The following is a 221,629-nucleotide window of genomic DNA, read 5'->3' on the forward strand; positions in this document are numbered from 1 at the left end:
GGTGCCCGGCGCTCAGCGCCGGGCCTCGAAGGACGCACACGGCATCCGCCCGCGTGTCTCCATCGCTTTTCCCGGCGGCGATCGCCCGCCACCGGCCCATGACGGAAGACCTGATGCTCCAGACCCTGCCGGCCGACGCCCTGAGCGCCGAACTGCCGAAGCCGATCCTCCAGCTGGTCGGCATCCGCAAGACCTTCGGCGCCTTCACCGCCGTCGAGAATATCGATCTCGATGTGCGCGAGGGCGAGTTCCTCACCATTGTCGGCCCCTCGGGCTCGGGCAAGACCACGCTGTTGCGCATGCTCGCCGGCATGGACACGCCGAGCGAGGGCAACATCACCCTGCACGGCAAGCTCATCAACGATGTGCCGCCGAACAAGCGGCCGACCTGCCTCGTCTTCCAGTCGCTGGCGCTGTTCCCGCACAAGAGCGTGGGCGAGAACATCGCTTTCCCGCTCAAGGTGAAGGGTGTGGATGCCGCCGCCCGCAAGGCGCGGGCGCTGGAGCTGATGCGCATCGTCCGCCTGCCGGAGAGCTATTTCGACAAGAACGTGATGAAGTGCTCGGGCGGCGAGCGCCAACGCGTCGCCCTCGCCCGGGCGCTGGCCTATGACCCGGAAGTGCTGTTTTTCGACGAGCCGCTCTCGGCCATCGACTACAAGCTGAAGAAGACGCTGGAGAAGGAACTGAAGGACCTGCACCGGGAAACCGGCAAGACCTTCATCTACATCACCCATTCGCTGGAAGAGGCAATGGTGATGAGTGACCGCATCGGCGTGATGCGCGCCGGCCGGCTGGTGCAGGTGGGCACGCCGGAGGAAATTTACGGCGCGCCGGTCGACCGCTTCGTCTGCGAATTCGTCGGCGAGGTGAACACGCTGAAGGTGAAGCGCGCGGCGGATGGCAGCTGGCAGGGCGTCGACGTGCCGGGCACCTTCACGCTCGCGCCCCCGCGCAGCGGCGCCGTGCTGGACGAAGCCTTCGTGGTGGTGCGGCCGGAGTTCATGCGCATTCTCGGGCCGGGCGAGAGCGCCGACAACCGGCTGGGGGGCGTGGTCTATAACGAATATTCGCTCGGTTCGCGCATCCAGTATCAGGTGCGCGTCGGGGCCAAGGTGATGCTGGTCGAGCTCTCCCGCGGGCGCGCTTTGCCCGCCAGTCTCGACCGCCAGGTGACGCTCGGCTGGGACGCCGCCGACGCCTTCACGCTGGAGGGCTGAGCATGGCCGATCTCGCCCTCGCCCCCGCGCCGGGGGCCGCCGCCGAAAGCGCCCGCCAGCTGCGCCAGGCGCGGATGCTGTCGGTCGGCGCGCGCTGCGCGCTCCCGGTGGCGATCCTGCTCGGCATCGGCTTCCTCGCGCCGCTGGTGGCGATCTTCGGCTATGCCTTCGCCACGCCGCGCAGCTTCGATGTGTTCACCAGCTTCACCCTGGCGAATTTCGCCACGCTGTTCGACCCCTCCAACACGGTGTGGCTGTCCTTCCTGTGGTCCTGCGGGCTGGCGCTGCTCACCGTGGCGATCCTTGCCGTCATCGCCTACCCCATCGCCTATGGGCTCAACATGGTGTTCGGCCGCTGGTCGGCGCTGATCAGCGTGCTGTTCGTGTTCCCGCTCTTCGTGTCGGAGAATGTGCGGCTCTATGGCTGGGTGCTGTTCTTCATCAAGAACGGCGTGCTCGACGGCACGCTGAAATGGCTCGGCCTCTCCGGCGGGCCGGAAGTGCTGTACACGCCGGGCGTCACCCTGTTCGGCATGGTCTACACCTATTTGCCCTTCATGCTGTTTCCGATGACGCTCGGCCTCGCCCTCGTGCCGCGCGACCTCGTGGACGCGGCGCGCGACCTCGGCGCCGGGCGGCTGTTCATCTGGCGCGAGATCGAATTGCCGCTGGCCATGCCCGGCATTCTCATCGGCATGCTGCTCACCTTCGTGCTCGCCATCGGCGCCACGGCGGAAGCGAAGATCCTCGGCGGCCAGTCGATCATCGTCATCTCGCACGACATCGAGATCGCCTTCACCTATTCGCAGAACTGGCCGCTCGGCTCGGCGCTGGCGGTGGTCGTCACCTTCTTCATCGGTGCGCTGACCCTGTTCGCCTTGTCTAAGCTCGATCTCGACCGCATGCTGGGGAGGCGCTGAGCCATGGGCCACAGGCGCACCAATGCCGCGATCTGGGCGTGGACGGCGTTCGTCCTCGTCGCGATCTACCTGCCCATCATTTGCGGGGCGCTGGCGAGCTTCAACAAGAGCCGATATTTCGGCTTTCCCATCAAGACCTACTCGACCGAATGGTGGCAGAAGACGCTGGATTCGATCGAGATCGGCATGATCGTGAAGACCTCGATCTCAATCGCGCTCTTGGTGACGGTATTCTCCGTCGTCATCGCCACCTTCGGCGCGCTCGCCTTCGCCCGCTACGAGTGGAAGGGGCGCAAGCTCTACCAGAAGCTGATCCTGCTGCCGATCTTCTTCCCCCAGCCGGTGCTGGGGCTGGCCATGCTGCTCGGCTTCAACGCGGTGGGCATCCAGACCAGCTGGATGACGGCGGTGTTCGCCCACATGATCTGGATCGTGCCCGTGGTAACGCTGGTCATCGCCATCCAGGTCTATGGCTTCGACCCGTCGCTGGAAGAGGCGGCCTATGATCTCGGCTGCTCGCGCACCCAGGTGTTCCGCGAGGTGACGCTGCCGCTGCTGTGGCCGGGCATCTGGTCCGGCATGCTGTTCGCCTTCCTGCTGTCCTGGAGCAATTTCCCGCTCTCGCTCTACACGACGGGTGCCGACTCGACGATTCCCGAATGGCTCTACGCCAAGATGGTGGCCGGCTACACGCCGATGGTGCCGGCGCTCGGGACCATGGCGACGCTGGGCGCGGCCTGCCTGCTGCTGGCCGGGGGGCTGATCGGCATCCTGCTGCGGCGGCGGGCGGCATGAACGGCGCCGCACCGAAGGACAGCGACGCCCCCCTCGCACGGGCGGAGCGCCGTCCGCCGCGCCTCGACAAGGCGGCACGCCAGGCACGCATCCTCGCCGAGATGCGCGCCTCGGCCTCCGCGCGCGTCGGCGACCTCGCCACCGAACTCAACGTCTCCACCGAGACCATCCGCCGCGACCTGTTCGAGCTGGGCGAGAAAGGGCTGATCAACCGCACCTATGGCGGCGCAGTGCGGCCCCTGGCCTCCGAACCCTCCGTCACCGAGCGGCACGGGCTGATGGTGGCGCAGCGCGAGGCCATCGCCGCCGCCACGGTGAGGCTGATCGCGCCGAAGGAGGTGATCGCCATCGGCGCCGGCGCCACCACCACCCATGTCGCCCGCCGCATGGCTGCCACCTGCCGCGACCTCACCGTCATCACCCATTCCTTCTCGGTGGCGACGGTGGTCTCCGCCAACCCGACCATCGAGGTCATCATGTGCCCCGGCCGCTACAATGCGCGCGAGGGCATGATGGTGGGGGTGGAAACCGGCGAGTTCCTGCAGAACTACAATGTGAACCGCGCCATTCTCGGCATTTCCGGCATCACCACTGACGGCCTCGCCGATGCCGAGCCCGATGCCGCCTATGTCTACCGCGCCATGATGAACCGGGCGGCGCAGACCATCATCGTCTCCGACCACCAGAAATTCGACGTGCCCTCGCTGGCCATCTGGGCCCGCATTCCCGACATCCAGCACCTTGTCACCGACCGCGCGCCCGAAGGCGCGGTGGCGCGGGCGCTGGGGCGGGCACGGGTCGAGATCACTATTGCCGAGACGTGAAGCCATGACCCAGCCGATCTATGACGCCGCCTTCCTCAGCCGCATCGAGAACGCCCTGCGCGCCGCCCTGCCGCGCTGGGGCCTTTCCAACGCGAGCGACGTGCGGCTGCTCACCATCTCCGAGAATGCCACCTTCCGCGCCGAGGACCCGGCGACGGGACGCGCGCTGGTGTTCCGCATCCACCGGCCGGGCTATCACAGCCGCGCGGAGATCGAATCCGAACTCGCCTGGCTCACCGCGCTGGGACGCGCGGGCGTGGTGGCGACGCTGACCCCGGTGCCGCAGGTCGAGGGCGGGCTGATCGCCGATCTCGACGAGGACGGCACGTGCCGCCATGCCGTGGCGTTCGAGCTGCTGCCGGGGCGCGAGCCGGCGGAGGGCGACGACCTCGCCCACTGGTACCGCGAACTCGGCGCCATCAATGCCCGGCTGCACCTGCACGCCCGGGCCTGGCAGCGTCCCGAAGGCTTCACCCGCAAGCGCTGGGACTATGACGCCATGCTGGGCAGGGTGAAGCTGTGGGGCGACTGGCGCGCCGCGCCGGGCTTGACGCCTGAGGGCCGCGCCGTGCTGGAGCGCACCGACGCGGTGCTCCGCGACCTGCTGGACGATTACGGCACGGGCGAAGAGCGTTTCGGCCTCGTCCATGCCGATATGCGCCTCGCCAATCTGCTGGTGGAGGGCGACACGCTCTCGGTGATCGACTTCGACGATTGCGGCTTCAGCTGGTATCTCTACGACTTCGCCTCCGCCGTGAGCTTCAGCGAGCACGAGCCCTATATACCGACGCTGCAGGCAGCGTGGATCGAGGGCTACCGCACCGTCGCGCCGCTGGCCGAGGAGGAATGCGCGCTGCTGCCGGTGTTCATCATGCTGCGCCGGCTGCTGCTCACCGCCTGGATCGCCTCGCATGCGGAAACCCCGACCGCGCAGGCGCTGGGCGACGGCTATACTCATGGCACGGTGGACCTCGCCCGCGCCTTTCTCGCCACCTATGACGCCCGTCCCCCACAGGCCGTGGCCGGGAGGGCCGCATCATGACGCGGGCGAACGCGCAGCCGGAACGGCAGATTCTCGATCTCAATGCCTTCTCCGGCGCCACCGGCGCCATGGCGCCCGATGTCGCCGCGCTGGTGGAGCGGCGCCGCCGCGCCTTCGGTTCCGGCTCGGTGCTGTTCTATGACGAGCCGCTGCGCATCCTCCGGGCGGAAGGGGCGTATATCCACGCCTCCGACGGGCGGGCCTATCTCGATTTCTACAACAACGTCCCCAGCGTCGGGCATTGCCACCCCAAGGTGGTGGAGGCGGTGCGGGCGCAGATCGGCAGCTTCAACACCCATTCGCGCTATCTCTTCGATGTGGCGCATGATTACGCGGAAAAGCTGCTCGCCACCTTCCCGGCCGCGCTGAGCAATGTGGTGCTGACCTGCACGGGCAGCGAGAGCAACGACCTCGCTTTGCGCCTCGCCCGCAAGGCGAGCGGCGCCGAGGGCATCATCGTCACCCGCGCCGCCTATCACGGCAACACCGCCACCGTCACCGAGGTCTCGCCCTCCTCCTACAAGACCGGCGCGCCGCCGCGCCATGTCCGTACCGTGCCCCCGCCCGACCCGGCGCTGTTCGGCAATGATGTGGGGCAGGGCTTCGCCGACGCGGTGAAGGCCGAAATCGCCGCGCTGAAGGCGGACGGCATCGGCTTCGCCGGGCTGCTGGTCGACACCATCTTCTCCTCCGACGGCGTCTATGCCGACCCGCCGGGCTTCCTGAAGGCGGCGGTGGAGGTGGCGCGCGCCGCCGGCGGGCTTTTCATCGCCGATGAGGTGCAGCCGGGCTTCGGGCGCACCGGCGCGGGCATGTGGGGCTTTTCCCGCCACGGTCTGGTGCCTGACATCGTCACCATGGGCAAGCCGATGGGCAATGGCTACCCCATTGCCGGCCTCGTCACCCGGCCGGAGATCCTCGACGCCTTCTGCGCCGATTTCGGCTATTTCAACACCTTCGCCGGAAGCCCGGCGGCCTGCGCGGCGGGGCTGGCGGTGCTGGAGGCGATCGAGGAGGACGACCTCATCGCCAATGCGGCGCGGGTCGGGCGGCACCTCACCGCCCGGCTGACCCGGCTGCAGGCGCGCGCGCCGATCACCGCCGTGCGCGGGGCGGGGCTTTATCTCGGCATCGAGTTCGGCACCGAAAAGGGCCCGGCACCCGACCTCGCCAAGCGGCTGATCAACGGGCTGCGCGACCACGGCATCCTCATCGGTGCCGCCGGCCGCTATGGCAATGTGCTGAAGATCCGCCCGCCGCTGTGCGTGACCACCGTACATGCGGACCTGCTGGTCGACGCGCTGGAGGAACTTCTGGCCTGAGGAAGCGGGATCAGCCGAACAGCGCCAGCAGATCCTCCAGCCGGTCGATCGCACGATCGACCTCGCCGAAGCCGCCGCCGCTCGGGGTGTAGCCGACGACATAGAGCCCGGCCGCGCGGGCGGAAAGCGCGCCGGAGCGGCTGTCCTCCACCGCCACCACGCTGGCGGGCGGCAGGCCGAGCCGGGCGCAGGCGCGGCGATAGGGCTCGGGGTCCGGCTTGCCCGCCGTCACATCATTGAGGCTGAGCGAGAAGGCGATGGCGTCGGCAATGCCGAGCGCGGCGATGTTGGCGTCCACCACCGAGCGGCTGGAATTGGAGACGCAGGCCTGCGCCACGCCGCGCTTCTCCAGCGCGCGGATGGTGGCGACGGCGCCCGGCAGGGAAATGAGGCTGGCGCGGTTCTCGGTGTAGTGGGTGTCGATCAGCGCCGCCCATTCGGCCTCCGCCACCCCGGCGGCGAGGCGCGGGGAGACGAGCTTCCACACATCGCCCATATGGATGCCGCGAAATGCCTGGTCCGGCAGGTCCGAGAGATCGCTGCCGAGCGCCCGGCAGGCGGCGAGCAGCGCGCGGTGGTGCAGCGGCTCGCTGTCGATCAGCGTGCCGTCAATGTCCCAGGCGACCGCCCTGAAGCGCGGCGCGCTCATGAGGGGCGCCCTTCGAGGCGGCGGTAGAGATCGCGGTAGCGGGCATAGCCGGCGGTATAAATCGGGGCGGAAGCGGGGTTGGGCTGCAAGGTCTCGTCCTGCGCGACGAAGCGGGAAATGCCGGCCCACTCCGCCGCGCCGATGCCGACCGCCGCCGTCCACGCCGCGCCGAGCGAGGAGCCGGGATGGCCTTTCAGCCGGTGCACCGGCTGTTGCAGCACATCGGCGACGATCTGCATCCACACGCGCGAGTTCGAGCCGCCATCGGACACCAGCACGCGGCCGGCGCTGTGGCCCATATCGCGCAGCACCTCGACATGGTGGGCGCAGGCATAGGCATAGCCTTCCAGGAGCGCCCGCCAGACATGGCCGATATCGTGCGACAGGGTGAGCCCGTCGATGACGCCGCGCGCGGCGGGATCGTGGATCGGGGTCTTCTCGCCGAGGAAATAGGGCAGCACGGTCAGCCCGTCCGCGCCGGCCGGGCGCGCCTCGGCGAGCGTGTCGAGATGCTGGTGCAGGCTGAGCCCGGCTTTCTCCGCGGCCGCCGCCTCGCCGCCGGCGAAGTTGCGCACGAACCAGTTCAGCCCCGATCCGCCGGTCGCCATGCAGCCATTGGGCATATAGAGGCCGGGAATGAGGTGATAGTCGAGATAGAGCCGGGGGTCCGGCTTCACCTGGTCGGTGGCCACCAGCACGTCGACGGCGCCGCCGAACTTCAGCAGGATGTCGCCGCGCTGGGTGACGCCGGCGCCGAGCGCCGAGGCGATCATGTCCGCCGCGCCGCCGATGACCGGCGTGCCGGCCGCAAGGCCCGTGGCCGCCGCGCCCTCGGGCGAGACATGGCCCATCACCTCATGCGAGGCGGTCTTGCGCGGAATGGCGCTGCGGGGAAGGCCGGCCCAGGCGACGAGATCGTCGTCGATGGCGTGGCGGGAGACATCGACGAAGCCCGCCTCCAGCGCCCAGTTCTGCTCCACCGCCCGTTCGCCGGTGAGGCGCCAGTTCACGTAATCGTAGGAGCCGAACACGGTGGCGATGCGCGCGAACACGTCAGGCTCATGGCGGGCGATCCAGCGCAGCTTGGCGGTGACGAGCTGCTGGTTGATGCCGTTGCCGGCCTTGGCGATGAAGGCGGCCTCGTCGCGCTCGGCCCGCAGTTCCGCCACTTCCGCCCCGCAGCGCCCGTCGCTCTGCTGGATGGAGGGGCGCAGGAGGGTGCCCGCTTCGTCCAGCAGCACCACCGCCGGCAGCATGCCGGTGACGCCGATAGCGGCAATCTCGGCGACGTCGATGCCGGCGCGCGCGATGAGTTCATGGCTGAGCGCGCAGACATTGGCCCACCATTCGGCGGGGTCTTCTTCCGCCCAGCCGGCATGCCGGGAGGTCAGCGTCACCGGCCGCGAGGCGACAGCCAGAATCTCCCCCGGCAGCCGCAGCAGCAGGCCGATGGTGGAGGTGGTGCCGATATCGAGGCCGAGGACGCAGCTCATCGTGGAAAGCCTCTTGGGGCGGTGGGCAAGTCTGGGCAGAGAAGGAACCCCTCCCGGAAGGCGGCGACGCCGCCGGTCCGGGAGGATGGCGGGCGATCAGCGGATAGAATTCACCACATCCATGAAGCGGGCCACGCGCGCCTGCTCCACCGCGTTCCAGGTGTTGCCGTCGACCTTGAAATGCGTGCCGATGACGACACCCGAGGCCACCGAGAAGATGTCGCGGATATTGTCGATGTTGACGCCGGTATTGGCGAAGATCGGCACGTCCTTCACCGTCTCGGCCACCTTCTTCAGGTGCGACTGGTCGGCCGGCTGGCCGGTGATGGGGCCGGAGACGAGGATGGCATCGGCGAGCGAGGAGAACACCGCGCTCTTGGCGCGCAGCTCGATGGGGCGCTGGTCGAGCGAATGGGCGAACTCGGCATTGATGTTGAACAGCATCTTCATGTCGTCGCGCTTGAGATCGTGGCGCAGCCGCGCCGCCTCGGCGCAGTTCGGCTCCCACAGGCCCATGTCGGAGGCGAACAGGCCGGTGAAGATCTCGCGCACGAAGCTCGCGCCGGTGACCGCGCCGATGGCGACGGTGGCGACGGGGTCCCAGAGATAATTGACGCCGAACGGCACCTTCAGGCTCGGCTTCACCGCCTGCACGATGGCCGACATGGCGGCGATGGAGGCGGGCGACCCCTTGAACACGTAGGGGCGGTCGTTCTCATTGCCGAACATGATGGCGTCGACGCCGCCGGCCTGCAGCTTCTCGACATCGGCGAGCACGCCCTCGATCAGCTTGTCGAGGCCGCCATCGGCGTCATAGAGCGGCGCACCGGGCAGGGCGCCGATATGGGCCATGGCGATGACGACCTTCTTCTTGGCGCCGAAACACTCGAAAACCATTGCAACTCTCCTTGAGGGGACGGCGCGCGCGGCGCCTCACTGTCCGGCGACGGGCGGCGCGAGCCGCACCTCGACACGCGCCGCGGCGAGGGCGGCGGCGATGCGCGGGGGCGGCTCGGCGTCGGTGACGAGCAGGTTGATGTCGGCCAGCGTGCCGACCTGAACCAGCGACATGCGCTGGAACTTGGCGCTGTCGCACAGAAGGATCTTGAATCCCGACCGGCGCAGATAGACGCGCTTCATGTCGGTGTCCTCGAAGGAATAGTCGAAGAAACCTTCCGCGGTCATGCCCGAGGTGCCGAGCACGGCGACATCGAACCACAGCTTCTCGAACTGGGCGACGGCGGTGGGGCCCCACACCGACATCTCTTCCGGGCGCACCCGGCCGCCGGCGACATAGACTTCCGGCGCGCCGCCATCGAGATGGGCGGAGACGCGCAGGCTGTTGGTGAAGACCTTGAGATGGTCCGCCTCGCGCAGATGCCCGGCCATCAGAAACGTGGTGGTGCCGACATCGATGGCGCAGGTGCGGTAGCCGGCGATGATGCCGGCGGCGCAGGCGGCGATGGCGGATTTGGCCTCGCTGCCGCGGCGCAGGCGGGCCTCAAAACGCGGCTCCTCGCTGTCCATGGCGACGCTGCTCGCCGGCGTCTCCGCCAGCACCGCCCCGCCATGCACGCGCAGCAGCCGCCCGTCGCGCTCCAGCTCCAGCAGATCGCGACGGATGGTCATGTCGGACACGCCGAGTTCGGTGGCGAGAGCCGCGACGCCGACGGAGCCGGCGGCGGCGAGATGATCCAGAATCCGGGCGTGGCGTACATGCGAGAGCGGGCGCGGACGGTCCTCGCCGGCCGGCGGCTCGGCCAGGACACTCTCTCGGTAGGACACATCGTCGGCCATCGCTTACCCCTGCCTGATCGCGGTTCCCTCGCAGAGGAGCGGATTCGCGGCCGGTCGGCCAATCCTGTTTAACCCATCAATCGCACAATATCAAACACAACAACACACTTGCTGTGCGCTTATGTTCATATAAGCTGACCCACGAACATGAGGAGCCTCGCATGAACCCGCCCGCGCTTTCCGCCCCCGCCCCGGCCTATTACGAGCTCAAGGGCCGCCTCGCCTTCGTGACCGGCGGCGCCACCGGCATCGGGCGGGCCATTGCCGTTGCGCTGGTCCGGCAGGGCATGCGGGTCGCCATCGGCGACATCAACCTCGCGGCGGCGCAGGAGACGGTGGCCGCGCTTGGCGACGGCGCCATCGCGGTCGAGGTGGATGTGCGCAAGCGCGCCTCGGTCGAAACCGCCTTCGCGCAGGTGCTGGAAGGGCTGGGTGGATGCGACCTGTTGGTCGCCAATGCCGGCGTCTCCACCATGCGCAGCGCGCTGGAGCTGACCGACGAGGAGTGGGACTTCAATTTCGACGTCAACACGCGCGGCGTCTTCCTCACCAACCAGATCGCCGCCCGCCACTTCGTGGCGCAGGGCAAGGGCTGCATCGTCAACACCGCCTCGCTCGCCGCCAAGGTCGGCGCCCCGCTGCTGGCGCATTACTCCGCCTCGAAATTCGCCGTGCTCGGCTGGACGCAGGCGCTGGCGCGCGAACTCGCGGCCAAGGGCATCCGCGTCAATGCCGTCTGCCCCGGCTTCGTGGCGACCGGCATGCAGTCGCGCGAGGTGGAGTGGGAAGCCAGCTTGCGCGGCGTGAGCCCGCAGCGCGTGATCGACGACTATATCGCCCAGACCCCGCTCGGCCGGCTGGAAGTGCCGGAAGACGTGGCCGATGTCGTGGTGTTCCTCGCCTCGGAACAGGCCCGGTTCATGACCGGACAGGGCGTCAACGTCACCGGCGGCGTCTACACGACCTGAGCGCACCCGCAGCGCGGCGTGATCGATTTTCATGCGTCCGCGTTTGAATTAGCACTTGCGGTGTTCGTTTTTGTCCGATTACACTCCGCCCGCCGACGGCGCACCGGGCGGAGTTTTCCTCCTCCCCCCGCACCCGAGGACGGGGCCCGGCCCCGATGGGCAAAGGATCGCTGATGTCGTCGATCGAACTCGATCATGTCTCCAAGCTCTACGCCAACGGCGCCTACGGCGTCCGCGACGTGGATCTTTCCATTGGAGAAGGCGAGTTCGTGATTTTTCTCGGCCCCTCGGGCTGCGGGAAATCGACGACGCTGCGCATGATCGCCGGGTTGGAGAGCATCACCTCCGGCGATCTGCGCATCGCCGGGCGCAGCGTCAACAACGTGCCCCCGCGCGACCGCAACATCGCGGTCGTGTTCCAGTCCTACGCGCTCTACCCGCATATGAGCGTGCGCGAGAATATGGGCTTCGGCCTCAAGATGCGCGGCGTCGCCCGTCCGGTCATCGACGAGAAGATCCGCGAGGCGGCGGGGCTGCTCGGCCTCACCCCCTATCTCGACCGCAAGCCCGCCGCCCTCTCCGGCGGCCAGCGCCAGCGCGTCGCGCTTGGCCGCGCCATCGTGCGCGATCCCGTCGCCTTCCTGCTCGATGAGCCGCTGTCCAATCTCGACGCCCAGCTGCGGGCGGAGATGCGGCTCGAACTCGTCAAGCTGCACCGCCGGCTGGGGCGCACCATCGTTCACGTCACCCACGACCAGGTCGAGGCGATGACCATGGGCGACCGCATCTGCATCATGCGCGACGGCCGGATGATCCAGGTCGGTCGGCCGCTCGATGTCTATGCCGACCCGGTGGACACCTTCGTCGCCCGCTTCCTCGCCACCCCGCCGATGAACCTGCTGCCCGCCCGGCTGGAGGCGCGCGGCGACACGCTCGTGGTGGTCGGCGACGGCTTTGAAGTCGAGGTGCCGGAGCGCCACCGCGCCGCCTATGCGCCCGTCGCCGGGCGCGAGGTGATCTTCGGCCTGCGCCCGGAAGACCTGCACGAGGCGCCGCAGCCCGGCTGCGCGCCCATCAAGGTGAGCGTCGTGGCGATGGAAGCGCTCGGCGTCGAGAATATTCTGGTCGGGCAGATCGGGACGGGCGTCGGCGCCGGCAAGCCGCAGGAAATCTCCGCGCGGCTGTCGCGTCATTTCACGGCGCCGGTGGGCGCGCGCGTGCCGCTCTATCTCGATCCGCGCCCGATGCACCTGTTCGACAAGGAGACGACGCGGGCCTTCCCCCGCCCCAGCCTTCGCCTCGGTCAGAACTGAGGGAGGGGGCAGAATGCGGCGCATCGGACTTCACATCGGACTTCTCTTCGCCTGCGCCGTCATTCTCGTGCCCCTGCTCTGGGTCATCCGCACCAGCCTGCTGCCCGAGCACCTGTCCTATTCGCCGGAGCTGATGCCGGCGGTGACGCTCGACAATTACGTCGCCCTGTTCACCTCCACCCGCTACGGCCAGTCCTACCTCAACAGCCTGATCGTCGCCTTCGGCTCGGTGGTGGTGGCGCTGCCCTTTGCGGCGATGACCGGCTATGCCTTCGCCCGCTTCAAGACCGGCGGCCGGGCCGGGCGCTTCGCCGTGCTGGCGACGCAGATGCTGCCCCCCGTCGCCATCGTGCTGCCGGCCTTCGCGCTGCTGCGCACGGTGGGGCTCACCAATTCGCTCACCGGCCTCATCATCGTCTATGCCGCGGTCAACCTGCCCTTCCTGATCTGGATCCTGATGGGGTTCTTCGAGGGCATTCCGGTGGATCTCGAATGGGCGGCGCAGACCGACGGCGCCACCGCCTGGGGCGCGTTCTGGCGCATCGTGCTGCCGGTCTCGCTGCCTGGCATCGCCGCCGCCGGCGTGCTCGGCTTCATCCTCACCTGGAACGAGTTCCTGTTCGCGCTGGTGCTGAGCGGTCCACAGACCGCGACCGTGCCGGTGGCGCTGGCTGCGCTCCAGACCTCCAACGGCGTGCAGATCGCCAAGGTTTCCGCCGGTGTCGTGCTCGCCGTGCTGCCGCTGGTGATCGCCTCGCGCTTCATCCAGCGCTTCATCGTCCAGGGCCTGACCTTCGGCAGCGTGAAGTGATCGTGCCTTCCGCCGCGCCCATTCGGGCGCGCGCCAACGAGGCGGGCAAAGCCCGCTCCAGAGGAACAGGAGAACGAGATGCAGTTTAGGTGTAGCCTCAAGGCGGCGCTGCTCGGCGCCACCCTGCTCGCGACGGCCGGCGCGGCGCAGGCGCAGAACGTGACCCTGCGCGCGCTGATGGAAGACGTGCCGGAGACGCAGATCATCGAGAAGCTGCTGCCGGACTTCGAGAAGGAGACCGGCATCAAGGTCGAATTCGAGAAGATCGGCTATGGCGACATGCACGACAAGCTGGTCGCCCAGCTCGTCTCGCCGGAGAGCTACTACAATCTGCTGGAAGTCGACTTCCTGTGGGCGGGCGAATTCCCCGCCGCCGGCTGGCTGGAAGACCTCAACCCCTATATCGCCAAGTCCGGCTTCGACCTGAAGCCCTTCATCCCGTCCATGCTGGACCTGCTCGGCCAGACCAAGGACGCGACGCCGATCCTGCCCATGTACAATTACTCCATGGGCCTGATCTACCGCACCGACCTGCTCAACGACGCGAAGATCAAGGCAGACTACAAGGCCAAGACCGGCAAGGACCTCGCTTTGCCGGCTTCGCTCGCCGATTATGTCGCGCTCTCCGCCTTCTTCAAGGCCAACACGCCGGTCGTCGGCGCCGCCATGCAGGGCCAGCGCGGCGACCCGAATTCCATGGAATTCTCCAACTACCTGTTCTCCGCCGGCGGCGCCTATCTCGATGCCAGCCGCAAGGTGGTGCTCAACAGCCCCGAAGGCCTGACCGCGCTGAAGCTCTATGCCGAGAACGTGCAGAAGGGCGCGCAGCAGGGCGCCCTCTCCGCCACGCTCGACGACACGATGCGGCTGATGTGCGCCGGCGAAGCCTTCAGCATGGTCACCTATTGGTGGATGCTGCCGCAGCTCGACAATGCCGAGAAGTGCCCGAAGGTGGCCGGCAAGCTGGCGCTGTCCGTCATGCCCGGCGGCCATGGCGAGAGCGGCGGCTGGGGCTGGGGCATCCCGAAGAACACTTCGGATGAATCGAAGGCCGCGGCCTGGAAGTTCATCGAATGGGTGCAGGGCAAGAAGATCTCCGTGGCCCGCGCGCTGGAAGGCCACGCGCCGGTGCGCTCCGACGTGTTCGAGGACGCGGCGGTGCTGAAGAAGTATCCCTTCTACAAGACCGGCCTCGAGGTCGTCGCCTCCGGCAAGTCGTTCCCGATCTTCGCCTATTCCGCGCAGTACGAAGACGTGCTCGGCGCCCAGCTCTCGCTCGCCGCCGGCGGGCAGGCCAAGCCCGAGGACGCGCTGAAGGCCGCGGCTGACGGCCTGACCCAGCTGCTCGCCAAGTAGCCCCATCCGCCGGGAACCCTGCGTGAGCCCCGCAGGCTCCCGGCGATACGGCGCGCCAGCCTTCCCCCTCGTCGGCTGGCGCGCCGGTCTCTCTTTTCGACGCTCCTGAAGCAACGGACGACGCGCATGCGCTTTGCGGCACTGGCGGATCGGGACTGGCGCACCGGCTGGGCCTTCGCGGCACCGGGCCTTCTCACGCTGGCCATCGTCATGGGCCTGCCGCTGGTCTATGCGGCGCTGATCTCGGTCTCCTCGCTCACTCTGCTGAAGCCGATGCTGCTGCCCCTCACGGGGTTCAAGAACTTCGCCATCGTGATGAGCGACCCGCTGTTCTGGGACGCGCTGTGGCTGACCATCAAATATTCCGTGGTCACGGTGGCCGGCGAATTCGTGCTCGGGCTCGGCGTCGCCCTGATGCTGAACCGCGCGGTGACGATGAAGCCGGTCTATTTCGCCATCCTCACCATTCCCATGGCGATGTCGCCGGTGAGCGTGGCGCTGATCTGGCGCATGCTGCTGCAACCCAATCTCGGCATCGCCAACCAGGTGATGGAAAGCCTCGGCCTGCCCCGGCTCGACTGGCTCGGCAATGCCGATTTCGCGCTGTGGACCATGGCGGCGATCGACATCTGGCAGCAGACCTCTTTCGTCATCCTGATTCTGGCCGCCGGCCTCGCCTCGCTGCCGCGCGACCCCTATGAGGCGGCGGAGGTGGACGGGGCGACGCCGCTGCAGCAGTTCTGGTACATCACCTTGCCGATGCTGCGCCCGGTGGCGGCGATCGCGGTGATCATCCAGCTGATCAACGAATTCCGCACCTATGACCTGCCCTATATCCTCACCAAGGGCGGGCCGGGCAATTCCACCGAGGTGCTGAGCTTCTTCGCCTATCGCCGGGCCTTTCTCGGCCTGCACCTCAATGAAGGCGCGGCGGCGGCCTTCGTGCTGCTGCTGATCGTGCTCGGGCTGACCGTGCTGTTCTTCGCCACGCTGGAACGCCGGCGCTGAGGCGGCGCGAGCGCGCCAGCTACTGAAGACGAAAAAGGGCGCCCACGCGGGGCGCCCTTCTCTCAGCGCGCAGGGTCGGGGGGTTAGATGCGCGCCGAAGCGGCGTAGAACGGCGTCGGCTCGGCCTCGGGCAGATAGCCCTCGTAGAACTTCTTCACATAGGGGAACACGGCGCGTCCGAGCTCGCGGCGGGCAACCTCGTCCGCGCTGCGCGGCTTGCCCAGCGTCTCGGCGATTTCCGCCAGCACCGCCTCGCGGTCGACCTTGGTGAAGCGCCCATCCTCATAGACACGCTCGCCATTGATGAACACGGCGTCCACCGCGCCCATCTTGGCGCGCTGCACCAGCGCGTCGAGCATCGGGATGTCGGGGTCCTGATAGGGGTAGGTCGCCTTGGTCCAGTTGATCAGCACCGCGTCGAAGAACCGGCCCGCATCCAGCCGGCCGATGCTGGCGCCGAACGCCGTGGTCATGGCGCCGGCTTCGGTCGCCATTTTCACCACCTGCGGGCAGGTCGGCACGTCTTCCTCGTCCATGCCCGGCTCACGGTGGACGCGCAGAGCGAGGCGCAATTCGGAGAGCATGTCGCGGTCGTCATTGATACCGGCTTCATCAAGGCCCATGCCGACATTTATGCCCTTGGCTTCCCAGCGGTTGAGCGGAGCGAGGCCGGAGCGCAGGCGGAAATTCGACGAGCAGTTGTGGCAGATGCAGGTGCCGGTTTCGGCGACGATGTCGATGTCTTCCTCGTTCAGCCACACGCCATGGCCGAGCGTCATATGCGGGCCGAGCACGCCGAGGTCATGAAGGTGGCGCAACGCCGTCTTGCCGGTGCGGCGGCGGGCATATTCCTTCTGGTAGATGGTCTCCAAGAGGTGCATGTGCATCGGCACGCCGGCCGCCTTGGCCTTGGCGTCGAGCGCCTGCAGCCCCTCATCCGTACACCAGTGCAGGTTCGCCGGGGCCAGCTGGATGCGGGTCAGTTCCTTGCCCGCATTTTCCCCCGTGAGCTGGTCGAACAGCTTGAGGAAATCGTCGAAGGGCATGGCCTGCGACTTCAGGTGCTTGGCCAGCGTCTCGCCGAGATCGGCCGGCAGCCGGGCGCAGAAGGCTTCGTCCGCCTCATAGACCAGCCGGTTCTGCTCGCGCACGGCGTAGCAATAGGAAGCGCGCATGCCGAGCGAACGGTAGGCGTTCAGCACCTTGGTGGCGGCGCCGTGGATGGCGTCATAGCCGCCCGGCATCCAGCCATGGATGTGCTGCACGGTGGTGACGCCGGAGGCGATCATCTCGAAGGCCGAGTAAAGCGTGTCGAGCGTCAGGTCGAGCCGGCGCGCCGGCATGCGGCTGGCGAACCACAGTTCCAGCGCATGGTCGGGCGAGCCGAGCTGCAGCGGCGTCATGCCGACATGGTGGTGGCTGTTGACGAAGCCGGGCAGCATGGCGTGGTCGGGATACTTGCGCACCTCGGCCGTCGGCGCCAGCTTCTGCATGTCGTCCAGCGTGCCGGCGGCGACGATGACGCCGTCGCGCGAGAGCACCGCGCCCTCCTCGATCACCTCGGGGGTGAAGCGGTCGCGGATGCCGGTAACGACCCAGCGGGCCTGGACGATCAATTCAGACATGATGCTACCTCAAACTGACGGGGCAGGCGCAGGCGCGCCGCCGTGGCGTTGGTCTCTCGCGCCTTGGCGAGACGTTCGGGATGAAGGGCGACGAGCAGCGGCCGGCGGTCGGCACGCGCGGCGCGGGCCAGCAGCGCGCCGTCGGGACCGAAGGCGAGGGTTTCGCCATCGTGGCGCACCGGCCGGCCGGTAACGGTTTCGGTGCCGTAGCGCGCCGCTGCCAGCGCGTAGACCGCATTGGCGCGGGCGCTCGCCTGGAGTTCGGCGGCAAAGAGCCCTTCCGGATCGGAGGGGGCCGGCCCGCCGACCAGCACCGCCACCAGCTCCGCCCCCGCCTGCGCGGCGGCGCGCCAGCATTCGGGGAAGCGGCGGTCGTAGCAGATGAGCGCGGCGAGCTTCACCGGGCCGACCTGAAGCGTGCGGACAAGCGGCTCACCAAGGGTGAAATGGTCCGGCTCGCCATAGGCGTCGCCGGGACCGGCGGGCGGCAGGTGGATCTTGTGCGCCAGCACCTCCACCTGCCCATTGGGACGGGCAAGAACGGCGGCGTTGAAGGGCTGCCCGCTGTCATGAGTCAGTGCCATACCGAACAGCACCGCCGCGCCGCTATCCATCGCCGCCTCCCGCACGGCCGTGACCGTCGGCCCGTCCAGGCCCTCGGCCAGCCCGGCCCAGTCGCCGGGCGCTTCCGCCGCGACATAGGGAAGGGCGAAGAGTTCGGGCAGCACGACGAGACCGGCGCCCGCGGCCGCAGCCGCGGCAATGCCGGCCTCGGCCTCGCGCCAGAGCGGCGCGGGATCGCGGCCCGCCGGGCCGATCGGCAGGGCGGCAGCGAGAAACGGGGCAGCCATGGCGCCTACACCGCCTCCTGCTCGGCGAAGGCGCGGTCCACCTCGTCCGCCAGCAATTCGGTGAACAGGTCGCGATAGGCGTGGTAGCGCGGATCGCGCGATTCGCGCGGGCGCGGCAGGTCGATGGGGACGATGGTCTTCACCTTGCCCGGGCGCGAGGTGAACACCACCACCCGGTCGGCCAGGGAGATCGCCTCGTCGATGGAATGGGTGACGAGCAGGATCGACGCGCCGCTGTCGCGCCAGATCTGCAGCAGGAAGTCCTGCATGCGGGCGCGCGTCTGCACGTCGAGCGCGGCGAAGGGCTCGTCCATCATCAGCACTTTGGGCCGCATGGCGAGCGCCCGCGCGCAGGCGGCGCGCTGGCGCATGCCGCCGGAAAGCTCGTCCGGCTTCTTGTCCAGCATGTCGCCGAGGCCGACGCGCTTCAGCGTCTCCACCGCAATCTCCCGCCGCTTCACCGGCTGCACATGCTGCACGGCGAGGCCGAAGGCGACATTGTCCGCAATGGTGAGCCAGGGGAACAGCGAGGCTTCCTGGAAGATCAGCCCGCGCTCGGCGGAAGGCTCGGTGACCGGCTCGCCATCGCAGGCGATGGTGCCGCCGGAGAACTCTTCCAGACCTGCGATCATGTAGAGCAGGGTGGACTTGCCGCAGCCGGAGGGGCCGAGCAGGACGATGAATTCGCCCGGCGCGACATCGAAGGTGAGGTTGTCGAGCGCCAGCACCGGGGCGCGGCCCTCGGGGGTCCAGCGCTTGGAGACGGACTGGATGGAAACGGCGGGGCGGCTCATCGGGCGGCTCCCTGGTTGGGGGCGATCCACCACAGCATCTTGGTCTGCACCTGCCGCAGGGCGAAATCCGAGAGGAAGCCGAGCAGGCCGATGATCGCCATAGTGAAGAAGACCAGCTTGGCGTTGAAGGTGGACCGCGCCATCGAGGTGATCTGGCCGAGCCCGGTGCCGACGCCGACCGTCTCGGCGATCAGCACCACCATCCAGGCGGCGAACAGGTTCAGCCGCAGCGTCATGAACAGGCTCGGAAGGATGGCGGGCAGTATGACCTTCCAGAAGGTCTGGCGCTGGCTGGCGCCCATGATGCGGGCGACATGGATGTAGTTCTTCGGCACGCTTTCGATCTGCGCTCCCGTCGAGAGCACGATGGCGAAGAACACGGTGATGAAGACGAGGAAGATCGCCGGCACATCGCCAATGCCGAAGACGAAGATGGCGACCGGCAGCCACGCCACCGGCGAGATCGGCGCCAGCAGGAGGATGGTCGGCAGCAGGAGGTTGCGCAGGAGCTTCACATAATGGATCGCCGCGCCCACCGCGACGCCGCAGGTGAAGCCGAGGGTGAGGCCGACCAGCACGCGCAGTGTCGTCGAGCCCATGGTGAACAGCAGCGGCCACACGCCGACCCCGCTCGCCACCGAGCCGATGCGGTTGGAACGGTCGAAGAATTTCAGCGTGCCGGGAATGTCGGAGAGGAACAGGTGCGGCGGCGGCAGCAGCAGCGGGTTCAGCATGCCGAAGAACCACAGCGCCTCCCACAGGCCGGCGAACAGGCTGAGCGAGACCAGCCCCCAGCCGATGGCGGCAAGCCGCCGGCGCAGGGCGGGCGAGAGGAGCGGCGGCTTGATCTTCGGCGCCGGGCGCCCGGCCCCGGCCTCGCCGAGGCGCGTCTGCCCGGCATCTGCGGTCATCGTCATGGCGTCCTTCCAGTGAAGCGGGGCCGGGCGGAGACCGGACCCCGGATGGCACGCCCACGGGCCGCGCGGTGCGCCCGTGGAAGGCTCAGCAGGGGGCGGGGCCGCCGCAGGACGGCGGCAGAACCCCGTCTCAGCTCGCCCCGCCTCGGCCCCCTCCCCCGTGGGCAGAGGGCCGCCGGGCTCAGGCCGATTTCAGCTTGAGGCCGTCATAGAGCGGCTTGTTGGCGGCGATCACCGCTTCCAAGAGGCTCCAGTCGAAGGCGCCCTGGTCGGGCAGCTTCTTGACGTAGCCGAGTTCCATCATCGACTGGCCGCGATCGATGATGAACTGGGTCTGGTTGCGCTGGTCGACGACGATGGGCTGCTTGGTCGAGGCGTCCTCGGCCGCTTCCATGCTGGTCTTGTAGTATTTGCCGACCGTGTCCTTGAGCGCGGCCTGCTTGTCGGCCTCGGCCTGCGACTGGGCGACCATCAGCGCCTTGATCACCGCCTTCACCGCCGCCGGGTTGCTCTCCAGGAGCGGGGTGCGCACCGCGAGCACGCAGTCGGAATAGCCCTTGCCATAGACGTCGGTGCCGTTCGACAGCACGGTCGCGCCCTTGCGGCCGAGCACGCATTGCGAGGCATAGGGTTCGATATGGCAGATGGCGTCGATGGCGCCGGCCATGAAGGCCTGGGCCAGTTCCGGCGAGGTGTCGAGATATTTGATCTGCACGTCGTTGAAGGAAAGCCCGGCCTTCTTCAGGTAATCATAGGGCAGTACTTCCAGCGTATCGGCCTGGAAGGTGCCGAAGGTCTTGCCCTTGAGGTCGGCGGCTGAGGTGATGCCCTCCTTGGCGACGATGATGCAGCCTTCGACGCCGCCACCGGCGACGATCTTCACCGGCGCGCCGGCATCGTAGAGCGTCATGAAGTTGGAATAGGGGATCATCGACATGTCGACGAGGCCCGCGCCGAACATGGTGGTGATCTCGGTATTGGACGGGGTGACCACGAATTCGAGATCGACGCCGTCGGCCTTGGTCAGTTCCCGCTCCTTGGCGAGGAAGATGCCCATATTGCAGAAGCCGGAGCCGTGCGTCGCCTTGATGGTGGTGCCGGCGGCGCGCGCCGCGTTCGGCGCCAGCAGGCTCGCCAGCCCGGCCGGCAGCGCGATGGTGGCCGCCGCGCCGGCGACCGAGGTCTTCAGGAAGCTGCGGCGCGAGAAGTTACGATAGAAGGTGCCGTCACGATCACACATGATCCCCTCCGGATCTTGAGAACCGATACGACCCCGCCTTACAGCCCGTTCGTTGTCGAACTGTAGATCACGCCGCTACGGTTGCATGCCGCAGCAACGGAACCCGCAGACGGGATCACGATGATGGGCACGCCAACCCGAAAGAGCATTTTCGCCCTGCGCTACACCACAGGTGCGGCGAAAACATCCGCACTATACGAGGCCAATACAGGCGGCCAAGCGCAAATAAGCGCCAGAAAACCTTCGTTTCTGACCAAGAAATGAGCTGAACACGCTCACTCCCCCCTGCGCCTGCCCATTCCCGCCGGAGCGGGACCCCGCTCCGGACGGCCTGCGGCACCGGGCTGTCTCTTCCTGCGAAGCGGCAGCCGAACCGCGCCTGCCGGGGAGTAAAAGCCGGGCGGAGCGTCCGCGCAATGATTTTTTGTATGCTGAATACAATTTACTCCAAGCGCCTATTCCTACATCATAATGTGACTATAATTGCAGCGTCGGAGCGGCTTATCGCGGCGCGCCTGCGTGCTAGGATCGGTGGGGGGACGGAACGGATGGACACACCACGCAAGCGAGGGCGCCCGCGCAAGCTGCGCCCGGTCGAAGCTTCGGCGACGGAACGGCTCAGCCGCGCCGGGCTGCACGCGCAGGCCGGCCGCCAGTTGCGGGAGATGATCGTCACCGGCGCGCTGGCGCCGGGCGCACCGATCGTCGAGGCGGATCTGTGCGCGCGCCTCGGCATTTCCCGCACGCCGCTGCGCGAGGCGGTGAAGATGCTGGCGGCGCAGGGGCTGGTGGAGTTGCGCCCCAACCGCAGCGCCCGCATCGCCCCGTTCGACGCCACCCACATCACCGAGCTGTTCGAGGCGCTGAGCAATGTCGAGCGTATCGCCGCCGAATATGCCGCGCAGCGCCTGAGCGCACGCGAACTCGGGCATCTCAGCGAGTTGCAGGAGACGATGGAGGCGCATTACCGCGCCGGCGACCTCGCCGCCTATTTCGCCGTCAACCAGGCCATTCACAGCGCCATTCTCGCCGGCGCCCACAACGCCACGCTGGTCGAGATGCATGGCTGGCTGTTCGCCCGCGCCGAACGGGCCCGCTATTTCGCCCTCGGCACCCATGCGCGCTGGGCCGAATCCATCGAGGAACACCGCGCCATTCTCGTCGCGCTTGAGGCGCGCCAGTCCGACACCGCCGGCCGGCTGCTCGCCGCCCATGTCATGCACACGAGCACCGGCGTGCTGGCGCGGCTTGCCGCCACCGCCGGGGCCGCCGCCTGAGGAACCTTTCCGTGCGCCTTCTCGTGCTCAACCCCAACACCACCGACACGGTGACGCAGATGCTGCTCGCCGCCGCCCGCCCCGCTGTTGCCCCGGGCACGGTGCTCACCGGCCTCACCGCGCCGCGCGGCGTGCCCTATATCGCCTCCCGCAGCGAGGCGCAGCTCGCCGGGGCGCTGACGCTGGAAATGCTGGCCGAGCACCAGGGCGAGCATGACGCCGCCATCATCGCCGCCTTCGGCGATCCCGGCCTGCTGCCGGCGCGCGAATTGTTCGATCTGCCCGTGCTCGGCATGGCGGAGGCGGCGATGCTCACCGCCTGCACGCTGGGCCAGCGCTTCAGCATCGTCACCTTCACCACCACCATGGCCAATTGGTACCAAGATACGGTGGACGCCTACCGCCTCTCCGGCCGCTGCGCCGACATCCGCGCCCGCAGCCTGCCGTTCTCCGCGATCGAGAACGTGCAGGCGGAGATGGAGCAGGCCATCGTCGCGCTCGCCTGCGAGGCGGTGGAGGAGGATGGGGCGGATGTGGTGATCCTCGGCGGAGCGCCGCTCGCCGGCATGGCGCCGCGCCTGCGGGCGCAGGTGCCCGTGCCGGTGGTCGATCCCATCGTCGCGGCGGTGAAGATGGCGGAAGGGCTGGTCACACTCGCCCCGCGCAAGCCGGTGCGCGGTCGCTTCAGCCGCCCGCCGGCCAAGCCGACCACGGGGCTTTCGCCGGCGCTCGCCGCCCGCATTGAGCACCGCGACGCGGCGCAGTAGCGAAGGCCGCTACATCTCGCCCGCCGCGAACAGGCCGAGGCGCCGCAGCAGCAGCTTCCCGCCCTCCAGCACGACCATCAGCGCGACGCCGATGGCGATGATCATCACCCCGTCGAGCAGCGCCACCGGCCGCGTGTCGAAGATCGCCTGCATGACCGGCAGATAGGTGAAGGCGAACTGGCCCGCCACCACGGCCGCGAGCGCCAGCAGCACCGCCGGCGTGCCCAGCGCGCCGCGCCAGCTGAGCGAGCGCATGTGCAGGAAGCGCACATTGAACAGATAGAAAATCTCCATCACGACAAGCGTGTTGACCACCAGCGTGCGGGCCATTTCCACCTCCTGCCCGCGCCACAGGGAGTGGAAGAACACGGCGAAGGCGATGAGGGTGAACAGCACCGACACCAGCACCACCCGCCAGAGCATGAAGCGGCTCATCAGCCCCGCCTTGGCCGGGCGCGGCGGGCGCGCCATGATGCCGGGCTCGGTCGGCTCGAAGGCGAGGGCGAGGCCGAGCGTGGCGGAGAGGATGAGGTTGATCCACAGGATCTGCGCCGGCGACATCGGCATGGTGAGGCCGAGCAAAATCGCGGCGATCACCGCCAGCACCTCGCCGCCATTGGTCGGCAGCGTCCAGGCGATCATCTTGCGGATATTGTCGTAGACGGTGCGCCCTTCCTTCACCGCCGCGACGATGGTGGCGAAATTGTCGTCGAGCAGCACCACATCCGCCGCCTGCTTCGCCGCCTCCGTGCCCTTGCCGCCCATGGCGATGCCGACATCGGCCTGGCGAAGCGAAGGCGCGTCATTCACCCCGTCACCGGTCATCGCCACCACCGCGCCGGTGGATTGCAGCGCCCGGACGATGCGCAGCTTGTTCTCCGGGCTGGTGCGGGCGAACACATCGGTGCGGGCGGCAAGGGCGACGAGGTCGTCGTCGCTCACCGCGTCCACCTCCACCCCGGTGGCGACCACCGGCGTCTCGGCGAGGCCGAGCTGGCGGGCGATGGCCCCGGCGGTCGCGGCATGGTCGCCGGTGATCATCTTCACCCCGATGCCGGCGCTGCGGCATTCGGCGATGGCGGTCACAGCCTCTGGGCGCGGCGGGTCGATGAAGCCGACGAGGCCGAGAAAGCTGAACCCCTCGCGCACATCTTCAAAAGAGAGGCGCGCCGGCGCCTCGGGGAGTCGCTTCATGGCGAAGCCGAGCACGCGCTCGCCCGCCGCCGCCGCACGGGCGATCGCCGCCTCCCAGGCGCCGCCGCCCGGAGTGCCGGCAAGGCGCAGCACCTCTTCCGGCGCGCCCTTGACGAAGAGCACGGCCTCGCCCTCCGGGCTGCGGTGAAGGCTCGCCATGAAGCGATAGGCGGCGTCGAACGGGATCTCGTCGAGCCGCGCCCAGGCGGCCCGTTCGGCAGCGGCGTCGCGCCCCGCCTTGACGGCAAGCGTGACGAGCGCTCCCTCCATCGGGTCGCCCTCCACCCGCCAGGCGCCGTTCTCAGCGTGCAGATGCGCGTCGTTGCACAACAGCCCGGCACGCAGCAGTGCCGCCGCCGCCCCGGCCGGGTCGCCCTGCCCGCCGGGCTCCATCCAGCCGAGCGCGCCGGCGGGATCGTAGCCGATGCCGGAGACGGCGATCTCGACGAGGTCGCCCTGGGCGATCACCACCCGGCAGGCGGTCATCTCGTTGCGGGTGAGCGTGCCGGTTTTGTCGGAGCAGATCACCGAGGTCGCCCCCAGCGTTTCCACCGCCGGCAGCTGGCGGATGACCGCGTGCTGCCGCGCCATGCGCCGCACGCCGATGGCAAGCGTGATGGTGATGACCGCCGGCAGACCTTCCGGCACCACGCCCACCGCCAGCGCCACCACGGCGATCAGCGCCTCGCTCCAGCCATAGTCCCGCATCGCCACGGCGAACAGGAACAGCGCCGCCGCGCTGACCAGCGCCACGGTGGTGAAGCGGCGGGCGAAGGCGTCCACCTGCCGCAGCAGCGGGGTCGCGAGCGGCTCCACCTCGGCGATGAGGCGGCCGATGCGGCCGATTTCCGTATGCGGGCCGGTGGAGACGACGATGCCGGCCCCCTGACCGGCGGCGACGGTGGTGCCGGAAAACGCCATGGAATGCCGGTCGCCCAGCGCCGCTTCCACCGGCGCGGCGGCCTCGTTCTTGAGCGCGGCGACGGATTCGCCGGTGAGGATCGCCTCGTCCACCCGCATGCCGCGGGCGCGGATGAGCCGGGTGTCCGCCGGCACCCGGTCGCCGGCCTCCAGCAGCACGAGATCACCGGGGACGAGGTCGCGGGCCTGCACGCTCTGGCGGCGGCTGGCGCGCACCACATGGGCGTGGGGCGAGATCATGTTGCGGATGGCCCGCAGCGCCTGTTCCGCCCTACCTTCCTGGATGAAGCCGACCAGCGCATTGACCAGCACCACCGCGACGATGACGCCGGCATCGACATAATGGCCGAGCGCCAGCGCCGCCGCCGCACCGGCGAGCAGGAAATAGATCAGCGCATTGTTGAACTGGGCGAGAAAGCGCAGCAGCGGCGGGCGGCCGGGCGGCTCGGGCAGCGCGTTCGGCCCATGCGCCTTGAGCCGGGCCTGCGCCTCTTCCGGCGTCAGCCCGGCGCTGGTGACACCGAGCCGGCCGGCCACCTCCTCATGGGGAAGCGCATGCCACTCGGTGGCGGGCGGGGCGGATGGGCGGGACGCGGCATCGTTCATCGGTCGGGGGCGCTCGCTGACGTTGCGTTAGCCCGAACCTAGAAGCCCGCCCTCCCCCGGCCTAGCGTGGTTTTGCTTACAAAGCGGCGTCAGCAGCGCCAATAGCGAACGGGATTCTGGCTGTGCCGCAAATCCTTCTGGACGATGCGTTTGCCGCGTTGACCGACATAGTGGTCCCAAATCTCGGCCGGCGCCGGCTCGCCGATGAAGCCGTAACGATGGGCCTCGCTGCCGTCGGCATAAGCGATATCTGGAAAGTTCTCCCTCGTCGCTGCCCGCCACTCCAACGGACGGAACACGCCGACCACGACGCCCCGCACGACAGCCAGAACATACTCGGCTCTCTCGGCGCGGCTCTTCGACAGTCGCCAGCAATAACGAACCAGATCATAGATGGCGCGCCGGTCGCTCCTGTCTTCGAGCTTGTTGATATTGATAACAACGAGACGGTGCGGGGGATCCTCCGCCAGCACCGGAAGGTTATATTTGTCGATGAGTTCGATATGGCTCATCGGGCCTCGGTCGCTGCTGGCGTGCCCGCCTTGGACGTTGGTTAGCCCCGGGAAAGCGTCGATCAGTGCCGCTTCAACCTCGAACACCGCCTCTTTCGGTATTTCATGCCGATGGATGACGTGGATTACGCTGAGGCCCGCATTGCGGATCGCCCGAATTCTCTCGAGTTTGCTCCCGAGGAGTTGGGATTCATCGTCAGCAACACCGTCGAGGTCCCGTGCGTGCTGAAAGACGCGATTGCCCTGCCCCTTGCCGACGTAAAAGGTTTCGCCGTTGCGCGGATCGATCAGCCGATAGACATAGTTCCCCAGCTTCTCGCAGACCTCTTCCGAGAACCACTCGTCCGCCATTGCCGCCCCTCAACCTGCCGTTGAGAGATGCCTATCAGCGCGGGGCGCGTTTGGCGAGGATGCGCTGGAGCGTGCGGCGGTGCATGGACAGGCGCCGGGCGGTTTCCGAGACATTGCGGCCGCACAGCTCGTAGACGCGCTGAATGTGCTCCCAGCGCACCCGATCCGCCGACATCGGGTTTTCCGGCAGCTGGGGCTTGTAATCGCCCTGGGCGTTGAGGGCGGCGCAGATATCGTCGGCATCGGCCGGCTTGGCGAGATAATCGACGGCGCCGATCTTCACCGCGTTCACGGCGGTGGCGATGTTGCCATAGCCGGTGAGGATGATGCCGCGCGCTTCCGGCCGCCGGCGCTTCAAGGCGGAAATCACGTCGAGCCCATTGCCGTCGCCGAGACGCATGTCGACCACGGCATAGGCGGGCGCGCTGCCTTCGACGCTGGCGAGGCCGTCGGCCACGGTTTCCGCCGTGGTCACCATGAAGCCGCGGGTTTCCATCGCCCGCGCGAGGCGCTGCAGAAACGGCCGGTCGTCATCGACGATGAGCAGCGTGCGGTCCTGCGGTTCCATGGCGGTATCGAGCATCTGAACGCTTTCCATTGTGCCGGCTGCGGCCCCGTCACGCGCAGGCGAGCCCGCGCGGCGCTGCGTCGCCAATTCGACTTTTGATCGAGCTTATACCCCATGGGCAGCGAGATCAAAACGTCGCAACCCCTTCTACGGGCGGGCGGGTACCCCGGTCTCGCCCTCGACTTCACGATCGCCTGATATGTCGATCAGCCCGCGCGGCCAGCGCACGCCGACGGAGGCGCCATGCGCCGGCGGCGGCCGGTTGACGAAGGTGAGGGCGGCGCCGGTGCGCTCCAGCAGCGTCTTGGCGATGAACACGCCGAGGCCGAGGCCGTTCTGGTCCTCGCCATCGCTTTCCGTGCCGCGTTTCCAGCGATTGCGGCCGCGGCTGGTGACATAGGGGGCGCCGATGCTGTCCAGCAATTCGATGGGGAAGCCCGGCCCGTCATCGGTGACGGAGATCGTCACCTCGTCCTCGCTCCAGCTGGCGACGATGTTGACGCGGCTTTCGGCGAAATCGACGGCGTTCTCGACGATGTTGCCGAGGCCGTAGAGCAGGCCGGGATTGCGGGCGATGATCGGCTCGCCCGGCGCGCCATTGGGCAGGGTGACGGCAATGGTGATGCCGAAATTGCGGTGCGGCGCCACCACGTCTTCCAGCAGGTGCGAGATCGGCATGCGGTCGAACGGCGCCTCGCCGGAATCGAGCGTGGTCAGCCGGCGCAGAATGGCGCGGCAGCGTTCCGCCTGCTCGCTCACCAGCTTGATGTCCTCGCTCATCGGGCTGTCGGGCGGCAGCGACCGTGCCAGTTCCTTCGCCACCACGGTGATGGTGGCGAGCGGCGTGCCGAGCTCATGTGCCGCCGCCGCCGCCAGCCCGTCGAGCGCGGAGAGGTGCTGCTCGCGTGCCAGCACCAGTTCGGTCGCGGCCAGCGCCTCGGAGAGTTCGCGCGTTTCCTCCGCCACCCGCCATGCATGCACGCCCATGAAGGCGATGGCGATGGCGAGCCCCAGCCAGATGCCGACAAGATAGAGCGTCGGCAGTTCCGGCACCTCGCCGAGCGCGCCGTTCGCGGCCCAGGGCAGCGGCATGTGCCAGAAGCCGACCAGCCCGGCGCAGGCCGCCGCCAGCACGCCGAGCAGGATGGTGGTGCGCGGCGACAGCGCCGTCGCCGAGATCAGCACCGGGGCGAGAAACAACAGCGCGAAGGGATTGGACAGCCCGCCAGTGAGGAACAGCAGCGCGGCCAGCTGCAAGATGTCATAGGCGAGCAGCCAGGCCGCCTCGACATCCGACAGCCGCCGCGCGCCGGGATTGCGCAGCCTCAGCGCGAGGTTGAGCCAGGCGGACAGCGCCACTACGGCGAGGCTGGCGCCGATCGGCAGCGAGAAGCCGAGCAGCCACTGGACCACGACGATGGCGACCGTCTGGCCCGAAATCGCCAGCCAGCGCAGGCGGATCAGCGTATCCAGCCGCAGGCCGAAAAACCGTTCGCCGATGGGATGATCGAGGGAAAGCGACATGAAAAGGCCCCTTCGCGCCCCCTTCGCGGAGGGACGCGACTTTCTATAACCTTTCGTGAAGCTGTCATGCGAGAGTGGAGCCGCGTTGACGCGGGCGTGAAAGAGCCTATTTATGCTGCAATGCACAAGAACGGCCGGCCGGGACCGATCACGGGGACGGTACCAAACAGGCGCGGACGACGGAGGACAGCATGGCAATCGGCGTTTTCGGCGATGTGCCTGATGCGACGGAAGCGGTGGCCTCGCCCGAGGTGACGCTGGAAGCCGCCTCGGCGCTGACGCGGCCTATGTACTGGATGTTCGAACTCGGCCACGCCGCGCTCGACCCGCTGCGCATCATGGCCGATGCCGGACGGCTGTTCTACCGCAACCCCGCCAATCCGCTCAGCCATACCGGCTTCGGCAAGACCATGTCGGCCTCGCTGGAAATGTTCGAGCGCACGACGCGGCGCTACGGCAAGCCGGAATGGGGCATTGACGAGGTCAACGTTGGCGGCGTCAGCGTTCCCGTCACCATCGAGACGGTGTGGGAGCGGCCCTTCTGCAAGCTGCTGCATTTCCGCCGCGACTTCGCGCACAAGCCGCGCCGGCCGCAGCCGCGCATGGTGATCGTCGCGCCGCTGTCCGGCCATTACGCCACCCTGCTGCGCGGCACGGTGCAGACGCTGCTGACCAATCACGATGTCTACATCACCGACTGGGTCGATGCGCGCAACGTGCCGGTGTCGGAGGGGCCGTTCAGCCTCGACGACTATATCGACTATGTCATCGACATCTTCCACCATCTCGGCGGCGGGGTGCATGCGCTCGCCGTCTGCCAGCCGGCGGTGCCGGTGCTCGCCGCCGTGGCGCGGATGGAGGAGCTGGGCGACCCTGACGTGCCCGCCTCCATGGTGCTGATGGGCGGGCCGATCGACACGCGCGAGAGCCCGACGGCGGTAAACCATTTCGCCCAGGAGCGCGGCATCGACTGGTTCCAGCGCAATGTCATCACCACCGTGCCCTGGCCCAATGCCGGGGTGATGCGGCAGGTCTATCCCGGCTTCCTGCAACTGCACGGCTTCATGGCGATGAATCTGGAGCGCCATCTGAAGGCGCATGCCGACATGTTCGGCCATCTCGTCAAGGGCGACGGCGATTCCGCCGCCAAGCACCGCGAATTCTACGACGAATATCTCTCGGTCATGGATCTGCCGGCGGAGTATTACCTACAGACGCTACAAACCGTGTTCATCGACCACGCGCTGCCGCGCGGGCGGATGACCCATCGCGGCGCCCGGGTCGACCCGTCGAAGATCCGCAATGTCGCGCTGCTCACCGTCGAGGGCGAGAATGACGACATTTCCGGCATCGGCCAGACCCGTGCGGCGCAGACGCTGTGTTCCGGCCTGCCGGACGACATGAAGGCGCATTACCTCCAGCCGACCGTCGGCCATTACGGCGTGTTCAACGGCTCGCGCTTCCGCGCCGAGATCGCCCCGCGCATTTCCGACTTCGTGCTCTCGCACAACTGGCCGAAAAAGGGCCACAACCGGCCGAAGGGCGGGGCCGAGGCGGGCGGCGAATAAACGCCCGTTTTCCGGCGGCGCGGGAGCCGGCGCGATGCTAGCGTCGGCCCATGCTGACCGACGCCACCCACGATCTGTTCGACCTCACCTTGCCGAATGCGGCCACGCTGTATGAGGCGCTGCTCGCGCGTGACGCGCGCTATGAGGGGCGCGCCTATGTCTGCGTCGCCACGACGGGCATATTTTGCCGGCTCACCTGCCCAGCCCGTAAGCCGCTGATCGAGAATTGCAGCTTTCGCCCGACCATCGGCGCCTGCATCGAAGCGGGCTTTCGCCCCTGCAAGCGCTGCCATCCGCTGCGGCCAGCCGCCGAGGCGGAGCCGATGATCGCGGCGCTGCTCGCCGCGCTGGACGCGCGCCCGGCCTACCGCTTCGGCGAGGAGGACATCACCCGCATGGGCTATGACCTCTCCACCGTCCGCCGCGCCTTCAAGCGGCATTTCGGCATGACGTTCCTCGACATGGCGCGCCACCGGCGGCTGCGCGAAGGCTTCGAGACGCTGGCGCTCGGCGGGTCGGTCATCGCCGCGCAGCAGGAGGCCGGCTTCCAGTCGGCCAGCGCCTTCCGCGCCGCCTTCGCCCGGCTGATCGGCTGCGCGCCGGGCGAGATCGCCGGCGAGGGACGACTGCTCGCCGACTGGATCGGCACGCCGCTCGGCGACATGATCGCGATTTCCAGCACCACCCATCTGCATCTGCTGGAATTCATCGAGCGGCGCGGCCTGCCGGCAGAGATCGCCCGGCTGCGCAAGGGGGTGAAGGGGGAGCTGGGGATCGGCAGCCACCCGCCGACGGAGAGCATCCGCCGCGAACTCAGCGCCTATTTCGCCGGCCGGTCGGCGGATTTTGCCACGCCTGTCGCGCTCGACGGCAGCGCCTTCACCCGCGCCGTCTGGGCGGAGCTACGACGCATACCGGCCGGGGCGACGGCGAGCTATGCCGACATCGCCCGGCGGATCGGCGCGCCGACGGCGATCCGCGCCGTGGCCCGGGCCAATGGCGCCAACCAGCTGGCGCTGATCATTCCCTGCCACCGCGTCATCGGCACCGATGGCGCCCTCACCGGCTATGGCGGCGGGCTGTGGCGCAAGCAGCGCCTGCTGGAAATCGAGAGCCGTTACCGGGCACCCGCCGCAGCGGCGGGGTGACGCGGCACCCGCGCCAGGAGGCGCGGCGTCAGACAGGGCCGTTCGCGCGCGCTCAGTGCGCGCGGGCAAACATCTCGTTGAAGGAATAGCCGGAGCCGCGCACGGTGCGGATCGGGTCGGGCTGGCGCGGGCGGTTCAGCGCCTTGCGCAGGCGGCCGACATGCACATCGACCGTGCGCTCGTCGATATAGACATCCTGCCCCCACACGCCGTCGAGCAGCTGTTCGCGCGAATAGACGCGGCCCGGCGACTGCATGAGGAATTCCAGCAGCCGGAACTCGGTGGGGCCGAGATGCAGCTCGCGGCCGGCGCGGTGGACACGCTTGGTTTCGCGGTCGAGCTCGATGTCGCCGGCGCGCAGCAGGGTGGAGATGTGCTCGGGCTTGGCCCGGCGCAGCAGCGCCCGCACCCGCGCCACCAGCTCCGGCACCGAGAACGGCTTGACCACATAATCGTCGGCGCCGGTGGCGAGCCCGCGCACGCGCTCGGTCTCCTCGCCGCGGGCGGTGAGCATGAGGATCGGCATGCGCTCGGTTTCCGGCCGGGCGCGCAGGCGCCGGCACAGCTCGATGCCGGAGAGGCCGGGCAGCATCCAGTCGAGGATCAGGAGGTCCGGCACGCTTTCGCGCAGCCTGGTCTCCGCCTCGTCGCCCCGCCCGACATTATCGACCGAATAGCCTTCGGATTCGAGATTGTAGCGGAGCAGGAGGGTGAGGGGCTCCTCATCCTCCACGATCAGTATGTTGGTGGGCATGATATCATCCCCGAGCGTTCGCGGGTCGCCGGAATCAGGCCGGGAACGCGACGCTGGTCAGGCTGCTGGTATCCTGCTTCGGCCGCTCCTCGGTAAGCAGCTGGCCGGTGACAAGATAATGGATGGTTTCCGCGATGTTCGTCGCGTGGTCGCCGATACGCTCGATGTTCTTGGCGCAGAACAGCAGATGCGTGCACAGCGAGATGTTGCGCGGGTCCTCCATCATATAGGTGAGGAGTTCGCGGAACAGCGAGGTGTAGAGCACATCGACCTCGCCATCGCGCTGCCAGACTTCCAGCGCCCGCGCCTGATCGCGCGTGGCATAGGCGTCGAGCACCACTTTCAGCTGTTCGAGCACGATGGTCGACATGTGCTCCACGCCGCGCACCAGCTTCTGCGGGTGGAATTCGCCGGTGAGGGCGAGCACGCGCTTGGCGGTGTTCTTGGCGAGGTCGCCGATGCGCTCCAGGTCGTTGGCGATGCGCATGGCGGCGACGATCTCGCGCAGATCGCCGGCGAGCGGCTGGCGACGGGCGATGATGAGCACCGCCTTTTCCTCGATCTCCCGCTGCAGCAGATCGACCGGCCCGTCGAGCACGATCACCTTCTGCGCCAGCTCGGTGTCGCGCTTGACCAGCGCCTGCACGGAATCGGCAACCAGACGCTCCGACTGTCCGCCCATTTCGACCACGCGGCGGCCGAGTTCCTTCAGGTCGGTGTCGAATGACGAGACGATATGTTCGGTCATGGGGCAGGCCTCTCTCGTCGCGGGCTCAGCCGAAGCGGCCGGTGATGTAGTCGCGGGTGCGGGCTTCGCGCGGGTTGGTGAAGATCTCGTTCGAGGCGGCGACCTCGATGAGCTCGCCGAGATAGAAGAAGGAGGTGATGTCGGCGCAGCGCGCCGCCTGCTGCATGTTGTGCGTCACGATGACGATCGTGAATTCCTGCTTCAGCTCGTCGATCAGGTCTTCGATCTTCGAGGTCGAGATCGGGTCGAGCGCCGAGGTGGGCTCGTCGAGCAGGATCACTTCCGGCCGCACGGCGATGGTGCGGGCGATGCACAGACGCTGCTGCTGGCCGCCCGACATGCCGAGCGCCGAGGTGTGCAGGCGGTCCTTGGTCTCTTCCCAGATCGCCGCCTTGCGCAGGCACCATTCGACGCGCTCGTCCATCTGCGCCTTGGACAGGCGCTCATGCAGCTTCACGCCGAAGGCGATGTTGTCATAGATCGACATCGGGAACGGCGTCGGCTTCTGGAACACCATGCCGATGCGCGAGCGCACGACGGTGGAGTCGAGGTCCTTGCTCAGCAGGTCGGCGCCGTCGAACAGGATCTTCCCTTCCGCGCGCTGGCCCGGATAGAGCTGGTACATGCGGTTGAAGATGCGCAGCAGCGTGGACTTGCCGCAGCCGGAAGGCCCGATCATCGCGGTGACGCGCTTTTCCGGGATCTCGAAATTGATGTTCTTCAGCGCGTGATTGTCGCCGTAGAAGAAGTTCAGCTTCTCGACCTTGATCTTGGGTTCGGCCGACGGCGCGGTGGCGCGGTTGACGGCGGAGGCGATGTCGATCGACGTTTCAGGTGCGAAATTCATGGTCCGTCTCACTTCATCTTCGCCAGGACGAGGCGGGAAAGGATGTTCAGGGTCAGAACCCCGACGGTGATGAGCAGGGCGCCCGCCCAGGCCAGCGCGACCCAGTCCTCGAACGGGCTGGCGGCATATTGATAGATGGCGATCGGCAGGCTGGCCATCGGCGCGTTCAGGCTGATCGACCAGCCATTATTGCCGAGCGAGGTGAACAGCAGCGGCGCCGTCTCGCCGGCGGCGCGGGCCACCGCCAGAAGGATGCCGGTGACGATACCTGCCCGGGCCGCGCGCCAGGTGACGAAGGTGACGACCTTCCACTGCGGCGCGCCAAGGGCGAAGGCCGCTTCGCGCAGGCCGATCGGCACCAGGTTCAGCATGTCCTCCGTGGTGCGCACCACGACCGGAATGATGATGATCGCCAGGGCGATGGAGCCCGCCCAGCCGGAGAATCCGCCGAACGGCACCACCAGCAGCTGGTAGACGAACAGGCCGATGAGGATCGACGGCGCCGAGAGCAGCACGTCATTGACGAAGCGCACCGCGTTGGCGATCTGGGTTCCGCGGCCGTTTTCGGCCAGGAAGGTGCCGCACATCAGGCCGATGGGGGTGCCGATGAGGAGCGCGACGCCGATCTGGATCAGCGAGCCGACGATGGCGTTGAGCAGGCCGCCCCCGGCGCCGGGCGGCGCGGTGATCTTGGTGAAGACGTGCGGGCCGAGCGCGGGCAGGCCGCGGATCACCAGGGTCCACAGGATCCAGGCGAGCAGGATGAGCGAGAGCACGGCGAAGCCGGTGCTGATCACCTTGACCGTGTAGTCGGTGGCGCGGCGGCGGGCGAGGGATGCCATGTGTGTCTCTCCCTCAGCCCTTGAGCCGGGACCGGACGAGCAGGCGCGAGAGCGCGAGCACGATGAACGAAATCACGAACAGGATGAAGCCCAGTTCCAGCAGCGACTGGAGTTTCAGCGAACCGGTGGAGGCTTCGGGGAACTCGTTGGCGATGGTGGAGGCGATGGTGGCGCCCGGAGCGAAGAGCGACGCCGACATGCGTGTGGCGTTGCCGATGACGAAGGTCACGGCCATGGTCTCGCCCAGCGCGCGGCCAAGGCCGAGCATGACGGCGCCGACCATGGCGGTGCGGCCATAGGGCACCGAGACGTTGCGGTAGACCTCATAGGTGGTGGCGCCGACGCCATAGGCGGATTCCTTAATCATCGGCGGCACCGATTCCAGCACCTCGACGAACATGGCGGTGATGAAGGGCAGGATCATGATCGCCATGATCAGGCCGGCGGTGAGCATGCCCGCGCCGAGCGGCGGGCCCTGGAACAGCGCGCCGATCACCGGCAGCGGGCCGAGCCATTCGATCAGCGGCGGCTGAACATAGGCGGCCATCAGCGGCACGATGACGAAGAAGCCCCACATGCCGTAGATGATCGACGGGATCGCGGCGAGCAGCTGGATCGCGACGCCGATCGGCCGGCGCAGCGGGCCGGGGGCGATCTCGGTGAGGAAGAAGGCGATGCCGAAGGACAGCGGCAGGGCGATGATCACCGCGATGACCGCGCTGAAGACGGTGCCGAACACCATCACGCCCGCGCCGAACACCTCGGTCACCGGGTTCCACTTGGTCGACCACAGGAAGGAGATGCCGAATTCCTGCAGGGCCGGCAGGCCGCCCTTGAACAGCATCGCGATGATGAGGCCGAGCAGCAGCAGCACCAGAATGCCGCTGGCCCAGAGAATGCCGACGAAAACCGGGTCGCTTACGCGGCCCGTCGGCTTGTGCGCCGCGATCAGGCCGGCCTCCGCCTGCCTTCCGCTGAGAGTGGCATCCATGTCGTGTGATCCTTGGAGCGCCTTGTCACCCTGAGCCGCGATCGGCCGGAGGGGCGGCGTACTACTGGGACGGAACAGGTGTCGACGCGGCAGAGTACCGCTCGCCGGAGCAGACGAGAAGAGGCGGCCACGGGCCGCCTCTTCCAGGTGCGGTTCAGGATCAGTTGGTCCAGACGGCCTTGCCGTCGGCCTTCACGTCGCTCGCCCAGGCCTTCTTGATCTCGGTGACGACGGCGTCCGGGAGCGGGATGTAGTGGAGCTTCTCGGCGATGGCGTCGCCTTCCGCACCATAGGCCCAGTCGAAGAACTTGATGACTTCCGCCGACTGCGCGGCATTGGTCGGGTTCTTCGGCAGCAGGATGAAGGTGGCGGAGGTGATCGGCCAGGCGCCTTCGCCGGCGGTGTCGATCATCGAGGCGGCGAAGTTCTTCGCGCCCTTCCAGTCGGCGGCGGCGGCGGCTTCGACGAACGCCTTGGTCTCGGGCTTCACGACCTTGCCGGCCTTGTTGACGAGGTCGGTGGTGGCGAGCTTGTTGGCGGCGGCGTAGATGAACTCGACGTAGCCGATGGCGCCCTTGGTGTTCTTCACGGTGCCGGCAACGCCTTCATTGCCCTTGGCGCCCGCGCCGACCGGCCACTGGACCGAGGTCGCCGCGCCGATGTTCGACTTCCAGTCGGCATTGGTGGCGGCGAGGTAGGAGGTGAACACGAAGGACGTGCCCGAGGAGTCCGAACGATAGACCGGCACGATGGCGATGTCGGGAAGCGTCGCACCCTTGTTCAGGGCGGCGATCTTCGGGTCGTTCCACTTGGTGATCTTGCCCTGGTAGATGTCGGCGATGGTGGCGCCGTCGAGGGTCAGGGCGTGGTCTTCGCCGAGATTGACGATGGCGACCACCGAGCCGATCACGGTCGGGAACTGCAGCAGGTTGGCGGATTCGAGCTTGTCGTCCTTCATCGGCGCGTCGGAGGCGCCGAAATCGACGGTGCGGTTGACGATCTGGTTCTGACCACCGCCGGAACCGATCGACTGATAGTTGAGGCCGGTGCCCGTCTTCTCCTTATAGGCCGCAGCCCAGGCCTGATAGACCGGAGCCGGGAAGGAGGCGCCCGCGCCGTTGATGTCAGCGGCGAAGGCGGCGCCGGAAACCAGGGCGCCGAACGACAGCGCAGCAGCGCCGAGCAGATGGGTGAATTTCAAGGGTCTTCTCCTTAGGTCGGGAGATGGGCAGCCTGGCCGAACAACGCCGGCTTACCCGATTGGCCGAAGGGCGGTGGACAGTTCACTCGGGAGTCTTACCGCCCGGGCACCAAGGTTCTATGACCCTTCGATGAACCCTTGATGACAGTTCAAATTACTGAAAATATTGAACTTATCGCTTCGGCGCCGACGCCGTAGACAAACGCACGGAGAATGTCGAGCCGACGCCCGGGGTGCTCTCGATGCCCATCTTGCCGCGATGGCGGGCGACGATGTGCTTGACGATGGCAAGGCCGAGTCCGGTGCCGCCCTGCTCGCGCGAATGGGCGGTATCGACGCGGTAGAAGCGCTCGGTCAGGCGCGGCACATGTTCGGGCGCGATGCCGGGACCGTAATCGCGCACCGTCGCCACCGCATCCGTGCCCTCGCGCGCGACGGTGATCTCGACGCGCCCGCCGGTGCCGCCATATTTCAGCGCGTTCTCCACCAGGTTCTCGAACACCCGGATCAGCTCGTCGCGGTCGCCGCGCACCTCCACCGGCTCGGCCGGCGGGGTGAACAGGATATCCACGCCGCGCTCGCGGCCGAGCGGGGCGAGCGCCTCGCGCACATGGCCGACCACGGCCGCGAGATCTACCGCCGCCTCTGGGCGCAGATGCGCGTTCAGCTCGATGCGCGAGAGCGAGAGCAGGTCGTCGATCAGCCGCGACATGCGCCGCGCCTGCTCGTTCATGATCTTGAGGAAACGCTCGCGGGCATTGGCGTCGTTGCGCGCCGGCCCCTGCAATGTCTCGATGAAGCCCGACAGCGAGGCCAGCGGCGTGCGCAGCTCATGGCTGGCGTTGGCGACGAAATCGACCCGCATCTGCTCCACCCGCCGCTGCGGCGTGAGATCGACGAAGCTGAGCAGCACCGCCTCGATGGGCGCGCCTTCGCGCAGCAGGCCGGGCCGGATCGGCACGATGTCGGCGCGCAGCCAGCGGTCGAGCGGCACGCGCTCGGCAAATTCGATGCGGCGGGCCGTGCCATCGGCCACCGAGGCCCGCAGCGCTTCCAGCACCTCCGGCACCCGCACGGCGAAGGAGACGGGGTCGCCGACGCGCACACTGGCGAGAAGGCCGACCGCGGCGGTGTTGGCGGCCAGCACGGTGCCGCGCGCATCGAGCAGCAGAGCTGCCTCGGGAAGGGCACGCACCAGCGCCGGCAGCCGCTCCTCGGCGCGTGGCGAGGGCCGAGGCTCGCCGCTGAAGCGGGCGAGCGCCGCCGCTACCGGGCGCTTGCGCGTCGGCAGCAGGGCCGCGAAGGCCACCAGCAGGCCGATGGTGAGACCCGCGCCCGCGTTCATCGCCCCGGCCCAGATTGCCCCGGCGAGGCCGAGCGCGGCCGCGGCAAGCACCCAGCGGGCGCTGACGAGGCGCTCCCGCAGCGTTTCTTCCGCCAATTGCCGCGTCTCGTTGACGGCCATGCCCGCGTTTCCTGCCCGATGTTAAGGCGCGGCGTTCGCCCTCTTTAAGGCGCGCCGCGCTTTCCTGATATGCTTTCTGAGCCGGCATCGGAAGGCGAATCGGCCGTGGCGGGCGAGGATCGCGACTCGCCGGCCCGAACCTTCCGCAGTTCGGCACGTTGCCCTTATGATCGTGTTGAAAGGCTTCCATATGACGAAGCGGCCCGCCGCCCCGACTGCGCTGAAACCCGGGAGCGAAGAGGCGGAACTCGCGGCCGCCGTGGCGGGGTTTTCGGTGGAGGCGGAGGAACTGCCGCCGCTGATCGCCGAGCATGCCTATGGCAGCGGCGACTATCCCTACACCGACCGGCCCAAGCGCAAGACCTATGAGGCCGAGTTGCATGCGCTGCAGATCGAGCTCTTGAAGCTGCAGGAATGGGTGAAGGCGCAGCGCGAACGCATCGTCATCGTCTTCGAGGGCCGCGACGCGGCGGGCAAGGGCGGCACCATCCACCGCCTGACCCAGCATCTCAACCCGCGCTTCGTGCATGTGGTGGCGCTGGACAAGCCAACCGAAGCGGAAGCCGGGCAATGGTATTTCCAGCGCTACATCGCCCATCTGCCGCGCCGGGGCGACATCGCGATCTTCGACCGCTCCTGGTACAACCGCGCCGTGGTCGAGCCCGTCATGGGCTTCTGCACGCCGCAGGAGACGGCGCATTTCCTTGAACAGGTGCCCACCTTCGAGAAGATGCTGGTGGATGACGGCATCCGTCTGTTCAAGATCTGGCTCGACATCGGGCGGGAAATGCAGCTGCTGCGCCTGCATGAGCGCCATCAGGACCCGCTCAAGCGCTGGAAGCTCTCCCCCGTCGATCTCGCCGCCCCGGCCCGTTGGGACGCGATCTCGGCGGCGCGCGACGCCATGATCGCGGCGAGCCACACCCCGGTGCCGTGGGCAGTGGTGCTGGGCAACGACAAAATGCGGGCACGGCTCGGCGTTATTCGTCAAATCCTCGCCCAAATTCCGTATGAGGGCAGGGATGATGGCGTTGTCGGGATTCCCGATCCCGCTATCGTGCTCGACGGCCGCGCCTTTCTGGCGCGTTCCGCCCCTTGAATCGTCTGCCGCAGACCGTGTGAAGGACGCCTGATGCGCCATTATGGAATTGCCAGCCTCGTGCTGGGCATCGGCCTGTCCATGGACCTCAGCGGCGCGAGTGCCGACCCGATGCCCGCCCCCGCGGCGGATTACCAGGCCCGTGCCCGCGCTCTGCAGGGTATGGAGGTCGGCGTGGCGCACCACCAGGGCAAGGTGCGGGTCGAGGTGGAGCGCGGCAGCCAGCCCAATGGCATGGTCAGCCTCATCGACCTCGCGACCAGCAGCGTGATCGTGATGGTGGACGTGCCCGGCATGGACCGCATCGCCGTCGAGACGGACATGCCGCCCGGCTTCGCCTTTTCCGACGCCAAGCGTCAGGGCACGCGGGCGGGGAAGGGTGAGGCGCTGGGCGAGGCCTGCGACCTGTGGCGCTTCGCCGTGCCGGCACTGAACCAGCCGGTGGAAAGCTGCATCACGGCCGACGGCATCGTGCTGCGCACCACCACGCAGATGAACGGCAAGCCGGTCGTGCTGTTCGAGGTGACCGAGCTATCCCGCACGCCCCAGGACCCGGCGGCGTTCGCCCTGCCGAAGGGTATGAAGCCGAGCAAGATTCCGCCCAGCATGCGCGCCCTGGTGCCCGGCCTAGGCCGCTAGAGCACCTTCTACCGATCAGGTCGCTTCAACCTGATCGGATCAGACTCTCGCCGGGACGGCCTCAGCCGGCGGCGCGGCGGCGTTCCGGCTTGGCGGCGTCGTCCGGCGTGGCGTCCGGTTCGATCACCGGAAGGGCGGCGAGCGGATCGGGCGAGATGCCCTTGGTGGCATTGAGCCGGCGCCGGCTCATCATCAGTTCGCGCGCGCCCATCAGGATCAGGGCGATGGCGAAGGGCGTGACGTAATAGAGCAGCCGCAGCAGCAGCAGCGCGCCGAGCAGCGGCTCGGTCTCGAATTGCGGCAGCGCCACCAGCATCGCGGCGTCAAACACGCCGAGCCCACCGGGCGCATGGCTGGCGAAGCCGAGCAGCGTGGCGGAGATGAACACCACGCCAAGCGCGATCGGATCGATGAAGGGCTCTTCCGGCATCAGCACATACATGGCCGCGGCGCAGAAGGAGAGATCGATGATGCCGATGATGATCTGCAGCAGGGTGAGCTTCCACCCCGGCAGGGTGACGGTCCAGTGCCCCTTGCCGACACCGATGCGGCGCGGCTTGAGCCCCACCCAGGTGACATAGGCGGCGAGGCCGGCGAGCAGGGCGAGGCCGATCAGCCGGTTGACCCAGGGCGGCAGGTGGTCCACCGCGCTCGCCGCCCAGGGCTCGACCGAGACGCCGAGGCCGAGAATGGCGATGTTGCCGAGCCAGAAGGTGAGGCCGGTGATGAAGCAGAGCTTGGCCACGTCCACCGCGCCCAGCCCGTGGGCGGAGTAGATGCGGTAGCGCACCGTGCCGCCGGTGAAGGCGGAGAAACCGATATTGTGGCCGATGGAATAGGAGGTGAACGAGGCCAGCGCCGCGACCCGATAGGGCACATGCGGCTTGCCGATGGTGCGCAGAGCGAACCAGTCGTAGAAGGTCAGGGTGAAATAGGCCCCCGCCACGAGCAGCGCCGCCACCCCGATGCGCCAGGGGTCCGTGCCCGAGATCGCCTCCAGCACCTCGGCGGGCCGGATGTTGCGCAGCATCTTGTAGAGCACGAAGACGGCGATGCCGATGATGATGAGGCTCGCGACCAGACCGAGCGTGTGCCAGCCAAGCCGCGCACGCAGCCAGCCGGCGATCGCCTTCAGTCCCTTCATCGCGTCTCCGTCCCTGCTGTTATGCCAGTATGCCGGCCAGCCCTAGCAGACCCGGCGGCCTTGTGAAACACGGTCGACCAAGCGTCGCATTAGCGCATCCCGCCGGCAGGCGCCACAGGACGCCGGACATGTGACGCGGCCGTGACGTGCGGCTGTGACGCCCCGTCCCACCCGTTTACAGCCGGACCGGATAGCCGATCTCGATGGTACGCGGGCGCGGCAGGCCGAAGCGGTCGACCGAGCGTTCGGCATTGCGGGCGAGGAAGGCGAAGATATGGGCGAGCACGTCGCGCACGCCCAGAATATCGTCGGGCGGCATCACACGCTCGTGACCGATGACATAGACCGCGTCGTCGGGATCGACGCCCTGGGCATAGAGCGCCGGGCCAAGCACGGCCGGCACGTCGATCTGCTGCATATAGCCGAAGCGCACATCGATGCGCAGATGGGCGGAGTCGAGCGGCAGCACGCGCACCCGCTCGTCCACCGGCACGCGCGGGCGCGAGGCGACCCACACCGAGACGATGACGGCGCGGGTGAACTGCACGTTGAGCAGTTCCGACAGGCGCCCCAGCGCCACCGGTGTCATCGCGCCACCGCGCGACAGGAAAATGGCGGTGCGCGGGCTCACCGCGCAGCCCGCCGGGCGGCCCTTGGCGACAAAATCGTCCAGCGGCTCGGTAAAGCGGCGCTGCTGCAGCCCCACCCCTTCCATGCCGCGCCGCCACGACACCATGACCACCAGCACCAGGGCGGCGATGGTGACCGGCAGCCAGCCGCCATCATGCAGCTTGGTGAGATTGGCGGTGGCGAAGGACAGGTCGATCACCCCCAGCCCGCCAGCGAGCGCCACCAGCGCCGGCCAGGGCCATTGCCAGCGGCGGCGGACATAGGCGACGAACAGGAAGGTGGTGGAGACCATCGCCATCGCCACGGCGATGCCATAGGCGGAGGCGAGACGGTCGGAGGAACCGAAGGAGATGACGATGGCCGCGCAGGCCGCCATCATGATCCAGTTCAGCCGGCCGACATAGATGTGCTGGTCATTGTGCTCGCTGGTGTAGCGGATGCGCATCGGCGGCAGGTAGCCGAGCTCGATGGCCTGTTTGGCGAGCGAGAACACGCCGGTGATGATGGCCTGCGAGGCAATGATCGTCGCCAGCGCGGCGAGGATCAGCAGCGGCACCTCGAAGAGGTCCGGCGCCAGATCGTAGAACGGGTTGCGCACGGATTCGCGGTGCACCAGCACATGGGCGCCCTGGCCGTAATAGTTGAGCAGCAGGGACGGCATGGCGACGAACAGCCAGGCGCGGGTGATGACCGGCCGGCCGAAATGGCCGAGATCGGCATAAAGCGCCTCGCCGCCGGTAACGGCCAGGAAGGTGGCGCCGAGAATGAGCCCGGAGAGCATAGGATTGTCGGCGAGCAGGAGGATGCCATGGCGCGGATCCAGCGCCGCCAGCACCTGCGGCGCCTCGATGATGCCGTGAATGCCGAGCGCCGCCAGCGACAGGAACCAGGTCAGCATCACCGGCCCGTAAAAGGCGCCGATGCGCTCGGTGCCGGCGCGCTGGGAGATGAAGACCAGCAGAATGACCAGCACGGTGACGGCGACGATCCAATGGTCGAGTTCGGGGGCGATCACCTCCAGCCCCTCCATCGCCGACAGCACCGAGATCGCCGGGGTGAGCACGCCATCGCCGATGAGCATGGCCGCGCCAACGAGGCCGGCGATAAGCAGGAACAGGCGCTTGCCGGTGGCGGAGCGGTGCAGGTCCAGCAAGGTGACGAGGGCCAGAATGCCGCCTTCGCCGTCATTGTCCGCCCGCAGCACCAGCATGACATATTTGAGCGTGACGGAGAGAATGATCGCCCAACTGATGAGAGAGAGCAGGCCCAGCACGTCGGCATCCGACACGGCGGGGCCGCCCACCGCATTCAGCCCCTGCTTGAAGGCATAGAGCGGGCTGGTGCCGATATCGCCGAAGACGACGCCGAGCGCTGCCAACTCAGCGGTGAAGGGGATCGCCCGGCGCCCGGCGGAGCGGCGCTCAGCCATGCAACGCCCCTTCGCGGCGGCCGTGATGCTCGCGGCCGGCACAGGCGGCAGTACCCCGCCGTCCACCGACGGTGCGTCGGGCAGAGAGCAGTGGCGCGGGAGGCGAGGCGAAGGAACGGGGCATGAAGGCCGATTCACGCAGAACAATGCCGAGGCATCGGGGGCACCGCAGCAATACCCCGCCGCGCCATCGCCGCCAAGCGCTGTGTGATCCCCCTCATGGCGGCGTCAGGGCCCCATGTTGGGCCGCGCATTGCGTGCATACACACGAATGTGACTCGGCGCGGGCGGTAGAGGTCCGAGGCGAGGGAGGAGGATTCTGGGGGCGGTTGATTCCTCCTCCCTCTACCAGCAGAACTGACATGTCCAAAGGCTTGCGGGTTCCTTCGGACCAGCGCGGCTGGCGCGTCGATCCTTAAGCGGTTCGCCGCAGCAGATCAATATCGGACCGAACCGTTCGGTCAATTGTGGATTTCAACCAATCGCCGGTGTTAGGATTGCTTGCTTGCCCGGGTCGATGCCGCGCACAGTATGGCAAACACCGCGCCTCATTGCTCCTCCGAACTGATTGTTCATGGCTGCTTTACCGGACTTCGCCCACCAGACGAGTGCCCAGCCTGCCGCCGGCCGAACGCCGGTCGGGGCCGGTGCTGGCGGGGCGCCATCCGCCCCCCCCGCGCCGAAGCGGGAGCAGATTCTGCGCGGCGCGCGCGAGGTGTTTCTCGCCTCCGGCTATGACGGGGCCAGCATGGGCGAGATTGCCCGCGTCGCCGGCGTATCCAAGGGCACGCTCTACGTCTATTTCACCTCCAAGGAAGATTTGTTCGCCGCGCTAGTGACGGAGGAATGCAGCCGCACGGCGGAAGCCTGCTTCGAGCTCGACCCCGATGCTCCCACCGAAGCCGCGCTGCGCGCCCTCGCCTCCCGCTATATCGAGGCCATGCTTGAGCCCGCCCATATCCGCACGGTGCGGATGGTGATCGGCGTTGCGGAAAAGCTGCCGGCCATCGGCCGTGCCTATCTCGAAGCCGGCCAGGAGGCCGGCGTGCTGCGGCTGTCCGGCTGGCTGCGGGCGAAGATGGCGCAGGGCGACCTCGCCATCGCCGATGTCGAGATGGCGGCGTGGCAATTCGTGCTGGGCTGTCAGGGCAAACTAATCATGCCGATGGTGTTCGGCGACCCTTCCCGCCCGGACGAGGCGGCCACCGCTCAGGTGGTGAACCACATGGTGGGGTCGTTCCTCGCCGCCTTCGCCGGCCCGCGCCTCGCGCCCTACGCTCCGGCGGGCAGCGCCGCCGCCAGCGCCGACAGTCCCTCGCGATAGGTCGGGTAACGCAGCGCCCCGCCCAGCAGGGCGTGCAGCCGCTCATTGCGCACCCGCCGGTTATCGGCCCAGAAGGACAGCGCCATCGGCGACATGCGCGCGGACGCCTCCTCGAAGCGCTCGGGCACGGGTGGTTCGACGCCGAGCAGCTGCGCGGCATGGCGCACGGGCGCGCAGGAGGGCGAGGGTTCGTCGTCCACCACATTCACCACCCCGTCGAAGCGCTGCGCCACGGCGGCGGCGATGGCGCCGGCGATGTCATCGACATGGATGCGGTTGAACACCTGGCCCTCACGCTCGATGCAGCGCGCGGTACCGTCCGCCACATCGATCAGCGCGTTGCGGCCGGGACCATAGATGCCGCCGAGCCGCAGCACCGCCACCGGGCGCCCCGCGCGGCGGCCGAGCGCCTGCCAGCCGGCCTCCGCCTCGATGCGGCGGCGCGCGCGCGGGGCGGCGGCGGCCGTGGCGGCACTCTCGTCGATCCACGCCCCGCCGGAATCGCCATAGACGCCGATGGTGGAGAGATAGACCAGCGGCCCCTGCCCCTCTGCCAGCGCTTCGCCGAGCGGACCGAGAAACGGGTCGCCCGCCTCCCCCGGCGCGGCGGAGACCAGCACCGCATCCGCCGCACGAGCGGCGGCGAGCAGGGCCGGCGCGGCGTCACCGTCGAAGCGCAGCATGTCCATCCCTGGCGAGGGCTCGCCCGTGCGGCTGGTGCCGATGCGGCGGACGAACGAGGCGCCGTGCAGGGCGACGAAGCGCCGGGCGCAATAGCCATGCCCGAGACAGAGCAGGGTTTGGGTCATGCGTGCTCTCCCGCTGAATCGATCAAGGCCAGTTGCCATTCCGCCCGCACCTCGGCGTCCGTTTCACCCGCATGGGCAGCGCTGAGGGCGGCGAAGGCGGCGGCCGGCAACAGCCGGGCGAGCGCCCACACCGCCGCGCCGCGCACCACCGGATCGGTATCGCCAAGATGACGCTCGGCCTCGGGCGCGAGGGTCCCATCGCCGGAATTGCCGATCGCCACCAGCGCGTTGCGCAGGAAGCGGGAGCGGCCGATGCGCTTGACCGGGCTCTTGGAGAAGCGCGCCCGGAAGCCCGCATCGTCAAGCCGCGCCAGTTCGGCCAGCGCCGGGGCGCGGTTCTCCTCTCGTGCCGCGAGCCGCATCTCGCGGCCGAGCGCGGCGAATTTGTTCCATGGGCAGGCGGCGAGGCAATCGTCGCAGCCATAGATGCGGTTGCCGACCAGCGGCCGCAATTCGCGCGGGATGGCGCCCTTCAGCTCGATGGTGAGATAGGAGATGCAGCGGCGCGCATCGATGCGGTAGGGCGCGGGAAAGGCGTTTGTCGGGCAGGCGTCGAGGCAGGCGCGGCAGGAGCCGCAATGGTCGACCTCCGGTGCATCGACGGGAAGCGCGAGATTGGTGGCGATGGCGCCGAGGAACAGCCACGAACCCTTGTCGCGCGAGACGAGATTGGTGTGCTTGCCCTGCCACCCGAGGCCGGCCGCCTGCGCTAGCGGCTTTTCCATCAGCGGCGCGGTGTCGACGAACACCTTGACGGCGACTGTGCCCGGCGCCCCGGCGCGGGGCACGAAGCGCGAGGCGATGCGCTTGAGCTTGCCCTTGATCAGCTCGTGGTAATCGTCGCCGCGGGCATAGACGGAAATCGCCCCGCGCGTGCGGGCGGAAAGAATGGCGCGCGGGTCCTCGTCCGGCCCGTAATTCAGCCCGAGCATCAAGAGCGAGGCGACCTCCGGCCACATATTGGCCGGGGCGGCGCGACGCTCGGCGGTCTCCGGCATCCACGCCATCTCGCCATGCGCCCCCTCCGTGATCCACTCTTGGAGGCGCGGCCCGGCATGGGGGATGGAGTCGGCAGCGGCGATGCCCATGGCGTCGAAGCCTTCCGCGCGGGCGAGCGCGAACAGGTGGTCTCTGGTCGCCTGCGGCGTCAGAAATCCAGATCCGCGTAGCACGGCGCCGGCGGCATGCCCGCCATGGTCAGCGCCAGCAGGGGCCGGAACGACGGACGCGACTTGATGCGGGCGTACCAGATCTTCGCTCCCTCATCTTCGTCCCAGGGCACGTCACCGAGATAGTCGACGCTGGAAATATGCGCGGCGGCGGCGAGATCGGCATAGGTCATGCGGTCGCCGGCAAGCCAGTTCCGCGCCTTCAGCAGCCAGCCGATATATTGCAGATGATAGCGGATATTGGAGCGCGCCGCGCGGATGGTGGCCATATCCGGCGGGCCGCCGCCGAGTTCGCGCGGTGTGTAGCGCTTGTACACCTTCTCGCGCACCAGCGGCTCGGAGACTTCGGCGAAGAATTTGTGGTTGAACCAGGAGGCGAGCCGGCGCACCTCCACCCGCTCGCCAATATGCACCGGCAGCAGCCGCCGGGCCCCGAGCGCGCTGCCGCGCGTCTCGTCGAGATATTCGGTGATGGGGTCGATGCCCGGCACCACGAAGCCGTCCTCCTCCACCAGCACCGGCGTCGCGCCGGCGGGGTCGAGCATGAGGAATTCCGGACGGCGCTCCCACACCCTCTCTTCGATCAGTTCGGGCTCGATGCCCATCTCGCTGAGGGCGAGACGCACGAGTCGCGAATGGGCGCAGAAGGGGTGGTGATAAAGCTGCATGTTCCGGGAGGGTTGTCGCGGACCGTGGGCGGGCGGCGCCTGAAATCGGTCTAGAAGGGATCGCGGCTCATCGCAAGCCATCGCGGCGTGAACAAGGCGGGTGCGGCTCTGCCGGGCGACGAACCCGGCCGGGCTTTTCGGGTTATGGTGTGCGAAGCGTTAACGGGGCAGGGAGAAGCACCATGGAAACGACGGCGGAGACCGGGCGTCCGCACGGCATCTTCATCTGGAACGAACTCAACAGCCGCGACGTTCCCGCCGCCAAGGCGTTCTATGCCGCGACCATGGGGTGGACGTTCGAGCCCATGCCGATCGAGGGCGGGCCGGACTACTGGATCATCCGCTTGGGCGACAAGCAGGTGGGCGGCATCTTCCCGCTGGAAGGGCCGGAATTCGACGGCATTCCCGAGCACTGGCTACCTTATATCGCGGTCGACGATGTCGATGCGCGCTGCGCGCGCGCCGTGGCCGCTGGCGGCCGATTGCTGCGGCCCCCATTCGACGTGGCGGGGGTCGGCCGCATCGCCATCGTTTGCGATTCGCAAGGCGCGGTTGCCGGTTGGATGACACCGAAAATGTAACCGACCGCCGGACGTCGGCGCTGGCTAACCTACCGTAACTTCAAATGATTCGGACGATCCGTTACGTCCGTGCCATATATGTGCCGTAATATGAACGGGCCGGCGCCTTGCCGCCGCCCATTTTCGTTCACGCCTGCCCCAAGGGGAAGATCGCCACGATGCAGTTTCACATCCCGGTTCCCGCCATTCGCGCCTGCGGCTTCTCCCTTCGTGAAGGGAGCCCCGAATTCGACGATGTGGGAGCCGGGCTCGACGAGGCGGAAGCGCTGGGCGTCGATCTCGTGGAACTTCCCGTCTACGCCTGGCACCTGGTGGTGAACGGGCGCATCCTCGACAACCGGCTGAAAGACCTCGTGCGGGCGCTGGAGGGCCGGCGGCTCGGCTACAGCGTGCATGGCGCGCTCGCGGTCAATCTGATGGACCTGCCCGAGCGGCTGCCGCGCCATGAAGAGGTGCTGGCCGCCCATATCGAGATCGCCGCCGCCATCGGCGCGCAGAACCTCGTCATGCATTCCGGCTTCGTGCGCGATGCCGACGACGATATCGAAGTCGCCTATTCCCGCCAGCGCGACGCCCTCGCCCGCGCCGGTGACCTCGCGGCCGCGAAGGGGGTGACGCTGTGCGTGGAGAACATTTTCCGCTTCATCCATGCGCGCGAAACCGCGACGCCGGCCAAGCTCGCCGGCGAGCTGGCGGCGATCGACCATCCGGCGGTCAAGGCGACGCTGGATGTGAGCCACGCCTATATTCGCTGCACCGATGCGCGGCTCGACCCCCTCGCCGAGATGGCGGCTTTGGCGCCGCATATCGCGCATTTCCACCTGCACGATTCCTTCGGCCGCCCCAATGAACGCCGGCCGGGCGATGTCTGGTACTACGACCCGGCCGAGGCGGTGGCCTTCGGAGAGGGCGACCTGCACCTGCCGATCGGCTGGGGCGGCATCGATTGGGACGCGGTGGTGCAGATGGTGCGCCCGCCGGCCGGCGCCGTTGCCATTCTCGAACTCAACCCCCGCCACTGGCGCGAACTGAGCGACCAAGTGCCGGTGCTGCGGGCGCTGGCCGGGCGCTTTCAGGCGGCGGTAACGCCGGCGGCGTGAGCGCCCCCGCGCCCGCGCCATCCCTTTGCCGGGCGAGGCTTTCGCCGCGCGCAGCTTTTCCGCGCACGCTGCTTCTTGCGGCGGAAACAGCCGCCCCCTATATCGGCCCCGAACGGCGCGGATAGCGTCGTACCCGATTGTTTGGGGGCCGGTCCGGGGGCGCGGCACATCTGACCGTACCTCCCCGGGTGCTTCAAGAAGGTCCGGCCGGCCTGCCGGAAGGAGAAACACATGTCTAAAGTCATCGGCATCGATCTCGGCACGACCAATAGCTGCGTCGCGGTCATGGAAGGCTCGACCCCGAAGGTGATCGAGAACGCGGAAGGTGCGCGCACCACGCCCTCCATCGTCGCCTTTACCGAGGATGGCGAACGCCTCGTCGGCCAGCCGGCCAAGCGCCAGGCGGTGACGAACCCCGAGCGCACCTTCTTCGCGGTGAAGCGCCTCATCGGCCGCCGCTACGAAGACCCGATGGTCGAGAAGGACAAGAAGCTCGTCCCCTACCAGATCGTGCGCGCCGACAATGGCGATGCGTGGCTGGAAGCGGACGGCAAGAAGTATTCGCCCTCGCAGATCTCCGCCTTCACCCTGCAGAAGATGAAGGAGACGGCCGAGGCCTATCTCGGCGCCAAGGTCGACAAGGCGGTCATCACCGTCCCGGCCTATTTCAACGACGCCCAGCGCCAGGCCACCAAGGATGCCGGCCGCATCGCCGGCCTCGAAGTGCTGCGCATCATCAACGAGCCCACCGCCGCCGCGCTCGCCTATGGCCTCGACAAGAAGTCGGCCGGCACGATCGCGGTCTATGACCTCGGCGGCGGCACGTTCGACGTGTCCGTGCTGGAGATCGGCGACGGCGTGTTCGAGGTGAAGTCCACGAACGGTGACACGTTCCTGGGCGGCGAAGACTTCGACATGCGCCTCGTCACCTATCTCGCCGACGAGTTCAAGAAGGAGCAGGGCATCGACCTGCGCAACGACAAGCTCGCCCTGCAGCGGCTGAAGGAAGCCGCCGAAAAGGCCAAGATCGAGCTGTCGAGCGCCTCGCAGACCGAGATCAACCTGCCCTTCATCACGGCGGATGCCTCGGGCCCGAAGCACCTGACCATGAAGCTCACCCGCGCCAAGTTCGAGGCGCTGGTGGACGACCTGATCCAGCGCACCATGGAGCCCTGCAAGAAGGCGCTCAAGGATGCCGGCCTCACCGCCGGGCAGATCGACGAGGTCGTGCTCGTCGGCGGCATGACCCGCATGCCCAAGGTGCAGGAGATGGTGAAGCAGTTCTTCGGCAAGGAGCCCCACAAGGGCGTCAACCCGGATGAAGTGGTCGCCATCGGCGCCGCGATCCAGGCGGGCGTGCTGCAGGGCGACGTGAAGGACGTGCTGCTGCTCGACGTGACCCCGCTCTCGCTCGGCATCGAGACGCTGGGCGGCGTGTTCACGCGCCTGATCGACCGCAACACCACCATCCCGACGAAGAAGAGCCAGGTGTTCTCCACCGCCGAGGACGGCCAGACCGCGGTGACCATCCGCGTGTTCCAGGGCGAGCGCGAAATGGCGGCGGACAACAAGCTGCTCGGCCAGTTCGATCTCGTCGGCATTCCCCCGGCGCCCCGCGGCGTGCCGCAGGTGGAAGTCGCCTTCGACATCGACGCCAACGGCCTGGTCAATGTCTCGGCCAAGGACAAGGGCACCGGCAAGGAACAGCAGATCCGCATCCAGGCCTCGGGCGGCCTCTCGGACGCCGACATCGACAAGATGGTGAAGGACGCCGAGGCGCATGCCGAGGAAGACAAGAAGCGGCGCGCGGCCGTCGAGGCGAAGAACCACGCCGAGGCGCTGATCCACTCGACCGAGAAGTCGCTGGCCGAATATGGCGACAAGGTCGGCGCGGCGGAGAAGGCGGCGATCGAGACGGCGCTGGCCGATCTCAAATCGGCGATGGAAGGCAATGACGGCGAGGCCATCGCCGCCAAGACCAACACGCTGGCGCAGGCCTCCCTCAAGCTGGGCGAAGCCATGTATGCCTCGCAGCAGGGCGATGCCGGCAGCGCCGAGGCGCCGAAGGACGATGTGGTGGACGCCGAGTTCACCGAGGTCGACGACGACAAGAAGAAGTCGGCCTGATCCCTCTCTGAGCGCCGCCCCCGGACCTCGTTCCGGGGGCGGATTTCTTTCCGTGGCCGCGCCGCCGGTGGCGCGCCGCCACGGGTGGCGTTAAGCCCTTCACGCAGGCGCACCGCCCGGGCCCCTCCCGGCAAGCTTCCTGCATGGCGGCCCGAACCGCCCGCCGCAGGACGCGCCGGCGGCGGCCAAGGATGCGACGGCACAGCGACCCATGTCCAAACGCGACTATTACGAACTCCTCGAAGTCACCCGGACCTGCAGCGACGGTGAGCTGAAAAGCTCCTACCGCAAGCTCGCCATGAAATGGCACCCGGACAAGAACCCCGGCAACAGCGACGCCGAGCTGCGCTTCAAGGAGATCAGCGAGGCCTATGACGTTCTGAAGGACCCGCAGAAGCGCGCCGCCTATGACCGCTTCGGCCATCAGGCGTTCGAGAACGGAATGGGCGGCGGGGGCGGCCCCGGCTTCGGCTCCGACTTCGCCTCGACCTTCTCCGATATTTTCGACGATCTGTTCGGCATGTCCGGTGGCCGGCGCGGCGGCGGGGGTGGCGGCGGACGCGGCGGGCGCGAGCGCGGCGCGGACCTGCGCTACAATATGGAAATCACGCTGGAGGAGGCGTTTGCCGGCAAGGATGCGACCATCCGCCTGCCGACCTCCATCACCTGCGAGAGCTGCTCGGGCAGCGGCGCCAAGCCTGGCACCCAGCCCACCACCTGCCGCACCTGCTCCGGCTCCGGCCGTATCCGCCAGGCGCAGGGCTTCTTCACCCTTGAGCGCACCTGCCCGACCTGCCAGGGCCGTGGCCAGGTGATCGAGGACCCATGCCCGGCCTGCGCCGGCGCCGGCCGCACCACCAAGGAGCGCACGCTGGAAGTGGCGATCCCCGCTGGCGTGGAAGACGGCACCCGCATCCGCCTCGGCAATGAGGGCGAGGCCGGTGTGCGCGGCGGCCCGCCGGGCGACCTCTACATCTTCCTCTCGCTCGCGCCGCACGATTTCTTCCAGCGCGACGGGGCGGATCTGTTCTGCCGCGCGCCGATCTCCATGGTCACCGCCGCGCTGGGGGGCACCTGCGAGGTGCCGACCATCGATGGCGAAACCACCAAGGTGAAAATCCCTGAGGGCACCCAGTCCGGCAAGCGCTTCCGCCTGTCCGGCAAGGGCATGCCGGTACTTCGTAGCCGTACGCGCGGCGACATGTATGTGCAGGTCGTCGTCGAAACGCCACAGAACCTGACGCGACGTCAGCGTGAACTTCTGGCCGAATTCGATACCGAATGTTCAAAGGACACCCATCCCGAATCCAGCGGCTTCTTTGCCAAGGTGAAGGATTTCTTTGCCGGCGACGCCGATTAAGCCGCAAAACGTAATCGGCGCGTCATCGCGGGGCCTTAACAGGAGGGCTTGCGGCCTTTAGTGTCGGCCTCGGTCCTCTGTCGCCCCGCTCGCACCTGCGTGCCGCGCCTTCCCGCCACGGCTTACCGGAATCGAAGTCGCATGCTCCATCGTTCTGCCTGCCCCTCGCCGAAAGAGCGCCCCGACGAAGTTCGCTTCCTCCAGTCCTGGCTGCAGAATCCGCTCCGCACCGGGGCGGTGTCGCCCTCGGGCCGGGCGCTGGCCCGCACCATGGCGAACTATGTCGACCCCGCGCAGGATGGCCCGGTGATCGAACTCGGGCCCGGCACCGGCCCGGTGACGGCCGCGCTCATCGCCCGCGGCGTGGCGCCGGAGCGGCTGGTGCTGATCGAGTACAATCCGGAATTCTGCAAGCTGCTGCGGCTGCGCTTCCCCGCTGCCACCGTCATTCAGGGCGACGCCTACAACATGGCCCGCACGCTCGACGGCCAGCTGGGCCGTCCGGCGGCGGCGGTGGTTTCCAGCCTGCCGCTGTTCACCCGCCCGGCGCCGGAGCGCCACGGGCTGCTGGACCAGGCTTTCGGCCTTTGCGCGCCCCGGGCGCCCTTCATCCAGTTCACCTATGCCGTCGTCTCCCCGGTGCCGCTGGCGCCGGAGCGGTTCGACGCCCATGTCAGCCAGCGCATCTGGGCCAACCTGCCGCCGGCGCGCGTCTGGGTGTATCGTTCCACCAAGCGCGAGGCCGCCGCGCCGGAGCTTGCCGCCATCAGCGCGTGAGGCCGGAAGCGCCGCCACCACGGGAGGTTCTTCATGCGCCCGCCGCGTATCCTCACTTTCGCCGGCTCCATCCGCACCGGCTCCTTCTCCGCCAGCCTCGCCGCGCTGGCAGCCAAGGAACTGGCGCAGATGGAATGCGAGCCGGTGCTGCTCTCGCTCGCCGACTACCCGATGCCGATCTATGACGGCGATCTCGAAGCCGCAGAGGGCGTGCCGCCGGCGGCCAAGCAGCTGCGCGACCAGCTTGCCCGAGCCGATGGCGTGTTCATCGCCACGCCGGAATACAATGCAGGCCTGCCGCCGCTGCTGAAGAACGCGCTCGACTGGGCCAGCCGTGTGCGCGGCGGCGAGGGTGACGCGTTCAAGGGCCCGGTCTATGCCATCGGCTCCTCCTCCCCCGGCGGGCTCGGCGGCTACCGCGCCTCCATGATGCTGCGCCAGACGCTGGCGCTCGGCCTCGGCTGCCTCGTGCTCGCCGAGCAGGTGATGGTGGCCGGCGCCTCCCACGCCTTCGACGCGCGCGGCGACTTCACCGACGAGAAGGCGCGCGAAAGGTTGCGCGCGGTGATGACAGCGCTTATCGAGCAGGCGGCGCTGCGGGCGGGTCTGCGCGCCTGAACGAGACGGCGTCTTCCCCCGGAAGGCGCGAGCGCGGAGACCGTCTGCATGCACGCCCCTGTTCCCGATCCGCGCGACCGGCTCATCGTCGCGCTCGACCTGCCCTCGGTCGGGGCGGCGGAAAGTGTGATTTCCCGGCTCGGCGACAGCGTGAATTTCTACAAGATCGGCTATGAGCTCGGCTTCGCCGGCGGGCTCGGCCTCGCGCGCGAATTGATCGCCGACGGGCGCAAAGTGTTCATCGACTTCAAGCTGCACGATATCGGCAACACGGTGGCGCGCGGGGTCGCCAGCCTCGCCGCGCTCGGCGCCAGCTTCGCCACCGTGCATGCCTACCCCCAGACCATGCGCGCGGCGATGGAAGGCAAGGGCGCCAGCCCGCTGCGCATCCTCGCCGTCACCGTGCTCACCTCCTATGACGAGGCTGACCTCAATGAGGCCGGCTATGGCGCCGGCGTCGCCGAGACGGTCGCCCGCCGGGTGGCGCAGGCGCGCGAGATCGGAATTGACGGTATCGTCTGCGCGCCGACCGACGCCGCTTCCGTGCGCGCGGCGCTGGGGGCCAAGGGCGCCATCGTCACCCCCGGCGTGCGCCCGGACGGCAGCGATGTCGGCGATCAGAAGCGCATCGCCACGCCCTTTGCCGCCATCCGCGCCGGGGCCGATCATCTCGTGGTCGGGCGCCCCATCGTCGCCTCGCCCGATCCCGCCGCCGCCGCCCGCGCGGTGCAGGCCGAGATCGCCCGCGCGCTTTCCTGAACCGACGCAGAAGGACCGACCCCATGGCCAAGGGCTACTGGATCAGCCGCCTCGATGTGCACGATACGGAGGGCTACAAGCCCTATCTGCAGGGCGCGGAGCCGGCGATCGCCGCCTTTGGCGGGCGCTTCCTGGTGCGCGGCGGCACGCCCGAAGCGCTGGAAGGCACCGCCCTGTCGCGCAATGTCGTGGTGGAGTTCAAGGATTACGACACCGCGCTCGCCTGCTTCCATTCGCCGGAATACCAGGCCGCTTATACCCACCGCGTCGCCTCCTCGGACGGCGATCACCTTATCATCGAGGGCTATACAGGCGACCAGCCGGCGTCCGCGACGATCGACGGCCCGGCGGACGGACCCGGCACCGGCTATTGGGTGATGCGGATCGACGTGCACGACATGGAGACCTACAAATCCTATGTCGCCGCCGACGCGGTCGCCATCGCCAAATATGAGGGCTGGTTCGTCGTGCGCGGCGGCCGGCATGAAGGGGTGCACGGCACGGCGCGCTCGCGCAATGTGCTGGTCGCGTTCAAGGATCTTGCCACCGCGCTCGCCTGCTATCACTCGCCGGAATATCAGGCCGCCCTCGCCTTCCGCAGCAAGGCGGCAGTGGCGGAAGTGATCGCCATCGCCGGGGTTTGAGAACGGCGCCTCAAGACCTCACGCGGCTTTGTCGCGCCCCGCGCCGCGCACCGGTGGACAAGGCGGGTGAGTCCTGCTATGTGCCCTCACCCTGATTGGCTGCCCGTCGTCCCGGAGCTCCGGAACACCCGCGTCAATCGCCAGAATTCAACGATGCGCGACACGCGAAGCACGAAAGAGGAAGACACGTGCAGGTTCTCGTTCGGGACAACAACGTCGACCAGGCCCTGAAGGCGCTGAAGAAGAAGATGCAGCGCGAGGGCATTTTCCGCGAGATGAAGCTGCGCGGGCACTACGAGAAGCCGTCCGAAAAGCGCGCCCGCGAGGAGGCCGAGGCCGTCCGCCGCGCGCGCAAGCTGGCCCGCAAGCGCGCCCAGCGCGAAGGCCTGCTGCCCTCCAAGCCCAAGATCGTTCCCGGCGGCCCGCGCTGAGACGACGCGGCGTCCCCTCGCGGGACGCCCGTTTTGAGCGCATCCCGAGCGCGGTGACTTCTGTCGCCGCGCTTTTTGCGTTGGAGATTCCGCGTTTTGAGTAACCCTGTGCCGACCACCCTCTCGGACCTGCGCGCGGTGCCGGCCTTCGCGTCCGTCGTCGCTGATCGCGTCTGGCGCGCCTGGTGGAAGGACAAGGGCGTGGCGCTCACCGACCTGCGTGCCCGGCTGGACGAGAGCTTCGGCCCGGACCCGGTGCCCTCCACCTTCGTCGCCCATGAGGGCGACCGCTTTCTCGGCTGCGCCGCGCTGATCGCCTGCGATGTCGAGGAGCGGCCTTTGCTGACGCCCTGGGTGGCGGCGCTGTGGGTGGAACCGGAGGTCCGCCGGCAGGGCATAGCGGTGGCGCTGATGGCGCGGGCAACGGAAGCAGCCTTCGCCGCCGGCCATCCGCGCGCCTATCTCGCGGCGGAGACGGCGCTGGCGCCCTATTATGCGGCGCGGGGCTGGGCGCCGGTGGAATCCGATGTCGACGGGCTGGAGATTTTCGCCCGGTCGCGCAGCTGAAGGCGCCGCCGCCTACTGGCGGTTAAAGGGGATCGTGTACTCCCCGGCGCGGATGCGCTCGGCCAGACGCTCGGCAAAGCCGGCGGCGGCTTCCTCGCCATAGGTGGCGACCATGGAACGAATGGCGGTGAACAGCGCCGCCTGCGCCAGACAATCCTCGTCCAGCCCGTCATAGACGGCTTCGTTCCACGCCTCATCGAGATAGGCGAGCGCGGCATGGCGCTCATCCTCATGGGCCTGGTCGGCCTTGTCGTCGATGTCGAGCGTTTCAGGATGCTGAGACAAACCAAATCCTCCGCGTGCCGGTCTTCCGCCCCGCGGGGCACGCAACGCCCGAACCTTAGCATGCCGTGCCGGCACGTCCGCCCAAGAATTGAAGGACGGTTAATTTGCCGCGGCATAAAAGCGACAGCTGTGACATAATCGTACGGCTGGGGCGGTGTTCCGCTCAATTGCTGCCGTAGCGCGTCGCCACGTCGCGGGCGAGCTTGGCGCCGGTCTCGAGATAGCGCTGGCTGGCAAGCTCCGCCGAGGGCGTGCAGCTGCGATAGACCTGGCGATAGCTTTCATAGCCATTGTTGAAGGCGGCGGTGAGCTGGCCCCGCCGGTCGCCGGACGGCGCCTCCACATCGAGCAGGCCCTGCATCTCGTCGCGCCAGCGCGCGGTTTCCGCCGCGCCGCAGAGCGGGCGCAGATAATGCAGCGCGCCGAGGATTTCCGCGAGATGCATCAGGTCCGCCTCATAGGGCGGCGCGCCGCCCTGCGTCGCCTGCGCCGCCGCCGGCAGCGGGGCGAAGGTGAAGCACGCCAGCAGGGCGAGCAGGAGGGAACCGGGCGCGGTGCGTCGCATGAGGCTGGGATGCGCCGCCGCCGCGCGGGCGTCAAGAGCCCCGGCGCCGCTATTGCGCCTCCGGCACACCATCCGCCTGCGCCAGCAGAAAAGCCGCCTCGACGATGCCGGCCAGCCCTGCGGTGGTTTCCGTGGGAAGGGCGGCGGGCAGGAACCAGCCGACTTCCGCCGCCTCCGGCCCGGTCGAGGGCTCGCCCGCCACCCAGCGCGCGGCGTGGCTGACGACGACGAAATGGGCGGTCAGCGTGCCTGCCGCATCACGCGGGAGGATATCGAGCGCGCCGGCGACGCCGAGCACCTCGCAGGCGACGCCCACCTCTTCCATCACCTCGCGCGCGGCGGCTTCCGCCAGCGTCTCGCCGGGCTCCACCCGCCCGCCGGGCAGCGTCCACAGCCCCTTTGCCGGCGCGTTGCCACGCCGCGCCAGCAGCACACGCCCGTCACGAAAGACGGCGGCGCTCGCGGCAAGCACGGGACGGATCGGAACAGTCATAAGCGGGCCTCCGGCCAGGGGAATCGCGGCTCATCCTAGAGCACGTTCCGATCTGATTGCATCGCGATCAGATCGGTAAAACGTTCTCTATCAATATTTTAGAGACTGATTCACCGATCAGGTTGGTTCAACCTGATCGGATCAGGCTCTAGCCGGTTTTGCCCGCCTTCCCGAGGGCGCGCGCCCGAAAGGAGCCGCAATCGCGGCCGAAGTTGCGAGGCAGTGGACGGAGGGGAGACATGATGAGCGGGACGGGCCAGCGCGGCGCGCATGCAGGACATTTCGGCGCGGGTGCCCTGCTTCTCGCCGGGGCGATGCTTCTGGCTAGCCTGCCGGCAGCGGCGCAGACCGCCGCACCCGGCGCCAAGCCTACCGCGGCGGACCCGAAGACCGACCCGCTCTGCGCCTCCTATGGCGCCGGCTTCACCCGGCTGGCCGGCTCTTCCACCTGCGTGAAGATCACCGGCAGCGTGCAGGCCGATTTCTATGACACCAAGGTCAACAGCAGCGGCCGGGTCGACGCGCTGACGCCGGGGCTCAAGAGCAAATAGGCGGCGCAGCAGACGCGCACGCCGCCACCACTCAGCGCCCGCGTGCGGCGAAATAGCGGGCAATCACCTCCGCGAAGACACGGGTGAGCGCCGCCACCTCCTCGACCGGCGTCGCCTCGTCCACCGCGTGCATCGAGGTGCCGACCAACCCGAATTCGATCACCGGGCAGAAATCCTTGATGAAGCGCGCATCCGAAGTGCCGCCTGTCGTTGAGAGTTCCGGCCGCCGCCCCGTGGTCCGCGCGATCGCCTCCACGACGAGATCGACGAATTCGCCCGGCGCGGTGAGGAAGCTGTCGGAAGAGCGCGGCTCGAAGGCGAGGGCGTAGCGCACCTCGTTGCCCGCCGCCGCCCGCACCTGCCGCTCGATCTCGGCGGCCAGGGTTTCCGGCGTCCACAAATCGTTGAAGCGGATGTTGAAGCGAGCGCGCGCCTCGGCGGGAATGACGTTGAAGGCGGGATTGCCGACATCAACCGAGACGATTTCCAGGTTCGAGGCCTGAAAATGCGCGTTGCCGCCATCGAGCGGCTCGGTGGTCAGCGCGGTGAGCAGCTTCACCATGCCGGGGATCGGGTTCTCGGCGAGATGGGGGTAGCCGACATGGCCCTGCTTGCCCAGCACGGTCAGCGTGGCGGAAAGCGAGCCGCGCCGGCCGATCTTCACCATGTCGCCGAGTTCCACCCGCGAGGTCGGCTCGCCGAGCACACAATGGTCGATGCGCTCGTCGCGGTCGGCGAGCCAGCGCAGCAGCTTCTCCGTACCGTTGATCGCGGGGCCTTCCTCGTCGCCGGTGAGGAGGAAGGAGATCGAGCCCGGCAGCTCCGCGTGGTCGGGGTCATGGCCATAGGCGCCGGCGAAATCGAGCCCGGCGGCGATGAAGGCGGCCACGCCTCCCTTCATGTCGACGGCGCCGCGCCCATAGATGACGCCCTCATGGATCGCGCCCTCGAAGGGGGGAAAGCGCCACTGCGCCGCATCGCCGGGCGGGACCACGTCGGTGTGGCCTGCAAAGCAGAGGTTGGGGCCGCGCGTGCCGAAGCGGGCGTAGAGATTTTCCACATCCGGCGTGTCCGGGCTGGTCAGCGTCACCCGGTGGGTGGCAAAGCCGGCATTGGAGAGCAGCGCGTCGAGATAGGCCAGCGCCCCGCCTTCCGCCGGGGTCACCGACGGGCAGCGGATCAGCGTGCGCAGGATGTCGATCGGGTCGGCAGGCGGCTGGGAGGGTGCGGTGGCGGTCATGCAGGTTCCTCTCATCGTCATCCCGGACGGCCACAGGCCGATCCGGGATCGCGTACCGACGGCATGCCCCGGCTACCGCGCGCGATCCCGGCTTTTCGCTACGCTTCGGCCGGGATGACGGTCAAGCGGGAGCGTGAGGAACCGGCGCTCAGTCGCGCAGCAGGTCGTTGATCGAGGTCTTGGAGCGGGTCTGCTCGTCCACGCGCTTGACGATGACCGCGCAATAAAGCGACGGGCCGGGCTGTCCATTGGGGAGCGGCTTGCCGGGCAGCGCGCCGGGCACCACCACGGAATAGGCCGGCACCTCGCCGACGAAGATCTCGCCGGTGGCGCGGTCGACGATCTTGGTGGTGGCGGAGATGAACACGCCCATGGACAGCACCGAGCCGCGGCGGACGATGACGCCTTCCACCACTTCCGAACGGGCGCCGATGAAGCAGTCATCCTCGATGATGACCGGGCCGGCCTGCAGCGGCTCCAGCACGCCGCCAATGCCGACGCCGCCGGAGAGATGCACATTCTTGCCGATCTGCGCGCAGGAACCGACGGTCGCCCAGGTGTCGACCATGGAGCCGGAATCGACGCGGGCGCCGAGATTCACGAAGGACGGCATCAGCACGACATTCGGGGCAATGAAGGCGGAGCGGCGGACGATGGCGCCCGGCACGGCGCGGAAACCCGCGGCGCGGAACTCGCCCTCGCCCCAGCCCTCGAACTTGGAGGGCACCTTGTCCCACCAATGCGCGCCGCCGGGGGCGCCGGGAATGGCGGTCATGTCGTTGAGGCGGAAGGAGAGCAGCACCGCCTTCTTGAGCCACTGATTGACGGTCCAGTTGCCGTCGGCGCCCGGTTCGGCCACGCGCGCCTTGCCGGCATCGAGCAGCGCCAGCGCCTCGTTCACCGCGTGGCGGATCTCGCCGCCGGTCTCGAAATTGACCTCCGCCCGGTTGTCGAAGGCGGTTTCGATGATGCTCTGAAGCTGGCTCGACATGTCATTCTCCGCTGTTCGCGGGTCTTGTCCGGTCGCGCGGCGCTTCTGTCAACGGCCGAGTCGTCTCAGGCGCTCCGCAGGCCGTTCAGGAACGCGGTCAGGTCGTCGGTCACCACGTCGATATGGTCGCCGTCGCGGCCCTCATGTTCCCATGCCTCACGGTCGGCGGGGTTCACCGCGAGGCCCGGCGGCACCACCAGCACGGTGCGCATGCCGAGCTGCGCCGGCACTTCCAGGTTCCGCGCGAGGTCCTCGAACATGGCGGCGCGGCTTGGGTCCACATCGAAGCGAGAGAGGAAGCCGCGATAGGCGACCTCGTGCGGCTTGGGGTGAAATTCCGAGGAAACGATGTCGTGCACATCGGCGAAATGCTCGGAAATGCCGAGCTTGGCCAGGATCTGCTCGGCATGGCCGCGCGAGCCATTGGTGTAGACCAGCTTGCGCCCCGGCAGCGCGCCGAGCGCCTCCCCGAGCGCCGGGGCGGCCTCCAGGCTGGTGAGGTCGATGGCGTGGACATGGGCGAGGAAGGCGTCCGGGTCCATCGCGTGCTCGATCATCAGGCCGCGCAGCGAGGTACCGTATTTCCGGTAATAGCCCTTCTGCAGCGCGAAGGCCTCGTCCAGCGTCAGGCCGAGGAAGTTCGCGATATAGGCGCGCATCTTCATGTCGATCTGCCGCCACAGGTCGAGCCCGGGCGGATAGAGCGTGTTGTCGAGATCGAACACCCAAGTGTCGACATGGGAGAAGTCGACAGGGGCGGCAGTGAGCGCGGAGGGGGAAGACAGGGAAGCGGACATGCGGCTGTTCTAGCCGAAACGGCCCCGGCCGTCATGCCCGTGCCGGCAGCGTGGGATAATGGAGACCCCGCTGGGGAGAAGCGGGGCGGCAGGCGCCGCCCCGATCATGTCACGCCTGGCTGGCGGCCTTGGTCTTCAGCGCGGCCTGGGCGGCGGCGAGACGGGCGATCGGCACGCGGAAGGGCGAGCAGGACACATAGTCGAGACCCACTTCCTCGCAGAAGGCGACCGAGGCGGGGTCGCCGCCATGCTCGCCGCAAATGCCGAGCTTGAGCTTCGGGCGTACCGCGCGGCCGCGCTCGGTGGCGATCTTCACCAGTTCGCCCACGCCCTCGGTGTCGATGGACACAAAGGGGTCCACCTCGAAAATGCCCTTGGCGATATAGGTGCCGAGGAACGTGCCGGCATCGTCGCGCGAGATGCCATAGGTGGTCTGGGTCAGGTCATTGGTGCCGTAGGAGAAGAACTCCGCCGTCTCCGCGATCTCGCCGGCCTTCAGCGCCGCGCGCGGCAGCTCTATCATGGTGCCGACCTGATATTCCAGCGTCACACCGGTTTCCGCCTCCACGCGCTTGGCCACCGTGTCGATGTCGTGCTTGACGAGGTCGAACTCGCGCTTGCCGGTGATGAGCGGCACCATGATTTCCGGCACCACCGGCTTGCCCGTGGTCTTCTGCGCCGCCACCGCCGCCTCGAAGATGGCGCGCGCCTGCATTTCGGCGATTTCCGGGAAGGCGATGGCGAGGCGGCAGCCACGGAAGCCGAGCATCGGGTTGAACTCGTCGAACTCGCGCTTGCGGGCGGCGAGCTTGGCCGCGCTCACCCCGAGCCCCTGCGCCACCTCGGCGATATCAGCCTCGGTGTGGGGCAGGAATTCGTGCAGCGGCGGGTCGAGCAGACGGATGGTGACCGGCAGCCCGTCCATGATCTCGAACAGTTCCTGGAAGTCCGAGCGTTGGGCGGCGAGCAGCTTGGCCAGCGCGGCGCGGCGGCCCTTCTCGTCGTCGGCGAGGATCATCTCGCGCACGGAGCGAATGCGGTCGCCCTCGAAGAACATGTGCTCGGTGCGCGAGAGGCCGATGCCCTCGGCGCCGAAATTCTTCGCGGTGCGGGCGTCCAGCGGGGTCTCGGCATTGGCGCGCACCTTCAGGCGGCGCACGCCGTCGGCCCAGCCCATCAGCGTGGCGAACTCGCCGGAGAGTTCCGGCTGCAGCGTCGGCACCGCGCCGGCGATCACCTGGCCGGTGCCGCCGTCAATGGTGAGGATGTCGCCCTTCTTCAGCGTCACCCCGCCCGAGGTGAGGGTCCCGGCGGCATAATCGACACGGATGGTGCCGGCGCCGCAGACGCAGGGCTTGCCCATGCCGCGCGCCACCACGGCGGCGTGCGAGGTCATGCCGCCGCGCGTGGTGAGAATGCCCTGGGCCGCGTGCATGCCGTGAATGTCTTCCGGCGAGGTTTCGATGCGCACCAGAATGACCTTGCGGCCTTGGGTCTTCAAAAGCTCCGCCTCGTCGGCCGAGAACACGATCTCGCCCGAAGCGGCGCCGGGCGAGGCCGGCAGGCCCGAACCGATCACCTTCTTGTCGGCCTTGGGGTCGAGCATCGGGTGCAGCAGCTGGTCGAGCGCGGCCGGATCGACCCGGCCGATCGCCTCCTCGCGGGTGATGACGCCGTCATGGGCGAGTTCCACTGCGATGCGCAGCGAGGCCTTGGCGGTGCGCTTGCCGGAGCGGGTCTGCAGCATCCACAGCTTGCCGCGCTCGACGGTGAATTCGAGGTCCTGCATGTCGCGGTAATGGCCTTCGAGCACGCCGGCGATGCGGACAAACTCGGTATAGACCTCCGGCAGCGCCTTCTCCATGGAGGGCCTGTCGGAACCGGCGCCGATGCGCGCGGCCTCGGTGATGTTCTGCGGCGTGCGGATGCCGGCCACCACATCTTCGCCCTGGGCGTTGATGAGGAACTCGCCGTAGAGCGCGTTCTCGCCGGTGGAGGGGTTGCGGGTGAAGGCGACGCCGGTGGCCGAGGTCTCGCCCATATTGCCGAACACCATGGCCTGCACGTTCACCGCCGTACCCCAGCTCTCGGGGATCTGGTGCAGGCGGCGATAGACGATGGCGCGCTGGTTCATCCACGAGCCGAACACGGCGCCGATGGCGCCCCAGAGCTGGTCGTGCGGGTCCTGCGGGAAGGGCTTGCCCAGCTCATGCGCCACCAGCGCCTTGTAGCGGGAGACGATTTCCTTCCAGTCGTCGGCCGACAGATCGGTATCGAGGCTGTAGCCATGGTCGCCCTTGAAGCCGTCCAGCACCTCCTCGAAATGATGGTGCGGGAAGTCCAGCACCACGTTCGAGTACATCTGGATGAAGCGGCGGTAGCTGTCATAGGCGAAGCGCGCATCGCCGGAGGAGGCGGCCAACGCCTCGACGGTCACGTCGTTCAGCCCGAGATTGAGCACCGTGTCCATCATGCCGGGCATGGAGGCACGCGCGCCCGAGCGCACGGAGACGAGCAGCGGGTTGGCGGGATCGCCGAAGGTGCGGCCGGCAAGCTGCCCGACATGGGCCAGCGCGGCGTCGACATCCCCCTTCAGGCTGTCGGGATAGACGTTGCCGTTGGCGTAGTAATAGGTGCACACCTCGGTCGAGATGGTGAAGCCGGGAGGCACCGGCAGGCCGAGATTCGACATTTCCGCGAGGTTCGCGCCCTTGCCGCCGAGCAGATTGCGCATCTCCGCCGCACCCTCTGCCGTCCCGTCGCCGAAGGTGTAGACCCATTTCGTCATTTCGGATGCCCTGTTGGGTGGGGCCGCAAAGGCGCCCGACGCCGTGATGGAAATTCAGCCCTGGCTGAAATATACGCAACGCCAACGGGTTGAGACCGGCCCCGCAAAAGGTCCCGCGCCTTTTCCCACAAATGGTCTAGCGTCTTGAGGTCTTCCCTTCAATCCATCATTCGCAGTTGCGTCATGAACTTTGTGCCATGCGCCAAAGGTCTCGCGCGCCGGCGATTGCCGCCTGCCCGCAGTTCAGGCACGCTCCGCCCGCCGGCAACCCCAAGCCCCGAGGGCGACTTCCATGAATACGACTTTAACGCGACTGGCCCCGCACGTTCTCAGCCTGCTGCGCATCGCCGCGGCGCTGCTGCTGCTCCAGCACGGCACCACCAAGGTGCTCGGCTTTCCCGCGACGCAGATGAGCGGCATCAGCCTCACCGCCCTGCCCGGCATTGCCGGCATCATCGAGCTGGTCGGCGGCGCGCTGCTGCTGATCGGGCTATTCTCGCGCCCGGTCGCCTTCATCCTCTCGGGCATGACGGCGGTGGCCTATTTCCTCGTCCACGCGCCGCAGAGCTTCTTCCCGATCCTCAATGGCGGCGAACTGGCGGCGCTGTACAGCTTCGTGTTCTTCTACCTCACCTTCGCCGGCCCCGGCCCGTGGAGCGTCGACGCGCTGCGCGGCGGCGAGCGGGGCTGAACGCCCGTCTGCCCTGCCCGGCGTTCCGGGCAGGGCCTCATGCGTTCACAGGCTGAGGTTCACAGGCTTGAGGCTCACAGGCCGAGGCGCTGGCCGATATTGTCGACCCCACCGGGGCCGAGCAGGCCAACAATGCCGATGAAGATCAGATAGATCGCGACGATGAAGTTGAGCAGGCGCGGCATTACGAGGATGAGGATGCCGGCGATGAGCGCGACGATCGGCTGAATGGCGACGATATTGATGTCCATGGGACACTCCGCTGGGTGGTAGCGACATAAGCCGCGCCCGGCAGGATGGTTCCGCCCTTGGGTCTGCGCAAGCGGGGGAGCGGCTCCCTCCACGCCAGCGCTCCGCTCCTGCACCGTCGTCCTGAGGTGCGCGCGCAGCGCGCCTCGAAGGATGATGGCGCGGTGCGAGCGGTGGTGAGCTGGTTGCTTCGCGCCTGCGTGCTTCGAGGCCGCCCGTGCCGGGCGGCACCTCAGCATGACGGGCTGGGCCTCCAGGTCCTGGATCCCCGGGTCAAGCCCGGGGATGAGGGCGTAACTTTGCCAGCGGGCCGCCTCGAAGCGAGAGGCCGCCCCGCCTACCCCTCGATACGCTCGAAATCGGCGATGCTGCGGGTGGCGGCGCGGATATCGGCGAGCAGGCGCAGGCGGTTGACCCGCAGCGCGGGGTCGTCCGCATTCACCGTCACCTTCTCGAAGAAGGCGTCGACCGGCGCGCGCAGCTGCGCGATCAGCGCCATGGCGGCCTCGAAATCCTCACGCGCCAGCGCCTGTTCGATCTGCGGGCCGAGCGCGGCGATCGCCTGGCTAAGCGCGCGCTCCTCCGGCTCGTGCAGCAGAACCACATCGACGCCGCCCTCGTAAGCGACGCCGTCCTTCTTCTCCTCGATGCGCAGGATGTTCGCCGCGCGCTTGGTGCCGGCGAGCAGGTTCTTGCCGTCCTCGGTCGCGAGGAAGCGCCCCAGCGCCTCGACCCGCTTCACCACGAGGAGGAGGTCGTCCTGGCCCGGGAGCGCAAAAACGGCATCGACGAGGTCGTGGCGGGCACCGGCCTCGCGAAGATGGACCTTCAGGCGGTCAGCGAAGAAGGCAAGCGCATCTTTTGCAAGCAACCACGAAGCCTGATTCTCAACGTGCCACCAACGATCCATAAGTGTGTTGATGTAACGATCAAGTTTATCTTTCTCAACAACGGGAAGCTGATCACGAGATTTGACCGTAAATATGAATTCCAGAAATGACATTCCATTAGAAGCCTGCTCATCGAGAGCATCTAGTTCACGCAGATGCTCTCTGGCCAGCTCGTGCTGTGTCAAAAATTCGCTTTCAAGCTCTGCAGATCTGGCATCAGCAGCTTTCTGAAGCTGAATATTGCGAGTTTCCCATAGAGCGTCTTGGAGCCCTATTCGCAGCCCGTTCTCCAGGATAATCCGCACCACGCCCAGCGCCGCCCGGCGCAGCGCATAGGGGTCCTTGCTCCCGGTCGGCTTTTCGTCAATGGCCCAGAAGCCGGTGAGCGTGTCGAGCTTGTCGGCCAGCGCCACGGCGACGGACACCGGCGCGGTCGGCACGCGGTCGGTCGGGCCCTGCGGCTTGTAATGCTCTTCCGCGGCGGCGGCGATTTCTTCCGGCAGGCCTTCAAGACGGGCGTAATAACGGCCCATCAAGCCCTGCACCTCGGGGAATTCGCCCACCACTTCGGTGCGCAGGTCGCTCTTGGCGTAGAGCGCGGCCTGCTCCGCCAGCTCCGGGTCGGCGCCGACCAGCGGCGCCAGCGTCTTCGCCAGCGCGGCGATGCGGCGGATGCGCTCCAGCTGCGAGCCGAGCTTCTCGTGGAAGGTGACGTTGCCGAACTTCGCCAGCCGGTCTTCCAGCGAGACTGAAGCGTTGGTCTTCTTGTCGGTCTCCCAGAAGAACTTGGCGTCCGACAGCCGGGCGCGGATGACGCGCTCATTGCCGGCGATGATCGCCGCGCCGCCGTCGCTGGCGGCAAGGTTCGACACCAGCACGAACTTGTTGGCGAGGCGCCCGGTGGCGGGGTCCTTCAGCACGAAGCATTTCTGGTTGGCGCGGATGGTGGCGCGCACCACCTCGTCCGGCACGTCGAGAAAGGCCGGGTCGAACGACCCCATCAGCACGACGGGCCATTCCACCAGGCCGGAAATCTCGTCCAGCAGGCCGGCATCCTCCACCAGTTCCAGCCCCTGCGCTAGGGCGAGGTCCTTGGCGTCGTTGAGGATGATGTCCTTGCGCCGCTCGCGGTCAACCACCACGAAGGCGGCCTCCAACTTGGCCATCCAGTCTTCCAGCCGGCGCACGCGGATCGTGCCCTCGGAGAGGAAGCGGTGGCCGCGCGTGGTGTCGCCCGAGCGGAGGCCGTCGATCTCGAAGGCGACGATCTCCGGCTCCTCGGTCTCGGGGCCGAAGGTGCACAGGATGGATTGCAGCGGCCGCACCCAGCGCAGCGCGTTCGGGCTGGTCGAGCCCTTGCCCCAGCGCATGGACTTCGGCCAGGGGAAGGCGCGGATGACGGCGGGCACGATCTCGGCCACCACGTCCGGCGTCGGCCGGCCGTGTTTGTGAAGGCGGGCGACGTAGAACTCGCCCTTCTTCGGGTCGCTCTCGATGCTGGCCTGCTCGATGGAGGTAAGCCCGGCGGCTTTCAGGAAGCCGTCGATCGCGCCCTGCGGGGCGCCGACGCGCGGGCCCTTGCGCTCCTCATGCGTGTCGGGCTGCTGCGCGGGCAGGCCGTGCACGGCGAGCGCCAGCCGGCGCGGGGTGACGAAGGCCTTGGCGCCCTCATAGACGAGACCTCGCTCGACCAGCGCATCGGTGACGAGCTTGCGCAGGCTCTCCGCCGCGCCGGCCTGCATGCGGGCGGGGATTTCTTCGCAGAACAGTTCGAGCAGGAGATCGGGCATGGCGCTGCGTCACGTCGGCTGGCGGGCGGCGCCGTGCGGCGCGCGCCGTTGCGGGAAGGTCGGCCGACGCCCTAGCACGTCGCGCCCGGCGAGGGGAGGCGTCTCGTTCAGGAAAGCGCCCGGCCGCGGGTTTCCTTCATCGTCAGCGCGGCGATGAGCGACACCGCCGCCACCGCGATGAGATAGACGGCCGGGCCCATGTCGAACTGCTCGCGGTTCACCAGATACACTGCCACCATCGGCGCGGTGCCGCCGGCAAGGCCGAGGGCGAGATTGTAGCTGAGCGACAGCGCGCTGCACCGCGTCGCCGGACGGAACATTTCCACCAGCACGCAGGGCATCGGACCGGCATAGGCGGCGACCAGCACGGCAAAGCCGAGCTGGCCGGCGAGCGCCGCGCCCGCATCGCCGGAGTCGAGCAGGCGGAACAGCGGCCAGGACAACAGGATGAGGCCGATCAGCCCGCCGCACACCACCGGCTTGCGGCCGATCCGGTCGGACAAAGCGGCGAAAACCGGCGCCAGCCCGAGCACGGCGACCATGCTGATGGTGTTGATCTGCAGCGAGACGCGCTCCGTGAGGCCGTCCACCTGCTGCATATAGGTCGTGAGGTAGACGAACAGCATGTAGAAGCCGACGCCCAGAGTGAGGTTGAGCACCGCGGCGCGGATCATCTCCCGCCCGTCCGAGCGCAGGGCCTCGATCAGCGGCAACCGGCCGGGCGGGTGCGCACGCGCCGGCGGCTCGTGCCCAGGCGCGGACGAGCCGCGCAGATAGAGCGTGAAGCCGCCGAGCAGGATGCCGAGCAGGAACGGGATGCGCCAGCCCCAGGCGACGAGGTCGTCCGTGCTCATCAATGTCGCGGTGGCCGCGCCGACCATGGAGCCGAGCAGCGTGCCGCCGGAGGCGCCGCAGCCGGCGAAGGAGGCGATGAGCCCGCGCCGGCGCTGGGCCGCGTTCTCGGCGAGGAAGATCGCGGAAGTGGTGTATTCACCGCCGATGGAAAGCCCCTGCAGCAGCCGCAGCAGCAGGAGCAGCAGCGGCGCCGCCGCGCCGATGGCGGCATAGGTCGGCAACAGGCCGATGGCGACGGTGGAGACCGTCATCATCGCGGCGGAAATGAACAGCGCGTGGCGGCGGCCATAGCGGTCGCCAATATGGCCGAACAGCACGCCGCCGACCGGGCGCATGACGAAGGAAGCGGCGAACACGCCGAAGGCGGCGATCAGCCCGACAAAGGCGTCGCTGTCAGGAAAGAAGTTCTTGGCGAAGATGGCGGCGAGAAAGCCATAGGCGGCGAAATCGTACCATTCCAGCGCATTGCCCAGCGCGCCGGCCAGCAGCGCGCGCCGCCCGGCCGGGACCTCGGCCGGAAGGCTGCCACCGGGCAACGCGACGTCGAGGCTGGACATGGTCGCGCTCCGCACAGGAGGGGAGAGAAGGAAAGATCAGACCGCCGGCGTGCCGCCCGCCGCTGTCGCCAGCCACGCGGCGCCGCAGGCCTTGGCCAGCTCGCGCACGCGAAGAATGTAGCTCTGGCGCTCGGTGACGGAAATCACCCCGCGCGCGTCCAGCAGGTTGAACACATGGCTGGCCTTGATGCACTGGTCATAGGCCGGCTGCGCCATCAAATGACGGGTCTTGCTGCCGTCTTCCCAGCCCGCTTCGAGATATTTGGCCGCGGCGCTCTCGGCCATGCGGAACTGCTCGAACAGCATGTCGGTGTCGGCATGCTCGAAATTGTGCCGGGAATATTCCTCTTCCGCCTGCAGGAACACGTCGCCATAGGTGACTTTCTCGTCGCCCTCCCGGCCGTTGAAATTGAGGTCGTAGACGTTCTCGACCCCCTGCACATACATGGCGAGGCGTTCCAGCCCATAGGTCAGCTCGCCCGCGACGGGGGCGCATTCAAAGCCGGCGACCTGCTGGAAATAGGTGAACTGGCTCACCTCCATGCCGTCGCACCAGCACTCCCAGCCGAGCCCCCAGGCGCCGAGCGTCGGGCTTTCCCAATCGTCCTCGACGAAGCGCACATCATGCAGCTTAAGATCGATGCCGATGGCCGAGAGCGAGGCGAGATAGAGGTCCTGCAGATCGGCGGGCGAGGGCTTCAGGATCACCTGATACTGGTAGTAATGCTGCAGCCGGTTGGGGTTCTTGCCGTAGCGCCCGTCCTTGGGCCGGCGCGAGGGCTGCACATAGGCCGCCTTCCACGGCAGCGGGCCCAGCGCGCGCAGCGTGGTGGCGGGGTGGAAGGTGCCGGCGCCGACTTCCATGTCGTAAGGCTGCAGCACGACGCAGCCCTTGTCCGCCCAGAAGGCATGGAGCGCGAGGATGAGCCCCTGGAACGACTTGTCGGGGCGCATATGCGGCGGCAGAGCGGGATCGATCATGGGTAAGCCGGCGGTTGGCTGGAAAGGCGGCGCAACCTAGGCCGGGGAAGGGCGGGGATCAAGGTGCGCTGCAATGCTGCGCGCCGTCATCCTGAGGTGCCCGGCCAGCGGCAGGGTCTCGAAGGATGTTCATCCCGGAGAACCCGGACGATCCTCCTTCGAGGCTCGCTACGCTCGCACCTCAGGATGACGGCGTTCCCCTGGGTGAACGGGGCCGCCCCGTTTCCGCCTGGCTGAAAACCCATTATCACTCCCTCATGCCCGACAGCCTCGCCGAATCGCCCGTCTCCAACGCCGCCGACTGGACCGTCTCGGAACTCTCCGGCGCGCTCAAGCGCACGGTGGAGGATTCCTTCGGCCATGTGCGGGTGCGCGGGGAAATCTCCGGCTATCGCGGGCCGCATTCCTCCGGCCATGCCTATTTCAGCCTGAAGGACCAGAACGCCCGGCTCGACGCCGTTGTGTGGAAGGGCAATTTCGGCCGGCTTCGCCTGAAGCCCGAGGAAGGGCTGGAAGTGGTCGCCATCGGCCGCATCACCACCTTTCCCGGCAAGTCCTCCTACCAGATCGTCATTGAGCAACTGGAATTCGCCGGCGCCGGCGCCATCATGGCGATGCTGGAGGAGCGCAAGAACCGCCTCGCCGCCGAGGGCCTGTTCGCGCCCGAGCGCAAGCGTCGCCCGCCCTTCCTTCCCCGCGTCATCGGCGTCGTCACCTCGCCCACCGGCGCGGTGATCCGCGACATTCTCCACCGGCTGAACGACCGCTTTCCGCGTCATGTACTGGTGTGGCCGGTGCGGGTGCAGGGCGACACGTCAGGCGCCGAGGTCAGCACCGCCATTCGCGGCTTCAACGCGCTGGCTCCGGGAGGTCCGATCCCGCGCCCGGACGTGCTCATTGTCGCGCGCGGCGGCGGCTCGCTGGAAGATTTGCTCGGCTTCTCCGAGGAAAGCGTGGTGCGGGCGGCGGCGGAGAGCGCCATTCCGCTGATTTCCGCCGTCGGCCATGAGACCGACGTGACGCTGATCGACTTCGCCGCTGATCTGCGCGCGCCCACACCCACCGCCGCCGCCGAGATGGCGGTGCCGGTGCGCGCCGATCTCCTCGCCGAAGTCGCCGGTCTGCATGCGCGGCTGCGCGCCTGTTTCGCCCGCGGGTTGGAGCGGCGTCGTACCGATCTGCGCGCCCTCGCCCGCCTGCTGCCGAGCGCCGATGCCGTGCTCGCCGTGCCGCGCCAGCGCCTCGACCTCGCCGGCCAGCGCCTGCCGCGCGCGCTCAAGGCCAATGCCGGCGCGCACCGGCTCGGCCTCACCCGCGTCGAAGGCCGGCTCACGCCGCAGCTGCTCGCCGGCGCCCTCGCCCGCCGGCGCGAGCGGGCCGGCGACCTCGCGGCCCGGTTGCCGCGCGGCCTGACGGCGAACACGGCCCGCCACCGGCTGCGCCTCACCCGCGACGAATCGCGCCTGCGCCTCATCGCCCAGGCGCTGCGCGACCGCCGCGAGCGGGCGCGCGACCGGCTCGACGCACTGCATGTGCGGCTGCAACGCTGCCGGCGCCAGCAGGCGGCGGAGCGCGCGGGGCGGCTCGACGCCGTCGCCAAGCTGCTCACCGCCCTCTCCTATAAGGGCGTGCTCGCGCGCGGTTATGCCCTTGTGCGCGACGCCTCCGGCGCGCCGGTCCACGCGGCCGCCGGCATCGGCGCGGGTGACGCGCTGGAAATCGAGTTCCGCGACGGCCGCGTGGCGGTGAGCGCCATCGGCGCCGAGCCGGAGGCGCCGCCCTCCCCCGCCCGACCGTCGCGCAAACCGGCGAAGACGCGGTCCGCGCCCTTGCCGGAGCCGCCGCGCCAACCCACCTTGTTCGACAGCTGAAGCCCCTCGCGCCGAAGAGGTGATCGCAGCGGGCTTGCCCGATGCCGTGCCGGGTCTTTATTGTCGCGCCAAACCAACCGACAGGAGGAGCGGGCCCATGAACCGCTTCGAACGATTCCCCACCTCGGGTGAAGCCGAAGTGCGTTATCTCGACGGCGACTTCCGCGTCGTGCGTCCCGGCACCTTCGTGCGCTGCGCCGTCACCGGCGAAGCCATTCCGCTCGACGAGCTGCGCTATTGGAGCGTGGATCTGCAGGAAGCCTATGCCACGCCGGAAGCGGTGCTGGCACGGCTGCATCCGGACCGGGTCAAGCTGGCCTGAGCCGGCTCACGGTTCGCGCGGGCCAGCCTCCAGCCCACCCAGCATGCGCTCCAGCGCCCGCGCGCTCTGTGGCTCCAGTGCCATGCGTACCGGCAGCACGTCCGACGCTTCAATCAAGGGCTGGCCGACCTCGCTGCCGGCGAGGCGCATCGCGTCCTTCTCCGTGGTGACGAGCAGAAGGTCGAGCTTCTCCGCCTCGGCACGCAGCTCTTCCACCTCGGCCGCCGTGTAGACATGGTGGTCCGGGAAGGCCCGCGTCACCACAGGCAGCACGCCGAGCGTGCGCAGCGTCTCGAAGAATTTGGCGGGCCGGCCGATGCCGGCATAGGCGAGCACCCGCTTGCCGAACAGCCGTGCCACCGCCTGCGCCTCCGGTGCCAGCCGGCCGCGCAGCACCACAGCACCGGCCGCATAGCCGTCGCGGGCGGCGCGCTCGCCGGGCGCGCCCTCGCCGATGACCAGCAGCGCCTGCGCCTGTTCCAGCTGCGGGGCGAGCGGGGCGCGCAGGGGGCCGGCCGGCAGGCACAGCCCGTTGCCGATGCCCACCCCGGCATCGATGACGAGGATGGAGAGCGACTTCGCCAGCGCCGGGCTCTGGAAGCCGTCATCCATGATGAGCACGTCCGCCCCGGCCTGCGCCGCCGCCTGCGCGCCGGCGAGCCGGTCGCGGGCGACGAAGGTGGGAGCGGCGCGGGCCAGCAGCAGCGGCTCGTCGCCCACATCCTCGGCGCTGTGCAGCAGCGGATCGACCCGCACCGGGCCTTTCAGCCGGCCGCCATAGCCGCGCGTGAGCACCGCCGGCTTGTGGCCATGCAGAGCGAGGCGGCGGGCGATCTCGATCACGGTGGGCGTCTTGCCGGCGCCGCCGACCGTGGGGTTGCCGACACAGATGACCGGCAGGCCGACCCCGGTTCCCGGCCGGCGCAGGCGCGCCAGCGTCACCCCGCCCACCAGCGCGCCGAGCGGCGCCAGCAGCTTGGCCAGCCAGCTCTGTTCCCGTCGCCACCAGAAGTGCGGTGCCTGCATGGCCTCAGTGCCTCTCCAGCTGGATCTGCACCAGATAGGGATCGATGGCGGCGAGCGTACGCTCCAGCGCGCCGCCGAAACTCTCCACGGTCGCCTGCCCGGCCGCGATCATCGTCGCACGGAACGCGGGATCGGCCAGCAGCCGATAGGCCGCCGCCGCCAGCGTGCGGCCATCGGTGACGGCGAGCGCGCCGCCCGCCTCGTCGAGCCGGTCGTAGAGCGCGTTGAAATTGGTCACATGCGGGCCGTGCAGGATCGCGGTGTCGAGCTTGATCGGCTCGATCGGGTTCTGCCCGCCCCGGCGCACCAGCGAGCCGCCGAGCAGCGCCACCGGGCCGAGCCGGTAGAACAGGCCGAGCTCGCCGATCGTGTCGGCGACATAGATCGCGGTGCCCCTGTCGGGCTGGTAGCCGTCGCTGCGCAGCACCGCCGGGCAACCGGCCGCGGTCGCCAGCTGCACCACCGCCGTGCCGCGCTCGGGATGGCGGGGGGCGAGAATGGTGAGCAGGTTCGGCAGTTCCTTGGCCAGGCGCTGATGCGCCTCGATGACGATCTCCTCCTCGCCGGGATGGGTAGAGGCGGCGACGAAGACGATACGCCCGGCGGTCGCCAGCCGCAGCGTGTCGAAGGCGGCGATGTCGACAGGGGGCGGCGGCGCGTCGAATTTGAGATTGCCGGTCACGGTGACGCGCGGCGCGCCGAGCTGCTTCAGCCGCGTGCCATCGTCCAGCCCCTGTGCCAGACACAGATCCACCCGCGACAGCAGCGCCGCGACGCTGCCCGGCACCCGGCCCCAGCTGGCGAAGGACGAGGGCGACATGCGCGCATTGACCAGCACCAGCGGCGTCCCGCGGGCGTTCACTTCCAGAATGAGGTTCGGCCACAGCTCGGATTCGACCAGCAGCACCAGGTCCGGCCGCCAGTGCTTGAGGAAGCGGCGCAGGAACAGCGGCGAATCCAGCGGCACGAACTGGTGCGGCACGTCGGGCGGTAGCCGCGCCTGCGCGAGGCGCGCCGAGGTGACGGTGCCCGAGGTGAAAAGCACGCGGAAGCCGCGCGCGCGCAGCCGTTCGATCAGCGGCAGCACGGCGATCATCTCGCCGACGCTGGCGCCATGCACCCACACCAGCGGCCCGCGCGGGCGGGCGGCGCTGGCGCGGCCATAGCGCTCGGTCAGCCGCGCGCCATCCTCCTTGCCCCGCTTCAGCCGGCGCGCCAGCAGCAGGCGGACGAAAGGCGTCGCCAGCCAGGTCGCCGCCCGGTAGCAGCGGACGAGAAAGGGGGAGCGGGGGCTGGCCATGGCGCGCTAGCCGTTGCGCGCCGGCGCGGGGGCGGGCTCCAACGGGGCGGGCTCGGCGGATTTTGCCGCCGCGGCGGCCTTGCGGGCGAGCGCCCGCGCTTCGGCAGGGCGGCCGACCAGTTCCTCGGCGCGGGCGGTGGCGAACTCAAGCTGGCGCTGCAGCTCCCGCCGCGCCGCTTCCAGCTCCTCCGGCCCGGCATCGGTCGGCACGCGCACGCCGTCGCCGGCGACCACGGCGGCACGGCCGAAGGGCAGATGGATCGCCGACTTGTCCCAGCTGCGGGCGATGATGCGCCGCGAGGTGGCGATGGCGACGGGATAGATGGGCCGGCCCGAATGTTTGGCGATGGTGACGACGCCGAGTCCGGCGACGCGCGAAATCTTCGGCACATCCGCCGTCATCGCGACATTGGTGCCCTCACTGAGATGACGGATCATCTCCAGCGTGGCGTTGAAGCCGCCCTTGGTGCGGAAATCGCGCCCCTGTGCCCCCGAGCCGCGCACCGCGCCGATGCCCAGCGCCTCGGCGGCGATGGCGTTCACATCCGCATCCGCGCTGCGCGAGATCATCACCTTGGCGCGGTGATAGGGCCGCACCAGAAAGGGGGTGAGAAAATGCTGGCCATGCCAGAAGGTGAGAATCATCGGCAGCTGGGCGTCGGCCAGCTCATAGAGATTGGCCGGCTCCATCACCACGCGCTGGGTGCGCCAGACGAAGCGCAGATAGGACGCCATGCTCCGCCCGAGAACGGTGCGGACCGTCGGTGAGGTGCGCAGTCGACGCCACATGCGAAGGTGCCGGCGATCAGCTGGTCTTCGCGCTGGCGTCCGGGTCCAGCAGGCGATGAAGGTGGACGATGAAATAGCGAGTCTGGGCCTGGTCGACGGTCTGCTGCGCTTTGGCCTTCCACGCCGCATGGGCGGTGGCGTAGTTCGGGAACACGCCGACGATGTCGAGCGCGTCGAGATCCTTGAAGGTGACGCCGTCGATCTTTTCGAGCTCGCCGCCGAAGACGAGGTGCAGAAGCTGGGGACTGGTGGTCTCGGGCATCCGGTCGCGTCCTGTGCTCGGGAACGATCAGCGCGCCACAGCCATCAGCGCCGGATGGAGCTGGCTGCCGGCCGAAACCAGCGCCCCATGCCGCGGCACCGGCGCGTTATAGGCGAGCGGACGGCCGTCGAGCGTGGTCAGCCGTCCGCCTGCTTCGTGCACCAAAAGGTCCGCGGCGGCAAGGTCCCAATCATTTCCATTGGGTGAGGCGAGCGCGGCATCGAGCTCGCCGGTGGCGACGCGGGCGAGGCGCAGCGCCAGCGAGCGGATGCGGTCGACCCGGCGCCAGCTACCCGCCCGGTCGAGATGGGCGAGCCAGGGCGCCGGCCCGTCGATCACCGCGCCGGCAAGCGCTCGAGTGGTGGAGACCTGGATCGGCTGGCCGTTGCGCGTCGCCCCGCCGCCGCGCACCGCGATGAACAGTTCCTCGGTGACGGGGGCGAACAGGGCGCCGGCGATCGGCCTGCCATCCTCCACCAGCGCCGCCTCCACGCACCAGTCGGCGCGCCCGGCCATATAGGCGCGGGTGCCGTCAATGGGATCGACGATCCATACCCGGCGCCGCGACAGGCGGGAGGGTTCGTCCACCGTTTCCTCCGACAGCCAGCCATAGGCCGGGCCGACGAGGCTCAGGCGCTCGCGCAGCATCACGTCGACGGCGAGGTCGGCTTCGGTGACGGGGGAATCATTGTGCTTGGACCAGCTCTTCACCCCGACGCGGAACATCTCCACCGCCACCGCCCCGGCCGCCACCACCGCCTCCGCCAGATGCCGCGCCGCGACGGCGGGATCGGCGAGAGGATCGGTGACGGCATCAAGATCGGGCAGGTCGGGGGAAAGGGGCGGCATGGATTCCATTTTCGGGACGTACGCGGGAGCGGTGAGGATTGCAAACGCGATATCGGCATTGCGAGCCAATCCGACAAGCATTCGTCAAGCATAGGTGCCATTCGCGGCCGGGAAGAAACTCTCAACCATGTCCCTTAAGCGGCCCGGTACAGGGCCGCGACTACGGTGTCCCCACGACCGAGGCCACTGAGCCAGAAAATCGGCGGGGAGATGCGTGATGCGTCAACGGATGATGGAAGCAGAGTTGAGGCGGCCGGCGGCGCCGGCCCCCTATGTGGCGCTGGCGCGGCCCGCCACGTCGGAGGGCTGGCCGCTGCGGTTCGAGGCGGCCGATGACGGGGCCGATGACGGGGTGCGGCAGATCGAGCTCGGCCTCGACCGGGTGGTGATCTACCGCCGCGTCGCCGGGGTGGCGATGAAGGCGGCGCGCCCGCTCGACGCCTATCGCGGGCTGGCGGTGGCGCTGCTCGACCCGGAGGGCGACGATGACGGCGTCGCCATCGTGCTGGTGCATGAGGACCCGGCGCTGTCGGTGACGCTCTACAGCGCGCCGCATATCGACGATGTGGTGGCGGAATGGCGCGGCTGGAGCGCGGCGCTCGGCCGGCCGATGCTGGTGACGCTGGCCGATGGCAGCCACCAGCCCGCCTATACGATGATCGGCCGGCTGGTGATTGGCGAGATGCGCGCGCGCCGCGCCCGCCGGGGCGCGCTCAAGCACCGCCGGCCCAGCGTCTATCGCCGGCGCGGCGCCGGTCGGACGGGGGAACTCACGGTCCATCGCGGCGAGCGTGAACTGAGCGCGCGGGACTGACGCCAAAGCCCGCAGCTCCTCTCAGTCGCCGCCTTCCTTGCCGATAGGCCGCACCAGATGGCCGTGAAAGGCGAAGGCGGTCGCGGTGAGGCCAGCGAGCAGCAGGCAGGCGGCGACCAGCGACGGCACCAGCCCGCTCGCCGCCAGCAGCAGGGCGCCGATGCCGGCGCCCGTGACGAAAGACGCCCAGGACCCGGCATAGGCCAGCGCCTCCACCGGTCCGCCGCGTCGCTTCATCCAGCGCGCCAGCGCCTGGCCGAGGCCGAACAGCGCCCCGGTGACGAAGCTTTTGCCGATATCCGCCCCTGCGATGATCTGGTGCACGCTGTTCTGCATGCCCATGGCGAGCGCTACCGGCAGCAGCGCCAGCCGCCCGGCATCGAGGCCGGCGAGGCCCGCCGCCAGCGCGAACAGCACGACCTCGCTGCCCAGCACCGCGACCAGTTTCCACTCGCCCACCGCGTCGGTGATCAGCGTGCCGACAAAGGCGCCGGCGACGAAGCCGGCGATGACGGAGGCGGTGAACAGCGCCATCGCCCCATGACCTTCGGCCAGCTGGATGCCGAGACGGGTGCTGTTGCCGCTCATGAAGGACAGAAACAGCCCGCCGAGATGGGCGTAGCCCACCGCATCGACGAAGCCGGCGACCAGTGTGGCGAAAGTGGCGAAGAGAAGCGGGCGATAACCCTCTGGCATGGGCGTCTCAGAACTTTCGCGACGGCGCGGGCAGGCATGAAAAAGGGCGCGGGAGACGCGCCCTTTCCACACAGCATAGGCAGAAGCGATGCGGCCCGCGTTTCAGGCCGCACGGCTTCAGGGACAGACATGCACCCAGCCGCCACCCCAGGCGCGGCGCCAGTAGCAGTTCGGGCGCACCGGCGCGCCCCAGCCACGGGCATAGGGAGGCACGTACCAATTATAGTTCGGCCGCCAGAAGCAGCGGAACGGACCGCAGACCCAGGCCACATTCTCGGTGAGCGCGGCGGACGGGGCCAGCGTGTCGGCGGCGACGGCCGACGGGGTGGCGAGGCCGGGCATGGCGACGCCGGCTTCGGCGGTGCCGCTGGCGAGGCCCGCGGCGGTGAAGGCGGCGGCGGCAAGGGCAACGGCAAAGGCCGCCCGGCGCAGCCGCGCGACGGCGGAGGCGAAGGAGGGATAACGCATGAAGCACTCCCGAGGGGATGAGGTGATGATAGCGCGCAAGGATAGCACGCCACTATCTCCGCACCAGCCGTAACCCCATGCGCCCATGGAAATTTTCTCTGCGCGACGCGCCTGCGGGCGACAGCGGGCGCGGCTTCGCCTAAGCTCGGCGCCCGCATCCCGCGCCGCGTGCGGCGGCGCCATTCGGAGGCCTCCCATGCGCTCGAAGATCATCGGCACCACGCTACCCGTGCTCGAACTCCAGCTCGACGCCGGCGACCGCATCGTCGGCGTGCCGGACCAGCTGTCCTGGATGTCGGGCGACATCGTGCTCACCACCTCCACCGCCGGCGGCGGGGCGAGCGGCCTGCTCGGGCTGGTGAGCCGCGCGGTGTCCGGCGGCGGCCTGTTCATGACCGAGTTCCACGCCGAGCGCGGGCCGGGTAATGTCGCCTTCGCCGCCAAGCTGCCCGGCAATTTCGTGGAGATCGAGATCAGCCCCGGGCGCGCCTATCTCGCCCACCGCCACGGCTTCGTCTGCGGCACGCCGGGCATCGAGGTGACGACCGCTTTCCAGCAGACGCTGGGCGGGGCGGTGTTTGGCGGCGAGGGCTTCGTGCTGCAGCGGCTGGCGGGACAGGCCAGCGCCTATGTCGAACTGAGCGGCGAACTGGTGACCTATGAGCTTCAGCCTGGCCAGCAGCTGCTCGTCCATCCCGGCCATGTCGGGCTGTTCGAGGAAAGCGTCTCTTTCGAGCTGACGACGATGCGCGGCGTGCGCAACGCGCTGTTCGGCGGCGACGGGCTGTTCCTGGTGCGGCTGTCCGGCCCGGGCAAGGTGTGGCTGCAGAGCCTGACCGCGCCGGGCCTCGCCCATGCGGTCAGCCCCTATCTGCCGGAACGCCGGGGCTGATCGCTCACCTCCCGGCTCGCAGAAAAGGTCAGGACGGCGGCACGGAGCCCCCGGTGCCGCTGAGCAAAGCGAGGCCCACCAGGCCGCCGCCCAGCACCAGCAGCGCCGGGTTCACCTTCTTCACGCAATAGACCCCGGCGAAGACGGCGAAGGCGATGATGACGGTGAGCGTGCCGTCGATCGCCGTGCGGGCGATGGAAATCGTGCCCGAGGCCATCAGCCCCACCACCAGCGGCGCCAGCCCCATTTGCAGCGAGCGGCGCCAGGGCGAGCCCTCGAAATGGTCCCACACCCGCGAGGCCGCCCAGGACAGCGCGCCCGCCGGCAGGAAGAAGCCGACAAAGGCCATCAGCGCGCCCATGAAGCCGGTGACGTGGTAGCCGATGACGATGACCATCAGCATGTTGGGCCCCGGCACCACCTGGCCGAGGCCGTAAATGTCGCGGAACTGGTCGTCGCTCAGCCAGTGATAGGTGCCGACGACGAGTTCCTTGGTTTCCGGCAGCACGGCGGCGCCGCCGCCCACCGCGAGAACCGAGAGCAGGGAGAAGACGCCGAGGACGGAGAGATTCTCGTTCATGGCGCCTTCCTCTCGCGCGCATCCGCCTCGTTCGCCCCCTCGGCGCCCTTGCGCGGGCGGAACAGGAACACGGCCACAGGGCCGACGGTGAGCAGCACCCAGATCAGCGAGATGTGCAGCACGCTGACCATGAGCACGGTCGCGGCGATGATGGCGACGTTCAGCATCTGCCCGAGCTGCTTGTGGCCGATCTGCAGCGTCACCGCCGAGAGCATGCCCACCGCCGCCGCCCCGACCCCAATCAGAGTGGCGTTGACATAGGGGTTATGGGCGTTGGCGGCATAGGCGACGCCGAGTGCCAGCACCATGCTGCCGCCGGGCAGCGTCATGCCGGTGAAGGCGACGAGGGCGCCCGGCAGGCCGCGCAGCCGGTCGCCGACGATGATGCTCATATTGGTGGCGTTGAGGCCCGGCAGCGCCTGCGAGATTCCCAGCGCGGAGAGGAAATGGTCCTCGTCCAGCCAGCGTTTCTTGATCACCAGGCTGGCGCGCAGATAGGCGACCACGCCGCCACCGAAGCTGATGGCGCCGATGAACAGGAAGGTGACGAAGATCTCCCACAGCGGCACGTCGCGGGGCACCGCATAGGGGGCTGGCGGCTCGCCTTCGGCGGCGCCCGGCACAGGCGGGGTGGAGGAGGTCATGCGGGGCGGTTCCCGAGAGCGCCGGCGGCGTGGTCAGCCCTCGTGGCTGGCAACGAGCTGCTTGCCGAAATTATACACCAGCGCGGTCTTGGTGGCGCCGAGCTTGACCCATTCCGGCGCTTCGGTCTGGGCCGCGCGGAAGAATGCCTCCGAGCGCGTCAGCGCCTTGGCATGGAGCGCGTCGTAGCGGTCGAACTTCGCCTGGAAGGCGAACTCGCCGATGATCGAGCTCTCCGTCGCGCGGTCGCGCCACACCGCGATGGTGGCCTTGGCCTCCAGCCCATGGCCGAAATCGAACGAGCCGACATTCACCTGCACCTCCTCGACCGGGAGGTTGTTGACCAGCGAGATGGTCGCCGCCTTGTCGGCCGGGCAATGTTCCGCCAGCTCCGGAAACACTGAGGTGATGCGCTCCAGCCCGGCGTCGAGCACAATGCCGGGGCTCAGCAGCACGCAATTGTGCGAATAGAGCGAGCGCATGCCACCGAGGCTGTCCTTCAGCGGCAGCAGCTCTTCCTTGAACTTGATGTCGGCCTTGCCGCTGAGATGCGGCACCACATCCACCGCCGCCGCGGCGGCGAGTTCAGGATGGCGGAACTTCAGCGTCAGCTCGTGCTCCGGCTCGGGCCAGCCATCGGTGTAGAAGGTGCGTTTGCGCAGGATGAAGGCGTTTCGGTAAAGATCGTAATCCGGCGTGTCGTAGAACAGCACCTCGCGCACCTGGCGCTTGAAGCCGTCCTTGTTCGTCGTCACCCCAACCTTGAACTCGGGGGCGATCTGTCCCAGCTTGTGCCAGTAGACCTCGAACTGATGCGGATCGAAAAAGCGCTCAGGGCGCAGCAGGATTTTGTATTCGCGGTAGTGAATATCGTCCATGGAAGGTCCCGCTGGCCCAAGCCTCTCGCAGGGCTGAAAGATTTACGCCTGTCCCGGCGCCGCGACAAGACCGTTCGCAGGGCAATGTCACATGCGCGTCATCGCTTGCGCAGCTTGAAGACAGCGCCCCAAATGTGGTCCAACGAAGCCGATCCGTCGCTCCGTGCCTGCGGACAGGACCACGGGGGTCCTTTCCCGCGAGAAGAGAGATAGCGCCATGCCCTCCAAGCTCGACCAACTGCGTGCCATGACCGTTGTCGTTTCCGACACCGGCGACATCGAGACGGTGCGCCGCCTGAAGCCGCAGGACTGCACCACCAACCCGACCCTGCTGCTGAAGGCGGCGGAAATGTCGGCCTATTCCTCCCTCGTCGACGAGGCGCTCGACTGGGGCACCAAGCAGGGCGGCACCTCGGACGCCGTGGTCTCCGCGACCTGCGACCGGCTGGCGCTGAACTTCGGCGCCGAACTGTCGAAGATCGTCCCCGGCCGCGTCTCTACCGAGGTGGATGCCGACCTCTCCTTCGACACCGAAGCGACGCTGGCCAAGGCCCGCTCGTTCATCAAGGCCTATGAGGCGCGCGGCGTCGGCCGTGAGCGCATCCTCATCAAGATCGCCTCCACCTGGGAAGGCATCCGCGCGGCGGAAGTGCTACAGAAGGAAGGCATCGACTGCAATCTCACACTGCTGTTCTCGCTGGCCCAGGCGGCCGCGGCGGCGGATGCCGGCGCCTTCCTCATCTCGCCCTTCGTCGGCCGCATCCTCGACTGGCACGTGAAGGCGGGCGAAGGCCCGTTCACCTCCGAGACCGACCCCGGTGTCGTCTCGGTGCGCCAGATCTACGCCTATTACAAGAAGCACGGCATTCCGACCGTGGTGATGGGCGCCTCCTTCCGCAACACCGGCGAGATCGAAGCGCTGGCGGGCTGCGACCGGCTGACCATCGGCCCCTCGCTGCTCGACCAGCTCGCCGCCGACGAAGGCACGCTGGAGCGCAAGCTCGACCCCGCCAATACCGAGGGCGCGCCGGAGCGGCTGCATCTCGACGAGCGCGGCTTCCGCTTCAGGCTCAACGAGGACCAGATGGCGACGGAAAAGCTCTCCGAGGGCATCCGCCAGTTCGTGCGCGATCTCAATTCGCTGCGCGCGCTGGTCGCCAAGCGGATCGACGGCGCCAAGGCCGCCTGATCGCGTAATGCCGGGGAGAGGGGCGCGCCCCTCTCCCCTTCTTCCCACGGGAGGAGGCCCCCTCCTCCCGTCCCCGCGCCGGTCTCCCTTCATGTTCGTGCCCGATCTCGGTTTCGCCCTCGCCGCCGGCCTCGCGGCCTTCTTCGTCGGCATGAGCAAGGGCGGGGTGCCGATGATCGGCTCGCTCGCCGTGCCCACCTTGGCGCTGTTCATGTCACCGGTGACCGCCGCCGGCCTGCTGCTGCCGGTCTATGTCATCAGCGACATGTTCGGCGTCTGGGCCTACCGGCGGGAATTCTCCGGCCGCAACCTCGCCATCCTCATTCCCGCCGCCACGCTCGGCATCGGCATTGGCTGGGCCACCGCCTCCCTCGTCACCGATGCCGAGGTGATGCTGATCGTCGGGCTGATCGGCCTCGCCTTCTGCCTCATCCGCTGGCTCGGCGCGGCGGGGGCGGCGGCGCGGCCGGCGGATGTGCCGCGCGGGCTGTTGTGGGGCGCGGTCTCGGGCTTCACCAGCTTCGTCAGCCATGGCGGCGGCCCGCCGTACCAGATGTACGTGGTGCCGCAGCGCCTGCCGAAGATGGTCTATGCCGGCACCACGACGCTGACCTTCGCCGCCATCAATGCGCTCAAGCTCATCCCCTATGCGGCGCTCGGCCAGCTCAACCCGGCCAATCTCACCGTTACCGCGCTCCTGATGCCGGTGGCGGTGGCGGCGACCTTCGCCGGCGTCTGGCTGACACGGCGCCTGCCGGAAAAGCTGTTCTACCGGCTGGTGATGGCCGCGCTGTTCCTGATCTCGCTGAAGCTCGTCTGGGACGGCGCGTCCGGCATGCTCGCGGGCTAGATCATTTCACCGTTTCACGGACACAGTGAAATGATCTAATTCTTTGTTTTATCGCGTTTTCTTCACGCGAACCGGTCTCCACTTCGCTCGAAAACGCTCTACTCCCCCTCGTCCAACGGGCGGGCAAGCGCCGCCGCGCTCCAGAAGCCGAGCGCCAGCAGCACGGCAAGGGCGATCACCCCCATCAGCACCGCGTCATAGGAACCGGTGGCGGTCCACAGCATCGCCATGCCCGCCGGCGCCAGCGCGCGGGAGAAGGTGGCCGGCACGGAGAGCACGCCGTTCACCGCGCCATAGGCACGGCGGGTCAGCAATTCCGGCACCACCAGCCCGCGCACGATGGTGAGGATGCCGTTGACCGAGCCATAGGCGAGGGCGAACAGCGCGACATAGACGAAATCCGGCGGGATCAGTTCCAGCGCCAGAAAGGCGAGCGGGAACACCGCGACGATGACCGAGCCCACCACCCGCACCGGCGCGCGCGGCGCCAGCAGGGTGACGAGAATGCGCCCGCCGACCTGCGCTGGGCCGATGAAGGCGATGGCGCTCACCACGGTGGCGGTATCGAAGCCGCGCTCCACCAGCAGCGGGTACATGTGGAAGGTGAAGCCGGAGAACATGGCGGCATAGGCGGTGAAGGCCACCGCCAGCGCCCAGAACACCTTCTGGCGCAGCACCTCGCCGATCACCGAGCGCGGGGCACCCGCGGGATGCGGACGCGCCGGCGGCCGCTCGCGCCCGGCTCCTGCGGAGAGAAAATTCGCCGTCGCGCACAGGCCGATATTGATCGCCGCCAGCACCAACAGCGTGCCACGCCAGCCAAGGCCATCGAGCAGCAGTTGGACCAGCGGGATGAAGACGGTGGAGGCGAAGCCGCCCCACAGCGTCAGCGCGGTGATGCCCGGGCGCGCCTGCAGCGGTCCCGCCCGCCGTGCCACCACGGCGAAGGCCGGCTCATACAGCGTCGCCGCCTGCATGACGCCGATGCCGGCCACCGCGACATAGAACAGAACGAGGCTTGACACCTGCGACCACAGCGCCAGCAGCAGCCCGGCCGCCAGCGACGCGCCAGCCATCACCGCCCGCCCATGGCCACGGTCGATGGCGGCGCCGGCGGGATAGGCGGCGAGGCCGGAAAAAGCGAGGCCGAGCGTCGCCGCGCCGTAAAGCTCGGCCTTGGACCAGCCGAGATCGGCCCCCATCGCCTGCGCGATCTGCGGGAAACTGTAATAGAGGCTGCCCCAGGAACAGAGCTGGGCCATGCCGAGCCCGATGATGAAGGGCGTGCGGCCATCGGGCGGGGCGGAGGGGGAAGCGGCGGTCACGACAGGCGCACTCTCAACTCACTCACCCACGCTCTCGCCCGCGCGCCCGTCAGGCACCGCCGGCGCGAGCCGCTGCCGCACCAGATGCACCCAGTAGCTGGCGCCTACCGGGAGCAGCGCGTCGTTGAAATCATAGGCGGCGTTGTGCAGGTTCGGGCCGGGACCGCTGGCGAGGCAGAGATAGGCGCCCGGCACCGCTTCCAGCATGTAGGCGAAATCCTCCGCCGCCATGATCGGCTCGAAAGCGGGGTCGACCTGCTCGCCCACCGTCGCCCGCGCCGCCGCCAGCGCGTCACCGAACGGCGCGTCGTGATTCACCAGCGGGGGATAGCGGCGCTCATAGCGGATGTCCGCTCGCGCGCCCTGCGCGGCGCACACGCCTTCCACAATGGCGCGCAGCCGCGCCTCCACGAGATCGCGCACCGCCGGGGCGAAGCTGCGCACCGTGCCGCGCAGCACCACGTCGTCGGGAATGACGTTCCAGGTATCGCCGCCATGGATCTGCGTGACGCTGACGACCGCCGCCTCCTGCGGGTTCACCGCGCGGGCGACGATGGCTTGCAGCTGGGTGACGATATGGGCGGCGGTGAGCACGGGGTCGATGCCGCGCTGAGGCATGGCGGCATGAGCGCCGCGCCCGATCACCCGGACCTCGAAGATGTCGAAGGCCGCGAACATGGCGCCGGGCCGGCCGAGAAACGTGCCGAAGGGCGCGTTCGGCCAGTTGTGCAGGCCGTAAACCGCCTGCATCGGAAAGCGGTCGAACAGCCCTTCGTCGACCATTACCTTTCCGCCGCCCTCATTCTCCTCCGCCGGCTGGAAGATGAAATGCACCGTGCCGGCGAAATCCGGGTTCTGGCTGAGATGCCGCGCGGCGGCGAGCAGCATGGTCATGTGCCCGTCATGGCCGCAGGCGTGCATCTTGCCCGGCGTGTCGGAACGCCAGGGCAGGTTGGTCGCCTCATGAATGTCGAGCGCGTCCATATCCGCGCGCAGGCCGATGGCGGGGCCGTCGCCGAGGCGGCCTTTGAGCGTCGCCACCAGCCCGGTGCCGGCAAGGCCCCGCTGCACCGGCAGGCCGAAGCTTTCCAGCTTATCCGCCACGAAGGCCGACGTGCGGTGTTCCGCGAAGGCGGTTTCCGGCATCGCGTGCAAGGCGCGCCGCCAGTGGCTCAGTTCGTCCGCCTGAGCGGCCAGGTCGGGCAGGATGCCGAAGCCGTCGCCTGTCGCCTGCTGCACCATCACCATCCCCTGCCGACGCGGCGCCGGCCCTCGGCGCGGCGGCCAGTTAGGCCCGCCCGGCCCGCCGCCGCAAGCGCGTGGACGGAAGGGGGCCTCCCCTTCCTGTGCATGGGTGCGGTGCCACCCATGGCCGCCCGCGCTTGCGTGGATGTGAACGGCCCCGCGCCTGATGACAGGCTATGCCGGAAGCGGACGCAAAAATTTCCGCACATGGCGGGATGAAAGCCGGGAGCGGCCCCGTATACGGGACATGAAGCGCGACGAGACCTCCTTCGACGTGCCGGCCCAGCTCGGCGTCATGCGGCGCTATGCGCGTTCGCTGACGCGCGACGATGTCGAGGCCGAGGACCTTGTGCATGACGCACTGGTGCGCGCCTATGAGCGGCGCGGCAGCTTCGATGCCGAGCGCGCCGCCCCCGGCAAGACGGAGCGCGGGCCGGCACCGCGCGGGGCCGCGCTGCGCGGCTGGCTGCTCTCGGTGCTGCACAATGTGTTCATCGACCGCCGCCGCTCGCGTGTCGCCGAGGCGCGCCGCGAGGCCGACAGCCTCGACCTCGCGGAGACCAGCGCCGCGCCGGCACAGGAGCACCGGCTGCGCCTCGCCCAGGTGCGCGACGCCTTCATGGCCCTGCCGGAGGAACAGCGCGCGGCGCTGCACCTCGTCGCCATCGAGGGGCTCGGCTATGCCGAAGCCGCCGCCACGCTCGGCATTCCGCAGGGCACGCTGATGTCCCGCCTGTCGCGTGCCCGCGCGACGCTGCGGGCGATGGAAGAGGGCGGCGCGGGGGAAGGCCCGTCGCGCCTGCGCATCGTAGGAGGTACGGATGAGCCAACCCGTTGATCCCGTCTCCGGCGACGATCTGCAGGCCTATGTCGACGACCAGCTCAGCGTGGCGCGGCGCATCGATGTCGAGGCCTATCTCAGTGCCAATCCCGCCGCCGCCTCGCGGGTGATGGGCGACCTGCGCATCCGCGACGAGCTGCGCCTCGCGCTGGCCGAGACGCCGCGCGCCGCCTCCACCGCGACGGCGCGGCTGGCGACGGCGGAAGCGGCGCGGCGGCTGCAGGGCGCGCTCGCCCGCGCCCGCTGGACCCGGCGGCTGCGCATCGCCGCCACGGTGGCGCTGCTGGTGGGTGCCGGCTGGATGGCGAATGCCCAGTTCGGCCATCTCGGCGTCAGCCGTGTGGTCGCTTCCGGCCTGCCGCCGGCCTATCTCGAAGACGCGCTGCGCGCCCACCGCACCGCGATGGTGCGCGCCGACATGCCCTCGCAGCCGGGCGCCAGCCATTACGACCCGCTGGAAATCCGCGCCGCCACCGCCATCGTCATGCCGGCTTTGCCGGACGGGTGGAAGGTGGCGGATGTGCAGGTGTTTCCCTCCACCTTCGGCCCCAGCGTGGAAATGACCGTGGAGGCGGGAGAGATCGGCACCGCCTCGCTGTTCGCTGTGCGGCCGGGCGGCTTCGACGTGGTGCCGGCGACCACCGTGCCGCGCGACGGCCTGACCGCCGCCTATTGGCAGGTGGGCGAGGTCGCCTATGCGCTGGTCGCGCAGGCGGGCCCCTCCGCCGACACTCGTGATCTCGACCGGGCGGCCGCGCGCCTTGCCCGGACGCTGTACTGAACCCAGATGATCCGCATCAGGAGACTGACATGAACACGCCGAATTCCGGCTTCCAGTGGTCCCGCACCGCGAGCGTCGACCAGGCCGTCTATGACGAGGGCCTGCGCCGCCACATGCTGCGGGTCTACAACTACATGGCGCTCGGCCTCGTGCTCACCGGCGCCGTGGCCTTCATCGTCGGCACCACGCCGGCGCTCTATGTGCCAATCTTCTCCACCCCGCTGAAATGGGTGGTGATGCTGGCCCCGCTCGCCTTCGTGCTGTTCTTCTCGTTCCGCATGCAGTCCATGTCGGGCAGCGCGGCGCAGACCATGTTCTGGGCGTTCTGCGCGGTGATGGGCCTGTCCATGGCCTCGATCTTCCTGGTGTTCACCGGCACCTCGATCGCGCGCACCTTCTTCATCGCCGCGACGATGTTCGGCGCCACCAGCCTCTATGGCTACACCACCAAGCGCGATCTCTCGCAGTTCGGCTCGTTCCTGATCATGGGCCTGATCGGCGTGGTGATCGCGAGCCTCGTCAACATCTTCCTCGGCTCGACGATGCTGCAGTTCATCGTCTCCGTGGTCGGCATCCTCGTCTTCGTCGGCCTGACCGCCTGGGACACCCAGTCGATCAAGGAACAATACGCCGACCATTTCGACGCCGAGTCGCAGCAGAAGCTCGCCGTGTTCGGCGCCTTCTCGCTCTACCTCAACTTCGTCAACATCTTCCAGCTTCTGCTGAATTTCACCGGCGAGCGGGAGTGAGGCGGCATTTCGCCAAGGGAACGCACCCATGAACGACCAGGATCGCCAGGCCATTGACGGCCTCTTCGCCAAGCTGGCCGAGGCCGAGCGCCAGTCCGGCCCGCGCGACCCGCAGGCCGAGGGCTTCATCGCCCAGCGCATCGCCCAGCAGCCGGCCGCGCCCTATCTGATGGCGCAGACCATCGTGATGCAGGACTACGCCCTGCAGCAGGCGCAGGCGCGGATCGAGGAATTGGAGCGGCAGGCGCAGGAGACGGCGGCACAGCCCGCCAGCGGCGGCGGCCTCTTCGGCGGGCTGTTCGGCTCCAGCCAGCCCCCGGCGCGGCGCAGCGGCGTGCCCTCCATGCCGCGCAGCGCGGCCGGCTATGAGGGCGGCAGCGGCATTCCGGCCAGCGCTTCCCCGGCCTGGCAGTCCGGCGCGGCGGCGGGCCAGCCCATGGGCGCGCCTGGCGCCCCCGGCGGCCCGGGCGCGCAGCCGGGCGGTTTCGGCCGGCCGGGCTTCGGCGGCGGTGGCGGCGGCTTCCTTGCCGGCGCGGCGCAGACGGCGATGGGCGTCGCCGGCGGCGTGCTGCTCGGCAGCGCCATAGCCGGCATGTTCGGCGGCAGCGAGGCCAAGGCGGCCGAGGCACCGGCGGAAGCGCCAGCCGAGGAGCCGGCGGCGGCCGACGAGCCGGTGGACACCGGCGCCGAGGATGCCGGGGCCGTGGATGATGGCGGCTTCTTCGGCGGCGGCGACTGGTTCGGCGGCGGCGGCGACGAATTCTGAGCGCGCCGGGCGGCGTGCTTAACCCGCCGCCCGCCTTCGCCTCTGACAGCTTCCCCCGCCTTCGGGCGGGGTTCCAGCGGCCTCCTGCCCTCCGGGGCAGGGGACACTTCCCAACTCCCTGCAGGCCGGCCCCTCACCGGCCTGTTCTTTTTTGTCGGCTAAACGCCCAGCCCGTTCTCGCCGGCATAGTCCTTCAGCGAACGCTCCGGCCGGGCGCCGATATGGCTGATGATTTCGGCCGCGCAGAGCGCGCCGAGCGCGAGGCACTCGCCCGCCGCCATGCCCTTGGCGAAGCCGTGCAGATAGCCGGCGGCGAACAGGTCGCCCGCGCCTGTGGTGTCCACCACCTTCGCCACCGGAAACGCCGGCACCGACACCATCTCCCCGCCGATGAGCGCCAGCGCGCCCTTTTCGCTGCGGGTGACGACGGCGTGGCGCGCCTCCTGCCGCAGCTGGGCGAGGGCAGCGTCGAAATCGGTCTCGTAGAGCGACATCAGCTCCGCCTCATTGGCGAAGACGAGATCGACCGTGCCGGCGCGCAGGAGATTCAGGAATTCCGCCCGGTAGCGCCCGACACAGAAGGCGTCGGACAAGGTGAGCGACACGGTGCGCCCGGCCTCATGCGCGATGGCGGCGGCCTTGAGGAAGGCCTCCTTCGCCGGCGGCGGGTCCCAGAGATAGCCTTCGAGATAGGTCACCTTCGCCCCCGCCACCATGGCCGCATCGACATCGGCGGGGGAAAGGTCCTGCGCCGCGCCGAGATAGGTGTTCATGGTGCGCTCGCCATCGGGCGTCACCAGAATGAGGCAGCGGGCCGTGGTGGGACCGGTGGTCGCGGCGGGCGTGGCATAGGCGACGCCGGCGGCGCGGATGTCATGGGCGAAGATGCCGCCCAATTCATCGTCGCGCACCTTGCCGATGAAGCCGGCCTTGCCGCCGAGCGCGGCGATGCCGACCATGGAATTGGCGGCCGAGCCGCCTGATATCTCCACCCCTGGCCCCATGGCGCCATAGACCGCTTCGGCGCGCTCTTGGTCGATCAGCGTCATGCCGCCCTTGCGCATGCCGTGACGGTCGAGGAAGCCGTCCTCGGTGCGGGAAATCACGTCGACGATGGCGTTGCCGAAGCCGATCACATCGAGCTGGGGGACGGTCATGGACGGCGTTTCTCCGCAAGGGTCTGCCGGGGATGAAGGTGGGTCACGCGGTAGCAGACGGGCGGCCGTCCCGCAACGCTTGCCGCCGGGCGAGGGCGCGCGACAGCCCGGCCCGCTTCCCCTCCGGGCGCGGGCCGACTATGGCTAGCCCATGGCCCTGCTCCGCCACGCCTCCACCGTCGCTTTGCTCACCCTGACCTCGCGCGTGCTCGGCTTCGCCCGCGACGCCGGGGTAGCGGCGCTGTTCGGCACCGGGCTGGTGGCGGAAGCCTCTGTCGCCGGCCTCGCCGTGCCGCAGATCGCCCGCCGGCTGCTCGGCGAGGGGGCGCTGAACGCCGCGCTGCTGCCGGCCCTGGCGCGGACGGAGGACGCACCGGCGCGCCGGGCGCTGGCCGGGGCGGTGGTGGTTGTGTTCGCCCTCGCCGGACTGCTGGTCGCGGGGCTTCTGTTCCTGTTCATGCCGGCTGTGGTGAGCGTGCTGGCGCCGGGCTTTGCCGCCGACGGGCCGCGCGCGGCGGGCGCGGTGCTGGCCGGGCGGCTCACCGTGATCTGCCTGCCGCTCGCCTTGCTCGCCGGGGTGTTCGCCGCCTTCGCCAACGCAGCCGGCCGCTTCGCCAGGCCGGCCATGGCGCCGGCTGCGGCCAATGTCGCGGTGATCGCCTTGCTCGTGCTGCTGTGGCTCTCCGGCGCGCACACGATCAGCGCGTCCGCCGCGCTCATCTGGCTGGCGGCCGGCGTGGTGGCGGGGGCGCTGACGCAGGTCGTGCTGAACGCCGCCGCCCTGCCGCCCGGCTTTGTCCGCCTCACCCTAGCGCCGGCAAACCTCAAGGCGGCGCTGCCGCTGCTCGCCGGTTCGGCGACACCGCTGCTGGCCGCCGCCCTGCCGCAGCTGCGCTTTCTCATCGCCTCGGCGGCGGCCTCCGGCCTTAGCGGCGGCGTCGCCGCGCTGTTCTACGCCACACGGCTGGTCGAATTGCCGCTCGGGCTGGTCGGCGCCAGCGCCGGGGCGGTGCTGCTGCCGGCGCTGGCGCATGGGCGCGGCCCGGCGGAGGAACCCGGCTTCGGCCCGACCGCGCTCGGGGCCGGCGGCCTCATCGCCGCGCTGGCGCTCTCGCTGCCGGCCGCGCTCGGGCTTGCCGTGCTGGCCCACCCCATCGTGGTGGTGCTGTTCCAGCGCGGCGCCTTCGATCCGCAGGCGAGCGAACTCACCGCCACGGCCCTCACCTTGCTGGCGCTGACCCTGCCGGCGCAGGCGCTGGAGAAGGTGCTGATCGCCATTGCCTTCGCGTGCGGCCTGCCACGGCTCGTCACCCTCGCCAGCCTGGCCGCACTCCCGCTGGGTGCGCTGGCGGGCTTTCTCAGCGTGGGGGCGCTCGGCATGGCGGGGCCGGCGCTGGGGGTGCTGGTCTCCAGCCTCGTCGCCCTCGCCGGGCTTGGTATCGGCCTCGGCCGCCGGCGGCTGGTGGTGCTGGGGAAACCCGTCCGCCGGCAGCTGCTGCGGCTCAGCCTGGCCGCGCTCGGCATGGCGGGGGCGGTGCTGCTGGCGCGCATCGCCTGCGAGGGCCTGCTGGCCCAGGGCGGGCTCGCCGCCGCCGGGGCGCTGACCGGGCTGGTGGCGCTCGGCGGCGCGGTCTATGCCTCGCTGGCGCTGGCGCTCGGCGGTATCGAACTGACCGCGCTGCGGGCGGGCCTGCGCCGCTGATCGCGCAAGAGGCGCGCGGGCGTTGAAGATGCTTGCCCCTGCGGGTCATGCGTGCCATAGCGCCCCCGCGCCGGGGGCATTCCCGCGGCACGGCAGGGCGCAGACCACAGGACGCTCCGACATGGAATTCAAGCCGCTCGTGTTTTCCGGCGTCCAGCCGACCGGAAACCTGCATCTCGGCAATTATCTCGGCGCCATCCAGCGCTTCGTCGCGCTGCAGGACAGCCATGATTGCCTTTATTGCGTGGTCGACATGCACGCGATCACGGTGTGGCAGGATCCGGCCGACCTGAAGCGGCAGATCCGCGAGGTCACCGCCGCTTTCATCGCCGCCGGCATCGACCCGACCAAGCACATCGTGTTCAACCAGAGCCAGGTCTCCGGCCATGCCGAGCTGGCCTGGGTGTTCAACTGCGTGGCGCGCCTCGGCTGGCTCAACCGCATGACCCAGTTCAAGGAAAAGGCCGGCAAGGACCGCGAGAACGCCTCGGTGGGCCTTTACGCCTATCCGAACCTGATGGCCGCCGACATTCTGCTCTACCGCGCCACCCATGTGCCTGTTGGCGAGGACCAGAAGCAGCATCTGGAGCTGACCCGCGACATCGCGCAGAAGTTCAATAATGATTTCGGCCCCTCCATCGCCGCCAACGGGCTGGGCGAGGCGTTCTTCCCGCTACCCGAGCCCCTCATCGGCGGGCCGGCGGCGCGGGTGATGAGCCTGCGCGACGGCGCCAAGAAGATGTCGAAATCGGACCCGTCCGACCTCTCGCGCATCAACCTCACCGACGATGCCGACCTCATCGCCTCGAAGATCCGCAAGGCCAAGACCGATCCTGAGCCGCTGCCCTCCGAGGCGGAAGGGCTGAAGGGCCGGCCGGAGGCGGAGAATCTGGTCGGCATCTATGCCGCCCTCGCCAATGTCGCGAAGGAAGAGGTGCTCGCCCAGTTCGGCGGCGGGCAGTTCTCCACCTTCAAGGCGGCGCTGGTCGACCTCGCCGTGGCCAAGCTCGGGCCGATCGGGGCGGAGATGCAGCGTTTGGTGGCCGAGCCGGACCATATCGACGCCATCCTGCGCGACGGCGCCGCCCGCGCCCGCGCGCTGGCGGATGCCACCATGGCGAGCGTGCGCGACATCGTCGGCTTCGTGCGCTAGCCTTCGCCGGTTGCATTCGCCCGGAGGGAGCCCATGCCGCGCCGGCGCCAAAGCCATGAGCCCGGCCACCGCCGGAAGTTCCTCGTGCTGGCGGACGACACGCCGGAATGCGACCGCGCGCTCTATTACGCGGCGCGGCGCGCGGCGCGCACCGGCGGCGCCGTGGTGCTGCTCGCCGTGCTGCAGCTGGAAGAGGCGCCGAGCCAGTGGCTCGGCGTCGCCGACCTGATGCGGGCGGAAGCGACCGACAAGGCCGAGGCGCGGCTCGATCTGCTCTCCGCCCGGGCCCACGGCATTGCCGGCGTCGACAGCGAGCGGGTGGTGCGCGAAGGTGTGGTGGCCGAGCAGATCCTCGCCGTCATCGAGGAGGATGAGGACATCGCCATCCTCGTGCTCGCTGCCGGCACCGGCAAGGAAGGGCCGGGACCGCTCATCGCCTCGCTGGCCAAGGGCCTGTGGGCGAGCCTGCCGGTGCCCGTTACCCTGGTGCCGGGCGCGCTCTCCGACAGCGAGATCGACGCGCTGGCCTAGGCGAGCGGCGTAAGCACGCGCGGCGCTGCGACGCCCTTCCCCTCGCGCCGGTGAGAGCTTATCTAAAGTGCACATTCCCCCGTCGCCGCGGCCTTGAACCCCGGTTGGCAAGGAGACCGACATGTTCATCCAGACCGAAGCCACCCCCAATCCCGCCACGCTGAAGTTCCTGCCCGGCCGTTCCGTGCTCGGCGACGGCACGTTCGAGGCGCGCGACGCCGAGGAGGCCGCCCGCTCGCCGCTGGCGGTGCGCCTGTTCGAGGTGCCCGGCGTCACCGGCGTATTCTTCGGCTCGGATTTCGTCACCGTCACCAAGGCGCAGGGCGAGTGGGCGCATCTCAAGCCGGCCATTCTCGGCGCCATCATGGAGCATTTCGTCTCCGGCCAGCCGATCCTGCCCGAGGACCATGCGCACACCGCCGACGACGCCTTCTTCGAGGCCAAGGATGCCGGGCTGGTCGACACCATCCGCGAGCTGATCGACACCCGCGTGCGCCCGGCGGTGGCCAATGATGGCGGCGACATCACCTTCCGCGGCTACAAGGACGGCGTGGTGTTCCTCGCCATGAAGGGCTCCTGCGCCGGCTGCCCCTCCTCCACCGCGACGCTGAAGAACGGCATCGAGAACCTGCTCCGCCACTTCGTTCCCGACGTGGTGGAAGTGCGCCCGGTCTGACACCGGCGCGGGCGCGCCCTTTCCATAGGGGCGCGCGCAGGTGCATGGTGGGACGATGACCGCGTTCCACCCTGCTGATTCTGGCCCATGCTGATCCTCGCCATCGACACCGCGCTCGACGCCTGTTCGGCGGCCCTGCACGACATGGACACCGACGCGACGCGGGCGATGGAACATGTCGTCATGGCGCGCGGCCATGCCGAATCGCTGATCCCGATGGTGGAGCGGGTGATGAGCGCCTCCGGGGCGGCCTTCACCGATATCGATCTTTTCGCCGTCACCGTCGGACCGGGGAGCTTCACCGGCCTGCGGGTGGGCCTATCGGCGGCGCGCGGCTTCGGCCTCGCCACCGGCAAGCCGGTGCTCGGCCTGCCGACGCTGACCGTGCTCGCCGCTCCGCTACTGGCGCGCGACGATGCGGTTCCGGTGGCCGCCGCCATCGATGCCCGCCACGGCAATGTCTATCTGCAGATGATCGGCCCCGCCGGCCGGGTGCTGGTGAGCCCGCGCGCCATGGCGGCGAAGGATGCGGCGCGCTCGGTGGCCAACGGGCCGGTGCGGCTGGTCGGTTCCGGCGCCGGCCTGTTGGTCGATGCCTGGCCGATGGGCGCGCAGCCGCCGCTGGAGGTGCGCGCCACCGCGACGCCGGACCCGGTGTGGCTGGCGCGGATCGCCAGCGTCGCCGATCCCGCCCGTTCCGAGCCCAAGCCGCTTTATCTGCGCGACGCCGACGCCAAGCCGCAGACCGGCGGGCGGATCGCCCGGCGATGAGCCGGCTGCCGACTTGGCTCGACTGGATGACCCGCGCCCGCCCCGGCGAGGCGACGCTGCGCGCCATGCGGGCCGGCGATGCCGAGGCGCTGGCCCGGCTGCACGCCCAATCCTTCCGCATCGGCTGGGACGCGGCCGAGTTCGAGCGACTGATCGCCAACCGGCTGACGCGCGGATTGGTGGCCACCGATGGCCCCGGCGGCACGCCGGTCGGGTTCATCCTGCTGAGCGGGGTGGCGCCGGAGATGGAGATTCTCTCCGTGGCGGTGGACAGCCGCCGGCGCGGCGCCGGGCTCGGCCGCCGGCTGGTGGAAGCCGCCTTCGGCACGCTGGCGGCGGAGGGCTACCGCACCGTGTTTCTCGAAGTCGAGGACGGTAACGCGGCCGCGTTGAAGCTCTATGCCCGCACTGGCTTTCGCGAGATCGGCCGCCGCCCGGGCTATTATCGCAATGGTGCCGGCGCGCCGGTGGCCGCGCTCACCATGCGGCGGGACATCGCCTGAGGAAACCATTGCCCTCGCCCGCATCGCTGCGCCATAAGGCGGAGCGGGCGGGAATGCACCGATGGTTGCGGGCTGAAGGAAACAGGCCGAGGAATGAACGACAAGCCGACCGCGATCGAGGAAGCCTGCGTCACGCTGGGGTTGCGGATGACCGACCAGCGCCGGGTGATCGCTCGCATCATCGCGGAAGCGCAGGACCATCCCGATGTCGAGGAACTGCACCGCCGCGCCGTCGCCGTGGACGACCGCATCTCCATCTCCACCGTCTACCGCACGGTGAAGCTGTTCGAGGATGCCGGCATCATCGCCCGTCATGATTTCCGCGACGGCCGCTCGCGCTATGAGCCGGTGCCGGACGAGCATCACGACCATCTCATCGATCTGCGCAACGGCACGGTGGTGGAGTTCCGCTCCGAGGAGATCGAGCAGCTGCAGGAAGAGATCGCCCGCAAGCTTGGCTACCGCCTCGTCGGCCACCGCCTGGAGCTTTACGGCGTGCCGCTCGACCCCAAGAAGGACTGAAGCCGTGCGGGCGTGGCTGGTGATCGTGCCGGTCGTGCTCGTCACGCTGCTCGGCATTCCCCTGCAATGGCTCTCGGTGGCGCTGCGGCTGCCGACGCGGCGAACGATTCCCGTGCTCTATCACCGCCTCGTGCTGGCCCTCATCGGCGTGCGGGTGCGGGTGGTCGGCGCGCCGGCGCCCGCGCGGCCGCTGCTCATCGTTGCCAACCATGTGTCCTGGCTCGACATTCTGGTGCTGGGCTCGCGCCTGCCGCTGTGCTTCGTCGCCAAGAGCGAGGTGGCGCGCTGGCCGGGCATCGGCCTGCTGGCGAAGCTCCAGCGGACCATCTTCGTCGACCGCACCTCCCGCACGGCGACGGGGCGGGTGGCGGGCGAGATGGCGGCGCGGATGAATGACGGCGACCCGGTGGTGCTGTTCGCCGAGGGCACGTCGAGCGACGGCAACCGGGTGCTGCCCTTCCGCTCGGCGCTGATCGGTGCCGCCCGCCAGGGAATGGGCGAGGTGGAAGGCGCGATGGCCGCCATCCAGCCCCTCGCCATCGCCTATGTCGGCCTCTCCGGCCTGCCGGTCGGCCGCGCCGGTCGCCCGCACCTCGCCTGGTATGGCGACATGGACCTCGCGCCGCATCTGATGGAGGTGCTGCGGCGCGGCGGCGTCGAGGTGGAGCTGCGCTTCGGCGCGCCGCTGGCCGCGAGCGGCCGCAAGGCGGCGGCGCAGGAGGCCGAGCGCGCGGTGCGCCAGCTGCTGGCGCAGGCGCTGAACGGGCGCCAGACTTGAGGAAAACGGCGGAAATTCACGCCGCCTGCCCCTACGGCCGTCCCTGCCGCGCATTTCCTTTTCGCGCAAATCCCGCTACACAGGGGCATAGGCGTCAATCGCGGAGACGTGGACGATCTCGACCTGCAGTCGACCGAGGTGGGAACGAGCGGCGAGCAACGAGGGCGCCTTGCGGGAACGCGCCCACCGCGCCCTCGGCTTTCCAACGCAAGACGCCGCGCGGCTCCCTGTGGGCCACCGGCACGGGTCGATCGACACGCAATGAGTGATACGCGCAAGCTCTACGTCCGCTCCTTCGGCTGCCAGATGAACGTCTATGACGCCCAGCGCATGACGGACACGCTGGCGAAAGAGGGCTATGTCGAAACCGACAGCCCGGACGACGCCGATCTGGTCATCCTCAACACCTGCCATATCCGCGAGAAGGCCGCCGAGAAGGTCTATTCCGAGCTCGGCCGGTTGAAGAAGGCGCAGGAAGAAGCCGGCCGCCGGCAGATGGTGGCGGTTGCCGGCTGCGTCGCGCAGGCGGAAGGCGGCGAAATCCTCAAGCGCGCGCGTGGCGTCGACCTCGTCGTCGGCCCGCAGAGCTACCACAAGCTGCCCGAACTTCTGGCCGACGCCGCGCGGCGCGGCCATAACCGGCACGCCGGCATCGTCGAGACCGAATTCCCGGTCGAGGACAAGTTCGACTTCTTGCCCCCGCCGACCCCGGCGGCGATCGCCAAGCGCGGCCCCACCGCCTTTGTCACGGTGCAGGAAGGCTGCGACAAGTTCTGCACCTTCTGCGTCGTGCCCTATACACGCGGGGCGGAAGTCTCGCGCCCGCTGCCCAAAATTCTCGACGAGGTGATCCGCCTCGCCGAGGCCGGGGTGCGCGAGGTGACGCTGATCGGCCAGAACGTCAACGCCTATCACGGCGTCGACGCCGCCGGCCGCACCGCGAACCTGCCCGAGCTGGTGCGCCGCATCGCCGAGGTGCCGGGCATCGCCCGCGTGCGCTACACCACCAGCCACCCGCGCGACATGGATGACGAACTGATCGCCGCCCATCGCGAGCTGCCGGCGCTGATGCCCTATCTGCACCTGCCGGTGCAGTCCGGCTCCAACCGGGTGCTGGCGGCGATGAACCGCAAGCACGACCGCGAACTGTTCTTCGACATCGTCGCCCGCGTGCGCGCGGCCCGGCCGGATATCGCCTTCTCCTCGGATTTCATCGTCGGCTTCCCCGGCGAGAGCGAGGCCGATTTCGCGGACACGATGGACCTTGTGGAGCGCGTGGGCTTCGCCTCCGCCTTCTCGTTCAAATATTCTTCGCGCCCCGGCACGCCGGCGGCGGCCATGGGCGAGCAGGTGCCGGAAGCGGCGAAGTCCGAGCGCATCCATGCGCTGCAGGCGCTGCTCGACCGGCAGAAAGCGGCGTTCGACGCCGCCTGCCGCGGCCGGCGCTTCGACATCCTGCTGGAAAAGCCCGGCCGCTTCCCCGGCCAGTTGATCGGCCGCTCGCCCTATTTGCAATCCGTCGTCGTCGAGGCCCCGCTTGAGGCCATCGGCACGCTGGCGCAGGTGGAAGTGCGCGAGGTCAGCACCAAGAGTCTTTCGGGCGACATCTGCGGCGGCGAGTTTTTTGGTGAACGACCGGCGCGCGAATCGCGTTTCATCGGGCAGGGCGAAAAACTGGAGGCGTGAGCGTGCGTCGACCTGGTAGCGGATCTGGTAGCGAGACGGAACGGACCCTCACCTCCCCGCGCGCGGCGCCGCGCGCCGTGCCGGCGGCCCCGCGCTGGATCGACACGCCGGACGACGATTCCGCCGGGCAGATCGTGCTGGCTTTCGACGACAACCGCGTCGCCAGCCAGCTGTTCGGCCATTACGGGCAGAACCTCGCTCTGATCGAGCGGCGGCTGGAAATCGTCGCCGAGCAGCGCGGCAACCATGTCACGCTGGAAGGCCCGCGCGAAGCCTGCGAACAGGCGCGCCATGTGCTGGAAACGCTCTATGCCCGACTGAAGAAGGGCGGCGAGCTTCAGCCCGGCGATGTCGAGGGCGTGCTGCGCGAGGCCGCCGCGCAGGGGCAATTGTTCGAGTTCGACCCCGCGACCAAGAAGCAAAGCTTCGACGAGATCCAGCTGCGCCGCCGGCCGGTGCGTGCCCGCACCGCCGCGCAGGACGCCTATATCCGCGCGCTCAAGCGGCAGACGCTGGTGTTCGGCGTCGGCCCCGCCGGCACCGGCAAGACCTGGCTCGCGGTCGCCTATGCCGTGCACCTCTTGGAGCGGCGCGTGGTCGACCGGCTGATCCTCTCCCGCCCGGCGGTGGAGGCGGGCGAGCGGCTCGGCTTCCTGCCCGGCGACATGAAGGAAAAGGTCGATCCCTATCTGCGCCCGATCTACGACGCGCTGCATGATCTGATGGACCGCGCCTTTGTCGAGCGGGCGATGATGTCCGGCGAGATCGAGATCGCCCCGCTGGCCTTCATGCGCGGGCGCACGCTGGCCAATGCTTGCGTCATTCTCGACGAGGCGCAGAACACCACCTCCATGCAGATGAAGATGTTCCTCACCCGCCTGGGCGAGAACTCGCACATGATCATCACCGGCGATCCCAGCCAGATCGACTTGCCGCCGGGCCAGACCTCGGGCCTTGCCGAGGCGGTGGGGCTGCTGAAGGACGTGGAAGGCGTCGACGTGTGCCACTTCAACGCCGCTGACGTGGTGCGCCACGAACTGGTCGGGCGCATCGTCGCTGCCTATGACCGCAAGGATTCGGCGGCGCGCGCGGCCGCCCCGGCGGGGGTCGCGCGGCCATGAGCGGGGAAGGCGACAGTCCCGCGCCGCAGGTCGAGGTCGACGTGCTGGTCGAGGCCGGGCCCTGGGCCTCGATCGCGGACGCCGAGGCGCTCGTCGTGCGGGCGGTCAACGCCGCCTGTGCCGGCGCGCTGACCGAATACGAGATCGACATCGACGGCGCCGAGATCGCGGTGAAGCTGACCGACGACGCGGCGCTGCAGGCGCTCAACCGCGACTGGCGCGGCAAGGACTACGCCACCAATGTGCTGTCCTTTCCCACCCCCGAGGTGGCGCGGGAGGGCGGCGATCCCCATCTGGGCGACATCGCCATCGCCTATGAAACGCTGGCGCGCGAGGCGGAAGCGGAGGGCAAACCCATCGCCGACCATCTCGCGCATCTCGCCGTCCATGGTACGCTGCATCTGCTCGGCTATGATCACGAGGTCGCGGAAGAGGCGGAGGAGATGGAGGCGATGGAGCGGCACGTGCTCGCCGGCCTCGCCATCGCCGACCCCTATGCCGAGACCGAACCCGTTCACCCCTGACCGAATCAACTGACCAAAAGGCCAATGTCCGATCCTCTTCCCAGTCCGTCCTCCGCCTCCCGGGGCAGCGAGGGCCCAAGTAGCGGCGCCAGCAATGGCGCCACCAGCGGCACCGCGACAAGCGTCGGGCAGCGAAGCAGGGCCGGCGGAGGCTCCAGCGAGCCTCGCGCCGGCATTTTCGGCCGGCTTCGCCATCTCATTGGCGGGCGGCGCTCCACCGGCTCGCTGCGCTCGGATCTCGCCGCCACCCTCGCGGCGCCCAGCACCGAGCCGGGGGCGGACCTTACCGCCACCGAGCGGACCATGCTCAAGAGCATCCTGGACCTGCGGGAGCTGCGCATCGGCGACCTCATGGTGCCGCGCGCGGACATCGTCGCCGTGCAGAAGGACATTTCGCTCGGCGAGTTGCTCGCCGTCTTCGCCGAGGCCGGTCATTCCCGCCTCGTTGTCTATGACGACACGCTCGACGACCCCGTCGGCATGGTCCATATCCGCGATCTCGTGACCTATCTCACCCAGCGCGCCATGACGCCCCGCGCGACGGCCTCGCGCGCCGAGGCGCTACGCAACGGCCCGCGCCCCAGCGTGGCGGAGGCTCCCGCCTCCGCCGGCGGCAAGGCGGCGCGGCCGGCGTTCAACCTGAAGGCCATCGACCTCTCCAACTCGCTGAGCGGCGCCAAGCTGATCCGCCGCCTTCTGTTCGTGCCGCCCTCCATGCCGTCCATCGAACTGCTGGCCAGCATGCAGGCGAGCCGCATCCATCTTGCCCTCGTCATCGACGAATATGGCGGGACGGACGGCATCGTCTCGATGGAGGATCTGGTCGAGGAGATCGTCGGCGACATCGAAGACGAGCACGACGAGGACGAGACGCCCACCATCGCCCGCCAGGCCGATGGCAGCTTCATCGCCGATGCCCGCGCCAGCCTTGAGGACGTGGCCGAGATGATCGACCCGGCCTTCGCGCTGGGCGAAGAAGCCGAAGAAGTCGACACACTCGGCGGCCTGCTCGTCACCCTCGCCGGTCGTGTGCCGGTGCGCGGCGAGATCGTCTCGGGGCCGGGGGATTTCGAGATCGAGGTGCTGGACGCCGATCCGCGCCGGGTGAAGCGGCTGCGCATCGCGGCGAGCCGCGGCGAGGCGGGGGCGGACACTCCCCCGGCCGTGGCGGACGGTGCGGCCTCCCGGGCCCGAGCCCTGCCGCCACCGGCACAACAGGCCGGGGACGCCTCCCGCAACGAGCGGCCGCGCGACACCGATGCTGCCTGACGCGACGGCCGGGGCCGGTGGCGCCCGGCCCTTTTCCAGCCGATGATGACCCCGGACCGTCTGCGGGCGGCCCCTGCCCGCTTGCGCGCCCTGGCTGCGCTGGTAGCCGGCGGCCTCTCCGCGCTGGCCATGCCGCCCTTCAGCCTATGGCCGGTGCTGGCGTTGACGCTGCCGGTGCTGGTGTTCCTGATCGACGCCACCGCCGGCCTGCCCCTGCGCCGCGCGCTGACGGCGACCTTTCTCGCGGGCTGGCTGTTCGGCCTCGGCTATTTCGTTGCCGGCCTGTGGTGGATCGGCGAGGCCTTCCTGGTGCAGGCCGACGCCTTCCTGTGGCTGATGCCGTTCGCGGTGCTCGGCCTGCCGGCCTATCTCGCGCTCTATACCGGGTTCGGCTGCGTGCTGGCGCGGATCTTATGGACGGGCGGGCCAGGGCGGATTTTGGCCTTCGCCGCCGCCCTCACCCTGGCGGAGACCGCGCGCGGCACATGGCTGACCGGTTTTCCCTGGAACGATTTCGGCTATGCGCTGGCGACCGATCTGCGCTTTGCGCAGGCGGCCTCCGTCGTCGGGCTCACCGGGCTGTGCCTCGCGACGCTCGCCTGCCTCGCCAGCCCGGCGGCGCTTTTCTCCTCGGCGGGCTCACCGCGCACCCGCCCGCTGCCGCTCGCCCTCGCCGTGCTGCTGCTCGTCGCGCTCTGGGCCGGCGGACAATGGCGCCTCGCCACCACAGAGGTCGCCACCGTGCCGGATGTGCGGCTGCGGCTGATGCAGCCGGACCTGCCGCAGGACCAGAAATTCCGCTACGACGCCCGCCGCACGGTGATGGACCTCTATCTCGCCACCAGCGAGAGCCAGGGCGGACTGAAGGGCGTCACCCATCTGTTCTGGCCCGAATCGGCCTTCCCCTTCTTTCTTGAGCGCGAGCCGGAGGCGCTGGCGCGGATCGTCGCCATGCTGCCGCCCGGCACGGTGCTCGTCACCGGCGCCGCGCGCTATCAGGCCGTGCCGGGCCGCGACCGGCCGGATGTGTTCAACAGTGTGCGGGTGATCGATTCGAACGGGACGATCCGCGGCAATGCCGACAAGGTGCACCTCGTTCCTTTTGGCGAATATCTGCCGTTTCAGGAAACGCTGGAAGCGGTGGGGCTGGAAGCGCTGACCCGGGTGCGCGGTGGCTTCGCCGCCGCCCCCGCGCGGAGCTTGCTCGCCATTCCCGGCCTGCCCGAAGCGGTGCCGCTGATCTGCTACGAGGCGATTTTTCCCACCGAGGTGATGCCCACCCCCACCGAGGACGCCGCGGCGGCAGAACCGCGCCCGGGCTTTCTGCTCAATTTGTCCAACGATGCCTGGTTCGGCCTGACCCCCGGCCCCTACCAGCATTTCGAGCAGTCGCGGCTGCGGGCGATCGAGCAGGGATTACCGCTGGTGCGGGTCACCAATAACGGTATCTCCGCCGTGGTGGACCCTTTGGGCCGAATCAGCGCGATTCTACCCCTGGGTGTGCGGGGCGTGCTCGACGACAGCCTCCCGCAAGCTTTGGCAGCTACAGCTTATGCCACACACGGCAGGGTGATATCGTGGTTGCTGCTTCTGGGCTGCTTCTGCGGGGCGCTCATGCTGCGCCTGCGAGCGATACACGCTTAGATTGATCGACGGCGGAACGCACTGCGCTTAGACTGCTCGCGGGCTCGGGTACTGCTTCTCTCCCTCTCAGCGGGGGGGAGGTATTTTTTTGTTTGCAGTCGGGGAAGCCGATGACGAAGAAATCACCCAATCCCGTCGACAAGCATGTCGGCAGCCGGGTCCGCATGCGACGCATGATGGTCGGGATGAGCCAGGAAAAACTCGGCGAGAGCCTCGGCATCACCTTCCAGCAGATCCAGAAATACGAAAAAGGCACCAACCGTATCGGCGCCAGCCGCCTGCAGAATATCTCGCAGGTGCTGTCCGTGCCGGTGGCGTTTTTCTTCGAGGGCGCGCCCTCGATGAACGCTGAGGCCGGCGGCTTCGCCGAGGACGCCTCGCCCGCCTATGTCTCGGATTTCCTGGCCTCCTCGGAAGGTCTGGCTTTGACCCGCGCTTTCCTCAAGATCGCGGATTCCAAGGTCCGGCGCCGCATTGTCGACCTCGTTGAGGCGCTGGCCGAACCCACGCCGGCGACCTGAACGGCGCAGGCGCGTCGTTCTGTTTTCCGAACGAATCCGACGTTAAAACCTTGACCGTCCCGACCGCGCTTGCAAAAGATGCGCGGCCGGGCGCGGGTTTAGGCGCCGGTCGACAATCGAGGAGCCGACTCGTGTCCCGCCAAGCCTATCTCTTCACCAGCGAATCCGTTTCCGAAGGCCACCCGGACAAGGTGTGCGACCGAATCTCCGACGAGATCGTCGACGCCTTCTTCAAGCACGGCCCGGAGTTCGGCTGGGACCCGAGCCATCTGCGCGTCGCCGCCGAAACGCTCGCCACCACCAACCGCGTGGTGATTGCTGGCGAGACGCGCGGCCCGGCGCAGCTGACCAAGGATTTCCTCAGCCACATCGCGCGCCTCGCGATCAAGGATATCGGCTACGAGCAGGAAGGCTTCCACTGGGAGAAGGCGGCGATCGACGTGCATCTGCACGCGCAGTCCGTCGATATCGCCCAGGGCGTCGATTCCGCCGGCAACAAGGACGAGGGTGCCGGCGATCAGGGCATCATGTTCGGCTATGCCTGCCGCGAGACGCCCGAACTGATGCCGGCGCCGATCTACTACGCGCACAAGATCCTCAAGCTGCTCGCCGAGGCCCGCCATTCCGGCGAGAGCACCGTGCTCGGCCCCGACGCCAAGAGCCAGGTGACGGTGCGCTATGAGGGCGGCAAGCCGGTCGAGGTGACGCAGATCGTTCTCTCGACCCAGCATCTCGACGCCGACCTGTCCTCGCACGACGTGCAGAGCATCGTCGAGCCCTATATCCGCCAGGCGCTGCCCGATGGCTGGATCACCCCGGCGACCGTGTGGCACGTCAACCCGACCGGCAAGTTCGTCATTGGCGGACCGGACGGCGATTGCGGCCTCACCGGCCGCAAGATCATCGTCGACACCTATGGCGGTGCGGCCCCGCATGGCGGCGGCGCCTTCTCCGGCAAGGACCCGACCAAGGTCGACCGCTCGGCCGCCTATGCCGCGCGCTACCTCGCCAAGAACGTGGTCGCCGCCGATCTCGCGGACCGCTGCACCATCCAGCTGGCCTATGCGATCGGGGTGTCCGACCCGCTGGCGGTCTATGTCGACCTCTACGGCACCGGCCGAGTCGAGGAAGCCAAGCTGGAGACCGCCCTGCGCGAGGTGATGAATCTGCGCCCGCGCGGCATTCGCGAGCATCTCGGCCTCAACAAGCCGATCTATGCCCGCACCTCCGCCTATGGCCATTTCGGCCGCGCCCCGGACGCCGATGGCGGCTTCTCCTGGGAGCGTACCGATCTCGTCGAGGCGCTGAAGTCCGCCGTCGGCTAAAGTTTGCGCCCGCGCGATTGCGCGCGGGACCCAGTGTGCTTATGCGGGGCGGTCCATAAAGGGTCCGCCCCGCCTTCGTTTCGAGTGTCCGCATGACCGCCGACGATGATTCCCGCCGCCCCGGCGAGCCCCCGCGCGAGCACGCCTTCTATGGCCGGCGCAAGGGCAAGAAGCTGCGCACGGCGCAGGCCGCCCATCTCGCCGCCGACCTGCCGCGCCTGTCCATCGCGCTTGATGAGGTCGGCGCCGGGCCGCTTGCCGCCCTGTTCCCGCATCCCGTGCGCGCCGTGCGGCTGGAAATCGGCTTTGGCGGCGGCGAACATCTCGTCTCCGAGGCGGCCCGCCACCCCGAGATCGGCTATATCGGCGCCGAGGCCTTTCTCAACGGCATCGCCAAGGCGACGGCACGGGTGGCAGAGTTGGGCCTTACCAATGTGCGGCTCTATGGCGACGACGTGATCCCGCTGCTCGACCGCCTGCCCTCGGGCGCGCTGGAGCGGATCGACCTGCTCTATCCAGACCCCTGGCCCAAGCGCCGACACTGGAAGCGGCGCTTCGTGCAGGCGGACAATATCGACCGTTTCGCCCGGTTGCTCGCCCCCGGCGGGCATTTCCGCTTCGCCACCGATATCGAGCATTATGCGGCGTGGACGCTGCGCCAGTTCCTCGCCGATCCGCGCTTCGACTGGACGGCGGAGCGCGCCGACGACTGGCGCCTTCCCTGGGACGGCTGGCCCAGCACGCGCTACGAGGCGAAGGCGCTGCGCGAGGGACGGCGGCCGGGATACTACGAGTTCCGGCGCCGCTAATTACCGCCTAGTGTGGGAACCCGCAGGCCGGCGCGCGCGTTGACCGGCACGCCCCCCGTCACGTTCCTTACCCGGAGACTTTCGATGGCTCAGCCCAACCCGCAGGACGATTTCGCCAAGCTGTCCGCCGACCTCGCCACCCTGCGGGGCGATGTGGCAAAGCTCACCGAGACGCTGACCGCCCTCGCCCGCTCGGAAGGCAGCGCGGCGGCGGACGCCATCACCGGCCGCATCCGCTCCGGTGCCGCGCGCGCCGAAGCCGCCGCCTCCGGCCTCGCCGAGGAAGGCTATGCGGCGCTGCAGGAGGCACGGACGCGCGCGCAGGCGCTTTCCGGCGATCTCGGCGCCACCATCGAACGCAACCCTTATGGCTCCGTGCTCGCGGCGCTGGGCGTCGGCTTCCTGTTCGGCCTGCTGTCGCGGGGCAAGTGATGCTCCGCCTCCTGCTGGCGATCTTCGGGGCGGAAATCCGCCTCACCATGCGCAGGGCCGTCCGCACGGCCCTGCTCTGCGCGATTGGCGGGCTGCTGGTCGCGATGTCAGCGGTCTTTTTCCTCATCGCCTCCTTCATCGCGCTGGCGGACCGCTATGACGCGCTCACCGCCGCGCTGATCATCGGCGGCGGCCTGCTGGCGCTCGGCGTGATCTTCCTGCTGGTGGCGCTGATGCGGCGGCAACGCCGCCCGGTCGGCTTCGGTGGGTACGGTGCCTATGGTGCCTATGCCGCACCGCCGGCGGCGCCCATCGTTCCTCCGGCGGCGCCGCTCGCGGGCGGCCCGGCTGTCCCTCCCGCCGGTGTGAAGACCGTGCTGGGAATTGCGGCGGGCGCGGCGCTTATCGGCCTTATTCTTGGCCGACGCGTCTGAAAATGTGGCGCCGGGCTCGCAAGGGCCCGGTCCGCATTAGGCTCCCGTTATTGCAGGGGCAGCTAAAAAGGACCAATCTGCCATGAAGGCCGGAGGCTGGCGTCCCGTTGAGGGGGACCCGGCTGTGCCGTTTGCCGCAGGAGGTTCTAACTTGACGTTTCGACGTTTGTCGCTGCGGCCGGGAGCGGCCATTCTCGCCACGCTCACGGCACTGGGCGTCGCCCTGCCCGCCTGGGCCGACGCCCCTCCGGCAGACTTCATTGCCCGTTCCTCGCCGGCCGGCAATTACCTCGCCGCGCGCCTTGCCATCAATGAGCGCGACACCGCGGCGGCGGCGGCCTATTACCGCGAACTCGCCCGCCTGTTTCCGCGCCAGCGCGACCTGCAGGAACGCGCGTTCCTCACCTTGCTGGCGGAAGGCTCGATCGACGAGGCGGTGGACCTCGCCCAGCGCCTGGTGCGCATCGATCCGGAACACACGCTTGCCCGGCTGGTTCTCGGCGTGAAGGCCATCAAGGCCAAGCAATATGTCACCGCCCGCAGCAATCTGCGCCGCTCCGGCCAGGGCGCCATCGCTGAGCTGAACGCCACGCTGCTCAGCGCCTGGAGCCAGTTCGGCTCCGGCGACGCACGCGCCGGCGTCAAGGCCATCGACGCGCTGCAGGGGCCGGAATGGTATGACGGCTTCAAGGATTTCCACGCCGGGCTGATGCTCGACGCCGCCGGCGTGAAGAAGGAAGCCGGCCAGCGCCTCGAAGCCGCCCTCAAGCGCGACCCGCGCACGCTGCGCGTCGTCGATGCCTATGCGCGCTGGGCCTCGCGCAATACCGGCAAGGCGGAAGCGATCGCCACCTATGAGGCGTTCGACAAGCTGGTGCCCGGCGACCCGCTGGTGGCGCGCTCGCTGGCGGAGCTGAAGGCGGGCAAGACGCTGCCGCCGCTGGTCACCACTCCCACCGCCGGCGCGGCCGAGGTGCTGTATGGCCTCGGCGCCGCGCTCGGCCGTCAGGGCGGCGAGGATCTCGCCCTCGTCTATCTCCAGCTCGGCCGCTGGCTCGACCCGTCGCAGCCCTTGATGGCGATCACCCTCGCCGACCTGTTCGAGACGATGAAGCGGCATGAGGACGCCATCGCCCTGTTCGCGTCGGTGCCGGATTCCTCGCCGTTCAAGATGAACGCCGAGGTTCAGCGCGCGCTGAACCTCGACGCCGTCGGCAAGCATGACGAGGCGCTCGCCGTGCTGAAGAAGGTGGTGGCGGCGGATGTGAAGGATCAGCGCTCGATCATGGCGCTGGGCGACGTGCTGCGCGCCAATGAGAAGTTCGCCGAAGCCGCCGCCGTCTACACCACCGCCATTGACCAGCTCGGCACGCCGCAGGCCAAGGACTGGGTGCTCTATTATTTCCGCGGCACCTGCTATGAGCGGACGAAGCAGTGGGACAAGTCCGAGGCGGACCTCAAGAAGGCGCTGCAGCTCAGCCCCGACCAGCCGCATGTGCTGAACTATCTCGGCTATAGCTGGATCGACCAGGGCATCAATCTCGACGCTGGCACCGACATGATCCGCAAGGCGGTGCAACTGCGCCCGGATGACGGCTTCTTCATCGACAGCCTCGGCTGGGCCTATTACCGCACCGGCCATTATGACGACGCGGTGCGCGAGCTGGAGCGCGCGGTCGAGCTGAAGCCGAACGAGGCGGTGATCAACGACCATCTCGGCGACGCCTATTGGAAGGTCGACCGCAAGCTGGAAGCCCGCTTCAAGTGGAACCACGCCCGCGATCTGAAGCCGGATGCGGACGAGCTGGTCGATATCGAGCGCAAGATCGCGGTGGGTCTCGACGAGGCCGAGCGCATCAAGGCCGGCAAGGACGCGACGCAGAAGACCGAGGCCGCCCCCGTCGCCGAGCCGCAAAAGGCCGCGGTGGACAAGACGCAGGACGCCGCCAAGCCGGGCAATGGCGGCTGACGCCGCCTTCCGCACGGCCGGAACAAAAAGAGGGGCGGGTCCTGTGGGACCCGCCCCTCTTCATTGACGACGACCGGCGCCGGTCAGGCGGTGGCGTGGCGGCCGAGGAAGAACAGCGGGCGCGAGCGCAGGGCGAAGGCGCCGTCCCCGATCAGCCAGAGCGCGAAGGAAGCGACGATCAGGAAGCCGGGATATTCCCAGCCGCCGCCCGCGGCGGAGAACAGCCAGCCATTGGGGATGTGCACGCTCATCGCCCCGGCCATGACCGGGATGAGCAGCAGCGCGACATGGCGGGCATAGATCCCGGTGATGATCAGCACGCCGCCGATGAGTTCGGCGAGGAACACCGGCCAGGCCAGCGCTTCCGGCAGGCCGAGGCTGCCGAGGAAGCCGGCAAAGCCGGGAATGGTGAAGACGACATATTTCAGCAGCGCGTGGGTCACCCACATCAGGCCGAGGGCGACGCGGAGGACGAAGGCGCCATAGGGCGCGGAACGGGAATCGATCATGGCGGGTCTCGCGGGAGCGTTGGTGAGAGAGCAGCAGGCAGCGCCTGTCATATCTCGGAGGTAACCCAACGCTCAGCGCAAGACGATAGCCGCCAATACCGGAGCGATCTTGCAGATCCGCAATGTCGTGGCGATTGACAGCCGGCCGGATACGCGCGCGGACATCGTAGCCCGCTTCAGGCCCCGCGTGAGGCAAGCGCCGCGCGCAGGGACGTCAACGCCCTCGCCGGCACACGTCCGGCGGCGTCACTTCTCGGAGACGATCTCGGCGGTCATTTGCGCGGCGGCGCTGTCCTCGGCCAGCTTGGCCGGCGCCGGCGCCGGCGCCTGCTTGGGCGCCACGGTGCGCTCGGCAAGGCGGGTACGGCCGCTGCCGCCGCGCTTGAACTCGCACCACAGCCGGTCGGCCCCGGCGAGATTGCCACGGAAGCTGACCTTGTCGGTCTTTTCCAGCTCGAAGCAGGGCTGGAAGGCGACGCCCTTGAGCTTGGCGCACACCGATTCCCCGCGCACCATGATGGTGCCGGCGGGCAGGGTGACATAGCGCGTATTGCCCTTGCCACGAATCTGGATGGTGCCGGCGACGGAACCGTCGGGGAGGATGCGTCCCGCCCCTACCGTGCCCTCATAGCAGGTGTAGGAGAAGGTCTGCCCGATGACGAAGCGCTGCGCCTCCTGCGCCGTCAGCGTCTCGGCCGAGGCGGACATCGGCAGCGCGGCGGTGGCAGCGAGAAGGGCGGCGGCCGGCAGGGCAGAACACAGACGCATGAGGGTTTCCATCGCTCCGGGAGTTTTCACGATGCGCTGCGATGGACCCATCTTGTCAAGGCCGTACGGCGAATCAGCACCTCTCGCCGGGGCACGCAACGGGCCTTGTGTGGCTCCCTCGCAACGCTGTCGGTACCACGATCCCTAGGGTGAACGATCGCGGTTAACAGCTGGCAAATGCGCGCCATCCCTCAACTCGTCGCCGGCACGGCGCCGCGCGCCACCGGCTTCTCGACGATCGGCAGGTTGATGGCGGCCGACGCGAAGCTCAGCGCCACCGACAGCCACCACACGAACTCATAGGAACCGAGCTTTTCATAGAGCAACCCACCGAGCCACACGCCGAGAAAGCCGCCGACCTGGTGGCTGAAAAAGGCGAAACCGTAGAGCATGGCGAGATAGCGCGTGCCGAACATCAGCATCACCAGCCCGGAGGTCGGCGGCACGGTGGAGAGCCAGAGCAGGCCGAGCACGATGCCGAAGCCGATCGCCGTCCCCGGGCTCGCCGGCAGCAGCACGAAGGCGATGATGGCCAGGCCCCGGGCGAAATAGATCGCGGCCAGCAGATAACGGCGCGGCATGCGGCTCGACAGCCATCCCGAGCCGAGCGAGCCGACCATATTGGCGAGGCCGATCACCGCCAGCGTCCAGCCGCCCACCGTGATGGAGAGGCCGCGATCGATGAGATAGGCCGGCAGATGGGTGGTGACGAAAGCGAGCTGGAAGCCGCAAGTGAAGAAGCCGAGCACGAGCAGAACATAGCTGGGATGGCGGAACGCCTCGCCCAGCGCGGCGCCGATCGACTGCGGGCGCTCTCCGGCCTTGGGCGCGGCCGGCGCCCTGGACAGCGCCAGCGCCAGCGGCATGATCAGCAGCATGGCGAGGCCGAACACCAGCAGGGTCTGGTGCCAACCAATGGTGGTGTTGAGCCCCGCCGCCAGCGGCGGAAACAGGAACTGGCCGAAGGAACCGGCCGCCGTGCCGGCACCGAAGGACAGCGGGCGCCACTTTTCCGGCAGCATCTTGCCGAAAGCGGCGAGCACGATGTTGAACGAACAGCCGGAAAGGCCGAAGCCGACCAGCACGCCGGCGGAGAGATGCAGCATGCCTGGCGTCGCCGAATAGGCCATCAGCACGAGCCCGGCGGCATAGAGCACCGCGCCGAGGCACAGCACCCGCGTCACGCCGAAACGGTCGGCGACCGCGCCAGCGAAAGGCGTGCCGACGCCCCAGAGCAGGTTCTGAATGGCGATAGCGAGGCCGAACGTGTCGCGCCCCCAGCCATATTCGCCCGTCATCGGCAGCAGGAAGATGCCCGAGGAGGCGCGCGGCCCGAAGCTGAGCATGGCGATGAGACAGCCACACAGCACGATGAGCAGCGGCGCGCGGGCCGCAAGACCGGGGCGGGGGGCGGATGTGGCGGACATCGGGGCCTCGATTCGGCGCAGCGCGGCACGGCCGCCTTTGTGGCGAAAACTAGCGCCGGGAGGGTGGCGCTGGAAAACAAATAGTTTTCAGGACACACATCAGCAAAGCCGATCTGAGGCGCGGGGCACCCGGCGGACGGTGCCTGACTACAGCAATATGAGGCCGTTGCGCCACACCTGCCCGCAATTCAAGCGGGTGACGGTCCCGTGATCGCGCGGTTCACGAACTTTGCCACGCTTCGCCTGTAGGTGAGGATCATTGCCCCATTCGCCGTTCCCCCACCCCCTTCTCTCTGCGTGCGCCCCCATGCTTCTCGACCGTCGCCTGTTCCTGATCGCCTCGCCCCTCGCCCTCGCCGGCTGCGCCACCACGCGGGAACCGGTGGCGAGCCGCGTCCTGCCGCCCGCCATGGACCCGCAATATCTGCGCATGTATGCGGCGATCAATGACGAGCCGTTCCCGGTGCCGGCGGTGGATCTGACGCAGATCGATCCGCGCTTCCTGCGCCAGGAAGTGGCCTATCCCACGCGCTATCAGCCGGGCACGATCGTGGTCGATCCCAATGAGCGCTTCGCCTATCTCGTCATGGCCAATGGACGGGCGCTGCGCTACGGCGTCGGCGTCGGGCGCGAGGAAGGCTTCAATTTCCGCGGCGAGGGCGTGGTCGCCCGCAAGGCGGAATGGCCGCGCTGGACGCCCACCCAGGCGATGATCGCCCGCGAGCCGGAGCGCTACGGCCCCTATGCCGGCGGCCTGCCCGGCGGCCCGACCAACCCGCTGGGGCCGCGCGCGCTCTATCTCTACAAGGACGGGCGCGACACCTATTACCGCCTGCACGGCACCACCGAGCCCTGGACCATCGGCACGCAGGTCTCCTCGGGCTGCATCCGCTTCATCAATCAGGACATTATCGACCTCTACCGCCGCGTGCCCACGGGCACCCGCGTGGTCGTGCTGCCCGCCGCCGGCACGCCGGTCGGCTGAGCCGACCGCCCACACGATACGAGCATGCCCGGGCGCGGCCCGGGCATCGCGTCTGCGCGCAGGGCCGGCGAGCGGCCCTGGTCGCCTTCACCCCAGCCGGATCTCGAACGGCTCGTTCTCCATCGCCTCGCGGCCGCGGCCGATGGCGGCGATGGCGGCGCGCATGCGGCCCTGCCGGCCGAGCACGCCGTCGGCGATCTCCACCAGCAGCGCGTTCGGCGTGGCGATGGGCGAGGCGGCGCGCAGCGCCTGCGCGATCTCGCCCTCGTCGCGCTCCGGCGCCAGCGCGCAGGCGGCGATATAGGCCGAGGCCGTCGAGCGGCTCACCCCAAGATAACAGTGCACCACCAGCGGAGCCTCGCGCGGCCAGCGGCGGGCGAAGCCGAGAATCGCCTCGACATGGTCGAGCGAGGGGTGGATCAGCCCTTCCTGCGGGCTCAGAATATCGTTGAAGCCGACGAAGAGATGGTTCTCCGGCCGCACCGTGGCCGGCAGCGTCACCGGCGTCGCCACATTGATCACCGAGAGCACATGCTCGGCGCGGGTGCGGGCGACGGTCTCCTCCAGCCGCGAGAGCGGGCAGACATGGATCATGGGGCCTCCGCGACCAGTTCCTCGAAGCAGGCGAGGAAGCGGGCCTTGGCCTCGCCCGCGCTCCACGGGGTGAGGTAATCCCGTTCCAACGTGCTGTCGAGCGGGCAGGGCGTGCCGAACAGCCGCCGCGCCTCCGGAATGGCGAAGCCGGCGAGCCGCGTCGCTTCCAGAAAGGCGCTGGCGCGGTCGGCCGCCTTCACCCGCGCCGCCAGCGTCGCCGGCCACTGCGCCGGCAGGCCGAAGCGCAGGCTCACCGCCGCCAGCAGCCGCGCCTCCACCGCCTTATAGTCGCCGCCGATCACCGCCTTGAACGGGCTGATCATGTCGCCGACCACATATTCCGGCGCGTCGTGCAGCAGCATGGCGAGCCGCCAGCGGCGATCAATGTCCGCGCCCCGCGCCGCCGCCTGACGGCGGGCGATGAGTTCCACCAGCACCGAATGCTGCGCCACCGAGAAGATATGCTCGCCGGCCGTCTGGCCGTTCCAGCGGGCGACGCGGGCAAGGCCATGGGCGATGTCCTCGATCTCGATATCGAGCGGCGAGGGGTTGATGAGGTCGAGCCGCCGGCCCGAGAGCATGCGCTGCCAGGCGCGCACGGGTTTCGCCGCCGCCCCCTTCTTCGCAGGCGTCACCGCGTCGGCAAGGCTCATCGCGCCGCCCTCACGCCCGCGCAGCATCGGCCGCCAGCCCGTGCCGGTGGCAGGTGACGGCGTGGTCGTCCACCATGCCCACCGCCTGCATGAAGGCATAGACGATGGTCGGCCCGACGAAATTGAAGCCGCGCTTCTTCAGTTCCTTCGACATGGCGATGGCCACCGGCGAGGTCACCAGCGCCGGATCGCCCGGCGCGCGGCGATTGTCGAGCACCGGACCGTTGATGTCCCAGAGCAGCTTGGAGAAACCAGGCCCGCGCTCCTGAATGTCGAGCCAGACCTGTGCCGAGCGGATGGTCGATTCGATCTTGGAACGGTTGCGCACGATGCCCGCATCCTGCATCAGCGCCTCCACCTTCTCCGGCGTGTAGCGGGCGATGATCTCCGGCTGGAAGCCGTCAAACGCCGCGCGAAACCCGTCGCGCTTGCGCAAAATGGTGATCCAGGCGAGCCCGGCCTGGAAGCCATCGAGGATCAGCTTCTCGAACAGCGCCCGGTCGTCATATTCCGGCACGCCCCATTCCGTGTCGTGATAGGCGACATAGAGCGGATCGGTGCCGCACCAGGCGCAGCGGGTGACACCGTCTTCATGCGTATGGACCTTCACGCCCCCTCCTCCGTGCCGGGAATGGCGAAGCGCGCCCAGGCCGGGCGTTCGGGCACCAGCGCCGCGCCGTCGGCTTCCACGATCTGTCCGGCGGCGCGCGCCTCCTCCAGCCGGTCGAGCCGGATCAGCGCCAGCGCGCGCCCGTCAATGCCCGAGCCGAGACGGCCCAGGCTCTTGCCGCCGGCGGTGATCGGCGTGCCCTCGCGAGGGGGCGGGCCGCACAGCGCCATGGGTATGATCCGGGTGCGGGCGGTGCCGCGATGCTGCATGCGGCTGACGATTTCCTGCCCGACATAGCAGCCCTTGTCGAAATCGATCCCGCCGAGTTGGTCCATGTCGGCCTCGTGCGGGAAGGCGTCGCCATAGAGGAAATCCTGCCCGCCCTCTGGCACGCCGAGGGCGATGCGGTGCGCCTGCCATTCCGCCTCCGGCACCATGGAAATCTGTACCGCTTCGGCGGCGGGCAACAGGAAGCGCCGGCCGAGCGCGGGCAGGCGCGGGTCGTCATAGGCAAGCGTGTCGATGAGCGGGCTCGCCCCGCCCCAGGCCACCGCGACGTTGAGGTCGTCGAGCAGGCCGATCTCCACCTTGGCCCGCAGCCGGTAGAGCTGCAGTCGCTTGAGCAGATCGGGCGCGACCGCGCGGGGGATATCGAGGCGGAAACCGCCTTCCGTCGCCAGCACGATCATGTCGGCGACGATCTTGCCCTGCGGGGCGAGTAGCGCGGCATAGCGCGCCGCGCCGGGCGCGGGGGTGCGGGAGGTGAGCAGATTGTCGAGGAAATGCGCGGCGTCGGCCCCGGCGATACGGGCGACGGCGCGTTCCTTCAGGATCGCGATCGGCATGGAGGCGCGCTCCGAACTCAGGATGGCCCGGCAGGCGGGCAGGTTGCCAGAGAGGTACGACGCGCGGCGCCAACGGGCAAGCCTGAAGAAACGAAACAAGAACAAATGACCGCCGCCGTGCGGCCGCGACAGTCAATCGGACGCGAGCCGGTTGCCCGGTTCACGGGGCGCCCCATCTTGAGGCGTGCGGGCCGGTCGCGGCCCCATCATTTCACAGGGAGATTTGCATGTCCGGCACCGTTCTCTTCACCGGCACCGCCACCGCCATCGGCGGCCGCAACGGCCATTCCCAGACCAGCGACGGCTCGGTGTCGGTCGATCTCGGCATGCCGAAGAACGGCGTGCTCGATTCCGGCAAGACCACGCCCGAGCATCTGTTCGCCACCGGCTATGCCGCCTGCTTCGGCTCCGCCGTCGAGGCGGTGGGCCATCAGAAGAAGCTCGACGTGAGCGGGGCCGCCGTCACCGTCGCGGTATCGCTGGTGAAGGGCGATGACGGCTACAGCCTCGCCGCCAAGCTCTCGCTGAAGGCCCCGGCGCTGTCGCCCGAGCAGACCCAGGAGGTGCTCGAGGCCGCCCACCAGATGTGCCCCTATTCCAAGGCCACGCGCGGCAACATCCCGGTCGAACTCAGCGTCGGCTGAGGCAACGGTCATTGAAAGACGAAATCCCCGGGCTCGCCCGGGGATTTCCATGTCTCGACGGATGATGTGAAAAGGCGGCGCGCCGCGCGCGGCCTCATGCCGTGCGGCGCAGCTCCCCCGTGCCACCCTGAGCCACGAGTTCGCCGAGGCTCGGCAGTTCCACTGGCGCGCCGGTGGGGCTGACAAGGCCGCGCGCGCCGGCGAGCGCACTGGGCACCAGCTCCAGCCCGAGGAAGCGGCTGCGGTCGAAGGCGCCGGGCAGCCACAGGCCCTCGGTCAGCGCCGGGGCGAAGCCGAAGCGCGCATAATAGGGCGCGTCACCCACCAAGAGGATGGCGCCATGGCCGAGCCGGGTCGCTTCGCAGATGGCGGTGTTCATCAGCGCCCCACCGAGGCCGCGGTCGCGGAACCACGGATGCACCGCCAGCGGGCCGAGCAGCAGCGCCGGACGGCCGGGGCCAGCCGTGACGTGCCACAGGCGCAGCGTCGCCACCACGCGCCCGTCCGGGCCATGCGAAGCGAAGGCGAGGCCTTCCGCCGGCTTGCGGCCTTCGCGCAGGCGCTCGCTGGTCTTGGCGAGGCGAGCGGCGCGGCCGAAGGCGAGGTCGAGCAGCGCCTCGCGCTGGGCGACGTCGGCGGCGGTTTCCAGCGAGATGGCCGGGGTGGTGCGGGCGAGCGAAGTGGTGGACATGACGGCCTCCAACACCCGGGATGGACCGGGCAAAAGAGGTGACAGGGAAAAGCGGTGATCTCATGCGTGCTTCGAGGCGGGCCGGAGGCCCGCACCTCAGCATGACGAGGAGGCAGAGCCCGCGTCATCCTGAGGAGCCCGCGCAACGCGCGGGCCTCGAAGGACGCAGGCGGTATCCGACCCGATGTCGGAACCCGCTCAGATCACATAGGATCGCAGCGGGTCGAAGCCGTTGAACGCCACCGCCGAATAGGTGGTGGTGTAGGCGCCGGTCGCCTCGATCAGCACCTTGTCGCCGATGGCGAGCGACACCGGCAGCAGGACCGGGGTCTTCTCGTACAGCACGTCGGCCGAATCGCAGGTCGGGCCGGCCAGCACGCAGGGCTCCACCGCATCACCGTCGCGCGGGGTCACGATCGGGTAGCGGATCGCCTCGTCCATCGTCTCGGCGAGACCGCCGAACTTGCCGATGTCGAGATAGACCCAGCGCACCGAATCGGTGTCCGACTTCTTCGAGATCAGCACCACTTCGGCCTCGATCAGGCCGGCGGCGCCGACCATGCCGCGGCCCGGCTCGATGATGGTCTGCGGGATGGCGTTGCCGAAATGCCGGGACAGGGCGCGGAAGATCGCCTCGCCATAGGCCTCAGCAGCCGGCACGTCCTGCAGGTACTTCGCCGGGAAACCACCGCCGAGATTGACCAGGCTGAGCGAGAAGCCGCGCAGGGCGCACTCGCGGAAGATCGCGCTCGCCGAGGCCAGGGCGGAATCCCAGGCTTCGACATTCTTCTGCTGCGAACCGACATGGAAGGAGACGCCATGCGCCTCCAGCCCGTGCCGGTGGGCATGCTCCAGAACGTCGACGGCCATGTCCGGCTCGCAGCCGAACTTGCGCGACAGCGGCCATTCGGCGCCGGCGCCGTCGCACAGGATGCGGCAGAACACCTTGGAGCCGGCGGCGACGCGGGCGATCTTCTCGACTTCCTCGGTGGAGTCGACCGCGAACAGCCGCACGCCCAGCTCGAAGGCGCGCGCCACATCGCGCTCCTTCTTGATGGTGTTGCCGAAGGAGATGCGGTCGGGCGAAGCACCGGCGGCGAGCGCCATCATGATCTCGGCGACCGAGGCGCAGTCGAAGCAGGAGCCCATCTCGGCCAGGGCCGAGAGGATAGCCGCGTCGGGGTTCGCCTTCACCGCGTAGAAGACGCGGGTGTCCGGCAGCGCCCGGGCGAAGGCGGCATAATTGGCGCGCACGACGTCGAGATCGACGACGACGCAAGGACCGTCCTCACGTCGGTTGCGCAGAAATTCGCGAATACGGTCGGTCATGGCGCTCTCCCACAGACCCGAAGCCTCGATCCAGATGAAGCGGACATGTGGATGCGACCACCCTCAAGCGGCGCCAATGGGCCGCGTTGATGGCAGGAATGCGCATCCGTCCGCCGGCCGCGCGGCGCAAGCCGTTCGACCGTTCGGAATGGAGCCGTGGCATCAAAGCGCCGCTGCGCGCATGTGGAGAGCGCCAGCGTCGTCCAATGCCTTCGCTTGGTACGGGAGACCCGACCGCACGCCCGGCAAGAAGTAGTGCCTCTTCAGTTTCCCGACCTTTGGAGGGCCGACAGAGACCAAAAAAGCCCGTACGTCGTTGCTTCAAGTCACGTTCCCCGCTGAGAGCGAGGTGCGCCGGTTTCGCCTCCGGCTACCGATCTGACTGGCGATTTTCCGGCCTCTTGTCCGGACTTCCGCCGATCGGCACGCGACCACAGGCACGTGCGAATGTTGGGCAGGGCGGGATTTAGGGTTCTACGCTGTCATATGCAAGCGGCTTTTGCGATTTTTATCGCATGCGCCCGATATATCGGCATGCACACGCCGCAAGCGGTATCGAAAGGGGGCGTGAGGCTTGCCCCAGGCTTGCATGCCGCTTGCGTTAGCCTTCGACGAAGGGTTCGACCGACTTGGCCTTCACTACGAAACGGTAGATGCCGTAGACGGCGAGCAGGGCGAAGGCGCCCTCGAAGATGAGTTCCCACATCAGGCTCGCCTGGAACAGGGCGGCGAGGGCCCAGCCGGCGGCAAGGCCGGCACCGATCAGCTCGGCGCCCAGCAGGATGGCGGCGCTCACCACCGTGCTGACATTGTCCCAGCGAATGCGTCGGCCCGTGCTCATCGCGTCCCAATCCGTCTACTTCGGCGGGGCGCAACCTGCTATGCCCGGCGGCGCGGGTCAAGCCGCCGCGCGGCGGCAGGGGCGCAGGTGGAGTGCCGAATGGCTCACGATCAGGTTCACGAGAGCGCGCGTGCCGGCGCCGGCATGGTCGCCACCCCACATCCGCAGGCGACCGAGGCCGGCCGCGCCGTGCTGGAAGAGGGCGGCAATGCGGTGGAAGCGGCGCTCGCCGCCGCCGCCGCGCTGGCGGTCGCCTGCCCGCATCTGGGCGGGCTCGGCGGTGACGGCCTGTGGCTGATTCGCGATCCCGCCGGCCGCGTCACCGTGATCGACGCCGCCGGCCCGGCGGGCGCGGGCGCCGACGCCGCCTTCTACCGCGCGCGCGATCTTGACGAAATCCCGCAGCGCGGCGCGCTTGCCGCCCTCACCGTGCCTGGAACGGTCGGCGGCTGGATGCGGGCGCAGGAAGCCGCGCGCGCCCATGGCGGGCGGATGCCGATGCGGCGGCTGCTGGAATCGGCGCAGGAACAGGCCCGCGCCGGGCGCCCGGTCTCGCCCGGGCAGCACCGCGCCGCCACCCGGGCACGGGTGGAACTCGACGCCGTGCCCGGCTTCCGCGCCGCCTTTCTCGCGGCGGATGGCACGGTGCCGGAAGCCGGCGCGCATCAGCCCTGCGCGCGGCTGGCCGATACGCTGGAACATCTCGCCCTCGCCGGGCTCGACGATGTCTACCGGGGCGATGTCGCGCGCGAGATGGCAGCGGATCTGCAACGGGCCGGCAGCCCGCTCACCCGCGCCGACTTCACCGCCTATGCTGCCCGCACCCGGCCGGCACTCAGCGTGAAGCTGCCCGGCCTGACGCTGTGGGCCCCGCCCCCGCCCATGCAGGGGCTGGTGACGCTTCTCACGCTCGCGCTGTTTAGCCGGCTTGGCATTAAGGAGGCCGAAGGCTACGCGCCCGTCCATGGCCTGATCGCGGCCGGCAGGCGGGCGCAGGAGATCGCCGCGCCGGCGCTCACCGATTCCATCGTGCTCAGCGCCGACCCGGCCGACCTCCTCGCCCCGGAGGCGCTGGCGCGCGCGGCGGCGGGGATCGACCTCCGGCGCGCCACACCCGCCCCGCGCCGACCGGCCACAGAGATTGGCGGCGCGTGGATCGGCGCGGCGGACCGAAGCGGGCTGGTGGTGTCCTGCCTCTCCTCGCTGCACGCGCCCTTCGGCTCCGGGCTGGTGCTGCCGGCGACCGGCGTGCTGATGAACAATAGCGGCGCCGCCTTCACGCTCGATCCGCGCGCTCCCGCCCCGCTGCAGCCCGGGCGCCGCCCGCCGGTGACGCTGAGCGCCGGCCTGGCGTCGCTTGCGGATGGGCGCGTCATCGGTGTCGGCAGCGGCGGCGACAGCCCGGCACTGACCGAGGCCCTCGTTCTCAGCCGCTACCTCGCCGACGCCCCGCTCGCGGCCGCGCTCGCCGCGCCGCGCTGGCGGCGTTCCGACCGGCTACTGCTGGAGGCGGGATTTGACGAGCAGGTGGCCGACCGGCTCGCCGCCGCCGGTCACGATGTCGAGATCATCGACGTGCCATTTTCCGATGCCATGGGGTGCGCCGGCGCGGTCGTGTTTCATCCCGGCACGGCCGGGCTGGAAGCCGCGCATGATCCGCGCGGCGAAGGCGGCGCGGCGGGAGTGTGAACCGACCTGTCTGCCCCTACGCGACTTCATCGAACGGTCACAACAACATGCGAGACGCGCCGCCATGGACGTGATTCTCACCAATGCCCGCCTTGTTCTCGAAGACCGCGTCGTCGACGGCACGCTGGTCCACGGGGAAGGGCGCATCCGCGCGATCGACGAAGGCCGCTCGCATCTTTCCGCCGCCATCGACTGCGAGGGCGCCTTCCTCGCGCCCGGGCTGATCGACCTGCACACGGACGCGCTGGAAGGCCATTTCGTGCCGCGCCCGAAGGTGATCTGGCCGGATTCCCGCGCCGCCGCGCTGGCGCATGACGCGCAGATGGCCGCCTCGGGCGTCACCACCGTCTATGACGCGATTTGCGCCGGCGGCTTCGACCAGGCCAAGGCCGACCGCCGGGCGCTGTATGAGGTGATGCTGGACGCGGTCGATTCCGGCGTCGAGCGCAACCTGTTCCGCGTCGACCACCGCATCCATCTGCGCTGCGAGCTGACCGACCGCACCCTGCCCGATCTCGTCGATGTCGCGCTCGGCCGGCCGACCCTGGCGCTCGCCTCGCTGATGGATCACACGCCCGGCACCCGCCAATGGCGCAATGTCGAGCATCTCAAGGTCTATCTCACCGGCATCGGCAAGAGCGGCGGTGACATCGACGCCGAGGTCGCCGACCGGATCGAGCGCGCGCGCGGCGCGGTGGCGGAAAACTACCAGCGCATGGTGGCGCTGTTCGCCTCCTCGGGCCTGGTGCTGTCGAGCCATGACGACACCACGCCCGCCCATGTCGACGAGGCGCTGGCGGCCGGCTGCACCATCTCCGAATTTCCCACCACGCTGGAGGCGGCGCGTGCCGCCCGCGCGGGCGGGCTCGCCACCATTGGCGGCTCGCCGAATGTGGTGCGCGGCGGCTCGCATTCCGGCGGCGTGTCGATGCGCGAGCTTGCCCGCGAAGGGCTGCTCGACGCGCTCGCCTCCGACTATGTGCCGGCCAGCCTGCTGCAGGGGGCGCTGGCGCTGACCCGCACCGCCGACCTGTCCCTGCCCGACGCTCTCGCCCTCGTCACCGCCGCCCCGGCCCGGTTGGCCCGGCTGGAGGATCGCGGGCGGCTGCACGAGGGGCTGCGCGCCGATCTCGTGCGCTTCCGCCTGGCGGAGGATACGCCCCGCATCGACGAGGTGTTCGTCGCCGGCCGGCGCGTGTTCTGAAAAAGGGTCGCCCATGACCGCGCAACCGAACCCCGCCGCCCCGCCGGCCGAGGCCGCCGCCGCCCGTCCGGCGACGCCGCGCTACGCGCTTTACTTCGCCCCTCCGGCGCAGAGCCCGCTCTGGCGCTTCGGCTCCGCCGTGCTGGGCTATGACGCGGAAGCCGGCACGCCGCCCGCGCCGCTGGCGCTGCGCCGCTTCGATGCCGCGCGCTGGAGCGAGATCACCGCCGAGCCGCGCCGCTATGGCTTCCACGCCACGCTGAAAGCCCCGTTCCGCCTCGCCCCAGGCCGGCGGGAAGCGGAACTCACCGCCGCCTGCGCCCGCTTTGCCGGCAACCGCGCCGGCTTTGCCTGCCCGGGCGTGACGCTGGCCAGCATCGGCCGCTTCCTCGCTCTGCGCCTCGCCGCGCCCAGCGCCGCGCTGGACCGGCTCGCCGCCGGCGCCGTGGCCGCGCTCGACGAATTCCGCGCGCCGATGACCGAGGCCGAGCGCGAGAAGCGCCTGCGTGCCCCGCTCACCCCGCGCCAGCGCGAATATCTCGACCGCTGGGGCTATCCCTATGTGCTGGACGATTTCCGCTTCCACATGACGCTGACCGGCCCGCTGGAAGACGAGGAGCGGGCATTGGCGGAAGCGGAGCTGGCCGAGCATTTCGCCGCCAGCGGTGGCGACGGCCCGCTCATCGTGCGCGAAATCGCGCTTTACCGGCAGGAGACCGGCCCGTTCCGGCTGATCGCCCGCTTTCCCTTCGGCAGCTGAAGGCAGGTCCGCCCCATGGCACAGAAGCTCGGCCCGGCACCGACTGTCGATCCCAGCGCCGAGGTGACCCGCTCGACGCTGGGACGCTACACCGAGGTTGGCCCGCGCACCCAGCTGCTGGAAGTGGAGCTCGGCGACTATTCCTATGTCGTCAATGATTCCGACATTGCCTATACGCGCATCGGCCGCTTCACCTCCATCGCGGCGATGACCCGGATCAATCCGGGCAACCATCCGATGCAGCGGGCGAGCCAGTCGCATTTCACCTACCGCGCCTCCGCCTATTTCGACGATGCGCAGGACGAGCCGGATTTCTTCGCCTGGCGCCGCGACCAGCCGGTAACCATCGGCCATGATGTCTGGATCGGCCATGGTGCCATCGTGCTGCCCGGCCGCCGCATCGGCAACGGCGCGGTGGTGGCGGCCGGCGCAGTGGTGACCAAGGATGTCGCGCCCTACACCATCGTCGCCGGCGTGCCGGCCAAGCCGGTGCGCGAGCGCTTCCCCGCCGCCATCGCCGCCCGCCTGCAGGCGCTGGCCTGGTGGGACTGGGACCATGCGCGCCTTCGCGCCGCGCTGGAGGATTTCCGCACGCTCGCCATCGAGGCGTTTCTGGAAAAGCACGGCGGGTAGGCACCGCCCCGCCTGCCCCGCCTCACCCTTGCGCCGGCTGCGCCGCGCCGCTACGCCTTGGCGGCAACGCAGGAGAATGCCATGGCCGCCAGCGCACTTGATGTCGACGAGGTGCTCGCCCGCCGCCGGCTGCGGCGCAAGCTCGCCTTCTGGCGCGTGTTCGCGCTGCTGGTGGTTCTCCTCGGCGGGCTCGGCGCCTTTGCCTGGTGGAGCGACGGCGCCCTGCTGCCACGGTCTTCCCCCCATGTCGCCCGCGTCACCATTGGCGGCGTCATCCGCAATGAGCGCGAGCGGACCGAGATGCTGGATGCCATCGGCAAGTCCGGGGCCAAGGCGGTGATCCTGTCCATCGATAGTCCCGGCGGCACGGTGGTCGGCTCGGCCGCGCTCTATGACGCGCTGCGCCGGCTGGCGGAGAAGAAGCCGATCGTCGCGGTCGTCGGCGGCATGGCCGCTTCCGGCGCCTATATCGCCGCGCTCGGCGCCGACCACATCGTCGCGCCGCGCAACGCGCTGGTCGGCTCGATCGGGGTGATCTTCCAGTTCCCCAACTTCGCCGAGCTGATGAAAAATGTCGGCATCTCCTATGAGGAGATCAAGTCGAGCCCGCTCAAGGCCGCGCCCAACATGTTCGATCCGCCGACCGAGGAGGCCCGCGCTGCCGTGCGCTCGCTGGTGGCGGACAGCTATGACTGGTTCAAGGGGCTGGTGGCGGAGCGCCGGCTGCTCGACGCCGACAAGCTCGCCCTCGCTGCCGATGGGCGGGTGTTCACCGGCCATCAGGCGCTGCCCATGCGCCTCATCGACGAGATCGGCGACGAGCGCACCGGCCGCGACTGGCTGGCGCGCGAGAAGGGGATCGACAAGGATCTTCCCATACGCGACTGGCACACCGACCGCGCCGGCGACGAATTCGGCTGGCTGCACGCGCTGTCGGTGCGTGTGATGTCGTTGATCGGGCTTGAAGATATCGCCCGTCTCGTGGCAGATGCGGCGGGCGGGGCTGCGGAACAGGCCCGCCTTGACGGTCTTCTGGCCCTCTGGCACCCTCGCGGTGGCTAGACGGGGCCAAGAGCTTCCAAAATATAAATTTTTTGGAGTACCGACGAGCCGAACGGAAAAGGGGCCGGGGCGTCGATGATCAAGTCCGAATTGGTGCAGCGGATCGCCGAGGCGAATCCGCATCTTTATCAACGCGATGTCGAGAACATCGTGAATGCCATACTCGACGAGATCGTCGCGGCACTCGGCCGCGGCGACCGTGTCGAGCTGCGCGGTTTCGGCGCCTTCTCCGTGAAGGCGCGCCCGGCCCGCACCGGGCGCAACCCGCGCACGGGCGAGCATGTGGATGTCGACGGCAAGGCCGTGCCCTATTTCAAGACGGGCAAGGAAATGCGCGAACGCCTGAACGATGGCGTCGACCTCGAATAAGGCTGACCCGAAGGGAGAAGTCGTGCTGCGTCGTCTACTGCTGATCCTCATTGTCCTGCCGGTCTCGGTGGGGCTCGTCATGCTTGCCGTGGCCAACCGCCATCCGGTGTCGCTGGTGATCGACCCGCTCACCGGGGCCGGCGGCTGGTCGGTGGAAGCGCCGCTGTTCCTCGTCATCTTCGCCGCGATGATCGTCGGCGTGGTGCTGGGCGGCGTCGCGGCGTGGTTCAGCCAGGGCCGCTACCGCAAGGCCGCCCGCCGCTCCGCCCGCGAGGCGCGCTCGGCCCATGCCGAAGTGGAAGAGCTGCGCGCCGCCCATCGCGACCCGGTGACGCGGCCGGTGCTCGCCCATCGTCGCGACGCGGCCTGACGGAACCTTGCCATGAGCGATGTGCGCTTCGTGTCGTCCGGCGAGATCGCCGGGCTGCTGACCTTTCCTGCGCTGATCGACGCGCTTGAGGCCGCCTTCCGCCGCCGCATCACCGTGCCGGTGCGCCATCACCACACCATGCCGCGCCCGGATGGCGACGCCACCGCCCTGCTGATGCCGGCTTGGACCAGCGAGGGCACCGAGGACGACGTGTACGGCACCAAGCTGGTGACCGTTTTTCCCGGCAATAGCGCCCGGGGGCTTGAGAGCATCACCGGGCTCTATCTGCTCAATTCCGGCGCCACCGGCCAGCCGCTGGCGGTGATGGACGCGCGCAGCCTCACCGTGTGGCGCACCGCCGCCGCCTCCGCGCTCGCCGCCCGTTATCTCGCCCGCGAAGACGCGACACGCCTGGCGGTGATCGGGGCTGGAGCGCTCGCGCCCTATCTCGCCCGCGCCCATGCCAGTGTGCGCCCGATCCGCACCATCACCATCTGGAACCGCACGCTCGCCAAGGCGGAAGCGCTGGCGGAGAGCCTACGTGCCGAGGGCTTCAATGCCACGGCCGAGGCGGATCGCGGCGCGGCGATTGCGGGGGCCGATATCGTCACCTCCGCCACGCTGTCGCCGCAGCCGCTGGTGGAAGGGCGCTATCTCGGCCCCGGCCAGCATGTCGACCTCGTCGGCGGCTTCACCCCGATCATGCGCGAGGCCGATGACGAGGCCGTCCGCCGGGCGCGCGTTTATGTCGATACCCGCGCCGGGGCCGGCAAGGAGGCGGGCGACATCGTCATCCCGCTGGCGAGCGGCGTGCTGGCGCCGGAGGACATCCAGGGCGATCTGTTCGAGCTGACCGCCGGCACCGCCAAGGGGCGCGGCAGCGCCGACGAGATCACCCTGTTCAAATCGGTCGGCACCGCCATCGAGGACCTCGCCGCCGCCGAGCTGGTGTGGAAGGCGCTGAAGGGCTGAGGAGCCGGCGCCGCATCGGCCGCCGGCGTACCTCGAGGCCCGGCCGGGGCCGGGCACACCGCAGCAAGCCCGCGCCGCTCAGTGCCCCGGCTTGCCCTGCGCCTTCACCCGCGCCGCGTCGAGCCGCTCGATGATCGCCTTCGCCACCAGCGTCACCAGCGCCACCAGGGTCAGCAGCGTCGCCACCGCGAAGGCGGCGACCGCGTTATTGTCCTGATAGAGCAGCTCGATCTGCAGCGGCAGCGTGTTGGTCTGGCCGCGAATATTGCCCGAGACCACCGACACCGCGCCGAATTCGCCCATCACCCGCGCATTGCACAAAGCCGCGCCATAGAGCAGGGCGAAGCGGACATTCGGCAGGGTGACGAGGCGCAGGATGCGCCAGCCCCCCGCGCCCAGCGTCACCGCCGCCTCTTCCTCCTCCGACCCTTGAGCGATCATCAGCGGGATCAGCTCGCGGGCGACGAAGGGGGCGGTGACGAACAGGCTGGCGAGGATGATCGCCGGCACGGCGAACATGATCTTGATGTCGTGCTCGCCGAGCCACGGCCCCAGCAGCCCCTGCGCGCCATAGACGAAGAGATAGGCGACGCCGGCGATGATCGGCGAGATGGAGAAGGGCAGTTCCACCAGCGCCACCAGCAGATTGCGGCCGGGAAAGCGGAACTTGGCGATGCACCAGGCCGCGGCGATGCCGAACCCGACATTGACCGGCACCACGATCAGCGCGGTGAACAGGGTGAGGCCGATGGCGTATTGCGTGTCCGGCGCGGCGAAGGAGGCGGCATAGGCGGCCATGCCGTGCTTGAACGCCTCGACGAAGATCGCCAGCAGTGGCGCCACCAGCACCAGCGCGGTGACGAGCAGCACGCCGCCCACCAGCACGCGCCGCGTCGCCGGCCCGTCGCCGACACGGATGCGGCCCGGCGCGGGCGTGGGCGCAGCGGGGGGAAGGGAGGGACCGGGAGACGGTGCGACTTCCATGCTCAATCCCCCGTGCCGACGCGGCGCTGCTGCCAGAGCTGGAGCATGTTGACCAGGAACAGCAGGACGAACGCGAAACCCAGCAGCGTCGCGGCGATGGCGGCAGCGGCCGGGTAGTCATATTCCTCGATGCGGATGAAGGTCAGCAGCGAGACCACCTCGGTCTTCAGCGGCAGATTGCCGGCGATGAAGATGATGGCGCCGAACTCGCCCAGCGAGCGGGCGAAGCCGAGCGAGGCGCCGGTAAGGAAGGCCGGCAGGATGGCGGGAAAGATGATGCGGGCGAAGATGCGCAGATCCGAGGCGCCGAGCGTTGCCGCGGCTTCCTCGACATCGGCGGCGAGATCCTCCAGCACCGGCTGCACCGTGCGCACCACGAAGGGGATGGAGGTGAAGGCCATGGCGATGGCGATGCCGAGCGGGGTGTAGGCGACATCGATGCCGAGCGCCGCCAGCGGCCCGCCGAACCAGCCATTCTTCACGAACAGCGCGGAGAGGGCGAGGCCGGCCACGGCGGTGGGCAGGGCGAAGGGCACGTCGACCAGCGCGTCGAGATAGCGCTTGCCGGGAAACTCGTAGCGCACCAGCACCCAGGCGAGAGCGAGGCCGTAGACGCAGTTGAATAGGGTCGCCAGCGCCGCGGTGGAAAGGGTGATGCGGAAGGCGGCCAGGGTGCGCGCCCCGCTCATAATGGCGAGATAACGGTCCCAGCCGACATCCAGCGCCTGCCAGACCAGCGCGCCGAGCGGCAGCAGCACGATCAGGCTGAGATAGAGCACGGTGATGCCGAGCGAGAGCGAGAAGCCCGGTATGACGCGGTTCAACGGTCGGCTCCTTGCGACGGTGGCACCGAACGGGATCGGGCAGCGGTGAAAAGGCAATGGCCGGGACGAGCCCGGCCATGCCGCAGTTCAACGGAGAAGTCCAGCACGAAACCGCTATTCACATGAATATGGCGTGCTAAACGCGCCCGGCTCAGGGAGCGACGAACAGCTCGTCGAGCTTGCCGCCGGAAGCGAAGTGGGTCTTCTGCGCATTGGCCCAGCCGCCGAACACATCCTCGGCCTTGAGCAGGCGGACGGGGACGAACTTGGCCTTGAACTCCTCGGCGACCTTAGGATCGACGACACGGTTGTTGAACTCGGCGGCGACCTTCTGGCCCTCGGGCGAATAGAGATAGGTGAGATAGTCCGTGGCGATCTGGCGCGAGCCGCGCTTGTCGACCACCTTGTCCACCACCGCGACCGGGAATTCGGCGAGCAGGCTCACCTCCGGCACCACGACCTGGAACTTCTTGTCCTTATAGGCGTCCTTCACGCCGATCACCTCGGCCTCGAAGGTGATGAGCACGTCCCCCTGCTCGCGCTCGACGAAGGAGGTGGTGGCGCCGCGCCCGCCGGTGTCGAACACCACGACGTTGGAGAGCAGCTTCTTGGCGAAGGCGTCGGCCTTGGCCACGTCGCCGTTGAACTTCTCCAGCGCGAAGGCATAGGCGGCGAGATAGGTGTAGCGCGCATTGCCCGAGGTCTTCGGGTTGGGGAACACCAGCTTCACGTCGTCGCGGACGAGGTCGTCCCAGTTCTTCACGTTCTTCGGGTTGCCCTCGCGCACGAGGAAGGCCGGGAAGGAGTACCAGGGCGAGGAGCCGTTAGGCAGGCGGCTCTGCCAGTCCTTGGCGACGAAGCCCTTGTCGACGAGGAAGGTGATGTCGGTGATCTGGTTGAAGGTCACCACGTCGGCCTCAAGGCCCTCGACGATGGAGCGCGCCTGCTTCGACGTGCCGGCGTGGCTCTGGTTGACCTTGATCTCCTTGCCGGTCTTCGCCTTGTAGGCCGGCTCGAACTGCTTGTTCTCGGCGTCGAACAATTCGCGCGCGACATCGTAGGAGGCGTTGAGGATCTGGTTCGGCTCCTGCGCGCGGGCCTGCGGCACGGCGAGGGCGAACGGCGCCAGCGTGGCGGCGAGAGTCGCGGTCAGGATCAGGCGGCGCGGGAAGCGCATGGGCAGTCTCCACGAACGGGCGCGACGGGGGCGTCGCCGCCACATATACATATAATTGACGTGAATAAAATTATTTCACACTGAAGTTTGTGTAGCACGCAGGCTGCCGCAGCGAAAGAGGGGAATAGCGCGTCGTCGCGCGCGGCGCGGCGACGCGGGACTCAGCGGCGCACAAGAACCCGGCGCGAGAGCGCGACGTGCCGGCTGATATAGGCCTCGCAGCCCAGCGCGCCGGAGGTCATCCGGCGCTGGGCAGCGACCGCGCGGGCATCCCGCCGGGCGGGATCGGCGGCGAGCTCGCGCACCGCCGCCCGCAGCGCGGCGGCATCGCCCACCGGCGCATAGGTCGCCTCCGCCTCGTCGAAATAGGCGTCGAGGCCGCCGGTGCGGGTGGCGACCAGCGCCAGCCCGCACAGCGCCCCCTCCTGCAGCACGGTGATGCCGCTGGCGTGCAGGTTCTCCTTCAGCGGCACCACCAGGATCGAACTCGCCGCGTAGAGCCGCAGCAACTCGTCATTATGGGCCGGCGCGACGACCCGGACATTGGGGTGCGGCCGGGTCAGGCGCGGGTCGATGCTGCGTGAGACGATGGTGAGTTCAATGTCGTCCTGGCTTCCCAGCGCCGCCAGCAGCGTCGCCCAGTCGCGGTGGCGGTCATTGCCGACACTGAGCACCTTGACCGGCCGCGCTGGCGCGCGCAGCGGGGGCAACCCCGTCTCATTGGGAATGCCGAACAGGACCAGCTCGGCGTCCGGGCGGCCGAACATCGCCTGCGCGCGGCGCTGGTTCTCCGGGGAATGGAAGGTCAGCACGTCGACCTGCCGGAGCAGCCACCGGTAGAGCGGGCGGTGGAACGGCGACAGCCGCCGCCACTCATCCATCAGCCACACCGACTGGCCGAGGAGCTTGGGCCGGGACGCACGCCGCGCCAGCGAGAGCAGCATCGCCACCGCCAGAAACTGGGCCTCGGTGTGCGTCCACACGATATCGGCCCGGAAGATCTCCGCGCGGTTGCGGAGGGCGTGGACGAGGTCGAAGCCCAGCGCCAGCCGCAGCGCGCCGCGCAGGCCCTTCCCCAGCAGCCCCTCACGACCCGCGGACGAGAAGCGGACCTCGCAGCCCTGGCGCTCGGCGCGCCGGTAGCCATAGGGCGAGGGATCGTTGATGCCGATGAGCGTACCGCTCCGCTGGCTCCGCTCCCATTCGGCCGCGTCCTGGCCGTGCGAAAGCTGCACGAAGACCTTGATCGGGTGCGGATCGGTCATGGCGGTCGTCATCGCGAAGGCTTCGGGTGAAGGCCGGCAGCGCGAGGGAGAACAGCCGGCCAAGGCGCGGCACGCTACGGCGCCGTTTCCAAGAGGGGAACGGCCCGCACGGAGAAAACCGAATTATGATGAGGATTTTTCTCAAAATCCGTTCCCGGGTGCCGGCCGTCCGCCCCCCTTGCGTGTCGCCGGGCTTCTGCGCCGGAGTCTGCCGCGTCCTCGGCGACGCCCTCGCGTCAAGGGGCCGTTCATGCTAGGTGGCTCTGTTCCGAGGAGGCGGCCTTGTCGCTTGAGATCAAAATCTGCGGGCTGAGCACCGCTGAGACGCTGGAGGCGTCCCTCAGTGCCGGCGCGGACATGGTGGGCATGGTGTTCTTCGCCCCCTCGCCGCGCCATGTCGACCTCGCCACCGCCGCCAGCCTCGGCGCACAGGCGCGCGGGCGGGCTCAGATCGTTGCGCTCACCGTCGATGCCGACGACGCCACGCTGGCCGCCATTATCGACGCGCTGCGCCCGGACATGCTGCAGCTGCACGGCCGCGAGAGCGTGGAGCGCGTCTCCGCCATCCGGGCCCGCTTCGGCCTCCCGGTCATGAAGGCGCTCGGCATTGCCTCAGCTGAGGACCTTGCCGCGCTGGCCGCCTATGAAGAGGTGGCCGACCGGCTGCTGCTCGACGCCAAGCCGCCCAAGGGCGCCACCCTGCCCGGCGGCAACGGCGTCGCCTTCGACTGGAACCTCATCGCCGGCCTTGACCCCGCCCGGCCCTTCATGCTGTCAGGCGGGCTCGATCCGGAAAACGTCGCGGACGCGGTGCGGCTCATCCATCCGCCAGGCCTCGACGTATCCTCCGGTGTCGAACGTGGACCCGGCATCAAGGACCCGTCCCGCATCGAGGCTTTCCTGCGCGCCGCGCGGGCGGCCGAGGCGCAAGGGTCTTCCGCCCCGACCGGCGACACCGCCCCCGGCTCCGCGCCGACGCCGCCTTCACCTGCCAGAGAGACGAGCCCGTCGTGAACGCTCCCAATTCCTTCCGCACCGGCCCCGACGACAACGGGCATTTCGGCCTCTTCGGCGGCCGTTTCGTTGCCGAAACGCTCATGCCGCTCATCCTCGATCTGGAGACGGCCTATAACGAAGCCAAGGCCGATCCCGCCTACAAGGCGGAGATGGAGGCCGGGCTGAAGCACTATGTCGGCCGCCCCAGCCCGCTCTATTACGCCGAGCGGCTGACCGAGCATCTGCGCGCCGGCGCGCCGGCGGGGATGGGCGCCAAGATCTATTTCAAGCGCGAAGAGCTGAATCACACCGGCTCGCACAAGGTGAACAACGTCCTCGGCCAGATCCTGCTCGCCCGCCGCATGGGCAAGAAGCGGATCATCGCCGAGACCGGCGCCGGCCAGCACGGCGTCGCCACCGCGACGCTCTGCGCGCGCTACGGCCTCGAATGCGTCGTCTATATGGGCGCCGTCGATGTCGCCCGGCAGGCGCCCAATGTGTTCCGCATGAAGATGCTCGGCGCCAGCGTCGTTCCCGTCCAGTCCGGCTCGAAGACGCTGAAGGACGCGATGAACGAGGCGCTGCGCGACTGGGTGACCAACGTGTCCGACACGTTCTACTGCATCGGCACGGTGGCGGGCCCGCACCCCTACCCCGCCATGGTGCGCGACTTCCAGAGCATCATCGGCACCGAGACCCGCGAACAGATGCTTGAGATGGAAGGCCGGCTGCCGGACAGCCTGATCGCCTGCATCGGCGGCGGCTCCAATGCCATGGGCCTGTTCCACCCCTTCCTCGACGACCCGAGCGTGAAGATCTTCGGTGTCGAGGCCGCAGGCCACGGCATCCCCTCCGGCCAGCACGCCGCCTCGCTCACCGGCGGGCGCCCGGGCGTACTGCACGGCAACCGCACCTATCTGCTGATGGACGGCGACGGCCAGATCGCCGAGGCGCATTCCATCTCCGCCGGCCTCGACTATCCCGGCATCGGGCCGGAACATTCGTGGCTGCACGACACCGGCCGCGCCGCCTATATCTCCGCCACCGATAACGAGGCGCTGGAAGCGTTCCAGCTGGTGGCGAAGCTCGAAGGCATCATCCCGGCGCTGGAGCCGGCGCATGCGCTGGCCAAGGTCGCGCAGCTCGCCCCCACCTTCCCGGAAGATCACCTGATGGTGGTCAACCTCTCCGGCCGTGGCGACAAGGACATCCCGCAGGTGGCGGACATTCTGGGAACGAGCCTATGAGCACCCGCATCGAAACCCGTTTCCGCGCCTGCGCCGCTGAAGGGCGGGCCGCGCTCGTCACCTTCATCACCGCCGGCGATCCCGACCACGACACCTCGCTCGCCCTGCTCAAGGCGCTGCCGGCGGCGGGCGCCGACATCATCGAGCTCGGCGTGCCCTTCACCGACCCGATGGCCGACGGCCCGGCGATCCAGGCCGCGGGCCTGCGCGCGCTGGCGGCCGGGCAGACTTTGGCCAAGACGCTCGCCATGGTGAAGACCTTCCGCGAGAGCGACGCCACCACGCCGCTGGTGCTGATGGGCTATTACAACCCGGTCTATGTCTATGGCGTCGAGCGCTTCCTTGCCGACGCCAAGGCGGCGGGCGTCGACGGCCTCGTGGTGGTCGACCTACCGCCGGAGGAAGACGGCGAACTCTGCCTGCCGGCGCTGGCGGCGGGGCTCGACTTCATCCGCCTCGCCACCCCGACCACCGACGACAAGCGCCTGCCGGCCGTGCTCGCGAACACGGCGGGCTTCGTCTATTACGTCTCGATCACCGGCATCACCGGCGCGGCGCAGGCCGATCCGGACGCGGTCGGCCGGGCGGTGGCGCGGATCAAGCGCCACACCACGCTGCCCGTGGCGGTCGGCTTCGGCGTGAAGACGCCGGAAAGCGCCGCCGCCATCGCCGCCAATGCCGATGGCGTCGTGGTCGGCTCGGCGCTGATCGACGCGCTGCGCGCCACGCTCGATGCCGAGAACCGCGCCACGCCCGCCACCCTTACCGCCGTCACCGACCTTGTCGGCCGGCTCGCCGAGGCCGTGCGCGGGGTGCGCCGCCAGGCCGCCGAGTAGCGTTTGGGGACGGCGCACACCCGCGCGGCCGCGGCCGAATCGCGCGTGCGCCTTTTCATCGCCCTTCTGCGGCATTAGATGAGGGGCGGCCGACAGCGGGGAGACCCCCGTCGCGGCCGCTGCGTCACCGTCCGGAGCCCGACCGTTGAACTGGATCTCGAACGTCGTCCCCAAGCTGAGCTCCTTCCTGAACCGTCGGGAAGTGCCGGAAAATCTCTGGGTGAAGTGCCCGGAGACCGGGCAGATGGTGTTCCACAAGGATCTGGAGGCGAACCTCCACGTCGTTCCCGGCTCCGGCTACCACATGCGCATGGACCCGGCCTCGCGGCTGCGCTCGGTGTTCGACGGCGGCAAATGGTACGATATCGGCCTGCCGGCGGTCGCCACCGACCCGCTGAAGTTCCGCGACGAGAAGCGCTATGTCGACCGGCTGAAGGACGCCCGCGCCAAGACCGGCGCGCAGGACGCGGTGAAGGTTGGCTATGGCAAGCTGGAAGGCCTGCCCGTCACCGTGGCGGTGCAGGATTTCGGCTTCATGGGCGGTTCGCTCGGCATGGCGGCGGGCGAGGCCATCGTCACCGGGCTTGAGACCGCCGCCTCGCGCGGCACGCCCTTCATCATGTTCGCCTCCTCCGGCGGCGCGCGCATGCAGGAAGGCATCCTCTCGCTGATGCAGATGCCGCGCACCACCTGCGCCATCCAGGAACTGCGCGAGGCGAAGCTGCCCTATATCGTGGTGCTGACCAACCCGACCACAGGCGGCGTCACCGCTTCCTACGCCATGCTGGGCGACATACAGATCGCTGAGCCCGGCGCGCTGATCGGCTTCGCCGGCCCGCGCGTCATCGAGCAGACCATCCGCGAGAAGCTGCCCGAGGGCTTCCAGCGCGCCGAATATCTGCGCGACCACGGCATGATCGACCTCGTCGTCCACCGCCACCAGATGCGCCCGACGCTGGCGCGGCTCTGCCGCCTGCTGATGCGCGCCCCGGCCGTGGCGGGCGAGGCGAAGGCCGCTGTGAAGCCCGCAGAGGACAAGGCGCCCGAGGCGCCGGCCCTGCCGCCTCCCGCCGCCGCCAACCCCGCGCCTGCGAGCGCCTGAGGCCCCCATGAGCGCGCTCCCCGCCGCCGGCCCCGCGCCCACAGAGGGGCCGCGGGCGCCGGTCGACGACATTTTCGACCGGCTGCTGGCGCTGCACCCGAAGCTGATCGACCTCTCGCTCGACCGCATGTGGCGGCTGCTGGAGCGGCTCGACCACCCCGAGCGGCGCCTGCCGCCGGTGATCCATGTCGCCGGCACCAATGGCAAGGGCTCCACCGTCGCCTTCATGCGGGCGATCCTGGAAGCCGCCGGCCAGAGCGTCCATGTCTACACCTCGCCGCATCTGGTGCGCTTCAACGAGCGCATCCGCCTCGCCGGCACGCTGGTGGACGATGCCCGCCTCGCCGGCGCGCTGGCGCGGGCGGAAGAGGCCAATGGCGGCGAGCCGATCACCTTCTTCGAGATCACCACGGCGGCGGCGCTGCTGCTGTTCTCGGAAACCCCCGCCGACATATTGCTGCTGGAAGTCGGCCTCGGCGGCCGGCTCGACGCCACCAATGTGATCGAGCGGCCGCTGGTGAGCGTCATCACCCCGGTCTCCATCGACCATGTCGATTTCCTCGGCGAGACTGTGGCGGAAATCGCCGGCGAGAAGGCCGGCATCCTCAAGCGCGGCGTGCCCGCCGTGCTCGGCCACCAGCCGCGCGAGGCACTGCGGACGATCGAGCGGCAGGCGGCGCGGCTCGGCGTGCCGCTCTCGGTGATGGGCGAGCACTATCAGGCGCATGAGGAAGGCGGCCGGCTGGTCGTCGCCGACGAGGCGGGCCTGCTCGACCTGCCGCGCCCGCGCCTGGTCGGCCCGCACCAGATCGTCAATGCCGGCCTCGCAGTGGAGGCGCTGCGGGTCGCCAATCTCGGCCTGCCGCCCGCCGCCTTCGAGGAAGGCATGCGCAGCGCGCAATGGCCGGCGCGGCTGCAGCGGCTCGGCCCCGGCCCGCTCACCGCGCGGGCGCCGGAAGGCGTCGACATCTGGCTCGATGGCGGCCACAACGCCGCCGGCGGTCAGGCGCTCGCCGCCGCGCTGGCCGATCTCGAAGACCGGGTGTCGCGGCCGCTGGTGCTGATCGTCGGCATGCTGGGCAACAAGGATGCGGACGCCTTCCTCGCCCCCTTCGCCGGCCTCGCCCGCGAACTGATCGCGGTGCCGGTGCCGGGCGAGCATAAGGGCGCGGCACCGGAGGCGCTGGCGGACGCCGCACGGGGGCACGGGCTCGACGCCTCCACCGCCCCGAGCGTCGCCGCCGCGCTGGAAGGGCTGGCGGCATTTCCCGTCGGGGCCGCGCCGCGCGTGCTGATCGCCGGCTCGCTCTATCTCGCCGGCGCCGTGCTCGGCGAGAACGGCTCACTGCCGGACTGAAGCGCAGGCCGGGGCGAACTTTGGCGCACAAACGACAATCCCGGACACGGCCTCGCGGCCGTTCCGGGATGATGTCGGTCGAAGGGTGGGCGCCGCGCCTCAGCGCGGGGCCAGCACCATGATCATCTGGCGGCCTTCCAGCGAGGGCTCGGCCTCGACCTTGGCGATGGTCGCCAGCTCTTCCTTCACCTTGTTGAGCAGCTTGTAGCCGAGCTCCTGGTGCGCCATCTCGCGGCCGCGGAAGCGCAGGGTGATCTTCACCTTGTCGCCTTCCTCGAAGAAGCGGTGGATGGCCTTCATCTTCACCTCATAGTCATGGGTGTCGATGCCGGGCCGCAGCTTGATTTCCTTGATCTCGACGACGTGCTGCTTCTTGCGCGCCTCGTTGGCCTTCTTCTGGTTCTGGTACTTGAACCGGCCATAGTCGAGAATCTTGCAGACGGGCGGGGCCGAGTTCGGCGCGATCTCGACGAGATCGAGGCCGGCGTCCTGCGCCATCGCAATCGCATCGCGCGTCAGCACGACGCCGCGATTCTGCCCGTCCTGGTCGATGAGCTGAACTTCGCGGATGCGGATATCTTCGTTGACGCGCGGACCGTCCTTTTCCGGCGCGACGGGTCTCATGGGGCGGCGAATGGCGTCTTCTCCTCTGCCATTTCAGAATGTGGCGTTTCCACCGCGCTTCGAAGGGTCGCCGGCCGGCTGATTTCCGCGCGTAAAACGGTCGCAGAAGATCGTGACAAACCCGTCAGAAGTCAACGGCGGTAAAGCACGGATCGCGTGTAATAACGCCTGCCGGGCCGGCTTTCGTCGTCACCCTGCCAGCCGGCCCTGTTCCCACGCGAGGTGTGCCTGTAAGCCAAGATGGCGCGTGCGCCTCGAATCGCAAGGCTTTTGCCGGCCGAGAGGTTGTGACGCACCGTCCGCGCCCCGACCGGAGGAGACCATGATGAGCGAGGCCACCCCCACCCGTCCCGATGCGGGCGCCGCCCCTTCCTTCCTCACCGTTGGCGAGGATGCCCGCGCCATCGCGGTGCGCGTCACCCCCGGCCGCGCGACGCCCGAGCATCCCGGCATTGTCTGGTGCGGCGGCTTCCTCTCCGACATGCGTGGCACCAAGGCGGAAGCGCTGGCGGACTGGGGCGCGGCGCACGACCGGCGCGTGGTGCGCTTCGACTATTCCGGCCATGGCGAATCCGGCGGCGCCTTCGAGGAGGGCACCATCTCGCGCTGGGCCGAGGATGCCTTCGCCGTGTTCGACCGCATGACCGAAGGCCCGCAGATCGTCGTCGGCTCCTCCATGGGCGGCTGGATCGCGCTGCTGCTCGCCCGGGCGCTCGCGGCGCGGGGCGCGAGCGCCCGCCTCGCCGCGCTGGTGCTCATCGCCCCGGCACCGGACTTCACCGAAGAACTGATGTGGAAGGCGATGCCGGAGGATGTCCGCGCCGCGCTGCTGCATGACGGGCGCTGGGTGCGCCCCTCGCAATACGGCCCCGGCCAGGTCATCACCCGGGCGCTGATCGAGGACGGACGGCAGAACTTGGTGCTCGGCGCGCCCTTCGCGGTCGGCTGCCCGGTGCGCATTCTCCAGGGCGTCGCCGATCCTGATGTGCCGTGGCAGCACGCGCTGCGGCTCGTCACCTGCCTCGCCGAGGACGATGTGGTGCTGAGCCTGATCAAGGATGGCGACCACCGCCTCTCGCGCCCCGAGGACATCGAGCGGATTCTGGCGGCGGTGCAGGAGGTGGGGTGAGGGCCGCCTGCGCGCCGCTTAGGCGGGCGCGCGCAGGAAGACGATCTCGCTGCTGTCGTAGCGGCGGCGTTCCAGTTCCTCGAAGCCTTCCGGGGCGCTGAAGGCGGCCTCGACCGATTCCTCCACCACGACGAGCGCCTCCGGCGCCAGCCATTTGCCGGAAAGGGCGCTCGCCAGCGCCTTTTCCGCCAGCCCGCGCCCATAGGGCGGATCGCAGAAGACGAGATCGAAGGCGTCATTGGCGAAGGCCTCGCCCAGCTTCGTCGCGTCGCGGCGGAAGATGCGGGTGATGCCGCCGACGCCGAGCGTCTCGACATTGGCGCGGATCAGCCCGCGCGGCTCCGGCGCCTCGTCGACGAACACCGCCAGCTTCGCCCCGCGCGAGAGCGCTTCCAGCCCCAGCGCGCCGGTGCCGGCGAACAGGTCGAGCACGCGGGCGCCGTCGGCGGCATCGCCATAGGCATGGGCGAGCACGTTGAACAGCGCCTCGCGCAGCCGGTCGGAGGTCGGCCGCGTGGCGTTGGAAGAGGGGCCGCGCAGCGCGCGACCCTTGAAGCGCCCGCCGACGATGCGCATCGACGCGCCCCGTCAGCCGCGCGGCGACCGCGGCGGACGCCCGCCCGGCTTGCCACCAGACGGCTTTCCGCCCGAAGGCTTGCCACCCGCGGGACGATTGCCGGACGGCTTGCCGCCGGTGGGGCGGCCATCCGAGGGCTTGCCGCCGAAGGATCGGCCGCCGGCAGGCTTGTCACCGAAGGATCGGCCGCCGGGCTTGCCGAAAGGCTTGCCCGAAGAAGGTTTGCCGCCACCCGAACGCCCTTCCGGCCGGTCGGCGAAGTTCTTGGCACCATAGCTCTTGCCGCCCGCCGGCCGATCGCCGAAGGAGCGGGCCGGACGATCGCCGCGCGGCGCGCGGTCACCACGGTCCTCGCGCGGCGGGCGGTCGTCGCGCGCGGGCCGGTCGTCGCGGCTGCGGAACGGGCGCGCACCTTCCGGGCGCGGCGTGCGCTCGCGGAAGGGACGGTCCCCCTCGGGCCGCTCGCGGCGGGCGGGGCGCTCCTGCCCTTCCGGACGCGGCCGGAAGGAGCGCGCCGGGCGCTCACCCTCGGGGCGCGGGGCGCGCTCGCGGAAGGGACGGTCGCCCTCCGGACGCTCGCGACGGGGCGGGCGCTCATCACCCTCAGTGCGCGGGCGGAAGCTGCGCGTCTGCTCGGACTTCACCCGGCCGCTATAGGGCCGGTCGCTGCCGGCGCCGCGGAAGGGGCGCTCGCCCCGCTCCGAACCCTCGCTGCGCTGCGGGCGCTCGCCGCGCTCGCGGAACGGGCGCGCGGGACGCTCGCCACGCGGGGCGCGGTCGCCGCCCTCGTCGCGGCTGCGGAAGGGGCGCTCGGAACGTTCGCCCACCTCGCCCTCGCGCTCGACACGCGGGCGGGAGGGACGCGGCCCGCCGACCTTGCGGTCGCGGCTCTTGGCGCCGGCGCGGGCGGGCCGCTCGCCGGAACGCTCGCGGAAGGGACGCTCCTCGCGCTCGGCGCCACCCTCCGTCTCACCGGCCCGCTCGGGGCGCTTGCGGAAGGTGCGCTCGCCGCCGCGCTCGCTGGCAGCGGCGCCGGGCCGCGTGCCCGTCCGCACGTTGGCGCGCTCCTCGTCGCGGCGGGCGCGGGCCGGGGCGGGCTCGGGCACGGGTTCGGTGGAGCGCACGCGCTGCACCAGCACCTTCCGCCCCTTGCGGTCGGCAACGACGCCGGCCGTCACGCTCTTGCCCTCGCCCGGTTCGGTGTCGATGGGCAGGCGGCGGTGGCGGTCCTCCGCGCCTTCCGGCTTGGCGTAGCGCGCCTTGCCGGGCTTCGCCGAGCGCTTGGGCGCCTCGTCCTCGGCATGGTTGAACAGCGGCCCCTCGAAATCCGCGCCCGCCTGCTTGGCCAGCGCCTCGCCGAGTTGGTCGGCGAGAATGCGGGTGCGCACCTCCTCGGCCTCGCCCTGCGCCAGCTCGCCGAGCTGGAACGGGCCATAGGACAGGCGGATCAGCCGGTTCACGTCGAGCCCAAGCGAGCCCAGCACATTGCGGACTTCGCGGTTCTTGCCTTCGCGCAGCGCCAGGGTCAGCCACACATTGGCGCCCTGCACGCGGTCGAGCACCGCTTCGATCGGGCCATACTGCACCCCGTCGACGGTGACGCCGGCGATCAGCGCGTCGAGCTTGTCCTGGGTGATGTCGCCCTTGGCGCGCACGCGGTAGCGGCGCAGCCAGCCGGTTTCCGGCAGCTCCAGCACCCGCGAGAGCCCGCCATCATTGGTGAGCAGGATCAGCCCCTCGGTGTTGAGGTCGAGCCGGCCGACGGAGACGAGGCGCGGCAGGCCGGGAGGCAGGATCTCGAACAGGGTCGGGCGCCCTTCCGGGTCGTAATTGGTCGTCACCACGCCCTTGGGCTTGTGGTAGAGGAACAGCCGCGTGCGCTCGCGGTCAGGCAGCTTCGCGCCGTCGACGGTGATCTCGTCCTCGGCGGTGACGGTGCGGGCGGGGCTTTCCAGCACCTCGCCATTCACCGCGACGCGCCCGGCGAGGATCCATTCCTCGATCTCGCGGCGCGAGCCGAGCCCGGCGCGGGCCACCACCTTGGCGACGCGCTCGGCCTCGCGCGGGCCGGCCTCCTCCGGCGCCGCCGGACGGGCGGGGCGGGGGACGCGGTTGTGTTCCTTGCGGGGCGGCGTGTTTTTGGGCATGGGGATGATCCGGTCTCCGGGCGGCGGGTGCTAGCATGTCCTGCGGGGGGATGCGAGCTTTTGGCGAGATTTCGGGCGAACAGGGCCTTGACGAGCGACGATTGCGACGCCAGCGGCCGGGCACGCCGCGACTTCATGCAGCTGGCCCTCGATGAGGCGGCGCGTGCCGCCGACCGGGGCGAGGTGCCCGTGGGCGCGGTACTGGTGCGCGCCGGCGAAGTGCTCGCCGCCGACGGCAACCGCACCCGCGAACAATCCGACCCCACCGCCCATGCGGAAATACTTGTGCTGCGCGCCGGGGCCGCGCGCCTCGGCAATGACCGGCTCGGCGACTGCGATCTTTACGTCACGCTGGAGCCCTGCACCATGTGCGCGGCGGCGATTTCCTTCGCCCGGCTGCGGCGGGTCTATTATGGCGCCGCCGATCCCAAGGGCGGGGCGGTGGAAAGCGGCGTGCGCTTCTTCGCCCAACCCACCTGCCACCACCGGCCGGAGGTCTATGGCGGCTTTCGCGAGCGCGAATCGGCGCAGCTGCTGCGGGAGTTTTTCGCCGGGCGGCGTTGAAGGCTCACGCCTCGGCCGTCACCCCAGCACCGCCTCCAGCCGGCGCTTCACCTCATCCTTGACCGGCTCGGCGGCTTTGAGGATCGCGGCGGCGCGGAAGAAGTCCAGCACGCGGAAATCATGCACGTTGGGGCGGATGAGAATGTCCGGCGCGCCCGCCTTCAGCTTTTCCCCGACAATGGACGAGGCCATGATCTGCAGCGTGGCGAACATCGCCTCGAACGGCGCGGGAACGCCGCGCGTCTCGGTGCCATGGCCGCCGGTGATGTCGACCGCGATCACCACATCGGCGCGGGTGCGCAGAAGGTCGAAGGGCAGCGGGTTCACCGCGCCGCCATCCACCAGCGTGTGGCCATCATGCTGCACCGGGCGGATGAGGCCGGGAATGGCCAGCGAGGCCGCCAGCGCCGGGCGGATCGGCCCGGTGGTGAAGGTGCGCTCGCAGCGCTCCCAGTAATCGGTGGCCACCACCCGCAGCGGAATGGACAGTTCCTCGAAGGTGTCGGGCACCAGCTTGGGCAGGAAGCCGCCGATGAAGCGCTCGGCGTCGATCAGCACCGGATTGCCCAGCCCGGCGCCGAACAGGTCGGCGATGCGCCCCACCCGCGCGGCGAGCAGCCGCTTCATCACCTCGCCGCGATTCTTCAGCGTATGGGTGACGAGATGGCGGATGTCGCGCGCCGGCATGCCGGCGGCATAGACGCTGGCGAACAGCGCCCCGATGGAGGCCCCCGCCATGGCGGTGGGCCGCAGGCCGAGATCGTCCAGCGCTTCCAGGACCAGAATATGCGAGAGGCCGCGCGCCCCGCCCGAACCCAGCGCCACGCCCAGCGTCGGCCCGCCGGGACCGGCCACGCCCGGCACGGGCGGCGAAACAGGGGCACCGGCGACGGGGTTGCCCGGCGAGGACAGCACCGCGCCGCCCGCCTCTTCCTTCCCCGCCTTGCGCGCGGTAGGCGGCGCTTCCGCCTCCGGGACGGGTTCGGCCGGCACCCGCCGACGCCGGCTGTGAGGGAAATCGTCCATCGTTCTGCCCATCTGCCGCATGCCGGGGAGGCGGTTCCTCCGCAAGGCGCGCCGGTTCTGCCACGCAGGCGCGGCAATTATTTGAACATGGGCACGCCGATGCGGGGCCGCCAGAGCGCGGGGCGGGCAAAATGCCCGGCGCGGACCGCGCTCAGCCGGCCAGCGCCCGCCAGGCGATGTCGTGGCGGCAGAAGCCTTCCGGCCAATCGATACGGGCGACGGCGTCATAGGCCCGCTCGCGCGCCTCGGCGACATTGGCGCCAACGGCGGTGACGTTCAGCACCCGCCCGCCATTGGCGACAATATCCTTGCCCGAACGGCGCGTGCCGGCATGAAACACCTTGACGCCAGGAATGGTCTCGGCCGCCTCCAGCCCGCCAATGCGCGAGCCCTTGCCATAGGCGCCGGGATAGCCCTTCGTCGCCATGACCACGGAAATCGCCGCGTCGGGCTTCAGCGGCACCGGCTGGTCTTCCAGCCGCCCGGTCGCCACGGCGGCGAGCAGCGGCAGCAGGTCGCCCTCCATCCGCATCATCAGCACCTGGCATTCCGGGTCGCCGAAGCGGACATTGTATTCGATCAGCTTCGGGCCCTCATGGGTGATCATCAGCCCGGCGAACAGCACCCCGCGATAGGGGCTCGCCGCATCGGCCAGCGCGCGGGCGGTGGGCTTGACGATCTCGTGCAGCGTGCGCCGCTCCATCTCGGCGGTGAAGACCGGCGCGGGCGAATAGGCGCCCATCCCGCCGGTGTTCGGCCCTTCATCGCCATCGAAGGCGCGCTTGTGGTCCTGCGCCGAGCCGAAGGGCAGCACGGTCTCGCCGTCGACCAGGCAGAAGAACGAGACTTCCTCGCCCTCCAGAAACTCCTCGATCAGGATTTCCGTGCCGGTGCCGCCCATGGCGAACACCTCGTCAATGCCGGCGAGCGCCTCGTCCAGCGTCATCGCCACGATGACGCCCTTGCCGGCCATCAGCCCGTCGGCCTTGAGCACGATCGGCGCGCCATGGTGCTGGACGAAGGCGCGGGCGCCTTCCACATCGGTGAAGCGTCCGAAGGCGGCGGTGGGAATGGCGTGCGCCTTGCACAATTCCTTGGTGAACAGCTTGGAGCCTTCCAGCTGCGCCGCCACGCGGCGCGGGCCGAACACGGCGATGCCCTCATGGATCAGCCGGTCGGCGATGCCGTCCACCAGCGGCGCCTCCGGGCCGACGACGACGAGGTCGATCTTCTCGGCAAGGCACAGGGTGACGATGGCGTCGTGGTCATCCAGCGGCACGCCTTCAAAGCCGGTGGCGAATTCGGCGATGCCGGGATTTCCGGGCAGCGCGAAGAAGGCCCCCATGAGCGGGCTCTGCGCCAGCTTCCAGGCAAGGGCATGCTCGCGGCCCCCCGAGCCGAGCAGAAGAACGTTCATGCGGCAAACCTCCAGCGCCCCGACATGGCGTTTCGCCTAAACGTTCGGGCGGCGAGGGGCAAGGGGGAGGGCGAAAGGGAGGGAGGGCTCGACACCATCGACCATCCTTCGAGGCGCGGGCGTTGCCCGCGCACCTCAGGATGACGTTCCACCAGGGCGGTTTGCCACGCCCGTCATGCTGAGGTGCGAGCAAAGCGAGCCTCGAAGCACGCAGCCGGCACCCGCCCGGCTCGCGCAGGCGCCTCACTCATAGGCCAGCGCCACCACCGGATCGAGCCCGGCGGCCTTGCGCGCGGGGAGATAGCCGAAGACGAGGCCGGTGAGGAAAGCGCAGCCGAAGGCGAGCAGCGGCGGCATCAGCGACAGCACGATGGTGGCGCCCAACCATTCCACCCCCAGCGCGGCGGCGAGGCCGAGACCGACGCCCACCGCCCCGCCGACCGAACACACCACCAGCGCCTCGGTGTTGAACTGCAGCATGATGTTGCTCATGCGCGCCCCGGTCGCCATGCGGATGCCGATCTCGCGGGTGCGCTCGGTCACGCTCACCAGCATGATGTTCATCACACCGATGCCGGCCACCAGCAGCGAGATGGCGGCGACGCAGCCGAGCACGAGGGTGAGCGTGTTCTGCGTCTCCATCGCCGTTTCCAGGAACTGCGCGGTGTTGCGCACCTGGAAGTCCTCGGCCTGGTGGCGCTCGGTCAGGATACGGGTGATCGCCGCCTCGACGCGGGGAATGTCGTCGGCATTGCCCACCTTCACCGTGACCGAGTTGAGGAACTGCCGGCCGAACACCCGCACGAAGCCGGTGGAGAGCGGCACCAGCGCCACGTCGTCCTGGTCCTGGCCGAAGGCATTGGCGCCGCGCGGGGCGAGCACGCCGATCACCTCATAGGGCACGTTCTTCACCAATATGTAGCGCCCGACCGGATCGTCGGCGCCGAACAGGTTCTGCGCCACCGTCTCGCCCAGCACCACGACGGGCGCATAGGCGCGCACATCCGCCGGGGTGAACATCACCCCGCGGCTGAGCGTCCAGTCGCGGGCGGCAAGATAGTCGGGCGAGGTGCCGGTCACGGTGGTGAAATAGTCGAGCGAGCCGTAGCGCAGCGTGTAGCGGCCGGAACGATCGGGGGCGATGGCGTCGATACCGGGGATGCTACGCAGCGCCTCGGCATCGTCCGGCAGCAGCGTGGCGTTGTCGCCGGCGGTGCGGATGCCCGGCGCGCCGGGGCGGACGATGAGCAGATTGGTGCCGATCTGCGAGATGCGCTCCAGCACGCTCTGCTTGCCGCCATCGCCCACCGCCAGCATGGTGATGACCGAGGCGACGCCGATGACGATGCCGAGCAGGGTCAGCGCAGTGCGGAACAGGTTCGCCGTCATCGAGGCAATCGCCATGCGCACCGCTTCCGCCAGATCCGGCACGAAGCGCGCCAGCCCGCCCCGCCGCGCCGGGCCGGTGCCGGGCAGCGGCAGGCGGGAAGGCTCGTCCTCCCGCCGCTCGTCGGAGACGATGCGCCCGTCCTGGAACCGCACCACCCGCCTTGCATGGGCGGCGACATCGGGATCATGGGTGATGAGAATGACGGTGTGGCCCTCGGCATTGAGTTCGCCGAGCAGCGCCAGCACCTCCTCGCCGGAGCGCGAATCGAGCGCGCCGGTCGGCTCGTCGGCCAGAATCACCGGCGCGGCGTTCATCAGCGCGCGGGCGATGGACACGCGCTGCTGCTGGCCGCCGGAGAGCTGGCTCGGGCGGTGCTCGCTGCGCGCGCCGAGGCCGAGCCGCGCGAGCAGCGCATGCGCCCGCTCCTCCCGCGCCTCGCGCCCCATCCCGGCATAGATGGCGGGAATGGCGACATTCTCCGCCGCCGTCAGGCTGGGCAGCAGATTGTAGCGCTGGAACACGAAGCCGAAGGTGGAACAGCGCAGCTCCGCCAGCTCGTCCGGCCCGAGATCCTCGACATCGACGCCATTGACCCGGTAGAGGCCGGAGGAGGGCCTATCGAGGCAGCCGACAATGTTCATCAGCGTCGATTTGCCGGAGCCCGACTGGCCCATGATGGCGACGAACTCACCGGGCTGGATCGCCAGCGACACCTTGTCGAGCGCCCGTACCACGCTCTCGCCATTGGGGTAGATGCGGCTCACCTCGACCAGCTCGATGATCGGCGTCTCCGGCGGCGCCGGACGCGCGGGAACGGCGCCGGGCGCGCTGCGGGTGGCGCTGGTGCTCATCGGCTCAGCCCAGCCGCGGCGGCATGGGGGGCCGGCCGCCGCCGGGCCGCGCCGCCGCCGGCGGCGCGTTGGTGCCTGTTATCACCGTCTCGCCGGGCTGGAGCCCTTCGGTGATCTCGGTCTGGCTGCGGTTGGACAGGCCGGTCTTCACCGTGCGCTCCTGCGGCCCCTGCGGGGTCAGCACGCGCACGCTCTGGCTGCCGTCGCGGGCGGTGCGGATCGCCGGGGTCGGCACCAGCGGCACTCCCTTGGCCTCGCCGAGGCGGAAGAACACCTGCGCCGTCATGTCGGTCATCAGCATGAGATCGTCGTTCGGCACGTCGATCAGCACATTGTACAGCACCACGTCGTTGACGATCGTCGGCGTCGGCTCGATCTGCCGCACCGTGCCGCGCCAGCGCCGGTCCGGCAGGCCGAGCGTGGAGAACGAGGCTGGCGTGCCGACGCTGATGCGCGGGATGTCGCCCTCGGCCACCTGCGCCGTCACCGTCATGGTCTGCAGATCGGCGATGCGCAGCACGATGGGCGCGGACTGGTTGGCGTTCAGCGTGGCACCCTCGCGGGCGGTGATGGAAACGACGGTGCCGTCCATCGGCGCGTAGATCTTGGTGTAGCCGAGATTGGCGAGGTCGCCGTCGAGCGTCGCCTGCATCTGCGCGATCTGCGCCTTCAGCGCGTCGATCTTGGCTTCGCTGATGCGCGCGGTCGCCTCGGCGGCATCGGCCGCGTCCTTGCTGCCGGACTGGTTCTTCAGCAATTGCTGGGCGCGCTCGTTGCGCAGCCGGTCGAGGGTGAGCTGCGCCTGCGCCTGCGCCAACTGGGCGCGCAGATTGTCGAGGCTGGCGCGGTCGCCGGCGACGCGGGTCTGGTAGACCGTGGGGTCGATCTCGGCGAGCAGGTCGCCTTTGCGGACGATATCGCCGACATCGGGATGGATGGTGCGCAGCTGACCGGAAACCTGCGTGCCGACATCGACATAGGTCTTGGGCTGCATCTTGGCGATGGCGTTGACGCTGGTTTCGATGTCGCCCAGCGCGACCACCGCCGTCTGGAAGGCGGGCGCCGCCTCCGGGGTTTCGACGCGGGTATAGGCGGCATAGCCGGCGCCGGCCAGCAGCAGGGCGGCGAGCAGCCACGGCCAGCGGCGACGGCGCCGGCGGCGCGTCGTCCTCTCTCCCGTCCAGCCTGTTTCCGCCTTCTGCAGCATCGCGCCTTGCCCTCCTCGGCACTTCAAGGGGTAAGGCTCAAGTCCCGGCGATCAAAGTGAATTCGCGGTAATGATGGGGTGGCGGGCCGCCCGGCCGGGTCAGGAATCGTTCGGCCGGTACTCGCCCGTGGCGGGGTCGCGGCGCAGCGTCGCACGCGGGTCGAGCGTGCCGGCCTTCTCCGCCCGGCGCTGGGCGTCGAGCTCGGCATTCACCCGGCGCGATTCACGCGCCAGCACCTTCGCGAGGGCGGCGGTGCCGAGCGCACCGAGGGCGAGAATAAACAAAGGCGGCATGGATATTTTCCGAGCGTCTGCCGGGCGTCAGAGCCCGAAACGGGCCCATAATGCCCGCTCCTCTGCGGCGGAAATGAGGGCCTGCGCCGCGCCGGCACCGATCTCCGCTGCCGGCCCCTCGCCCAGCGCGGCCGCGACGCCCACGCCCACACCCACGCCGGGGGAGCGGCGGCCAAGCAAGCTGGCCTTCACCTCGATCAGCGGCGTGCGGACATTCTCGCCATAGCGGGCGCGCAGGAAGCCCCGGAGATCGCCGAGCGCGTCGACAAGGCCCAGTTCCTGCGCCTGCGGCGCCGCCCAGAACTCGCCGGAGAACAGCGTGTCGTCGTCGCCCGAAAGCACGTCGCCGCGCCGCGCCTTCACCAGCGCCACGAAGGCGGCGTGGATTTCCTGCTGCAGGGCCTTCAGCCGCTCGACATCTTCCGGCTTTTCCGGCTGGAACGGATCGAGCATCACCTTGCGGGTGCCGGCGGTGTAGACGCGGCGCTCGATGCCGAGCTTTTCCAGCGCGGCGGGAAAGCCGAAGCCGGCGCTGACCACGCCGATGGAGCCGACAATGGAGAAATCGTCGGCGACGATCTCGTCCGCCGCGCAGGCGAGCATATAGCCGCCCGACGCGGCGACATCCTCGACGAAGGCGATCACCGGCAGCTGCTTCTCCGCCGCCAGCGCGCGGATGCGCTTGTAGACGAGGTGCGACTGGGTCGGCGCCCCGCCGGGCGAATTGATGACCAGCGCCACCGCCTTCGCCCCCTTCACCGCGAAGGCGCGTTCCAGCGCCCGCGCCGTGTTGGCGAAGGTGATGCCGGGCCGGAACGGGCTCGCCATACCGATCGCCCCGTTGAGCCGCACCACCGGCACGACAGGCGTGCCGCCGCGCAGCTTGGCGGGCAGGAAGGGGTCGAGGCGGCGGCGAAGGTCGGAGAGGAATGAAGTGGCCATACGCTACAGATAGGGTGCGTTCGGGATTTGCTCAATGACCGCGCGCAGGCTTGTGACGCAGCGTCAGCCGGAGCCGATGGCATGCCCCTCGCGCAGCACCTGTTCCGCCGCCGCGCTCGGCCGGCCGGCCTCGTCCGCCAGCACGAAGCCGGGCAGGAAAGCGGGGGGCGTGCGCCGGCCCTTCACCGCCTCGATCAAGAGCCGGTGCGCCGGCGCGCCGGGCCCGGGATGCACCGGGCGGATGGTCACGGCACCGAAACGGCCCTTCAGCCCCGCCAGCAGCGCCTCGATCGCCTGCGGCCGGTGGATCAGCGCCAGCCGCCCGCCGGGGGCGAGCAGCCGCTCTGCCGCGCGCAGCCAGATCGTGACATCGGCATCGGCGACGGCATGGGCGAGCGCGCGGCCCGCATGCGGCGAGAGGCGGTGGCGGGCGGGATCGTTGAAGGGCGGGTTCATCAGCACGAGATCGGCGGCACGGGCTGGTGGCTCCGGCGGCCCGGAGGGACGGCCGAGCGTGGCGACATCGGCCTCAACCACCCGCACCCTCTCCGACAGGTCGGGCGACTGCCGAGCGGCGTTGCGGGCGGCGAGCGCGGCGAGTTCCGGCACGATCTCGACCAGCGTCACCTGCGCCGCCGGCACCCGCACGGCATAGGCAAGGCCGGCCGCGCCGACGCCGGCGCCGAGATCGACCACGCGCGCCGCGTCCGGCGCACTCGCCGCCAGCAGCATGGCGTCATGGCCGGCGCGGTGGCCGCGCGGCGGTTGCAGCAGCTGCAGCCGCCCGCCGAGAAAGGCGTCGTCGGTCAGGGCCGAATCGGTCAGGGCGGAGTCGGCCGGCGCCTCCTCTGTTCCGGCGCTCATGGCGTGACGAGCGCGGCGCCGAAGCCGGCGCCTTCCAGCAGCGCCCGCGCCGCGCCTTCGCGCTCGTCCTCCACCAGCAGCCGGCGCGGCAGCAGGCCGATCGAGCCTTCCATCACGCTCATATGCTGGTCGAGCACGAGATGTCCGATCCCCGCGCTGTCGAGCAGGGCGACGATGGCGGAGAGGAGGACGACGTCATTGGTCCGCAGGATTTCACGCATCGCGCATATGAGGCAGCAAGCCGGCCGGCTGGCAAGCGACCCGTGCGGGCGGCATCACTGGCGCATCTCGGCGCGCACGGCGGGGTCGAAACCCTCATCGAGGCCGAGGCGGACGAGTTCGCGGTACTGGATGGTCAATTTGCGCTTCAGCGCGGGGAAGCCGAGCTCCAGCACGAATTCCGGGTGCATCATCGGGAAGGAGGCGAAGAGCCGCTTGCGGCGGATCGGGCGCGCCAGCGCGTCGCGGATGCGCAGCGGCGACCAGCCCTTGGCGCTCAGCGGCTTGAGCTTGGCCGCGTCCTTCGGGTTCAGCTGGCACTGATAGGCGAAGATCCGGGCGAGCTTGTCAGGGTCGTCCAGCGCCATCAGCCGGTCGATCACCGTGCGCCAGTGGACGAGCGCGCCCAGCGTATAGCCCCGGCGGGCGAAATGGCGCGACAGGCCGCGCTCCAGCCGCCGCACCACCAGATGCTTGTTGTCGATCAGCGGCATGTCGCGCCAGAAGGCGAGAAAATCCGCGCTCGCCAGCAGGCGCGGCGAGAAGCGCAGGAAATAGGACTGCACATAGTCCCGGCTCACGCCGAAGCGCGGCACGCCGTTGAGCAGGAAGCCGAACACGTCTTCCGGTGCCTGCCGGCAGCGCGCCAACGCATCGCAATCCGTGCGCAGCGGAAACCACAGGCTGTCATTCATCACCACCAGCAGGCGCGGGCGGACGCCGCGCTCGAACAGGGTGAGAATGCCTTCGCGGAAGCCGCCGAAATCATAGCCGATATTGGGCCGTTCGATCACCAGATGCGTATCAAGCGCCAGCCGCGCGCGGTCCTCGTCGCGCAGCGGCGCGTTGGACACGACGACGCAGGCGAGCCCGTTGCGGGCGAAATGCGCCAGCGTGGCAAGGGTGGAGGCGGGAATGCCGTCGCGCGGAAAGATCACCAGAATGGCGACCTCGTCGGCGATCGGCTGCCGTCCCGGCGTCACCGTCACGCGTTCGTGGCGGCTTGCGTCATATTCGCGCCGCCGCACCGCGCCGAGAAACAGATACGGGGTGCTGCGCAGCTTGGCGCGCCAGCGGCCAAGCTCCTTGCGGACTTTTGAAACCAAGGCCAAGCCCGGGACCCCAAGCAAAACGACGGATGGCGATTACTGGCAAATCGGCGTTATCTCCGCAACAGCGGGTTTCGATGCCGCAACGGCACGGCGCACCGCGGCGCAACCCCGGCCGCGCGTGGCGGAAAAGGTTGCTCCACGAAAACTTTCACCTTCCGGCCGGGTAAGCTATGAGAACCCGTCGGGTTGCGTGTGCACCGGCGCTCGCCGTCGCCATTGCTGAGGGAGCCCCCTTTGTCCGTCGCCTACTCCTTCGCTACCGCCGCGACCCCGACCGAAGCCTCGTTGGAGGGCATCGTCGGCCTCGTGCGCGCCGATATGGACCGCGTGAACGCGCTCATCCTGTCGCGCACCGGCTCCGAGGTGACGATGATACCGGAGGTGGCGCAGCACCTGATCTCCTCCGGCGGCAAGCGCCTGCGGCCCATGCTCACCCTCGCGACCGGGGCGCTCTCCGGCTATGAGGGCGACGGCACGGTGAAGCTCGCCGCCTCGGTCGAGTTCATGCACACGGCGACGCTGCTGCACGACGACGTAGTGGACGACAGCGAGATGCGCCGGGGTAAGCTCGCCGCCCGCATGCTGTGGGGCAATGAGGCGAGCGTGCTGGTGGGCGACTTCCTGCTCGGCCAGGCCTTCCGCATGATGATCGAGGTCGGCAATATGCGGGCGCTCGACATTCTCTCCACCGCCGCCGTCGTCATCGCCGAGGGCGAGGTCGCCCAGCTCGCCGCCGCCAAGAACATCGGCACGGATGAGGAAGCCTATCTCGCGGTGATTCGCGGCAAGACGGCCGAACTCTTCGCCGCCGCCTGCGAGGTCGGCCCGGTGCTGGCCGGCCGCACGCCGGAAGAGCAGGCGGCCTGCCGCGCCTATGGCATGAATCTCGGCATCGCCTTCCAGCTGGTCGACGACGCGCTCGACTATGGCGGCTCACAGGCCGATCTCGGCAAGAATGTCGGCGACGATTTCCGTGAGGGCAAGATCACGCTGCCCATCGTGCTGGCGGTGCGCCAGGGCGACGAGGCGGAGCGCGACTTCTGGCGCCGCTGCCTGGAACGGGGCGAGATCGGCGAGGGCGACCTCGAACAGGCCATGGCGCTGCTTGTGCGCCACAGCGCCATCGCCCAGACCGTGGAGCGCGCCCGCGCCTATGGCGCCGCCGCCAAGCAGGCGCTCGACGTCTTCCCCGCCAGCCCGGCCCGCGAGGCGCTGTTCGACGTGGTGGATTTCTGCGTCGCCCGCGTGCGCTGAGACCTTCAGCCGCGCGGCGCGTAGAGGATGAGCGCCGCGCCGGCCAGGCAGACCGCCCCACCCATCAGGTCCCAGCGGTCGGGGCGGAAGCCTTCCACCGCCCAGAGCCAGACCAGCGACGCCGCGACATAGACCCCGCCATAGGCGGCGAAGGCGCGCCCGGCGGCGGCAGCGTCCACCTGGGTGAGCGCCGCGCCGAAGGCGAGGAGGCTCAGCCCGCCCGGCACCAGCCACAGCGCGCTCGCCCCGTTGCGAATCACCGCCCAGAAGGCGAAGCAGCCGGCGATTTCCAGCAAGGCCGCCAGGGCGAAGAACAGGGCGGTGTGCATCGGTGCTCCTTGGCCGCCGCTCAACCCAGCACGGTGGATTTCACCCACCAACCCGGATGCGCCCCCGTCACCTGCCGCGCGGCGGCGGCGGCGGCGCGGCAATCGTCATAGAGCGCGAACATGGTCGCGCCGGAGCCGGACATGCGCACCAGCCGCGCCCGCGCCGTGGCGCCCAGCGCCCGTTCGACCTCCCCCAGCACCGGTGCCAGCGCGCGGGCCGGCGGCTCAAGGTCGTTCGGCTCCGTGGCGAGCCAGTCCAGCAGCGCCGCCCGTGACGGCGCGAGCGGAACGGCCGCGCCACCCGCGTCCCGCGATGTGCCGGGCGCCAGCGCCAGGGCGCGGAACACCTCGGCGGTGGCGACCGCGACGCGCGGATTGACCAGCACGGCGCCGAAACGGGGTAGAGCGAGCGCAGAGATGGCCTCGCCGCGCCCGGCCATCAGGCAGGAGCGGCCATACAGGCAGGCGGGCACGTCCGAACCGGTGGCGAGCGCGGCCTCGAACAGTCTTTCATCGTCCACGGCGAGCCCATTGGCCCGCGCCAGCAGCCGCAGCGCCGCCGCCGCATCGGCCGAGCCGCCGCCCAGTCCCGCCGCCACCGGCAGCCTTTTGGCGAGGGTGAAGCGGCCGAGCACCAGCCCCGGCACGCGCGCCGCCAGCGCCCGCGCCGCCTTCAGCACCAGATTATCCGCCTCCCCCGCCAGCACCGGGGCGCCGGGCCCTTCCAACCCGAGGCTCAGTTCGGCGCCCGGCCGCAGCGACAGCCGGTCGCCGGCGCCGGCAAAGGCGACCACGCTCGACAAATCGTGATAGCCATCCGCGCGCCGGCCCAGCACGCGCAAGGTGAGGTTGACCTTGGCGGGCGCGCGTTCGTGCAGCAGGGCGGAGGGCGGCGGATCGGCTCGCATGGCCCGCTTATGCGACGCGCGCCGGCCGCCGGCAAGCCAGCGCCGTTCCGACAAGGAAGGCCGGCGCACCGCCGCCGCCGGAGGCCGCCCGAAGGGTTCGACTTGCGCGAGACCGCCTTTTGGCTGTATAAGCAGCGCATTCAACGATCTCACAAACGATCATCTGGTCGGTTGAGAGTGGGTTCCGCCGCCGGAGCCCGCTCTTTTTGCATTGCGGATCGTCAGGCGATCCGACGAGGACGATGAGCGACACCGAAGCCCACGCCATAGACGCGACCACCCCGCCCGAGGGCCGGCTCGACGAGCCGCGTCTCGTCATCGAGGCCGGCCCCGCCGCCCGTGTCGCCGCCATTGTCGGCCCGGTGCTGGAAGGGCTCGGCTTCCGCCTGGTGCGCGCCAAGATTTCCGGCGGCAGCCCGCCGACCCTGCAGATCATGGCCGAGCGCCCGGACGGCTCCTTCGGCATTGACGAGTGCGAGGCGGCGAGCCGCGCCATCTCGCCGGTGCTCGATGTCGAGGACCCGATCAGCGGCGCCTACAACCTCGAAATGTCCTCGCCCGGCATCGACCGGCCGCTGGTGCGGCTCTCCGATTTCCAGCGCTGGGCCGGCCATGACGTGAAGATCGAGATGGCCGTGCCGCATGAGGGGCGCAAGCGCTTCCGCGGCATCCTCGCCGGCGCCGAAGGCACGAACGCGCTGGTGCGCCTGCCGGACGCTCCGGCCGATGCGCCCGGCACCGTCGCTCTGCCCATCGCCGACATCGGCGACGCCCGGCTGGTCATGACCGACGCGCTGATCCGCGACGCGCTGCGCCGCGACAAGGCGCTGCGCGAGGGCGCGGGCATCGAGGAAGACGACATCGACACCGCCGATCTCGGCGACGTGCCGCTCGACGGGGATGACGACGCGAACGGCGACGACGACATGTTCGTCGGCGGCGAGGGCGTCGCCCCGCGCGTCATTCCGCCGAAGAAGATGCCCGTGAAATCCAAGCCGATGCTGAAGCCCAAGGGCGCGGCGAAGCCCGGCAAGAAATCCAACGCCAAACGCAAATCCTATGCGAAGGAGACGCACTGATGGCCGTCGTCAGCGCCAACCGGCTTGAACTCCTGCAGATCGCCGACGCGGTCGCGCGGGAAAAGACGATCGACCGGGGCATCGTGATCGCCGCGATGGAAGATGCGATCGCCAAGGCCGCGCGCTCGCGCTACGGCGCCGAGACCGACATCCACGCCGAGATCAACCCGCGCACCGGCGAGCTGCGCCTCGCCCGCCACCTTCTCGTGGTCGAGCAGGTCGACAACCCGGCGGTGGAGATCGACCTCATCGGTGCGCGCCGGCTGAACCCGGCGGCGCAGATCGGCGATTCCATTGCCGACACCCTGCCGCCCTTCGATTTCGGCCGCATCGCCGCGCAGTCGGCCAAGCAGGTCATCGTGCAGAAGGTGCGCGAGGCCGAGCGCGACCGTCAGTATGACGAGTTCAAGGACCGCATCGGCGAGATCGTCAACGGCGCGGTCAAGCGCGTCGAATACGGCAATGTGGTCGTCGATCTCGGCCGTGGCGAAGCCTCGCTGCGCCGCGACGAGCTGCTGCCGCGCGAAGTGTTCAAGACCGGCGACCGCATCCGCGCCTATGTCTATGACGTGCGCCGCGAGCAGCGCGGGCCGCAAATCTTCCTCTCGCGCACCCACCCGCAGTTCATGGCCAAGCTGTTCGCGCAGGAAGTGCCGGAGATCTATGACGGCATCGTCGAGATCAAGTCGGTGGCCCGTGATCCCGGCTCGCGCGCCAAGATCGCCGTCACCTCGCGCGATTCCTCGGTCGATCCGGTCGGCGCCTGCGTCGGCATGCGCGGCTCGCGCGTGCAGGCCGTGGTGAACGAGCTGCAGGGCGAGAAGATCGACATCATTCCGTGGTCGCCGGATGTCGCGACCTTCATCGTCAACGCCCTCGCCCCGGCCGAAGTGGTCAAGGTGGTGCTCGACGAGGACCGCGAGCGTATTGAAGTCGTGGTCCCGGATGCCCAACTAAGCCTCGCCATCGGCCGCCGCGGCCAGAATGTGCGCCTTGCCTCCCAGCTCACCGGCTGGGACATCGACATCATGACCGAGGCGGAAGAGAGCGAGCGGCGGCAGAAGGACTTCGCCGAGCGCACCACCATGTTCGCCGAGGCGCTCGACCTTGACGAGATGATGGGCCAGCTGCTGGCCTCGGAAGGCTTCGCCTCGGTCGAGGAAATCGCCTATGTGCCGCTGAACGAACTGGCGAGCATCGAGGGCTTCGACGAGGACACGGCGCAGGAACTGCAGAACCGCGCCCTCGCCCATCTGGCGCAGGTGGAAGCCGCCTTCGACGCCCGCCGCCGCGAACTCGGGGTCGAGGACGCGCTGCGCGACGTGCCGGGCGTCACCTCGCCCATGCTGGTGGCGTTCGGCGAGAACGACATCAAGACGGTCGAGGATCTCGCCGGCTGCGCCACCGACGACCTCACCGGCTGGACCGAGCGCAAGGACGGCGAAACCGTCCGCGTCGCCGGCGCGCTGGAAGGTTTCGAACTGTCGCGCGAGGACGCCGAGCAGCTGATCATGCAGGCCCGCGTCAAGGCCGGCTGGATCACCGCCGAGGAACTCGCCGGCCCGGCCGAGGATGAGATCGACGCCGAGGCGGACGAGGCCGGCGAGGCCGAGGCCTGAGCGGCCGGGCCGAGGGCGGCGCGACCGAAGGGAAGACGACGGTGACGGACGACACGGCCCCGCAGGAGACCGCCCCGCATGGGGCGGCACCGGCGGACACCGGCCCCGAAGCGGGCTTCACGGACGCCGATCAGGCGGATGTGGGGCTCACCGATGCCGGCCTGCCGGATGCGGGCCGCGCCCCGACACGGCTGTGCATCGCCAGCCGGACGGTGCGGCCAGTGGAAGACTTGCTGCGCTTCGTCGTGGCGCCGGACGGCACGGTGGTGCCTGACATTCACGCCCGGCTGCCCGGGCGTGGCGCCTGGCTCACCGCACGGCGCGCCGTGCTGGCCGAGGCGCTGAAGCGGAAGGCGTTTTCCCGCGCCTTCAAGGGCAAGGGACGTGCCGGCCCGGAACTGTCCGATCTCGTCGGCCAGCTCCTGGAAAAGGATGCGCTCGCCTCCCTCGGCATCGCCAAGAAGGCGGGGCAGGTGGTGACGGGCAACGCCAAGGTGATCGAGGCGCTGCAGAGCGGGAAGGTCGCGGTGCTGATGCATGCGAGCGAAGCCGCCCCGGACGGGGTGGGAAAGCTCGACGCGCTGGCACGGCGGATCGGCGAGGCTGACGGACGGGAAATTGCCCGCATCGGCAGCCTGCCGGGAGCACAATTGGACTTGGCGCTTGGGCGGGCAAATGTGGTACATGCTGCGCTGCTCGCGCATCCGACGAGCGCGGGGTTCCTCGCGCGAATGAAACGGCTCGAAGGCTGGCGCGCGGAATAAGCAGGCTGGCCGACGATAGTGGGGCCTTCCCGCATGAGGCGGGAAGGTACAGGAACGGATACCGAATGACCGATACGAAGAACCCGGGCGAGAAGACGATGGGCGTCGGACAGGGTGGCAAGACCACCCTCACGCTCAAGCGACCTGTCGAGCAGGGCGTCGTCCGCCAGAGCTTCAGCCATGGGCGGTCCAAGTCCGTCGTGGTGGAGAAGGTGAAGCGCCGTGTGCTCGGCCCGGGCGACAAGCCCGAGGCGCCGACCCCGGCCGCACCCGCTTCGCCGCCGGCATCCGCTCCGCCCGCCGCGCAGGCGGCCCGTCCGGCCCCGGCCGCGCCGGCCGCGCCCGCACGTCCGGCTCCCAGCGCCCCGGCGGCTGCCGCCGCGCCGGCTCGTCCGGCGGTGAGCGCACCGGCACCGGCAACGGCGGCTCCCGCAGCACCGGCCCGTCCGGCAGCGAGCGCACCGGCACGCCCGGCGGCGAGCGCGCCTGCACGTCCGGCCGCGAGCGCCCCCGCCCGCCCGGCGGCCAGCGCCCCCGCGTCGAGCACGGCAGGTTCGTCTTCCGGCCGGCCGCCGCTGCGCACCCAGCCCTCCCCGGGCGCGAATCTGTCGAGCCCCCGTCCGGCGCCGCAGGGCAGCCGCCCGGGCGGCGTCGTGCTGCGCACGCTGACGGAAGAGGAGGCCCGCGCCCGCGCCGCCGCCCTGCAGGATGCCCGCATCCGCGAGGTCGAGGATCGCAAGCGCGCCGAGATCGAAGCCGCCCGCCGCGCCGAGCGCGAGGCGCGCGAGAAGATCGAGCGCGAGGCCGCCGAGGCCCGCAAGCGCGAGGAAGACGCGCGCCGCGCCTTCGAAGAGGAGGCCAAGCGCAAATCCGAGCAGGAGGCGCGCAAGCGCTTCGGCGAGGACCAGCCGGCCGCCGCCTCGGCGAGCCCGGCATCCCGCGCCGCCACGCCCGCCAGCCCGTCGCAGACCCCGGCCGCCGCTCCCGGCGCGCCGCGTGTCGCCACGCCGCGCGGCCCGATGGATGCGGAAGACGACGATCGCCGTCCGGCCCGTCGCGGCCCCGGTGGCGCCCCCGCGCGTCCCGCCGTTCCGGCCAAGCCGACCCGCACCGCCGGCCCGGAAAAGAGCCGCGGCCGCCTGACCGTCGTCAACGCCCAGTCGGCCGATGACGAGCGCCAGCGCTCCGTCGCCTCGTTCCGCCGCCGCACGCAGCGCATGAGCGGCCATCGTCATGTCGAGGCGAAGGAAAAGATCGCCCGCGAAGTGACCATTCCGGAGACCATCTCCATTCAGGAGCTGGCCAACCGCATGGCCGAGCGCGCGGTCGACGTGATCCGCCTGCTGATGAAGCAGGGCCAGATGGTGAAGATCACCGACGTGATCGACGCCGACACCGCCCAGCTCATCGCCGAGGAACTCGGCCACAGCGTGCGCCGCGTCGCCGAGTCGGACGTGGAAGAAGGCCTGTTCGACACGGCGGACACCGAGGAGAACCTCGAGACCCGTCCGCCGGTCGTCACCATCATGGGCCATGTCGACCACGGCAAGACCTCGCTGCTCGACGCCATCCGCAAGGCCAATGTCGTCTCCGGCGAGGCCGGCGGCATCACCCAGCACATCGGCGCCTATCAAGTGACCTCGCCGCTCGGCGGCAAGATCACCTTCATCGACACGCCCGGCCACGCCGCCTTCACGGCGATGCGTGCGCGCGGCGCCAAGGTGACGGACATCGTGGTGCTGGTGGTGGCGGCCGATGACGGCGTCATGCCGCAGACGGTCGAGGCCATCAATCACGCGCGCGCCGCCAAGGTGCCGCTGATCGTGGCGATCAACAAGATCGACAAGCCGGACGCCAAGCCCGAGCGCGTGCGCAGCGAGCTGCTGCAGTACGAGGTTCAGGTGGAAAGCCTCGGCGGCGACACGCTGGAAGTCGAGGTCTCCGCCAAGGCGCAGACCAATCTCGACAAGCTGCTGGAGCTCATCAGCCTGCAGGCGGAAGTGCTCGACCTCAAGGCGAACCCCAACCGCGACGCGGAAGGCACCGTCATCGAGGCCAAGCTCGACCGCGGCCGTGGTCCTGTCGCCACCGTGCTGGTGCAGCGCGGCACGCTGCATGTCGGCGACATCGTCGTCGCCGGCGCCGAGATGGGCCGCGTGCGCGCGCTCATCGACGACAAGGGCAACAATGTCAGCGATGCCGGGCCGTCCTTCCCGGTGGAAGTGCTCGGCTTCAACGGCACGCCGGAGGCGGGCGACCGCCTCGCCGTGGTCGAGAACGAAGCCCGCGCCCGCGAGATTACCGACTATCGCCAGCGCCAGAAGCGCGAGAAGGCGGCGGCCCGTTCCGCCACCGTCCGCGGCTCGCTGGAGCAGATGATGAGCCAGGCCAAGACCACCGGCCGGAAGGAATTCCCGCTCATCATCAAGGGCGACGTGTCCGGCTCGGTCGAGGCGATCATCTCCTCGCTGGAGAAGCTCGGCACCGACGAGGTGCAGGCCCGCATCATCCACTCCGGCGCGGGCGGCGTGAACGAGAGCGACGTGACGCTGGCCGAGACGGCCGGCGCGGCGATCATCGCGTTCAACGTGCGCGCCAACAAGGAAGCGCGTGACGCGGCCGAGCGTGCCGGCATCGAGATCCGCTACTACAACATCATCTACGACCTCGTGGATGACGTGAAGGCGGCGATGGGTGGCCTGCTCGCCCCGGTCAACCGCGAGACCATGCTCGGCAACGCGCTCATCAAGGAGATCTTCGCGGTCTCCAAGGTGGGCAAGGTCGCCGGCTGCCTGGTCACCGACGGCATCGTCGAGCGCGGCCAGCATGTCCGCCTCATCCGCGACAACGTGGTCATCCACGAAGGCAAGCTGGCGACGCTCAACCGCTTCAAGGATGCGGTCAACACGGTGCATTCCGGCCAGGAATGCGGCATGTCCTTCGAGAACTACCAGGACATGCGCGCCGGCGACGTCATCGAGTGCTACCGCGTCGAGGTGGTGCAGCGCACCCTCTGAGCCGGGCACCTTCCGAGCGTGCGGCCGACGCCGCCGCTCACGCCCATTCAGGCCGCTCCCGCACGCGGGCGCGGCCTTTCCACGGGAGCGCGCGGTCCAAGCCCGTTCGCTCCGGTCGCGGTCGGCCCCTTGCTGCCTTAGGCGGGCGGGGCCCTGAAGGTTTGATGACATGAAGAATAAAGCGAGTTCGGGCGCCGGCCCGAGCCAGCGCCAGCTGCGCGTGGGCGAGCTGGTGCGCCACGCCCTTTCCGACATTCTCGCCCGCGGCGACCTGCCCGATCCGGCGCTGGCCAAGGTGCTGATCACGGTGCCGGAAGTGCGGATGAGCCCGGACCTCAAGATCGCCACCTGCTATGTCATGCCGCTCGGCGGCAAGGACCCCAAGGCGGCGATCGAGGCGCTGGCGACCAATGCCAAGCCGCTGCGCGGTGAGATCGCCCGCCGCGTCGAGCTGAAATTCGTCCCCGAGCTGCGCTTCCGCATCGACACCTCCTTCGAGGAGGGCGCACGCATCGACGCGCTGCTGCGCCTGCCGCAGGTGCAGCGCGACCTCGACGGCCCCGACACCGACACTCCTGACAGCCGAGAGGACGAGGCATGAGCGCCCCGCTCGATTCCGCCCACCCGACCGAGGACGCCGAGCGGCCGCCAGCCGCGCCGGTGGAGACCGGCCGCGACGCCCCGCGCAAGCGCCGGCCCAAGCGCGATGTCGATGGCTGGGTGCTGCTCGACAAGCCGGTCGGCATGACCTCGACCCAGGCGGTCGGCGCGGTGAAATGGCTGTTCCAGGCCAAGAAGGCCGGCCATGCCGGCACGCTCGACCCGCTCGCCTCCGGCTGCCTGCCGATCGCGCTGGGCGAAGCGACCAAGACCGTTCCTTTCGTCATGGACGGGCGCAAGGTCTATCGCTTCACCGTGCGCTGGGGCATCGAGACCGACACCGACGACAGCGAGGGCCAGCCGGTCGAGACCTCCGAGGCGCGCCCGACGCGCGAGGCCATTCTCGATCTGCTCCCCGCCTTCCGTGGCGAGATCGAACAGGTGCCGCCGGCCTATTCGGCGCTGAAGATCAATGGCGAGCGCGCCTATGATCTCGCCCGCGACGGCATCGAGGTTCAGCTCGCCGCCCGCACTGTGGTCATCCATTCGCTGGAACTGGTCGAGCAGCCCGACGCCGACCACGCCGTGTTCGAGGCGGAATGCGGCAAGGGCACCTATGTGCGCTCGCTGGCCCGCGATTTCGGCCGGGCGCTCGGCGCGCGCGGCCATATCTCGGCGCTGCGCCGCACCCGCGTCGGCACCTTCGCCGAAGAGGATCTGGTGCCGCTGGCGAAGCTGCGCGAGGTCTCCGAATCCATGGACGACGCCCCGCCGCTGTTCGCGCTGCGCCCGGTGGATATCGGGCTGGAGAGCCTGCCGGCGCTGCGCGTCTCCTCTTCGGATGCCGCTCGCCTCGCCCATGGCCAGCCGATCATCCTGCGCGGGCGCGATGCGCCGGTGCTGGAAGGCCCGGTCGCCATCACCGCCGGCGGCCGCCTCATCGCCCTTGGTGAGGCCGAGGCCGGCGAGATCCACCCCAAGCGTATCTTCCATTCCGCGAAATAGGCGGTCCGCCTCACGGAAAAAGCAGGCGCGGGCGGTTCATTCCGCCGGCCGCGCCGCCGCCCAGGACAGCAGCGCGTCGAGCGCCGGGCACAGCGCCTGCCCCCATTCGGTGAGCGCATATTCCACCTTGGGCGGCACCTGCGGATAGACGATGCGCCGGACGATGCCGTCGCCCTCCATCTGCCGCAGCTGCTGCGCCAGCATCTTCTGCGAGATCGCCGGGATAGCGCGTTCCAGATCGGAAAAGCGCAGCACCCGTCCGCCGAACAGGTGGAACAGGATCACCAGCTTCCAGCGCCCTTCCAGCAGCTTCAGCGCCTGTTCGACGCCGGACGCCGCCGACTCGCGCGTATAGGCGTCAGCCTTACTTTGGGGTAATGGGCTTACTTTTTCGTGCGTACTTGTCATTTGGTTAGCTTAAGCTCATCTCGAAAGCCCCGCAACCGCGCGGCGCCCGCTCGCCGCCGCCATCGGAGCCCGCCCGGATGAGTGTCGACCTTCCCCCTGCCATCGCCGCCTATTTCCGCGCCGACCGCCACGATCCCGCCGCCGTCGCCCGTTGCTTCACGCCGGAGGGCGTGGTGAAGGACGAAGGCCGGCTTCACCGTGGGCCGGAGGCCATCGCGGCCTGGAAAAAGCAGGCGTCCGCCGCCTATGACTACACCAGCGAGCCGATCGGCGTGGAGCCGGATGGCGCGCGCTTCATCGTGACGGCGCATGTCGTCGGCACTTTCCCCGGCAGCCCGGTGGATCTGCGCTATGCCTTCACGCTGGAAGGCGCGCATATCGCCCTTCTGGAGATCGCGCCCTGAGGGGCGCGGGGCGCCGGCCGCACAGCTTCCACTAGCACCTGCGCCGATTTCGTGTATGGTGCCGGCGCGTCGCGGACCCCCTGTCCGCGCGACCGTAGTTCTTTGACCGCGCTGGACGACATCCCGGCCCGGCCAATCTGCGGACCCCGGCGCGCCCTTCCGGCCTTCCCGGCCCGGCGCCGCCTTTCACCTGAAGTCACGAAAGGACTTGCCCGATGTCGATCACTCCCGAGCGCAAGCAGGAGCTCATCAAGGAATACGCCACCAAGCCGGGCGATACCGGTTCGGCGGAAGTGCAGGTGGCGATCCTCACCGAGCGGATCACCAACCTCACCGGCCACTTCAAGGGCCACGCGAAGGACAACCACTCCCGTCGCGGCCTGCTCAAGATGGTGTCGGCGCGCCGTGGTCTTCTCGACTACCTCAAGAAGACCGAGGAAGCCCGCTACAAGTCGCTGATCCAGCGCCTGGGCATCCGCCGCTGAGGCACGACGCGAGGCTCGCGCCCCACAGGCGCGGGCCTCGTGCGCATTGAAGACGGCGCGGGCGGAGGACCCGCCGCGCTGAAGACGCATGATGCGGCGGGCATGGGGCTCGCCGCGACCGATAGTGAAGCGGCGCGCCATGGCAGGATCGCCGGAGACTCACGGGTCCGTGGCCTCGCCACCGTGAAGCCCCCCGAGTCTCTCGCCGTCTTGCCCATGGCCCCGCTTCGGAAAGCCAGAGACAGACATGTTCGATATTCACCGCGAGGAACTCGACTGGGGCGGGCGCACGCTGACCCTCGAGACCGGCCGTATGGCGCGCCAGGCTGATGGCGCCGTGCTCGCGACCTATGGCGACACCACCGTGCTCGCCACCGCCGTTTCCGCCAAGGCGCCGAAGCCCGGCCAGGACTTCTTCCCGCTCACCGTCAACTACCAGGAAAAGACCTACGCGGCCGGCCGCATTCCCGGTGGCTATTTCAAGCGCGAAGGCCGCCCGAGCGAGAAGGAGACCCTCGTCTCCCGCCTGATCGACCGTCCGATCCGCCCCCTCTTCGCCGAAGGCTACAAGAACGACACCCAGGTCGTCGTCACCGTGCTCTCGCACGACCTTGAGAACGACCCCGACATCGTGGCGATGGTCGCCGCCTCGGCCGCCCTCACCCTCTCCGGCGTGCCGTTCATGGGCCCGATCGGCGGCGCCCGCGTCGGTTTCGTCGACAATGAATATGTGCTGAACCCGACGCTCGACGAGCTGAAGGAATCGGCGCTCGACCTCGTGGTCGCCGGCACCGCCGACGCCGTGCTGATGGTCGAATCCGAAGCCAAGGAGCTCTCCGAAGAGGTGATGCTCGGCGCGGTCATGTTCGGCCACCGCCACTTCCAGCCGGTCATCGACGCCATCATCCGCCTCGCGGAGAAGGCCGCCAAGGAGCCGCGCGACTTCGCCGCTCCCGACCATTCGGCGCTGGAAGCCGAGCTGCGCGCCCTGATCGACGCCGATCTGCGCGCCGCCTACAAGATCGTCCGCAAGCAGGACCGCTACGAGGCGGTCGGCAATGCCAAGGCGAAGGCCAAGGCGCATTACGCCGCCCTCGCCGCCGAAGGCAAGGACGTGCCGGACTCCCAGACCCTCTCCGAGGTGCTGAAGGAGCTCGAGGCCAAGATCGTGCGCTGGAACATCCTCGACGAGGGTATCCGCATCGACGGCCGCGACACCAAGACCGTCCGCCAGATCGTCGCCGAGGCGAGCGTTCTGCCGCGCGCCCACGGTTCCGCCCTGTTCACCCGCGGCGAGACGCAGGCCCTCGTGGTCGCGACCCTCGGCACCGGCGAGGACGAGCAGTTCATCGACAGCCTGGAAGGCACCTATAAGGAGCGCTTCCTGCTGCACTACAACTTCCCCCCCTTCTCGGTGGGTGAGACCGGCCGCATGGGTTCGCCCGGCCGCCGCGAAATCGGCCATGGCAAGCTCGCCTGGCGCGCCATCCGCCCGCTGCTGCCGCCGGCGCATGAGTTCCCCTACACGCTGCGCGCCGTCTCGGAGATCCTGGAGTCGAACGGCTCCTCCTCCATGGCGACCGTCTGCGGCACCTCGCTCGCTCTGATGGACGCCGGCGTGCCGATGCGCCGCCCGGTGGCCGGCATCGCCATGGGCCTCATCCTTGAGGGCGAGAAGTTCGCCGTGCTCTCCGACATCCTCGGCGACGAGGATCATCTCGGCGACATGGACTTCAAGGTGGCCGGCACCGACAAGGGCGTCACCGCCCTGCAGATGGACATCAAGATCGCCGGCATCACCGAGGAGATCATGAAGGTCGCCCTCGCTCAGGCGAAGGATGGCCGTCACCACATTCTCGGCGAGATGAGCAAGGCGCTGACCGGCGCCCGCTCCGAGCTCGGCGAGCACGCTCCGCGCATCGAGGTGATCCAGATCCCGGTCGACAAGATCCGCGAAGTGATCGGCTCGGGCGGCAAGGTGATCCGCGAGATCGTCGAGAAGACCGGCGCCAAGATCAACATCGAGGACGACGGCACGGTGAAGGTCGCCTCCGCCTCGGGCGAGTCGATCAAGGCGGCGCTGAACTGGATCAAGTCCATCGCCTCCGAGCCGGAGATCGGCCACATCTATGAGGGCACGGTGGTCAAGGTCGTCGATTTCGGCGCCTTCGTGAACTTCTTCGGCGCCAAGGACGGCCTCGTGCACGTCTCGCAGCTCGCCAAGGAGCGCGTGGCCAAGCCCTCCGATGTCGTCAAGGAAGGCGACAAGGTGAAGGTGAAGCTGCTCGGCTTCGACGAGCGCGGCAAGACCCGCCTGTCGATGAAGGTCGTCGACCAGGCAACCGGCGAAGACCTGGAAGCCAAGGCCAAGGCCGAGGATGGCGAGGCCGCCACGGCGGAGTGATCCGCCGCCTTCGGGCGTTTGAGGATTTTGAGCGGGGCGCCTTCGGGCGCCCCGTTTCGTTTGGGCGCCTCAAGACGGTCGCCACGTTCCACGCCGTTGCCTTGTCACCGCATCCTTCGAGGCGCGCTGCGCGCGCACCTCAGGATGACGTGGCTCCCGGCTTCGCGGTTTTCCTGTACCCGTTCACGGCATACACCGTCCTGCTGAGGTGCCGGCCGCAGGCCGGCCTCGAAGCATCTCGCCGCAGGACCTTCCGCTCCCTGCCCCCGCTGTCCCTGCGTTTCACACAGGCCTGCCCCGCCTGTCAGGCAATCGACACCTCCCACGCCATAGGATTAGAACCTTTCTAATCTTAGCCCCGGGGGCCTGCCATGAAACGCTTCTCCGACCTCAGCGAAGCCGAGATTCTCGCCCTCGCCATCTCCAATGAGGAGGAGGATGCCCGTATCTACCTCCAGTTCGCCGGCCGGCTGAAGGCGGACTATCCCGCCACGGCGGCGATGTTCGAGCGCATGGCGCAGGAGGAGCACGGCCACCGCCACGCGCTGCACCAGCTCTATGTCGCGCGCTTCGGCGAGGCGCTGCCCTACATCACCCGGCAGGATGTGAAGGGCTTCCTCAAGCGCAACCCGCTCTGGCTGATGGACACGCTGCGCATCGACGCGGTGCGCCGGCAGGCCGAAGTGATGGAATACGAGGCGCAGCAATTCTACATCAAGGCCGCCGCCCGCGCCCGCGACGCCGCCACGCGCCAGCTTCTCGCCGACCTCGCCGAGGCGGAAAGCGCGCATGAGACGCTGGCGCAGGAACTCGGCGGGCAGATCGAGACCAGCGGCGCCCGCGTGCATGAGGACGAGGCCGCCCACCGGGTCTTCGTGCTGCAGATCGTCCAGCCAGGCCTCGCCGGGCTGATCGACGGCTCGATCTCCACCCTGGCGCCGATCTTCGCCGCCGCCTTCGCCACCCAGGATTCCTGGGCCGCCTTCCTCGTCGGGCTCGCCGCCTCCATCGGCGCCGGCATCTCCATGGGCCTCACCGAGGGCCTCTCGGATGACGGCGCCATCACCGGGCGCGGCAGCCCGTGGCCGCGCGGCATCGCCTGCGGGGTGATGACCATGCTGGGCGGGCTCGGCCACACCCTGCCCTATCTCATCCCCGATTTCTGGACCGCCACGGCGGTCGCCGGTGTCGTTGTCGCGGTCGAACTCGCCGCCATCGCCTATGTGCGCACCCACTATATGGAAACGCCCTTCGGCTCGGCGCTGGTGCAGGTGGTGCTCGGCGGCCTGCTGGTGCTGGCCGCCGGCATCCTCATCGGCAGTTCCTGAGCCGGTGGTCGCGTGGCCGCTCAGCCCGCGCGCACCATGTCGACGAAACTGTGCACCTCGCGGCGCAGCGTCACCGCCTGCAGCGACAGGTCGCGCGCCGAGGTCAGCACCCGGTGCGCGGCGGCGGCGGATGCCTGCGCCGTTCGCTGGACGGCGGAGATGTTGGTGGTCACCTCCTGCGTCCCGCTCGCCGCCTGCTGGATCGAACGGGCGACTTCCGAGGTGGTGGCGTGCTGCTCGGTCATGGCGGCGGAAATCGCCGCCGCAGCGTTGCGCAGCTCGGTAATGGTGGCGCTGAAGCCGGCAATGGCCCCCTGCACGCCTCCCGTCGATTCCTGAATGCCGGAAATGCGCTCGGAAATGCCGGCAGTGGCCTGCGCGGTCTGGCTGGCCAGCGCCTTCACCTCCTGCGCCACCACGGCGAAGCCGCGCCCGGCCTCGCCGGCGCGGGCGGATTCGATGGTGGCGTTCAGTGCCAAGAGGTTGGTCTGGCCTGCAATGGAGTCGATCAGGCCGGTAATGGTGCCGATCTGCTCGGCCGAGGCCTTCAGCTCGCTCACCTGGCCGCTGGTGGCGGCGACTTCGCCCACCGCCCGCTCGGTCATCACGGTGGAATGCTGCAGCCGGTCGCCGATCTCCTGCGCGGCGGCGGAAAGCTCCTCCATCGCCGACGCCACGGTCTGCACATTGGAGGTGGCGAGCTGCGCGGCGGCAGCCACCGCCCCGGCCTGGTTGGTCGCCTCCTCCGCCGTGGCGTTGAGCGCTTCGGACGCCGCCTGCAGGTCGCTGGCGGCGGTCGCGACCGTGTCGACCACCGCGCCCACCGCCGCCTCGAACTGATCGGCGAGCTGGCGCATCTCGGCATGGCGGTTTTCGGCGGCGCGCTTGGCGAGGAGGCGCGCCTCCTCCCGCGCCGCCTCCGCCTCGCGCAGCCCGTCGCGGAACACGGTGAGCGCGCGCGCCTGCTCGCCGATCTCGTCGGTGCGCCCGGCATGGGGGATGACCGCTTCCAGATCGCCGGCGGACACCCGCTCCATGGCCGCGCTGACCTCGCGCACCGGCCGGGCGATGCCGAGGAAGGAATAGGCGCCGGCCAGCACCGCCGCCAGAATGGCGATGGCAGAGAAGACGAGAATGCGGGTCATGCCGTCGGTGAGCGCCTGGTCGGCCAGCGCCCGCGCCTCGTCGGCCTGGAGGGAGGTTTCCTTGGTGACCCCGGCCAGCACGCTGGCCGCCTCACGCATCAGCGGCGTGCTGCTCTCGTTCACCAGCGCGCTGCGGCTGGCGAGTTCGGCGATAGTGTCGTCGATCAACCGCTTGTAGGCGTCGAAATCCTTCAACGCGATCTCCACCGTCTGCGCCACCTGCGCATTGTCGGCCATCTGCGTGCGCAGATCGGTGAGAATGGTGACGACGCGGTTCTGCGTCGAGGTGAGGCGCTTCAGCTGCTTGGCGTCGCCTTCCAGCATATAGGTGGAGGCGGCGAGGTTGATGCTGTCGATCAGCTGTTCCAACGGCTGCAGGTTGCTTGCCATGTCGGTATTGCCGAGTTCGAGCATCTGGCCGGCGAGGGTGGAGAAATGCGTGCGCGCCCGCATCGCCAGTGCCGGACGGGCCTCGACCAACTGCTGCTGCACCACCTCGGAGGCATGCACCTTGACCGTCACTTTGCCGATCTCGCCGATGAGACGCTTCAGCGTGAGGAACTCTCGGCGATCATCTTCGTGGGTTTCCAGCTCCAGCAGCCGGCCGAGCCCGCCCTGCGCCGCCCCGATGTCCTTCTTCACCGAGCTGAGCAGCGCTTCATTATTGGGGTTGGCGAAGGACAGCCGCATCTCGGTGGCGTTGAGCTGAATGCGGGTCAGCAGCTTACCGATCTCTTCGCTTATGCCCAGGATTTCCGCCTGCCGTTCGGCGGCGTCATTCGCCTCCTCGATGCTCGCCATGGCGAAATGCCGGCTCACCAGCACGCCGCAGGAGAGAAGAACGAGCAGCACGGACGCAATGCCGAGCTTCATCGCGATGCCGAGACGCATCGTACCCACGTGATACCTCCACATGTCCTTTTACCTCGCGGCACAGAAGGACATGTGGCTTGCGCCAGTCTTGCCCGCGCTTGTGGACGCCGGCTCAGCGGCGCGGGCCGGCGGGCTTACTCATAGGCGGCCAGCGCCTGCGCCAGCGCCGCGCGGTCGGCGCCGGCGGCCAAAGCCAGCGTGAGCATCAGCCGCGCCTTCACCCCGGTGAGCAGCCCGGCGGAGAGCACGCCGCGCGCCAGCAGGTCGATCTCCGAGCCGGGATAGCCATAGGTGCGGGCGAAGACCGGCCCGGCCAGCGTCCGGCTGGCCAGCACCACCGGCAGGCGCGCCGCCACCTCGCCGACCAGCGGCGCCAGCGCGCCCGGCACATGGCCCGCCCCCGCCCCTTCGATGACGAGGCCGGCATAGCCGAGATCGGGCACGGCGCGCAGCAGCCTGCCATCGTCGCCCATGGCGATCTTCAGGAGCGCCACCGGCGGCAGAGGCGCCGCGCCGGGGTCGAAGGCCAGCGCCGGGCGCGTCACGCGGGTGAAGAGCCGCACCCTCCCCTCCGCCACCAGCCCGAGCGGACCGGCCATGTCGGACACGAAGGCGGAGGTGAGCGCCGTATGCGCCTTGCGCACGAAGCGGGCGGCGTGGATCTCGTCGTTCAGCACCACCAGCGTGCCGAGACCGCGCGCCGCGTCGCTGGCGGCGACGAGAGCGGCGGCGAGAAGATTAGCCGGCCCGTCGGCGCCCGGCTGCTGCGGGCCGCGCATGGCGCCAACCACCACCACCGGCCGCTCGCCCGGCACCAGCAGGTCGAGCGCGAAGGCGGTTTCCTCGATGGTGTCGGTGCCCTGGATGACCACCGCGCCATCGATGCCGGCGGCGAAGCCGGCGCGGATCTCGCCCGCCACGGCGGCGATGTTCTCCAGCGTCAGCGAGGCGCTGCCGACCTTCATCGGCGAGCGTGCCTCGATGTCCGCCACCTCGGCGAGACCGGGCACCGCGGCCACCAGCTCGGCCGCGCCCAGTGTCGGGGCGATGCCGCCATCGGGCGCGGTGGTCATGGTGATGGTGCCGCCGAGGGAGAGCACGAGAAGACGGGGACGCGGAAGGAAAGAGGACATGGAAGACCTGACGACGCAGCGGGGACGCTCTACCCTAGCCGCCCGCCGCCACGCCGTCAGCCCGTCACGCCGCCGCGCGCAGCCCCGCCAGCTCAGCCGGCATCGGCCCGCCCGTGGCCCAGTCCAGCAGTTCCACTGTGTGGACGACCGGCACGCGTGTGCCGCCGCCGATCTGCGTCATGCAGCCGATATTGCCGGCGGCGATCACCTGCGGATCGGTGCGTTCGATATTGGCGACCTTGCGCGCGCGCAGCCGCCCGGCGATCTCCGGCTGGAGGATGTTGTAGGTGCCGGCCGAACCGCAGCACAAATGCCCCTCGGCCGGTTCCAGCACGGTGAAACCGGCGCTGGCCAGCAGCGTCTTCGGCGCGGTGCGCACGCGCTGGCCATGCTGCAGCGAACAAGCGGAGTGATAGGCGACGCGGATGCCCGGCGCGATGACCGGCGCAGGAAGCGCCTGCGCGGCGAGGAACTCGCTCACATCCTTGGCCAGCGCCGACACCTTCGCCGCCCGCTCGGCATAGGCCGGGTCGGTGCGCAGCATGTGGCCGTAATCCTTGATCGTCGTGCCGCAGCCCGAGGTGGTCACGAGAATCGCGTCCAGCCCCTCGCCCTCGATCTCGCGCCACCAGGCATCGACATTGGCGCGAGCATTGGCGAGCGCCAGTTCCTCCTTGCCCATATGGTGGGTGAGCGAGCCGCAGCAGCCACCGCCGACGGGGCGGACGATCTCCACGCCCAGGCGGGTGAGCAGGCGGATCGCCGCCGCGTCGATCTCCGGCCGCAGCACCGGCTGGGCGCAGCCATCGAGCAGGGCGACGCGGGCGCGGCGGGGGCCTTGCGCGGGAAAGCGGCGCACGCCCTCATCCGCCGAGCGCGTGGCCGGCCGCGCCGGGGCAAGGCGCAGCATGGCGGCCACCGGCGCGAGGCCGGGGATGGAGGCGAACAGGCCGGCGAAGGGCTTCGCCACCATCGCCCCGCCAATGGCGAGGCGGAACAGGGTGCGGCTCGGCAGCACCCGCGCCAGCAGCGCCCGCGTCAGCCGGTCCATCAGCGGGCGGTCATAGGTCGCCTCCACATGGTCGCGCGCATGGTCGATCAGGTGCATGTAATGCACGCCCGAGGGGCAGGTGGTCATGCAGGACAGGCAGGACAGGCAGCGGTCGATATGCTTGGCGACCTCCTGCGTCGCCGGCCGGTCATTCTCCAGCATGTCCTTGATCAGGTAGATGCGCCCGCGCGGGGAATCCAGCTCATCCCCCAGCAGCACATAGGTCGGGCAGGTGGCGGTGCAGAAGCCGCAATGGACGCACGCGCGCAGCACCTGTTCCGACCGTGCGGTCTGCGGATCGGCCAGCTGGGCGACGGAGAAGTTCGTCTGCATCACTCACACTCCCGCATACATACGCCCGGGGCTCAGCACGCGCCCGGGGTCGAAGCCGTTCTTCATCCGGGCGATCAGCGCGCCGGTGATCGGGTCGAGCGGCTGGAACACCTCTTCGCCCGCCCGCGCCGCCGCGCTGGCGCGGATCAGCGTCGCATGGCCGCCGCCGGCCGCCGCCACCGCCGCGCGCACCGCCGCCGTCTGCGGTTCCGCGCCGGGCATCTCTACCCAGACGAGGCCACCGGCCCAGTCGTAAAGGCAGCGCGCGCCGAGCCCCGCCAGCGCCGCGCCGATCGACGGCCCCGCCATCGGTGCCACCGAGACGCGCCAGAGGGCATGCGTCTCCCTCTCCCCCACGGGGAGAGGGCGGGGTGAGGGGGAAGGCGCGCGCCCAGTCCCCTCACCCGGCGCGGCAGCCGCGCCGACCTCTCCCCGTGGGGGAGAGGTGACAAAAGCCGCAAACGGCGTCACGTCGCGCACCGCCTGCCAGAAGGCGAGCGAGGCCTCCGCGTCGAGGAAGGACAGCGTGCCGCGCCCGCGCAGAATCTCTTCCAGCTTGCCCCGGCGGTGGCGGATCGAGGGCGCCACCCCTTCCAGCCGCAGCGCCGTCACCGACGCGCCCGCGCCGGCAACGGCCGGAATCGCAGCCGCCACCGCTTCCGGCACATAAGCGGCGCCGGACACGTCGTAATAGGAGCCGACCGCCGCGCTCATCGCGCCTGCGGCGGCGGCCGGGTCGAGGCCCAGCAGCAGCAGCGTCTCCACCGTCTCCGGGCGCGGCAGCACCTTGATGGTGAGTTCGGTGAAGGCGGCAAGCGTGCCGTAGGACCCCGCCAGCCCGCGCGGCAGATCATAGCCGGTGACGTTCTTCACCACCCGCCCGCCGGCCTTGAACGCTTCCGCCCGGCCGGAGACGGCGCGAATGCCGAGCGCGTGGTCGCGCGCCGCCCCGGCGCTCGGCCGGCGCGGGCCGGCGAGGTTGCAGGCCATCAGCCCGCCCAGCGTGCCGCCGCCCGGCGCCACGCCGAGCAGCGGGCCGAAATCCATCGGCTCGAAGGCCAGCATCTGCTTGGACGCGGCGACCAGCGCCTCGATCTCCGCCACCGTCGTGCCCGCCTTGGCGCTCAGCACCAGCTCTTCCGGCTCATAGAGGGTGACGCCGAAAAGGCCGCCCAGCTCCAGCGTGGCGTCGGTCTGGATGTGGCGGCCGAGCCCGGCCTTGGAACCGGAGCCGGCGACGTCGAGCGTGCGTCCGTTCGACACCGCCCAGCGCACCGCCTCCACCACCTCCGCCTCGTCGCGCGGACACAGCCTCTCGCTCATTTCAAGCCACTCCCGAAAGCGCGGCGAGCCGCGCGGCATGCGTGTTGTGTTCGGCCACCACGGAGGGCAGGTCGATCGTCACCACCTCGCCCTGCGCCACCACCGGCCGTCCCTGCACATAGGTGAAGGCGGCGCGCCCCGGCGTGCAGAACAGGGCGGCGGCGACGGGATCGGCGAGGCCGCCGGCGAAGGCGACATCGTCGAGCCGCAGGGCGAAGAAATCCGCGCAATAGCCCGGCGCCAGCGCGCCGATATCGCTGCGCCCCAGAACCGAGGCGCCGCCGAGCGTGGCGAGCTCCAGCGCCTCGCGCGCGCTCATCCACTCATGGTCGCGCGAGGGGTCCGACGTGGAGAGCGTGGTGTCCGGCCCCTCGGGCGGGCGCAAGGACATCTGCAGCCGCGCCAGCAGCATGGCCTGCCGTGCCTCGGTGAGCAGATTGTTGCCGTCATTGGAGGCCGAGCCGTCGACGCCGAGCCCGACTTTGACCCCGGCCGCGCGATAGGCCCGCACCGGGGCGATGCCGGAGGCGAGGCGCATATTCGAGGACGGGCAATGGCACACGCCGACCCCGGCACCGGCAAAGCAGCCGATCTCATGCGCGTTCACATGCACCGCATGGGCGAACCACACATCGCGGCCGAGCCAGCCCAGCTCCTCCATATAGGCGACGGGCCGCTTGCCGAAGCGCGCCAGCGTGTAGCGCTCCTCATCGACGGTCTCGGCCAGATGGGTGTGCAGCCGCACGCCCTTGTCCCGCGCCAGCGCCGCGCTCGCCCGCATCAGCTCCGGCGTCACCGAAAAGGGCGAGCAGGGGGCGAGGGCGATCTGCAGCAGCGCGCCGGGCGCGGCGTCGTGATAGCGGGCGATCACCCGCTCGCAATCGGCGAGGATCGCGTCCTCGTCCTCCACGCAGTCATCCGGCGGCAGGCCGCCCTTGGACTGGCCGAGCGACATGGAGCCGCGCGAGACCATGAAGCGCAGCCCGATCTCCCGCGCGGCGGCGATCTGGTCGTCCACCGCGCAGCCATTGCGGAAGACATAGGCGTGGTCGAAGCAGGTGGTGCAGCCCGACAGCGCCAGTTCCGCCAGCCCCACCAGCGTCGCCGTGCGCGAGGCCTCCGGCGTGCGCGCCGCCCACAGCCGGTAATGCGCGCCAAGCCAGCGGAACAGATTGACGTTCTGCGCCGCCGGCAGAGCGCGGGTCAGCGTCTGGTCGAGATGGTGGTGGCAATTCACCAGACCGGGCAGCACCACATGGCCGGAGAGGTCGAGTACCTCATCGGCGCTGGCCGGCAGGCTCGCGCTCGGCCCCACCTCGACGATCATCCCGTCGCGCGCGAACAGCCCGCCGCCCGATATCTCGCGGCGGGCGCCGTCCATGGTGACGAGCACCGTGGCGTTGCGGACGAGGAGGGTTGCCATCAGAAGCGCGGCAGGTCGGGGAAGGGCAGCTTGCCGCCCGAGACATGCATGCGGCCCAGCTCGGCGCAGCGGTGCAGCACCGGGAACACCTTGCCGGGGTTGAGCAGCGCGTCGGGATCGAAGGCGCATTTCAGCCGCTGCTGATGGGCGAGGTCGGTCTCGTCGAACATGGACGGCATGAGGTCGCGCTTTTCCACCCCCACACCGTGCTCGCCGGTGAGCACGCCGCCCACCTCGACGCAGAGCAGCAGAATGTCGGCGCCGAAGGCCTCCGCCTTCTCAAGCTGGCCGGGCTGGTTGGCGTCGTAGCAGATCAGCGGGTGCAGATTGCCGTCGCCGGCATGGAAGACATTGCCGCAGCGCAGCCCGTATTTCTCCGACATCTCCTCCATGCGCTTCAGCACCAGCGGCAGCGCCTTGCGCGGAATGGTGCCGTCCATGCAGAGATAATCCGGCGAAATCCGTCCCACGGCGGGGAAGGCCGCCTTGCGCCCGGCCCAGAAGGCGACGCGCTCCTCCTCGCTGGTGGAGGCGCGCAGGGTGAGGCAGCCGAGCGTGCCGGCAATCTCGGCCACGCGCTCGATGAGGTGGTTCACCTCCGCCTCCGGCCCGTCGAGCTCGACGATCAGCAGCGCCTCGACATCGAGCGGGTAGCCGGCGCCGAGAAAGGCCTCGGCGGCGTGGACCATCATCTTGTCCATCATCTCCATGCCGCCGGGGATGATGCCGGCGGCGATGATGGCGGCGACGCAGGCGCCCGCCGCTTCCGACGAGGGGAAGCCGACCAGCACGGCGCGTGCCGTCTCCGGCTTTTTGAGGATGCGCACCGTGACTTCCGTCACCACGCCGAGCAGGCCTTCCGAGCCGACGATGAGGCCGAGCAGGTCCAGCCCGCCGGAATCGAGATGCTTGCCGCCGAGGCGGATGACCTCGCCCGTGATCAGCACCATCTCGACGCCGAGCACATTGTTCGTCGTCAGCCCGTATTTCAGGCAGTGCACCCCGCCGGAATTCTCGCCGACATTGCCGCCAATGGTGCACGCGATCTGCGAGGAGGGGTCGGGCGCGTAATAGAAGCCCTCATGCGCCACCGCCGTGGTGATGCCGAGATTGGTCACGCCCGGCTGGGCGACCACGGTGCGGTTGTCGAAGTCGATGTCGAGGATGCGGTTGAACTTGCCCATGCCGAGCAGGATGCCGTCTTCCAGCGGCAGCGCCCCGCCGGACAGCGAGGTGCCCGCCCCGCGCGGCACCACGGGGATGCCGTTGGCATGGGCATAGGCCAGCACCTGCGACACCTGTTCGGTGGTGGAGGGCAGCACCACCACGAGCGGGAGCTGGCGATAGGCCGTCACCCCGTCGCTCTCGAAGGGGCGCATCTCCGCCTCGGCATCGATCACCCCCTCGCCGGGGACGATGGCGCGCAGATCGGCGACGATGCGGGCGCGGCGGGCCAGCACATCCGCCTTCGGCGCCGGCATGACGAGACCGGACATGGCACTCCTCCCTGGGAACGTCTGTGAGGCCCCGGCGGCCGACGGCGCGGCGCAGGACTCTTCCGCTTTCGAGCCATTCTAGGGAAAAGCGCGCCGGCTTCCTATGGTAAAAAAACTAGACCAAGGATGAATATGTCGTGTCCGACCGGCGGCTTCGGTAGCCGCGCACGCCCCCTTGCGCGCGATCAAGGCGGTGCGCACCTCCACCGGGTAGGCCAGTGCCCAAAGGCCGCGCCCCATGCCGGCCGCCGCACACAGGGAGACGCGCATGAACGAGCTCACCGCCCGCACGGAGGACGCCGACACTGGAGCGCTCAGCCGCATCCGCCTGCATCTCGCCCGCTCGAAGGAGTTTCCCGAGGGCAGCGCCCGCCATGGCTATGAATTCGTCGCCCCGCTGGACGGGGCGGGCCGCATCGACGCGGAGGCGTGGAAGGGCCAGCGTGCCGCCTGCACCGTCACCCGCTTCTGGGCCAACGAGGCGCCGGAGCATGGGCGGCTGGTGCACCGCGCCGGCGGCGCGGGCGGATCGAGCTGGGTGTTCGACTATGAGGCGGATGCCAGCGACGACGACGAGACCGGCTATCGCTTCGGCGACCATGCCTTCGTGCCGGGCGAATATGTCTCGCTGCGCGACGAGGAGGGCGAGCTGCACACCTTCATCGTGTTCTCGGTTCTGCCGGCCTGAGAGCGCCGCATGAACGAAAACGGCGCGGCACCCTCGGGGGCCCGCGCCGTCGTCAGCCCTTCGAAGGCCGTCAGTTCGATGTGCCGGTCCCGGCCGGCGCGGTCGGCACGGCGCTGGGCGCGGAGGCGGTCTCGGCGCCCGCGAGCGGGGCGGCGGCGCCGCTCTGGGTGGCGGGAGCGGCGGCCGGCGTCGTGCCCGGCGCCACGGCAGGGGTCGCCGCCGGGGTGGCGGCGGGGCCGGCGGCCGGCGTAGCGGCCGGCGTCGCCGGAGCGGCGGCGGCATCGGCCGGGGCGTCCACCGGCTTCGGCTTCGGCGTGGCGGCCACGGCGCGCGGGCGGGCCGGGCGCTGGATCATGCCCATGACCTTGTTGTGCAGCTCCGGCGCCTTCTCGATGTTGAAGTGGCTCAGCGCGCCGGCGCCGGTCAGGTCGATATTCTCCACCTGGCGCCCGGCCACCGGCTTGCCCGAGCCGCCGGCCTGGTAATAATTCACCACCTTGCCGATCTTGGGCGAGGCGGTCATCGGCGTCACCGGATCGAACGTCACCACCAGCGGCACCGGCACGCCAGCGTCGCTCACCCGGTTGCCCATGGTGACGGCGGCATCGGCGCCAAGCGAATGGCCGATGATGATGACCGGCGTCGGCCGGCGCTTGCCCACCGTGGCCTGCTCGATGGCGAAGCGGGTCAGCGTGTCGAGATCGACATAGGAATGCACGCTGGCATCGATGCCGTTCGCGCGCATCTTGGCGGCGAGGTCGTCCATGCCGAGCGAGAAGATGTTGGCGAGCCCGCGCAGCAGATAGACCCGGGGCTGGTTCGGATTGGGCTTGGACTGCGCCTGCGCCGGGGCCGGAACGGCCAGGGCGATGGCAAGCACGGCGACGATGGCGAGCCAGCCGGCCCAGACCCGCGAGAACTTCATGTCACACATCCCGAAAACACCGTCTGTCTTCATGCTCTGGGGCCCTGACCCTTGCAAATGGATTCTAGAACCGCCCTGCTTTGCCGGAAGCCTGATGCGCAAGCGCAACAGTACCTCCCGTTAAGGCAAGGGGCGCGACGCGACGCGGCGCGGCGCCGCGGCGCGTCCGCCATCGCCCCCTTGCCAGCGCGCCGCGAGCATGCAACCCACTGGAACGCGCGGAGTTCCCCGGCGCGACGGTACGACGCTGGGGAGGTGAAGGAGCGAGCTTCGGTGACGACGAACGCGACGGCCCGGGCGGCCGGCAAGACCTTTTACGACCATCCGCTGCGCGCGCCCGTGATGGCGGAACTGCACGCCCGTCCCTTCGTGGCGGTGTCGACGCCCGCGCGCATCCTGCATGTCGCCTTTCTCGTCGACCGCGCCCAGGCGGTGGCGGACCGCGCCGCCTTCGCCAGCCTGTGCATGGCGCGCGGCCAGCCGGCGCCGGACCGCGAGGCCAAGCAGCACCGCGTCGCCTTCGGCCGCTTCGTCGTGCGCTGGGAGCGCCACGCCGAATTCACCACCTATACCTGGGAGCTGCCGGCCGAGGATGTGGTCGAGGGCGGTCTGCCCTTCCAGCCTTCCGCCGCCAGCCTCACCGATGTGCTCACCCAGCTGCCGCAGCCGGGGCCGCTGCTGGTGGCTGTGGACCTGCACCTCGTCACCGACACGGCGGACGCGCTGCCGCTCGACCGGCTGTTCGACCGCACCAGCCTCGCCCGCTCCGATGTCGAGGACGGCTTCGCCGAAATCGCCACCGACTTTCAGCCCGACCCGTCCGGCTTCGTGCGCATTCTGGTGCGCGATCGCGGCATGACCGACGACGCCGCCGGCGCGCTGGTGCAGCGTGTGCTGGAAATCGAGACCTACCGCACGCTGGCGCTGCTCGGCCTGCCGGAGGCGCAACGCCTCGCCCCCACCGTGGCGCATAGCGAGCAGGAGCTTTCCAGCCTCACCGAGCAGATGCGCCAGAGCGAGGGCCTCGCCGCCAATCACAAGCTGCTCGACGCGCTGACCGGCCTCGCCGCCCAATTGGAAGCGGACGCCGCCGCCTCGCTGTTCCGCTTCGGCGCCACCCGCGCCTATGAGGAAATCGTCAATTCGCGCTTGCGCACCATCGGCGAGCGGCCGATTTCCGGCTATCCCACCTGGCAGCAATTCCTGCTGCGCCGGCTGCAGCCGGCCATGCGCACCTGCCAGGCCATCGAGCAGCGCCAGGCCAATCTGTCGGTCAAGCTCACCAGCGCCGCCAACCTGCTGCGCACCCGCGTCGACGTCGAGCTGGAACAGCAGAACCGCAACCTGCTGCAGAGCATGAACAAGCGCGCGCGCATGCAGCTGCGCCTGCAGCAGACGGTCGAAGGGCTCTCCGTCGCCGCCATCTCCTATTACGTCATCAGCCTGCTGCATTACGCGCTGGAAGGCCTGCACGCCCGCGCCGAGGAAGCCGGACTGCACTACGATGTCGGCACCGCCACCGCCATCGCCGTGCCCATCGTGGTGCTGGTGATCTGGTCGGTGGTCCGCCGCATCCGACGCGGCCACGCCGAATAGGGCAAGGGGACGCCGCCCCGCCCTCGGCTCAACCGACATGTCTTACGAAAAAGCCCCGGTCTCCCGGGGCTTTTTGCCGTCGGCCGACGCCTTCTCTATTGCGCGAAGCCGCCGGTGGAGGGCGCGGGGGCGCCGATCCACTGGGTCTGGCTGTTGTCCGGGGCGGGCGCGGGGGCGCTGGCCGCCGGGGCCGGCGTGATCGTGCGGGTGGGCGCCGCGGCCGCTGGCGCGGTTGCTGCGGGTGCGGTGGCGGCCGGAGCCGGGGTGGCAGGCGCGCTCTGCACCGTGGTGCTCGGCGCGGCCGGGGCGGTGCGCGGTGCGGCGCTGGCCGCCGGCACCACGGCCGGGGAGGTCTGGCGCGGCGTCGCGGTGGGGGCGGGCGTCGCCACCGGGGCCGGGCGGGCCGCGGCCGGGGTCTGGCGCGGCGCCTGCTGCGCCTGCGGCTGGGTGCGCGGCGCTGCAGGACGGGCGCGGGTCGGCTTCTCTTCCTTGCCCTGCGGGTCGAAGCCGACATAGACGACATAGCTCTCGGACGCGCCGGGCGACGGACGGGGGAAGTTCACGTCGTCGGCGACGAGGCCGAAATCGACCTGCATCACGCCCGGGCCGACTTCCACCGGCACCGAATAGAACTTGGTCCACACCGATTTCGGCGCCGGGCCTTCTTCCACCACGGCGAGGCGGAGCGGCACGGTGAGCTTGCCCGGCCCGCCCTTGGGGCCGAGCAGGACGCGGCCCTGAATGCCGATGCGCATGTTCATGTCGGGGGCGGAGAAGCGGCATTCGCGGGAGAACTGGCCGAGCGTCGCCTGGTAGCGCACGCCGCCATCGGAAGGCTCCGTCACCTGCCAGGCCGCCGCGCCGGTCCGCACCTGGATCGGCGGGCAGGTGAATTCGGACGGATCGGGCGCGCCGGGGGTCACCGCGGCCGTGCCCGCGCCGCTGGTGCCGCCACCGGCGGCGGTGGGCGCGACGGTGGTGGTCTGCATGCTGGAACCGAGGAAGCCCTGGTCGCCAGCGTCGCCGGCGCCCATCGGGCCTTCATTGCCGTTGCCGCCGCCAATGCCGGCGCCGGCACAGCCGGCCAGCAGCAAGGCGAGCGCGGGAACGGCGAGCCATGCCGGCGCGCGCCCCCTCAGCATCCCGCTGCGTCCCGTCTGGCCGAACGGCCGGTTTCGCACGTCCCCGATACCCATACGCATACTCCCCGCCGTCCCGGGCTGGATGAGCCGTGGCACCTTCCCCCGAAGCGCCGGCCGGCCGGTGATCCTGGATCCGCTTTACTGGACGCTCTTATAGCAGGCCACCGCGCACAGGAAACCTGTCCTGTGGCGGTGGCGTCAAGCCTTCGCGTCCGCCTGTCGCCCGTGGGGCGCGGCGGGTTCAGCCGCCATTGCCGGCGGCGGGCGTGGCGGTGAGGCCCGTCGGCTCGCCCACCAGGCTGAAAAGCAGCGCGGGATGGGCGTTCAGCCGCGCGGCCACGCGCTTCACATCGTCCAGCGTCACCTTCGCCACCAGCTCGTTGCGGATGTCGATATAGTCGATGCCGAGATTGTCGATCTGGATCTGCAGCAGCTGCGAGGCGACCTTGGCGGAGCTGTCGAAGCGCAGCGCGAAGGAGCCGATGAGGTAGCTCTTGGCGTCCGCCAATTCCTCCTCGCTCGGCCCGACGGTGAGCAGGCGCTCATATTCCGCCCGGATCAGCGCCGCGCTCTCCGCCGCCCGGTCGTTCTTGGTGGCGGTGCCACCGAGGATCAGCGCCGCATGGTCGAGCGGGGCGAGATGGCTGTAGACGGAATAGGCGAGGCCGCGCTTTTCCCGCACTTCCTTGAACAGGCGGGAGGAAAAGGCCGAGCCGCCGAAAATGTGGTTGAGCACGAAGGCGGGGATGAAATCCGGGTCGTCGCGCTTGAGGCCGATGCCGCCGAAGACGATGGAGGTCTGCGGCACGGCGAGCGTCTTCACCACATCGGTGCCGAGGCCCTGCGGCTCCACATCCGGCACCGGGGTCAGCTGGGCCTTGGCCGGCAGGGCGCCGAACATGGCGTCGAGCGCCGGGCCGAGCTTCTCCGCCGTGATGTCGCCGACCACCGCGATCTTGAGATTGTCGCGGGCGAGGTTGCGGGCGACGAAGCTCTTGAGGTCGTCGCGGCTGATGGTGGGCACGCTCGCCAGCGTGCCGGCAACCGGGCGGCCGTAGGGATGGTTCGGGAACGCCGCCGCCGACCAGCCCAGACTCGCCAGCGAGGAGGGATCGTTCAGCCGCCGGCGCAGCTGCGCCAGCTGGCCCTGGCGGATGCGCTCCACCGCTTCGTCGTCGAAGCGCGGGGACTTCACCGCCAGCGCCATCAGCGCGAAGGCGTCGTCGACATTCTCCGACAGGGTGCGCAGCGAGCCGCCGAGGCTGTCGCGCGAGGCGTCGAAGCGCAGCTCGATCGCCTTTTCCGCCAGCCGGTCCTGGAAGGCGCGGGAATCGAGATCGCCCGCGCCTTCGTCGAGCAGCGAGGAGGTGAGGCTGGCGACGCCGGGCTTTTCCGCCGGGTCCTGCGCCGCGCCGCCGAGAAAGGCGATCTCCATCGCCACCAGCGGCAGGGTGGTGTCGTGCACCAGCCACGCCTCGATGCCGCCCGGGCTGATCACCCGCTGGATGCGTGTCGTTTCGGACTGGGCGGGGGAGGCGGGGACGAGGGCGATGGTCATGAGCGTGGCCGCGGCGAGCGAGAAAAAGGAACGGAGAAGGCGGGAGCGCCGGCCTGCGGCGCGGCCGGTCACGAACGGTCCTCCCCGGGGCTCGCCCGTTCGGCGCCCGGTTCGGGCAAAGCGGCGGCGGGGGCGGGCTTGGCCTGCAGCAGCTGGCTGGTGACGGCACGGGCGGGCACGAGCCAGCGCCGGGCAGCGTCGCGCACCTGCTCGGCGGTGACGGACTTCACCAGTTCCGGCCAGATCTTCACATCCTGCGCGGTGGAGCCGGTGGCGAGCGCGGCGCCATAGATGCGCGCCAGCGTCGCCTGATTGTCCTGGGCATAGATCGCCTCGGCCACCAGCCGGGTCTTGGCCCGCTCCAGCTCGGCCGCATCCGGCCCGTCCTTGGCCAGCGCCGCGATGGTCTCGTCGAGCGCGGTTTCCACCGCCTCCATCGTCACTTCGGGGCGCGGCGTCACCGAGAGGCCGAAGCGCGTGTCGTCGAGCGCGGTCGACTGGTACCAGGCGCCGGCACTGGCAGCGACGCCCTTGTCGACCACAAGCGAGCGGTAGAGCCGCCCGGTGGAACCGCCGCCCAGCACCTGGGCGAGCACGTCGAGCGTGACGCTCTCATCGCGGTCGCCGCGATAGGAAGGCACGAGATAGCTGCGCGAGAGGCTCGGCTGGCCGACACGGCCATCCGCCAGCACGAGGCGGCGCTCGGCGCGCGGCGGCGGCTCCTGCGGGCGCAGGCGTTCGGCCGTCTCGGCGCGCGGGGCAACCTTGCCATAGGTCTCCTCGGCCAGCTTCTTCACCTCCTCCGGCTCGACATCGCCGGCCACCACCAGGATCGCGTTGTTGGGGGTGTAGAAGCGGCGGTAGAAATCCAGCGCGTCCTGCCGGTTGAGCTGCTTGATCTCGTCTTCCCAGCCGATGATCGGGTGGCCATAGGGGTGGTTGACGAACATCGCCGCCTGCGCGGCCTCGGAAAGCTGCGAGGCGGGGTCGTTATCGGTGCGCATGCGGCGCTCTTCCAGCACCACGTCGCGCTCGGGCAGCACCACCTCGTCGGTCAGCACCAGCCCGGTCATGCGGTCGGCCTCGAAGCCCATCACAGTGGCGAGGTTTTGCTTGGCGACGCGCTGGAAATAAGCGGTGTAGTCCTGCGAGGTGAAGGCATTCTCCTGCCCGCCGAGCTTGGCCACCACCTGCGAGAACTCGCCGGCCGGGTGCTTGTCCGTGCCCTTGAACATCAGATGTTCGAGGAAATGGGCGATGCCGGACTTGCCCGGCTGCTCGTCGGCCGAGCCAACCCGGTACCACACCATATGGGTGACGACCGGGGCGCGATGGTCGGGCACCACCACCACCTGCATGCCGTTGCCGAGGGTGAACTCTGCCACCTCGGCGGCGTCCGCGCGCGCGGGAGCGGTGGCGAGGCCGGCGGCGGCGCCGGCGAGCAGCATCAGAGCGGGCATGAGTCTTCCAGTCACAGCTTCATCCGTTTCGGCGGGCCGCCCGGAGGAGACGGGCGCGCCACCCGGTCTCGGGCGGCGCAGGGCGGAGACGCAGGCAATGTAGCGATGAAGCGGGCGCGGCGCGATGCGCCGCCGGCGGGCTTCACCGCGAAGTGAGGAACCGGGCCGCGCGCGGCACGCCGCGAACGCGATCCCGGCGCGGGCAGGGCGACACGCCGGCCGGCGCGGGAAGGAGACGGCGCGCCGGCAGGCGGGCGCGCCCGGTCAGTTGCCGTTCTTCTGGGTGCGGTCGAACCAGCTCGGCATCTTCCACGCCTTGTCTTCCGGACGGTCGGCGACAACGCCGTATTTGGCGCCGGGCGCGGGGGTCTGGTAGCCGGGCGGCGGCTCGGTGAGCGAGGCACGCTCCGGCTCGCCCTCGAAGCGGACCGTGTCGTCCTTCTTGTTGCCCCAGCCGAGGAAGCCCATCTCGTTCACCGAGAGACGGTTGTCCTCGTTGGTGCGGCTATTGGCGAAGCCGCTGCCGGTGGCCTTGCCAGAGCGATAGCCCTTGTTGAGTTCGGCCGGGGTGAGCGAGCGCGCCTCGCCGACGCGGCTTGAGGTCGCCCGCGTGTCCACCCAGTTCGCCTTCGCTTCCGCCTCGCGGACGACCTGGTCATGGTCCTTCGGCCAGGCGGGATTCTGCGAGATCGCTGAGGCGTCGCGCGGCGGGGGCAGAATGTCGCCGGTCGGCGGCACCACCAGCGGCGGGCGCTCGCGATACTCGATATCGGGCGGGGGCGGCGGCACCAGGCCGAGGCCGGTGAGAAGCCGGCCGGTAAGGTTCATCTCCGGCGGCTCGTCGTCGGCGAAAGCCGGCGCGGTGCCGAACGCCCCGGCGGCGGCGCAGGTCAGGGCGCCGGCGAACAGCGCGGCGCGGGCGGCATGAACTCGTGTCGTCATCCGGTCGTCTCCTGCCGGTCCGTGGGGGGCGAGAACGCCTCGCCCACGCGACCGCTCAAGCGTGCGGAAGGTCCGATCTCACTTCAGGGCGGCGATTTTGCGGCGCTCCCGAAAAAGGAAGCATACAAAAGCAGCCCGACCCCGGCAACAATGGCCACGTCGGAGAGGTTGAACACGTACCAGTAGAAGCCGAACGCGTGCAGCGAGACGAAGTCGAACACGGCGCCATAGGCGGCGCGGTCGATGGCATTGCCGAGCGCCCCGCCGATCAGCAGCCCCAGCGCGGCGGCCTCCAGCCGGTTGTCGGTGCGCGCCAGCCAGAACCAGAACAGCACCGCCGCCACCAGCTTCACCCCGCCGAGCACCCACCAGCCCTCGGCGCCGAGCGAGAACAGGCCGTAGCTGATGCCGGTGTTCCACGCCCAGACGATGTCGAGGAAGGGCGCCACCTTCACGATGCCGTCAGGGCCGAAATCCACCCCGTGCAGCACGGCGAGCTTGGAGCCTTGGTCGATCGCCAGCGCGGCGAGCGCGAACAGCGCGCCGGTGAGCGTGTGGGGGCCGGCGAGGCGGAGCGACACGCGCGCGCTCACTCCGCCGCCCGGCGGGCATGGGCCAGTTCGCGCAGCGCCTGGGCGTCGCGCGGGGTCACGTCGGGATAGTCCGGCTCCGTGCCCACCAGCGGCGAGATCTTCCAGGAGCGGGCGCATTTGTGCCCCACCGCCCGGTTCGGCACCACCGCCACGCCCGGCACGTCGGGCAGGCGGAAGGCGTCGGCCGGGCCCTCGTCCGGCATCAGATGCGCGTCGGAGGTGATGCACACTTCCGCGAGATCGACCGCGCTCACCGCCGCGAAAAGGTTCGGGTCGCTCACATGCACCACCGGCGCCGCCTCCAGCGAGGAGCCGATGCGCTTGGCCGCGCGCTCCACTTCCAGCGCGCCGAGCACGACGCGCCGCACCAGGCGGATCTTGCGCCACTCATCGGCCAGCACCGGATCGCGCCATTTCGCCGGCGTGTCGGGGAAGGTCTGAAGATGCACCGAGCCGGTCTCGGAGGGGAAGCGCGCCAGCCAGGTCTCCTCCGCCGTGAAGGGCAGGATCGGCGCCAGCCAGACGACGAGCCGGTTGAACACCTCGTCGAGCACGGTGAGGCAGGCCCGCCGCGTCACCGAGGACAGCGGGTCGCAATAGAGCGCGTCCTTGCGCACGTCGAAATAGAAGGCCGAGAGTTCGCTGGTCATGAAGGCGGTCAGCGCCGCGTTCACCCGCTTGAAGTCGAAGGCGGCATAGGCCTCGCGCACCACGCCGTCGAGCTCGGCGAGGCGGTGCAGCACCATCTTTTCCAGCGCCGGCATGTCGGCGAAGGCGACGCGCTCGGCCTCGCGGTAATGGTGCAGCGAGCCCAGCAGCCAACGCAGCGTGTTGCGCAGCTTGCGATAGGTCTCGACCGTGGTCTTCAGGATTTCCGGCCCGATGCGCAGATCGTCGGAATAGTCGGAGGCGCACACCCACAGGCGCAGAATGTCGGCGCCGGAGTTCTTGATCACCTCCTGCGGGGCGACGACATTGCCGACCGATTTCGACATCTTGCGGCCCTGCTCGTCGAGCACGAAGCCATGGGTCAGCACCACGTCATAAGGCGGGCGCCCGCGCGTGCCGCAGCTCTCCAGCAGCGAGGAATGGAACCAGCCGCGGTGCTGGTCAGAGCCTTCGAGATACATCACCCGGTCCGGCCCGCCATTGAAGGCGCGGTCGGCTTTGAGGTCGTCGCGCACTTCCAGCGTGAAGGCGTGGGTGGAGCCTGAATCGAACCACACGTCGAGAATGTCGTCGACCTTGCTCCATTCATTGGAGCTGTAATCGGTGCCGAGGAAGCGCTGGGCGGCGCCTTCCTTGTACCAGGCGTCCGCCCCCTCGGTGGCGAAGGCCTCGGCGATGCGGGCATTCACCTTCTCGTCGCGCAGGATCTCGACCGTGCCGTCGCCCTTGTCGCGCACGAAGACGGCGATCGGCACGCCCCAGGCGCGCTGGCGCGAGACCACCCAGTCCGGCCGGTTCTCGATCATGCCGGTGATGCGGTTCTGGCCGGAGGCCGGCACCCACTGCACCCCGGCGATACCGCCGAGCGCGCGGGCGCGCAGCGTGTCGCCGCCCGTGGTGGAACCGTCCGCCGCCGCGATGTCCTTGTCCATCGCGATGAACCATTGCGGCGTGTTGCGGAAGATGATCGGCGCCTTGGAACGCCAGCTGTGCGGGTACTGGTGCTTCAGCCTTCCGCGCGCCAGCAGCTTGCCGGCGGCCGACAGCGCCTTGATCACCGCATCATTGGCGTCGCCGTCCTTGCCCTTGTCGTCCATGACGCGGGCGCCGGCGAAGAGGGGCACATGGTCGTAATAGCGCCCGTCGGGGCCGACCGTGTGCGGCACCTCGCCGAGATGCGAGGACATGTAGAGATTGAAGTCGTCGGCGCCGTGGCCAGGGGCGATGTGGACGAAGCCGGTGCCGGTGTCGTCGGTGACGAAGTCGCCGGGCACCACGGGCACGCGGAAATCGAAATAGCCCTGCGCGCCCTCGACACCGTTCAGCGGATGGGCGCAGACCAGATGCGTCGGGTCCACTTCCTTGTGGCGCTCGTAAGCCGTGACGCGGGCGGCCTTGAACACCTCTTCCGCCAGCTTGTCGGCCAGGATGAAATGCTCGCCGACCTTGGCCCAATTGTCGTGCGGCGCCTCGGTCACCTCATAGACGGCATAGGTGACATTGGGCGAGAAGGCGATGGCGCGGTTGCCGGGGATGGTCCAGGGCGTGGTGGTCCAGATCACCACGCTGGCGCCCTCATAGGAGGGGAACAGGTGGATGTCGGCGGCGTCCTCCGGCGGCTCCAGCCCCTTGGGCAGGCCGCCGGCTGTGGCGGCGCTCTTGCGATAGCCGGTGACCGGGAATTTGACGAAGATCGTGGTCGACTGGTGGTCGTGGTACTCCACCTCCGCCTCGGCCAGCGCGGTGCGCTCCACCACCGACCACATGACCGGCTTGGAGCCGCGATAGAGCAGCCCATTGCCGGCGAATTTCATGATCTCGCGGGCGATCTGCGCTTCCGCGTCATAGCTCATCGTCACATAGGGGTGCGACCAGTCGCCCTCGACGCCCAGCCGCTTGAACTCGGCGCGCTGCACGTCGATCCAGCCCTCGGCGAAGGCGCGGCATTCCTGGCGGAACTCGACGACCGGCACCTCGTCCTTGTTCTTGCCCTTGGCGCGGTACTGTTCCTCGATCTTCCATTCGATCGGCAGGCCGTGGCAGTCCCAGCCCGGCACATAGTTGGAATCATGGCCGAGCGCCCCTTGGGAGCGCACCACCACGTCCTTCAGGATCTTGTTGAGCGCGTGGCCGATATGGATGTTGCCATTGGCATAGGGCGGGCCGTCATGCAGCACGAAGCGCGGGCGGCCTTCGCCGGCCTTGCGCTGCTGGCCATAGAGGTCGATCCGCTCCCAGCGCGCCAGCAGCTCCGGCTCGCGCTGCGGCAGGCCGGCGCGCATGGGGAATTCGGTCTGCGGCAGGAACAGGGTCGCGGAATAGTCGTGCGCCGTGCCCTCGCCGGCCGGCTCAACCGACGCTTCGTTCCCGTTGCGACCATCGCTGTTGCGGCTCGTCATGACGCGCTCCTTAAGCCTTCGCGCCCGGTTTAAGCGCAGCGCCGGGCGCGTGCAAGGGAGGGCGGGGGATGCGGCCGCTCAGCCGGGCGTCACCACGATCTTGCCGAAGGCGCCGCGCTCCAGATGATCGAGCGCCGCCGGCAGCTCCGCCAGGCTGTAGCGCCCATCGATGACCGGCCTCAGCCCCGTCGCGTCGATCGCGCGCACAAGATCCTCCAGCGCCCGCCGATGGCCGACGCCGATACCGTTGACGGCGAGTTGCTTGAGCATCAGCGGGCCGAGCGGGAGCGCCGCCTCGAAGCCCTCGATGACGCCGATCTGGGCGATGCGCCCGCCGATCGCCGCCACCTCCACCGCCCGGCCGAGCGCGGCGCCCCCAGCCAGCGCCAGAACATGGTCGGCACCGCGTCCGCCGGTCGCCGCCCGCACCGCGTCCACCCAGTCGCCTTGCGTGCGGTCAATGAAGATGTCGGCGCCGAGCGCCCGGGCGCGCTCCCGCTTTCCGGCGCTGCCGGAAACCACGATGACGCGCGCCCCCATGGCCTTGGCGATCTGCACCCCGAACAGCGCGACGCCGCCGGTGCCTTCCACCAGCACGATGTCGCCGGCCCGGAGCCCGCCGCGCTCGACCAGCCCGAACCAGGCGGTAAGCCCGGCGCAGGGCAGGGTGCTGGCTTCCTCAAGCGGCAGCCCCTCCGGCGCCGCCGCCAGCCAGGCCTCGGGGAGCGCGACATAGTCGGCGAGCACGCCGGCATAGGCTCCGCCGAGCGCCTGATAGGGCAGACGGGCGGAATCGCCGGCGGGCAGGCCGTCGATCCACCCGGGAAAGAAGGTGGCGATCACTCGCGCGCCCGTCGCGAAGCGGGTGGCATTCGCGCCCGTGGCGACGACGGTGCCGGCGAGATCGGATGCGGGCGTGAAGGGAAAGGCGAGCGGCGCGCCCATGCCGTCGGCGATGATCAGCAGGTCGCGGTAGTTCAGCGCCACCGCCGCCGCCTTCACCAGCACCTCGCCCGGGCCGGGCCGTGGCACCGCCACCTGCCGCAGTTCCAGCGCCGCGCGTCCGAAACCGTCCATCTCCCAGCGCCGCATCGTGGCGGGAATCGTGTCTGCGTTCATCGTCCTTGCTCCGTGAGCGGGAATGTCTCGGAGCGTTCTAAGGTTGAAGCTACGTCTCCGGTTGCGCTAGTTTCTCCCACTATTGGCGACACTGAGGCGCCAATAGGGGAAGCAAGCGGAAAGCGGCATGAGCGAGGTTCTGGCAGGCGTCGACGCCTTCGTCGCCGCGGTGGACACCGGCAGTTTCTCGGCGGCGGGCGCCCGCCTCGGCCTGACCCGTTCGGCGGTGGCGAAGACGGTGGCGCGGCTGGAAGGCCGGCTCTCGGTGCGGCTGTTCCACCGCACCACCCGCGCCCTGAGCCTCACCGACGACGGGCAACGCTATTACGAGCATTGCGTGCGGGCGCTGGGCGAATTGCGTGCCGGCCGGGCGACGCTGGAGAGCGGACGGCGCGAGGCCACGGGACGCCTGCGGGTGAGCGCGCCGCTGCTGTTCGGCCGGCGCTGCGTCGCCCCCGTGCTGGCGCGGCTGGCCGCCCGCCATCCCCGGCTCGAACTCGATCTCGCCCTGTCGGACCGGTTGGTCGATCTGGTCGAGGACGGGTTCGATCTCGCCATCCGCAATGGCGAGATCGGGTCAGGCCACGGCTTGATGACCCGCACCGTCGGGCTGCAGCGGATGACCGTCTGCGCCGCCCCCGCCTATCTGGCAGTGGCGGGCGTACCCCGGCACCTCGACGATCTTCACCGCCACCACGCGGTGACCTATGCCCGCGACGGCCGGGTGAGGGCCTGGGAATTTCCGGTGAGCAAAAGCGCGCCGGTGGCGGTGACGCCAGCGAGCCGGCTGCGCTTCGATGATCTGGAAGCCATCGCCGATGCCGCCGAGGCGGGGCACGGCCTCGCCTGGCTGCCCTGCTGGCTCATCCGCGCGCGGGTTCACAGCGGCGCCGCTGGTGCCCTTGCTGGCGGACGTACCGCGCCAGGTCTTCGCCACCCATGCGCTGTGGCCGGCGGCGCCGCATATGCCCATGAAGCTGCGCCTCGCCCTCGACGCGCTCGCCGCCGAGCTGCCCGGCAGCGCCGAGCTTTGACCTTACCCGAGCGCCGCGCGGGCGCGGGCGCTGTCGATATCCATCTGCGCGATCAGCGCGTCGATGCCGTCGAATTTCAGCTCCGGCCGCAGCCAGGCGTGGAAGGCGACGGTGAGCACGCGGCCATAGAGGTCGCCGGCGAAGTCGAAGATGAAGGTTTCCAGCCGCGGCGCGCCGTCGTCGAAGGTCGGGCGGCGGCCGAAGCTCGCCACGCCCTTGTGCCGCGTCCCGTCGATCTCCACCGTCACCGCATAGATGCCGTGCGCCAGCGTCACCGCCGGGTCGAGCCGCATATTGGCGGTGGGGTAGCCGAGTTCGCGCCCGCGCTTGTCGCCATGCACCACCTCGGCCTCGATGGCGAAGGGCGCGCCCAGCATATGGGCGGCCTGCTCGACGCGGCCCTGCGCCAGCGCGGCGCGGATGACGCTGGACGAGATCTGTGCGCCCTCATCCAGCAGCGGCGGCACGATCTCCACGCCGAAGCCATGGCGCTTGCCGGCCTCGCGCAGGAACAGCGGCGAGCCTCCCCGGCCCTTGCCGAAATGGAAATCATAGCCCGCCACCACCATGGCGACGCCGAGCCGGGCGACGAGGATGGCGGCGACGAAATCCTCGGCGTCGCGCCCGGCCATGGCGGCGTCGAAGGCGAGCACGACCGCGCCGTCGAGCCCGGTCTCGCTCAGGCGCTTCAGCTTCATCGGCTCCGGCGTCAGGCGGAAGATCGGCTCGTCCGGGCGGAAATAGGCGCGCGGATGCGGCTCGAAGGTCAGCGCCAGCGCCGGCCGCCCGAGCGAGCGCGCCTGGTCGATGGCGGTGCCGATCACTGCGCGGTGGCCGCGATGCACGCCGTCGAAATTGCCGATGGCGATCACCGGCCGGGCGAGGGCCGGGGGCAGCGCGTCACCCTCGCGCAGCACGAGGAAAGGGTGCGGGGAAGCGGCGGCGTGGGTCATGTCAGCGCAACGCAACGGGAGGGGCGCCCCTGGAGGCGTCGGGAAGGCGGCTGCTTAAGTGGCCCCGTCCCGCGCCGCCGTCAATCCGGGCACTTACCAGGCGAGGCGCGTGGTGACCGCCGCCGGGCGCCCCGGCCCGTCGGCGAGCAGGCGGGCCAGCGCCTTCACATCCACCTCCGCGCCCTGTTCGAGGCCGAGTTCGCCGGCATGGATGCCGGCCGCCACGAACAGGCAGTCAATGCCATGGCCCAGCGCCCCGGCGAGATCGGTGCGCAGCGCGTCGCCAATGGCGATGGCGCGCGCCTTCTCCACCGGCGCGCCGCGCAGTCGCGCCGCCGTGGCGAAGGCGGTGTCGTAGATCGGCCGGTGCGGCTTGCCGCAGAACACCACCTCGCCGCCGCGTTCCGCATAGGCCTCGGCGATGGCGCCGGCGCACCAGATCAGGTCGCCGCCGCGCTCGACCACGATATCCGGGTTGGCGCAGATGAAGGGCAGGCCCCGCGCCTTCGCCGCCGCCAGCGTGTCGGCATAGTCGTCCGGCGTCTCCACCGTGTCGTCGAACAGGCCGGTGCAGACGATCAGCTCCGCCTCCTCGAAGGGGACGAGGGTGAGGTCCAGCCCCTTATAGATGCCGAGATCGCGCTCCGGGCCGAGATGCCACATCTTTACCCCCGGCCGTCCGGCCAGCAGCGCGCTGGTGACCATCCCTGAGGTGACGATGGCGTCATAGGCGTCGCGCGGAATGCCGAAGCCGTCGAGAATGCGGGCAACGCCCTCCGGCTCGCGCGGGGCATTGGAGACGAGGATCACCGTCGTCCCGCCCGCCCGCGCCCGCTGCAACGCATCCGCCGCCGCCGGGGAACCGGCGACGCCATTGTGCAGCACGCCCCACACGTCGCACAGGACGAGGTCGTAGCGGGGCGCCAGCGTGGCGAAGGAGGGGACGAGGGGCGGGGCGTTGTCGTGTTCCATGGCGGGGCGCATGCCATTTCCGCGCGCCGCGCACAAGGCCCGCGCCGGCAGGGCAGGGCTGCGGGAACCTTCCCGTCTCCCGCTCACGGGCGGAAGGACGGGCCGTTGGTGATGACCATGCCGTGGCCGGCCACCTCATTGGCGCGGGGATAGACCCCGCTCAGCACCTCGTCGAAATGCCGTTTCACCGCCGCGTGGCAGCCGCAGCCCAGGCCGCGCAGCCGCTCCGCATCGGTGATGCGGATGCGCCCGCGGCGCGGCTCGACGGCGCCGGCTGCCTTCATCTCCCCCAGCACCCGGCTGATATAGGGCCGCCCCACCGCCAGCATGGCGGCGAGCTGTTCCTGGGTCAGGCGCAGCGTGTCGTCGCCGGTGCGGTCATAGGCGGCGAGCAGCCATTTCGCGGTGCGCTGGTCGATAGAATGGGTGGCGTTGCAGGCCACCGACTGGAAGACCTGCGCCAGCAGGCAGTCGGCATAGCGGGCGAACAGGTTGCGCAGCGGCGGGGAAATCTCCTTCGCCCGCTCCAGCTCGGCACCGTCGAGCCGCAGCAGCGGCCCCTCCATCTGCACCACCGCGCGGGCGAAAGCCGGCAGCCTTCCCTGGCTGACAATGCCGCCCACCGCGCCCTCGCGGCCGACGCTGGTGATCTCCACCTGCCGTCCGTCTTCCAGCAGCACCATGAAGGAGACGAGCGTCTGCCCGCAGGGAAAATAGACATGGCGCACATCGTCGCCGGGCTCGTAGAGCACGCCGCCGGCCGGGCGGTCGATGCGCTTGAGATGCGCGCGCAGCAGCGCGAAATCGGCCGGGCGCAAAGCGCCGAGCAGGTTGTTGCCACCCGACGACGCTACCGCCCCGCCCGTCCCGCCACTCTCGTCATTCTCGTCATTCTCGTTGAGGCGCATGGTTTGGACCCTCGTTTCCCTATCAACGCACCTCGTGGGGAAATGTTCACAAACGGACAGAAGCGGGGTGACGAGTTAGGTACAAACGGGCACACTCGCGCACCAGCGACAGGGAGCGCGACAGGGAGTCCTTTTCGATGCATGCGACTTCCACGGCGCCCAGGCGGGCGCCTTTCCGCGATTCCTCGGCGGTTTCTCGCCCATGAGCGACGGGTCGACCCGTCAACGGGATCTGGACAGCAAGGTCATGACCGAGGGTTCGGCGGCGCGCGAGGGCGTGGACCGTTCGTTCTTCTGGTCGCTGGTGCGTGCCGCCCAGCCCCTGCGCCGCCACCCCTGGCTGCCGGATGCGGTGGGGGTGGCGATGTTCGGCTTCGCCCTGGCGCTGCGCTTCGCGGTGGACCGCGTGCTGCCGCCGGGCTTTCCCTTCCTCACCTTCTTCCCGGCGGTGATTCTCACCACCTTCTTCTGCGGGCTGCGGCCGGGCATCACCTGCGCGGTGCTCTCCACCTTCGCCGCCTGGTTCTGCTTCATCGGCCCGGCCAACGGCATGCAGATCGACGGCCAGACGCTGCTGGCGCTCGGCTTTTTCGTCGTCATCGCCGCCATCGACATCACGCTGATCCACTTCACCTTCAACGCCGCCGACCGGCTGCGGCGCGAGAAGGAGACCACCGCGCGGCTCTATGAGACGCAGCGCACCATGTTTCAGGAACTGCAGCACCGCGTCGCCAACAACATGCAGTTCGTCGCCGCGCTGCTGTCGCTGCAGAAGCGCAAGGTGGGGCAGGATGCGCGCCAGGCGATCACCGCGCTGGACGAGGCGCGCTCGCGGCTCGACACTATCGCCCGCATCCACCGCCAGCTCTACGCGCCCGAGCGGCTGGACCTGCCCACCGACCAGTATCTGAGCCAGCTCTGCTGCGATCTCGTCACCGCCTCCGGCACGCCCGGCATCGGCTGCACGGTGGACGCGCCGAACCTGCCGCTCAATGTGGCGCAGCTCACCACCCTCTCCATGCTGGTGGCGGAGATCGTCACCAATTCGCTCAAGCACGCCTTTGTCGGCGCCGAGTCCGGCACGATCAGCATCACCGTGCTGGCCAATGGCGGCAAAGGCTATGAGATGACCATCGCCGATGACGGGCGCGGCCTGCCGCCCGACGCCGATCTCTCGCGCAGCGACGGGCTCGGCTGGCGCATCATCCAGAGCCTCGCCTCGCAGCTCGGCGGCAAGGTGGAGCTCGCCACACGGGTGGAGCCCAGCCGCGGCACGGCGGTGCGGGTGCAGTTCACGCTGGTGTAAGCCGCCGACGGGGACGGGAGGCGTTCACCTCCGCCGCGCTTTGGCGTAAGAGCGAGCCGGCGCAGCACTGCGGCGGCAAGCTCTCATTACCGGCGGGGACAGCATGACTGAGACCTTCGATCTTCTCCTCAAGGGCGGCACGGTGGTCAATCAGGACGGCATCGCCGCCCGCGATGTCGGCATACGTGGCGGGCGCATCGCCGGCATCGGGTCGTTTGACGCCTCCCAGGCGGGCGAAACGGTGGACTGCACCGGCCTGCATCTGCTGCCCGGCGTCATCGACACCCAGGTGCATTTCCGCGAGCCCGGCCTCGAACACAAGGAAGACCTCGAATCCGGCTCGCGCGCCGCCGTCATGGGCGGCGTCACCGGCGTGTTCGAAATGCCCAACACCAACCCGCTCACCACCTCGGCCGGGGCGCTGGAAGACAAGCTCGCCCGCGCCCATCACCGCATGCATTGCGACTTCGCCTTCTTCGTCGGCGGCACGCATGACAATGTGAAGGACCTGCCGGAGCTGGAAATGCTGCCGGGCGTGCCGGGCGTGAAGGTGTTCATCGGCTCCTCCACCGGCTCGCTGCTGGTGGCCGACGATCCCGGCGTGCGCGCCATTCTCAAGGTCATCCGCCGCCGCGCCGCCTTCCATTGCGAGGACGAGCCGCGCCTCGAAGAGCGCAAGGGCCTGCGCGTGCCGGGCGATGCTTCCTCGCACCCGGTGTGGCGCGACGAGATCGCCGCGCTGACCGCCACCACGCGGCTGGTCAACCTCGCCCGCTCCGAGGGCAAGCGCGTGCATGTGCTGCACATCACCTCACAGGAAGAGATCGAATATCTGCGCGGCCAGAAGGATGTCGCCACCGTCGAGGTGACGCCGCATCACCTCACCATGGACGCGTCCTGGTACGCCTCGCATGGCACAATGGTGCAGATGAACCCGCCGGTGCGCGAAGCCCGCCACAAGGCGGCGCTGTGGCGCGGCCTGTCGGAGGGCGTGGTCGACGTGCTCGGCTCCGACCATGCCCCGCACACGCGGGAAGAGAAGGAAAAGCCCTACCCGTCGAGCCCCTCCGGCATGACCGGGGTGCAGACCTTCGTGCCGACCATGCTCGATCATGTGAATGCCGGCCGCCTGACGCTGGAGCGCTTCGTCGATCTCTCCAGCGCCGGCCCGGCCCGCATCTTCAACATCGCCACCAAGGGCCGCATCGCGGTGGGCTATGACGCCGACTTCACGGTTGTCGATCTCAAGCGCCGCGAAACCATCCGCAATGAATGGATCGCCTCCAAGGCCGGCTGGACGCCCTATGACGGGGTGGAGGTGACGGGCTGGCCGGTCGGCACGCTCCTTCGCGGCAAGCGGGTGATGTGGGAAGGCGAACTGGTCACCCCGGCACAGGGCGAGGCCATCCGCTTCCTGGAAACGCTGCCAAAGGCGTAAGGGTCCTCCGTCATCCCGGACGGCCGACATTTCCGCCTCTGCGCGGCTGATCATCCTTCGAGGCTCGCTGCGCTCGCACCTCAGGATGACGGCGTGATCAGCGGAGAGGAAAAACCTCGTCATGCTGAGGCGACGGCGCACCGCGCCGGCCTCGAAGCCCGCCGTGCCGTTCGCTCCCCACCCACACAGGCGCCCCCATGCCCCGCCGCACCCTCCAGCCGCCGCAACTCTTCGACAGCCGCCCCTGGGGCTTCTCGCAGGTCAGCATCTCCCCGCCCGGCACGCTGGTGCATATCGCCGGGCAGGTGGCGTGGGACGCGGAGGGAAAGGTCAGCGCGGTGGGGCGCGAGGCGCAGCTGCGGCAGGTGCTGCGCCAGGTGATCCTGGCGGTGGAAGCCGCCGGCGGCAGCGCCGACGACATCCAGATGCTGCGGCTCTACATGCCCGGCTTCCACTCCGGCCCGGAGGCGGACCTCGTCGGCCGGGTGCTGGCGGAGACTTTCGGCACGGAAAACCCGCCGAGCTCCACCTGGATCGGCGTCGACGCCCTCGCCCAGCCGGAATACCTCGTCGAGGTCGACGCGGTGGCGGTGATCCCCACCCCTTGAGGCACCGCCTTGAGGCGCCCGCCCGCGCGGGGGGCGCCCCGCCGGCGCTCAGCGGGTGATGAGCGTGCCGGCGCCGTGGTCGGTTAGCAGTTCCAGCAGCACCGCATGCGGCACCTTGCCGTCGAGGATCACCACCCCCTCGACGCCCTGCTCCAGCGCGTAGATGCAGGTTTCGACCTTGGGGATCATGCCGCCGGAAATGGTGCCGTCGGCGATCAGCGCCCGCGCCTGGGCGATGGTCAGTTCCTTGATCAGCTGCTTGTCGGCGTCGAGCACGCCCGGCACGTCGGTCAGCAGCAGCAGCCGCTTGGCGCCGAGCGCGCCGGCAATGGCGCCGGCGAAGGTGTCGGCATTGACGTTGAACGTGCCGCCATCCTTGCCGGTGGCGACGGGCGCCAGCACCGGGATCAGCTCGCGGCCGAGAATCTGGTCGAGCACGGTGGTGTCCACCGTCTCGGGCTCGCCGACGAAGCCGAGATCGACCACCTGTTCGAGATTCGAATCCGGGTCGCGCACCGAGCGCGTCACCTTGGAGGCGACGACCATGTTGCCGTCCTTGCCGGACAGGCCCAGCGCCTTGCCGCCGGCCTCGTTGATGAAGCCGACGAGGGATTTGTTGATCGAGCCGGCCAGCACCATCTCGACGATCTCGACGGTGGCCTTGTCGGTAATGCGCAGCCCGGCGGCGAATTCCGACTTGATGCCGAGCTTGGCCAGCATGGCGCCGATCTGCGGCCCGCCGCCATGCACCACCACAGGGTTCACGCCGGACTGTTCGAGCAGCACGATGTCCTGCGCGAAATCCCGCGCCACCTGCTCGTCGCCCATGGCGTGGCCGCCATATTTCACCACGATGATGGCGTCGTCATAGCGCTGCATGTGCGGCAGCGCCTGCACCAGCACGCGGGCCTTGGTGTGGTCGTCGATCGGTTCGGCGGCGGGCGCGGAGGTTTCGGCGGTCATGACGGGTCCGTTCGCACGGGGGAGCTTCGGGTGAGGCGGGCGCAGGCCCGGCGGGGGCGCGGCAGCAGGGAACGCCCTTCTAGCCGATTTCAATGACGCTTCTCAATCGTCGCAGCAGGGCATGGCAGCTGATGCCATCGGCTTGTGGCGGGGCGGTGGCGGCCGGGCCTCGCGCGAAGGACGGGCGTGCGTGCAAGCAACGGGTTGCGCGCCCGGCCCTGTGCGGCGGGCGGCGCGCATGCCATATGCCCCGCCATGGACAGGACCGCCCCCCGCAAGCCGCTGAAGGCCCGCTTCGTCGAAGGCTCGACGATGCGCCATGTCGCCACCATGACCGCCGCCGGCTCGGTCGGGCTGATGGCGGTGTTCGTGGTCGATCTGCTCAACCTGTTCTACATCTCGCTGCTCGGCGAGGAGGAGCTGGCGGCGGCGATCGGCTATGCCGGCACGGTGATGTTCTTCACCACCTCGGTCGGCATTGGCGTGATGATCGCCGGCTCGGCGCTGGTGTCGCGGGCGATCGGCAGCGGGCGGATCGAGGACGGGCGGCGGCTCTCCACCTCTTCGCTGGTCTATATGGCGTTCGCCACCGGGGCGATGACGCTGGCCCTGCTTCCCTTTCTAGGGCCGCTGCTGGCGCTGCTCGGCGCCACCGGCCGCACGCTGGAACTGGCGCGCGACTTCCTGCTCATCGTGCTGCCCTCCACCCCGCTGCTCGGCCTCGGCATGGCGGCGTCGGGCACGCTGCGCGGCATTGGCGATGCGCGGCGCTCCATGTGGGTCACGCTGGCGGGCGGGCTCACCACCGCCGTGCTCGATCCGCTGCTCATCCTCGCCCTCGGTCTCGGCGTCGAAGGCGCGGCCATCGCCAATGTGCTGGCCCGCGTCGTCATGGTCGCCTATGGGCTGAACGCGGTGATACGGGTGCACAAGCTCGCCGCGCGCCCGCGCCTGCCGGATTTCATCGCCGATGTCGGCCCGCTCTCGGCCATCGCGGTGCCGGCCATCCTCACCAATGTCGCCACCCCGGTGGGCAATGCCTACATCACCTTCGCCCTCGCCCCGCATGGCGATGCGGCGGTGGCGGCCTGGGCGGTAATCGGCCGGCTGATCCCGGTCGCCTTCGGCCCGCTCTTCGCCCTCACCGGCGCCATCGGCCCGGTGATCGGCCAGAATGTCGGCGCCCTGCGCTATGACCGGGTGCGGCAGACGGTGCGCGACAGCCTCAAGCTGATCGTCGCCTATGTGCTCGGCGTCTGGCTGATCCTGGCGCTGGCGCGCCAGCCGCTCGCCGGGCTGTTCGGCCTGTCGGCCGAAGGGGTGGCGCTGGTGGAATTCTTCTGCCTCTACGCCGCCGGGGCCTATGTGTTCTTCGGCGCGCTGTTCGTCGCCAATGCCGCCTTCAACAATCTCGGCGCGCCGCTGCTCTCCACCCTGTTCAACTGGGGGCGGGCGACGCTCGGCACCATTCCCTTCGTCTGGCTCGGCAGCCGCTGGTATGGCGTGGAGGGCGTCATCGCCGGCCAGGCGCTGGGCTCGGTCTTCTTCGGCGTGGCGGCGCTGATCTGCGCCTTCGCCGTGGTCCGCCGGCTGCATGCCGGCACGCCGCCGCCCACGCCGACGACGGCGCTGGCCGGGCCGGAACTGCCGCCCTTCTCGCGCGGCGAGGACGCCCCGGCGATCGAGACCGCCGCCGGGGTCTTCCCTCGCGCCGAGGAGAACGGATAGAGTACAGGCATGAGCGACACCGCCTTTGCCGACCTCGTCCTGCCCCCGGATGGACGCCAGTCCGAGACCGCCCGCGCCATCCAGCGCGGGGCGCTGCGCTATCTCGCCGCGCGCGGCCTGGTGGGCGTGCCGGAATTCAGCCTCGCCTCCGGCCGGCGGGCGGATATCGCCGCGCTGGACCTGCGCGGCGAGGTGTGGGTGGTGGAGATCAAATCCTCGGTCACCGATTTCCGCACCGACCGCAAATGGACGGAGTACCGCGCCCATTGCGACCGGCTGTTCTTCGCCGTCGGCCCGGATTTCCCGCTGGAGATCCTGCCCGAGGACACCGGCATACTGGTGGCGGACGCCTTCGGCGCCGGGCTGGTGCGCGAGGCGCCGCTGCATGCGCTGGCCGGGGCGACTCGCAAGGCGCTGACCCTGCGCTTCGCCCGCGCCGCCGCCGGACGGCTGATGGGGCTGATGGACCCGGAAGCGCTGCGCGGCGTGGTGCTTTAGAGTCATCGTGCGGCGGCGCAGACCCTTCCATCAGCTCTGCGTGCTTCGAGGCCGGCCTCTGGCCGGCACCTCAGCATGACGGGCCTCGTTGTCGGGTGCGCCGTCATCCTGAGGTGCGAGCGAAGCGAGCCTCGAAGGATGCCCATCAGGCGAAACAGTGAGGGGATAACCGCACCCGGCGCTTGAAAGGCGCCCCTCCCCTCTGCCAGCGTCCCCGCCATGGATCAGCCCGAGAACAGCCCCGCGCCCAAAGCGGCCGACACCGAGCGCGTCACGCCCAAAGCGCTCGCGGACGCTGAGCGCGTCACGCCGATGATGGCGCAATACATCGAGATCAAGGCCGCCAATCCCGGCAGCCTGCTGTTCTACCGCATGGGCGATTTCTACGAGCTGTTCCTCGACGACGCCGAAATCGCCGCCCGCACGCTCGGCATCGTGCTGACCAAGCGCGGCAAGCACCAGGGCGAGGACATCCCGATGTGCGGGGTGCCGGTGGACCGGGCGGAGGAATATCTCCACAAGCTCATCGCCGCCGGCCACCGCGTCGCCGTGCGCGAACAGATGGAACCGCCCGCCGAGGCGAAGAAGCGCGGGCCGAAAAGCGTCGTGAAGCGCGACGTGATCCGCCTCGTCACCCCCGGCACGCTCACCGAGGACGCGCTGCTCGACGCCCGGCGCGAGAATGTGCTGGCGAGCCTCGCCCGGGTGAAGGGCAGCGGCGAGGAGGGCGACGGCTATGTCTATGCGCTCGCCTTCGCCGATATCTCCACCGGCTCCTTCCGCGTCGCCGAAACCGACAGCACAAGGCTTTCCGCCGACCTCGCCCGCATCGAGCCGGCCGAACTGCTCGTCGCCGATGCGGTCTATGAGGATGCCGAGCTGCGCCCGCTCTGGCGCACCCTGCCCGCCGTGACGCCGCTGCCGAAGGAAAGCTTCGACGGCGCCACCGCCGGGCGGCGCATCGCCGGCTTCTTCCAGGTGGCGACGCTGGATTCCTTCGGCAGCTTCTCGCGCGCCGAACTCGCCGCCGCCGCCGCCATCGTCGCCTATATCGAGCGCACCCAGCTGGGCGCCCGGCCGCCGCTCGGCCGGCCGCAGCGCGAGGCCTCCAGCGAGGCGATGATCATCGACCCGGCGACGCGGGCGAACCTCGAAATCCTGCGCACCACCACCGGCGAGCGCACGGGAAGCCTGTGCGCGGCCGCGGACCGCACCGTCACCTCCGCCGGGGCGCGCCTGCTCGCCCGCCGCCTCGCCGAGCCGCTGACCGACCCGAAGCGCATCGCTGAGCGGCTCGACGCGGTGGAATGCCTCGTCGAGGAGACGAGCCTGCGCGCGCAATTGCGGGACCGGCTCGCCGGCGTGCCGGACCTCGCCCGCGCGCTGTCGCGCGTCGCGCTCGGCCGCGCCGGGCCGCGCGACCTCGCCGCCATCGGGCGCGGGCTGAACGAGGGCACCGCCATCGCCGGGCTGATCGCCGACGCCCCGGCCCCGGCCGAATTGCAGGCCGCCGCCCGGGCGCTGGGCGGGGTCGATCCCGCTTTGGCGGCCCGGCTCACCGCCGCGCTCGATGACGAATTGCCGCTCAACCGCCGCGACGGCGGCTTCATCCGCCCCGGCTGTCACGCCGAGCTCGACGCCACCCGCGCCCTGCGCGACGAGAGTCGGCGCGTGGTGGCGGCGCTGGAGCGGCGCTATGTCGAGGAAACCGGGGTCCGCGCGCTCAAGATTCGGCACAATGCGGTGCTCGGCTATTTCGTCGAGGTCAGCCAGCAGAACGCCGACCGGCTGCGCGAGCCGCCCTTCGACGCCGTGTTCATGCACCGCCAGACCATGGCGGGGGCGATGCGCTTCACCTCCACCGAGCTCGCCGAGCTGGAAGCCAAGATCGCCAGCGCCGGCGACCGCGCGCTGGCGCTGGAACAGCTGCTGTTCGACGAGCTGGTCGCGGCGGTGACGGCGGAGACCGAGGCGATCCGCGCCTGCGCCGAGGCGCTGGCGGTGATCGACGTCACCGCCGGCCTCGCAAAGCTCGCCGTGGACGAGAACCATGTGCGCCCGGAGGTGCATGAGGGGCTGGATTTCCGCATCGAGGCCGGGCGCCACCCGGTCGTGGAGCAGGCGCTGCGCCGCGATGGCGGGCCGTTCGTCGCCAATGAGTGCGAGCTTTCCCCGCCCGAGGGCGCCCGCGCCGGGCGCATCTGGCTGGTCACCGGCCCGAACATGGCGGGTAAGTCGACCTTCCTGCGCCAGAACGCGCTCATCGCCATCCTCGCCCAGGCCGGCGCCTTCGTGCCGGCGCGGCTGGCGCGCATCGGCGTGGTCGACCGGCTGTTCTCCCGCGTCGGCGCGGCGGACGATCTCGCGCGCGGGCGCTCCACCTTCATGGTCGAGATGGTGGAAACCGCCGCCATCCTCAACCAGGCCACCGAACGCTCGCTGGTGATCCTCGACGAGATCGGGCGCGGCACCGCCACCTTCGACGGCCTGTCCATCGCCTGGGCGAGCCTTGAGCACCTGCACGAGGCCAACCGCTGCCGCGGCCTGTTCGCCACCCATTTCCACGAGCTCACCGCCCTGTCCCAGCGCCTGGGCCGCCTCGTCAACGCGACGGTGAAGGTGAAGGAGTGGGAGGGCGAGGTGATCTTCCTGCACGAGGTGGTGCCGGGCGCGGCGGATCGCTCCTACGGCATCCAGGTCGCCAAGCTCGCCGGTCTGCCGCATGCGGTGGTGGAGCGCGCCCGCGCCGTGCTGACCGAGCTGGAATCCGCCGACCGCGCCGCCCCGACCCAGCGCATTCTCGACGATCTCCCGCTCTTCGCCGCGCTCAACCGCGCCCCGCCCCCCGCCCCGGCGGTGAAGGCCGACCCGGTGGCGGCGGCGGTGAAGGACGCGCTGGCCGGCATCGACCCCGACGAGATGACCCCGCGCGAGGCGCTGGAAGCGCTCTACCGGCTGAAAGCAGCGGCCAAGGGCGTGTGAGGGCGCCGCCCCTCACGCATCGGCGGCGAGGATGTGGTTGCGCACCAGCGGATAGACCTGGCCCTTCCAGCGGCGGCCGGAGAACACGCCGTAATGGCCGACGCCGGCCTGCATGTGGTGGCGCCGCAGATGCGGGCGCAGCGAGGCGCAGATGTCCTGCGCCGCCACGGTCTGGCCGACCGCGCAGATATCGTCGCGCTCGCCCTCCACGGTGAGCAGCGCGGTGCGGCGGATGGCGCGGAAGTCGATCCGCTCGCCGCGATAGGTCAGCACGCCGCGCGGCAATTCGTGCTGCTGGAACACCTTGGCGATGGTCTCCAGATAGAACTCGGCGGCGAGATCGAGCACGGCGAAATATTCGTCATAGAAGGTCTTGGTGGTCGCCGCCTTGTCGTGCTCGCCCATGGCGAGGTTCTCATACAGCCCGACATGCGCCTTCACATGGCGTTCCATGTTCATCGCCATGAAGGCGCCGACCTGGATGAAGCCGGGATAGACCCGCCGCCCTGCCCCCTTGAAGCCCGGCGGCACGGTGGCGATGAGGTTCTGCGCGAACCAGTCGATCGGCTTGGAGGTGGCGAGTTCGTTCACCTTGGTCGGGTTGATGCGGGTATCCACCGGCCCGGCCATCAGCGTCATGGAGAGCGGCTGGGCGGGGTTGTTTTCCTGCGCCATGACAGCCCCGGCGGCGAGCACCTGCACGCAGGGCTGGCACACGGCGAGCACATGCCCGCCCGGCCCGATCTCTTCCAGAAAGCGGATCACATGGGCGACGTAATCGTCGAAGCCGAAGCCGCCGTCCGCGAGCGGCACGTCGCGCGCATTGTGCCAGTCGGTGATGTAGACATCGTTTTCCGGCAGCAGCGTCTTCACCGTGTCGAGCAGCAGCGTGGCGAAATGGCCCGACAGCGGCGCGACGACGAGCAGGCGCGGCTGCTTCTGGTCGACATCCTTGGCGAAATGCAGCAGCGAGCCGAAGGGCAGCGCCAGCGCCACCTCCTCGCGCACCTCGACCTCGCGATTGCCCACCGTCACCGTGCCGATGGCGAAGGGCGGGCGCTCATGGCTCAGCCCGGCGCGCTCGATCATCTCGAAGCCGGCGGAGAGGTTGCGCAGCAGCGGCGTGTCGTGGGGGCCGCCCATCGCCTCGCCCATCGTGCCGAGCATCTGCCGCGACAGCCTGGCCGCGAGGCGGAGCGGATCGAACAGGTCGGACTGGGCCTGATAGGCGGCATAGAGCATGGGCGGGGCAATCTTCCGGCGGCAGGGGCAGCAACGGCTCGATCGGCGACAGGCCGTCGGCCGCCGCTCGGCGCAGGCGCAGGCGACCCGCTGCGCTGAAGGAGCGGGAGCCCTGCCGGCGCCATCCTAGAGCGGATGCAATGACGCTGCCAAGGAGGTTGCCAAGTAGGCTATCAAGTAGGCTATCAAGCAGGCGAAAGCCGCCCGCCCTCTTGCGGCGCGTCGCGTTCCGCACCCGGCGCGCTGTCACAGGCCGGTCAGGAATGGCACGAAGTGTGATTGCCTCTTGCGGGCTGCACACTGAACGCCCGCCGAAACAGGACGCCTGCCATGCCCTCCGCGCCCGCGACGCCAAAGACCGCCACCGCCGCTCCGGCCCGCAAGAAGGCGTCGGCCAAGGCGCCGGCAAAGGCAGCAGCGAAGGCCACGTCCGCGCCGGAGCCGGCCGCCCCGGCGGCGGTGCTCACCCTCAGCAGCAAGAACTATTCGTCCTGGTCGCTGCGCGGCTATCTGCTGTGCCGGCTGGCGGGGCTCGCCTTCACCGAGGCCCGCGTCTCCGCCGACGATCCCGCCATCCGCGCCGAGCTGCTGCTGCAATCCTCCTCCTTCCTGGTGCCACGGCTCGACCATGAGGGGTTGCGCATCTGGGACACGCTGGCCATCGCCGAATATCTGCACGAATGGAAGCCAGAGGCCGGATTACTGCCTAGCGATCGCGCAGCGCGGGCGCATTGCCGCTCGATCAGCGGCGAGATGCATTCCGGCTTCGCCAATCTGCGCTCGGCGCTGCCGATGAACATCAAGGCGCATCATCCCGGCTTCAAGGTGTGGGCGGGGGCGCAGGGCGACATACTCCGCATCGTCGCCATCTGGACCGAGTGCCTGAGCACCTATGGCGGGCCGTATCTGTTCGGCGCCGCCCCGACCATGGCGGACGCGATGTACGCCCCCGTCTGCTCGCGCTTCACCACCTATGACGTGCCGCTCGACCCGGCGAGCCGGGCCTATTGCGCCACCATGCTGGCGCTGCCCGCCGTGCAGGACTGGATCGACGCCGCCCGCGCCGAGCCGGAGGAGATGGAAGAGCTGGACGTGGAGTTCTGAGGGGGGCAGGGCGGCCGGCTCATGCGCGGGGTGCCGTCATGCTGAGGTGCCGGCCGGAAGGCCGGCCTCGAAGCACGCAGGTCGGGCCCCGACGGAGGCGCACCGGAGCGTGGGCCCGCTTCCCGGCCTCATCCTTCGAGGCTCGCTGCGCTCGCACCTCAGGATGACGGTGGACTGGGGGACGGGCACCGGCCCGGCTCACCCCTCAATGCGCCTCGTCCCAGTTCAACGCCGCGCGGGCGTCGACCTTCAGCGGCACTTTCAGCGCCACCGCCGGGAAGGGGGCGATCTCCATCACCTCGCGCACCACGGGGATGGTGGCCTCGACCTCCGCGTCCGGCACCTCGAAGATCAGTTCGTCATGCACCTGCAGCAGCATGCGGGCGGAAAGGCGGGCCTTCTCCAGCGCCCCGTCCATCCGCACCATGGCGCGGCGGATGATGTCGGCGGCCGAGCCTTGTAGCCGCGCATTGATCGCCGCGCGCTCGTTGAAGGCGCGGATCGAGGGGTTCTTGGCATTGATGTCGGGGTAGTGGCAGCGCCGGCCGAACAGCGTCTCGACATAGCCATGCTCGCGGGCGAAGGCGCGGGTCTCGTCCATATAGGCGCGGATGCCGGGGAAGCGCTCGAAATAGCGCTTGATATAGGCCCCCGCCTCCTCGCGCGGGATGGAGAGCTGGTTGGCCAACCCAAACGCCGAAATGCCGTAGATGATGCCGAAATTGATCGCCTTGGCCCGCCGGCGCACCTCGCCCGGCATGCCCTCGATCGGCACGCCGAACATTTCCGACGCCGTCATGGCGTGAATGTCGAGCCCGTCCTGGAACGCCTGGCGCAGCGAGGGCGTGTCGGCGATCTCGGCGAGCAGCCGCAGCTCGATCTGCGAATAATCCGCCGAGATCAGCTTATGGCCCGGCGCGGCGATGAAAGCCTTGCGGATCTTGCGTCCCTCTTCCGAGCGCACCGGGATGTTCTGCAGATTCGGCTCGGAGGAGGAGAGCCGGCCCGTCGTGGTGGCGGCCAGCGCGAAGGAGGAATGCACCCGGCCCGTCTCGGGGTGGACATAGGAGGGCAGGGCGTCGGCATAGGTCGATTTCAGCTTCTGCAGCTGGCGCCAGTCGAGAATGCGGCGCGGCAGCTCGTGTCCCTGCTCCGCCAGCTCCTCCAGCACGTCGGCCCCGGTGGACCACGCCCCCGTCGGCGTCTTGCGCCCGCCGGGGATCTGCATCTTGCCGAACAAGATATCGCCGAGCTGCTTGGGCGAGCCGGGGTTGAAGCTCTCCCCCGCCATCTCGGAAATATCCGCCTCCAGCCGGCCCATGCCCTGCGCGAACTCGCCGGACAGGCGCGAGAGCATCTGCCGGTCGATCATGATGCCGCGCGCCTCCATGCGGGCGAGCACGGCGACGAGCGGGCGCTCCAGCGTCTCGTAAACCGTGGCCTTGCCCTCGCTGGCGAGGCGGGGCTTGAGCACCCGCCAGAGCCGCAGCGTCACATCGGCGTCCTCGGCGGCGTATTCGCTTGCCTTGTCGAGCGGGGCGCGGTCGAAGGTGATCTGCCCCTTGCCCTTGCCGCACACCTCCTCGAACTTGATCGGCGTATGGCCGAGCCAGCGCATGGACAAGGGGTCCATGCCGTGCGGCGAGGCGCCGGCGTCGAGCACATAGGAAATCAGCATCGTGTCGTCGTAAGGCGCGACCTCGATGCCGAGGCGCCGCAGCACCAGCCAGTCATATTTCAGGTTCTGCCCGACCTTGAGGACGGAAGGGTCCTGCATCAGCAGCGTCAGCGCGGCGAGCGCGTCGCGCAGCGGAATCTGGTCCGGCAGCAGCCCCTCGCTGAACAGGCCCTCATCGCCGCCCTTATGGGTGAGCGGGACATAGCAGGCCTCGCTCGGCCCGGTGGCGAGCGAGAAGCCGACCAGCTCCGCCTGCATCGGGTCGAGGCCGGTGGTTTCGGTATCGACGGCGACGACGCCCACCTCGCGGGCGCGGGCGATCCACTCCTCCAGCCGGGCGAGCGTGCGCACCGTCTCATAGCGGGAGCGGTCGACCGGGGTGGCGGTGGCCTCCGCCTGCCGGGCGGCGGCGAGCGCCTGCGGGGTGAAGCCCTCCGCCGCGCTCGGCGCGTCCTCCACCGGCACCGCGGTCTCGCGCGTGTCCGGGTCGAGCCCGGCGGCGAGCAGCGCGCTCTCCCCGCCTCCCGCCTTGAGCCCGGGATCGGGCTCGATGGCGGCGACATCGACCTCATAGGCCTCGGCCACGCGGCGGGTCAGCGTGGTGAACTCCATCGCCTTGAGGAAGGCGACAAGGCGGGTGGCCGACGGTTCCACCACCGCAATGTCGTCGAGCGGCACGTCGAGCGGCACGTCGCGCTTCAGCGTCACCAGCTGGCGCGAGAGGCGGGCCTGGTCGGCGAATTCGATCAGGTTCTCGCGCCGCTTGGTCTGCTTGATCTCGGGCGCGCGGGCGAGCAGCGTGTCGAGGTCGCCATATTCGGCGAGCAGCTGCGCCGCGGTCTTGATGCCGATGCCGGGCACGCCGGGCACGTTGTCGACGGAATCGCCGGCCAGCGACTGCACATCCACCACCTTCTCGGGGGCGACGCCGAACTTCTCGAACACTTCCTCGACGCCGATCGCCTTGTCCTTCATCGGGTCGTACATGCGCACCAGCCCGTCGACGAGCTGCATCAGGTCCTTGTCGGAGGAAATGACCGTGACCTGCGCACCGCGCGCCTTCGCCTGCTCGGCATAGGTGGCGATGAGGTCGTCGGCCTCGAAGCCGCTCTGCTCCACGCAGGCGAGATCGAAGGCGCGGGTGGCCTCGCGGATCAAAGGGAATTGCGGGCGCAGATCCTCCGGCAGGTCCGGCCGCTGCGCCTTGTAGAGCGGGTAAATGTCCTTGCGGAAGGTCTGTTCGGACTTGTCGAACACCACGGCGATATGGGTCGGCTTCCGCGCGAATCCGCCGCCATTCTGTCCCGCGCGCACCAGCTTCCACAGCATGTTGCAGAAGCCCGCCACCGCGCCGACGGGCAGCTTGTCGGAGGAACGGGTGAGCGGGGGCAAGGCATGGTAGGCGCGGAAGATATAGGCCGAGCCGTCGATCAGGACGACATGGTCGCTGGCGTCGACAGTCTCGTGGTGGGCATCGTTGGCGGGCATTGCGGGCTCCGTTTCGCGCCGCACGATGCCCCCGGCGCCGCGCCGGGGCAAGGGGGCGGGGAGCGGGGGGCTGCCCCCTCTCCCTCATCCCCGGGCTTGACCCGGGCATCCAGAGGTGTGCGGCGCGGGCAAAGTCTGGGTGGCCGGGTCAAGCCCGGCCATGAGGGGGGGGCGGGGGCCTGCGGTCTGACGAGGTGACGCTCCCGCCGCCCGTCACCTCAGCGCGCCAGCCAGGCGGCGAGGCCGTCCAGCGTCTGGATCCCGTAGCCCACCGCGCCGAAGCCGATCACCGCCTGACGCCGCGCGCGGCTCGGGTGCAGCTGGCGCAGGGTGAGCACGGTCTTGCCGTCGTCCTGCGCGTCGAAGGTCACCGTCATGCGGAAGCGGTCGGGATCGTCAGGGTCGGGCGTGCCATAGTCGGCGACGATGCGTTCGTTCGGCACGATTTCAAGGAAACGCATGAGGTTAGGGAAGCGCTGCTCCTGCCCCTCGAACAGGCCGACCATGTCGAAGTGCCAGATCCCGCCTTCGCGGATATCGGCCGCAATGGTCTCGATGCGCAGGCCGGCCGGGCCGTACCACGCGGCGAGCGCGGCGGGGTCCATCCAGGCGGCGAAGACCTTTTCGCGCGGGTGATCCAGCAGCCGGGTCAGGACGATTTCGCGGTCCAGCGCCCAGCTTTCCAGCGGGCTCGCCTGCAACGGTTCGGCCATGTCCATCACCGTTGTTCCTTGCTCGCCAGATAGGCCTCCAGCCGATCCAGCCGCGCGGCGGCACGCCGGCGTTCCGCCTCCATCCAGTCCGCCGCCTCGTTGAAGCGGGCCGGCACCAGCCGGCACCAGCGGCTGCGTCCGCGCTTCTCGCTGGCGATCAGCCCACAATCCTCCAGCACCTTGAGATGCTGGGCGAAGGAGGGCAGTGCCATCGCGAACGGGGCCGCCAGCGTGCTGACCGAGGCCTCGCCCTCGGCGAGGCGCGAGACCACCGCGCGCCGCGTGGGGTCGCTCAGGGCGTGGAAGGCGAGATCGAGCGGCGTGGAATAGTGAGGCATACGCCTTAGTAATGTGGCCCGAAGGCCGCGTCAATGATAAAAAGGCACATGCCTTAGTATTCGCGGCGGGACGGCACGTCGCCGGCGCGTCGGCCCGAAGAGGTGACGCGCCGCGCGCGGGGCGCTACAGAGCGCGCAGGAAAAGCCCATGCCCCGCTACAAGCTCACCATCGAATATGACGGCACCCCCTTCGTCGGCTGGCAGGTCCAGGCGGCGGGTCTGAGCGTGCAGGGCGTGCTCGCGGAGGCGGTACGGCGCTTCTCCGGGGAGACGGTGGCGGTCCACGGCGCCGGGCGTACCGATGCCGGCGTCCATGCCACTGGGCAGGTGGCGCATGTCGAGCTCGCCCGCGCCTGGCGCCCGGACACGGTGCGCGACGCGATGAACGCGCATCTGCGCCCGCACCCCGTCGCCGTGCTGGCGGCGGAAGAAGCGGCGGAGGATTTTCACGCCCGGTTCTCGGCGACCGGGCGGCGCTATCTCTACCGCATCATCGCCCGCCGGCCGGATCTGGTGCTGGAACGCGACCGGGCCTGGCGGGTGCTGCGCCCGCTCGATGCCGAGGCGATGGCGCTGGGCGCCGCCCGGCTGATCGGCCGGCACGACTTCACCACCTTCCGCGCCATTGGCTGCCAGGCGGCCTCGCCGGTGAAGACGCTCGACCGGCTGGAGGTGGAAACCGTGCCGCTCACCGGGCCGGGCATGGAAATCCGCGTGCACGCGCAGGCGCGTTCCTTCCTGCACCATCAGGTGCGCTCCATGGTCGGCACGCTGGTGAAGCTGGGCGAGGGCGCGTGGACCCCGGACGACGTGACCGCCGCGCTGGAAGCGAAGGACCGCACGCGCTGCGGCCCGATGGCGCCCTCGGCCGGGCTTTATCTCGCCGAAGTCACCTATTGAGCCGCCAAGGCCGGAACCGGCACCGCCGCTGACGTTCCGCACCGGCCCGCCCGAACCCGGCGCGACGCCGGCCCGAACCCGGCCGCCCCGGTGCGGCCATGGAGTTGTCACCTGCGTGTCACCATTGACGCGGCAGGCTGCGGCGTCCCATGGTGCGGCCCGTCTCTTCCCTTCGGAACCAAAGGAGTGTCCCCGAGAATGTCAGTCTGGCCGGTCTACGGAAAAATCGACGGTCCCATCGTGATGATCGGCTTCGGCTCGATCGGTCGCGGCACCCTGCCCCTCCTGGAGCGGCATTTCGATTTCGACAAGGAACGGCTGACCGTCATCGACCCGGTGGACGACAACCGCGTCCTGCTCGACGAGCGCGGCATCCGCTTCCTGCAGCTCGCCATCACCAAGGAAAACTACATCGAGGTGCTGAAGCCCCTGCTGACCACCGGCGGGCGCGGCTTCCTCATCAACCTCTCGGTCGATACCGGCTCGGTCGACATCATGACGCTCGCGCGCGACTGCGGCGCGCTCTACATCGACACCGTGGTCGAGCCCTGGCTCGGCTTCTATTTCGACAAGGACGCCACCCCGGCCAGCCGCTCCAACTACGCGCTGCGCGAATCCATGCTCAAGGCCAAGCGCGCCAACCCCGGCGGGCCGACGGCGGTTTCCTGCTGCGGCGCCAATCCCGGCATGGTGTCGTGGTTCGTCAAGCAGGCGCTCATTGATGTCGCCACCGACACCGGGCTCGATTTCACCGAGCCCACCAGCCGCGAAGGCTGGGCGGAGCTGATGGCCCGTGTCGGCGTCAAGGGCATCCACATCGCCGAGCGCGACACCCAGCGTGCCCGCGATCCCCGCCCCTTCGGCACCTTCGTCAACACCTGGTCGGTGGAAGGCTTCGTCTCCGAGGGCCTTCAGCCGGCCGAGCTCGGCTGGGGCACGCACGAAACCTGGATGCCGGCCAACGCCCACACGCATAATTTCGGTTCCGGCGCGGCGATCTATCTGATGCAGCCGGGCGCCGCCACCAAGGTGCGCACCTGGTGCCCGAGCCTCGGCGCCCAGCACGGCTTCCTGGTGACGCATAACGAGTCGATCTCGATCGCCGACTATTTCACCCTGCGCAACGGCGCGCAGGTCGCCTACCGCCCGACCTGCCATTACGCCTATCACCCCTGCAACGACGCGGTGCTGTCCTGGCACGAGATGTTTGGCAATGAAGGCCATTTCTCGGGCGAGTGGACCATCCTGACCGAAGGCGAGATCGTCGACGGGCGCGACGAGCTCGGCGTGCTGCTCTATGGCCACGCCAAGAATGCCTATTGGTACGGCTCGCAGCTCACCATCGAGGAGGCGCGCAACCTCGCCCCCTACCAGACCGCCACCGGGCTGCAGGTCACCTCCGCCGTGCTCGCCGGCATGGTGTGGGCGCTGGAAAACCCGGAAGCCGGCATCGTCGAGACCGACGAGATGGATTACCGCCGCTGCCTGGAAATCCAGAAGCCCTATCTCGGCACGGTGAAGGGCTATTACACCGACTGGACCCCGCTGGACGGCCGCCCCGGCCTGTTCCCGGAGGATATCGACCCCACCGACCCCTGGCTGTTCCGCAACATTCTGGTGCGGTGAGGCGCAGCCCGGCGGGCCCCCGGGTCTTGCGTTCAGCCCGCACGGCGGGCTGAACGTTGCCTTGCCTCCCGCGCCAGCCCGGTGAACGAGACCGTTGACCGGGCGGTCGCCAGGGGCCGTTGGGCCTAAGACAGCGGTCGCGGCATAGCGCTCACCCACCCGATCAGCAGCTCGACGCCGAACTGCAGCAGCAGCGCGGCGATGAAAGCGACCAGCAGCGTGCCGAGCGCCCCGGCGAGCAGCGTCTCGCGCGGGCGCGGTCGCCCGCCCGGCACGGCGGGACGAAAGAAGGCGGCATAGAATCCCCAGGCAATGAGCGCGAGCATCAGGAACTGGAGCAGGCGCGCCTGATCGTAAAGCGCCGTCTGGCCCGGCCAGAGCTGCGAGGCGAGGGTATAGACTGGCGGATTCCAGCCCATCAGCGTGGCGAGAACAGCCTCGGCGATGAACAGCGCCAGCGTGCCGACGAACACCGCGATGAGCATGTAGAGCCAGCGATAGGCGATGAGCACGCCCGGCGCGGTCGAGGCACGCGGGCGAAAGGAGACAAGCCAGCTGGCCGCCAGACAGAGCCCGGTCGAGAGGGTGACGGCGACGAAGAAATTCACATTATCCACCCGCCCCACATCGTAGAGCGCCGCGGCGACCATGGCGAGAATGAGCACCAGCGGCAGGCAGCGCGACAGCGTCGTGCCGGGATGGCGGGGCAGCACGATGAGGCGCGGCACGGCGCGGGAACGGCGAAGCACCTCGTAAAGCGCCGGGCTCCAGCCGCCGGCTTCCTCGTCCGCCATGGGTCAGCGCCAGTCGATGCGGTAGCGGTCGCGCCGCAGGCGCGGCTGCGGCGCGTCGAGATCGACCACCTCGACCGACCAGCGCGTGCCCGGCGCGGCGTCGAGCGCCCGCGCCGGGGCAAAGCTGACGCAGAGCCGGTCGCCGGCCAGCGGATAGGTGTGAATCTGCGTCTCCACCGCGCCGAAGGCGGCAAAGGCCTCACGCTCGCGGCGGAAGCGCTCGCCATAGCTGGGCGGTTCGACGGCAGTCGCCGCCGGGGCGGGAGCGGGCGACGGGTTGGCCTGCGCCGACGGCAGGAACGTGTCGATCACCTTGCGCGCCACCCTCGGCACCGCCCGCTCCGCATCGCCATCGGTCACGTTCAGGAAGGCGGTGCGGCGGCCCTTGCTGTTCTTCTGCGTGCTGACGCAGCCCTCGTCGAGCGAAGCATAGTCGACATGGAAATTGGTGATGACGGACGACACGTCCTGATCGGCCAGATGATGGGCGATGTAGACATCGACGCCGACCTTCTGCCCGGCGCCGAAATCGAGCCCGGTCCAGCTCAGCAGCCACAGCGCCCGCACCCCGCAGCTCGGCGCCGCATCTGGCCGGCGCAGGCCCACCGTGGTGGCCTCGCTCTCCGCCGGCCCGCGCAGCCGGGCGAAGCGCACGATGGCGGCGCCCTCGCGGCCGGGGGCCGCGTCGGTCAGGCGCCCGACATAGGCGAAGCGGCGCACCGTCTCGGCCGGCAGCGCACCGCGCACCGGCTTCCAATCGCCCTCCACGGTCTGGACATGGAGCCCCTTGCGGCCGGCAAGCGTGGTGGCAACCTCGGCGCTGCACGCGCCGGCGAAGGCGGGCACCGGCGCCAGCATCGCCAGCGACAGGGCACAAATGGCGGCGCCCCGCGTCACGCACGCGACGCGTGGGACGGCCTGAAACAACCGGTGCAGCATGATATCCCCCCGGACATTCCGCTGGGGAGCCATGATGACGCGACGCCGCCGAAATACAACTTAAAAGTTATACAACCTTACTTGCACGTCTTACTCCTCCGGCCGGCCGATGCTGAGGCAGCGCCGGCGCGCCGCCTCCAGCCCTTCGGCCACCACGTCCGAGAGCCCCGCCGTGCGCAGCGCCTCCAGCCCCGCCGCGGTGGTGCCGGCATAATCCACCATCTCCTGCACGAAGTCCGCCGCCGGCCGCGCGCTCCCCGCCAGCATCGCCCCGGCGGCGTGGAACAATTGCCCCACCGCCCGGCGCGCCACGTCAGGCGCCACGCCCTGCGCCTGCGCATAGGCCTCGACGCTCGCGGCGAAGGCGGCGACGAAGCCCGGCACCGGGCCGGTGATCGCCGTGAACACGTCGATCTGGCCCTCGTGCGGCACCTCGTCGGTCGCCCCGCAGGCGGAAAACAGCGCCCGCACCGTGTCCCGGTCGGGCTCCGTCACGCACGCCCCGGCGCACCAGGGCGAATAGGCCATGCCGAGCGCGGCGGCCGGGTTCGACATCGCCCGCACCACCCGCGCCCCGCCGCCGATCGCCGCGAGTTCGTCGAGCCTCACCCCGGCCATGACCGAGACCACCAGCCGCCCCGCGCCGGCAAGGCGCAATGCGCGCCCGGCGGCGGGGGGCAGCGCGAGCAGGATCACCTCGCAGCGCGCCGCCAGCCTCGTCACATCCGTCGTCCAGTTCACCCCCGGCACGCCCGCCAGCTCACCCGCCGGCCCGGAGCGGTTGGCGACCCACAAATTCCCCGGCACCACCGCCCCCGCCCGCAGCAGCCCCGCGCCGATCGCCCCGCCGAGCTGGCCGCCACCGACAAGCCCCACACTCTGCCCGAGAACCGCCATGCCGCCTCCTGATCCTCCCGCCGCCGGAAAGCGTACACCAAAGCGCGGCGCGCGCTCGCCCACCGCCCCCGCGACATTCGTCCGGTTGGAATGCGGCGCCCCTCACCCTATAAGCACGGCACATTCTGCCGGCAGCGACCCGTCGAGGAAGTAGCGATGAACAAGCCTGTTGCGGCCAAGGACACCTCCGTGGCCCTCACCCCCGCCCCCGGCGGCGGGCTGCCGGCCGGCCACCCGCCGGTGGCCTTCGGCAAGATCGGCGTGCTCATCGTCAATCTCGGCACGCCCGACGGCACCGACTACTGGTCGATGCGCCGCTACCTCAAGGAGTTCCTCTCCGACCGGCGGGTGATCGAGGTCAACCGCGTGCTGTGGTGGTTCATCCTCAACGTCATCATCCTGTCCATCCGCCCGCAGGCCAAGGGCAAGGACTACGCGACGATCTGGAACAATGAGCGCAATGAAGGCCCGCTGCGCACCATCACCCGCGCGCAGTCGGAAAAGCTCGCCGCCGCGCTCGGCGTGCGCAGCGATCGGCTCGTCTTCGACTGGGCGATGCGCTACGGCAACCCCTCCATCGCCTCGCGCATCGAGGCGCTGCAGGCGCAGGGATGCGAGCGGCTGCTCCTCGTGCCGCTCTATCCGCAATACGCCGCCGCCACCTCGGCCACGGTGTGCGACGCCGCCTTCGACGCGCTGAAGAAGATGCGCTGGCAGCCGGTGCTGCGCGTCGCCCCGCACTGGCCGGACGAGCCGGCCTATATCGAGGCGCTGGCCAACTCCATCACCTCGGAACTCGCCACGCTCGACTGGGAGCCGGAGCTGGTCATCGCCTCCTTCCACGGCATTCCGAAGGAGTATTTCGACAAGGGCGACCCCTATCACTGCTATTGCTACAAGACCACGCGGCTGGTGCGCGAGAAGCTCGGATGGCCCGAGGGCAAGCTGCGCCTCACCTTCCAGTCGCGCTTCGGCAGCGCCGAATGGCTGCAGCCCTACACCGACAAGACCATCGAGGCGCTGGCGAAATCCGGCGTGAAGCGGCTCGCCGTGCTCACCCCCGGCTTCGTCGCCGACTGCCTGGAAACGCTGGAGGAAATCGCCGGCGAGAACGCCGAGATCTTCCACCATAATGGCGGCGAGAAGTTCCACTTCATCCCCTGCCTGAACGACTCCCCCGGCGGCATCAAGGTGCTGGAAGCAGTGGTCGCGCGCGAGCTGAAGGGCTGGGTGGAGATTTAGGGAGGGCGCGTTCCCATCAAGAGCGCCCTCATCCCCGGGCTCGACCCGGGGATCCAGCCACGCCGCGCCGCGGTTCCGTGGCTTCCGTCTCTGGGTGGCCGGGTCAAGCCCGGTCCTGAGGGATGTACGGGGGGCTTTACCGCCTTTACCCCCTCGTCATCCCGAGGGGCGCCCTGTCACCGCGCGAAACCCAATGTGTGTTGCCGCGCCCCGCCCCATCGCCCAAGCAGGGCGCCCCGTCCCTGGCCACGGAGCGCCGCCCATGTCCTCATCCGCACGCCGCGAACCCGCCCTGCCCGCGGCCGACGATCCCCGCAGCGAGATGCAGCGCATGCTGGCGGGAGAACTCTACCGCGCCAGCGATCCCGAAATTCAGGCCGCCGAACGCGCCGCCTTCGCCTGGCTGGCGCGCTTCAACGCCTCGCTCTCCCTTTCGCGGGCGGAGCGGCGGGCGCTGCTGGCGGAAGGGCTCGGCACGGTCGGCGAGCGCACCGGCATCCGCCCGCCCTTCCACTGCGATTACGGCGTCAACATCCATCTCGGCACGGGGGTGTTTCTCAATTTCGACTGCGTGATCCTCGACGTGGTGGAGGTGCGCATCGGCGACGGCACCGAGATCGGGCCCGGCACCCATATCTACACCGCCGAGCACCCGCGCGACCCGGAAGTGCGCCGCCTCGGCCTTGAATATGGCCGCCCGGTCAGCATCGGCCGCAATGTCTGGATCGGCGGCAAGGCGATCATCCTGCCGGGCATCACCATCGGCGACAATGCGGTGATCGGCGCCGGAGCGGTGGTCACGCGCGACGTACCGGCGGGGGCGACGGCCGTGGGCAACCCGGCGCGGGTGCGGTGAGGCGCACTACTCCTCGCGGGCCGTGCCGGCGAAGCGGTCGGTAAAGGCGAGCACCGCATAGGCGACGAGGAACAGCACGCTCGCCGCCATCAGCCAGCGCACCTGCGTCTCGCTCACATCCGTTTCCAGCCGCATCAGCGCCTTGAGCAGGGTGATGGCGCAGATCGCCATCAGCGAGGCGAACAGCTTGAGCTTCAGCCCGGAGAAGCTGATCCGCATCATCCAGGCCGGCGAGTCCGGCGCGTGACGGCGGTCGATCTGTTCGACGAAATTCTCGTAGCCGGACTGGATGACGATCACCATCAGCCCGCCGACCAGCACGAGGTCGATCAGGGTCAGCAGCTCCATGATCACCGCCGTCTCGGTGAGGCCGGGCAGCTGGACCGCGAAGCTCCACAGCCGCAGCGCGAAGGCGACGATGAGCAGCAGCAGGGCGAAGGCCAGCCCGAGAAACAGCGGCACCATCGCCCAGCGGCTGAGCAGCACGGTACGGACGATGAGCCGGCCGCCCCAGCCCGATGTCGCGGGCGCGAATGGGGCAGACGGGGCGGAAGGGGGAAACGGTGCGGAGGGGGCTTGGCGCTCTGGGTCTGACATCATGCTCGCGCCTCCGCGCTGGCGTCCGGGTCGATGACGGCGCCGGGAGAGGACAGAGTCTAGCGGAGGAAAGTGACGCCATCAAACGCCGCGGCGGAGGTGGCACCGAGTTCGGGCCGGGCACCCACATCTACACCGCCGAGCACCCGCGCGACCCGGAGGTGCGCCGCCTCGGCCTGGACGGTGGCCGCCCGGTCAGCATCGGCTGCAAGGTCCGGATCGGCGGCAAGGCCATCCTCCTGCCGGGCATCACCATTTTTTTGGCGACAATGCCGGGATCGGCGCCGTCGCCGTGGTCACAAGGACGTGCCGGCGGGGGTGACGGCCGTGGGCAAGCCGGCGGGTGCGGTGAGGGAGAACAAGATACCTCTTGCCAAAACTATGGATTGCAGTTCTAGTTCGACCATCCATAGGTTGCGACGACGATGGACCCTTTTCAGTTTCTGCGCGATTGGAGCAAGGACCATCCCCACGAAGCCGCGCTGATCCTCGCCGGGGTCGCGCTGGCGGCAGCGGCGGCGGCCGTCGGCAAGTTCGTCAATCTGCAGACGGATGTTCCCACCATCCTGTTCGTGCTCGGCGGCGGCCTTGCCGTGCTGCTTCTCGTGGCGATGATCAGGGATCCGGTCATCGCCCTGTTCCTGCGCTGGTTCGCCCTGCTGCTCGCCGTGTCGTGGGTCGGCCTGTTCACGTTCAGCACGCTGAAGCCGGGCTGGCGCGAGATGGATTGTCTGGTTCATTTCTGGCGGGCCTGCGTGGTTGTGGCGGACGACGCCGCCCCGCCCGCCGCCCTGCCGGGCGCAACGTGGCTCAGCGGACTTCCCGCCGCGCCCCCGGCACCGGCAGCGGCGGCTGCCATTCCCGTCTTCACCCAGTTTGCGGGCTATAATCGCGACGACATCCGCGCGGTAATGGCGGAACTCGCCAAGGCCGGTTGGAACATGCAGGGGCTCAGCGGGGGCGGCGAGCGCACCACCGCCGCGGCGGGCCAGTGGGAGATCCGCTATTCCGGCGATCTGAAACCGCTGGCGACCGCGCTGGCGACCAGCCTGCAGCGGAGCCTCGCCAATGCCAATTTGCCGGCCAAGCCGCTGAACGTGGTCTCGAACCCGCGTGTGGCGCCGGGACGGCTGGAGATCTGGATTTCGCTTTAGCCTACCCGCGGCGGCGTCTCTGCCCTTCGCCGCCGCTCACAACTCTGGATAGTCACTGCGAGAGGTAACGACTTCAAGGGGGGCCCCATGGCCGGTACGTCGCTGCTTGAACGCCTCGTCTCGATCTATCACGACGACCCGCTCCGTTATCCCGGGCTGCGGGCCGTCACGCTGGCGCAATGGATGCTGGAGAGCGGCCGGGGCACCTCCGGCCTCGCCACCGCCCATTACAATCTCGCGGGCATGAAATGGCGTTCGGAAATGGCGCCCTACGCCACCAAGGTGCTTTATCCCGCGCATGACGGGCCGGACTATTACTGCAAATTCGCGACCCTCGAGAATTTCATCGCGGGCTACTGGGCTTTTCTCAACCGCTCGCCCTATTCCGGCTGGGAGGAGCATACCGGCAATCCCGAGGACTTCATCGGCTTCATTGGCAAGACCTATTCGGGATCGGAAAGCTATGCGGCCAAGGTGCTCGCCCTGCTGCCGGAGGCCGAAGCATTGCTGCGCGCCGCCGCCGCCGCGCCAGCCGATGACGCGCCAGCGCCAGCGGCTGCGGACGGCGCCCTCGACCTCGGCACGCTCGTCATCGACCCCGGCCATGGCGGCACCCAGCCTCTGCCGGGAAGTTCGCCCAACAATGCGATCAGCGTCAGCGGCGTCAAGGAGAAGAAGCTCACCCTCGACTTCGCCTTGTTGCTGAAAAGCGCGCTCGAACGCCAGGCCCACGGCGCCGGTGAGACGCTGCGCGTGGTGCTGACCCGTAGCAGCGATGTCAATGTGGCGGGACGTGACCGCGCCCAGCGCGCCTTCACCACCGGCGCCCGCGCATTTCTCTCGCTGCATTTCAACGGCAATGCCAGCCCGACGCCCTCGGGCGTCGAAACCTACCTGCGCGCCCAGGAGAACGGCAACATCAACTATGCCGAGGACCTCGCCTTCGCCCAGGCGGTGCAGGCCGGCCTGCTGAGCGGGCTGCGTTCGGTCGCGCCCGGCACCAAGGACCGGGGCGTCAAGCCGGACACCCAGACCCAGCATCCCGGCGGGCTCGCCGTGCTGAGCGATATCAATCTCGGCAACACCACCAGCGGGCGCCGCTGCGTCGCCGCGCTGGCCGAGATCGAGTTCATCACCAATCCGGCCGTGGATGCACGGCTGGTCTCCGGACCGGATGCGCTGGAGAACCGGGCTGCGGTGATGGAATCGCTGGCAACCGCCCTGCGCCGCTATCTGCATCCGTAGCCGCAGGTCCCCGCCCCCAAAACAAAACGGCCGGCGTGTCGCCACGCCGGCCGTCTTTAACGTTGTCGGTCCGCGCTCAGGCGGGCCGGGTCAGGCCGATCAATCCGCCTTCTCCAGCGAGGCCACTGACGCGGCCCTCCGGGAGAGGCCGATCAATCGGCCTTCTTGGCCTGCTTCTTCAGCGCGGCGCCGAGGATGTCGCCGAGCGAGGCACCGGAATCCTGCGAGCCGAACTGGGCCACGGCTTCCTTTTCCTCGGCGATTTCCAGCGCCTTGATCGACACCTGCACCTTGCGCGCCTTGCGGGTGTTCGGGCGCATCTTGGCCAACCTCGCCGGCGAAGGGCTCAGACCGGAATGCATCATGATCCATGCCACCCATCTGAGCGTCCGCAGTAGGGCGGCAAGTCTGTTAAAGGGGGATATTCCCCGTCCTATCGGGCGCACCAAGGCCGGCTCAACTGCAAGCTCCACACCCTCTGCAATGGCGAAGGCCGCCCGATCCGAGCCTAGAGCTGCGCCTCGACGGCGGCCTTGTCGATGACCGACCGGACCTCGGCGATGTGGCCGTCGCGGAATTCGTAGAAGACGTTCTCCGCGAAGCGGACCCTGCGACCATTGACCGGCAGGCCGAACAGCAGGCCGGTCGGCGTGCAATCGAAGAGGAGATGGCTGGCCACGTGCGGCGGGTCGACGACCAGCAGGCCAATCTCGAAACGCAGGTCCGGAATGGCGCGGAAATCCCTTTCCAGCATGGCGCGATAGCCCGAGAGTCCGACCGGCTCGCCATTGTAGCGGACCTCGTCGCCGACGAACTGCCCCAGTTGTCGCCAATCCTGCCGGTTCAGGCAGGCGATGTAGGCTCGGTAGAGATCGGCGAGATCGGTTCTCGTCATGTGCAGGACCCAACTGTCGGCTGCTACATAGGGCGGCCAAGGTCGGCGGCGACAGCACGGCCCCCAAAACAAAACGGCCGGCGTGTCGCCACGCCGGCCGCTTCTGTCGTTTTCAATCGGCCGTCAGGCCAACCGGATCAGGCGGATCAATCCGCCTTCTCCAGAGAGGCCGCTGACGCGGCCTTCCGGGAGCGGCCGATCAGTCGGCCTTCTCGGCCTGCTTCTTCAGCGCGGCGCCGAGGATGTCGCCGAGCGAGGCACCGGAATCCTGCGAGCCGAACTGGGCCACGGCTTCCTTCTCTTCGGCGATTTCCAGCGCCTTGATCGAGACCTGCACCTTGCGCGCCTTGCGGTCGAACAGGGTGACGCGGGCGTCGAACTTCTCGCCGACGGCGAAGCGGTCCGGGCGCTGGTCGCCGCGGTCGCGGGCCAGTTCCGAGCGCTTGACGAAGGTGGTCATGTCGGAGCCGATGATCTTCACATCGACGCCGCCATCCTTCACGTCGATCACCTCGCAGGTGACGATGGCGCCCTTGCGCAGTTCGCCGGCGTCCTGGAAGGGGTCACCGCCGAGCTGCTTCACGCCGAGCGAGATGCGCTCCTTCTCGACATCCACGTCGAGAACGACCGCCTTGATCATGTCGCCCTTCTTGAACTCCTCGATCACCTGCTCGCCCGGACGGTTCCAGTCGAGATCGGAGAGGTGGACCATGCCGTCCACATCGCCGTCGAGGCCGAGGAACAGGCCGAACTCGGTCTTGTTCTTGACCTCGCCCTCGACCACCGCGCCGGCCGGATACTTCTCGGCGAAGGCGTCCCAGGGGTTCTGCAGGGTCTGCTTGAGGCCGAGCGAGATGCGGCGCTTGACCGGATCCACTTCGAGGATCGCCACTTCCACTTCCTGCGAGGTGGCGACGATCTTGCCGGGGTGGACGTTCTTCTTGGTCCAGCTCATTTCGGAGACGTGGATCAGGCCTTCGATGCCCGGCTCCAGTTCCACGAACGCGCCGTAGTCGGTGATGTTGGTGACGCGACCCTTGAAGCGGGCCTCCACCGGGTACTTGGCCTCGATGCCCTCCCACGGATCGCCGAGCAGCTGCTTCATGCCGAGCGAGATGCGGTGGGTCTCGTGGTTGATCTTGATGATCTTCACCTTGACCGTCTGGCCGATGTTCAGCACCTCGGTCGGGTGGTTCACGCGGCGCCAGGCGATGTCGGTGACGTGCAGCAGGCCGTCAATGCCGCCGAGGTCGACGAACGCACCGTAATCGGTGATGTTCTTGACCACGCCGTCGATGACCTGACCTTCTTCGAGGTTCTGCACCAGCTCGTGGCGCTGCTCGGCGCGGGTCTCTTCGAGAACCGTGCGGCGCGAGACCACGATGTTGCCGCGGCGACGATCCATCTTGAGGATCTGGAACGGCTGCGGGTTGTGCATCAGCGGGCCGACATCGCGGATCGGGCGGATATCGACCTGGGAGCGCGGCAGGAAGGCCACGGCGCCGTCGAGGTCGACGGTGAAGCCGCCCTTGACCTGGTTGAAGATGACGCCCGTCACCTTCTCCTGCGCGTTGAACGCCTTTTCGAGGCGGACCCAGCTTTCTTCGCGGCGGGCCTTGTCGCGGGAGAGGACGGCTTCGCCCAGCGCGTTCTCGACGCGCTCGAGATAGACCTCGACCTCGTCACCGACCTTGATTTCCTGGTCGCGGCCGGGGCCGGCAAATTCCTTCAGTGCCACGCGGCCTTCGGTCTTCAGGCCGATATCGATGATCGCGAGATCCTTCTCGATCGCGACGACGATGCCCTTGACGACGGAACCTTCGGCGAGCTCGGACTGGCCGAAGCTCTCTTCGAGCATGGCGGCGAAATCGTCACGCGCGGCGGCAAGCGTTTGAGTAGCGGACATAGATGCTCCTTGCCAGGATCTGCGCCGGACGGGGTTGAACGAGCCTTTTTTCCCACGGACGCCGGGTCTGGCAGGCCCGGCGCTGTCCGCTCAGATGAGCGAACCCGGCGCGCTGGCCGCGGGAGAGAAGGCTTGGAGCCGAGAGGGCGATTGACCGATCCGATGGATTCAACCGGATCGGATCGCCCTCCAGGCAAACGCCTGATCGGCGCCGCCCCGGGCGCGGCCCCGTTGAGAGGGTCGTCACGCCAGGCACGCCGCCGCGGTAAGCTCGATGGGTCCGGGGCAAGCCGCGAGGCGGGAATCGGAGGGCTGGCCTCCAAGCACGAAGAGCGCGCATCCCGCGCCTTCGGCCCTCCCGAGGAACCGCCACGATAAATGGTGGCCCGGACACGCGCGTGCAATAGCGCAAGGGGAGGGGAAGGGCAAGCGGTGGGGCCCGGAGGCGTGACGCAGAACCTGAACCTAATTCGGAATTCAAAATATCAATTGACAGCGGAATTAAGCAAAAATGACTTGCTTCAAAAAAAAGTTGGAATTGTGAAAACGTCGCCTAACATAAGAGTCGGAGTTGGTGACAAGTCCCTGCAAGGCGGCGCTTTTGCGCTGTGTGTCGTCATTCCATAAGTTGAGAGGCGAGGAATCCCTCGCCTCTCACGGGCATCAGATGCCTGGCAGGCTCAACTGCTTGGGCGGCTTATTTCGGATTTTGATCCGAAAGGCCTTCAAGCCGTAGTGCCGCGCGTAGATCCGCTTTCCGTTACGAAGTCGGATCGACGAGCAAAAGACGTACTGGTCGCTTTCAGCGTCCATTAGACACCTCTCTTTCTTGAGGTTGAGCACCGCACCTAGCGTCCCGAGTTTCCAGCAGGGGAACGCTAGGTGCGGCCTTCACAAGGGCTCGGCTCATCCGAAAATCCCCTTTGAAGCGGCGGATCCGGAACTCGTCTCAGCCGAGAGCTTTGGCTCGCCAGACGGTTTCGACGGCATAAACTCAGTAAGGCGATAAACAGTCCCATCGTAGCTGACGACGCCGTCCGCCTTTAGGCGACTTAGCAAACTGGAAACGGTGTTGCGCTCCAGCGGTTCGCCACGCTGCTCCGATATTTCAACAGCCTTTGCGGCGTTTAGTCCGCCGGGACCGACCTCCTTCAACATATCCAGCAACATGCCCTTAACGTTAGAACGGCGGCGCCGACCACTGAACTCAACGACCGCAGGCTCCCCATTATGACGGCGGATAAGAGATTCAATAGTCGCCATCTCGATTTGCAGCTTCTGCATTTGCTGTCTTTTTTCAGCGAGGGCCTCTTCTAGGAGCTTCATATTCTTGCCTCTGCGCATGCAAAATCTCCAAGAGTTGGTGACCCCGGCGGGATTCGAACCCGCATGCCCTGCAAGGCGCCCGCTTCGAAGGCGGTTGTGTCTGCCATTCCACCACGGGGTCGTTTATGACAGGCGCAGTCTGTCTGATTTTACGCAAACGTCAACGCAACACACACGCAAAATGCGGAAAATGACTAACCGCTTGAAATACAAGCATTATTTTTGATCTTG

Annotated in this window: 209 protein-coding genes, 1 tRNA gene and 3 pseudogenes; 104 read left to right on the top strand and 109 right to left on the bottom strand. The window is 69.3% G+C overall.

Features of this window, described 5'->3' with window-relative positions:
• The first annotated feature begins 113 nt into the window (after window positions 1-113).
• Genes ACO07Z_RS11065 through ACO07Z_RS11090 form a run of 6 tightly spaced genes read left to right on the top strand, consistent with a single transcriptional unit; the run spans window position 114 to window position 6,123 of the window.
• Window positions 114-1,220: an ABC transporter ATP-binding protein gene (locus ACO07Z_RS11065; protein WP_244379696.1), complete on the top strand. Its 1,107-nt coding sequence runs from the start codon at window positions 114-116 to the stop codon at window positions 1,218-1,220.
• A 2-nt stretch (window positions 1,221-1,222) separates the two neighbouring features.
• On the top strand, window positions 1,223-2,140 hold the full coding sequence (locus tag ACO07Z_RS11070) for an ABC transporter permease (protein ID WP_421698774.1): 918 nt from the start codon (window positions 1,223-1,225) through the stop codon (window positions 2,138-2,140).
• 3 nt (window positions 2,141-2,143) lie between these two features.
• Window positions 2,144-2,935 carry an ABC transporter permease gene (locus tag ACO07Z_RS11075; protein ID WP_421698775.1) on the top strand — a complete coding sequence of 264 codons (792 nt, stop codon included), beginning with the start codon at window positions 2,144-2,146 and terminating at the stop codon, window positions 2,933-2,935.
• On the top strand, window positions 2,932-3,759 hold the full coding sequence (locus ACO07Z_RS11080) for a DeoR/GlpR family DNA-binding transcription regulator (protein ID WP_421698776.1): 828 nt from the start codon (window positions 2,932-2,934) through the stop codon (window positions 3,757-3,759). The genes ACO07Z_RS11075 and ACO07Z_RS11080 overlap by 4 nt, the downstream gene beginning before the upstream one ends.
• 4 nt (window positions 3,760-3,763) lie before the next feature.
• Window positions 3,764-4,801, top strand: coding sequence for a phosphotransferase enzyme family protein (locus ACO07Z_RS11085; RefSeq protein WP_421698777.1), 1,038 nt, complete (start codon window positions 3,764-3,766; stop codon window positions 4,799-4,801).
• Entirely contained in the window at window positions 4,798-6,123 is a 1,326-nt protein-coding gene (locus tag ACO07Z_RS11090) for an aspartate aminotransferase family protein (protein ID WP_421698778.1), read from the top strand. Before ACO07Z_RS11085 ends, ACO07Z_RS11090 begins: the two co-directional genes overlap by 4 nt.
• Before the next feature lie 10 nt (window positions 6,124-6,133).
• Here ACO07Z_RS11090 and ACO07Z_RS11095 read toward each other — a convergent pair whose 3' ends face one another.
• The 4 genes from ACO07Z_RS11095 to ACO07Z_RS11110 form a co-directional block, all read right to left on the bottom strand.
• The gene (locus ACO07Z_RS11095) at window positions 6,134-6,772 is read right to left on the bottom strand and encodes an HAD family hydrolase (protein ID WP_421698779.1); all 639 of its coding nucleotides are present in this window, start codon (window positions 6,770-6,772) and stop codon (window positions 6,134-6,136) included.
• Window positions 6,769-8,265 (bottom strand): FGGY-family carbohydrate kinase, encoded by a 1,497-nt coding sequence (locus ACO07Z_RS11100; protein WP_421698780.1) that lies wholly within the window; start codon window positions 8,263-8,265, stop codon window positions 6,769-6,771. The genes ACO07Z_RS11095 and ACO07Z_RS11100 overlap by 4 nt, the downstream gene beginning before the upstream one ends.
• Window positions 8,266-8,361: 96 nt before the next feature.
• The gene (locus tag ACO07Z_RS11105; protein WP_421698781.1) at window positions 8,362-9,162 is read right to left on the bottom strand and encodes a BtpA/SgcQ family protein; all 801 of its coding nucleotides are present in this window, start codon (window positions 9,160-9,162) and stop codon (window positions 8,362-8,364) included.
• A 36-nt stretch (window positions 9,163-9,198) separates the two neighbouring features.
• Window positions 9,199-10,062: a DeoR/GlpR family DNA-binding transcription regulator gene (locus tag ACO07Z_RS11110; RefSeq protein WP_421698782.1), complete on the bottom strand. Its 864-nt coding sequence runs from the start codon at window positions 10,060-10,062 to the stop codon at window positions 9,199-9,201.
• Window positions 10,063-10,223: 161 nt separating this feature from the next.
• On the opposite strand from ACO07Z_RS11110, the gene ACO07Z_RS11115 reads away from it, so the two are divergent.
• The 5 genes from ACO07Z_RS11115 (at window position 10,224) to ACO07Z_RS11135 (ending at window position 15,518) form a co-directional block, all read left to right on the top strand.
• Window positions 10,224-11,030, top strand: a complete 807-nt coding sequence (locus ACO07Z_RS11115; RefSeq protein WP_421698783.1) for an SDR family NAD(P)-dependent oxidoreductase — start codon at window positions 10,224-10,226, stop codon at window positions 11,028-11,030.
• A 173-nt stretch (window positions 11,031-11,203) separates the two neighbouring features.
• Entirely contained in the window at window positions 11,204-12,343 is a 1,140-nt protein-coding gene (locus tag ACO07Z_RS11120; protein WP_421698784.1) for an ABC transporter ATP-binding protein, read from the top strand.
• A 13-nt stretch (window positions 12,344-12,356) separates the two neighbouring features.
• Entirely contained in the window at window positions 12,357-13,154 is a 798-nt protein-coding gene (locus ACO07Z_RS11125) for a carbohydrate ABC transporter permease (protein ID WP_421698785.1), read from the top strand.
• 78 nt (window positions 13,155-13,232) lie between these two features.
• Window positions 13,233-14,510 carry an extracellular solute-binding protein gene (locus ACO07Z_RS11130; RefSeq protein WP_421698786.1) on the top strand — a complete coding sequence of 426 codons (1,278 nt, stop codon included), beginning with the start codon at window positions 13,233-13,235 and terminating at the stop codon, window positions 14,508-14,510.
• Between the two features lie 126 nt (window positions 14,511-14,636).
• Window positions 14,637-15,518: a carbohydrate ABC transporter permease gene (locus ACO07Z_RS11135; protein WP_421698787.1), complete on the top strand. Its 882-nt coding sequence runs from the start codon at window positions 14,637-14,639 to the stop codon at window positions 15,516-15,518.
• A gap of 83 nt (window positions 15,519-15,601) precedes the next feature.
• On the opposite strand, the gene ACO07Z_RS11140 is transcribed toward ACO07Z_RS11135, so the two are convergent.
• The 5 genes from ACO07Z_RS11140 to ACO07Z_RS11160 form a co-directional block, all read right to left on the bottom strand.
• A complete protein-coding gene (locus ACO07Z_RS11140) occupies window positions 15,602-17,143 on the bottom strand; it encodes an amidohydrolase family protein (protein ID WP_421698788.1) in 1,542 nt (513 codons plus the stop codon).
• Window positions 17,131-17,994 (bottom strand): carbon-nitrogen hydrolase family protein, encoded by an 864-nt coding sequence (locus ACO07Z_RS11145; RefSeq protein WP_421698789.1) that lies wholly within the window; start codon window positions 17,992-17,994, stop codon window positions 17,131-17,133. Before ACO07Z_RS11145 ends, ACO07Z_RS11140 begins: the two co-directional genes overlap by 13 nt.
• A gap of 5 nt (window positions 17,995-17,999) precedes the next feature.
• Window positions 18,000-18,788 carry an ABC transporter ATP-binding protein gene (locus ACO07Z_RS11150; RefSeq protein ID WP_421698790.1) on the bottom strand — a complete coding sequence of 263 codons (789 nt, stop codon included), beginning with the start codon at window positions 18,786-18,788 and terminating at the stop codon, window positions 18,000-18,002.
• Window positions 18,785-19,705 carry an ABC transporter permease gene (locus ACO07Z_RS11155; RefSeq protein WP_244379753.1) on the bottom strand — a complete coding sequence of 307 codons (921 nt, stop codon included), beginning with the start codon at window positions 19,703-19,705 and terminating at the stop codon, window positions 18,785-18,787. The genes ACO07Z_RS11150 and ACO07Z_RS11155 overlap by 4 nt, the downstream gene beginning before the upstream one ends.
• A 181-nt stretch (window positions 19,706-19,886) precedes the next feature.
• Window positions 19,887-20,945, bottom strand: coding sequence for an ABC transporter substrate-binding protein (locus ACO07Z_RS11160; RefSeq protein ID WP_244379761.1), 1,059 nt, complete (start codon window positions 20,943-20,945; stop codon window positions 19,887-19,889).
• Between the two features lie 548 nt (window positions 20,946-21,493).
• Between ACO07Z_RS11160 and ACO07Z_RS11165 the strand changes: the two genes are divergently transcribed.
• Together ACO07Z_RS11165 and ACO07Z_RS11170 are read left to right on the top strand one after the other, a co-directional pair.
• Window positions 21,494-22,222 carry a GntR family transcriptional regulator gene (locus ACO07Z_RS11165; RefSeq protein WP_421698791.1) on the top strand — a complete coding sequence of 243 codons (729 nt, stop codon included), beginning with the start codon at window positions 21,494-21,496 and terminating at the stop codon, window positions 22,220-22,222.
• Between the two features lie 11 nt (window positions 22,223-22,233).
• The gene (locus ACO07Z_RS11170; RefSeq protein ID WP_421698792.1) at window positions 22,234-22,989 is read left to right on the top strand and encodes an aspartate/glutamate racemase family protein; all 756 of its coding nucleotides are present in this window, start codon (window positions 22,234-22,236) and stop codon (window positions 22,987-22,989) included.
• 9 nt (window positions 22,990-22,998) lie between these two features.
• Here ACO07Z_RS11170 and ACO07Z_RS11175 read toward each other — a convergent pair whose 3' ends face one another.
• The 4 genes from ACO07Z_RS11175 to ACO07Z_RS11190 form a co-directional block, all read right to left on the bottom strand.
• Window positions 22,999-25,710: an HAD-IC family P-type ATPase gene (locus tag ACO07Z_RS11175; protein ID WP_421698793.1), complete on the bottom strand. Its 2,712-nt coding sequence runs from the start codon at window positions 25,708-25,710 to the stop codon at window positions 22,999-23,001.
• Window positions 25,711-25,799: 89 nt separating this feature from the next.
• On the bottom strand, window positions 25,800-26,573 hold the full coding sequence (locus tag ACO07Z_RS11180) for an LEM-3-like GIY-YIG domain-containing protein (protein WP_421698794.1): 774 nt from the start codon (window positions 26,571-26,573) through the stop codon (window positions 25,800-25,802).
• Window positions 26,574-26,607: 34 nt separating this feature from the next.
• Window positions 26,608-27,171, bottom strand: coding sequence for an ActR/PrrA/RegA family redox response regulator transcription factor (locus ACO07Z_RS11185; protein ID WP_421698795.1), 564 nt, complete (start codon window positions 27,169-27,171; stop codon window positions 26,608-26,610).
• Between the two features lie 117 nt (window positions 27,172-27,288).
• A complete protein-coding gene (locus ACO07Z_RS11190) occupies window positions 27,289-28,665 on the bottom strand; it encodes an ActS/PrrB/RegB family redox-sensitive histidine kinase (RefSeq protein WP_421698796.1) in 1,377 nt (458 codons plus the stop codon).
• A gap of 191 nt (window positions 28,666-28,856) precedes the next feature.
• On the opposite strand from ACO07Z_RS11190, the gene ACO07Z_RS11195 reads away from it, so the two are divergent.
• Both ACO07Z_RS11195 and ACO07Z_RS11200 read left to right on the top strand, forming a co-directional pair.
• The gene (locus ACO07Z_RS11195) at window positions 28,857-30,233 is read left to right on the top strand and encodes a polyhydroxyalkanoate depolymerase (RefSeq protein WP_421698797.1); all 1,377 of its coding nucleotides are present in this window, start codon (window positions 28,857-28,859) and stop codon (window positions 30,231-30,233) included.
• Window positions 30,234-30,283: 50 nt separating this feature from the next.
• On the top strand, window positions 30,284-31,381 hold the full coding sequence (locus ACO07Z_RS11200) for a bifunctional transcriptional activator/DNA repair enzyme AdaA (RefSeq protein ID WP_421698798.1): 1,098 nt from the start codon (window positions 30,284-30,286) through the stop codon (window positions 31,379-31,381).
• Between the two features lie 52 nt (window positions 31,382-31,433).
• Here the strand turns inward: ACO07Z_RS11200 and phoB are convergent, their stop codons facing one another.
• The 7 genes from phoB to ACO07Z_RS11235 form a co-directional block, all read right to left on the bottom strand.
• Entirely contained in the window at window positions 31,434-32,135 is a 702-nt protein-coding gene (gene phoB / locus ACO07Z_RS11205) for a phosphate regulon transcriptional regulator PhoB (protein ID WP_018388729.1), read from the bottom strand.
• 34 nt (window positions 32,136-32,169) lie between these two features.
• Window positions 32,170-32,883: a phosphate signaling complex protein PhoU gene (phoU, locus tag ACO07Z_RS11210; protein WP_421698799.1), complete on the bottom strand. Its 714-nt coding sequence runs from the start codon at window positions 32,881-32,883 to the stop codon at window positions 32,170-32,172.
• Between the two features lie 25 nt (window positions 32,884-32,908).
• Entirely contained in the window at window positions 32,909-33,730 is an 822-nt protein-coding gene (gene pstB / locus ACO07Z_RS11215; protein WP_421698800.1) for a phosphate ABC transporter ATP-binding protein PstB, read from the bottom strand.
• A gap of 8 nt (window positions 33,731-33,738) precedes the next feature.
• Window positions 33,739-34,572: a phosphate ABC transporter permease PstA gene (pstA, locus tag ACO07Z_RS11220; protein ID WP_421698801.1), complete on the bottom strand. Its 834-nt coding sequence runs from the start codon at window positions 34,570-34,572 to the stop codon at window positions 33,739-33,741.
• Window positions 34,573-34,585: 13 nt separating this feature from the next.
• Complete coding sequence (gene pstC / locus ACO07Z_RS11225) at window positions 34,586-35,563, bottom strand: phosphate ABC transporter permease subunit PstC (RefSeq protein ID WP_421698802.1); 978 nt, start codon at window positions 35,561-35,563, stop codon at window positions 34,586-34,588.
• 160 nt (window positions 35,564-35,723) lie between these two features.
• Window positions 35,724-36,764, bottom strand: coding sequence for a phosphate ABC transporter substrate-binding protein PstS (gene pstS, locus ACO07Z_RS11230; protein ID WP_421698803.1), 1,041 nt, complete (start codon window positions 36,762-36,764; stop codon window positions 35,724-35,726).
• 172 nt (window positions 36,765-36,936) lie between these two features.
• The gene (locus ACO07Z_RS11235; protein WP_421698804.1) at window positions 36,937-38,229 is read right to left on the bottom strand and encodes an ATP-binding protein; all 1,293 of its coding nucleotides are present in this window, start codon (window positions 38,227-38,229) and stop codon (window positions 36,937-36,939) included.
• Window positions 38,230-38,419: 190 nt separating this feature from the next.
• Here ACO07Z_RS11235 and ppk2 point away from each other — a divergent pair, with 190 nt between their 5' ends.
• Both ppk2 and ACO07Z_RS11245 read left to right on the top strand, forming a co-directional pair.
• Window positions 38,420-39,328: a polyphosphate kinase 2 gene (gene ppk2 / locus ACO07Z_RS11240; RefSeq protein WP_421698805.1), complete on the top strand. Its 909-nt coding sequence runs from the start codon at window positions 38,420-38,422 to the stop codon at window positions 39,326-39,328.
• Between the two features lie 33 nt (window positions 39,329-39,361).
• A complete protein-coding gene (locus tag ACO07Z_RS11245; protein ID WP_421698806.1) occupies window positions 39,362-39,967 on the top strand; it encodes a hypothetical protein in 606 nt (201 codons plus the stop codon).
• 61 nt (window positions 39,968-40,028) lie between these two features.
• On the opposite strand, the gene ACO07Z_RS11250 is transcribed toward ACO07Z_RS11245, so the two are convergent.
• Window positions 40,029-41,111, bottom strand: a complete 1,083-nt coding sequence (locus ACO07Z_RS11250; RefSeq protein ID WP_421698807.1) for a UPF0104 family protein — start codon at window positions 41,109-41,111, stop codon at window positions 40,029-40,031.
• Between the two features lie 175 nt (window positions 41,112-41,286).
• Entirely contained in the window at window positions 41,287-43,170 is a 1,884-nt protein-coding gene (locus ACO07Z_RS11255) for a potassium transporter Kup (RefSeq protein WP_421698808.1), read from the bottom strand.
• Window positions 43,171-43,744: 574 nt separating this feature from the next.
• On the opposite strand from ACO07Z_RS11255, the gene ACO07Z_RS11260 reads away from it, so the two are divergent.
• Window positions 43,745-44,494, top strand: coding sequence for a TetR/AcrR family transcriptional regulator (locus tag ACO07Z_RS11260; RefSeq protein WP_421698809.1), 750 nt, complete (start codon window positions 43,745-43,747; stop codon window positions 44,492-44,494).
• Here the strand turns inward: ACO07Z_RS11260 and ACO07Z_RS11265 are convergent.
• Genes ACO07Z_RS11265 through ACO07Z_RS11275 form a run of 3 tightly spaced genes read right to left on the bottom strand, consistent with a single transcriptional unit; the run spans window position 44,443 to window position 47,140 of the window.
• The gene (locus ACO07Z_RS11265) at window positions 44,443-45,303 is read right to left on the bottom strand and encodes an NAD-dependent epimerase/dehydratase family protein (protein ID WP_421698810.1); all 861 of its coding nucleotides are present in this window, start codon (window positions 45,301-45,303) and stop codon (window positions 44,443-44,445) included. The two genes, ACO07Z_RS11260 and ACO07Z_RS11265, sit on opposite strands and share 52 nt — an antisense overlap.
• Complete coding sequence (gene queG / locus ACO07Z_RS11270; protein ID WP_421698811.1) at window positions 45,300-46,475, bottom strand: tRNA epoxyqueuosine(34) reductase QueG; 1,176 nt, start codon at window positions 46,473-46,475, stop codon at window positions 45,300-45,302. Before queG ends, ACO07Z_RS11265 begins: the two co-directional genes overlap by 4 nt.
• Window positions 46,451-47,140 (bottom strand): glutathione S-transferase family protein, encoded by a 690-nt coding sequence (locus tag ACO07Z_RS11275; RefSeq protein WP_421698812.1) that lies wholly within the window; start codon window positions 47,138-47,140, stop codon window positions 46,451-46,453. The genes queG and ACO07Z_RS11275 overlap by 25 nt, the downstream gene beginning before the upstream one ends.
• A gap of 182 nt (window positions 47,141-47,322) precedes the next feature.
• On the opposite strand from ACO07Z_RS11275, the gene ACO07Z_RS11280 reads away from it, so the two are divergent.
• The 11 genes and pseudogenes from ACO07Z_RS11280 to ACO07Z_RS11330 all read left to right on the top strand — a co-directional run bounded on the left by ACO07Z_RS11280 (window position 47,323) and on the right by ACO07Z_RS11330 (window position 56,104).
• Window positions 47,323-47,721 (top strand): VOC family protein, encoded by a 399-nt coding sequence (locus ACO07Z_RS11280; RefSeq protein ID WP_421698813.1) that lies wholly within the window; start codon window positions 47,323-47,325, stop codon window positions 47,719-47,721.
• Between the two features lie 158 nt (window positions 47,722-47,879).
• Window positions 47,880-48,821: a sugar phosphate isomerase/epimerase family protein gene (locus tag ACO07Z_RS11285; RefSeq protein ID WP_421698814.1), complete on the top strand. Its 942-nt coding sequence runs from the start codon at window positions 47,880-47,882 to the stop codon at window positions 48,819-48,821.
• A gap of 231 nt (window positions 48,822-49,052) precedes the next feature.
• On the top strand, window positions 49,053-50,948 hold the full coding sequence (dnaK, locus tag ACO07Z_RS11290; RefSeq protein WP_244379808.1) for a molecular chaperone DnaK: 1,896 nt from the start codon (window positions 49,053-49,055) through the stop codon (window positions 50,946-50,948).
• Window positions 50,949-51,159: 211 nt separating this feature from the next.
• Window positions 51,160-52,308 (top strand): molecular chaperone DnaJ, encoded by a 1,149-nt coding sequence (gene dnaJ, locus ACO07Z_RS11295; protein ID WP_421698815.1) that lies wholly within the window; start codon window positions 51,160-51,162, stop codon window positions 52,306-52,308.
• A gap of 141 nt (window positions 52,309-52,449) precedes the next feature.
• Complete coding sequence (locus ACO07Z_RS11300; RefSeq protein ID WP_421698816.1) at window positions 52,450-53,085, top strand: class I SAM-dependent methyltransferase; 636 nt, start codon at window positions 52,450-52,452, stop codon at window positions 53,083-53,085.
• Window positions 53,086-53,118: 33 nt separating this feature from the next.
• Window positions 53,119-53,703: an NADPH-dependent FMN reductase gene (locus ACO07Z_RS11305; RefSeq protein WP_421698817.1), complete on the top strand. Its 585-nt coding sequence runs from the start codon at window positions 53,119-53,121 to the stop codon at window positions 53,701-53,703.
• A 48-nt stretch (window positions 53,704-53,751) separates the two neighbouring features.
• The gene (gene pyrF / locus ACO07Z_RS11310) at window positions 53,752-54,462 is read left to right on the top strand and encodes an orotidine-5'-phosphate decarboxylase (protein WP_421698818.1); all 711 of its coding nucleotides are present in this window, start codon (window positions 53,752-53,754) and stop codon (window positions 54,460-54,462) included.
• Between the two features lie 23 nt (window positions 54,463-54,485).
• Window positions 54,486-54,785 (top strand): annotated as a pseudogene (locus ACO07Z_RS11315) (DUF1330 domain-containing protein); the annotation flags it as partial.
• Between the two features lie 51 nt (window positions 54,786-54,836).
• A pseudogene (locus tag ACO07Z_RS11320) lies at window positions 54,837-55,106 on the top strand (DUF1330 domain-containing protein); the annotation flags it as partial.
• Window positions 55,107-55,294: 188 nt separating this feature from the next.
• On the top strand, window positions 55,295-55,537 hold the full coding sequence (gene rpsU, locus ACO07Z_RS11325) for a 30S ribosomal protein S21 (RefSeq protein WP_421698819.1): 243 nt from the start codon (window positions 55,295-55,297) through the stop codon (window positions 55,535-55,537).
• A 96-nt stretch (window positions 55,538-55,633) separates the two neighbouring features.
• Complete coding sequence (locus ACO07Z_RS11330) at window positions 55,634-56,104, top strand: GNAT family N-acetyltransferase (RefSeq protein WP_421698820.1); 471 nt, start codon at window positions 55,634-55,636, stop codon at window positions 56,102-56,104.
• A 12-nt stretch (window positions 56,105-56,116) separates the two neighbouring features.
• Here ACO07Z_RS11330 and ACO07Z_RS11335 read toward each other — a convergent pair whose 3' ends face one another.
• The 3 genes from ACO07Z_RS11335 to ACO07Z_RS11345 form a co-directional block, all read right to left on the bottom strand.
• Window positions 56,117-56,389, bottom strand: a complete 273-nt coding sequence (locus ACO07Z_RS11335) for a hypothetical protein (RefSeq protein WP_421698821.1) — start codon at window positions 56,387-56,389, stop codon at window positions 56,117-56,119.
• Window positions 56,390-56,552: 163 nt separating this feature from the next.
• A complete protein-coding gene (locus tag ACO07Z_RS11340; RefSeq protein ID WP_421698822.1) occupies window positions 56,553-56,954 on the bottom strand; it encodes a TIGR02301 family protein in 402 nt (133 codons plus the stop codon).
• 49 nt (window positions 56,955-57,003) lie between these two features.
• Window positions 57,004-57,447, bottom strand: a complete 444-nt coding sequence (locus tag ACO07Z_RS11345) for an NUDIX hydrolase (protein WP_421698823.1) — start codon at window positions 57,445-57,447, stop codon at window positions 57,004-57,006.
• A gap of 239 nt (window positions 57,448-57,686) precedes the next feature.
• Here ACO07Z_RS11345 and ACO07Z_RS11350 point away from each other — a divergent pair, with 239 nt between their 5' ends.
• A complete protein-coding gene (locus ACO07Z_RS11350) occupies window positions 57,687-57,998 on the top strand; it encodes a hypothetical protein (protein WP_421698824.1) in 312 nt (103 codons plus the stop codon).
• Between the two features lie 31 nt (window positions 57,999-58,029).
• Here the strand turns inward: ACO07Z_RS11350 and dapE are convergent, their stop codons facing one another.
• The 4 genes from dapE to ppdK all read right to left on the bottom strand — a co-directional run bounded on the left by dapE (window position 58,030) and on the right by ppdK (window position 63,814).
• Window positions 58,030-59,238: a succinyl-diaminopimelate desuccinylase gene (gene dapE / locus ACO07Z_RS11355; RefSeq protein ID WP_421698825.1), complete on the bottom strand. Its 1,209-nt coding sequence runs from the start codon at window positions 59,236-59,238 to the stop codon at window positions 58,030-58,032.
• 148 nt (window positions 59,239-59,386) lie between these two features.
• Window positions 59,387-60,229: a 2,3,4,5-tetrahydropyridine-2,6-dicarboxylate N-succinyltransferase gene (gene dapD / locus ACO07Z_RS11360; RefSeq protein WP_244379819.1), complete on the bottom strand. Its 843-nt coding sequence runs from the start codon at window positions 60,227-60,229 to the stop codon at window positions 59,387-59,389.
• Between the two features lie 65 nt (window positions 60,230-60,294).
• The gene (locus ACO07Z_RS11365; RefSeq protein ID WP_421698826.1) at window positions 60,295-61,026 is read right to left on the bottom strand and encodes a pyrimidine 5'-nucleotidase; all 732 of its coding nucleotides are present in this window, start codon (window positions 61,024-61,026) and stop codon (window positions 60,295-60,297) included.
• Between the two features lie 109 nt (window positions 61,027-61,135).
• Complete coding sequence (ppdK, locus tag ACO07Z_RS11370; protein ID WP_421698827.1) at window positions 61,136-63,814, bottom strand: pyruvate, phosphate dikinase; 2,679 nt, start codon at window positions 63,812-63,814, stop codon at window positions 61,136-61,138.
• Window positions 63,815-64,106: 292 nt separating this feature from the next.
• On the opposite strand from ppdK, the gene ACO07Z_RS11375 reads away from it, so the two are divergent.
• Window positions 64,107-64,505: a DoxX family protein gene (locus ACO07Z_RS11375; protein WP_421698828.1), complete on the top strand. Its 399-nt coding sequence runs from the start codon at window positions 64,107-64,109 to the stop codon at window positions 64,503-64,505.
• Window positions 64,506-64,579: 74 nt separating this feature from the next.
• On the opposite strand, the gene ACO07Z_RS11380 is transcribed toward ACO07Z_RS11375, so the two are convergent.
• From ACO07Z_RS11380 to ACO07Z_RS11395, 4 genes are all read right to left on the bottom strand, one after another.
• Entirely contained in the window at window positions 64,580-64,756 is a 177-nt protein-coding gene (locus ACO07Z_RS11380) for a DUF3096 domain-containing protein (protein ID WP_244379825.1), read from the bottom strand.
• A gap of 335 nt (window positions 64,757-65,091) precedes the next feature.
• Complete coding sequence (gene glyS, locus ACO07Z_RS11385) at window positions 65,092-67,434, bottom strand: glycine--tRNA ligase subunit beta (protein ID WP_421698829.1); 2,343 nt, start codon at window positions 67,432-67,434, stop codon at window positions 65,092-65,094.
• 107 nt (window positions 67,435-67,541) lie between these two features.
• Window positions 67,542-68,846, bottom strand: coding sequence for an MFS transporter (locus ACO07Z_RS11390; RefSeq protein ID WP_421698830.1), 1,305 nt, complete (start codon window positions 68,844-68,846; stop codon window positions 67,542-67,544).
• A 36-nt stretch (window positions 68,847-68,882) separates the two neighbouring features.
• Complete coding sequence (locus tag ACO07Z_RS11395) at window positions 68,883-69,827, bottom strand: glycine--tRNA ligase subunit alpha (RefSeq protein ID WP_421698831.1); 945 nt, start codon at window positions 69,825-69,827, stop codon at window positions 68,883-68,885.
• A gap of 257 nt (window positions 69,828-70,084) precedes the next feature.
• Here ACO07Z_RS11395 and xseA point away from each other — a divergent pair, with 257 nt between their 5' ends.
• Window positions 70,085-71,698, top strand: a complete 1,614-nt coding sequence (xseA, locus tag ACO07Z_RS11400; protein WP_421698832.1) for an exodeoxyribonuclease VII large subunit — start codon at window positions 70,085-70,087, stop codon at window positions 71,696-71,698.
• Window positions 71,699-71,795: 97 nt separating this feature from the next.
• Window positions 71,796-72,020 carry a DUF2093 domain-containing protein gene (locus ACO07Z_RS11405; protein ID WP_421698833.1) on the top strand — a complete coding sequence of 75 codons (225 nt, stop codon included), beginning with the start codon at window positions 71,796-71,798 and terminating at the stop codon, window positions 72,018-72,020.
• Window positions 72,021-72,026: 6 nt separating this feature from the next.
• Here ACO07Z_RS11405 and lpxK read toward each other — a convergent pair whose 3' ends face one another.
• From lpxK to ACO07Z_RS11430, 5 genes are read right to left on the bottom strand one after another with little or no spacing between them, the layout of a single operon-like run.
• Entirely contained in the window at window positions 72,027-73,046 is a 1,020-nt protein-coding gene (lpxK, locus tag ACO07Z_RS11410) for a tetraacyldisaccharide 4'-kinase (protein ID WP_421698834.1), read from the bottom strand.
• Between the two features lie 4 nt (window positions 73,047-73,050).
• Window positions 73,051-74,346: a 3-deoxy-D-manno-octulosonic acid transferase gene (locus tag ACO07Z_RS11415; protein ID WP_421698835.1), complete on the bottom strand. Its 1,296-nt coding sequence runs from the start codon at window positions 74,344-74,346 to the stop codon at window positions 73,051-73,053.
• 6 nt (window positions 74,347-74,352) lie between these two features.
• Window positions 74,353-75,135: a lysophospholipid acyltransferase family protein gene (locus tag ACO07Z_RS11420; RefSeq protein ID WP_421698836.1), complete on the bottom strand. Its 783-nt coding sequence runs from the start codon at window positions 75,133-75,135 to the stop codon at window positions 74,353-74,355.
• A 16-nt stretch (window positions 75,136-75,151) separates the two neighbouring features.
• The gene (locus ACO07Z_RS11425) at window positions 75,152-75,397 is read right to left on the bottom strand and encodes a DUF4170 domain-containing protein (RefSeq protein WP_244379846.1); all 246 of its coding nucleotides are present in this window, start codon (window positions 75,395-75,397) and stop codon (window positions 75,152-75,154) included.
• Window positions 75,398-75,424: 27 nt separating this feature from the next.
• Window positions 75,425-76,246 (bottom strand): 3'(2'),5'-bisphosphate nucleotidase CysQ, encoded by an 822-nt coding sequence (locus ACO07Z_RS11430; RefSeq protein WP_421698837.1) that lies wholly within the window; start codon window positions 76,244-76,246, stop codon window positions 75,425-75,427.
• Between the two features lie 217 nt (window positions 76,247-76,463).
• Between ACO07Z_RS11430 and ACO07Z_RS11435 the strand changes: the two genes are divergently transcribed.
• Window positions 76,464-77,060: a DUF6101 family protein gene (locus ACO07Z_RS11435; RefSeq protein ID WP_421698838.1), complete on the top strand. Its 597-nt coding sequence runs from the start codon at window positions 76,464-76,466 to the stop codon at window positions 77,058-77,060.
• A gap of 21 nt (window positions 77,061-77,081) precedes the next feature.
• Here the strand turns inward: ACO07Z_RS11435 and ACO07Z_RS11440 are convergent, their stop codons facing one another.
• Together ACO07Z_RS11440 and ACO07Z_RS11445 are read right to left on the bottom strand one after the other, a co-directional pair.
• Window positions 77,082-77,756, bottom strand: a complete 675-nt coding sequence (locus tag ACO07Z_RS11440) for a YoaK family protein (protein ID WP_421698839.1) — start codon at window positions 77,754-77,756, stop codon at window positions 77,082-77,084.
• A 117-nt stretch (window positions 77,757-77,873) separates the two neighbouring features.
• Window positions 77,874-78,224, bottom strand: coding sequence for a hypothetical protein (locus tag ACO07Z_RS11445; RefSeq protein WP_421698840.1), 351 nt, complete (start codon window positions 78,222-78,224; stop codon window positions 77,874-77,876).
• Window positions 78,225-78,420: 196 nt separating this feature from the next.
• Between ACO07Z_RS11445 and ACO07Z_RS11450 the strand changes: the two genes are divergently transcribed.
• A complete protein-coding gene (locus tag ACO07Z_RS11450) occupies window positions 78,421-79,116 on the top strand; it encodes a TIGR00266 family protein (RefSeq protein ID WP_244379853.1) in 696 nt (231 codons plus the stop codon).
• A gap of 28 nt (window positions 79,117-79,144) precedes the next feature.
• Here the strand turns inward: ACO07Z_RS11450 and ACO07Z_RS11455 are convergent, their stop codons facing one another.
• The 3 genes from ACO07Z_RS11455 to ACO07Z_RS11465 are packed head-to-tail and all read right to left on the bottom strand — an operon-like array spanning window position 79,145 to window position 81,216.
• Entirely contained in the window at window positions 79,145-79,696 is a 552-nt protein-coding gene (locus ACO07Z_RS11455; protein WP_421698841.1) for a chromate transporter, read from the bottom strand.
• The gene (locus ACO07Z_RS11460) at window positions 79,693-80,340 is read right to left on the bottom strand and encodes a chromate transporter (protein WP_421698842.1); all 648 of its coding nucleotides are present in this window, start codon (window positions 80,338-80,340) and stop codon (window positions 79,693-79,695) included. The genes ACO07Z_RS11455 and ACO07Z_RS11460 overlap by 4 nt, the downstream gene beginning before the upstream one ends.
• Window positions 80,341-80,373: 33 nt before the next feature.
• Window positions 80,374-81,216, bottom strand: coding sequence for a hypothetical protein (locus ACO07Z_RS11465; RefSeq protein ID WP_421698843.1), 843 nt, complete (start codon window positions 81,214-81,216; stop codon window positions 80,374-80,376).
• 217 nt (window positions 81,217-81,433) lie between these two features.
• Here ACO07Z_RS11465 and tal point away from each other — a divergent pair, with 217 nt between their 5' ends.
• Both tal and ACO07Z_RS11475 read left to right on the top strand, forming a co-directional pair.
• Window positions 81,434-82,405 (top strand): transaldolase, encoded by a 972-nt coding sequence (tal, locus tag ACO07Z_RS11470; protein ID WP_421698844.1) that lies wholly within the window; start codon window positions 81,434-81,436, stop codon window positions 82,403-82,405.
• A gap of 91 nt (window positions 82,406-82,496) precedes the next feature.
• On the top strand, window positions 82,497-83,255 hold the full coding sequence (locus ACO07Z_RS11475; RefSeq protein ID WP_421698845.1) for a sulfite exporter TauE/SafE family protein: 759 nt from the start codon (window positions 82,497-82,499) through the stop codon (window positions 83,253-83,255).
• A 98-nt stretch (window positions 83,256-83,353) separates the two neighbouring features.
• Here ACO07Z_RS11475 and ACO07Z_RS11480 read toward each other — a convergent pair whose 3' ends face one another.
• Together ACO07Z_RS11480 and ACO07Z_RS11485 are read right to left on the bottom strand one after the other, a co-directional pair.
• Window positions 83,354-84,580 carry an MFS transporter gene (locus tag ACO07Z_RS11480; RefSeq protein ID WP_421698846.1) on the bottom strand — a complete coding sequence of 409 codons (1,227 nt, stop codon included), beginning with the start codon at window positions 84,578-84,580 and terminating at the stop codon, window positions 83,354-83,356.
• An 18-nt stretch (window positions 84,581-84,598) separates the two neighbouring features.
• Window positions 84,599-85,822, bottom strand: a complete 1,224-nt coding sequence (locus ACO07Z_RS11485) for a M20 aminoacylase family protein (protein ID WP_421698847.1) — start codon at window positions 85,820-85,822, stop codon at window positions 84,599-84,601.
• 250 nt (window positions 85,823-86,072) lie between these two features.
• Here ACO07Z_RS11485 and ACO07Z_RS11490 point away from each other — a divergent pair, with 250 nt between their 5' ends.
• The 4 genes from ACO07Z_RS11490 to ACO07Z_RS11505 are packed head-to-tail and all read left to right on the top strand — an operon-like array spanning window position 86,073 to window position 88,962.
• A complete protein-coding gene (locus ACO07Z_RS11490; protein WP_421698848.1) occupies window positions 86,073-86,663 on the top strand; it encodes a sigma-70 family RNA polymerase sigma factor in 591 nt (196 codons plus the stop codon).
• The gene (locus tag ACO07Z_RS11495; RefSeq protein ID WP_421698849.1) at window positions 86,647-87,447 is read left to right on the top strand and encodes an anti-sigma factor family protein; all 801 of its coding nucleotides are present in this window, start codon (window positions 86,647-86,649) and stop codon (window positions 87,445-87,447) included. Before ACO07Z_RS11490 ends, ACO07Z_RS11495 begins: the two co-directional genes overlap by 17 nt.
• Window positions 87,448-87,476: 29 nt before the next feature.
• Window positions 87,477-88,196: a Bax inhibitor-1/YccA family protein gene (locus ACO07Z_RS11500; protein WP_421698850.1), complete on the top strand. Its 720-nt coding sequence runs from the start codon at window positions 87,477-87,479 to the stop codon at window positions 88,194-88,196.
• A 28-nt stretch (window positions 88,197-88,224) separates the two neighbouring features.
• Entirely contained in the window at window positions 88,225-88,962 is a 738-nt protein-coding gene (locus ACO07Z_RS11505; protein WP_421698851.1) for a DUF2076 domain-containing protein, read from the top strand.
• Between the two features lie 158 nt (window positions 88,963-89,120).
• Here ACO07Z_RS11505 and ACO07Z_RS11510 read toward each other — a convergent pair whose 3' ends face one another.
• The gene (locus ACO07Z_RS11510; RefSeq protein ID WP_421698852.1) at window positions 89,121-90,119 is read right to left on the bottom strand and encodes an adenosine kinase; all 999 of its coding nucleotides are present in this window, start codon (window positions 90,117-90,119) and stop codon (window positions 89,121-89,123) included.
• A gap of 151 nt (window positions 90,120-90,270) precedes the next feature.
• Here ACO07Z_RS11510 and murJ point away from each other — a divergent pair, with 151 nt between their 5' ends.
• The 19 genes from murJ to ACO07Z_RS11605 all read left to right on the top strand — a co-directional run bounded on the left by murJ (window position 90,271) and on the right by ACO07Z_RS11605 (window position 108,489).
• Window positions 90,271-91,821 carry a murein biosynthesis integral membrane protein MurJ gene (gene murJ / locus ACO07Z_RS11515; RefSeq protein WP_421698853.1) on the top strand — a complete coding sequence of 517 codons (1,551 nt, stop codon included), beginning with the start codon at window positions 90,271-90,273 and terminating at the stop codon, window positions 91,819-91,821.
• A gap of 121 nt (window positions 91,822-91,942) precedes the next feature.
• Window positions 91,943-92,974, top strand: a complete 1,032-nt coding sequence (trpS, locus tag ACO07Z_RS11520; protein ID WP_307018778.1) for a tryptophan--tRNA ligase — start codon at window positions 91,943-91,945, stop codon at window positions 92,972-92,974.
• A 33-nt stretch (window positions 92,975-93,007) separates the two neighbouring features.
• A complete protein-coding gene (locus ACO07Z_RS11525) occupies window positions 93,008-93,505 on the top strand; it encodes a universal stress protein (protein ID WP_421698854.1) in 498 nt (165 codons plus the stop codon).
• Window positions 93,506-93,626: 121 nt separating this feature from the next.
• Window positions 93,627-94,181, top strand: a complete 555-nt coding sequence (locus ACO07Z_RS11530; protein WP_244379869.1) for a NifU family protein — start codon at window positions 93,627-93,629, stop codon at window positions 94,179-94,181.
• An 87-nt stretch (window positions 94,182-94,268) separates the two neighbouring features.
• The gene (gene tsaB, locus ACO07Z_RS11535; RefSeq protein WP_421698855.1) at window positions 94,269-94,952 is read left to right on the top strand and encodes a tRNA (adenosine(37)-N6)-threonylcarbamoyltransferase complex dimerization subunit type 1 TsaB; all 684 of its coding nucleotides are present in this window, start codon (window positions 94,269-94,271) and stop codon (window positions 94,950-94,952) included.
• Window positions 94,949-95,455 (top strand): GNAT family N-acetyltransferase, encoded by a 507-nt coding sequence (locus ACO07Z_RS11540; RefSeq protein ID WP_421698856.1) that lies wholly within the window; start codon window positions 94,949-94,951, stop codon window positions 95,453-95,455. The genes tsaB and ACO07Z_RS11540 overlap by 4 nt, the downstream gene beginning before the upstream one ends.
• 93 nt (window positions 95,456-95,548) lie before the next feature.
• Complete coding sequence (locus ACO07Z_RS11545) at window positions 95,549-95,977, top strand: Fur family transcriptional regulator (RefSeq protein ID WP_244379872.1); 429 nt, start codon at window positions 95,549-95,551, stop codon at window positions 95,975-95,977.
• A 4-nt stretch (window positions 95,978-95,981) separates the two neighbouring features.
• Window positions 95,982-96,755 carry a lysophospholipid acyltransferase family protein gene (locus ACO07Z_RS11550; RefSeq protein ID WP_421698857.1) on the top strand — a complete coding sequence of 258 codons (774 nt, stop codon included), beginning with the start codon at window positions 95,982-95,984 and terminating at the stop codon, window positions 96,753-96,755.
• Between the two features lie 261 nt (window positions 96,756-97,016).
• Window positions 97,017-98,441, top strand: a complete 1,425-nt coding sequence (gene miaB / locus ACO07Z_RS11555; RefSeq protein WP_421698858.1) for a tRNA (N6-isopentenyl adenosine(37)-C2)-methylthiotransferase MiaB — start codon at window positions 97,017-97,019, stop codon at window positions 98,439-98,441.
• Between the two features lie 77 nt (window positions 98,442-98,518).
• Window positions 98,519-99,562, top strand: coding sequence for a PhoH family protein (locus ACO07Z_RS11560; protein ID WP_421700798.1), 1,044 nt, complete (start codon window positions 98,519-98,521; stop codon window positions 99,560-99,562).
• Window positions 99,559-100,086 (top strand): rRNA maturation RNase YbeY, encoded by a 528-nt coding sequence (gene ybeY / locus ACO07Z_RS11565; RefSeq protein ID WP_421698859.1) that lies wholly within the window; start codon window positions 99,559-99,561, stop codon window positions 100,084-100,086. Before ACO07Z_RS11560 ends, ybeY begins: the two co-directional genes overlap by 4 nt.
• Window positions 100,087-100,110: 24 nt before the next feature.
• Window positions 100,111-101,355, top strand: a complete 1,245-nt coding sequence (locus ACO07Z_RS11570; RefSeq protein ID WP_421698860.1) for a hemolysin family protein — start codon at window positions 100,111-100,113, stop codon at window positions 101,353-101,355.
• An 81-nt stretch (window positions 101,356-101,436) separates the two neighbouring features.
• Window positions 101,437-102,999, top strand: a complete 1,563-nt coding sequence (gene lnt, locus ACO07Z_RS11575; RefSeq protein ID WP_421698861.1) for an apolipoprotein N-acyltransferase — start codon at window positions 101,437-101,439, stop codon at window positions 102,997-102,999.
• A 110-nt stretch (window positions 103,000-103,109) separates the two neighbouring features.
• A complete protein-coding gene (locus ACO07Z_RS11580; protein WP_421698862.1) occupies window positions 103,110-103,520 on the top strand; it encodes a helix-turn-helix domain-containing protein in 411 nt (136 codons plus the stop codon).
• A 131-nt stretch (window positions 103,521-103,651) separates the two neighbouring features.
• Entirely contained in the window at window positions 103,652-104,845 is a 1,194-nt protein-coding gene (gene metK / locus ACO07Z_RS11585) for a methionine adenosyltransferase (RefSeq protein ID WP_421698863.1), read from the top strand.
• A gap of 92 nt (window positions 104,846-104,937) precedes the next feature.
• Window positions 104,938-105,654, top strand: coding sequence for a tRNA (guanosine(46)-N7)-methyltransferase TrmB (trmB, locus tag ACO07Z_RS11590; RefSeq protein WP_421698864.1), 717 nt, complete (start codon window positions 104,938-104,940; stop codon window positions 105,652-105,654).
• 84 nt (window positions 105,655-105,738) lie between these two features.
• Window positions 105,739-106,086: a hypothetical protein gene (locus ACO07Z_RS11595; RefSeq protein ID WP_307018766.1), complete on the top strand. Its 348-nt coding sequence runs from the start codon at window positions 105,739-105,741 to the stop codon at window positions 106,084-106,086.
• Window positions 106,086-106,520, top strand: a complete 435-nt coding sequence (locus ACO07Z_RS11600; RefSeq protein WP_421698865.1) for a phage holin family protein — start codon at window positions 106,086-106,088, stop codon at window positions 106,518-106,520. The genes ACO07Z_RS11595 and ACO07Z_RS11600 overlap by 1 nt, the downstream gene beginning before the upstream one ends.
• Before the next feature lie 151 nt (window positions 106,521-106,671).
• Window positions 106,672-108,489 (top strand): tetratricopeptide repeat protein, encoded by a 1,818-nt coding sequence (locus tag ACO07Z_RS11605; RefSeq protein ID WP_421698866.1) that lies wholly within the window; start codon window positions 106,672-106,674, stop codon window positions 108,487-108,489.
• A gap of 83 nt (window positions 108,490-108,572) precedes the next feature.
• Here ACO07Z_RS11605 and ACO07Z_RS11610 read toward each other — a convergent pair whose 3' ends face one another.
• From ACO07Z_RS11610 to ACO07Z_RS11620, 3 genes are all read right to left on the bottom strand, one after another.
• Window positions 108,573-108,998 carry a DoxX family protein gene (locus ACO07Z_RS11610; RefSeq protein WP_421698867.1) on the bottom strand — a complete coding sequence of 142 codons (426 nt, stop codon included), beginning with the start codon at window positions 108,996-108,998 and terminating at the stop codon, window positions 108,573-108,575.
• A gap of 246 nt (window positions 108,999-109,244) precedes the next feature.
• Window positions 109,245-109,766: a hypothetical protein gene (locus ACO07Z_RS11615; protein ID WP_421698868.1), complete on the bottom strand. Its 522-nt coding sequence runs from the start codon at window positions 109,764-109,766 to the stop codon at window positions 109,245-109,247.
• A 191-nt stretch (window positions 109,767-109,957) separates the two neighbouring features.
• Window positions 109,958-111,193: an MFS transporter gene (locus tag ACO07Z_RS11620; protein ID WP_421698869.1), complete on the bottom strand. Its 1,236-nt coding sequence runs from the start codon at window positions 111,191-111,193 to the stop codon at window positions 109,958-109,960.
• Window positions 111,194-111,500: 307 nt separating this feature from the next.
• Here ACO07Z_RS11620 and ACO07Z_RS11625 point away from each other — a divergent pair, with 307 nt between their 5' ends.
• Window positions 111,501-112,178 carry a L,D-transpeptidase gene (locus ACO07Z_RS11625; RefSeq protein WP_421698870.1) on the top strand — a complete coding sequence of 226 codons (678 nt, stop codon included), beginning with the start codon at window positions 111,501-111,503 and terminating at the stop codon, window positions 112,176-112,178.
• An 87-nt stretch (window positions 112,179-112,265) separates the two neighbouring features.
• Here ACO07Z_RS11625 and ACO07Z_RS11630 read toward each other — a convergent pair whose 3' ends face one another.
• From ACO07Z_RS11630 to ACO07Z_RS11645, 4 genes are read right to left on the bottom strand one after another with little or no spacing between them, the layout of a single operon-like run.
• Complete coding sequence (locus ACO07Z_RS11630; protein ID WP_421698871.1) at window positions 112,266-112,772, bottom strand: tyrosine phosphatase family protein; 507 nt, start codon at window positions 112,770-112,772, stop codon at window positions 112,266-112,268.
• Window positions 112,769-113,425 (bottom strand): YfbR-like 5'-deoxynucleotidase, encoded by a 657-nt coding sequence (locus tag ACO07Z_RS11635; RefSeq protein WP_421698872.1) that lies wholly within the window; start codon window positions 113,423-113,425, stop codon window positions 112,769-112,771. Before ACO07Z_RS11635 ends, ACO07Z_RS11630 begins: the two co-directional genes overlap by 4 nt.
• A gap of 10 nt (window positions 113,426-113,435) precedes the next feature.
• Window positions 113,436-114,035, bottom strand: a complete 600-nt coding sequence (locus ACO07Z_RS11640) for a DNA-3-methyladenine glycosylase I (RefSeq protein ID WP_421698873.1) — start codon at window positions 114,033-114,035, stop codon at window positions 113,436-113,438.
• A complete protein-coding gene (locus tag ACO07Z_RS11645) occupies window positions 114,032-114,880 on the bottom strand; it encodes a YgfZ/GcvT domain-containing protein (protein WP_421698874.1) in 849 nt (282 codons plus the stop codon). The genes ACO07Z_RS11640 and ACO07Z_RS11645 overlap by 4 nt, the downstream gene beginning before the upstream one ends.
• A 227-nt stretch (window positions 114,881-115,107) precedes the next feature.
• Between ACO07Z_RS11645 and ACO07Z_RS11650 the strand changes: the two genes are divergently transcribed.
• Window positions 115,108-115,524: an Ohr family peroxiredoxin gene (locus ACO07Z_RS11650; RefSeq protein ID WP_244379890.1), complete on the top strand. Its 417-nt coding sequence runs from the start codon at window positions 115,108-115,110 to the stop codon at window positions 115,522-115,524.
• Between the two features lie 94 nt (window positions 115,525-115,618).
• Here the strand turns inward: ACO07Z_RS11650 and ACO07Z_RS11655 are convergent, their stop codons facing one another.
• The 3 genes from ACO07Z_RS11655 to ACO07Z_RS11665 all read right to left on the bottom strand — a co-directional run bounded on the left by ACO07Z_RS11655 (window position 115,619) and on the right by ACO07Z_RS11665 (window position 118,385).
• Window positions 115,619-116,215, bottom strand: coding sequence for a GNAT family N-acetyltransferase (locus ACO07Z_RS11655; protein ID WP_421698875.1), 597 nt, complete (start codon window positions 116,213-116,215; stop codon window positions 115,619-115,621).
• A 198-nt stretch (window positions 116,216-116,413) separates the two neighbouring features.
• Window positions 116,414-117,544 (bottom strand): type III PLP-dependent enzyme, encoded by a 1,131-nt coding sequence (locus ACO07Z_RS11660; RefSeq protein ID WP_421698876.1) that lies wholly within the window; start codon window positions 117,542-117,544, stop codon window positions 116,414-116,416.
• Window positions 117,545-118,145: 601 nt separating this feature from the next.
• Window positions 118,146-118,385, bottom strand: a complete 240-nt coding sequence (locus ACO07Z_RS11665) for a hypothetical protein (protein WP_244379893.1) — start codon at window positions 118,383-118,385, stop codon at window positions 118,146-118,148.
• Between the two features lie 99 nt (window positions 118,386-118,484).
• On the opposite strand from ACO07Z_RS11665, the gene ACO07Z_RS11670 reads away from it, so the two are divergent.
• The 8 genes from ACO07Z_RS11670 (at window position 118,485) to ACO07Z_RS11705 (ending at window position 125,444) form a co-directional block, all read left to right on the top strand.
• Entirely contained in the window at window positions 118,485-120,074 is a 1,590-nt protein-coding gene (locus ACO07Z_RS11670; RefSeq protein ID WP_421698877.1) for a gamma-glutamyltransferase, read from the top strand.
• Window positions 120,075-120,138: 64 nt separating this feature from the next.
• The gene (locus ACO07Z_RS11675) at window positions 120,139-121,278 is read left to right on the top strand and encodes an alpha-D-ribose 1-methylphosphonate 5-triphosphate diphosphatase (protein ID WP_421698878.1); all 1,140 of its coding nucleotides are present in this window, start codon (window positions 120,139-120,141) and stop codon (window positions 121,276-121,278) included.
• A 13-nt stretch (window positions 121,279-121,291) separates the two neighbouring features.
• Complete coding sequence (locus ACO07Z_RS11680) at window positions 121,292-122,038, top strand: DUF1045 domain-containing protein (protein WP_421698879.1); 747 nt, start codon at window positions 121,292-121,294, stop codon at window positions 122,036-122,038.
• A gap of 15 nt (window positions 122,039-122,053) precedes the next feature.
• A complete protein-coding gene (locus ACO07Z_RS11685) occupies window positions 122,054-122,671 on the top strand; it encodes a DapH/DapD/GlmU-related protein (RefSeq protein WP_421698880.1) in 618 nt (205 codons plus the stop codon).
• A gap of 81 nt (window positions 122,672-122,752) precedes the next feature.
• On the top strand, window positions 122,753-123,733 hold the full coding sequence (gene sppA / locus ACO07Z_RS11690; protein ID WP_421698881.1) for a signal peptide peptidase SppA: 981 nt from the start codon (window positions 122,753-122,755) through the stop codon (window positions 123,731-123,733).
• A gap of 75 nt (window positions 123,734-123,808) precedes the next feature.
• Window positions 123,809-124,102 (top strand): integration host factor subunit beta, encoded by a 294-nt coding sequence (locus ACO07Z_RS11695; protein WP_244379899.1) that lies wholly within the window; start codon window positions 123,809-123,811, stop codon window positions 124,100-124,102.
• Window positions 124,103-124,124: 22 nt separating this feature from the next.
• The gene (locus ACO07Z_RS11700; protein ID WP_244379900.1) at window positions 124,125-124,472 is read left to right on the top strand and encodes a LapA family protein; all 348 of its coding nucleotides are present in this window, start codon (window positions 124,125-124,127) and stop codon (window positions 124,470-124,472) included.
• A gap of 12 nt (window positions 124,473-124,484) precedes the next feature.
• A complete protein-coding gene (locus ACO07Z_RS11705; protein WP_421698882.1) occupies window positions 124,485-125,444 on the top strand; it encodes an ornithine cyclodeaminase family protein in 960 nt (319 codons plus the stop codon).
• Between the two features lie 78 nt (window positions 125,445-125,522).
• Here ACO07Z_RS11705 and cysW read toward each other — a convergent pair whose 3' ends face one another.
• From cysW to ACO07Z_RS11725, 4 genes are all read right to left on the bottom strand, one after another.
• Window positions 125,523-126,428: a sulfate ABC transporter permease subunit CysW gene (gene cysW, locus ACO07Z_RS11710; protein WP_421698883.1), complete on the bottom strand. Its 906-nt coding sequence runs from the start codon at window positions 126,426-126,428 to the stop codon at window positions 125,523-125,525.
• Between the two features lie 2 nt (window positions 126,429-126,430).
• Entirely contained in the window at window positions 126,431-127,252 is an 822-nt protein-coding gene (gene cysT, locus ACO07Z_RS11715; RefSeq protein ID WP_421698884.1) for a sulfate ABC transporter permease subunit CysT, read from the bottom strand.
• Window positions 127,253-127,403: 151 nt separating this feature from the next.
• Window positions 127,404-128,429 (bottom strand): thiosulfate ABC transporter substrate-binding protein CysP, encoded by a 1,026-nt coding sequence (gene cysP, locus ACO07Z_RS11720; RefSeq protein ID WP_421698885.1) that lies wholly within the window; start codon window positions 128,427-128,429, stop codon window positions 127,404-127,406.
• A gap of 161 nt (window positions 128,430-128,590) precedes the next feature.
• The gene (locus tag ACO07Z_RS11725; protein WP_421698886.1) at window positions 128,591-129,706 is read right to left on the bottom strand and encodes a glycosyltransferase; all 1,116 of its coding nucleotides are present in this window, start codon (window positions 129,704-129,706) and stop codon (window positions 128,591-128,593) included.
• Between the two features lie 270 nt (window positions 129,707-129,976).
• On the opposite strand from ACO07Z_RS11725, the gene ACO07Z_RS11730 reads away from it, so the two are divergent.
• The 5 genes from ACO07Z_RS11730 to ACO07Z_RS11750 all read left to right on the top strand — a co-directional run bounded on the left by ACO07Z_RS11730 (window position 129,977) and on the right by ACO07Z_RS11750 (window position 135,232).
• Window positions 129,977-130,708, top strand: a complete 732-nt coding sequence (locus ACO07Z_RS11730) for a phosphoribosylanthranilate isomerase (RefSeq protein ID WP_421698887.1) — start codon at window positions 129,977-129,979, stop codon at window positions 130,706-130,708.
• Window positions 130,705-131,937, top strand: a complete 1,233-nt coding sequence (gene trpB, locus ACO07Z_RS11735; protein WP_421698888.1) for a tryptophan synthase subunit beta — start codon at window positions 130,705-130,707, stop codon at window positions 131,935-131,937. The genes ACO07Z_RS11730 and trpB overlap by 4 nt, the downstream gene beginning before the upstream one ends.
• Window positions 131,934-132,773 (top strand): tryptophan synthase subunit alpha, encoded by an 840-nt coding sequence (gene trpA / locus ACO07Z_RS11740; RefSeq protein ID WP_421698889.1) that lies wholly within the window; start codon window positions 131,934-131,936, stop codon window positions 132,771-132,773. Before trpB ends, trpA begins: the two co-directional genes overlap by 4 nt.
• Window positions 132,774-132,918: 145 nt before the next feature.
• Window positions 132,919-133,875: an acetyl-CoA carboxylase, carboxyltransferase subunit beta gene (gene accD, locus ACO07Z_RS11745; protein WP_421698890.1), complete on the top strand. Its 957-nt coding sequence runs from the start codon at window positions 132,919-132,921 to the stop codon at window positions 133,873-133,875.
• A gap of 7 nt (window positions 133,876-133,882) precedes the next feature.
• Entirely contained in the window at window positions 133,883-135,232 is a 1,350-nt protein-coding gene (locus ACO07Z_RS11750) for a bifunctional folylpolyglutamate synthase/dihydrofolate synthase (RefSeq protein ID WP_421698891.1), read from the top strand.
• A 99-nt stretch (window positions 135,233-135,331) separates the two neighbouring features.
• Here the strand turns inward: ACO07Z_RS11750 and infC are convergent, their stop codons facing one another.
• Entirely contained in the window at window positions 135,332-135,856 is a 525-nt protein-coding gene (gene infC / locus ACO07Z_RS11755; RefSeq protein ID WP_307018739.1) for a translation initiation factor IF-3, read from the bottom strand.
• Between the two features lie 325 nt (window positions 135,857-136,181).
• On the opposite strand from infC, the gene ACO07Z_RS11760 reads away from it, so the two are divergent.
• Window positions 136,182-136,985, top strand: coding sequence for an alpha/beta hydrolase (locus ACO07Z_RS11760; RefSeq protein ID WP_421698892.1), 804 nt, complete (start codon window positions 136,182-136,184; stop codon window positions 136,983-136,985).
• Between the two features lie 18 nt (window positions 136,986-137,003).
• On the opposite strand, the gene rsmD is transcribed toward ACO07Z_RS11760, so the two are convergent.
• Window positions 137,004-137,561, bottom strand: coding sequence for a 16S rRNA (guanine(966)-N(2))-methyltransferase RsmD (gene rsmD, locus ACO07Z_RS11765; RefSeq protein ID WP_421698893.1), 558 nt, complete (start codon window positions 137,559-137,561; stop codon window positions 137,004-137,006).
• Window positions 137,562-137,573: 12 nt separating this feature from the next.
• On the bottom strand, window positions 137,574-139,709 hold the full coding sequence (locus ACO07Z_RS11770; RefSeq protein WP_421698894.1) for a pseudouridine synthase: 2,136 nt from the start codon (window positions 139,707-139,709) through the stop codon (window positions 137,574-137,576).
• Window positions 139,710-139,844: 135 nt separating this feature from the next.
• Here ACO07Z_RS11770 and ACO07Z_RS11775 point away from each other — a divergent pair, with 135 nt between their 5' ends.
• Window positions 139,845-140,273: a nucleoside deaminase gene (locus ACO07Z_RS11775; RefSeq protein WP_421700799.1), complete on the top strand. Its 429-nt coding sequence runs from the start codon at window positions 139,845-139,847 to the stop codon at window positions 140,271-140,273.
• A gap of 18 nt (window positions 140,274-140,291) precedes the next feature.
• Here ACO07Z_RS11775 and ACO07Z_RS11780 read toward each other — a convergent pair whose 3' ends face one another.
• From ACO07Z_RS11780 to ACO07Z_RS11820, 9 genes are all read right to left on the bottom strand, one after another.
• Window positions 140,292-141,299 (bottom strand): patatin-like phospholipase family protein, encoded by a 1,008-nt coding sequence (locus tag ACO07Z_RS11780; protein ID WP_421698895.1) that lies wholly within the window; start codon window positions 141,297-141,299, stop codon window positions 140,292-140,294.
• 151 nt (window positions 141,300-141,450) lie between these two features.
• The gene (gene purD, locus ACO07Z_RS11785) at window positions 141,451-142,716 is read right to left on the bottom strand and encodes a phosphoribosylamine--glycine ligase (RefSeq protein ID WP_421698896.1); all 1,266 of its coding nucleotides are present in this window, start codon (window positions 142,714-142,716) and stop codon (window positions 141,451-141,453) included.
• A gap of 243 nt (window positions 142,717-142,959) precedes the next feature.
• A complete protein-coding gene (locus ACO07Z_RS11790; RefSeq protein ID WP_421698897.1) occupies window positions 142,960-144,957 on the bottom strand; it encodes a MacB family efflux pump subunit in 1,998 nt (665 codons plus the stop codon).
• A gap of 4 nt (window positions 144,958-144,961) precedes the next feature.
• The gene (locus tag ACO07Z_RS11795; protein ID WP_421698898.1) at window positions 144,962-146,164 is read right to left on the bottom strand and encodes an efflux RND transporter periplasmic adaptor subunit; all 1,203 of its coding nucleotides are present in this window, start codon (window positions 146,162-146,164) and stop codon (window positions 144,962-144,964) included.
• A gap of 99 nt (window positions 146,165-146,263) precedes the next feature.
• The gene (locus ACO07Z_RS11800) at window positions 146,264-146,458 is read right to left on the bottom strand and encodes a hypothetical protein (protein ID WP_244379948.1); all 195 of its coding nucleotides are present in this window, start codon (window positions 146,456-146,458) and stop codon (window positions 146,264-146,266) included.
• Between the two features lie 27 nt (window positions 146,459-146,485).
• Complete coding sequence (locus ACO07Z_RS11805) at window positions 146,486-147,400, bottom strand: S49 family peptidase (RefSeq protein WP_421698899.1); 915 nt, start codon at window positions 147,398-147,400, stop codon at window positions 146,486-146,488.
• Between the two features lie 63 nt (window positions 147,401-147,463).
• Window positions 147,464-148,264, bottom strand: a complete 801-nt coding sequence (locus ACO07Z_RS11810; RefSeq protein ID WP_421698900.1) for a tRNA1(Val) (adenine(37)-N6)-methyltransferase — start codon at window positions 148,262-148,264, stop codon at window positions 147,464-147,466.
• Window positions 148,261-148,485: a DUF2007 domain-containing protein gene (locus tag ACO07Z_RS11815; RefSeq protein WP_421698901.1), complete on the bottom strand. Its 225-nt coding sequence runs from the start codon at window positions 148,483-148,485 to the stop codon at window positions 148,261-148,263. The genes ACO07Z_RS11810 and ACO07Z_RS11815 overlap by 4 nt, the downstream gene beginning before the upstream one ends.
• A gap of 54 nt (window positions 148,486-148,539) precedes the next feature.
• Window positions 148,540-149,589 carry a rhamnan synthesis F family protein gene (locus ACO07Z_RS11820; protein ID WP_421698902.1) on the bottom strand — a complete coding sequence of 350 codons (1,050 nt, stop codon included), beginning with the start codon at window positions 149,587-149,589 and terminating at the stop codon, window positions 148,540-148,542.
• 240 nt (window positions 149,590-149,829) lie between these two features.
• On the opposite strand from ACO07Z_RS11820, the gene ACO07Z_RS11825 reads away from it, so the two are divergent.
• Window positions 149,830-150,849, top strand: coding sequence for a polyprenyl synthetase family protein (locus tag ACO07Z_RS11825; RefSeq protein WP_421698903.1), 1,020 nt, complete (start codon window positions 149,830-149,832; stop codon window positions 150,847-150,849).
• 5 nt (window positions 150,850-150,854) lie between these two features.
• Here the strand turns inward: ACO07Z_RS11825 and ACO07Z_RS11830 are convergent, their stop codons facing one another.
• Both ACO07Z_RS11830 and ACO07Z_RS11835 read right to left on the bottom strand, forming a co-directional pair.
• A complete protein-coding gene (locus ACO07Z_RS11830; protein ID WP_421698904.1) occupies window positions 150,855-151,178 on the bottom strand; it encodes a YnfA family protein in 324 nt (107 codons plus the stop codon).
• Between the two features lie 20 nt (window positions 151,179-151,198).
• Window positions 151,199-152,086 (bottom strand): 4-(cytidine 5'-diphospho)-2-C-methyl-D-erythritol kinase, encoded by an 888-nt coding sequence (locus ACO07Z_RS11835; RefSeq protein ID WP_421698905.1) that lies wholly within the window; start codon window positions 152,084-152,086, stop codon window positions 151,199-151,201.
• A 242-nt stretch (window positions 152,087-152,328) separates the two neighbouring features.
• On the opposite strand from ACO07Z_RS11835, the gene rimP reads away from it, so the two are divergent.
• The 6 genes from rimP (at window position 152,329) to truB (ending at window position 160,170) form a co-directional block, all read left to right on the top strand.
• Window positions 152,329-153,165, top strand: a complete 837-nt coding sequence (rimP, locus tag ACO07Z_RS11840) for a ribosome maturation factor RimP (protein WP_421698906.1) — start codon at window positions 152,329-152,331, stop codon at window positions 153,163-153,165.
• Window positions 153,165-154,784 (top strand): transcription termination factor NusA, encoded by a 1,620-nt coding sequence (gene nusA / locus ACO07Z_RS11845; protein WP_244379969.1) that lies wholly within the window; start codon window positions 153,165-153,167, stop codon window positions 154,782-154,784. The genes rimP and nusA overlap by 1 nt, the downstream gene beginning before the upstream one ends.
• A 41-nt stretch (window positions 154,785-154,825) precedes the next feature.
• A complete protein-coding gene (locus ACO07Z_RS11850; RefSeq protein ID WP_421698907.1) occupies window positions 154,826-155,548 on the top strand; it encodes an RNA-binding protein in 723 nt (240 codons plus the stop codon).
• Between the two features lie 65 nt (window positions 155,549-155,613).
• Window positions 155,614-158,565 carry a translation initiation factor IF-2 gene (gene infB, locus ACO07Z_RS11855; protein ID WP_421698908.1) on the top strand — a complete coding sequence of 984 codons (2,952 nt, stop codon included), beginning with the start codon at window positions 155,614-155,616 and terminating at the stop codon, window positions 158,563-158,565.
• A 169-nt stretch (window positions 158,566-158,734) separates the two neighbouring features.
• Window positions 158,735-159,166 (top strand): 30S ribosome-binding factor RbfA, encoded by a 432-nt coding sequence (rbfA, locus tag ACO07Z_RS11860; RefSeq protein ID WP_244379980.1) that lies wholly within the window; start codon window positions 158,735-158,737, stop codon window positions 159,164-159,166.
• Window positions 159,163-160,170: a tRNA pseudouridine(55) synthase TruB gene (truB, locus tag ACO07Z_RS11865; protein WP_421698909.1), complete on the top strand. Its 1,008-nt coding sequence runs from the start codon at window positions 159,163-159,165 to the stop codon at window positions 160,168-160,170. Before rbfA ends, truB begins: the two co-directional genes overlap by 4 nt.
• A gap of 36 nt (window positions 160,171-160,206) precedes the next feature.
• Here truB and ACO07Z_RS11870 read toward each other — a convergent pair whose 3' ends face one another.
• Entirely contained in the window at window positions 160,207-160,578 is a 372-nt protein-coding gene (locus ACO07Z_RS11870; protein WP_421698910.1) for a winged helix-turn-helix transcriptional regulator, read from the bottom strand.
• Window positions 160,579-160,655: 77 nt separating this feature from the next.
• On the opposite strand from ACO07Z_RS11870, the gene ACO07Z_RS11875 reads away from it, so the two are divergent.
• From ACO07Z_RS11875 to mbfA, 4 genes are all read left to right on the top strand, one after another.
• Window positions 160,656-160,982: a nuclear transport factor 2 family protein gene (locus ACO07Z_RS11875; protein ID WP_421698911.1), complete on the top strand. Its 327-nt coding sequence runs from the start codon at window positions 160,656-160,658 to the stop codon at window positions 160,980-160,982.
• A 215-nt stretch (window positions 160,983-161,197) separates the two neighbouring features.
• The gene (rpsO, locus tag ACO07Z_RS11880) at window positions 161,198-161,467 is read left to right on the top strand and encodes a 30S ribosomal protein S15 (RefSeq protein WP_371348376.1); all 270 of its coding nucleotides are present in this window, start codon (window positions 161,198-161,200) and stop codon (window positions 161,465-161,467) included.
• A 247-nt stretch (window positions 161,468-161,714) separates the two neighbouring features.
• Complete coding sequence (pnp, locus tag ACO07Z_RS11885) at window positions 161,715-163,871, top strand: polyribonucleotide nucleotidyltransferase (protein ID WP_421698912.1); 2,157 nt, start codon at window positions 161,715-161,717, stop codon at window positions 163,869-163,871.
• A gap of 371 nt (window positions 163,872-164,242) precedes the next feature.
• Window positions 164,243-165,199, top strand: a complete 957-nt coding sequence (mbfA, locus tag ACO07Z_RS11890) for an iron exporter MbfA (RefSeq protein WP_421698913.1) — start codon at window positions 164,243-164,245, stop codon at window positions 165,197-165,199.
• 20 nt (window positions 165,200-165,219) lie between these two features.
• Here the strand turns inward: mbfA and ACO07Z_RS11895 are convergent, their stop codons facing one another.
• The 6 genes from ACO07Z_RS11895 to ACO07Z_RS11920 all read right to left on the bottom strand — a co-directional run bounded on the left by ACO07Z_RS11895 (window position 165,220) and on the right by ACO07Z_RS11920 (window position 173,976).
• On the bottom strand, window positions 165,220-167,235 hold the full coding sequence (locus ACO07Z_RS11895; protein WP_421700800.1) for a methyl-accepting chemotaxis protein: 2,016 nt from the start codon (window positions 167,233-167,235) through the stop codon (window positions 165,220-165,222).
• 116 nt (window positions 167,236-167,351) lie between these two features.
• A complete protein-coding gene (locus tag ACO07Z_RS11900; RefSeq protein ID WP_421698914.1) occupies window positions 167,352-168,350 on the bottom strand; it encodes an asparaginase in 999 nt (332 codons plus the stop codon).
• Between the two features lie 64 nt (window positions 168,351-168,414).
• Complete coding sequence (glcF, locus tag ACO07Z_RS11905; protein WP_421698915.1) at window positions 168,415-169,734, bottom strand: glycolate oxidase subunit GlcF; 1,320 nt, start codon at window positions 169,732-169,734, stop codon at window positions 168,415-168,417.
• A 3-nt stretch (window positions 169,735-169,737) separates the two neighbouring features.
• Entirely contained in the window at window positions 169,738-171,096 is a 1,359-nt protein-coding gene (locus ACO07Z_RS11910) for an FAD-binding protein (protein WP_421698916.1), read from the bottom strand.
• Window positions 171,059-172,480: an 8-oxoguanine deaminase gene (locus ACO07Z_RS11915; protein WP_421698917.1), complete on the bottom strand. Its 1,422-nt coding sequence runs from the start codon at window positions 172,478-172,480 to the stop codon at window positions 171,059-171,061. Before ACO07Z_RS11915 ends, ACO07Z_RS11910 begins: the two co-directional genes overlap by 38 nt.
• Window positions 172,480-173,976: an FAD-linked oxidase C-terminal domain-containing protein gene (locus ACO07Z_RS11920; protein WP_421698918.1), complete on the bottom strand. Its 1,497-nt coding sequence runs from the start codon at window positions 173,974-173,976 to the stop codon at window positions 172,480-172,482. Before ACO07Z_RS11920 ends, ACO07Z_RS11915 begins: the two co-directional genes overlap by 1 nt.
• Window positions 173,977-174,244: 268 nt before the next feature.
• On the opposite strand from ACO07Z_RS11920, the gene ACO07Z_RS11925 reads away from it, so the two are divergent.
• Window positions 174,245-174,664 carry a hypothetical protein gene (locus tag ACO07Z_RS11925; RefSeq protein ID WP_421698919.1) on the top strand — a complete coding sequence of 140 codons (420 nt, stop codon included), beginning with the start codon at window positions 174,245-174,247 and terminating at the stop codon, window positions 174,662-174,664.
• A 70-nt stretch (window positions 174,665-174,734) separates the two neighbouring features.
• On the opposite strand, the gene ACO07Z_RS11930 is transcribed toward ACO07Z_RS11925, so the two are convergent.
• The gene (locus tag ACO07Z_RS11930; protein WP_421698920.1) at window positions 174,735-175,589 is read right to left on the bottom strand and encodes a hypothetical protein; all 855 of its coding nucleotides are present in this window, start codon (window positions 175,587-175,589) and stop codon (window positions 174,735-174,737) included.
• 273 nt (window positions 175,590-175,862) lie between these two features.
• Here ACO07Z_RS11930 and ACO07Z_RS11935 point away from each other — a divergent pair, with 273 nt between their 5' ends.
• Window positions 175,863-177,185, top strand: a complete 1,323-nt coding sequence (locus tag ACO07Z_RS11935) for a DUF3422 family protein (protein WP_421698921.1) — start codon at window positions 175,863-175,865, stop codon at window positions 177,183-177,185.
• 95 nt (window positions 177,186-177,280) lie between these two features.
• On the opposite strand, the gene ACO07Z_RS11940 is transcribed toward ACO07Z_RS11935, so the two are convergent.
• The 7 genes from ACO07Z_RS11940 to ACO07Z_RS11970 form a co-directional block, all read right to left on the bottom strand.
• Window positions 177,281-178,381 (bottom strand): hypothetical protein, encoded by a 1,101-nt coding sequence (locus tag ACO07Z_RS11940; protein ID WP_421698922.1) that lies wholly within the window; start codon window positions 178,379-178,381, stop codon window positions 177,281-177,283.
• Between the two features lie 187 nt (window positions 178,382-178,568).
• Window positions 178,569-179,957, bottom strand: a complete 1,389-nt coding sequence (locus ACO07Z_RS11945; protein ID WP_421698923.1) for a M16 family metallopeptidase — start codon at window positions 179,955-179,957, stop codon at window positions 178,569-178,571.
• Entirely contained in the window at window positions 179,954-181,345 is a 1,392-nt protein-coding gene (locus ACO07Z_RS11950) for a M16 family metallopeptidase (RefSeq protein WP_421698924.1), read from the bottom strand. Before ACO07Z_RS11950 ends, ACO07Z_RS11945 begins: the two co-directional genes overlap by 4 nt.
• A gap of 264 nt (window positions 181,346-181,609) precedes the next feature.
• The gene (locus tag ACO07Z_RS11955) at window positions 181,610-182,287 is read right to left on the bottom strand and encodes a hypothetical protein (RefSeq protein WP_421698925.1); all 678 of its coding nucleotides are present in this window, start codon (window positions 182,285-182,287) and stop codon (window positions 181,610-181,612) included.
• A gap of 83 nt (window positions 182,288-182,370) precedes the next feature.
• On the bottom strand, window positions 182,371-182,868 hold the full coding sequence (gene lspA / locus ACO07Z_RS11960) for a signal peptidase II (protein ID WP_421698926.1): 498 nt from the start codon (window positions 182,866-182,868) through the stop codon (window positions 182,371-182,373).
• Window positions 182,869-182,876: 8 nt separating this feature from the next.
• Window positions 182,877-185,948: an isoleucine--tRNA ligase gene (ileS, locus tag ACO07Z_RS11965; RefSeq protein WP_421698927.1), complete on the bottom strand. Its 3,072-nt coding sequence runs from the start codon at window positions 185,946-185,948 to the stop codon at window positions 182,877-182,879.
• A gap of 78 nt (window positions 185,949-186,026) precedes the next feature.
• The gene (locus ACO07Z_RS11970) at window positions 186,027-187,067 is read right to left on the bottom strand and encodes a zinc-dependent alcohol dehydrogenase family protein (protein ID WP_421698928.1); all 1,041 of its coding nucleotides are present in this window, start codon (window positions 187,065-187,067) and stop codon (window positions 186,027-186,029) included.
• 127 nt (window positions 187,068-187,194) lie between these two features.
• Between ACO07Z_RS11970 and ACO07Z_RS11975 the strand changes: the two are divergent.
• A pseudogene (locus tag ACO07Z_RS11975) lies at window positions 187,195-188,101 on the top strand (LysR substrate-binding domain-containing protein).
• Between the two features lie 2 nt (window positions 188,102-188,103).
• On the opposite strand, the gene ACO07Z_RS11980 reads toward ACO07Z_RS11975, so the two are convergent.
• The 3 genes from ACO07Z_RS11980 to ACO07Z_RS11990 all read right to left on the bottom strand — a co-directional run bounded on the left by ACO07Z_RS11980 (window position 188,104) and on the right by ACO07Z_RS11990 (window position 190,934).
• Window positions 188,104-189,054, bottom strand: a complete 951-nt coding sequence (locus ACO07Z_RS11980) for a bifunctional riboflavin kinase/FAD synthetase (RefSeq protein WP_421698929.1) — start codon at window positions 189,052-189,054, stop codon at window positions 188,104-188,106.
• Window positions 189,055-189,147: 93 nt separating this feature from the next.
• Window positions 189,148-190,026: a TIGR01459 family HAD-type hydrolase gene (locus tag ACO07Z_RS11985; RefSeq protein WP_421698930.1), complete on the bottom strand. Its 879-nt coding sequence runs from the start codon at window positions 190,024-190,026 to the stop codon at window positions 189,148-189,150.
• Between the two features lie 83 nt (window positions 190,027-190,109).
• A complete protein-coding gene (locus ACO07Z_RS11990) occupies window positions 190,110-190,934 on the bottom strand; it encodes a Crp/Fnr family transcriptional regulator (RefSeq protein WP_421698931.1) in 825 nt (274 codons plus the stop codon).
• A 247-nt stretch (window positions 190,935-191,181) separates the two neighbouring features.
• On the opposite strand from ACO07Z_RS11990, the gene ACO07Z_RS11995 reads away from it, so the two are divergent.
• From ACO07Z_RS11995 to ACO07Z_RS12005, 3 genes are all read left to right on the top strand, one after another.
• Window positions 191,182-192,240: a sensor histidine kinase gene (locus ACO07Z_RS11995; protein ID WP_421698932.1), complete on the top strand. Its 1,059-nt coding sequence runs from the start codon at window positions 191,182-191,184 to the stop codon at window positions 192,238-192,240.
• A 103-nt stretch (window positions 192,241-192,343) separates the two neighbouring features.
• A complete protein-coding gene (locus ACO07Z_RS12000; RefSeq protein WP_421698933.1) occupies window positions 192,344-193,678 on the top strand; it encodes a dihydroorotase in 1,335 nt (444 codons plus the stop codon).
• 197 nt (window positions 193,679-193,875) lie between these two features.
• Window positions 193,876-194,286 carry a RidA family protein gene (locus ACO07Z_RS12005; protein ID WP_421698934.1) on the top strand — a complete coding sequence of 137 codons (411 nt, stop codon included), beginning with the start codon at window positions 193,876-193,878 and terminating at the stop codon, window positions 194,284-194,286.
• A 48-nt stretch (window positions 194,287-194,334) separates the two neighbouring features.
• Here ACO07Z_RS12005 and argB read toward each other — a convergent pair whose 3' ends face one another.
• Window positions 194,335-195,249 carry an acetylglutamate kinase gene (gene argB, locus ACO07Z_RS12010; RefSeq protein ID WP_421698935.1) on the bottom strand — a complete coding sequence of 305 codons (915 nt, stop codon included), beginning with the start codon at window positions 195,247-195,249 and terminating at the stop codon, window positions 194,335-194,337.
• 255 nt (window positions 195,250-195,504) lie between these two features.
• Between argB and ACO07Z_RS12015 the strand changes: the two genes are divergently transcribed.
• The 3 genes from ACO07Z_RS12015 (at window position 195,505) to mutS (ending at window position 200,457) form a co-directional block, all read left to right on the top strand.
• A complete protein-coding gene (locus ACO07Z_RS12015; protein ID WP_421698936.1) occupies window positions 195,505-196,977 on the top strand; it encodes an MATE family efflux transporter in 1,473 nt (490 codons plus the stop codon).
• Window positions 196,978-196,986: 9 nt separating this feature from the next.
• The gene (locus ACO07Z_RS12020) at window positions 196,987-197,475 is read left to right on the top strand and encodes an MmcB family DNA repair protein (protein ID WP_244380119.1); all 489 of its coding nucleotides are present in this window, start codon (window positions 196,987-196,989) and stop codon (window positions 197,473-197,475) included.
• Window positions 197,476-197,694: 219 nt separating this feature from the next.
• Entirely contained in the window at window positions 197,695-200,457 is a 2,763-nt protein-coding gene (gene mutS / locus ACO07Z_RS12025) for a DNA mismatch repair protein MutS (RefSeq protein ID WP_421698937.1), read from the top strand.
• Window positions 200,458-200,469: 12 nt separating this feature from the next.
• Here the strand turns inward: mutS and ACO07Z_RS12030 are convergent, their stop codons facing one another.
• Window positions 200,470-201,699 (bottom strand): polyhydroxyalkanoate depolymerase, encoded by a 1,230-nt coding sequence (locus ACO07Z_RS12030; RefSeq protein WP_421698938.1) that lies wholly within the window; start codon window positions 201,697-201,699, stop codon window positions 200,470-200,472.
• 330 nt (window positions 201,700-202,029) lie between these two features.
• Between ACO07Z_RS12030 and ACO07Z_RS12035 the strand changes: the two genes are divergently transcribed.
• Window positions 202,030-202,803 (top strand): glutathione S-transferase, encoded by a 774-nt coding sequence (locus ACO07Z_RS12035; protein ID WP_421698939.1) that lies wholly within the window; start codon window positions 202,030-202,032, stop codon window positions 202,801-202,803.
• Window positions 202,804-203,008: 205 nt separating this feature from the next.
• On the opposite strand, the gene polA is transcribed toward ACO07Z_RS12035, so the two are convergent.
• The 3 genes from polA to ACO07Z_RS12050 all read right to left on the bottom strand — a co-directional run bounded on the left by polA (window position 203,009) and on the right by ACO07Z_RS12050 (window position 207,020).
• Window positions 203,009-205,969 carry a DNA polymerase I gene (gene polA, locus ACO07Z_RS12040; RefSeq protein WP_421698940.1) on the bottom strand — a complete coding sequence of 987 codons (2,961 nt, stop codon included), beginning with the start codon at window positions 205,967-205,969 and terminating at the stop codon, window positions 203,009-203,011.
• 218 nt (window positions 205,970-206,187) lie between these two features.
• Complete coding sequence (locus ACO07Z_RS12045) at window positions 206,188-206,682, bottom strand: SRPBCC family protein (RefSeq protein WP_421700801.1); 495 nt, start codon at window positions 206,680-206,682, stop codon at window positions 206,188-206,190.
• 5 nt (window positions 206,683-206,687) lie between these two features.
• The gene (locus ACO07Z_RS12050; protein WP_421698941.1) at window positions 206,688-207,020 is read right to left on the bottom strand and encodes an ArsR/SmtB family transcription factor; all 333 of its coding nucleotides are present in this window, start codon (window positions 207,018-207,020) and stop codon (window positions 206,688-206,690) included.
• A gap of 148 nt (window positions 207,021-207,168) precedes the next feature.
• Between ACO07Z_RS12050 and truA the strand changes: the two genes are divergently transcribed.
• Both truA and ACO07Z_RS12060 read left to right on the top strand, forming a co-directional pair.
• A complete protein-coding gene (truA, locus tag ACO07Z_RS12055; protein ID WP_421698942.1) occupies window positions 207,169-207,921 on the top strand; it encodes a tRNA pseudouridine(38-40) synthase TruA in 753 nt (250 codons plus the stop codon).
• A gap of 198 nt (window positions 207,922-208,119) precedes the next feature.
• Window positions 208,120-209,547 carry a homospermidine synthase gene (locus tag ACO07Z_RS12060; RefSeq protein ID WP_421698943.1) on the top strand — a complete coding sequence of 476 codons (1,428 nt, stop codon included), beginning with the start codon at window positions 208,120-208,122 and terminating at the stop codon, window positions 209,545-209,547.
• Window positions 209,548-209,672: 125 nt separating this feature from the next.
• On the opposite strand, the gene ACO07Z_RS12065 is transcribed toward ACO07Z_RS12060, so the two are convergent.
• From ACO07Z_RS12065 to ACO07Z_RS12075, 3 genes are all read right to left on the bottom strand, one after another.
• Window positions 209,673-210,341: a hypothetical protein gene (locus ACO07Z_RS12065; RefSeq protein WP_421698944.1), complete on the bottom strand. Its 669-nt coding sequence runs from the start codon at window positions 210,339-210,341 to the stop codon at window positions 209,673-209,675.
• Window positions 210,342-210,344: 3 nt separating this feature from the next.
• A complete protein-coding gene (locus ACO07Z_RS12070; RefSeq protein WP_421698945.1) occupies window positions 210,345-211,280 on the bottom strand; it encodes a hypothetical protein in 936 nt (311 codons plus the stop codon).
• Window positions 211,281-211,370: 90 nt separating this feature from the next.
• On the bottom strand, window positions 211,371-212,177 hold the full coding sequence (locus ACO07Z_RS12075) for a pyrroline-5-carboxylate reductase family protein (RefSeq protein ID WP_421698946.1): 807 nt from the start codon (window positions 212,175-212,177) through the stop codon (window positions 211,371-211,373).
• A gap of 156 nt (window positions 212,178-212,333) precedes the next feature.
• Here ACO07Z_RS12075 and hemH point away from each other — a divergent pair, with 156 nt between their 5' ends.
• Both hemH and ACO07Z_RS12085 read left to right on the top strand, forming a co-directional pair.
• Window positions 212,334-213,419, top strand: coding sequence for a ferrochelatase (gene hemH, locus ACO07Z_RS12080; RefSeq protein WP_421698947.1), 1,086 nt, complete (start codon window positions 212,334-212,336; stop codon window positions 213,417-213,419).
• A 262-nt stretch (window positions 213,420-213,681) separates the two neighbouring features.
• Entirely contained in the window at window positions 213,682-214,275 is a 594-nt protein-coding gene (locus tag ACO07Z_RS12085) for a sugar O-acetyltransferase (RefSeq protein WP_421698948.1), read from the top strand.
• Between the two features lie 6 nt (window positions 214,276-214,281).
• On the opposite strand, the gene ACO07Z_RS12090 is transcribed toward ACO07Z_RS12085, so the two are convergent.
• Window positions 214,282-214,875: a YqhA family protein gene (locus tag ACO07Z_RS12090; protein ID WP_421698949.1), complete on the bottom strand. Its 594-nt coding sequence runs from the start codon at window positions 214,873-214,875 to the stop codon at window positions 214,282-214,284.
• Between the two features lie 422 nt (window positions 214,876-215,297).
• Between ACO07Z_RS12090 and ACO07Z_RS12095 the strand changes: the two genes are divergently transcribed.
• A complete protein-coding gene (locus ACO07Z_RS12095) occupies window positions 215,298-216,026 on the top strand; it encodes a hypothetical protein (protein WP_421698950.1) in 729 nt (242 codons plus the stop codon).
• Between the two features lie 87 nt (window positions 216,027-216,113).
• Window positions 216,114-217,271, top strand: a complete 1,158-nt coding sequence (locus ACO07Z_RS12100) for an N-acetylmuramoyl-L-alanine amidase (protein WP_421698951.1) — start codon at window positions 216,114-216,116, stop codon at window positions 217,269-217,271.
• Between the two features lie 152 nt (window positions 217,272-217,423).
• Here the strand turns inward: ACO07Z_RS12100 and ACO07Z_RS12105 are convergent, their stop codons facing one another.
• The 5 genes from ACO07Z_RS12105 to ACO07Z_RS12125 all read right to left on the bottom strand — a co-directional run bounded on the left by ACO07Z_RS12105 (window position 217,424) and on the right by ACO07Z_RS12125 (window position 221,519).
• The gene (locus ACO07Z_RS12105; protein WP_421700869.1) at window positions 217,424-217,591 is read right to left on the bottom strand and encodes a hypothetical protein; all 168 of its coding nucleotides are present in this window, start codon (window positions 217,589-217,591) and stop codon (window positions 217,424-217,426) included.
• Window positions 217,592-217,779: 188 nt separating this feature from the next.
• A complete protein-coding gene (locus tag ACO07Z_RS12110; protein ID WP_421698952.1) occupies window positions 217,780-218,166 on the bottom strand; it encodes an ester cyclase in 387 nt (128 codons plus the stop codon).
• A 199-nt stretch (window positions 218,167-218,365) separates the two neighbouring features.
• Window positions 218,366-220,072 carry a 30S ribosomal protein S1 gene (rpsA, locus tag ACO07Z_RS12115; protein ID WP_244380186.1) on the bottom strand — a complete coding sequence of 569 codons (1,707 nt, stop codon included), beginning with the start codon at window positions 220,070-220,072 and terminating at the stop codon, window positions 218,366-218,368.
• 906 nt (window positions 220,073-220,978) lie between these two features.
• A complete protein-coding gene (locus ACO07Z_RS12120) occupies window positions 220,979-221,416 on the bottom strand; it encodes a hypothetical protein (protein ID WP_421698953.1) in 438 nt (145 codons plus the stop codon).
• A 17-nt stretch (window positions 221,417-221,433) separates the two neighbouring features.
• Window positions 221,434-221,519, bottom strand: a tRNA-Arg gene (locus tag ACO07Z_RS12125).
• Window positions 221,520-221,629: the final 110 nt, after the last annotated feature.

It is taken from the genome of Ancylobacter sp. (assembly GCF_965229075.1).
GTDB lineage: Bacteria > Pseudomonadota > Alphaproteobacteria > Rhizobiales > Xanthobacteraceae > Ancylobacter.

What these genes read in the sequence shown, in the direction of transcription:
- ACO07Z_RS11065 (WP_244379696.1), top strand. Translation starts at nt 114, where the DNA reads ATGCTCCAGACCCTGCCGGCCGACGCCCTGAGCGCCGAACTGCCGAAG.
- ACO07Z_RS11070 (WP_421698774.1), top strand. Translation starts at nt 1,223, where the DNA reads ATGGCCGATCTCGCCCTCGCCCCCGCGCCGGGGGCCGCCGCCGAAAGC.
- ACO07Z_RS11075 (WP_421698775.1), top strand. Translation starts at nt 2,144, where the DNA reads ATGGGCCACAGGCGCACCAATGCCGCGATCTGGGCGTGGACGGCGTTC.
- ACO07Z_RS11080 (WP_421698776.1), top strand. Translation starts at nt 2,932, where the DNA reads ATGAACGGCGCCGCACCGAAGGACAGCGACGCCCCCCTCGCACGGGCG.
- ACO07Z_RS11085 (WP_421698777.1), top strand. Translation starts at nt 3,764, where the DNA reads ATGACCCAGCCGATCTATGACGCCGCCTTCCTCAGCCGCATCGAGAAC.
- ACO07Z_RS11090 (WP_421698778.1), top strand. Translation starts at nt 4,798, where the DNA reads ATGACGCGGGCGAACGCGCAGCCGGAACGGCAGATTCTCGATCTCAAT.
- ACO07Z_RS11095 (WP_421698779.1), bottom strand. Translation starts at nt 6,772, where the DNA reads ATGAGCGCGCCGCGCTTCAGGGCGGTCGCCTGGGACATTGACGGCACG.
- ACO07Z_RS11100 (WP_421698780.1), bottom strand. Translation starts at nt 8,265, where the DNA reads ATGAGCTGCGTCCTCGGCCTCGATATCGGCACCACCTCCACCATCGGC.
- ACO07Z_RS11105 (WP_421698781.1), bottom strand. Translation starts at nt 9,162, where the DNA reads ATGGTTTTCGAGTGTTTCGGCGCCAAGAAGAAGGTCGTCATCGCCATG.
- ACO07Z_RS11110 (WP_421698782.1), bottom strand. Translation starts at nt 10,062, where the DNA reads ATGGCCGACGATGTGTCCTACCGAGAGAGTGTCCTGGCCGAGCCGCCG.
- ACO07Z_RS11115 (WP_421698783.1), top strand. Translation starts at nt 10,224, where the DNA reads ATGAACCCGCCCGCGCTTTCCGCCCCCGCCCCGGCCTATTACGAGCTC.
- ACO07Z_RS11120 (WP_421698784.1), top strand. Translation starts at nt 11,204, where the DNA reads ATGTCGTCGATCGAACTCGATCATGTCTCCAAGCTCTACGCCAACGGC.
- ACO07Z_RS11125 (WP_421698785.1), top strand. Translation starts at nt 12,357, where the DNA reads ATGCGGCGCATCGGACTTCACATCGGACTTCTCTTCGCCTGCGCCGTC.
- ACO07Z_RS11130 (WP_421698786.1), top strand. Translation starts at nt 13,233, where the DNA reads ATGCAGTTTAGGTGTAGCCTCAAGGCGGCGCTGCTCGGCGCCACCCTG.
- ACO07Z_RS11135 (WP_421698787.1), top strand. Translation starts at nt 14,637, where the DNA reads ATGCGCTTTGCGGCACTGGCGGATCGGGACTGGCGCACCGGCTGGGCC.
- ACO07Z_RS11140 (WP_421698788.1), bottom strand. Translation starts at nt 17,143, where the DNA reads ATGTCTGAATTGATCGTCCAGGCCCGCTGGGTCGTTACCGGCATCCGC.
- ACO07Z_RS11145 (WP_421698789.1), bottom strand. Translation starts at nt 17,994, where the DNA reads ATGGCTGCCCCGTTTCTCGCTGCCGCCCTGCCGATCGGCCCGGCGGGC.
- ACO07Z_RS11150 (WP_421698790.1), bottom strand. Translation starts at nt 18,788, where the DNA reads ATGAGCCGCCCCGCCGTTTCCATCCAGTCCGTCTCCAAGCGCTGGACC.
- ACO07Z_RS11155 (WP_244379753.1), bottom strand. Translation starts at nt 19,705, where the DNA reads ATGACGATGACCGCAGATGCCGGGCAGACGCGCCTCGGCGAGGCCGGG.
- ACO07Z_RS11160 (WP_244379761.1), bottom strand. Translation starts at nt 20,945, where the DNA reads ATGTGTGATCGTGACGGCACCTTCTATCGTAACTTCTCGCGCCGCAGC.
- ACO07Z_RS11165 (WP_421698791.1), top strand. Translation starts at nt 21,494, where the DNA reads ATGGACACACCACGCAAGCGAGGGCGCCCGCGCAAGCTGCGCCCGGTC.
- ACO07Z_RS11175 (WP_421698793.1), bottom strand. Translation starts at nt 25,710, where the DNA reads ATGAACGATGCCGCGTCCCGCCCATCCGCCCCGCCCGCCACCGAGTGG.
- ACO07Z_RS11180 (WP_421698794.1), bottom strand. Translation starts at nt 26,573, where the DNA reads ATGGCGGACGAGTGGTTCTCGGAAGAGGTCTGCGAGAAGCTGGGGAAC.
- ACO07Z_RS11185 (WP_421698795.1), bottom strand. Translation starts at nt 27,171, where the DNA reads ATGGAAAGCGTTCAGATGCTCGATACCGCCATGGAACCGCAGGACCGC.
- ACO07Z_RS11190 (WP_421698796.1), bottom strand. Translation starts at nt 28,665, where the DNA reads ATGTCGCTTTCCCTCGATCATCCCATCGGCGAACGGTTTTTCGGCCTG.
- ACO07Z_RS11195 (WP_421698797.1), top strand. Translation starts at nt 28,857, where the DNA reads ATGGCAATCGGCGTTTTCGGCGATGTGCCTGATGCGACGGAAGCGGTG.
- ACO07Z_RS11200 (WP_421698798.1), top strand. Translation starts at nt 30,284, where the DNA reads ATGCTGACCGACGCCACCCACGATCTGTTCGACCTCACCTTGCCGAAT.
- phoB (WP_018388729.1), bottom strand. Translation starts at nt 32,135, where the DNA reads ATGCCCACCAACATACTGATCGTGGAGGATGAGGAGCCCCTCACCCTC.
- phoU (WP_421698799.1), bottom strand. Translation starts at nt 32,883, where the DNA reads ATGACCGAACATATCGTCTCGTCATTCGACACCGACCTGAAGGAACTC.
- pstB (WP_421698800.1), bottom strand. Translation starts at nt 33,730, where the DNA reads ATGAATTTCGCACCTGAAACGTCGATCGACATCGCCTCCGCCGTCAAC.
- pstA (WP_421698801.1), bottom strand. Translation starts at nt 34,572, where the DNA reads ATGGCATCCCTCGCCCGCCGCCGCGCCACCGACTACACGGTCAAGGTG.
- pstC (WP_421698802.1), bottom strand. Translation starts at nt 35,563, where the DNA reads ATGGATGCCACTCTCAGCGGAAGGCAGGCGGAGGCCGGCCTGATCGCG.
- ACO07Z_RS11235 (WP_421698804.1), bottom strand. Translation starts at nt 38,229, where the DNA reads ATGGCCGTCAACGAGACGCGGCAATTGGCGGAAGAAACGCTGCGGGAG.
- ppk2 (WP_421698805.1), top strand. Translation starts at nt 38,420, where the DNA reads ATGACGAAGCGGCCCGCCGCCCCGACTGCGCTGAAACCCGGGAGCGAA.
- ACO07Z_RS11245 (WP_421698806.1), top strand. Translation starts at nt 39,362, where the DNA reads ATGCGCCATTATGGAATTGCCAGCCTCGTGCTGGGCATCGGCCTGTCC.
- ACO07Z_RS11250 (WP_421698807.1), bottom strand. Translation starts at nt 41,111, where the DNA reads ATGAAGGGACTGAAGGCGATCGCCGGCTGGCTGCGTGCGCGGCTTGGC.
- ACO07Z_RS11255 (WP_421698808.1), bottom strand. Translation starts at nt 43,170, where the DNA reads ATGGCTGAGCGCCGCTCCGCCGGGCGCCGGGCGATCCCCTTCACCGCT.
- ACO07Z_RS11260 (WP_421698809.1), top strand. Translation starts at nt 43,745, where the DNA reads ATGGCTGCTTTACCGGACTTCGCCCACCAGACGAGTGCCCAGCCTGCC.
- ACO07Z_RS11265 (WP_421698810.1), bottom strand. Translation starts at nt 45,303, where the DNA reads ATGACCCAAACCCTGCTCTGTCTCGGGCATGGCTATTGCGCCCGGCGC.
- ACO07Z_RS11275 (WP_421698812.1), bottom strand. Translation starts at nt 47,140, where the DNA reads ATGCAGCTTTATCACCACCCCTTCTGCGCCCATTCGCGACTCGTGCGT.
- ACO07Z_RS11280 (WP_421698813.1), top strand. Translation starts at nt 47,323, where the DNA reads ATGGAAACGACGGCGGAGACCGGGCGTCCGCACGGCATCTTCATCTGG.
- ACO07Z_RS11285 (WP_421698814.1), top strand. Translation starts at nt 47,880, where the DNA reads ATGCAGTTTCACATCCCGGTTCCCGCCATTCGCGCCTGCGGCTTCTCC.
- dnaK (WP_244379808.1), top strand. Translation starts at nt 49,053, where the DNA reads ATGTCTAAAGTCATCGGCATCGATCTCGGCACGACCAATAGCTGCGTC.
- dnaJ (WP_421698815.1), top strand. Translation starts at nt 51,160, where the DNA reads ATGTCCAAACGCGACTATTACGAACTCCTCGAAGTCACCCGGACCTGC.
- ACO07Z_RS11300 (WP_421698816.1), top strand. Translation starts at nt 52,450, where the DNA reads ATGCTCCATCGTTCTGCCTGCCCCTCGCCGAAAGAGCGCCCCGACGAA.
- ACO07Z_RS11305 (WP_421698817.1), top strand. Translation starts at nt 53,119, where the DNA reads ATGCGCCCGCCGCGTATCCTCACTTTCGCCGGCTCCATCCGCACCGGC.
- pyrF (WP_421698818.1), top strand. Translation starts at nt 53,752, where the DNA reads ATGCACGCCCCTGTTCCCGATCCGCGCGACCGGCTCATCGTCGCGCTC.
- ACO07Z_RS11340 (WP_421698822.1), bottom strand. Translation starts at nt 56,954, where the DNA reads ATGCGACGCACCGCGCCCGGTTCCCTCCTGCTCGCCCTGCTGGCGTGC.
- ACO07Z_RS11345 (WP_421698823.1), bottom strand. Translation starts at nt 57,447, where the DNA reads ATGACTGTTCCGATCCGTCCCGTGCTTGCCGCGAGCGCCGCCGTCTTT.
- ACO07Z_RS11350 (WP_421698824.1), top strand. Translation starts at nt 57,687, where the DNA reads ATGATGAGCGGGACGGGCCAGCGCGGCGCGCATGCAGGACATTTCGGC.
- dapE (WP_421698825.1), bottom strand. Translation starts at nt 59,238, where the DNA reads ATGACCGCCACCGCACCCTCCCAGCCGCCTGCCGACCCGATCGACATC.
- dapD (WP_244379819.1), bottom strand. Translation starts at nt 60,229, where the DNA reads ATGTCGAGCCAGCTTCAGAGCATCATCGAAACCGCCTTCGACAACCGG.
- ACO07Z_RS11365 (WP_421698826.1), bottom strand. Translation starts at nt 61,026, where the DNA reads ATGTCCGCTTCCCTGTCTTCCCCCTCCGCGCTCACTGCCGCCCCTGTC.
- ppdK (WP_421698827.1), bottom strand. Translation starts at nt 63,814, where the DNA reads ATGACGAAATGGGTCTACACCTTCGGCGACGGGACGGCAGAGGGTGCG.
- ACO07Z_RS11375 (WP_421698828.1), top strand. Translation starts at nt 64,107, where the DNA reads ATGAATACGACTTTAACGCGACTGGCCCCGCACGTTCTCAGCCTGCTG.
- ACO07Z_RS11380 (WP_244379825.1), bottom strand. Translation starts at nt 64,756, where the DNA reads ATGGACATCAATATCGTCGCCATTCAGCCGATCGTCGCGCTCATCGCC.
- glyS (WP_421698829.1), bottom strand. Translation starts at nt 67,434, where the DNA reads ATGCCCGATCTCCTGCTCGAACTGTTCTGCGAAGAAATCCCCGCCCGC.
- ACO07Z_RS11390 (WP_421698830.1), bottom strand. Translation starts at nt 68,846, where the DNA reads ATGTCCAGCCTCGACGTCGCGTTGCCCGGTGGCAGCCTTCCGGCCGAG.
- ACO07Z_RS11395 (WP_421698831.1), bottom strand. Translation starts at nt 69,827, where the DNA reads ATGATCGATCCCGCTCTGCCGCCGCATATGCGCCCCGACAAGTCGTTC.
- xseA (WP_421698832.1), top strand. Translation starts at nt 70,085, where the DNA reads ATGCCCGACAGCCTCGCCGAATCGCCCGTCTCCAACGCCGCCGACTGG.
- ACO07Z_RS11405 (WP_421698833.1), top strand. Translation starts at nt 71,796, where the DNA reads ATGAACCGCTTCGAACGATTCCCCACCTCGGGTGAAGCCGAAGTGCGT.
- lpxK (WP_421698834.1), bottom strand. Translation starts at nt 73,046, where the DNA reads ATGCAGGCACCGCACTTCTGGTGGCGACGGGAACAGAGCTGGCTGGCC.
- ACO07Z_RS11415 (WP_421698835.1), bottom strand. Translation starts at nt 74,346, where the DNA reads ATGGCCAGCCCCCGCTCCCCCTTTCTCGTCCGCTGCTACCGGGCGGCG.
- ACO07Z_RS11420 (WP_421698836.1), bottom strand. Translation starts at nt 75,135, where the DNA reads ATGTGGCGTCGACTGCGCACCTCACCGACGGTCCGCACCGTTCTCGGG.
- ACO07Z_RS11425 (WP_244379846.1), bottom strand. Translation starts at nt 75,397, where the DNA reads ATGCCCGAGACCACCAGTCCCCAGCTTCTGCACCTCGTCTTCGGCGGC.
- ACO07Z_RS11430 (WP_421698837.1), bottom strand. Translation starts at nt 76,246, where the DNA reads ATGCCGCCCCTTTCCCCCGACCTGCCCGATCTTGATGCCGTCACCGAT.
- ACO07Z_RS11435 (WP_421698838.1), top strand. Translation starts at nt 76,464, where the DNA reads ATGCGTCAACGGATGATGGAAGCAGAGTTGAGGCGGCCGGCGGCGCCG.
- ACO07Z_RS11440 (WP_421698839.1), bottom strand. Translation starts at nt 77,756, where the DNA reads ATGCCAGAGGGTTATCGCCCGCTTCTCTTCGCCACTTTCGCCACACTG.
- ACO07Z_RS11445 (WP_421698840.1), bottom strand. Translation starts at nt 78,224, where the DNA reads ATGCGTTATCCCTCCTTCGCCTCCGCCGTCGCGCGGCTGCGCCGGGCG.
- ACO07Z_RS11450 (WP_244379853.1), top strand. Translation starts at nt 78,421, where the DNA reads ATGCGCTCGAAGATCATCGGCACCACGCTACCCGTGCTCGAACTCCAG.
- ACO07Z_RS11455 (WP_421698841.1), bottom strand. Translation starts at nt 79,696, where the DNA reads ATGAACGAGAATCTCTCCGTCCTCGGCGTCTTCTCCCTGCTCTCGGTT.
- ACO07Z_RS11460 (WP_421698842.1), bottom strand. Translation starts at nt 80,340, where the DNA reads ATGACCTCCTCCACCCCGCCTGTGCCGGGCGCCGCCGAAGGCGAGCCG.
- ACO07Z_RS11465 (WP_421698843.1), bottom strand. Translation starts at nt 81,216, where the DNA reads ATGGACGATATTCACTACCGCGAATACAAAATCCTGCTGCGCCCTGAG.
- tal (WP_421698844.1), top strand. Translation starts at nt 81,434, where the DNA reads ATGCCCTCCAAGCTCGACCAACTGCGTGCCATGACCGTTGTCGTTTCC.
- ACO07Z_RS11475 (WP_421698845.1), top strand. Translation starts at nt 82,497, where the DNA reads ATGTTCGTGCCCGATCTCGGTTTCGCCCTCGCCGCCGGCCTCGCGGCC.
- ACO07Z_RS11485 (WP_421698847.1), bottom strand. Translation starts at nt 85,822, where the DNA reads ATGGTGCAGCAGGCGACAGGCGACGGCTTCGGCATCCTGCCCGACCTG.
- ACO07Z_RS11490 (WP_421698848.1), top strand. Translation starts at nt 86,073, where the DNA reads ATGAAGCGCGACGAGACCTCCTTCGACGTGCCGGCCCAGCTCGGCGTC.
- ACO07Z_RS11495 (WP_421698849.1), top strand. Translation starts at nt 86,647, where the DNA reads ATGAGCCAACCCGTTGATCCCGTCTCCGGCGACGATCTGCAGGCCTAT.
- ACO07Z_RS11500 (WP_421698850.1), top strand. Translation starts at nt 87,477, where the DNA reads ATGAACACGCCGAATTCCGGCTTCCAGTGGTCCCGCACCGCGAGCGTC.
- ACO07Z_RS11505 (WP_421698851.1), top strand. Translation starts at nt 88,225, where the DNA reads ATGAACGACCAGGATCGCCAGGCCATTGACGGCCTCTTCGCCAAGCTG.
- ACO07Z_RS11510 (WP_421698852.1), bottom strand. Translation starts at nt 90,119, where the DNA reads ATGACCGTCCCCCAGCTCGATGTGATCGGCTTCGGCAACGCCATCGTC.
- murJ (WP_421698853.1), top strand. Translation starts at nt 90,271, where the DNA reads ATGGCCCTGCTCCGCCACGCCTCCACCGTCGCTTTGCTCACCCTGACC.
- trpS (WP_307018778.1), top strand. Translation starts at nt 91,943, where the DNA reads ATGGAATTCAAGCCGCTCGTGTTTTCCGGCGTCCAGCCGACCGGAAAC.
- ACO07Z_RS11525 (WP_421698854.1), top strand. Translation starts at nt 93,008, where the DNA reads ATGCCGCGCCGGCGCCAAAGCCATGAGCCCGGCCACCGCCGGAAGTTC.
- ACO07Z_RS11530 (WP_244379869.1), top strand. Translation starts at nt 93,627, where the DNA reads ATGTTCATCCAGACCGAAGCCACCCCCAATCCCGCCACGCTGAAGTTC.
- tsaB (WP_421698855.1), top strand. Translation starts at nt 94,269, where the DNA reads ATGCTGATCCTCGCCATCGACACCGCGCTCGACGCCTGTTCGGCGGCC.
- ACO07Z_RS11540 (WP_421698856.1), top strand. Translation starts at nt 94,949, where the DNA reads ATGAGCCGGCTGCCGACTTGGCTCGACTGGATGACCCGCGCCCGCCCC.
- ACO07Z_RS11545 (WP_244379872.1), top strand. Translation starts at nt 95,549, where the DNA reads ATGAACGACAAGCCGACCGCGATCGAGGAAGCCTGCGTCACGCTGGGG.
- miaB (WP_421698858.1), top strand. Translation starts at nt 97,017, where the DNA reads ATGAGTGATACGCGCAAGCTCTACGTCCGCTCCTTCGGCTGCCAGATG.
- ybeY (WP_421698859.1), top strand. Translation starts at nt 99,559, where the DNA reads ATGAGCGGGGAAGGCGACAGTCCCGCGCCGCAGGTCGAGGTCGACGTG.
- ACO07Z_RS11570 (WP_421698860.1), top strand. Translation starts at nt 100,111, where the DNA reads ATGTCCGATCCTCTTCCCAGTCCGTCCTCCGCCTCCCGGGGCAGCGAG.
- ACO07Z_RS11580 (WP_421698862.1), top strand. Translation starts at nt 103,110, where the DNA reads ATGACGAAGAAATCACCCAATCCCGTCGACAAGCATGTCGGCAGCCGG.
- trmB (WP_421698864.1), top strand. Translation starts at nt 104,938, where the DNA reads ATGACCGCCGACGATGATTCCCGCCGCCCCGGCGAGCCCCCGCGCGAG.
- ACO07Z_RS11595 (WP_307018766.1), top strand. Translation starts at nt 105,739, where the DNA reads ATGGCTCAGCCCAACCCGCAGGACGATTTCGCCAAGCTGTCCGCCGAC.
- ACO07Z_RS11600 (WP_421698865.1), top strand. Translation starts at nt 106,086, where the DNA reads ATGCTCCGCCTCCTGCTGGCGATCTTCGGGGCGGAAATCCGCCTCACC.
- ACO07Z_RS11610 (WP_421698867.1), bottom strand. Translation starts at nt 108,998, where the DNA reads ATGATCGATTCCCGTTCCGCGCCCTATGGCGCCTTCGTCCTCCGCGTC.
- ACO07Z_RS11615 (WP_421698868.1), bottom strand. Translation starts at nt 109,766, where the DNA reads ATGCGTCTGTGTTCTGCCCTGCCGGCCGCCGCCCTTCTCGCTGCCACC.
- ACO07Z_RS11620 (WP_421698869.1), bottom strand. Translation starts at nt 111,193, where the DNA reads ATGTCCGCCACATCCGCCCCCCGCCCCGGTCTTGCGGCCCGCGCGCCG.
- ACO07Z_RS11625 (WP_421698870.1), top strand. Translation starts at nt 111,501, where the DNA reads ATGCTTCTCGACCGTCGCCTGTTCCTGATCGCCTCGCCCCTCGCCCTC.
- ACO07Z_RS11630 (WP_421698871.1), bottom strand. Translation starts at nt 112,772, where the DNA reads ATGATCCATGTCTGCCCGCTCTCGCGGCTGGAGGAGACCGTCGCCCGC.
- ACO07Z_RS11635 (WP_421698872.1), bottom strand. Translation starts at nt 113,425, where the DNA reads ATGAGCCTTGCCGACGCGGTGACGCCTGCGAAGAAGGGGGCGGCGGCG.
- ACO07Z_RS11645 (WP_421698874.1), bottom strand. Translation starts at nt 114,880, where the DNA reads ATGCCGATCGCGATCCTGAAGGAACGCGCCGTCGCCCGTATCGCCGGG.
- ACO07Z_RS11650 (WP_244379890.1), top strand. Translation starts at nt 115,108, where the DNA reads ATGTCCGGCACCGTTCTCTTCACCGGCACCGCCACCGCCATCGGCGGC.
- ACO07Z_RS11655 (WP_421698875.1), bottom strand. Translation starts at nt 116,215, where the DNA reads ATGTCCACCACTTCGCTCGCCCGCACCACCCCGGCCATCTCGCTGGAA.
- ACO07Z_RS11660 (WP_421698876.1), bottom strand. Translation starts at nt 117,544, where the DNA reads ATGACCGACCGTATTCGCGAATTTCTGCGCAACCGACGTGAGGACGGT.
- ACO07Z_RS11665 (WP_244379893.1), bottom strand. Translation starts at nt 118,385, where the DNA reads ATGAGCACGGGCCGACGCATTCGCTGGGACAATGTCAGCACGGTGGTG.
- ACO07Z_RS11670 (WP_421698877.1), top strand. Translation starts at nt 118,485, where the DNA reads ATGGCTCACGATCAGGTTCACGAGAGCGCGCGTGCCGGCGCCGGCATG.
- ACO07Z_RS11675 (WP_421698878.1), top strand. Translation starts at nt 120,139, where the DNA reads ATGGACGTGATTCTCACCAATGCCCGCCTTGTTCTCGAAGACCGCGTC.
- ACO07Z_RS11680 (WP_421698879.1), top strand. Translation starts at nt 121,292, where the DNA reads ATGACCGCGCAACCGAACCCCGCCGCCCCGCCGGCCGAGGCCGCCGCC.
- ACO07Z_RS11685 (WP_421698880.1), top strand. Translation starts at nt 122,054, where the DNA reads ATGGCACAGAAGCTCGGCCCGGCACCGACTGTCGATCCCAGCGCCGAG.
- sppA (WP_421698881.1), top strand. Translation starts at nt 122,753, where the DNA reads ATGGCCGCCAGCGCACTTGATGTCGACGAGGTGCTCGCCCGCCGCCGG.
- ACO07Z_RS11695 (WP_244379899.1), top strand. Translation starts at nt 123,809, where the DNA reads ATGATCAAGTCCGAATTGGTGCAGCGGATCGCCGAGGCGAATCCGCAT.
- ACO07Z_RS11705 (WP_421698882.1), top strand. Translation starts at nt 124,485, where the DNA reads ATGAGCGATGTGCGCTTCGTGTCGTCCGGCGAGATCGCCGGGCTGCTG.
- cysW (WP_421698883.1), bottom strand. Translation starts at nt 126,428, where the DNA reads ATGGAAGTCGCACCGTCTCCCGGTCCCTCCCTTCCCCCCGCTGCGCCC.
- cysP (WP_421698885.1), bottom strand. Translation starts at nt 128,429, where the DNA reads ATGCGCTTCCCGCGCCGCCTGATCCTGACCGCGACTCTCGCCGCCACG.
- ACO07Z_RS11725 (WP_421698886.1), bottom strand. Translation starts at nt 129,706, where the DNA reads ATGACGACCGCCATGACCGATCCGCACCCGATCAAGGTCTTCGTGCAG.
- trpA (WP_421698889.1), top strand. Translation starts at nt 131,934, where the DNA reads ATGAGCACCCGCATCGAAACCCGTTTCCGCGCCTGCGCCGCTGAAGGG.
- ACO07Z_RS11750 (WP_421698891.1), top strand. Translation starts at nt 133,883, where the DNA reads ATGAGCGCGCTCCCCGCCGCCGGCCCCGCGCCCACAGAGGGGCCGCGG.
- infC (WP_307018739.1), bottom strand. Translation starts at nt 135,856, where the DNA reads ATGAGACCCGTCGCGCCGGAAAAGGACGGTCCGCGCGTCAACGAAGAT.
- ACO07Z_RS11760 (WP_421698892.1), top strand. Translation starts at nt 136,182, where the DNA reads ATGAGCGAGGCCACCCCCACCCGTCCCGATGCGGGCGCCGCCCCTTCC.
- rsmD (WP_421698893.1), bottom strand. Translation starts at nt 137,561, where the DNA reads ATGCGCATCGTCGGCGGGCGCTTCAAGGGTCGCGCGCTGCGCGGCCCC.
- ACO07Z_RS11770 (WP_421698894.1), bottom strand. Translation starts at nt 139,709, where the DNA reads ATGCCCAAAAACACGCCGCCCCGCAAGGAACACAACCGCGTCCCCCGC.
- ACO07Z_RS11775 (WP_421700799.1), top strand. Translation starts at nt 139,845, where the DNA reads ATGCAGCTGGCCCTCGATGAGGCGGCGCGTGCCGCCGACCGGGGCGAG.
- ACO07Z_RS11780 (WP_421698895.1), bottom strand. Translation starts at nt 141,299, where the DNA reads ATGGACGATTTCCCTCACAGCCGGCGTCGGCGGGTGCCGGCCGAACCC.
- purD (WP_421698896.1), bottom strand. Translation starts at nt 142,716, where the DNA reads ATGAACGTTCTTCTGCTCGGCTCGGGGGGCCGCGAGCATGCCCTTGCC.
- ACO07Z_RS11790 (WP_421698897.1), bottom strand. Translation starts at nt 144,957, where the DNA reads ATGAGCACCAGCGCCACCCGCAGCGCGCCCGGCGCCGTTCCCGCGCGT.
- ACO07Z_RS11795 (WP_421698898.1), bottom strand. Translation starts at nt 146,164, where the DNA reads ATGCTGCAGAAGGCGGAAACAGGCTGGACGGGAGAGAGGACGACGCGC.
- ACO07Z_RS11800 (WP_244379948.1), bottom strand. Translation starts at nt 146,458, where the DNA reads ATGCCGCCTTTGTTTATTCTCGCCCTCGGTGCGCTCGGCACCGCCGCC.
- ACO07Z_RS11805 (WP_421698899.1), bottom strand. Translation starts at nt 147,400, where the DNA reads ATGGCCACTTCATTCCTCTCCGACCTTCGCCGCCGCCTCGACCCCTTC.
- ACO07Z_RS11810 (WP_421698900.1), bottom strand. Translation starts at nt 148,264, where the DNA reads ATGAGCGCCGGAACAGAGGAGGCGCCGGCCGACTCCGCCCTGACCGAT.
- ACO07Z_RS11815 (WP_421698901.1), bottom strand. Translation starts at nt 148,485, where the DNA reads ATGCGTGAAATCCTGCGGACCAATGACGTCGTCCTCCTCTCCGCCATC.
- ACO07Z_RS11830 (WP_421698904.1), bottom strand. Translation starts at nt 151,178, where the DNA reads ATGCACACCGCCCTGTTCTTCGCCCTGGCGGCCTTGCTGGAAATCGCC.
- ACO07Z_RS11835 (WP_421698905.1), bottom strand. Translation starts at nt 152,086, where the DNA reads ATGCGAGCCGATCCGCCGCCCTCCGCCCTGCTGCACGAACGCGCGCCC.
- rimP (WP_421698906.1), top strand. Translation starts at nt 152,329, where the DNA reads ATGAGCGACACCGAAGCCCACGCCATAGACGCGACCACCCCGCCCGAG.
- nusA (WP_244379969.1), top strand. Translation starts at nt 153,165, where the DNA reads ATGGCCGTCGTCAGCGCCAACCGGCTTGAACTCCTGCAGATCGCCGAC.
- infB (WP_421698908.1), top strand. Translation starts at nt 155,614, where the DNA reads ATGACCGATACGAAGAACCCGGGCGAGAAGACGATGGGCGTCGGACAG.
- rbfA (WP_244379980.1), top strand. Translation starts at nt 158,735, where the DNA reads ATGAAGAATAAAGCGAGTTCGGGCGCCGGCCCGAGCCAGCGCCAGCTG.
- truB (WP_421698909.1), top strand. Translation starts at nt 159,163, where the DNA reads ATGAGCGCCCCGCTCGATTCCGCCCACCCGACCGAGGACGCCGAGCGG.
- ACO07Z_RS11870 (WP_421698910.1), bottom strand. Translation starts at nt 160,578, where the DNA reads ATGACAAGTACGCACGAAAAAGTAAGCCCATTACCCCAAAGTAAGGCT.
- ACO07Z_RS11875 (WP_421698911.1), top strand. Translation starts at nt 160,656, where the DNA reads ATGAGTGTCGACCTTCCCCCTGCCATCGCCGCCTATTTCCGCGCCGAC.
- rpsO (WP_371348376.1), top strand. Translation starts at nt 161,198, where the DNA reads ATGTCGATCACTCCCGAGCGCAAGCAGGAGCTCATCAAGGAATACGCC.
- pnp (WP_421698912.1), top strand. Translation starts at nt 161,715, where the DNA reads ATGTTCGATATTCACCGCGAGGAACTCGACTGGGGCGGGCGCACGCTG.
- mbfA (WP_421698913.1), top strand. Translation starts at nt 164,243, where the DNA reads ATGAAACGCTTCTCCGACCTCAGCGAAGCCGAGATTCTCGCCCTCGCC.
- ACO07Z_RS11895 (WP_421700800.1), bottom strand. Translation starts at nt 167,235, where the DNA reads ATGCGTCTCGGCATCGCGATGAAGCTCGGCATTGCGTCCGTGCTGCTC.
- ACO07Z_RS11900 (WP_421698914.1), bottom strand. Translation starts at nt 168,350, where the DNA reads ATGTCCTCTTTCCTTCCGCGTCCCCGTCTTCTCGTGCTCTCCCTCGGC.
- glcF (WP_421698915.1), bottom strand. Translation starts at nt 169,734, where the DNA reads ATGCAGACGAACTTCTCCGTCGCCCAGCTGGCCGATCCGCAGACCGCA.
- ACO07Z_RS11910 (WP_421698916.1), bottom strand. Translation starts at nt 171,096, where the DNA reads ATGCCGCGCGGCTCGCCGCGCTTTCGGGAGTGGCTTGAAATGAGCGAG.
- ACO07Z_RS11915 (WP_421698917.1), bottom strand. Translation starts at nt 172,480, where the DNA reads ATGGCAACCCTCCTCGTCCGCAACGCCACGGTGCTCGTCACCATGGAC.
- ACO07Z_RS11920 (WP_421698918.1), bottom strand. Translation starts at nt 173,976, where the DNA reads ATGTCCGGTCTCGTCATGCCGGCGCCGAAGGCGGATGTGCTGGCCCGC.
- ACO07Z_RS11925 (WP_421698919.1), top strand. Translation starts at nt 174,245, where the DNA reads ATGAACGAGCTCACCGCCCGCACGGAGGACGCCGACACTGGAGCGCTC.
- ACO07Z_RS11930 (WP_421698920.1), bottom strand. Translation starts at nt 175,589, where the DNA reads ATGAAGTTCTCGCGGGTCTGGGCCGGCTGGCTCGCCATCGTCGCCGTG.
- ACO07Z_RS11940 (WP_421698922.1), bottom strand. Translation starts at nt 178,381, where the DNA reads ATGGGTATCGGGGACGTGCGAAACCGGCCGTTCGGCCAGACGGGACGC.
- ACO07Z_RS11950 (WP_421698924.1), bottom strand. Translation starts at nt 181,345, where the DNA reads ATGCCCGCTCTGATGCTGCTCGCCGGCGCCGCCGCCGGCCTCGCCACC.
- ACO07Z_RS11955 (WP_421698925.1), bottom strand. Translation starts at nt 182,287, where the DNA reads ATGACGACACGAGTTCATGCCGCCCGCGCCGCGCTGTTCGCCGGCGCC.
- ileS (WP_421698927.1), bottom strand. Translation starts at nt 185,948, where the DNA reads ATGACGAGCCGCAACAGCGATGGTCGCAACGGGAACGAAGCGTCGGTT.
- ACO07Z_RS11970 (WP_421698928.1), bottom strand. Translation starts at nt 187,067, where the DNA reads ATGAACGCAGACACGATTCCCGCCACGATGCGGCGCTGGGAGATGGAC.
- ACO07Z_RS11980 (WP_421698929.1), bottom strand. Translation starts at nt 189,054, where the DNA reads ATGACCCACGCCGCCGCTTCCCCGCACCCTTTCCTCGTGCTGCGCGAG.
- ACO07Z_RS11985 (WP_421698930.1), bottom strand. Translation starts at nt 190,026, where the DNA reads ATGGAACACGACAACGCCCCGCCCCTCGTCCCCTCCTTCGCCACGCTG.
- ACO07Z_RS11990 (WP_421698931.1), bottom strand. Translation starts at nt 190,934, where the DNA reads ATGCGCCTCAACGAGAATGACGAGAATGACGAGAGTGGCGGGACGGGC.
- ACO07Z_RS11995 (WP_421698932.1), top strand. Translation starts at nt 191,182, where the DNA reads ATGACCGAGGGTTCGGCGGCGCGCGAGGGCGTGGACCGTTCGTTCTTC.
- ACO07Z_RS12000 (WP_421698933.1), top strand. Translation starts at nt 192,344, where the DNA reads ATGACTGAGACCTTCGATCTTCTCCTCAAGGGCGGCACGGTGGTCAAT.
- ACO07Z_RS12005 (WP_421698934.1), top strand. Translation starts at nt 193,876, where the DNA reads ATGCCCCGCCGCACCCTCCAGCCGCCGCAACTCTTCGACAGCCGCCCC.
- argB (WP_421698935.1), bottom strand. Translation starts at nt 195,249, where the DNA reads ATGACCGCCGAAACCTCCGCGCCCGCCGCCGAACCGATCGACGACCAC.
- ACO07Z_RS12015 (WP_421698936.1), top strand. Translation starts at nt 195,505, where the DNA reads ATGGACAGGACCGCCCCCCGCAAGCCGCTGAAGGCCCGCTTCGTCGAA.
- ACO07Z_RS12020 (WP_244380119.1), top strand. Translation starts at nt 196,987, where the DNA reads ATGAGCGACACCGCCTTTGCCGACCTCGTCCTGCCCCCGGATGGACGC.
- mutS (WP_421698937.1), top strand. Translation starts at nt 197,695, where the DNA reads ATGGATCAGCCCGAGAACAGCCCCGCGCCCAAAGCGGCCGACACCGAG.
- ACO07Z_RS12030 (WP_421698938.1), bottom strand. Translation starts at nt 201,699, where the DNA reads ATGCTCTATGCCGCCTATCAGGCCCAGTCCGACCTGTTCGATCCGCTC.
- ACO07Z_RS12035 (WP_421698939.1), top strand. Translation starts at nt 202,030, where the DNA reads ATGCCCTCCGCGCCCGCGACGCCAAAGACCGCCACCGCCGCTCCGGCC.
- polA (WP_421698940.1), bottom strand. Translation starts at nt 205,969, where the DNA reads ATGCCCGCCAACGATGCCCACCACGAGACTGTCGACGCCAGCGACCAT.
- ACO07Z_RS12045 (WP_421700801.1), bottom strand. Translation starts at nt 206,682, where the DNA reads ATGGCCGAACCGTTGCAGGCGAGCCCGCTGGAAAGCTGGGCGCTGGAC.
- ACO07Z_RS12050 (WP_421698941.1), bottom strand. Translation starts at nt 207,020, where the DNA reads ATGCCTCACTATTCCACGCCGCTCGATCTCGCCTTCCACGCCCTGAGC.
- truA (WP_421698942.1), top strand. Translation starts at nt 207,169, where the DNA reads ATGCCCCGCTACAAGCTCACCATCGAATATGACGGCACCCCCTTCGTC.
- ACO07Z_RS12060 (WP_421698943.1), top strand. Translation starts at nt 208,120, where the DNA reads ATGTCAGTCTGGCCGGTCTACGGAAAAATCGACGGTCCCATCGTGATG.
- ACO07Z_RS12065 (WP_421698944.1), bottom strand. Translation starts at nt 210,341, where the DNA reads ATGGCGGACGAGGAAGCCGGCGGCTGGAGCCCGGCGCTTTACGAGGTG.
- ACO07Z_RS12070 (WP_421698945.1), bottom strand. Translation starts at nt 211,280, where the DNA reads ATGCTGCACCGGTTGTTTCAGGCCGTCCCACGCGTCGCGTGCGTGACG.
- ACO07Z_RS12075 (WP_421698946.1), bottom strand. Translation starts at nt 212,177, where the DNA reads ATGGCGGTTCTCGGGCAGAGTGTGGGGCTTGTCGGTGGCGGCCAGCTC.
- hemH (WP_421698947.1), top strand. Translation starts at nt 212,334, where the DNA reads ATGAACAAGCCTGTTGCGGCCAAGGACACCTCCGTGGCCCTCACCCCC.
- ACO07Z_RS12085 (WP_421698948.1), top strand. Translation starts at nt 213,682, where the DNA reads ATGTCCTCATCCGCACGCCGCGAACCCGCCCTGCCCGCGGCCGACGAT.
- ACO07Z_RS12090 (WP_421698949.1), bottom strand. Translation starts at nt 214,875, where the DNA reads ATGATGTCAGACCCAGAGCGCCAAGCCCCCTCCGCACCGTTTCCCCCT.
- ACO07Z_RS12095 (WP_421698950.1), top strand. Translation starts at nt 215,298, where the DNA reads ATGGACCCTTTTCAGTTTCTGCGCGATTGGAGCAAGGACCATCCCCAC.
- ACO07Z_RS12100 (WP_421698951.1), top strand. Translation starts at nt 216,114, where the DNA reads ATGGCCGGTACGTCGCTGCTTGAACGCCTCGTCTCGATCTATCACGAC.
- ACO07Z_RS12105 (WP_421700869.1), bottom strand. Translation starts at nt 217,591, where the DNA reads ATGCGCCCGAACACCCGCAAGGCGCGCAAGGTGCAGGTGTCGATCAAG.
- ACO07Z_RS12110 (WP_421698952.1), bottom strand. Translation starts at nt 218,166, where the DNA reads ATGACGAGAACCGATCTCGCCGATCTCTACCGAGCCTACATCGCCTGC.
- rpsA (WP_244380186.1), bottom strand. Translation starts at nt 220,072, where the DNA reads ATGTCCGCTACTCAAACGCTTGCCGCCGCGCGTGACGATTTCGCCGCC.
- ACO07Z_RS12120 (WP_421698953.1), bottom strand. Translation starts at nt 221,416, where the DNA reads ATGCGCAGAGGCAAGAATATGAAGCTCCTAGAAGAGGCCCTCGCTGAA.